Here is a 229,947-nt window from a genome sequence, read left to right as displayed (position 1 = left end):
TGGCGGTGGCCTGCCCGATCCCCGAGTCCGAGCCGGTGATCAGGGCGGTCTTCCCGGCGAGTCGTCCGGTCATCTGCGTGCTCCCTACGTGATCGTCGTACCGGTCGGCACGGCCTCTCGCTCGGCAAAGCCGCCGAGCCGCTTGGCGGCCGCGGTGATGAAACCCGCGGCGTGGATCAGGCCGATGTGCGAGAAGGCCTGTGGAAAGTTGCCCAGCTGCTCGCCGGTGGCCTGGTCGATCTGCTCGGCGTAGAGCCCCAGGTCGTTGACCCGGGCGGCGAGCTGCTCGAAGAGCCGCCGCGCCCGGTCCAGCTCGCCGGCCGCGGCGAGGCAGCTGACCAGCCAGAACGAGCAGATCACGAAGCCCGCGGGGTCGTCGTCCCAGCGCCGCAGCAGGCCGTCCCGGCAGAGCCGGCGCTCGACCACGTCCATCGTGGACCGCATCCGGGGGTCGTCGGCCGGCAGGAAGCCGACCAGCGGCATGATCAGCACCGAGGCGTCGAGGTCGTCCGAGCCGAAGGCCCCGGTGTACGCGCCGAGTCGCTCGTTCCAGCCGCGGGTCAGCACCGTCTCCCGGATCTCGTCCCGGGCCGCCGCCCAGCGGGCAACGTCGGCTGGCTCGCCGAGCCGGGTTCCGAAGCGCACCGCCCGGTCCAGCGCGGTCCAGCACCCCACCTTGGACGACACGTAGTGCCGCTCGGCGTCACGCGCCTCCCACATCCCGGCGTCCGGCCGGCGCCAGTCGACCACCGCCCGGTCGGCCATCGCATGCAGGAACTGGCGTACGTCGGGCGACATGGGGTCCAGGTAGTGCCGCATCAGCCAGCCGGCGTCGAGGATCTCGCCGAGCACGTCGGTCTGCCGCTGCCGCCACGCGTCGTTGCCGATGAAGACCGGTCGACTGTCGGCGTACCCGGACAGGTGGTCCAACCGGTGTTCGGTGAGGTCCCGCTCCCCGTGCACGCCGTACATGATCGGCACCGGCTCGTCGCCGATCCGGCCCATGGCCCGGGACACCCAGGCGAACTGCCGGTTCGCCTCGTCCGGGCAGGCGGCCAGCCAGAGCGCCTGGAGGGTGAGGCTGAAGTCGCGTACCCAGACGAAGCGGTAGTCGTAGTTGCGGTCGCCGCCCAACTCCTCCGGGAGCGAGGTGGTGGCCGCCGCGACCACGGCGCCGCTGGGCCGGTAGGTCATGCCCTGCACCACGATCGCGCTGCGCCACACCTGGTCCCGGTACTCGCCCCGGTACTGGTCACGATGCAGGTCGGCCCAGGACCGCCACCCGGCGACCGCGTCGGCCACCACCCGGTCGGCATCCGGCACGGCTGGCGGACGCCCCCCGTAGGTGTCGGCGTGGCCGAGAGTGAAGTGGTGGCGGGTGCCGGCGCGGGCGGTGAACCGCCCGGTGGCCTCGCCGTCGCCGAGGTCCAGCGGAACGTTGGCGCGCAGGCTCAACCGGCAGGTGCCGGCGGTGGCGTCGATCTGCCCGTCGGATTCGGTGAGGTACGCGGAGACCCGCCCGTACTCGAAGCGGGGCTGGTACTGCACCCGCATCGGGACCTCGCCGGTCAGTCCCTCGACCAGGCGGGCGAGAACGCGGGGTGAGCGCAGGCCGATCTCGTGGCCGCGCGCGCCGGACTCCAGCGCCAAGGCGTCGGTCACCGCTACCGAACCGGTCCGGGTGGTGAAGACGGTACGCAGCACCAGCGTGTCGTCCAGATAGGACCGTTCGCTGGTGAAGTCCTCCTCCGGGCGGATCGTCCAGTGCCCCGCCCGGTCGTCGAGCAGCCGGCCGAATACGGAGGGCCCGTCGAAGCGCGGCGGGCACCACCAGTTCACCGAACCGGCCAGGTCGACCAGCGCCGCACTGCACCCGTCCGCCAGGAAGCCGTGCTCACCTATCCGCCCGCTGTCCACGCCGGTGTCTACCCGGGTGCACCCGCGGCATGCCGGACGTTCGGCATCCGCCCTGCGCGCAGCGCGTGTCCCGCCGGCCGGCACCCTCCGACGGGCATCCGACGCCGGCCGGGCGTTACCGCCCGACGGCGGTGGGAACCCGGGCGGTTGACGAAGGAGGATGCTCATGACCAGACCCTCGAATCCGACCGCGGCCTGGCAACCCGGCATGCCGGGCGGTGACAACCTCCCGTCCGGCCCGGCCGGCCGGCCGGCGCCGCCCAGCGGGGACGGACACGGTCCGCAGCCGGGTCCGCCGACCGTGACGATCGGCTCGTACCCGGACTATCCGTCCGCGCAGCGGGTGGTGGACTACCTGGCCGACAACCGGTTCCCGGTGGAACGCACCGCGATCGTCGGCACCAACCTCACCCTGGTGGAGACGGTGATGGGACGGATGACCACCGGCCGGTCCGCCCTGGTGGGCGCCGGCACCGGTGCCTGGTTCGGGCTCTTCATCGGGTTGCTCTTCGGCATCTTCACCGCCGGCAACTGGGTGGCGGTGATCCTGGTCGGGCTGGTGATCGGCGCGATCTGGGGCGCCGTCTTCGGCGCGGTCGCGCACGCCATGACCGGGGGGCAGCGCGACTTCACCTCGGCCAGTTCACTGCGGGCCGGCCAGTACGCGGTGACCGTGGACGCCGACGTGGCCGATCAGGCCCGGCAGCTGCTCGGCCGGATGCACCTGACCCCGACGGGCGCGACCGCCCGTTGACCGCACCGACTCCACGCCCCGGCGCCCGGGCCCGCGCCGGGGCGTCAGTCGTGGTACGCCAGCTCCCCGGCCCGGATCGGAACGTCCACCCGGTTCTCGGGCGGGGCGAGCGGGCAGGCCCACCGGTCGTCGTACGCGCAGCTGGGGTTGTAGAGGTAATTGGCGTCGAGCCGGACCCGTCCGCCCGGCAGCACGGTCAGCCCCCGGCCGAAGGTGCCCTTGACGGTGTCGGTCAGGTACCGGCCGCCGCCGTACGCCTCGGTGCCGCAGGTCCCGTCGCGCAGCGGCACGAACAGCCCACCGCCGTACGCCTCGATCCACCACAGGGTCAGCGGACCCCACGGGGTCTCGGCGACGGCGACCCGCCGGTAGTGCACCACCCCGTCCGGCCCGCCGGTGTCGATGCTCTCGAAGCCCGAGGCGGGGCGCAGCGGCGCCTCCACCACCGCGTCCGGGTTCGCCGGGTGGTAGCGCAGCCCGGTGAAGCCGGCCCGGTCCTCGGCCGGCAGCGGGCTCTGCGGGTGTCGACGGAACAGCTCGTCCCGTTCCGCCCGGAACCCGGTCAGGTCAAGGTCGGAGAGGTACAGCCGGGCGATCCGCTCCCGCCAGTCGAGCAGTTCGAGGTCATCCACGCCTCCGACCCTAGCCGGGGCGGCGGTCAGCCGTCGGTGACCAGCCGGGCATGCAGGTGCTCGTCGTACCGCCGGCCGTCGCCGTAGCGGTAGGACTCCCGGAGGGTGCCCTCGGCCGGGTAGCCGGCGCGGGCGGCGACCCGGCAGGAGGCCGGGTTGGCCACTGCGTGGCACAGCTCGATCCGGTGCAGGCGAAGCTGGGCGAACGCCCAGGTGGTGAGGGTGGTGACGGCCGCGGAGGCGACGCCCCGGCCGCGGGCCTCGGCGACGGTCCAGTACCCGATCGAGGCGTCGCCGGCGTGGACCCGGTGCAGCGACACCGACCCGAGCAGCGCCCCGCCGTCCGGCCCGGTCACCGCCAGGGAGACGTGGTCGCCGGCGGACCAGTCGGCGCGTCGGCGGACCCACTCGCGCGCCCCGGGCAGGTCGGTGCCGCCGGGCGACGGGTTCCACTGGGCGATGGCCGGCTCGCGCAGCGCGGCGAGGACGGCCGGAGCGTCCCGCTCCCGCCAGGGTCGCAGCAGCAGGCCGGGCGCGGTGAGCTCGACATCGTCCACGGCGGGGAGTCTCGCACGGGCCGGCGGCGGTCGGCCTGCCGTTATCCCCGGGAATATCTTTCCAATTTGTAGGGTTCCCCGGTACATGATCACCAGGAGGCCCGGGTCCAGCATCAGAAGGTACTTGTTTAAATTTGAAAGAGTGCTACTCTGGTACCCGTGACCGAGAGCCTGGACCCCGTGCGGATGGCCTGCTGGCGCGCGTACATCGAGGCGAGCCAGCGGTTGTTCACCCAGATCGAGGAGGACCTGCGCGCGGACGAGCTGAGCTTCGCCGACTACCACGTGCTGGTCCTGCTCTCCGAGGCGCCGGGGCAACGGCTGCGGATGGGTGAGCTGGCCGGCCGACTGGTCTTCTCGCCCAGCCGGCTGACGTACCAGATCACCTCGATGCAGAAGCGCGGTCTGGTCGCCAAGGAGTCCTGCCCCGGGGACCGCCGGGGCAGCGAGGCGGTGCTCACCGCCGCCGGCCTGCTCACCCTGCGCGACGCCGCGCCGCACCACCTGGCGTCGGTGCGCGCCCACCTGATGGACGACCTCGACGACGCCGAGGTCGCCTGCCTCACCCGGGTCTTCGAGCGGCTCGGTCGGCGCCTGCGCGCCGCCCGCGACGCGTCGTCCACCCCGGCCGACAACTAAGGAGCCCGAGATGCCCGCCATCACCGTCGACGACGTCCTCGTCCTGCCCCGCCTGCCCCGGCTCGACGAGTCCACCACCTTCCGGCCGGTCCGCCGGCTGACCACCGCGCCGAGCGGCTTCGAGGGCGAGGGCTTCCCCGTCCGCCGGGCCTTCGCCGGGGTGCCGCTGACCGAGCTGGACCCGTTCATCCACCTCGACCAGATGGGCGAGGTGGACTACGCGCCGGGCGAGCCGAAGGGCACCCCGTGGCACCCGCACCGCGGCTTCGAGACGGTGACCTACATGATCGACGGGATCATGGACCACCAGGACTCGCTCGGCGGCGGCGGCACCATCACCGACGGCGACACCCAGTGGATGACGGCCGGCAGCGGCCTGCTGCACATCGAGGCGCCGCCGGAGCACCTGGTGACCAGCGGCGGCCTCTTCCACGGCCTCCAGCTCTGGGTGAACCTGCCCCGGGTCGCCAAGATGAACCCGCCGCGCTACCAGGACATCCGCGGCAAGGAGTCGGCGCTGCTCACCACCCCGGACGGCGGCGCGCTGATCCGGGTGATCGCCGGCGAGGTCGCCGGGCACCGCGGGCCGGGCTCCACCCACACCCCGATCACCATCACCCACGTGACGGTGCAGCCGGGGGCGGAGCTGAGCCTGCCCTGGCGGCCCGACTTCAACGCGCTGGTCTACGTGCTGGCCGGCCGCGGCAGCGTCGGCACCGACCGGCGGCCGATCCACACCGGGCAGCTCGCGGTGCACGGCGCGGGCGACGCGCTGCGGGTGACCGCGGACGCGCAGCAGGACGCCAACGCCCCGGCCCTGGAGCTCTACATCATGGGCGGCCAGCCCATCCGGGAGCCGGTGGCGCACTACGGCCCGTTCGTGATGAACACCCGCGAGGAGCTGATGAAGGCGTTCGAGGACTTCCAGGCCGGCAAGCTCGGCGTGGTCCCCGCGAAGCATCTGCCGCACACCGGCGGCCAGGGCCCGCGTCCCTGATCGACCCGTACGAGGTGGGCGTCCCGGTTCGTCCCGGGGCGCCCGCCCGGCGGTCAGGACACGGCGAAGATGCCGGCCACGCCGAGGATCACCATCAGCAAGACCGCCACCACCGCGCCCCGCTCGCTCTCGACCGCCGGCTCGCGGTACTCGGTCACGGCGTTCGTCATCTCGGCGGGCATGCTGTGGCCTCCTGGGTTGTCGCGTCTAGGGGTGCGGTGGCCACCACGAGGGGCTGCGACCTGCGGTCGCCGTGCGTACCCGCCGTGGGGGTCCTACCGTGAGGACGGTGTCGACCTCGGGAGGCTGGAACGTGGCGCTGCAGGACTGGTTCCTCACCGCGCAGGAACGTGCCAACCCGGTGTCTGAGTTACCCGTCTGGGCGACGGGTAACCTCGCCGAGCCGTTGATTCACGGCGCGGCGTACTTCGACCGGCTGGTCAGCGAGGTGTCGGCGCTGAAGGCCGGCGACCATCTGTTCTTCACCGACTGGCGGGGCGACCCGGACCAGCGGATGCGCCCCGACGGCCCGACCGTGGTGCAGCTCTTCGCGCAGGCCGCCCAGCGCGGCGTGGTGGTCAAGGGTCTGATCTGGCGGTCCCACCTCGACGCGCTCTCCTACAGCGAGGCGGAGAACCGCAACCTCAGCGAGGCGGTCTGCGCGGCCGGCGGCGAGGTGCTGCTGGACCAGCGGGTCCGGCGCGGCGGCTCGCACCACCAGAAGCTCGTGGTGCTGCGCCACCCGGACGACCCGGAGCGCGACGTCGCCTTCGCCGGCGGGATCGACCTCTGCCACAGCCGGCGGGACGACGCCCGGCACCTGGGTGACCCGCAGCCCGTCGGGATGTCCCCGAAGTACGGCGACCGTCCGCCCTGGCACGACGTCCAGCTGGCGGTCCGCGGCCCGGTGGTCGGCGCGCTGGACACCACGTTCCGCGAGCGGTGGACCGATCCGATGCCGCTGGACTCGGAAAACCCCCTGGCCTACCTGCGGGACCGGCTGCGCGGCTCCGACCTGAGCCCCGACCCGCTGCCCGAGCAGCCGGCCGATCCCCCGCCGTGCGGCCCGCACCAGATTCAGGTGCTGCGCACCTACCCCGCGGTACGACCCCGGTACTCGTTCGCCCCGGACGGCGAGCGGACGGTGGCCCGCGGCTACACCAAGGCGGTACGCCGGGCCCGGCGGTTGATCTACCTGGAGGACCAGTACCTCTGGTCGAGCGAGGTGGCGGAGCTCTTCGCGGCGGCGCTGCGGCAGCAGCCCGACCTGCACCTGGTCGCCGTCGTGCCGCGCCACCCGGACGTGGACGGCCGGCTCGCGCTGCCGCCGAACATGGTGGGCCGGGAGCAGGCGCTCTCGCTCTGCCAGCGGGCGGCCCCGGACCGGGTGCACGTCTTCGACGTGGAGAACCATGAGGGCACCCCGGTCTACGTGCACGCCAAGGTCTGCGTGGTCGACGACGTCTGGGCCAGCGTCGGCAGCGACAACTTCAACCGCCGCTCCTGGACGCACGACAGCGAGCTGTCCTGCGCGGTGCTGGACGACACCCGCGACGAGCGGGCGCCCGGCGACCCGGGCGGCCTCGGCGACGGCGCCCGGGTCTTCGCCCGCGGGCTGCGGCTGCGGCTGTGGCGGGAGCACCTGGACCGGGACCCGGACGGCGGCGAGGACCACGACCTGCTCGACCCGGCCGACGCGGTGCGGGCGATCACCGATGCGGCGGACGCGCTGCAACGCTGGCACGACGGCGGTCGGGTCGGCCCCCGCCCGCCGGGCCGGCTGCGCCCGCACCGGCCGGAGCGGCTGCGCTGGCACACCCGGGTCTGGGCGCTGCCCGCGTACCGGCTGGTCTACGACCCGGACGGCAGGCCGCTGCGAGCCCGGCGGGCCGGCACCTGGTGAGCCGGCACGGCGGTCGGCGGCCGGTCGAACGCGTGCGGCCCGGCGGGGTACGCGAACGACACCCGTGGGGAGTAGAAGCCCCAGCCGATGGTGAGCGGGTTCGCCGGGCGTAGCGGGTAGACCGGGTGGTCGGGCGCGAGGAACTCCACCGACTCGATCTCGAACGGCGTCACCGGCTCGGCCACGTACGGATAGTCGGCGCTGGTCAGCTCCCCGTCCCGGCCGGTCAGGTACCGGTGGTGTCCGCTGCGCACGAGGTGGCCGGTGTGGCCGACCAGGGCCACGGTTCGGATGATCGGCCGCCCGTCGGCGCGGGTCTCCGCGGTGAGCTGCTCGCCCCGCACGTCGACGGTGGTCTGTCCGGCCCCCGCCGGGACGCCGCGGGCGGCGGCGTACTCCCGGACCCGAGGGCTGGAGGCGAAATAGTGGCTCCACCAGCCGCCGGGGGTGTCGCCGTCCGGCGGATCCGCGCCGACCAGCGAGATCCCCAGGTAGGTGAGCGAGTAGGCGCCGAAGCCGGAGGTCTGGCTCTCGTCGTCGACCACGTACTGGCAGAGGAAGACCTGCCGGTCCTCGCGGGGCCGCAGCCCGGTCGGCAGGAACGCCGCGACCGCGTCGGGGTCCGCCGGCAGCCAGCTGAACTGCAGCACCCGGGCGTTGACGACGAGTTGCGGAGCGGCGGGATCCAGCACGGTGCCTCCGTAGACGTGTACACAGGGGACGCTACGGGCGGTCCCGCAGACGGGGCAACGACGAATGGCCGACAATGTGAACCGTTTGTCGGTTTCTTAGTTGACCGGTCGGTGCGGGGGGTGGACCGAGCGGTCAGCGCCCCGGGGGCGTCCGGTCACGGCGGGTCGGGCAGGCGGACCGGTAACCGTGATCACAAGACCCTGGAGTTTTGTCCGATATCAGGCTTTCATGACGCAAAATTACTTAAGTACATCGTACTTTCGGCTAGATTTGGTCGAGCCGATCAGGTTAAGGTGAGTCCCGAACGGACCACTTGAAGCTAAACCAAAGCGTCACGTCTTTTGTCCGCGGACGAGGTGCAGGGAGGACCACCCATGACCGCGCCAACGATCAGCGAGCAGGCGGCCACAACGCCGTCCACCACCGAGAAGCTCGACCCGCGCGCCCTCACCGACAGCGCCGCGGATCTGCTCAACGCGATGGCCGCGCTGCCCGCCACCCACCCGTCGCGCGCCGCGCTGCGGGACAAGGCGATCGAGGCCTGGCTGCCGCTCGCCAACCACCTCGCCCACCGTTACAGCGGTCGCGGCGAGCCCACCGACGACCTAGCGCAGACCGCCGCCGTCGGCCTCATCAAGGCGATCGACAAGTTCGACCCCTCCCGAGGCGTCGACTTCGCCGGTTACGCCATCCCGACCATCATCGGCGAGCTCAAGCGGCACTTCCGCGACCGCACGTGGGACATCCGGGTGCCGCGTCGCCTCCAGGAACTGCGGCTGGCCATCTCCGACGCCAACAGCACGCTGCTGCAGACCCTCGGCCGCTCGCCGACGGTCGCCGACATCGCCGCCCACCTCAAGCTGACCGAGGAAGAGGTCCTGGAGGGTCTGGAGGGCGCCCGCGCCTACAACGCGGTGTCGCTGTCCACCCCGACCGGCGACGGCGACCGGGCGACCGAGCTGGGCGACATGCTCGGCGGCGAGGACGGCGAGTTCGAGCTGGCCGAGCTGCGGGTCGCCCTGGGCCCGGCGCTCGCCACCCTCGACGAGCGCGAGCAGAAGATCCTCACGCTGCGCTTCTACGGCAACCTGACCCAGTCGCAGATCGCCGAGCAGATCGGTGTCTCGCAGATGCACGTGTCCCGGCTGTTGGCCCGGGCGCTGACGAAGCTGCGCGGGCAGCTCGACGGAACGTACTAGGGGGTGGGAGACGTTGGCCGGGTCGGCGAGCCCGGCCAGCGTTGCGTCCATGGGCCCGGTCGGCGGTTCGCCGGCCGGGCCCTTCCGTTCGCTCAGCGCAGCACCAGCAGGTCCATCGTGTCGACCACCCGCGCGGTCGGCGTCCGGTCAGCTGCCGCGCGCACGCGCCGCAGTCCCCGCGCGTAGTCGGCGTCGTCGCGCTCGACCTGTCCCGGGGCGCCCGCGCTGACCAGCGGGTGCGACAGTGGGACCGTGCTCACCGACGTACCCCTCGACCTGCCGGTCCGGCCGGTGCTCCCGGCGCTGGTCGCGGCACTGGCGTCGGCGGGCGACGCGGTGCTCGTGGCGCCGCCCGGCACCGGCAAGACCACCCTCGCCCCGCTCGCGGTGGCCGACGAGGTCGCCGGCCGGGTGCTGATCGCGCAGCCCCGCCGGGTCGCCGCCCGGGCCGCCGCCCGCCGGATGGCCGGCCTGCTCGGCGAGCGGGTGGGCGAGCGGATCGGGTACGCGGTCCGCGGCGAGCGCCGGGTCGGCCCGGCGACCCGGGTCGAGGTGGTCACCACCGGGCTGCTGCTGCGCCGGCTGCACCGCGACCCGGAGCTGCCCGGGGTGGGCGCGGTGCTGCTGGACGAGTGCCACGAGCGGCAGCTCGACGCGGACCTGGCGCTGGCCTTCGCGGTGGAGGCCCGCGCCACGCTCCGCCCCGACCTGTGGCTGCTGGCGATGTCGGCCACCCCGCAGGCGGACCGGTTCGCCGCGCTGCTCGGCGGCGCCGGGCGGCCCGCGCCGGTCGTCCGCGCGGAGGCCGCGCTGTACCCGGTCACCCGGATCTGGGCGCCACCGCCCCGGCCGGTGGCCGCGCCCGGCGCGGGCCGGGTCGACCCGGCGCTGCTCGACCATGTGGCGGCGACCGTCCGGCGGGCCCTGCGTGAGCGGGACGGCGACGTGCTGGTGTTCCTGCCCGGCGCCGGGGAGATCGCCGCGGTCGCGGGCCGGCTGGCCGACCTGCGGGAGTCGATCGCGCTGCTGCCGCTGCACGGCCGGTTACCCGGGGCGGCGCAGGACGCGGCGCTGCGGCCACAGGACCGGCGGCGGGTGGTGCTGGCCACCGCGGTGGCGGAGAGCAGCCTGACCGTGCCCGGGGTCCGCGTGGTGGTGGACGCCGGACTGAGCCGGGTGGCGCGCACCGACCTGGCCCGGGGGCTGGGCGCGCTGGTGACCGTCCCGGTGTCCCGGGCGGCGGCCACCCAGCGGGCCGGCCGGGCCGGCCGGGAGGCTCCAGGTGCGGTCTACCGGTGCTGGTCGGAGGCCACCCACGCCCGGCTGGCCGCGCAGCCGGAGCCGGAGATCGCCACCGCCGACCTGACCGGCTTCGCGCTGGAGCTGGCCGCCTGGGGCGACCCGGACGGCGCCGGGTTGGCCCTGCCCGATCCCCCACCGTCGGCCGCGATGACGGTCGCCCGGGAGACCCTCACCGCCCTCGGCGCGGTCGACGCGGACGGCCGGATCACCGCCCGGGGCCGGGTCATCGCCTCGGTCGGGGCGCATCCCCGGCTGGCCCGGGCGCTGCTGGACGGGGCGGACCGGGTAGGGCCGGACCGGGCCGCCGAGGTGGTCGCGCTGCTCGCCGAGGAGACCGTCTCGGGACCCGGCGACGACCTGACCGCCGCCTGGCGCCGGCTGCGCACTAACGCCGACCCGGCGGCCACCGCCCGCTGGCGCGCCGAGGTACGCCGGCTGCGGGCCGCCCTCCCCGCCGGGACGCCCGCCGGCCGCCCCGGCCTCCCCGACGACCTGGCCGCCGGGCTGGTGGTGGGTCTGGCGTATCCGGAACGGCTGGCCCGGGCGCGGCGGGCCGGCGGTTCGGCGTACCTGATGGCGGGTGGCACCGCCGCGGAGCTGGCGCCCGGGTCGGGCCTGGCCGGGTCGGCGTGGCTCGCCGTCGCGGTGGCCGACCGCTCCCCCGGCGCGCCGTCGGCCCGGGTGCGGCTCGCCGCGCCGGTGGACGAGGCGACCGCCCGGGAGGCGGGCGGGTCGCTGCTGCGCACGGAGCGGGAGGTGGGCTGGTCCGGCGGGGACGTGGTGGCCCGGGAGGTGGTCCGGTTGGGCGCGGTCGAGCTGGTCGACCGGCCCCTCGCGGCGCCGGGGTCGGAGCTGGTCGCCGAGGCGGTGCTGGCCGGGCTGCGCCAGGGCGGGCTGGGGCTGCTGACCTGGACCCCGGCGGCGACCGCGCTGCGGGCGCGGCTGGCCTTCTGCCGGCAGGCGCTCGGCGACGGGTGGCCGGACGTGAGCGACGCGGCGCTGCTGGCCGACGCGCCGCGCTGGCTGGGCCCGGAGCTGGCCCGGGCACGCCGCCGGGCCGACCTGGCCCGGGTCGACGTCGCGGCGGCGCTGCGCCGGCTGCTGGACTGGCGGCAGGCGGCCCGGCTGGACGAGCTGGCCCCGGAGCGGCTGGCGGTGCCGAGCGGCTCCCGGGTCCGGGTGGACTACGCCGACCCGGCGGCACCGGTGCTCGCGGTGAAGCTCCAGGAGACCTTCGGCTGGCGGGAGGCCCCCCGGATCGCCGACGGCCGGGTGCCGGTGCTGCTGCACCTGCTCTCCCCCGCCGGCCGGCCGGTCGCGGTCACCGTCGACCTGCCGTCCTTCTGGCGGTCCGGCTATCCGCAGGTCCGGGCGGAGTTGCGGGGGCGCTACCCGCGGCACCCGTGGCCGGAGGACCCGACCACCGCCGAGCCGACCCGGCGCGCCGCCCCCCGGCGGCGCTGAGCGGCCACTCGTCGGTGACGTCCGGCGCTGAGCCGGCTACTCGTCGACGATGTCGGCGATGACCACGGTGACGTTGTCCGGGCCGCCGGCCCGCAGGGCCAGGTCGATCAGCTGGCGGGCGCACGCCTCCCGGTCCGGCTGGCCGGCCAGCACCTCGGCGAGGGTGTCCGGGCGGACCACGTTGGAGAGGCCGTCGCTGCACAGCAGCCAGCGGTCGCCGGCCCAGGGCACCATCGTCGCGTACGCCGGGGAGACCTCGTCGCCCTGCAACGCCTGGGTGACCACCGCCCGGCGCGGGTGGCTGCCGGCCTGCTCGGCGGTGATCACGCCCTGGTCGACGAGCATCTGCACGAAGGTGTCGTCGCGGGTGACCTGCTTGAGCACCCCTTCGCGGAACAGGTAGGCCCGGGAGTCGCCGACGTGGGCCAGGGCCAGGCAGCTGCCGGTCCGGGCGAAGAGCAGGGCGGTCAGGGTGGTGCCCATGCCCTGGCGTTCCGGATCCTCCTCCACCGCCTGGCGGATCCGCGCGGTGGCCAGCTCGATCCCGCTCTGCAGGGCGGCGACCAGTGCGTCCTCGGGGGTCTCCAGGTCCAGCGGCCCGAACGCGTCGATGGCGATCCGGCTGGCCAGGTCACCGGCCGCCATGCCTCCCATGCCGTCGGCGACGGCGACGAGCCAGCTGCCGGCGTGGAGCGCGTCCTGGTTCCCGCTGCGGATCAGCCCACGGTCGCTCGCCCCCACGGAACGAAGCTTCAGGGTCATGGGAGGCAGCCTGCCAGGCGAGGGGCGCAGTTGTCTCTAGGAGATCAGGACGATGCTGCGTGGCGCGGCCAATCTCACTGTCCGTCGCGCCACGGGCCCGTCGATGAGATTCATCGGGTCGGATCGATTGACAGCGGCGCGAACCCGCCGGCCGGCGGCAGCGTCACCTTCGGCCTGATCGGATCCACGGCCGGCGGCGCCAACCCCGCCCCCGGCCTGGTGGCCCTGAACGGCACCGCCTGCACCGTCTCCTGACCCGACGCGGCGCCGAGCGAGGACCTTCTGGCCAGACGCTATGAAGCTGATGACGTGAACGATTCAGCGGCGCGGGAGCGGCCGGCCGACGGTGGCTGGGGGCCCGCCCCCCTGATTCACCCACGACATCAGCTCCACAGCGCACCGGCCGTCATGTCGGTGCCGCACGATCCGGCGGGGGAGGCCGTCCCGGGCGGGGACGGCCTCCCCCCGATCGTCAGCCGGGGGCCGACGACTGGCCTTCCAGCTCCGGAGGACACTCGTCCGGACCGTCAGCGGCACCACGCGAACAGCTCCGGGTTGGTGTGGTGCACCTTCACGACCTGCCCGAGGGAGAGGTACCAGCCGGCGGGCAGATCGGCGAAGATCGGGCTGTCGACCGGGTCGGCCAGGGTCGGGTAGTCGATCTTCTGCTGCGCCGCGTCCCGGAGCAGGCCGAGGCCGGCGCGGCGACGGCGAGGCTGGCGACGAACGCGGCGGCGACGCCACCGGCGTACATCATCTTCTTCATGGTGTTTCCTCTTCTCTGTCGGCGACACGGGGTGTGCCGTCAGGGACTTCGTCGTCGCCACCCGGCCTGGATGCACCTGGCGGTGACATTCCGGCCGGGTCCCGGCCCCGCGCCCGGGCCCAGCCGAGGAACCGGTCCGCCAGGTCGGCCGGCCGGGCATGCCCGTTGAGCTGGGCGAGCTGCTCCCCCGCCTCGTGCATCACCGTGCCGAGGTAGACCAGCAGGGCGGTGCGGTCGTCGCGGTACTCGACCAGCAGCGCGAGCCGCGCGGGTGGGCACGGCCACTCCGCGCCGCACGCCCGGCACCGCCACAGCGGCCGCATCGGTACGTGCGGTCGCGCCGACCGGCTCACCCGGGCGTCCCGGCGCGGCACAGGTGGGTACGCACGGCTGGGGCCTCCTTCGGGGTCGATGGGCGGGCCGCCCCGACGCCGTTGGCGGGGCGGCCCACGGTCCCGCCGACGGTTCGGGCCACGGCGGCGGTTCCGCTCGTCGAAGCGTGCCGCGCGTTGCGGGACGAGCACACCGCGTAGCGGTAAGGTCGGCGGACGTTCGGGACGTCCCCTGTGGAGGCGGAAGTGAACGACGCGTTGCGGGTCGCCATGGCCGAGCTCGGCGAGACGGCGGTGTCCCGGGCGCTCGGCCGGGAGGTCGGCGAGCTGTGGCCGGAGGTGGTCCGCCGCCGCGAGCCGGCCTGGTTCCGCCCCTGGGCCGAGGTGGAACGCGAAGCCGCCTCGTTGCGGTCCTTCCAGCCGTCAGTGCTGCCTGGCCTGCTCCAGACCGAGGCTTACGCGCACGCGGTGTTGACCAGTGGCCCGTTGGCCGACGACGAGGTGGAGGGCTACGTGGCCGCCCGGGTCGCCCGGCAGGCGGCGGTCTTCGACCGGCCCCGCCCACCGCTGACCGTCTTCGTGGTCGACGAGGCCGCCCTGCGCCGGGGCGAGCCGGAGATCATGCACCCACAGCTCGACCATCTCGTCGCCATGGCGCAACGGCCGCGCGTCTTGCTGCACGTGCTGCCGCTGCGCGCCGGCTTCCACCCCGGGCAGGCCGGGCCCTTCGTGATCGCCAGCATCGACGACGGCGACGACGTGGCCTACCTGGACGACCAGGCCGCCGGCCGGACGACGAAGGACGTTGCCGCCCTCTGGCAGGTCTGGGACACTCTCAGGTCGGTGGCGCTCCCGCGCGACCAGTCGATCCAGCTCCTGAAGGCGCGACCATGGCTGACCTGACCGGCGCCCGTTGGCGCACCAGCACCCGCAGCAGCTCCAACGGCGGCGACTGCGTCGAGGTCGCCGACAACCTCCCCGACGTCGTCCTGGTCCGCGACTCCAAGGACCGCACCGGCGGCACGCTGAGCTTCGCGCCCGCGGCCTGGCGGGCGTTCGTCAGCGGACTCCCGGCTTCCCGCCGCTAATACAGACCCTCACCGGCCGCCGGGCGTCGCAGCTCGAACTGCAGGCTCGGTAGCCCCGCAGCGTCTGGCCGGGAGCCGGCCCGTACGGCCCCGATCTTCTCAAGCGCGCGTTGCGAGCGACGGTTGTCGGGGCCGACAAGGAACACGACTCGCTCGACGAAGCGGAACGCGTGGCTGACCATCAGCCTCTTGAGTTCCGCGTTGGCCGGGCCACCCCAGTACGACCGGTCGAGGAAGGTCCAGCCGATCTCGACCTCGCCACGGTCGGCATCGAAGCCGTGGAACCGGGACGATCCAATGATCTCCCCCTCGGTGGACGTGACCGCGAGTGCCCCACCGGACGCAAGGGACTCGGCAAAGAAGCGGGTGAAGACGTCACGGCGGTGGCGGTCTGGGACGGGGTGGTGCGCCCAGATCAGCGGATCCCGCGCCACCTGGAAGAGGTCCTCGAAGTCCATCGAGTGGAGGGGCCGGACACAGAGAAGCTGCCCCCGGAGGGTGGGCTGCGCGTCGAACGGCATGGCGAAGTGTATGGCCCGTCTCCCTGGGGATTTCCGGCACACTCTGAGCTTGGCGTTTAACCTGCCGGCCCGATTAGCTGCGGGTTTGACTCGGGATCGATCTGTGCACTGTGGACAGCGGGCGGCCTTGGCGTGATCATGGATGTTGCTGAAGACATCAATGATCGACACCAAGGCCGTGAGGATGAGTGTGCTGGATGACGCTGCCCGCGTCGAGGCTTTAGCGGTGCTGTCCACGTTCCGGACCGAGTTCTACCGCTGTCTGACCGCCCGCGCTGACGTCCTGTTCGAGGTGACTGACGCGCTGCTGTGCACGGACGGGCCGGTCAGGTCGCTGGTTGATCTGGTGCTGGCGCCCGAGCACCGCCGCGGTCACGGCGGCATGTACGACGGGTTGAACTGCGGACGCGTCGACGTGGCGCGGCTGCGCCGCGCCGTGGCGGGCCTGCCGGTGCCGCGGGCCGCCGACGGGCGGATCGTTCTCGCTGTCGACGTCAGTCCGTGGCTGCGCTCCGACGCCCAGACCAGCCCGGACCGGCTGTTCTGCCACGTCTACGGCCGCGGCAAGGGCCAGTCGCAGCTGATCCCGGGCTGGCCGTACTCATTCGTCGCGGCCCTCGAAGCCGGCCGGACCTCGTGGACGGCGATCCTCGACGCCGTCCGGCTCGGACCGGCCGACGACGCGGCCGCCGTCACCGCCGGGCAGCTACGCGCCGTCGTGCAACGCCTCATCGCGGCCGGCCACCACACGCCGGGCGATCGGCGGATCCTGATCGTGTGCGACGCCGGCTACGACGTCCCCCGCCTGGCGTTCCTCCTCGCCGACCTGCCCGTGGACCTGCTCGGGCGGCTGCGCTCGGACCGGGTGATGGCACTGCCACCGCCCCCACGGCTACCCGGGACGACCGGCCGGCCACCCAAACACGGCCCCGAACTGGCCCTCGCCGACCCTGACACCTGGCCGGCGCCGCAGACCGTCACCACCACGCAGACCGCCCGCTACGGCACCGCCACCGCGACCGCCTGGGACCGGGTCCACCCACGGCTGACCCGCCGCACCTGCTGGCTCGACCACCAGGGCGACCTACCGATCATCGAAGGCACCCTGATCCGGCTGCAGGTCGACCACCTGCCAGGCGATCGCCACCCGAAACCGGTCTGGCTGTGGACCTCCATCACCGCGGCCACCGCCGCGGACGTGGACCGCAGTTGGCAGTCCTACCTGCGCAGATTCGACCTCGAACACACCTTCCGGCTGCTCAAACAGACGCTGGGCTGGACCCGGCCCAAGATCCGCACACCCGAGACGGCTGACCGGTGGACCTGGCTGGTCATCGCCTGCCACACCCAGCTACGCCTCGCCCGCGGTCTCGCCGAAGATCTCCGCCGGCCCTGGGAGCGACCCGCCGACCCGGACCGGCTCACCCCAGCCCGGGTCCGCCGCGGGTTTCGCCACATCCACCCGAAGACCACCCACCCCGCCAGCGCGCCGAAACCCGGCAAGGCCGGACCCGGACGCCCCCGAGGATCGAAGAACCGGCAACCCGCGCCCAGCTACGACGTCGGGAAGACCGTGAAACGCGCCCTGTCCATCACCGAACGACGAAAGCAGACGGGTTAAACGCCAAGCTCAGCCGCGTGCCCGATCCGTGCCCGGCGCAGGGGTCAACACCAGTCAACGCTCGCCCTGCACCAAGTCACGTTCTCCTGCGTGCCGAGCCTGGTCGGTCTTGGCGTCGCGGGCAGCAGCCGAATCCTCCGGCGAAGAGTGCCGGTTCCGGTCTCGCCAGCCCAGGAAGCCAACACCGCGACGAGCAACACGCCGAACGCTGTGAGAGACACCAGCACTGCCTCATGCCATCGACGCTAGGGCATGGGCACCACGTGCCCGAACAAGCGGTCGACACCGGCCAGCAGCGTGTCGTTCCCGCTTGTCGACCTACCGGCTCCTACTTCTCAACGTCTGACTCCTCCTAGCCGATGCCTCGGTCTGGCTGACCCAGCCCCGCCGAGTCGAGTGGCCGTTGGTCATGCAACCTTTTCCGTTCCCAGCCGGTCCTACATGGTGACCGACTGGGCAGAAGGGCGGGCACGTGATCACACCGGAGGGCTTCGACGACTTTGTCGTGACCCGGTCACCGCGGCTGTTGCGCACCGCGTTCCTGCTCACCCGCGATTGGGCGTTGGCCGAGGACCTGCTGCAGACCGCGCTGGCGCGGGCGTGGGAGGCGTGGCGGCGCATTGACGGTGACCCGGAGCCGTACGTGCGTCGGATCATCGTCAACGCGTACGCCTCGTCGTGGCGGCGCAGGTCGCGGGGCGAGTACCCCACGGCTGACCTTCCCGAGGTGGCTGCCGAGGCTGACCCCCATGCAGGTCTCGACGACCGGGACCGCCTCTGGCGGGCATTGGGCCGGCTGCCCCGCTGGCAGCGCGCCGTGCTCGTGCTGCGCTACTTCGAGGACCTCTCGGAGGTCGAGATCGCGGATGTTCTCGGCTGCTCGGTCGGCACGGTCAAGAGCCACGCCAGCCGGGCGGTGGCAAAGCTCCGCCTCGATGAGACGCTGGCGCCGGAAGGGATGCTGGGATGAATCTGACCGATCTCAAGCAGGTGCTCGACGACCGTTCCGGCGACCCGGCGGAGCACGTCACGCACCACCTGCGGCTGCACGGCGTACGGGCAAAGGTGGTCGCGCGGCGGCGCCGCCGTATCGCGACCTGGACGACCTGCGCGGTGGTGGCCCTGGCCGGTCTCGCCGCGGCCGCCGTCGTGCCCGGGCTCCGCACGGACGTCACGCCCACCCCGGCGGACAGCCCGACTCCGTCGCTCGCCCCGTCATCGGCTCCAGCATCGTCGGCTCCAGCATCGCGGGGCAACCTCAGCCAGGTGCCGGACGTGCGGGGCCTGACCAAGGACCAGGCCAGCAGGATCCTGGAGGACGCCGGTTACAAGGTGCGGGCCCGGGACGGCGTCGAGGTGCCGCGGGACCAGGCCGGCAAGGTGAGCGCACAGAGCCCGAACCCGGGAATGAAGCTGGCCAAGGGTGAGCGCGTCACCATCGAGGTGGACATCCCGGCGCCCGAGGTGACCGAGAGCCCACCCCGACCGTGACCTGGAAGACCATCGAAACCATCCAAATGGTCTCCCAGACGCCCGGGCTCCTCCACCTCCGCGTCAACGGCATAGAGATCACGACCGGTGGTCGAACTACTCGATGAGCCCCGGACACGTCCCGGGAGGCAGCGAGCTGGAGGCCGTCCAGCGACACGACGGCATTTCCGGCGACAAGGACGGCACCTGGAAGCGCGAGTTCGGCCTCAACCTGCACCCCGGCGACCCGGTGACCATCGAGATCGTGCCCGAGCACATCACCGAAGCCTGGCAGGTCATCTTCGCACCCTGAAACCGAGGCTGTCGCGATAACGGGGGAGCACGAAGTGATTGACCTAGACCAATCCAACGACGAGACAGGCGACCGGGCCGTTCATGTCTCCTACTAGCCGGCCATCGTCGGCTGCCAGCATCGCCCGTCGACAAGTATTGGTGTGAGACCACAACCTGGAGGATCGATGCCCGACGCCCCGAGAACAGCTTTGGACCGTCAGCGCCTTACCGACTTGTTCCGTCGGCATGGCGACGCCGTCTTCGCCTACGCCAGCGATCGACTGGGCGGAGAGGATGCTCAGGATCTGGACGCCATGATCAGTCGTCGAAAGTTGATCGCCACCGGTCTGGGTGTCACCGCCGGCCTGGTGACGGCAGGTTGCAGCCCGAAGACCTCGTCCAACGCGTCGTGGTCGCAGCCCGGTCTGGCAGCGGAGGATCCGCCTGTGGCCGAGGTCCGGGTGACCGTCACGCCGGGCGCCGACGCCACGAAGGTCTCGCCCACCGAGCCGGTCGTGGTGGCGGTGGAGGGTGGCACGCTCAAGGACGTCTCGGTGTCCGCGGGGGGCAAGACCGTCGCCGGCAAGCCGGGTGACGACGCTCGGACGTGGCGTTCGACCGGCAAGCTGGCCTACGGCAAGACCTACACGGTCACCGTGTCGGTTGCCGACTCCACCGGCGCGCTGACGGAGCACAAGAGCAGCTTCAGCACTGTCAAGCCGTCCGGGGTCGCCTCCGTTGCGTTCCAGGCCAACGCGCTGACCGCCCTGCAGACCGGCGGCACGTACGGGGTCGGCCAGCCGGTCATGGTGCACTTCAGCAGGCCCGTCAAGAACCGCGCCGAGGCGGAGAAGGCGATGCTGGTGGAGACCAGCCCGGCGGTCGAGGGGCGGTGGCGCTGGATCGACGGTCAGAACGCGCACTGGCGGCCGGCGAGGTACTGGACCTCGGGCACGAAGATCTCGGTGAAGGTCAACCTCTTCGGTCAGGATCTCGGCAAGGGTGTCTACGGCGGCGCCAACGCGAGCACGAACTTCACCATCGGCCCGTCCCGCATCGCCATCGCCGACGCCAGCACCCACCGGATGAAGGTCTACCTCGACGGCAAGGTGGTGCGGGACATCCCGATCAGCATGGGCAAGGGCGGCACCACCAAGGGCGCGAACGGAGAGGTCATCAGCTACTGGACGCGCTCCGGCCCGCACGTGGTGATGACCCGGGAGCCCTCGCACCGGATGACCTCAGCGAGCTACGGGCTCGTCGACCCCAAGGACCCCAACTACTACGACGAGGTCATCACGCTCTGCCTGCGGATCTCGTACTCGGGCGAGTTCGTCCACATGGCTGACTGGAACATCGATGCGCAGGGCGACCGGAACACCTCGCACGGCTGCATCAACGTCGGGCCGGACAATGCCCGATGGTTCTACGACACGTTCCGGCTCGGCGACGTGGTCGACGTACGCAACACCCCTCGCGCGATGACGGTCACCGACGGGGTGGGCGACTGGACCATCCCGTGGGACAAGTGGTGACCACAGCAGCGGCCTTCGGGCTCAGCGGACGATGACAAGGTTGGCCATGTCGACGACCGGCCGGGAGCCAAGGGCGGCGTAGATCTTGTTCGAGGTCGGGTTCGCCCGGTCGGTGAACAGGCAGACCCGCGCACCCTCGGCCTGGATCCGGCGGGAGACCTCGGCGCCCGCGTTGCTGGCCCAACCCCGGCCGCGCTGGCCGGGCGGCGTGTACACCGGACCCACTCGGGCCACCCCGAACGACGGTGGGTTGGCGCCGGTGAGATGCACCCGTTCCCCCGCCTCATTGACCCGCGGTCCGAGCGCCGGACGATCTGGTCGAGCCGTCAGGCTCAGCTGGGGTGGCGGCCCATCGCAGGGTACGGGTCACGGTTGGCTCTCACATTCATCGAAGATAGCGGTACTTCGATATAGACAGGTGTCGACCGTCATAGCAATGGTCTGCGAGCGAACAACTGCAAAACAGCCGTCTCGCCGGCGGTAGCTGTCAGTCTCTCGCCGCTGAAGCGGGCGGCCGGTACTGGTAGACCTCCGTGTCATCAAGCCTGTCAGCGAGGACGTAGACGTGCTCAACCGCGGGCGCCGCGAGGTGGCTCGCCCCGACGTAAACGCCCGTCTGAGGCAGCTTCACCACCGCCGGTGGACTGCCGTCGGCGGTCACCTCCACCGGCATCAGTCTCCCGTCGACCGGTCCACCCAGAAACCATGCCTCTACTGCCGCCACTGCCACTCGCGTTACAAGGCAGCAGATAAAGGCCAGAAGAAGCGGCAAGGCAGCCGGTACGCAGGCACACAGGATGACACCCATCGACAGTGTCTGACGGCCAGGACCAGGCTCCCCCCGACGGGGTCACTCCTTAGCGGGCAGGGAGCCGGCAGCAGCGGCGACCTGACATCAGTCGTTGACATCAACGGTGGCGGCCGAGGCCGGACGAGTGCGGACGGGTGCTGCCTCGGAGCCGAACCCCCGTGGACGTCAGCGGACGCTACGACCTTTGCCGAAAGCGCCTTGTAAGCGAGACGTCAGTCGCGGCTAACCGCTCGCGTACCCTTCCTGGCATGGACCTCGATGATCTTCCGCGGGCGGAGTTCGCGTTTCCCGGGCCGCTACGGGACAAACTGGTGGCCGCGATCCTATCCGGCGCGAAGACCACGACTTCCGCCCTGGTGCTCGGATACGAGCGCGCGAACGAGCCGCTGCCGGAGGTCGGCCAACGATCGGCGGTGGTGGACTCTGAGCACCTGCGGGTTGCGGTGATCGAGCTGACCGAGGTGCGGGTGGTCCGGCTGGCCGATGTCGACCTGCAACACGCCCTCGACGAGGGCGAGGGTGATGAGTCGGTGACGCAGTGGCGGGCGGGACACGAGACGTTCTGGCACAGCGCGGAAGTGCGCGCAGAGCTCGGCGACCCCGGCTTCACCGTCGATGACGACACGCTGGTGCTGACCCAGCGCTTCCGGCTGGTGCGCTGCGTCTGAGCAGACGCCGGCGGTTGTCCGATTTCCCGACGATGATCCGGGCGTCCGATGCTGCCCCCGATACGCTCCCCGAGTGTGAGCGATGGCGGGTAACGGCGGGACTCAGCGGGACTAGACAAGATCGGCCCCGGCCGCGTTTCTGCTGGTCAGGGGCCGTTCTCGCACCTGGTGGCGGGTAGAGGATTCGAACCTCTGTAGCTTTCGCGACGGATTTACAGAGCGCCAACGCCGCTGCGCTGACCAGCACAAACACCGTTCCGACCAGCATCGGCGACATGGCCGCGACACGAACTGCCGAAGGCAGTCGCCGCGCCGGAGGGTCCACAGGACTCGCGCCCGGCGTCGAGCGACAAACGCCATCCACTCCGCGTAGCTGCCGTCGCGCACATCGAGTCTTGACCTATGTGTCGATCATCTGCTTATGTTGACGGCATGACTGGTTCCTTCGCGTCGATGCGCGAACCTACCTACTTCATCTTGGCCGCGTTGCAGGACGAACCCTTGCACGGCTACGCGATCGTCAAGCGGGCGCAGGAGTTGTCCGGCGGGCGGGTGCGCCTCACGACGGGCACCCTCTACGCCGCTTTGGACCGGCTCACCGGTGAAGAGATGGTGCGGGTGGCCGAGGAGGCGGTGGTCAACGGCCGTGCCCGCCGCACCTACGAGCTGACCCAGCGAGGTATGTCCGCGCTGCGTGCGGAAGCAGAGCGGATGGCTGCGGCGGCGAGCGTCGTTCGTGACCGTTCCGTCCGCTCGATGGCGGGTTGGGTGGTGCCGGCATGATGACTGAGCTGGAGCGCCGTTACCGGTGGCTACTGCGGGCCTACCCCCGCGCCTACCAGCAGTATCGCGCCGACGAGATGCTCGAAACCCTGCTCGCCACGGCTGACGGCGAGCGGCGGCGGGCGAACCTTCGAGAAGCGGCGGCGCTCGTGGTCGGAGGGCTACGCGCCCGCACCGGTGTTGACCGTCTCGGCTCGCGATCGGCGCTGGGATACTCCGCGCTGCGACTGTCCGCGCTGTCCCTGCTCGTGTACGGCATGACGCTCTGGGCCGGGGGTCCGATCTCATTCTTGGCGACCATGCTGTCGAAGGGCCCGTACAAACCCGACACATGGTGGTTCATCGTCATTCCGGCGCTGCTGACCATCGCGCTTTTCGCTGCGGCGTGGGGTAGCTACCGACTGGCATTCGCTGCGGCGATATTGACCGTGGTCGCGCAACATTGGTCGGCAAATTGGTGGGACCAATCGTTCTGGTTCTGGTCGGTTCATAGCCTCCAGTACGCGATTGTTCCCCAGTTTTGGCCAGCGCTGCTGGCTTCGCTGGCCTTGCTACGACTGCTCCGCGCACCCCGAACGCCCGTGACCAAACCGTGGGCCTGGCCCGTCCTCGGGGCGCTGGCAGTCGTCGCTTTGACGCCGAGCCCGATCAACGGCTGGTCGGACGCACCACTGATGTCCCTGTACGCGTTCGCCGCACTGGCCGTCATCACCGCGCCCATCGATGCGCGGATGCCCATCGTCGCCTCGGTGCTTCTCCTGGCGCCAGCCTTGGCACAAGCCACCTACCAGCTCTACTTCAAACAAGCAGGGTGGAAACTAGAAACCTCCATCACCACGATCCTTATCCTCACGGCGATCATGGTGATCACGCTTGCAGCCGGCACAATCGCAGGCCGCCGCCAAGCCCGCATGTAGACACGGAAGCGCCCCGCCACCACTTCTCATGGATAGCCGGAAGCCGAGCCGGCCGCGGGACTGCTCGTCCAGATCGTGCAGCCAGTCGGTGATCGCGGCGAACGACGACGCGCCCGCCAGGACCGCCCGACCGCTCACGTACGCCCTCAGCGCCATGATCGACCTGCCCGATCTGTTCACAACGAGTCGCAACGGACTGGATTCAGCCGGACTCCGCAGGATCAACGACAACGGCCCCTGATCAGCATTCCTGCTGGCCAGGGGGGCCGCGCCTGCTGCTCTTGGAGCTCGTTACGCCCACGGCGTTCGGCTGCCCACCCGCCACACATCCTCATCTCGACAGATCAGGATGCCGAGCGGTAGCGGTCGCCGTCACGCTCCGCCACGCGCGGATCGCGGCATGAGAGTTCGGCCACGGGATATCGGATCGACCGAATCGGCTCTCCTCTGGCTCATGCTTGAAGTCGTGCACAAGCTGGTAAAGACGGGTGCCCCCGGCCAGGACGGTGATCAACAGTTGGAATGATGAGCTCGTGAGCGAGCCGGTGTTCCATTACCACCCCGATCCGTTGCCGGGGTTCCACAGATGCGGGGCGTTCTGGACATGAGGATCATGTGAAGGTGCAGGTCACAGGGCTGGCGGATAGCCGGAAAGCCGAAATTGCCTAGTGTTCTGTCTCGCAAATAGCTAGCCGTTTTAGTAGGCTCTGGACGTGACACGTGCTGCCGCACCACTGGTGCTCGAACCCGGCCAGCGGGAACTGCTGGAGTCTCTTGCCAAGTCGCGTACGGTCGAGCATCGGCTGGTGCAGCGGGCGCAAGTGCTGCTGCGCGCCGCGGACGGAATGTCCAACGCCGACAATGCGGTGCTGGCCGGGGTGACCCGGGTGACGGTGCGGGCATGGCGGTCCGAGTTCGCCGAGCGTGGGCTGGCCGATCTGGGCAGGGTCGCGCCGGGCCGTGGCCGTAGGGCGTCGATCCCGCAGGCCACGATCGACCAGATTGTGGAGTTGACGCTGCACTCGAAGCCGCAGGGGGCGACGCACTGGTCGTGCCGGTCGATGGCGGCCAAGGTCGGTGTGAGTCCGGCGACGGTGCAGCGGGTGTGGGACGCCCGAGGGCTCAAGCCGCACCTGGTCGAGACGTTCAAGCTGTCCAACGACAAGCGGTTCGAGGAGAAGCTCGTCGACGTCGTGGGCCTGTACCTGAACCCGCCGGACAAGGCGGTGGTCTTGTGCATGGACGAAAAGTCGCAGATCCAGGCCCTGGACCGCACCCAGCCGAGCCTGCCGCTCAAGCCCGGGCGGGCCGGCACCATGACCCACGACTACAAGCGCCACGGCACCACGACCCTGTTCGCCGCGTTGGATGTGCTGACCGGCAAGGTCATCGGCAAGTGCTTCGCCCGGCACCGGCACGACGAGTTCCTGCTGTTCCTCCGCACGATCGACACCTGCGTGCCCCGCAAGCTGCAGATCCACATGATCGTCGGCAACTACGGCACCCACACCCACCCCAACGTCAAGGCATGGCTGGCCAAGCACCCGCGTTTTCACCTGCACTTCTGAGCTTCCCCCCTCGGGCCGGACACCCTGATCCCTGGCAGATGAGCCAGGAGGAAGGATGCCCTGGTGGCACGTCCCTCGCAGTACACCGAGCAGTTCCGTAAGGACGCGGTGGCGTTGGTCCGTTCGTCGGACTCGCCGTTGCGGCAGATAGCCCGTGACCTGGGCGTCAACCATGAGACGCTGCGTGGTTGGGTCCGGGCCGAGGAGCGTAGGGAGGCCGGCGGCCGGTCCGCGGAGCCCGAGTTGACGCTCACCGAGCGCGAAGAGCTGCGCAAGCTGCGTGCTCGGGTGCGGGAGCTGGAGCTGGAGAAGGACATTCTCCGCAAGGCAGCCCAATATTTTGCCAAGGAGATGGGGCATTGACCAGCCGCTACCGCTTCATCTCCGCCGAGCGCGCCACCTACGGCGTCACGCGGCTGTGTCGAGTCCTGCGGGTGCGCCGCCAGGGCTTCTACGAGTGGTTGCACGCCGCGGAGGCCCGCGAGCAGCGTGAGCAGGACGAGGACGCGCTCGCTGCGGAGATCACCGCGATCCACGCGGCGCACCGACAGGCGTACGGGTCCCCGCGCGTGACGGTGGAGCTACGCCGGCGCGGCCGGCGGGTCAACCGCAAGAAGGTCGAGCGGATCATGCGTCAGCGCGGGATCGTGGGCTTCACGCGCCGGCGACGCCGATCGCTGACCAAGCAGGATGTGACCGCGCCACCGGCCCCGGATCTGCTCGGCAGGGGCTTCACCGCCGCCGCGCCGGGCGAGAAGCTGGTCGGCGACATCACGTACCTGCCCACCGAGGAGGGCTGGCTGTATCTGGCCACCGTCATCGACCTGCACACCCGCGAGGTGGTCGGGCACGCGATGGCCGAGCACATGCGCGCCGAGCTGGCCTGCAACGCGATCACCCTGGCCGCCCGCCGGGGCCTGACCGGCAAGGGCGCGATCTTCCACTCGGACCGCGGATCGCAGTACACCTCCACCGAGTTCCGCCGCTGCCTGCGCAGACATCGGCTACGGGCATCGATGGGCCGTACTGGATCTTGCTATGACAATGCGGCCGCGGAAAGCTTCTTCGCGACCCTGAAAACCGAGGTCGGCACCAAGGTCTGGCCCACCCGCGCCGCCGCTCGCCAAGCGGTCTTCGCCTACCTGGCCTACTACAACACAAACCGTCTACATTCGACCATTGGATACCGCACACCCACCGAGGCCCGCCTCGGGTATCGTCACACCCACGCCCTCGCAGCGTGAGAACCCCGGTGTCCGGTCCCGGGGTGGAAGCTCACTTCACCCCGACCAGCTCGTCCTGGCTCAACCTGGTTGAGCGCTGGTTCGCCGACCTGACCGAGAAGATGATCCGCCGTGGCGTGTTCCGCAGCATCGACGACCTCGTCGCCGCCATCGAGGAGTACCGGCGCATGCACAACGACGACCCGAAGCCGTTCGTGTGGACCGCCACAGCCGAATCGATCCTGGCCAAGGTCCGACGTGGACGAGTCGCCCTCCAGCAAACGGCTAGTCAAAACTGAGACAGAACACTAGGAGTCCGTACAGGACACACCGCCGTCTCATTCCGTTATCATGCCGCCCCGCAGAGTGAGTGCATAGATCTGCGGCCACCCCACGCGGCGAGCGAGCATCGCGGCTGGTCACGGGCGGCCGGCACCTTGATCGGCTGGTCTCCGCATCGACGCGTCCAAGCCAGCATCGATGGCGGCAGGCGAACCACTGCAGAGCCAGCCCGGCGACGTCGTGGTCGAGCGGCCCGGTCGCCGTTCATCCAAACCCGGTCGGCCCCACACGACCCTCGGAGGTTCAAGATCAAATTAGATGCCGTGGGGTGAGACGTGCTGGTAGGACCAATACGCAATGAGGCCTTACAGTACTGAGGGTTCTCGGAGGTGTCGGATTGACCGCTGCAGCGGACGATGACTCAGCGCGCCGGCTGCGCGTGTGGATGCACGCCTATCTGACCCTGTGTCGTTCGGAAACTCATCGCTGCTGGTCGGAGTGGGTGTGGCGCGCCACAACGGCCTGCTGCAACCCTGTCTAGTCTCCAGAGTTAGCGCGATGCGCGCTCCCAGATCAGATGGCCGGTGCGGCGCTCGCCGTTAAGGAACGCAGGCTCCGTCGGGCTGAGTTCTAGGCGTGAACCGTCCAGCCGGGCAACGCGGTGCTGAACCTGGCCGGCCCATCGAGCAGTACGCCAACAATCCGATCGAGGCCGATCACAGCCAGCTCAAGCACCGGTTTTGACCGATGCGCGGGCTTCGGACAACAAGACAGCGCAGGTGATCATCGCCGGCCACGCGTTCATGCAGAACCTCGGACGCGACACTACGAACTCGCCGTTGACGCCCCGCTGGCCACACGGGTCGCCGCGGCGTTCACCGAACTCGCCCTGGCGATCTGACCTCGGACCCGAGACGGGTTCAACACGTCCGCCGACCTCACAACGCAACGGCGCCCGATGGACCGCATGGACCCGGTGCAGGCCCGTCGAGGTTCCCGAGAACGACGACGGCCGGCACCGCGCCCGCAGGCGCGACGCCGGCCGTCGCCGGAACCGGTCAGTGCTGCAGGAACTCGTCCATCGTCTTTACCTGCGCGTGGTCGCTGGTGTAGCCGAGTTCCGGCAGACCCCAGGCGTCCTCGAGGGTGCGCAGCAGCGAGTAGTGGTTGTAGGCCACCTGGCTGACGTGGTGCTGCGGCTTGCCGCCGGTGACCACGATCGCGGGTACCTTGCCGCCGCCGTAGACGCCACCCGGCCAGCTGGGGCTGACGTCCTTGGCCCCGGCCGGCAGGACGGGGGAGTCGCAGCAGCCGGCCGGGGATTCCCAGCCGCCGTTGTTCGGGTCGGCGTTGTAGTCACCCTCATCGGCGACGATGAAGATCGCCGAATGCTCGGTCCACGCCTTGCCGTGCATGATCGTGGTGACCGCCTGCTTGACGAACGCGTCCGCCTTCTGCTTGAGGGCGGCGTCGTTGGCGTCGTCGCTGCTCGAACCGTACGCGCAGGGGGTCTCCGGCTGACCGTCGACGGGCGTGTAGACCCCGCCGTGCATGTCGTTGCACTGGTCCGGGGAGATGAACACGAAGTTCGGCGCGTGCCCCGAGTCGAGGTCGGCGGCAAGGTCCGAGTACGGCTTGACGTTGCTCATCCGTGCGGCGTCGTCCCGGATGTCGGGGAAGAGCACGAACGGATTGTGCTTCGAGGCGTACAGCGGGTTGCTCTTGCTCGGCCAGTAGTCGGCGAGCTTGTCGTTCGCCGGCATGGCTTCCATGTATCCGCCCCAGGTCAGGTGCGCCTGCTCGAGGGTGTCAACCAGGTTGGTGTGGTCGAAACGCTGGGTCGGATCGTCGGTGTTGGACCACCAGTTGGAGCCGCTGAGGGCGGCCACGTAGTTGGGCAGGCTGGGGTGGGTTACGCCGTAGTAGTTCTCGGCGTTGCCGTAGGTGTTGGCCAGCGAGGTCGTGAAGGGCGCGTTGGGGTCACCGACGACGCCCTGCTGGGAGTGGTTCTCCAGCATGATCACGAAGGCGCGGTCGAGCTTGACGCGCCCATCGTGGTCGTCGTGCTGGCCGTCGGCGGCCGCGCCGGTGCTGCCGCCGAGGGCGGCCACGACGGCAGCGGTAGCAGCGGCGGTGACCGCCGACAGCACGAGTCGGGTCTTGGAGACGGACAGGGGCATGGGTCTTCCCCTCACGGTAGGTCGATGACTAGCGGCTTCGGGATTCGCCCGGCGCCGGGGCTCGGACAGCCGGATCGTCCGACCGCGGCCGGTTCGCTCGCAGGGCGGCACCGGGCCCGACGGTGGACTTTGCGCGACGACGATGGCCGGCCGGCATCGTCGACGTGAACTGTGCCCGCCGCCCCGATGCACGTCATTGGTAGCACCGGTGGTCAACGTTTCCGGGCGCTGCCGTGCCTTGCCGGAGGTGCCGTCGCGCTAGGCGACGGAGCGCCGCGGGAGGTCTCGCGGATGAGCGGCGGAACGCGCAGCGTTTCACCGACGACGAGGGCCACGGCCTCGACCCGGTCCGGGTCACCGACCTCGGCCACCGCCCAGGCGCGACCGCGGCTGTCGTGGCCCGACGCCATCGTCGCGGCCGGTCGCACCCGGCCGCCACGGGCTCGGCGGCCCGCCGCTGGCCACCCCGGATCCGGCCGCCACGACGGCCGGGGCCGCCGATGCGAGGATCATCGACCCCGGAATCGCCTTCGTGAGAGGAGCAGCGCTGTGGACAGCCACGCGTGGGACACCCGGTACGCCACCAGTCCCGACCTGGTGTGGACCGCCGAACCCAACCGGTTCGTGGTCGAGGAAACCGCCGACCTGACACCCGGAAGGGCCTTGGACCTGGCCGCCGGTGAGGGACGCAACGCGATCTGGCTGGCCGAACACGGGTGGCAGGTCACCGCCGTCGACTTCTCCCCGGTGGCGATCGCACGGGGCCGGAACCTGGCCCGGCAGCGTGGTGTGCAGGTCGACTGGCAGGTCGCCGACCTCACCACCTACGAACCACCGGCCGACACGTTCGACCTGGTGCTCATCGCCTACCTGCACCTGCCCGCCGCCGACCTGGCCGCGATCCTGCACCGGGCAAAGCGTGCGCTGCGCCCCGGCGGCAGCCTGGTCCTCGTCGGCCACGACCGGGCCAACCTCACCGACGGGATCGGCGGCCCGCAGGACCCGACCGTGCTGCAGACACCCGAGACCGTCGTCGCCGAACTCGACGGCCTACGGATCCGCCGGGCCGACACCGCCCGCCGGCCCGTTCCCACCGACGGCGGCACCATCGACGCCCTCGACACCGTCGTGGTGGCGACCCGACCGTAGCGCAGCACCCGTGCTCACCGTCGTTACCAATCCGGACGCGTACCCGGCTCACCGCACGTCGATGACGATCTCCGGTGCCGTGACCAGGCTGTTGTGCACGGTGCAGTGCGACGCCACAGCCAGCAGACCCTCCCGGCGCGCCGGCGGGAACCCCTCGGGTGCCCGTACCGACAGGTGCACCCCGGCCACCCGGGCGGGCCTGTCCGACGCCATGCGGAAGTCCACTGACACGCCGAGTCCGTCCCGGCTCAGGCCGTGCCGTGTCAGGTACTGGCCGGCGTAGAAGCCGACACAGGTGGCCAGCGACGCCACGAACAACTCCACCGGCGTCGGCGCCTCGTCGCCGCCGCCGGCCTCCGGCGGCTGGTCCACCCGGATCCGGTGCCCGCGGACCACCACCTCGTACGACTCACCGGCCACGAACGTGACATCCATGCTGGCGGTGTCCTCGGCCGCGGTAGCGGCCCGTACCTGGCCCATACGATCGCCTCCTTGGCGCGGTGTACCCCTCGCCATCCAGCCAACACCGGCGACCGCCGCGCGGGCAGATCCACTCGGCTCCCGGCCCGGGACCTTCGTCCTTATGGACCAGCGACCACTGGCGGCCACCGCGGGGTGGTGCGGGAAGAGCGCGGACCGGGGCGCACACCGCCGGCCACGAGGTCACCGGTTGAGGGCCGGGTCTCCGTCCTGTTCCCCCGGGTCGCCACCGCCGTCGTGGCCCCGGCGGCCACCGATCATCAGGTAGGTGACGGCGCCGAGGAACACCACCAGCGACGTCCAGGTGTTCAGCCGTAGCCCGAGGATGTGGTTGGCGTGGTCGACGCGCAGCGCCTCCACCCACGCCCGACCCGCGGTGTAGGCGGCGACGTAGAGGGCGAACAGCCGCCCGCGGGTGAGCCGGTAGCGCCGGTCCGCCCAGATCAGTAGGCCCGCGACGGCGAGGTTCCACAGCGATTCGTACAGGAACGTCGGGTGGTACAGCGCGACGTCGGGTGTGTCCGGCGGGCGGTGCGCGGGGTCGATCCGCAGCGCCCACGGCAGGCTGGTGGGGCGGCCGAACAGTTCCTGGTTGAAGTAGTTGCCCCAGCGGCCGATCGCCTGCGCGACGGCCAGCCCGGGAGCCAGGGCGTCGGCGAACGCGGCGAGGCTGATGCGGCGGCGGCGGCAGCCGATCCAGGCGCCGACCGCGCCGAGGGCGACCGCACCCCAGATGCCCAGGCCACCATCCCAGATGTAGAGGGCCCGAACCGGATCCTGGCCCGCGGTGAAGTACAGCTCCGGGTCGGTCACGACGTGGTACAGCCGGCCCCCGACGACGCCGAAGGGCACCGCCCAGACCGCCACGTCGAGCACGTCGTCGGCGCGCCCGCCCCGGGCGCCCCACCGCCTCTGGGTGACCAGCACCGCGACCACGATGCCGGCCAGGATGCACAGCGCGTACGCCCGCACCGGCAGCGGCCCGAGATGCCACACCCCACGAGCGGGACTCGGCAGGTAGCTCAGCGTCACCGCCGCACTCCCCCCGGGGCCGTCGCCGCCAGGATGTCCTCGCCGCCGGCGAGAGCCATCCGCCGCCGTACCTGCTCAGCGGCCCGAACGATCGTCACCGGCGTCCCGCCCCGGCACGCGTCCAGAGCGGCCGCGGTGACCGCAGCCGCGGCGGCGGCCTCGATGTCCACCAGATCCGCGAAGTCCAGGCGAACCTCCCAGGGGCGCCCGCGCAACGCCCGGTCAAACGCGGCACGGAAGGTCCCCACGTCGGCGCCGCGCATGGGTCCGCGTAGCAACAGCACCACGACGCCAGCGGACAGGAACGTCATCGTGATCGACAAGGACGCCATGGGATCCTCCACCTCGGAGTTGACCGGCCGGTCGTGCGGGGGGTGCGGCCGTACCCGCCTCGGGACCGTCAGTCGGACATCTCACCCCGTGGGCCCGGCGGAGGGGTGTCGGCAAGCTGGTCGACGGCCTCCGCCAGGGCCCCCAAGGCCGGTGTGGCGCGGGCCAGGGCGGTGCGCTGGGCCGGCGTCAGAACGGAGACTGCCAGGTTGAGCACCGCGCTGTTGGTGGCCTGCCAGGCGTGCACAGCCCGCAGCCCGTCGTCGGTGACGGCGAGGCTGACCGCCCGCCGGTCGCGGTCGGCGCCAGCCCGCCGAGTGATCATGCCCTGCGTGGTGAGTGCGTTGACCAGCGTGGTCAGCGTGTTCGGCCGCATGTTCAGCAGGCGGGCCAGCTCACTCGGCCGGGCGCCGGGATGTTCGGCCAGGCTGGCCACCACCTCCAGTTGGGCGACCGACAACTGGTTGCCCGGGTCGGCGACCCGGGCGCCGCGGCGCAGCGCCCGACGCAGGCGACCGATCGTGTCGGCCAGTTCCCCGACCGGCGCCTGCGGGCGCCCCGCCGCTGACTTTTCCAGGCGCGGCGGGTTCGGGCGCTCACGCATGGCGGACTCCTGGCTGCGGGGTGTCGATCGGCAGGTCACCGGGGACCCGGCGGCTGCTGGGGAGCTGACGCGGCTGCCCGCAGGGCAGCCACCGGTGGTTCTGTAGCAGAACGAGAGAGTACCCGACTACCTCCGGTACGGTGACTCCAGGCCGGGTCATCGGCTGCAACAAGAAGGCTCGTCAGGGCCGGTGTGAGGTTCGTCGGACGTAGAGAGCGTGGTCCGGCTCCCCAGGGGCGCGGACCGCGGGTTCGGTGATGTACCTGCGAAGCGCCTACCTTCTCGCCGCGTGGCCCGACTGGTGCGGCACCGGTGACCGGGGTCCTCGGCGGCGACAGGCAGATCCGGACAGGGCCACGCACGCGACAACTGCGGCATGCCGCGCACCTGTCCGCCCACGCGCGGGCCCGACTCTGGTGCGCCATCACCAGGGCACCCGGTGTCGGCCTGCACGGGCTGCAGGTAAAGGACCGACTCGCCGGCCGGGCAGGGTAGGCGTCCTCGACGCGGCCGAACTCGACACCCTCACACCGTTGCTCGACGCCCAACGGCTCAGCGAGCCCCGGATGCGGGAGTTCATCGCCGGGATCCCCGGACGGCCCGCCAGCCCGACGGACACGTGGGCGCCGCGCAGCGCTCGCCGATAGCCTGCCGCTCGGGCTCAACAGGCCCCGGTCCAGGGGTCCAGGGCGGCACCGGGCCATCGTGTCCAACGCGGCGCCGATGCCAGATGCGGTGATCCCTCCGACATCCTCCAGTCGGGCTGGATGAGCACACGCTCGCTGCTCCAGCGCGGTTCCAGCACAGGGGCAATGAGCACACGACCAAGGGCACCGCGAGGACAGCGCGGCCCGTACCGCGGGTGTATGTTGTGCCCGCACCGGCTCAGACGGTTTCCCCCGTGATCGTCTGAGCCGGTTCTCCAGACGCCATCATCTCTTGACTGTGTCCGCGCGGAACCGGCGACCGGAGAGCGGCCGGTGGAAAAGCGGCCCCAGTGTGCAGATGTCGAGTATGCCGGTGGCCAGCGGCAGCAGGCCTATCACGGCCAGCGCCCACCACCAGCCGCCGAGTGAAGCGCCGGTAAGAATCAGCGCCAGCCCGAGGACGACGCGGATGACCCTGCCTGGCTGGGAGTAGAGGAACCGCAGGAACGGCATATAACCACACCCTAACCAATTAACGATGATACACCCTATTTAGGGGTTTCAGCTTACCTTCTAATAGGTTCACGGCGGTGGGCTCCGCCTCTTGCTCCGTCGTCCTCGCCCTCGACCAACGCATCGCCGCCCGTCGACGACCTCATCACCGAAAACCTCGACCAACACCCGCTCGCACTGATCGTCGGCAGTCTGCCCGGCATGGGCACCTGCTCACCGCCGAACTCCTCGTCCACGCCGCCGGCATGACCGAGTCAGCGGCGAGCAACCTCACCACGTCGGGTGGAAGATCTCCAACGCCAGCGAGGCGAGCACGTACCTCCAGGTCGGGGTGCCGGGCGAGGCGGCGAGCCCACTCTGGCCGGCCGTTGCCCTCGCCAAGCAGAGCGAGCAGTACCGCCACGTCGTCAAGCTCGATGTCCCCCCGGTCGAGCAGTCCGCGGCGGGCAAGCCGAACCGCAACGTCCGATCCGCCACGGGCGGCGAGCAGCCTTCGGTGGGCCCGGGTGAGGTCGTCCCGGTCGGTGAGCAACTCGCACAGCGGCGGGTCGGCCCGGCGAACGAACAGGTCGAGCAGGTCAGACGGCAGCGCCTGGTTCACCGTGACACGGATAGCGGCGACCCGCGCCGGCCGGTCGGTAGCCATGTCGAAGCGTGCATGAACCGACCCGGCCGGCTGCATGTGGCTCCTGTTCCGGTTGTCGGGTCAGATGAACAGCAGTTGGGCGCCTTCGGTCTTCTCGATGAAGTCGGCGGCGCTGATGATGCCCTCGACCTCCTCGTAGAGGTCGGCTTCGGTCAGATGCATCATGTCGGCGGACATGCGGCAGGCCCATAGGTGTCCGCCGGAGGCGACAATCTGCTCGAGGAACTCGGGCACCTCGGGCACGCCGACGTCGGCGATCTGCTTTTTCATCATGTGGGTGGCCATCGCGGTCATGCCGGGGATGCCGCCCAGGCCCTGGGGCAGGTGGGTGGCGGTGTTGCCCAGCGGGGTGAACTTCAGATCGTGCATCCGCGACTTGGTGATCACGTCGAAGCCCCAGAAGGTGAAGAACAGGTGCGTGTCCACGCCTTCGCCGAGCGCGGCGTTGGCGAGGACCAGTCCGGGGTACGCCATGTCGAGGTTGCCCTTGGAGCAGATGATGGCGAGCTTGCGCCCGGTCGCGGTGTCGTCGTCAAAGTTCGGCACGATCGCCGGCGCAGTGTTCACTGTGGTCATTGTTCGTCTCCTCACACGCAGCCGTGGGGCTTGGGCAGGCCGGCGATGTAGGCCATCTTCTTGGCCGGCTTCTTGGGGAACAGGGTGAACAGTTCCTTGGTCGGGATACCGCCCACGACCGTCACGCGACGCAGCGTCGCCGTTTCGCCCTTGGTGCGGTAGTCGTCCCGCAGGAACCGGATGGCCTTCCAGTGCGCGTCGGTCAGGTCGATACCGATCTGCGCGGCCAGTTGCTTGGCCAGGTCCTCGTCCCACTCGTCGTAAACGGTGAGAAAGCCTTCCTCGTCGACGTGGACGTCACGGCCGGCGATGGTGGTGACAGGCATGGTGGTCACTCCTCGGGGTGTTTGCCGGCCATGGACATGTGCGCCGGCAGCGGGATGGGTCGCCCGGGAAGCAGCAGGTTCCAGTACATCCAGCGGAACGCGAGCTTGCCCCAGTGGTTTACCTCGGACTCTTTGAGCAGGCTGAACGGACCGACCCCGGGCAGCGGGTAGCGGCCGGGCAGCGGTTCGGTGTCGTAGTTGAAGTCGATCAGGAGCGCCTTGCCGTCGCCGGACTCGACGAAGCAGTTGGCGTGTCCGTCAAAGCTCCCGGTCATCGGCTCGTCGCGCACGTGCCGCAGAAAGTTCTCGGTGAACACCTCCACCGAAAAGTGCGCGACCGACCCGGCCTTCGACGCCGGAATGTCGCTGGCGTCGCCGAGGGCGAAGATGTTCGGGTACGCCTTGGCCAGCAGCGTGTGCTTGTCCACCGGCACCAGGTTGAGCTCGTTGCCCAGCCCGGAGCGGGCCACGTACTCGGCGCCCATGTTCAACGGAACGGTGACCAGCAGGTCGAACTGGATCTCCCGTTCGTCGTAGGAGACCAGGGTCTTGTCGTCGACCCGTTCGACCAGGAAGTCCGTCTCCACCGCGATCTTGCGCTCGTCCAGCATGGAGCCGAGCCGTTTCGACGCGATCGGCTTGGTGAACGCGCCGGGTAGCGGCGTGACATACGTCAGCTCCACCCGGTCACGCATACCGCGCTGCCGGAAGTACGCGTCGGCGAGGAACGTGAACTCCAGCGGCGCGACTGGGCACTTGATCGGCATGTCCACGATGTGCACCACCAGCCGGCCGTTGTCGAAGCCCTCCATCGCTTTGGCTAGGGCCACCGCGCCGTCGAAGGTGTAGAAGTCGAAGATGCTCTTGCGCCACTGACCGCCGTCGAGCAAGCCGGGCGTCTGGTCCGGCTGCGGCTGCACACCTGTGGCGATGACCAGGTAGTCGTACGGCAACCGGCGCCCGTCGGCCAGCAGGACCTCGTTGCCGCCCGGCGCGACTCGGTCGACCTCCCCGCGCACGAGATCCACCCCGTCCGGGATGAACCGCTGCCGCGGCTTGACGATCTCTTCCGGCGAGTAGACACCGAATGGAACGAACAGGTAGCCAGGCTGGTAGAAGTGCCGGTCACTCTGGTCGACCACAGTGATCTGCCATTCCTCCTTGTCCAGGCGGCGGCGCAGCTTGTTGACCACCATCGTGCCCGCCGTACCGGCGCCCAGTACCAGTAGCCGTCTCATCTCGACCTCCTCCTATACCCCCGACGGTATGGGGTTTGCGAAGATCGCCGTAGAGACTGAAGTCCCGACCGTGCGGGCCGACCGGGACCGGTCGAACACCCCGAGCGGCGACGGCCTCAGGCCAGGGACAGGAAGTGCTGCCCCTGCTGGGCTTCCTCGCGGCCGGTCTCGTCGGGACCCGCCGCGAGGGCACCCGGATCTGGTACTCCCTGGCAGGCGACGACGTCGCCGCGCTGTTCGCGAACCTATGCAGCGTCGCGCAGCGGCATCGACCGCACACCGAGCATGCGCGCCGCGCCTACCTCGGCCCGGACGACACCGAGCAGATCTCCCGTCGCAGACCTGCTCCGCCGGGCCGAGGCCGGCGACGTCGTCGTCCTCGACGTCCGACCGGCACCGGAGTACGCCGCCGGGCGCCTGCCCGGTGCGGTTTCCATTCCACTAGAGGAACTGGAGGACCGTCTCGCCGAGCTGCCTGAGGACCGGGAGGTGATCGCCCTACTGCCGCGGTGCCTACTGCGCCCTGGCCCACGACGCAGTCCGGCTACTCACCGCCCAAGGCCGGCGGGCACGACGCGCCACCGACGGCGTGCTGGAATGGCGAGTGGCCGGTCTGCCCGTCCAGGCCGTCGCCGCCTGAACCCGGCTAACGACTTCTCGGCCACCAGACCTGTTCGGCATGGTCACCAGGGGAAGTTCTGCATTAGGGGCCTTTCGCCCTACTCGGTCAGTCACCAGCGATGTCTACTGGCGGCATGAAGGTGCTGCTCATCATCAACGGCCCGGCCTACGGCTCCGACGAGACGTTCAACGCGATACGGCTCGCCCTAGCCCTAGCCAGGCGCGAAGACACCGAGGCCCGCGTGTTCCTCATGGGTGACGCAGTCACCTGCGCAGTTGCCGGACAGAAGACCCCGGACGGCTACTACACCCTGGACCGCATGCTGAAGTCCTTCGCCCGCCACGGCGGAAAAATCGCCTGCTGCGGAACCTGCATGGACGCCCGCGGCCTGACCAATGAGCACCTCATTCCCGAGGCATCCCGGTCCTCGATGGATGAACTTGCCGCTTGGACAGTCGCGGCCGAGCAGGTCCTCACCTTCTGACGATGCGTCTCCTACGAATCCCAGTGCTGGGGCGTCAGCTTGGGCGGTGACGACCCTGGCGGCAGGCCCAAGTCCTTCGCATCAGAGCCGGGCCGGATCGACCACTGGTGCCGGATGAATTTCCGGAGGCGCGGAAGCCCGCGTCGCTGGCTGTGGCGTCGCACTGCACCCTGCACTACGCCCTGGCCCCGCCTCCGGCGGTCACCATCGACCTGCTCTGACTCAACGCAATCTCAGGGAAAGGTAGCGCGACGTGGGCACAACCAACGATCCGGCCGCCGCCAACCACACCGGTCCATCGCTGGCACGGATCCGCGAAGGAATCATTGGTGAGGGCGAGGTGCTGGACTGCCCCTACGGGGCGCGGCGTATCACCTACGCCGACTACACCGCCTCGGGTCGGTCCTTGGATTTCATTGAAGACGCCATCCGCGAGTGGGTGCTGCCCCACTACGCCAACACCCACACCGAGAGCTCCGGCACGGGCTTGGCGACCGGGCGGCTGCGGGAGGATGCCCGGCGGATCATCCACGACGCCGTCGGCGGGACCGACGCCCACGCGGTGATCTTCTGCGGTTCGGGTGCCACCGCGGCGGTCAACAAGCTGATCGGGATCCTGGAGCTGCGGCTGCCCGACGGGCCGTCGCGTCGCTACCGACTCCTCGAGCGCATCCCGCCGGAGCAGCGGCCGGTGGTTTTCGTGGGTCCTTACGAACACCACTCCAACGAGTTGCCGTGGCGGGAGACGTACGCCGACGTGGTCGTCATCGGCGCGGACGCCGACGGGCACATCGATCAGGCGGACCTCGCGGCGCAGCTGGCTCGTTACGCTGAGCGTCGGCTGCGTATCGGCAGCTTCTCGGCGGCCTCCAACGTCACCGGCATCCTGTCCGACGCTGACACGATCGCGGCGCTGTTACACGCGCACGGGGCGCTGTCGTTCTGGGACTACGCCGCGGCCGGCCCGTACGTGCCGATCCGGATGGGTGAGTCGGCGCCGGGAGCCGGCGACGGCAAGGACGCGGTGTTCCTGTCCCCGCACAAGTTCGTCGGCGGCCCGCAGACACCCGGCGTCCTGGTGGTGCGCCGCGATCTGATCCGAAACCGGGTACCGACCGCCCCCGGCGGTGGCACGGTGGCGTTCGTCGACCCGATCGGCCACCGTTACCTCGACGACCCGATCGCCCGGGAGGAGGCTGGCACTCCTGCGATCGTCGAATCGATCCGGGCGGGACTGGTGTTCGCCCTCAAGCAGGCCGTCGGCACCGACATCATCCAGGCCAGCGAGGAGCGGCTGTGGTCGCGGGCGCTGCACCGCTGGTCGGACAACCCGGCGATCGAGGTGCTGGGCAACCCGCAGGCTCGCCGCCTGTCGATCGTTTCACTGCGGATCCGCCACGGGGCACGCTACCTGCACCACAACTTCGTCGTAGCGCTGCTCAACGACCTGTTCGGTATCCAGACCCGCGGCGGGTGCTCCTGCGCCGGGCCGTACGGGCATCGCCTGCTGGCAATCGACGCGGAACACTCGCACGCGCTCCGGGACGAGATCGGCCTCGGCTGTGAGGGGATCAAACCCGGCTGGACCCGGATCAACTTCAACTACTTCATCTCTGACGCGGTCGCCGACTACCTCATTGACGCGGTCGACCTGGTCGCCAGGTACGGGCACCGGCTGCTGACCGACTACCGCTTCGACGCCCGCACCGGGCTGTGGCGCCACCACCGTGGCCCCGCTCAGCCGCCGCTGCGCCTCGCCGACCTGAGCTACCTGCTCGACAGCGCGTCAACGCGGCCCGGGCGGCGGGATCGGGCCGGCGAGGACGCCCTGACCGGCTACCTGCGCGATGCGCGGGAGATCCTCGCCGCCCGGCACGATCAAGTCGACCAGGGTGCCACCGGCCTGCCGGCTGACTTCGAAGCGCTGCGCTGGTTCCACCTGCCCCCGGCATGCCTGGCGCCGGCCGACCTGGCCGCGCCCGATCAAGGGGCGACGGCGACGACCGGCTGGGCCGGCCGTGCGGGCCGCGACATCCCGGGGCCGAGCGGGTTGAGCGGCGACGAACGTGCGGAGCTGACCCGGTGCCGCCCCGAGGGCAACGGCCGTAGCGGCATTCAGCGGTCCTGGGCGCTCCGGTAAGCCCTAGCGGAAACGGCCGACTGGGCGGCCGACCGCTTGAGGAGGCTGCGGGCTGCGTGATGGGTCGCAGCGGATCGGATTCGATGCCGGTCGACCCTTACCGGCCCGGGGACACGGGATCCGTGGCGGCCGGGTGGCCGCCGTCTTGCGCGACGCGTACCGGCGCTGACGGCGCCTCAATGGGTGACCACAGGCGGGCAGACGCACCCTGATGCCGTACGGCGTGATGTCGTTTCCGTCGGCGTCGATGGTTGGATCAGTCGCAGGTACTCGCGGTCGCCGAGTAGTTCCAAGCGGCGGCGGAGCACTGGATTGTCGATGGTCTGGCTGCGGTGGCGGGCGATGGCGTCAGCTTGGAGCTGGCGGCGCACGACGAGCGTCACGTGCAGTTCGGCCGGGTCGCGTCGGTTGAAGGTCGTACCGAGTTCGACATTGAGCTGCTCCGCGACCGGCCGGGGCACTGTCCAGGCCAGGACCGGCAGGCCGGCTGTGCCTGCGGCGGCCAGGGCGGCCTGGGTGGCGTGGTGGTGGTCGGGGTGCCCGGTAACCCGCCGAGGTCGAAGACGAGCAGGAGGCTGGGGCGTTCCTCGCTGATCAGTCGCAGGATGTGGTCACCCAGCTCATCAAGGGGTACGGCGGCGAGATTGCCGTCGGGGTAGTCGTGCAGCTCGACCCGGGACAGGCCGAGCGTGGCACTGGCGTCGTTCAGCTCCCGTGACCGGATCACCACCAGCTGCCCGGGGCTGCCCTGCAGGGTGGAGGCCTCGCCGTGGGTGAAGCAGACCACGCTCGCCCGGGCACCGTGGACGATCAGCTCTTCCAACACGGCGCCGAGACCGAAGGACTCGTCGTCGGGATGGCCACCACGGCCAACACACCCGTGACGTGCCACGGGAGTTTCGGCGCGGCGTCGGTGGTCGAAGGCGTCATGGCGGTCGCCTCTTCAGCCCTCTCTATACCCCCTGCGGTATAGCACGATGTACCCGCTCATCGCTGGGCTCGCCGCCAATCGCTGGCTCGTGCGGCGATTCCTGTCCTGGATGAGGTGACAATCGGCCCATGTCACGGGCGCCGCCGCGGGGCATCGTTGCTGACATGACGCCTCGGACGCCAACCAGGTTGGATGCGAAATGCCCGCTACGACCCGGTGAGCCGTGCACCCTCTGCCAGCTCAACGTCACCGGCCCGCAGGACTGCCCCCTGGTCTACCTGGTGATGCGAGACGACGAGCTGCGCGAGGGTCTGCGCCGCTCCCAACTGGCCGCCGCCGAGCGGCACCCGAATCGACCAACGGGGTAAGCCGGACGGATTCCCGACCGCTGCAGAGCGAGCCCCGCCGCGCGGCAGCGGCGGCTTCCCCGGGACTCCGCGCCGAGGTAGGGCAGGCGTAGACAGGTGAGGGGCGCCCGGACCTGCCGGGCGCCCCTCGCGGTCGCAGGGGCTCAGTGGCGGGACGAGGATCCAGCCGGCGCCGGGGTGACCGGCTCGCACTGCGGTTCCGGCTTCCTCCGGCTGCGCAGCACGGTCACCGCCACGGCGATCGCGGCGGCGACGCCGACGCCGGTCCAGAGCAGCGGGTTGGTCCGCACCTCCGCGGGGAGCTGCTGGGCGAGGACGAACACGCCCATCACCACGACGAACCAGCCGAACGCCTTGCGCAGGACGTCCGCCGGGATCTTCCCGGCGAGCCGTCCCCCGGCGACGCTGCCGATGATGGCGGCGGCGGTGACCGCGGCGGCCAGGCCCCAGTTGATGCTGACGCTGGAGAGGTAGCCGGCCAGGCCGGCGAAGGACTTCATCGCGATGACGACCAGGGAGGTGCCGACCGCGACGGGCATGGGCAGGCCGCCGAGCAGGGAGAGGGCGGGCACCACCAGGAAGCCGCCGCCGGCGCCGACCAGCCCGGTGACCAGCCCGACGACGATGCCGTCGAGGATCACCCGCGGCACCGGAAGCTCGTGCGGCACCGGCTTGCCCTCGGCGGCGCGCCGGCCCCGGATCATCGCGACCGCGGTGGCCAGCATCATCACGGCGAACCCGGTGAGCAGGAACCCGGCCGGGATGAACTCGGCCAGCCGGCCGCCCGCGTAGGCGCCGGTCATGCCGGCGAAGCCGAAGATCAAACCGGTACGCCAGCGGACCCGTCCCGCCCGGGCGTGCGGGAGCACACCGACGGCGCTGGTGGCGCCGACGACGAGCAGCGAGGTGGCGATGGCCTCCTTGGCGGGCAGGTCGGCGACGTACACCAGCAGCGGCACGGCGAGGATGGATCCGCCGCCGCCGAGCAGGCCGAGGCTGACGCCGATGAGGACGGCCAGTCCGATGGTCAGTGCCAGGGTCGCGGTCATGCCCGCCCCCCTGCGCTCTCCCGCAGCTGGCCGACGATCGTGTCCAGGTCGCAGCTAGCGCCCCGGTTGTACGGCAGCTTGCCCAACATCATCCCCATCGCGCAGGTGTTGGTGACGGCGGCGAAGGTGAGGCCTGCGCCGATGAAGCCGGCGACCCACTTCAGACCCGGCACGAACACCGAGCCGACGACGCTGGCGAGCACGATCGAACCGGCGACCAGACGGACCTGCCGCTCCAGGTCCCAGCGCTGGGCGCCCTGCTTGACCGGTGCGTTGGCCGCCTGCCAGGCCATGATGCCGCCGTTGAGGACCTTCAGGTTGGGCAGACCGGTCTCGGCGAGGGCCTGCTGGGCCTGACCGGCGCGGGCGCCGGAGCGGCAGATCAGCACGACGTCCTCGTCGAGGTGGTTGCGCAGCTCGGCGCGGTGTTCCTTGAGCAGGTCCAGCGGGACGTTGTACGAGCCGGGGATGTGCGAGGTCTCGAACTCCGCCGGGGTGCGCACGTCGAGCAGGCGGGGGGCCTGCCCGGAGTCGATCAGCTCGCGCAGGCTGGTGGCGTCGAGGGTGGCCGGGCGAGTGGTTTCGGAAGTGCTCATTTCTCCTCGTTCAGGAACAAACCGCCATGGCTGGCGGCAGGGTGGGGGCCGGCCGGCGCGGAGGTGCGCCGGCCGGATACGGGTACGGGTCAGGCCTGGTGAGCCATGGCGACGCCCGCCGCCTCGGCCTGGTCGAACTTGTCGTCGATGACGACCACCTCGCGGCCGGCGTTGGCCAGCAGCGACGCCGCAGCGGTGGCGCGGTAGCCGGAGCCGCAGTGCACCCAGACGGCGCCGGCGGGTACGTCGGCGAGCCCCTTGGGCAGGTCGGGCAGCGGGATGTGCACCGCACCGTCGATGTGGCCGGAGCGCCACTCGTTGGTCATCCGCACGTCGAGGACGACGTCCGCGGCCGGGAGGCCGGCGGGGACGTTGCCCGCGCGGGCCGCCGCGAGGGCCGGGAAGTCGGCCAGCCGCAGCTCCCGCAGCTGATCCGGGGTCGCCGCCCACTGTTCGGCCTCGCCGGTGGCCTGCGCGGCGGGCCGGTCGATGCCGATCCGGACCAGCTCCCGCTGGGCGTCGGCGACCTGCTCCGGCGTCTCTGCGAGCAGGGTGATCGGTACGCCCCAGTCGATCAGCCAGCCGAGCCAGGTCGACATCGGGCCGTCGAGGCCGAGGCTGACCGTGCCGGCCAGGTGCGAGGCGGCGTACGCCTTGCGGTGGCGCAGGTCGACCACCCACTGTCCGTCGGCGATGCGCTCGCGCAACTGCGCGGCGTCGGCCCGGGTCACCGGGCTGAGGTCGACCGGCGCGGGTCCGGCGAAGTTGGCCACGCCCATGTGGGCGTAGTACGCCGGGTAGGCGTCGAGACCGGCCAGGGTCTCGGTCACGAACTCGTCTGCAGCCAACTTGAGGGCGGGGTTCGCCTCCTTCTCCCGGCCGATGGTCGACTCGGGCGCGTCGGACTGGCTGGCCGAGCAGAAGCTGCCGAACCCGTGCGTCGGCCACACCTCGGCGCCGTCGGGCAGCAGGTCGGCGAGGCGCTTCGCCGAGGCGTGCTGGTGGTGGGCGAGCTCGTGGGCGTGCTCCTTGCCGAGCAGGTCCGTGCGCCCGGTCGTGCCGAACAGCAGCGACCCGCCGGTGAAGACACCCGCCGGCTGCCAACCGCCGTCGGTGGCCTCGTCGAGGACGTACGACAGGTGGTGGAAGGTGTGGCCCGGCGTCGCGATCACCCGGAGCTGCATGGAGTCGGACACCGGAACCTGGTCACCATCGGAAACCGGCATCCGGTGGAACCCGACCTCGTCGGCCGCAGCCACGAGGTAGTGCGCCCCGGTCACCCGGGCCAGTTCCAGCCCGCCGGAGACGTAGTCGTTGTGGATGTGCGTGTCCACCACATGCGTGATCCGCACCCCCTTCTCGCCGGCCAGGTACAGGACCCGATCGATGTCGCGCTGCGGGTCGACCACGATCGCCACCTGCCCGTCCGAAGCCAGATAGCTCCGGTCACCCAGGGACGACGTCGCGATAACAGACACCTCAACTGTCACTGCCGTTCTCCTTTCAAAACCCGCATACCCGGGGGGTATAGGGGAGACACGGTCCTGCCCGCTCATGTCCAACGGTTACCCGCCCGCGTCGCCGTCAAGCAGCACGGGCGGGTCGGCCGCTCAGGCGAGTGCCAGGAAGAGCTTCTCCAGCTCCTCCTCGGTCATCTCCGGCGCCTCTCCGCGCTCGCGGGCGGCCTCGCAGTACCGCATGCCCGAGGCGATGATCTTGTATCCGGCGCGGTCGATCGCCTTCGACACCGCGGCCAACTGGGTCAGCGCCTCGCGGCAGTCCTGACCGCTCTCCATCATTTCGATGACCGCGTTCAGCTGTCCCCGCGCCCGCTTGAGCCGGGTCAGCGCCTCACTGGTCATTTCAGGTCGAAGATTCATCGCCCCACCTCTCGCGCTCCACCATACCCCGGGGGGTACGGATCCGCGACGGGATACCCCCACGGGTATGGTTAACCTCGAAAGTCGCCGGCGCATTCTCCGCCTTGGCGGGCGCCCCGGCGACTGCCCTTCTCGTACCTGGGAGGTTCCATGACTGCGGTCCGGCATCATCAGGTGGTCATCGTCGGCGGCGGCACCGCCGGCATCAGCGTGGCCGCGCGACTCTGCCGCCAGGGCGTCAGCGACATCGCCCTGGTCGAGCCCTCCGAGCACCACTACTACCAACCGCTCTGGACCCTGGTGGGAAGCGGCCTCGCCACGGCGGGCGAAACCGTACGGCCGCAAGGCAAGCTCATCCCCAAGGGCGTGACCTGGATCCGGGACCGGGCGGCCGGCGTCGACCCGGACAACCGGACCGTCACGCTCGCCGGCGGCGACACAGTCGCCTACGACCAGCTCGTCATGGCCCCCGGCCTGCAGCTCGACTTCGACGCCGTGCCCGGCCTGGCCGAATCGGTCGGGCGGAACGGGGTGTCGAGCAACTACCGGTACGACCTCGCACCACACACCTGGGAGTTCATCCGGAACGTACGCGGCGGCACGGCGATCTTCACCATGCCGGCCGGGCCGATCAAGTGCGGCGGCGCTCCCCAGAAGATCGCCTACCTGGCCGCGGACTGGTGGCGCCGCCAGGGGCTGCTGGACGCGACCCGGATCATCATGGTGCTGCCCACACCGACCATCTTCAGCCAGCCGGACTGGGCGAAGGCACTGGAAAAGGTTGTCGCGGACTACGGCATCGAGGTCCGCTACGAGTCCCAACTGGTCGAGGTCGACGGCGACAGCCGGCGTGCGGTCATCCTCGACAGCAAGTCCGGCACCAAGGAGAGCATCGACTACGACCTGCTGCACGCCGTACCGCCACAGAGCGCCCCGGCCTGGCTCAAGGACAGCGCCCTCGCCGATCCCGCCAGCCCATTCGGCTACCTGGCAGCTGACCAGTACAACCTCCAGAGCACCCGGTGGCCGTACGTCTTCGCGCTCGGTGACGTGGCGAACCTGCCCACATCCAAGACCGGAGCTGCCATCCGCAAGCAGGCCCCGGTGGTGGTGGCCAACATGCTCGCCGCGCGCCGGAGCGAGCAACTGCCGGCCCGCTACGACGGCTACACCTCCTGCCCGCTGGTCACCGCCCACAACCGGATGCTGCTGGCCGAGTTCGACTACGAGCTCAAGCCGAAGCCCAGCTTCCCGTTCATCAACACGATGAAGCCGCGCTACGACGTGTGGCTCCTCAAGCGGCACGGGCTACCGGCGATGTACTGGCACGGCATGCTGCGCGGCCTCGCCTAACCGGCTCGGCACGGCTTTGCCGAATCACCCACGCCGGTCGTTCACGGCCGGCACCATCTCACCTGAGGGAGAGCAGAGCATGAGCTACGCGATGACCATCCGGCTGTCCGCCGGGTTCACACCGACCGTCGAGCGGGTCCGGGCGGCGCTGAAGGAACAGGGCTTCGGCGTGCTCACCGAGATCGACATGCGGGCCACGCTGCGCGAGAAGCTCGGGGTCGACCTCGAGGAGTACGTCATCCTCGGCGCCTGCAACCCGCCGCTGGCGCACCGTGCCGTGGAGGCCGACCGGAACATTGGCCTGCTCCTGCCGTGCAACGTCGTGGTCCGCGCCGACGGTCCGGACGCCACCCTGGTGCAGGCGCTCGATCCGCAGGTGATGGTGCAGCTGAGCGACGCGGCCGAGCTGCGGGCGGTCGCCGACGAGGCGACCCGGCGGTTGCGGGCCGCGCTGGACGCCCTTTCCGGCTGACGAACGGCAGGGGTGCGGGCGACGGCCCGCACCCCTGCCGTCGATCAGGGCGTCACCGCCTGGCCGGCTCCCCGGAGATCTTGGCCCGCACCTCGTCCATGTCGAGGTCGCGGACCGCCTGGATCACCTGTTCCAGAGCGGCGGCCGGCAGCGCGCCCGGCTGGGAGAAGACCAGTACGCCGTCCCGGAAGGCCATCAGCGTCGGAATGGACCGGATCTGGGCCGCCGCGGCCAGACTGTGCTCCGCCTCGGTGTCCACCTTGCCGAAGACAATGTCCGGGTGCTTCTCGCTGGTCTGCTCGAAGACTGGCGCGAAGCTGCGGCAGGGGCCGCACCAGCTCGCCCAGAAGTCGACCAGCACGATTCCGTCGCGGGCCACGGTCTGTTCGAAGTTTCCGCCGGTCAGCGCCACGCTCGCCATGTCCAACCTCCGCATCTCGGGAATGCCTCTCACCCCGGGCAACATACGCCCGGGGGTATCCATTTCCGCCGGTCGCATTGCTCACACCCGTACCCCACGGCCGGAATGTCCGACCGATCCAGTCGCGCTATGGTCGACAGCTATACCCCCCGGGGTATTACGATCGGAGGAAGCTATGCAAGAGGTGAACCTGGCGGACCTCGCCGCCACGCACGCCGACGGTGCCGCCGCGGTGGACGTCCGGGAGCCGTTCGAGTACGTCGAGGGCCACGTGCCCGGTGCCCGCTCCGTGCCACTGGGGCAACTGCCCGCGGTGGTCGGCGACCTTCCCCGGAACCGCCCGGTCTACGTCATCTGCGCCAGCGGTAACCGCAGCCTGTCCGCGGCGCAGTTCCTGGCCCGCGCGGGCATCGACGCCCGCTCCGTCTCCGGCGGCACCGGCGGATGGGTCCGCAGTGGTCGCGCCGTCGTGACGGGAGCGGACGCGTGAACCTCGGCGGGATGCTGAAGAAGGTCTTCAGCAAGCCCTACACCTCCGTCGGGCCTGAGGAGGCGGCGGCGCTGGTCGCCGGTGGGGGGCTGTTGCTCGACGTTCGGGAGCCGGCCGAGTGGCGGGCCGGCCACGCGCCCCGGGCCCGGCACATCCCGCTCGGCCAGCTCGCTGGCCGGGTCGGGGAAGTGCCGGCGGACCGGCCGGTGATCACCGTGTGTCGGTCGGGGGCGCGCTCGCGGCAGGCGGCCGCGCTGCTCGCCTGCGACCACCACCAGATCTACAACCTGGCCGGCGGGATGCGGGCCTGGGTCCAGGCCGGAATGGCGCTCCAGGCCAAGGGGGGGCGGCCCGGGCACCTGACCTGAGGCGGCCCGGCGGGCCGCGGCCCGCCGCGAAGGTCCCGAGGGTCCGGGACCTTCGGCCCGATGGATACCCCCAGGGGTATGCGCTATCGTGATTGCATCGCTGGTCATCACTGTGAAGGAGTTCGGCACCATGTTGTTCACCCAGTACTACCTGGACTGCCTGTCCCAGGCGTCCTACCTGATCGCCGACGAGAGCACCGGCCGGGCCGTGCTGGTCGACCCGCGTCGGGACATCGACGAGTACCTGACCGACGCGCGGGCCCACGGCCTGACCATCGAGGGAGTGATCAACACGCACTTCCACGCGGACTTCCTGGCCGGGCACCTCGAGGTCGCCGCCGCGACCGGCGCCTGGATCGGCTACGGGCAGCGGGCCGAGACCGAGTACGCGATCCGCAAGCTCACCGACGGTGAGCGGATCAGCCTCGGCGACGTCACCCTGGAGATCATGGAGACGCCGGGCCACACGCCCGAGTCGATCAGCGTGCTGGTCTACGAGCACGCCGACGACCCGGTGCCGCACGGGGTGATGACCGGCGACGCGCTGTTCATCGGCGACGTGGGCCGCCCCGACCTGCTCGCCTCGTTCGGCGTGACCGCAGACGAGCTGGGCGCGATGCTCTACGACAGCGTGCAGCACAAGCTGATGGGCCTGCCGGACGAGGTGCGGGTCTTCCCCGCCCACGGCGCCGGTTCGGCCTGCGGCAAGAACCTGTCCACCGAGCGGCAGTCCACCATCGGCGAGCAGCGCCGCACCAACTACGCCTGCGCCCCGATGAGCCAGGAGCAGTTCCTCGCCCTGGTCACCGCCGGGCAGCCGTCGGCGCCCGGCTACTTCGCCTTCGACGCCGTGCTCAACCGCAAGGCCCGCGAACTGTTCGACCACACCAAGCCGGCCCGGCCGCTGGACGCCGCCGAGTTCGCCCAGGCCCGCGCCGACGGCGCGGTCGTGGTCGACGCCCGCGACCCGCAGGAGTTCGGCACCGCCCACGTACGCGGCGCGATCAACATCCCGGCCGATGGCCGGTTCGCCGAAACCGCCGGCAGCGTGATCGCCCCGGACCGCAACGTCCTCGTGGTCGCCCCGCAGGACCGGGAGGAAGAGATCGTCGTCCGGCTGGCCCGGATCGGCTTCGACCACGTCGTCGGCTACCTCCGCGAGCCCGAAGGCGCGTTCCTCGAGATGGCCGCGGACATGGCCCGCGCGAGCCGGCTGACCGCCACCGAACTGCACGACGCGCTGGACCGCCCCGAGGCGCCGGTGGTGCTCGACGTCCGCAACGCCGGTGAACGCGAGCAGGGCGCCGTCCAGGGCTCCCTGCACATCCCGCTGGCCGAGCTGACCCGGCGCCTCGACGAGGTGCCGGCGGACCGGCCGGTCGTGGTGCACTGCGCTGGCGGATACCGCTCCTCCGTCGCGGCGAGCCTGCTCCGCAACGCCGGCCGGGCGGACGTGTCCGACCTGCTCGGCGGCTACGGCGCCTGGCAGACCATGCACGCCGCCGTCTGACCAGGACGAGAGGACAGGTGGCAATGTTGAGGTACATTCGCCACCTGTCCCCCGCGGCCCTTGTCGTCGGCAGCAGCTGCGAGGTCGTCCAGCACGGCTGCCCGAAGCGGCACGCTCTGCGCAGTGGCGAATGCTGTCGGCCGTCGGAAGTCTCTCCCGTTCATAGCGAGTGGTGCGGCTGGCCAGTCATCGCAGACAGCAGGTCGGCATGACCACGTCGCATCTTCAGAGACCAAAAACCCGAAAGGGTGACGAACCTCCGCGAGTCGGTTCGCAACCCTTAGTCTGGGCGGAGAGGCCATGACGGGGCAGGCACGCCGACCGTGGAGGTCCTATGGCGACGCGAACCGATGCGATCCCGGGACAGGTCACGCTCGCGTCATGGGCTGTCCAGCAGCGCAAGGTCCGGCCGCAGCGGCTCACCCCGTCGGCGGTTGGGTTGAGGTTTGCTTTCTACGGCCGGATGTCCACGGTCGACTTCCAGGACCGGACGTCGTCGTGTCGGTGGCAGCGCGACTACGCCGAGGACCTTGTTGCTGGCCGTGGCCGGATCGTGGTTGAGTTCTTCGACGAGGGTGTCTCTCGCCGGGTGGCCTGGCCGGACCGGCCGCAAGCGGCACGGCTGCTCGCCGCCGTGGCGAACCCTGCACGAGGGTTCGACGCGATCGTCGTGGGCGAGTACGAACGCGCGCTCCACGGCCAGCAACTCGAACAGCTGACCCCCACCCTGGTCAGGCATGGCGTGCAGCTGTGGCTGCCCGAGACCTACGGGCCGGTGGACTTCGGCAACCCGCGACAGTTGGCGCTGCTGGACCTGCCGGGCGTGCACTCCCAGCGGGAGGTGTCCCGGGCGCGGCACCGCACGACCGCGGCCATGCGCGCCCAAGCCGAGCTGCAGGGTCGGCATCTCGGCGGCCGGCCGCCCTACGGCTACCGACTCGTCGACGCCGGCCCGCACCCGAACCGCGCCCACGCCACCTGGGGCCGGCGCCTGCACCGCCTGGAACCCGACCCGGCCACCGCACCCCACGTGAGGTGGATCTTCGCCCAGCGGCTCGCCGGCCGCAGCGTGGCCAGCATCACCCGCGATCTCAACGACACCGGCGTGCCGTGTCCCTCCGGCGCCGACCCGGCACGCAACCCGCACCGCAGCGGCCAACGCTGGATGCTAACCACCGTCGCGGCGATCCTAACCAACCCCCGCTACACCGGCCGCCAGGTCTGGAACCGACACCACACCGACCACGACGACATCGAGCCCGACGGCACCATCACCCGACACCACGAGGTCCAGCCCGCGAACGCCGCCCCGCAATGGATCATCTCCCGCCAGATCGCCCACCCGCCGCTGGTCAGCGAGGAGCAATTCATCGCGGCCCAGGCCATCCACACCGCGCCTACCCCCACGGACGGCCCTCCTCGCCAATATCTCCTGGCCGGCCTGCTCTACTGCGGCGTCTGCGGCCGCATCATGGACTCCCACTGGGTCCACGGCCGTGCCGGTTACCGCTGCCGCCACGGCTACACGAGCAGCCGCACCAAGGCCACTCCCCGACCGAAGATCCTCTACATCCGGGAAGACCACCTCCTGGACCACATCCGCCGTGACCGAAGGCTCCACCGCCACCACCCCACGCTGCACAGCCCCGACCCGGAGAAGGTCACCACCCACCTGCGAACCAACAACATGATCATCGTGTGCGACCACCACACCTGGACCTGCGAATCCGACACCGCGATCTACACGCTCACCCCGCCGGGGAACTTCCTCGCCACCACAACGAAAATCCCCGCCCAACGGGACGGGGATCAGGCAAAACACGAAGAGTCATCACGCTTCGTGTGGAAATAACGTGTCCGAGGGGCGTGCTGAACCCTAAATACATGATCACGATGGCCGCTGACCTGCGGTTAGCCTGATATCCACCGCACGGGCCGAGTCGTGGCATCGCCAGCGACCCGGCCCGGCGTGTGTCATCGGACGGCGGACTGTCACGAATTGAGCGACTTGCTGGCTCGCTCGAATCGTATTTTGCGAATCCCAGCCGTCCAGGCCCTCGCGGTCTGCCGGATCGTTCCCGCCCAGGTGCGTCCCGGATCGAGCAGACGGTGCGGCGCCGCCGGGAAGGCACCCGGACAAGCCGGGGTCAGCAGGCCGAGGTCACGCTCGCTTCGTGAACGTGGAACGCGCCCACAGGTAGCCGACGAGCGCGATCACCACGCACCAGGCGAGGGCGACGGCCGCGTCGGTGGTGTCGGGTGCGCCGTTGAGCAGCCCGCGCATGGTTTCGATGATCGGGGTGAAGGGCTGGTACTGCGCGAACTGCCGCAGGCCCGGGCCCATCTTCTCCGCCGGGACGATCGCGCTGCTGAAGAATGGCAGCATGACCAGCGGCACGGCGGCCATGCCCGCCGTCTCCGGCGACTTCGCCGACAGTCCTAGGGCGACCGTGAACCAGCCGGCCGCGAACGCGAGCAGCACGACGACGCCGCCCACGCCGAGCCAGTCGAGCAGACTCGCCGCCGGGCTGAATCCCAGGAGGAAGGCCACCCCGACGAGCGCCGCGATGGCGATCACGTTGGTGAGCACGCTGGCGATGACATGACCGGTCAGCACCGCGCCGCGGGAGACGTGCATCACCTTGAACCGGTTGATGATGCCCTTGGTCATGTCGGAGTTCACCGACGTCGCGGTGCCTCCCAGCCCGTAACAGACGGCCAGCAGGATCAGTCCCGGTATCGCATAGTCGATGTAGTCGACACCGACGTTGAAGGCGTCACCGAACATGTACACGAACATCAACATGATGATGATCGGCATCAGGACAGCGTTGAACACCGACGTCGGGTTCCTGGTGACGTGCTTGAAGTTGCGGCGCAGCATGACCAGCGAGTGCGACTTGGCGCTCATTTCGCCGCCTCCGTGGTGTGGCCCGTCAGGGCGAGGAAGACATCGTCGAGGTCAGGGGTGTGTACGGAGCACTCCTCGGCGTTGAGGGAGTGCTCGTCGAGCCGGTCCAGCAGTGCCCGCAGCGACTTCGTGCCGCCGTCGCCGGGTACCCGCAGGGTCAGTGCCTCGGGGTCGGGCTGGGCGTCGGTGAGGACCCGCGCGGCCGCGTCGAGTTCCGCGGCGGTGGTGAACCGCAGCCGCACGTGGGTTCCGGGGATCTGGCGCTTGAGCTCGTCGGGAGTGCCCTGGGCGACCAGGCGACCCTGGTCGAGCACCGCGACGCGGTCGGCGAGCTGATCGGCTTCCTCCAGGTACTGGGTGGTGAGGAAGACGGTCACGCCGTCGGCGACCAGGTCACGCACGATCGACCACATCGTGCGGCGGCTGCGCGGGTCCAGGCCCGTCGTCGGCTCGTCGAGGAAGATGATCTGCGGGTCGCCGACGAGTGTCATCGCCAGGTCGAGCTTGCGGCGCATGCCCCCGGAGTAGGTCGCGGCGGGCTTGCCCGCCGAGGCGGTCAGCTCGAACCGCTCCAGCAGCTCCGCGACGATCCGCTCGCCGTTGCCGGTGACCGCGCGGTTGAGATCCGCCATCAGCTGCAGGTTCTCCTGCCCCGTCAGCAGCTCGTCCACCGCCGCGAACTGGCCGGTGACGCCGATCGCCGCGCGCACCGCCTTGGCCTCGGTCGCGATGTCGTGACCGGCGACGCGCACCGTGCCGCCGTCGGCCTGCATCAGGGTGGTGAGCACGTTCACCGTCGTCGTCTTGCCCGCTCCGTTCGGTCCGAGCAGGGAGAACACCGTTCCCGCCCGGACCTCGAAGTCGATGCCGTCGAGCACGACCTTGTCCTTGTACGCCTTTCGCAGTCCCGAGGCCGAGATCGCTGAGGTCGTCATGCGGTCACCTCAGGCGTGGCCGCAGCGGCGTCGAGTGCTCCGATGATCTTGTGGGTCATCTCCGCCACGGTGGGGCCGGGCTCGCCCCGCCGGGTGCGGACGGCCGCTTCGAGGGCGACGACGACGGTGCGGCGGAAGTTGCCGGCCTCAGCCGGAGCCTGCTCCTCGAGAAGGCGCATCGCCTCCGTCAGAGCAGGCAGCACACGGTCGGCGAGCTCAGCCACCGACTTGCCGTCCAGGTCCACTCCCGTGGACTTCTCGGCGAGCACGTGCCCGACCAGGCCGGTTGCCGAGGCCAGGGCGATGGACCCGTCGGTGGCGATCTTGTGGGGCGAGCCGCCGGCGGCGCCGGCGGCCGACAGCAGCGCTACGGCACCGTACGCGGCGGTCCGCAACGTAACTTTGTCCTGGTCAGAAAAGGTGACGGACATGTTAATGAACTCCTTTGATATTTCTGCGAATCGGATTGAACGGAACGCTGTGATTGCCGGGGCTGATCGTTGGAAGCTGTGGGTAGGCGTGCGGCGCCGGGCACGGGGTTCGGTGTCAGCCGTCGATTGCCTGGTGGATCGCGGGTCCAGAAGTCGTGGTTGTATGCCCCGGTGAATCAATACGGACCTGTGTTGATGGACGGAGTCGGCGCTCGCTTCTTTGCGAGTTCGCCCTTTTCGGAGGGCCCCTGGCTCCGGCTGGACGGCTACAGGTTCGGTGGCGTACAGGACTGTTCATGACAAACCTCTCTCCGACAGCGCGCGTGGGCTCCGGGTACGGCTTGGTCTACGGGTCGGGGTCGGCGTTTACGGCAGGGCGAGCTCGTAGAGGCGAGTTCGCCGAAGGCGGTGGAAGCCGAGGTGCCGGCGTAAGGCGAGCAGGCCGAGGTCGTCCTCGACAGTGCGGGCTTCGATCTCGTTGACGTGGGGGTGGACCTCGCGCAGGCGCTGAATCAGGGCCGCGTTGACCCACAGACCCAGCCGCCGTCCGCGATGGCCGGCAAGCACGGCCGGTCCGTACTGGCGGGCGCGGCGCTGCGACATCGCGCCCACGGCCGCCACGGCGTAGGCCACCAGGTCGCCGTCCGCTTCCGCGGCGCTCAGCACTGCGTTACCAGGACGGCTCGGGCGTCGGAGCAGTTCCTCGACCCGGGTCGCGTCGGACAGGTCGCCGGTCCAGTGGCTCAGCCGGTATCCGGGGTGCTCGACGTCGACCAGCTCAGCGAGCCAGGCATGGTGAACATCGCAGTAGGTGAGCAGGTCATGGCACCTGGATCCGGTGCGCCGGAAGCCGTGCCGCACACAGAACGCCTCCCCGGCAGAGCCCGCGGCGACCTCGGCGACCAGGCGTTGCTGCGCGGCATGTGCGCCGACGGCGGCCAGGAGCCGGGAGCCGATCCCGCGTCGCCGCCACTGCGGCTCCACGTACAGGCTCAGCTCGACGGCGCCCGGCTGCGTGGCAGGCGCCGGCAGCAGGAGGTCGTGCTCGAACGGGATGATCGGACGCAGGCCGGCCACCCCGGCCACCAAGCCGGGCGGTGCCACAGCCTGCCATCGTGAGATCCCGGGGTGATCCGGCACCGCCACGATGTCGATCAAGCGCTCGCTCATGGCACCCACGATCGCCCGGCCGGCCATGCCGAACAACGCAGAAGATCGCACCGCCGCATAAGCCACCGGTTATCGTTCGACGGCAGGCGCCCACGCGGTCGACGGTGGGCCGGGTCACGCTCGCGCGACGAGCCGTTGCCGCAGCCGTAGACTGCCCGATTCGGAGGCCCGGTGACCGGCGGGGAGGGACGGCCTGGTGGAGCTGCGCGACATCGAGATCTTCCTGACGCTGGCCGAAGAGCTCCATTTCGGGCGTGCGGCCGAACGCCTGCACGTGTCCCAGGCGCGGGTGAGTCAGTCGATCAAACAGCAGGAGCGCCGGATCGGCGGCGCCCTGTTCGAGCGGACCAGCCGCAGCGTCCGGCTCACCCCGCTCGGCGAGCGGCTTCGCGACCGGCTCCGCGCCGGCTACGGCGAGATCATGTCAGGCATCGACGAGGCTGCCGCCGCGGCTCGCGGGCAGGCCGGCACGCTGACAGTCGGCACGATGGCCACCCACTACCAGTCGATCGCGGCCGCCCTCGACCTGTTCCGGCAGCGGCATCCGCAATGCGAGCTGCGCTTGCGCGAGATCCTGCCCACCGACCCGCTCGGGGGGCTGCGTGCGGGCCGGGTCGACATCGGGATGCTCTGGCTTCCCATCCGCGAGCCTGACCTCGCCGTCGGGCCGGTGCTGCACACCGAGAAGCTGGTGCTGGCAGTCGCCTCCGATCATCGGCTGGCCGGCCGGGACACCGTCGAGATGGAGGACCTCGGCGACCATCCGGTGGTGTTCCCGGACGGCCCCATTCCCGACTATGTGTGGCAGGCGCACACCCCGGCCGTGACACCGGCCGGGCGGCCCATCCGGCGCGGATTGGTCGTGGCCACCCTCGAGGAGGCCTTCACGGCGATCGCCGGCGGCAGCGTCGTATCCCCGGTCGGGTCGGACGCGGCCGCCACCCGGCAGCGAGGTGACATCACCTTCGTACCCATCACCGAGGGACCGGTTCTGCGGTACGCCCCGGTGTGGCGCAGCGGCGGCGAGACTCCCCTGGTTCGCGCCTTCGTCCAAGCCGCCGCCGACGCGCAGAAGACCACGTAGCGGCCACTGTCCCGATGCCGGGCCCAGCGCAGCTGCGACCGGGCCGAGCACCCGAGGATCCACGCCGCCATCCGCGGCGAAAGCTGCACGTCGACGTCTCAGGCGTGCCCGGGGCGTCCGTCGCGCCGCTCCTGGCCGCCGACGATAAGCGTCGCGTTATGCGGCGTTACTCAGGTTCGCGTTGTTCCCCCGGTGCCACCCCGGAAGACTGCCCGCTGACCAGCTAGCACAGCGGATGGGAGTAACGAATGGATGTCACGACCAACCGGGGAGCGTCGCCGGCGACAGACGCCGACGTGATCATCGTCGGCGCCGGACCGACCGGCCTCATGCTGGCGAGTGAGCTGCGCCTGGCCGGGGTACGGCCGGTGGTGCTGGAACGGCACCCGCGAGCACGGGACACTCCGAAGGCCAACGGCCTGAGCGGGCAGATTCTGCAGCTGCTGCACTACCGCGGTCTGCTGGAGCGGTTCGAGGCCGCCAGCACCGATCCCCGCCCGGCGCCCCGGTACCCGTTCGGCGGGGTGCACCTGGACTTCACCCACGTCGCCGATCCGCCGTTGCGCGCGCTGCAGTTGCCGCAGCCGCAGCTGGAACGGCTACTCGCCGAACGCGCCCAGGAACTCGGCGCGCACGTACGCCGAGGGCACGAAGTGATCGCGATGACCCAGGACGACATTTCTGTGACGGCAGAGGTACGCGCCCCGGACGGCCCGCTCCAGGTGACCGCCCGATACCTGGTGGGCTGCGACGGCGCGTACAGCCGGGTGCGTGACATGGCCGGCATCGGGTTCCCCGGAACCACCTATCCGGATGTGAACCGGCTCGGCCAGGTCACCGTCGGCGAGTCGGCGTCCCGGCTGGGCAACGGTGACCTGGATGTTCCGGGGCTGGGCACACTGCGGGCAGGCTTCACGCGTACCGAACAGGGGTTGTTCGGGTTCGGCTGGCTCACCGACGAGGTACTGCTCGTGTCCACCGTGGAAGAACAGCATGACGCATCCGACGTCGAACCGATGACGCTGGCCGAGCTGCAGGACAGCATCCGCCGTGTACTCGGCGCAGAGCTGCCCCTGGGCGAGGCGCTTCGGCTGTCGCGCTTCGTCTTCCAGGCTCGGCAGGCCGAGCGCTATCGCGACGGGCGGATCCTGCTGGCCGGCGACGCGGCTCACCTGTTCCCGGCGACGGGCGTCGCGCTCAACGCCGGCCTGCTCGACGCGGTCAACCTCGCGTGGAAGCTGGCCGCCGACGTCCAGCGGACGGCACCGTCCGGCCTGCTGGACACCTACCACGCCGAACGTCACCTCGCCGGTGCGCGTACCCTTCTGCACACCCGCGCGCAGGTGGCGCTCCGGCGCGGACATGACCCCGCCGCGGACGCGCTCCGGGAGATCGTGCAGCAGCTGCTGGCCGACGAACCGGCCCTGCGGCGCGTGGGCGCCATGGTGGCGGGCACCGACATCCGCTACCCGATGCCCGGCGCGGACCGGCACCCGCTGATCGGGGCCTTCGCCCCCGATCTCACCCTGCACACCGATCATGGAACGACCAGCGTCGCGAACCTCCTGCACACCGCCCGGCCGGTCCTGCTCGACCTGGCCGACCGCGCCGACCTCCGCGAGGTCGCGCACGCCTGGCGGCACCGCATCGACATCCGGACCGCCAAGACCGACGATCCACCGGCCGACGCGATGCTGATCCGTCCGGACGCCCACATCGCGTGGGCAGCCGGAGCGGCAGAACGCGCAGACACCGCCGCGCCTTCGCTGCATGAGGCGCTGACCTGCTGGTTCGGTGCGTCTGCGGAACAAGAGAGCTGAGGCGTCTCCACCATGGAACGCCCAGCGCGCCACCGCCCCGAGATTCGACCGCGGTCCGGGAGGGTTGCCCGTGGCCACCCGATCGGGCCTGGCGCACACCTGATACGAGCAGCGGCGAGCCGAGCGCCGCCAAGCGACCTGGCCCAGCTCCTGTGAGCTGGGTCTTTCGCTTTCCGGCCATGGGCGGCGGGCGCCGGGCGCGGACACCTTCCTGCGACCCACTCACCGCTGCCGGGTCGCGGTCCCGGCTTCGCTCGGCTTCAGCCCGTCGAAAACCAGATCCAAAATCTTCTTCATGTACGCCTCGGGCAGCGGCCGGGCTCGCAGCAGCCAGGCGTGGTACAGCGGTCCGAAAATGATCTCCACGGCCATGTCGAGGTCGGCGTCGGCCCGCAACTCACCGGTCTCCTGCGCTCTGGCCAGTCGCTCCTTCGCCTCGGTGATCGCATGCTCGAGAAACGCGCGGACATCGCCGGCTGCGACGTCGTCGGACTGAGCTGCGATCAGCAGCCCACGCCATACGGCACCGAGGTCGGTGCCGAACAGGGTCTGCACGGCTGTCGTCTGCTCCAGCAGGTCGGCCCGCAGATCTCCGGTGTCGGCGAAGCCGAGCCGCGCGTCGCGTAGGCGTCGCATGTGTTCGAGCAGCACCGCGGCCTTCGACGGCCACCAGCGATAGATCGTCTGTTTGCCGACCCCGGCGCGGGTGGCGATGGCCTCGATGGTGGTCGCGGCATAGCCGATTTCGACGCACAGGTCCGCGGCGGCTGCCAGGATCGCTTGCCGCGACTGCTCGCTGCGGCGGCTGGGGTCAGGCTGGCGGCTCATGGCCATGACTCTAGCCGATAGCGAGGCGGAACGTCTCGTCTTGACAGTGCGCCTTACGTACGCGACAGTAGTGGCGAGACAAGCCGTCTCGTCTCCTGAATCGGAGGTCAGCCATGTCCACCGTGATCGGGCCGATCACCAGGATGGAGCTACGCGACATCGAGATCTTCCTGACCCTCGCCGAGGAGCTGCATTTCGGGCGTGCGGCGCAACGTCTGCACGTGTCGCAAGCACGGGTCAGTCAGTCGATCAAAAAGCAGGAGCGTCACGTAGGCGCCCCACTGTTCGAGCGCACCAGCCGGGCAGTGCGGCTGACGACCATCGGCACCCGCCTCCATCGCGATCTCCGCCATGCGTACGAGCTGATCCAGACCGGCCTGGCCACCGCGTCCAGTACGGCGCAGGGCACCCTCGGCGCCCTGCGGCTCGGCGTCATGGGTGCGATGGGCAACGAGATCCGGCCGCTGACGGAGGCGTTCACCGCCAGTCATCCGTCGTGCTCGGTGGAAGTCACCGAGTTCCACTTCGGAGACCCGTTCGCGGCACTGCGCGCCGACGACGTCGACCTGCAATTGATGTGGCTCCCGGTACGCGAGAAGGACCTCACCACCGGGCCCGTCGTCCGCACCGAAGGCCGCGCACTCGCCGTACCCGAGACCTCGGATCTCGCGGCACGCCGCGCTGTATCCCTGGAGGACCTCGCGGGCCGCCTCACGCCCGACCCCGGACCCGAAACCTGCGGCTACTGGCTACAGGCGATGTTCCCGACCGCGACGCCGAGCGGCCATCCCATCCCCCGTGGGCCACGCGCTCGCACCTGCCACGAACTGCTCGCCCTCGTCGCCGCCGGGAACGTCGTCAGCCCGGTCAACGCACACTTCGACCGCTACTACGCCTACCCGGGCGTCGTCTTCCGGCCCATCCACGACGCTCCACAGACCGAGTGGTCGCTCGTCTGGCGTACAGACCGCGAGACCCCGCTCATCCGCACCTTCGCCCAACTGGCTCAGGCCCACCCGCTCTGACGAGCAGCAGGAAGTACAACGCTCACTTCGGCACCACTGCGGCGATGCAGGCCCAGGCGCGTGCCGTCACCAGCTCGCCTGCCAACGCCGCAGCACGGGAGGTGAGATCCCACGGCAGCGCATCCAGCAGCAGAAACAAAAGCGAGGCATCGCCACGTGTTGATGCCTCGCTTGGAGTTCGAGTGTCCGAGGCCCGAGTTGAACCCCAACTACATGATCGTTCTCCATGAAGAACTGCAGCTGGTATGAGGCCACTCCCCCAGTCACCGCCTCATACTGTCGGCAACACTTGGCGCTGATCGCCCATGCCACCGGTGACGACGGCCGTCCACCGGTCGGCCTGACGACCGCGACCGGAACGGATTGCACCGAGCAGCCTGATCCCGCCGGAGCGCGGCCGCCGCGAGTACGAGCGGCAGCGCCGCGATCAGCGGGTTGGCCGATGCCGTGTTCAGCCACTCTGGTTCGTCCATCACCGCCCGGTACCACGCCGCCCAGCAGAGGATCGCGTTGCACGGCGACGTGCGGCTGGCCGCCGGCGCCGTGGACGACATCCGGCTGCGGATCTCGACGAGCCGGCCGCCCGCGCGTTGGCGTTGATGGCGTTGGTAGCCGGGCAGGACGTTGAGCCGGCCGAAGGCTCCGATGGCACCGACGGCAGGTGGCGTATCGCCCGTCGGGTCGCGCCGGAGCGGGTGATCAGTGTGGTCGACCCGCAGGCGCGGCACGTGCACAAGACCGTGCATCACCGTCAGGACGGCTACAAGGCCCACGTCGCGGTCGAGCCGGACACCGGGCTGTTCACCGCCGGGGAGGTGACCGAGGCCGCTGGCGAGGACAACCACGAAGCCGTCGTCGGCCTGGCGCTGCTGGACGAGGACACCGAACCAGGCGAGCTGGAGGTGTTGGGTGACTCGGCCTACGGCACCGGCCAGGCCCGCGCCGCCCTCACCCAGGCGGGACATACCGCGATCATCAAACCGGCGCCGCTGCGCCCCGCCGTGCCTGGCGGGTTCACCCTGGACGACTTCACCGTCGACGAGGCCGCCGGCACCGTCACCTGCCCGAACGGGGTCACCCGGACCCTTACCCGGCACGCACCGCCACCTTCGGCGCCGCCTGCCGCGCCTGCCCGCTACGTCAAGGCTGCACCAGCGCCAAAGACGGCCGGACCGTGCGGCTACACGAACACGACGCCTTGCTCCGGCACGCCCGCCGCGACTGGGCCACCAACCCCAACCTGCGTGACACCTACCGCCAACACCGGCCCATGGTCGAACGCTCCATCGCCTGGCTGATCGGACCGCCACGATCATCTCAAAGGGGTCCGACGTTGAATGAGGCACTCATCTCGACATGAGAGCGCCCGCCTGCACACCACCGCGGCCGACGCGGACACTTGCGCGGACAGCTCACATATCCGGTGGCTGCCCTGACGGCGTGGCGCCTCCGCACACCGCCGCCAAAAGACTGTCGAGCAGCTCGCGAGTGTGCGGCTCGTCAAGGACCTCACTGATCCATGCGGCGGAGTCGGCGCGCTGCGGGGAGCGAGCGTTTGGCGTCAGCCAGTCGGTGGCGGCGATCTCGGTGATGTGCCCGAGTTGCGCGATGAGCATCGAAAAGTGTCCGCGGCAGTTCACCGTCGCCGGTCCAGCGGCCTCGCGGTAGGCGTCGATCAGGGCGCGGGCTCGGCCCGGATCGGCGCGGGCGAACTCGAAGAGCACGCACCCGAGCTCCTGGTTCGGGTCAGCCGGACCGCTGTTCTCCCAGTCGATGACGCATACTCCGCCGTCCGCGGTCGGCAGGACGTTGTCGGCCCACAGGTCGCGGTGGCAGGTCCGCAGCATCTGGGGCGGCTCGATCCAGGATTCCAATGCGACCAGCTCATCACGCAGATCGGCCAACTGGCCGGCGAACGGCGCCCCCGCTTCCACAAGCTGCTGGGCCAGTTGGTCCCAGCGATCGGCGCCGACCGGTTCGTGATACCACGGGTCCAACTGGCCGGGCTCAGTGACCGGTACGCGGTGAATGGCGGCCACGACCGCGCCCACCAAAGCAGGGTCGAGACAGGGGTCGGGGGCCTTAACGTCGACCCACTCGTACACCCTGACCTGCCTGCCGTCCACGGTGGCGAAGACGCTTCCCTCCGTGGTGCGCCGCACCTGCGGCGTCGGTACGCCGGCGGTGTAGGCCGCTTCCTGGAACGTTGTCGCCAGCCGCACCTCGTCCTCACCGGACTGGTGAAACGGCACCTTCACCGCCCAGCTGCCATATGCCGTCTCCAGCCGCCACACGACGCCTTGCCTGCCCCGAGCGACCGGCCCGTCCGACAGCCCAACGGCCCCGCCAAGAGCGAAGCGTCGCGCGAGGTCCACGGCATCCACCAGGCCACTCCAGCACACCTGGGCGCACCAGGACCAGGACGGATCTCGACAGAGGCGGATACGGTCGATGCCGGCTCGCTGGTAACGGAACGTCACGATGGCCGCCCGGCCGTTCCTGTGGATCTCGCTGAAGGGCTCCGTTGCGTTGAGCGTCGGCAAGATCGAGGCAGACTTGAGCAGTGAAGTCGTCGTCGCGTCCTGGCGCGTGGCTGCCTCCGAAGTCGGCGTTCGCCGGGTTCCGGTTCCCGCCAGAGGTGATCGTCGTCGCAGTCCGCTGGTACCTGCGCTACAACCACCGTCTACCGGTGGGTGCAACGGTTCACCCCACTGCTGGCCGACGCCGCCCGATTCAGCCACCACTCACCAGGCAACAGGTGGTTCGTCGACGAGACGTACGTCAAGGTCAACGGGGTGTGGCGGTACGTGTACCGGGCAGTCGACCAGGACGGGCAGGTCATCGACGTGCTCGTCTCGACCCGCCGCGACGCCGACGCCGCCCCGGCGGTTCTTCCGACGGGCACTGTCGACGGTGAAAGCGACACCCAGCGAGGTGGTCACCGACGCCGCGCCGGTCTACCCCGGCGTCCTCGATGAGCTCATCCCGTCCGCGTGGTACCACGTCGAGCAGTACGCGAACAACCCGATCGAAGCCGACCACAGCCAGCTCAAACACCGGTTGAGACCGATGCGCGGGCTACAAACCGACAAGACAGCACAAGTGATCATCGCCGGCCACGCCTTCATGCAGAACCTCCGACGCGGCCACTACGAACTCGCCGTCGACGCCCCGCTGGCCACACGGGTCGCCGCGGCGTTCAACGAACTCGCCCTGGCGATCTGACCTCGGACCGAGACGGGTTCAACACGTCCGCCGACCTCACAACGCAACGGCGCCGTTGCCAGCAACCCGGGCTCATACGGTCACGGATCGTTACGCGCGGGCGCCGCGACTGGTGACCGCGTTACCCATCAGTGAAGCCGGGGTGTCACCCATCAGTCGGAGTCGGACAAGCTGCCGGCCGGCATGTCGTGCCTCGGCTGATGCTTGACGAGCGTTATCGAGGCGTCGCTGGGTCCGTCACGGTCCGTACCTGCCGGGTGCTGGGTTCCTCGCGGCTACTGGAGATGTTCTCGCCTGGCCCAACGAGATCGAGAGGCGGCTCACTGGGGGACCTTCGCCTCTATCCGACCCGGGTTGCGGCTGGGAAGGTCGAAGTGCTGCCAGAGGATTGCGACCTCTACGGGAGGGTTGACGTGAAGCCTCAGGACTATTCCGCCCGTACGGAGTACCGGCCTCCGGCCGGCTGGTATCGGCGCCTCAACTGGCTCGGTGTGCTGCTCACCTCCGTGGGGCTGGCCCCTCGAGACGCCGTGACCCTGCAGGTGCGGGGCCGCAGGTCCGGCAAGTTACGACGAGTGCCCATCCTGCGAACTCGCTACCAGGGAAAGGATTACCTGGTAGCGCTCGCTGGGGAGTCACAGTGGGTCAGGAACGTTCGGGCAGCTCGCGGCGACGCGGTGATCCGACGCGGCAGCGCGCGACACGTCCGCCTTGAGGAACTTGCCCCGGCCGACCGGCCAGACATCATCGCAGAGTATCTGCGCGCTGGCCGCCGACGCAGCGGCGCCGACGCCAACGCAAACCAGGCGCGCTTCTACTTCGGCCTCGACCCGGACCCGTCCATCGACGACATTCGGACAATCGTCGACCACTACCCCGTGTTCCGCGTCGTCCACACAAGCTAGATCGAATCAAGTGGAGTGTGCGAGGAGAGGTGTGGATATGGCGAGGATCCAGGGCTCGACGGTTATCGCTCGGCCGGTCGAGGACGTTTTCGACTTCGTTGCCGACGAACGCAACGAGCCGAAGTACAACCCACACATGGTTCGGGTCGACAAGATGACGCCCGGGGCGATTGCCAACGGGACATGTTGGTCGGCCACGGTCGAGTCGCGAGGACGACCCGTCAATATGGACATCGAAGTGACCGACTACACCAGGGCAAGCCGCCTGGCTTCCACCACGCGCATGTCGACAGCAGAGATCCATGGCGCCGTGACTTTCGAACCTGGTCCTGGTGGAACAAGGATGCGGTGGTCTTGGGAACTGCAGCCCAAGGGTGTGTTCCGGCTCCTGGGTCCTGTCATCGCTCGCATCGGCCGGCAGCAGGAAGCGGAGATCTGGGCGGGTCTCAAGCGGTACATGGAGGGCACGGCACCACCCGCCACCGGGAGTTGACGCCTAGGCCCTGTTTCAGAAATGAAGATCGTCTGATCCGGTGTCGGCGTGTCGGTGATCGATAGAGGGCGAGGTCTCCGGTAGAGGGTTCATCGACCAAGAAGAACCTGAACACCGGAGACCTCGTGGCCACCATAGCGGTGACGAGGCGGTTCGACCTGACTGACGTGCAGTGGGCGGTGTTGGCGCCGCTGTTGCCGACGGGCAAGAAGCCAGGACGACCGCCGAAGTGGAGTAAGCGGCAGCTCATCGATGGGATCCGCTGGCGGGTGCGGGTGGGCTCGCCGTGGCGGGACGTGCCGGAGTGCTATGGGCCCTGGCAGACGGTCTATGGGCTGTTCCGCCGCTGGCAGCGGGCCGGGGTGTGGCAGCGGATCGTCACCGGGCTGCAAACCCGCGCCGACGTAGCCGGCCTGATCACCTGGGACGTCAGCGTCGACTCGACCATCGCCCGGGCGCATCAGCACGCCGCCGGTGCCCGCACCCAGCCCGAGCGGCAGAAGGAGCCACCCGGTGGGGTCGACGACGAGGAGCCCGCTGATCACGCCTTGGGCCGGTCGCGGGGTGGCTGGACCACCAAGCTGCACCTGGCCTGCGAGCAGGGCCGCAAACCCCTCGCGATGCTGCTGACCGGCGGGCAACGCGGCGACAGCCCGCAGTTCACCCGGGTCCTGGCCCGCATCCGGGTCCCCCGGCCCGACGGCGGTCGGCCCCGCACCCGACCAGATCGGGTCCTCGCGGACAAGGCCTACAGCTCCCGCGGCAACCGGGCGCACCTGCGCCGGCGCGGTATCCCAGCCACGATCCCGATCAAGGTCGACCAAGCCGCCAATCGGCGCAAGAAGGGGTCGAAGGGCGGACGACCACCCACCTTCGACCCCATCGCCTACCGGCAGCGTCACGCCGTCGAGTGCGGCATCAACCAGCTCAAACGCCACCGCGCGGTCGCCACTCGATACGACAAACCCGCCGTGCGCTACCAGGCCACACTCCACGTCGTCGCGATCAACGAATGGCTCTGACCCGAACTATGAAACACGGCCTAGGCTTGATCTTTAACCTCCGCGCTGTTTACGTGCGGTGATGCTCAGGTCACGTTTGACGGTTTTACCGACGTCGTGGCGGGGTGCTGGCCTGTGGTTGGTGGAGCCGGGTGGGCGTCCGGGGCCTGGTCTTGCGGGTTTCGGCGCACCGGCGGGCAGAGTGGTCTTCGCGCGTAGGTTCCGAAACCCCCGACGGACCCGGGCGGGAGTGAGCCGGCCTGGTGTGGTTGGTCGTTCCCATGGGCGGCGCAGGTCCGCGGCGAGGGGTCGGGCGAGGCGGAGTTGAGTGTGAGCGGCGATGATCAGCCAGGTCCAGCGGTCGGCGGCCTCGGGAGTACGCAGTTTCGGCCGGGTCCAGCCCAGGGTCTGTTTGAACAGCCGGAACGTGTGCTCCAGGTCGAATCTGCGCAGGAACGACTGCCACCATCGGTCCACGTCAGCGGCGCTGGCGCCGGTGGCGGAGCACCACAGCCATACCGGCTTGGGATCGCGGTCGCCGGGCAGGTGCTCGACCTGCAGCCGGATCAGGGTGCCCTCGATGACCGGCAGGTCACCGTCGTGGTCGATCCAGCAGGTGCGGCGGGTCAACCGCGGGCGCAGCCGGTCCCAGCTGCAGGCGTCAGCGGTGCCGTAGCGGCTGGTGTCGGTGGTGGTGTGGTGCTGCGGCGCCGGCCAGGTGAGCGGGTTGTCCAGGCGGAATTCGGGTCCGTGTTTGGGTGGACGGCCGGTGCTGCCGGGCAGTCGGGGTGGCTTCGGTTGTCGTAGTACCCGGTCGGTGCGGATGCGGCCCAGCAGCTGCACCGGCAGATCCGCGAGGACGAACGCCAGTCGGGTGATGTCGTAGCCGGTGTCGGCGGCGATCAGGATCTCGGGATCACCGTCGCGCCAGTGCCCTGCCTCGACAAGGCGATTGACGACGTCGCGTAGCTGGTCGGCGGTCACCGCGGTGGCGTCGTCGGTCGGGCCGAGGCGCACCACGTCCAGGATCGCGGTCCACGAGGTGCGGCCGGGCTCCAGCGCGGCGACGAACGAGTACGGCCATCCGGGAATCATCTGGGCCTGACCCTTCGCGCGGCCGTAGACGTGGCAGAACAGCCGGTCCGCCGAGGTCGACGCGTCCGGGCGCAGCCAGTTACTGACATCGACCGCCAGGACGATCCGCCCGCCCGCGGTCCTCGGCAGCGGCAGGCCGGCCAGCGTCGTCCGTAGCCGGTCGATGTCGATCCGGCCGCTGTTCAGCCCGTCGTACAAGGCGCCGTGACCACGCCGGTGCTCCGCCGCAAGCGACAGGTCGACCAGGCTGTGCACCGGCCCGTCGGTGCACAGGACCGCGTCGGTCAGCTCGAACAACGCGTCGGCCCGTCCGGTCAGACACCGGTAGAAGCCTTGCCGGAAGGTCGCCAGCACCGCCGCCGGACCGGGGTCGGCCTCAGCGGGCGTGTCGGGTAACCCCAAACCGCCCAGGTAGTCCACAATCGTGGCCACGGCCACCGCCTGATCTTCGCGTCCTTGCAGGGAACCGAAGGATCATCAGGCGGTGGCCGTCTTCCGTCCGGCAAGACACGCCGACGTCCATAAAGGATCACGCCGACGCGCGGACAGCGAGGTTAAAGAACAAGCTAGGACGACGCCCGGAAAAGCGCAGGCCATTAGAGAGCCACACAACCAGCGTGGGCAGCCGAAGTGAGAGCGACAGTCCGGGCGCCTAGACCGAAGGCTGACCGGGCGGAACGTGTCAAGGGATTGAGGCCAGTGGGAGTTAGGCGACCAGCGGTTCCAGTTCCGTTTGCTGGTCGGGATTGTTGATCCAGACCTGGTCGGGCAGGTCGAGGATCTTGGGTAGGAGGCGGTGGGTGCCGAACCGCTCGGGATGCGCCGCGCGGGCGGTGGCCAGGGCCTGTTCCCGCGTCGCGCGTACCGTGTGGTGACGTCCGTGGTGGACCTCAGCGGGAGTGTGCAGTCCGATGCCGGCGTGGCGGTGTGCCTCGTTGTACCAGGCCGCGAAGTCGGTCATGAACACTGTGATGAGCACGAGCCGGATGCCGGCGTCCTCGAACGCGTCGGCGGTCGCCGGCGCCGTACCCCGGATCGGGTCGCCGACAGCGACCAGGCCGAGCGGGCGCGGGGCGGTTGGCCGAGCGGGGTCCGGCATGGCATCGACGACCGCCGCGGCGACCGCGAGGACCCGCAGGCCCTGGCCGGCAAGGTCGTGCGCCGCCGCCAGGTTCGCGCCGTCGACGGCGACGGCCGGGTCCGCCAGGACGTTCTCCGGAGCGCCCTTGCAGATGACGAGGTACCGGCCGTCGCCGGCACGGTGGACAGTGGTCATCCGCCTGGTGGCCTGCTCGAACGGGTGCTCGGCCAGCCGTGGCCAGGCCGCCCGCACCGAGTGCGGGGCCAGGCCGCAGCGGGCAGCGAACGTGACGAGCGCCGCTTCGAGGGGATCGCCGACCGCGGTCCACTCCGGCCGGTCCGGCGTCGGCGCGGCCAGGGTGGCGTCGTTGCAGAGCAGGACTGCCCGCGCGAGCGCGGTGAGGTCCGTGGACGCCGAGACCCGCCGCCCGGCGTGGTGGACGCCTCCGGCCGGCTCGTACCCCGTTCCGCTGATCACGTAGCGGGAACCGTCGGCTGTCACGGCCTGCTGGACGGCCATCCTGCCCTCGGTGAGCGTTCCGGTCTTGTCCGAGGCCACGACGGTGACCGAGCCGAGGGTCTCCACCGCGTGCAGCCGCCGGGGGATCGCCCGCGCGGCGGCCATCCGCCGCGCGCCCAGCGCGAGGGCGAGGGTGACCACGGCGGGCAGCGACTCGGGCACCGCGGCCACCACCAGGCTGACGGCGGTGATCGCCATCTCGACCACCGGCCGCCGACCACGCCGATCGCGAACACCAGCGCGGACAGGACCACCGCGGTGACGCCCAGCACCCGGCCGAGCCCCACCAGCCTGCGCTGCAGCGGCGTCGACCCGGGTCGGGTGGCCGTCGCGAGCGTGGCAATACGGCCCAAGGCGCTGTGCACCCCCGTGCGCGTCACGATGCCCGCGCCGCGGCCGGTGACCACCACCGTTCCGGCGTACGCCTGGTCGCCAGTGAGGTGTGCGACCGGGACCGACTCGCCGGTCAGCGCGGACTCGTCGGTCTGCAGCCGGTGCACGCCGGCAAGCCGGAGGTCCGCCGGCACGACGTCGCCGGCTTCGAGTCGGACCAGGTCGCCGACCACCAGGTCGGCGGCGGGAATGATCTCGTCGGCGCCGTCCCGGACCACGCGGGCGGTCGGCGCGGCGAGCCGGTCGAGCGCGGCGATGGCGCGGTCCGCCCGGACCTCCTGCACGATCCCGATCGCCGTATTGACCAGCACAACGAGCGCGATGACCAGGGTGTCCGGGAGGTCGCCGAGCGCCGTTGTGACCACGGCGGCGGCCAGCAGGAGGGCAACCAGCGGGTCAGTCAGCTGCCGCATGATCCGCCTCGGCAGGTGGCGGCCCGGAGCCGTCGAGACGATGTTGGGTCCATCGGCGTGCAGCCGAGCGGCCGCCTCGGCGCTGGTCAGTCCGGAAGCGGTGACCGCCGGGGCGGACACGCCGATCGCCATGTCGTCATCCCCTCCGGACGGCCGGCTGCAGGCGGGCGGCCGGATCCGGACCGAGCAGGACGTCGGACAGGGGGCGGCGGGGCGTGGGCGGGCTGGGCGGCCCGTAACCTACCCGAATGATCGCCTGCGGCGTACGGCCGGTGATCGGGTCGGCGAGCAACGCGCGCAGCTCGGGGATCTCGAGCGGCTGGGTCATAAGGGTCGTCGCCACGCCACGGATGGCCGCGGTGAGCAGAGTGCGCTCGAGCGCCTGCCCGGCGCGCAGCCACTCGCGTGGCCCGTCGCCGTCGGTGTAGAGCACCGCCACGGTGGGCTCGTGTTCGAATTGCCGCACCGCCCGCCGGTTGGCCGGCTCGACGAGGCCGAAGTCGCGGATCGGGACTGACTCCAGCACCGGCCACGGTCCGAACGCCTCGGGCGGCACGCCATCACGACGGTCCGGCGTGTGACGGGTCCAGCGGCCCAGCTCCATCCAGTACTGCGGGTCGTTACGGCGCCGGTGCTCGGCGGTTCGCGCGATCCCGAACACCGCGTCGCGCAGCGCCGGGTCGACGGCCACCAGTTCACCATGCTCCGAGCTGGCGGCGGCCGAAAGTTCCTCGAGCACCTCGGGGGGCACGGGCACATCGCGGAAGGGCCGGCGGTTCGTGTGCCGGTGCGGGATCGCCCGGGCGAGCAGCCGCGCGGTCTCGTTGGCCGGCACGTACGGCCCGAGCGTGACGCGGGCAAGCAGCCGCGGGTCACCGCCCGGCGGCAGGAGGTGCAGCAGCGGCACGCGCCCGTGCGCCAGGATCGCCACGCGCAGGTTGAGTACCGCCGCGCCGACGCTGATGGTGAGTTCCCGCGCCTGCGAATCCACCAGTGGCAGCTGCCGACTCGGGTCGGCGAGCACCGCCACCGCACCGTCATAGAGTCGGAACAGCCAGGGCTGGCTGTTGTGCACCGAGGGCGCCGCGAGGGCCGCGGTCAGGCAGTCAGCGAGGATCGAGCCGGGGCTCCCATCCGGCGCCAGCCGCCAACCGGTGCTCATCGTGCACCGCCGTGCTGGACGGCGCCGGTCGCCGACGCGGTGGGCGGCTCCACCCGCGCGTCCGGCCCGGGGAACACCAACGCCTCGTGCCCGCTGTCCAGCCAGCGCACCGTGTAGGGCGGCGCGCCGTCATGGTGGCGCACGCCGGTGATGACGCCCGCCCGACGCGGTTCACCAACGTGTGTTCCCTCCAGGATCAGCCGGTCACCGACGTTTGCCTTCATGATGACCTCCGGTTCGCCGTCGGCCGGCGTGCAGCCCGCCGCCCGTGCGCCCACTATGGCCATCTCGACGGGGGTGCCGGGAGGGGCGATCCGCCGCATAGGGCGGGACCTTCGACCCGCCGCGCCGCACGACGTACGGCGTCCGCCGGAAGGGTATGGTCCGCCGTTCGCCGGATAACCCGTCTTGACGACGGTGAGCCTGGCGGTCGCACCGACCGCGCTTGCCTTCTCCGGCGCCGGCGGCCCACCGCTTCCGGCGGGCGTCGTAGGTCCACGGTCGGTCGGCTGCCGGACCGGCGGCAGGGTCCGACCGACCCTCTTTGCGGGACGTTCGCCCCAACGACCATCGGCATCGACGAAAGAGCCGAACGCCTCTGCCGCCGGGGATTGCGACCGACCCGGCGTCGAAGAGTTGTTCCCGCTGGCAGGCACCCATGCGGGGAGTAGGAATCCCGCGCCCACAACAGCAGGGGCAGGACCCCCCTCGGTCAAGAACCGTCGATTGGATGGGATCCGGACGGGGCCCGCGCCGGTGACGGCGCTGATCTGCTGCTCGGCCCCCCGCACCTGGGCCCGTATCTGGGCGTCGCTGAGCGCGGGGAAAGCGCGGGTGGTCGACCAGGGGACGGCCGCCCCTCTGGAGGGGACCTTCGGCTCTGCGAGCGGTGACCCACCGGAGGAAACCCTGGAGCCCGAGGAACCAGAGCGGAGGAGCTATGACCTACCGGATCGCCATCAACGGCTTCGGCCGGATCGGCCGAAACTATCTGAGGTGTCTGCTCGAACGCGGCCTCCTGAGTCAGGGGTTCGAGGTGGTGGGCGTCAACGACCTGTGGGAGCCGCGCACACTGGCGCACCTGCTGGCGTACGACTCCACCTTCGGCCGGCTGCGCTGGGACGTCACGCACGACGACGCGTCCCTGACCGTGGCCGGGACACGCATCCCGGTGTTCCGGGAGCGGGAGCCGGACCGGCTGCCGTGGGGTGAGCGCGACGTGGACCTGGTCATCGAGTCCACCGGCCGGCTGCGCTCGCGCGACGACGCGGCGAAACACCTCAAGGCCGGCGCTCGCCGGGTGCTGATCTCGGCCCCGGGCAAGGGCGTCGACGCGACGATCGTCCTAGGCGTCAACGAGCAGGTGTACGACCCGGTGGTCCACCACATCCTGTCGGCTGCCTCCTGCACGACCAACTGCGCCGCACCGCTGGTCCAGGTGCTGCACCAGACCTTCGGTGTGGTGCGCGGCTACCTGACCACGGTGCACGCCTACACGAACGACCAGGTGGTGCTGGACACCCCGCACAAGGACCTGCACCGGGCGCGCGCCGCCGCGGTGAACATCATCCCGACCAGTACCGGCGCGGCCAGGGCGATCGGTGTGGTGCTGCCCGACCTCGCCGGCCGGCTCGACGGCGTGGCGCTCCGGGTGCCGGTGGAGAACGGCTCCATCTGCGACCTCACCGCGGAACTCGCCGAGCCGGTCACCACCGCCCAGGTCAATGCCGCGTTCTCGGCGGCGGCGGCCAGCGGTCAACTGGCCACGGTGCTGCGCTTCACCGACGATCCGGTCGTGTCCCGCGACATCGTCGGCGACCCGGCGTCGTGCGTGTTCGACGCCGGGCTCACCCAGGCCAACGGCGGCCAACTGGTCAAGGTTTTCGGCTGGTACGACAACGAGTGGGGTTACACGAGCCGGCTCGTCGATCTCACCGAGCTGGTCGCCGGCGGCGATGCGTTGTGACGCGCGGAAGGGCCTGCCAAGACAGGCCGACCGACCCTGACCGGCCCGCTGGCGGCGAGATCGGATGGAAGTGACACACAACGACAAGGAGGTCGTGATGTCGACCATCACACGCTTCACCGGCAGCGCGCTAGCGCCGTTCGACTGGACCAACCTGTCCCTGTTCCCGATGCTCGCGCCGAGCATCCGGGTTGAGGACTACGTGGAGGGCGACCAGTACGTCATCCGCGCCGAGCTGCCCGGCATCGACCCGGCCAAGGACGTGCGGATCACCGCCACGGACGGCGAGTTGCGGCTCGAGGTCGTGCGCAAGGAGCTCACCCACCCGGACAAGACCCGCTCCGAGTTCCACTACGGATCCTTCTCCCGGACCATCCCGCTCCCGACGGGCGTCATGGAGAAGACCATCACCGCCCGGTACACGGACGGGATCCTCGAGATCACCGCGAAGGTCGGCGAGGGCAGGCCGGCCGCGAAGGAGATCCCGGTCATCGTCGGAAACGGGAAGAAGAACTGATCGAGGTCCCGGGGTCGGCCGCGGCCGGCCTCGGCTCCCGTCCATCGCAGGGGCCCGCGTGGTGCGAACCGTAGGCCCTGCTGCCCGTCGCCCTGGATGTGGCCGTACCCAGTGAGTGAGCAGCCCGGTGGGGCGACCCGCAGATCCGGGCGTCGGTGCGGGGACCAGCCCAGCGGCGCTGCCGCGATCGGACGGTCCAGCGCCCCGCAACAGCGTGGATCACGAGGCGTGGTGGCGACCCGACGCGCTGGTCTGTCGGGTGCCGAGCTCCTCGCCCCACCGGCGGGCGCGGTCCAGCTCCCCGCTCGCGAGCGGGCCCGCCGTGTGCTCCACGTAGAAGCTCTTCGGCGGCAGGACCACCACGCAGTGGTGGCGGCCGAGCAGTCGGGCCGCGCCGACCGCCGCTGACCCGGTGAGCCAGCGAGACTTGTCGAACCGGGTGTCGAAGGCGGCGGCGGACAGTCCTGGCCGGCTGCGGCCCAACGCGCCAAGCCACTCCCGCAGCCCGATGCGGCTCGGGGCCACCCCGGCCGGCGCGTCGTCCGCCGCGGTCTGGCGGGTCTGCGGACGGCTCATGCCGTGCGCGTGGGTGGGACCGCCGACAACGAGCAGGTCGAGGCCAGCATCCAGGTCGTGCGGGGCGTCGCCCACCTCCACCACGACGGTGTCGCCCAGCTCGGCGAGGCCTGCGGCGACGGCCTCGGCGACCTCCTTGGTGTTGCCGTACATCGACTCATACACGACGAGGGCGCGCATGGCACGACCTCCCTTCCTCACTTTCCAGCCTCACGTGTGTGTGGCGTTGCTCCACGGGCCAGGTGGGGCACCCTCGACTGACGTTCGCCCCTACTTTGGGGGCAGCCGCACCAGGAGGCGGCTGTACAGCCATTGGTACACGCATGACACCGGAAGCGGTCGATAAAGAGGCCGGGCGAGGAGTCGAACCTCGCATGTAGGCGCGGGGAGTTCCCTCGGTCCGCCCCACCCTGTTCGGGCAGTTTCCGTATGTCTACCGGCCCATGCTCGCCGACGTCAGCCGACGACGGTGTACCGATCGGGACGGTGTACCGATCGGTGAGTACGCAGTCCAGCACCTCGTATCCAGGGCCCTGCTCATCGCGATGATCTCCCTAGGCCGAAGCTACGGGCCGCGTCTTGCGGACCGCCCGCGCCAACAGCATTGCCGCCAGGCCGAGGGCCGCGCCGGCGGCGATGAGGACGTTCACGTCGACCGCCGGCCGCCACCGGACCTGGTCGTTGCGAATCACGAACGCGCCAACCGGACGGGCGTGCACCGCAAACCCGCCGCCGAAGCCTTCTCCGTCGTCGTCGGGGCCGCTGCCCTCGCCCCCGCCGACGGTCACCCGTGCCGCGGGGATCACCACGACGCCGTCCTGCGCCACGCTTTCCCCGTACACGGCATGCGCGGTCAGCCCGTCGCGCGCCCGGTCGATGACATCTTGAATGCTCATGCCCTCAGCCTGCCGCGGATGCTGCTGTCCGGACAGGGCCGACCAGTAGCCCTCGCGGCGGACCAAAGGCCCGTCGAGCGCGGGCCGTGCGGGCCTCGCCCGGTGCCGAACTTGGGTCGGCGTCGACGAGTCGCCCGAGGCGCAACTCGCCATCGGGCTCGCCTTCGAGGAGGCGGCCGCGCGGAATGTCGGCCTGACCGCGGCGCGCGTCTGGACTCCGCCGCTCCCGCGTTGGTGGGGCGACGCGGAGCAGCACATCCTGCACACCGCCGAATGCGAAACGGCCGAGCGGACAATGCTCCAAACGGCACTGCACGGCTGGACGGACAAACACCCCGACGTGCCGGTGAACGTCGATCTCATGGCTGGTGACACCGGGCCCGCGCTGGCGCTGCTGGCGCGCGATGCCCAACTGGTCGTGGTGGGTTCGCATAGGCATAGTGACCTACGCCGACAGCCCGGCTCGGTGAGCCGACACCTGCTCCAATACGCGACGTGCCCCGTTGCCCTGGTGCGCGAGGTGGCGTCGCTGAACGCTACGCCACCCACCGTCCGGTGAAGAGCGCCGATCCGGTCAGCACGCCATTCGACCCGTGGGCACAGGCACGTCCCGCACGTCGCAGTTCGGTTCCTGCATCGGTGTCTCGGTCCGGCCGCGCCGAGCGTGCCGCCTCGTGGTCGGGCTCAGACTCGTCGGGCCAGCCGCCAATCCGCGCCGCTCCCATTTGCATGCTCATCTCAGCCTCTGCGGTCTAGCGGCGTGTGCACTGCGGGCGCCGGTGCGGCCGCGCGGCCCGAGAACGTGATCTGCTCCACATCCGCGACCGCGGCAAGCCGCAGCTTCTCCGCCAGATCGGCGAGCGCCCGCGCCGCCGCGAACTCGTCGCCGATCTCGGGCACTTCCCGGTCGTACGCGTTACGGTGCGCCGTTCCGGTGCCGTGCAGATCGCTGGCGTCCTTGGTGTGCAGACGCGCCTCAGCCCAGGTACGCCGCTCGTGGGAGTGCTCATCGATATAAATGTCGACGCTCCAGCGCTTGACGGTGGCCACCGCCACCACCTCCCTCATCTTCCGTACAAGTCGTCGCTGCTGCCCGGCCGGGGGGCAGTGTCGAACGTCCTCTCGGTGACCGGCACCACGGCGACCGGGCACCCGGCATGGTCGGTCAGGGCCTGGGAGACGGACCCCAGCAAGAGCCGCGACAGTCCCCGCTTGCGGGGGGAGCCGACGACGACGAGCTGCGCCGACCGGGACGCCTCGGTGAGGGTCATCGACGCGTCCAGGGTGTGTCGCACGATCCGCCGCACCGGCACCTCGGGGTACTTCTCCGACCAGCCGGCCAGGGTTTCAGCGAGCATTCGCTCGGCCTCCGCACGCGCCTCGGCGAAGCCGCACACATCGGGGTGGACGCCGGCCGGTATCGCGCCGGCCGGTTGGGACCATGCGAGCAGCGCCGTCAAGGGAGCCCCACGCAGCGATGCCTCGAGGAAGGCGAACTCCACCACTGATTCCGCGCCCTCCTCGCCGTTCACCCCGACGATCACCGGACGCGGATCCGTCGCCGACTTGCGGTGCCGGTCCAGCGGCCGATGCACGATCACCGGCACGTGTACCCGCACCGGCACCGATGTCGCGACCGACGCCATCGACAGGCCACATCGACGCCGATGTCCAAGCACCAAGAGGCATGCCTCCAGCGAACGACCGGCCAGGACACCGGCGGGATCACCAGACAGCAGTTCGCCGGAGACCGCGAGGCCCGGGTGCTCCGCGCGCACGCCCGCGACCGCCCCTTCGAGCAGCCGCCGCTGCACGGCCATCGGGTCGACCCACTCCGGCGCACAGGCCCCGGTGGGTCGCCGGATCGGCCCGGCGTAAACGTGCACGATCACCAACGGGGTGACGCGAGCCGCGGCTTCGTCCGCAGCCAGCTCCACCGCGGCGATACTCGCCGGGGAGGCGTCCACACCCACCAGCACCGGTAGCATTGTCCGACCAGACACGCTCCCACCACCTCTCTTCTCCTCTGAGGGTCTTCCGTCACCGCCCGGCGGCACAGTGCCGGACCGCCCGCGCACGTGGGCCGTTCGGCCGCCCGATGACCGAAAGGGACGCGGTCGCGTACGGCAACGACCCGGATACGGCGCCAGGGGACAAAGGGCCCGGTCCTCATGGGCCGATGGCACTGTCGGCAGTGGCCACCGGCGCGGACGGTGATCGTAGAGGGGGTGCACGCCATGCGCTTCACGGATCGTGTCGATGCCGGACGCCGTCTGGCGCGGCGGCTCGCTCACCTACGCGACGCGGACGTGGTGGTGCTCGGGCTGCCGCGGGGCGGGGTGCCGGTCGCCTTCGAGGTCGCGCAGGCTCTGCACGCGCCGCTGGACGTTATCGTGACCCGCAAGCTGGACGCACCGTTTCAGCCGGAGCTGACAATGGGCGTCGTGGCGGAGAACGGGATCCGGACGATCTATCCCAAGGTGCTGCGCCGCGCCGGCGTCGGCCCGGACGAGCTGGCCGAGCTCGAGCGCGTGATGCGGGTAGAACTCGACCACCGGGTCCAGCAGCTGCTCCGTGGCCGATCCCGGATACCGCTGGCGGGTCGCACCGCCCTCGTCGTCGACGACGGCATCACCACCGGGACGACCGCAGAAGCAGCCTGCCGGGCGGCCCGCACCCTGGGGTCGCAGAGGATCGTGCTGGCTGTGCCGGTCGCACCAGCGGATGCCGTCACGGCCCTCGGCCGCATCGCGGACGAGATCGTGTGCACGGAGACGCCCGCATGGGTTCCGGCGATCAGCAGATGGTACGGCGATTTCTCGCCCACCTCTGACGAGGAGGTTGGCGCGCTGCTGGAGCGTGCGGCGGTGCCCCCAGCTCCAGCCGAGTGGATGGGCGGCCCGCTCGATCGCGGCGTGGACGTCCTCGTGGAGGGCGGTACCGTGCTGCTGTCTGGACGCCCGGTCGTGGCGCGCTGATCCGTCGGACTGGCCGTACTACGTCAGCTGCGTGATGGTGGACCGCCGCATGCCATGCGACATCAGGATGGCGCCCGCGTTCAGTCGTTGGACGGCCGCATCAGGCGCTCTGCGCTGCCGAACGCGTAGCCCTTTGAGTGGACGAGCCGCGAGTCGTCGTACTGCCAGCCCAGCCGGTCGACCACGTCGACGACGCCGGGAACGTCGGCGGTCAGCCGGGCGACCATGCCGGCGGTGCTCCTGCATCCAACCCGCCCTGCGAGGGTGACCACTCCGTTGACGACGTCGACCTGCACGGCCGCCGGGTCGATCCAGAGCGTATGCCGCAGCACATTGACGACGATGTCGTCGCGAATCTCCGAGTCGGGGCGCAGGTGCACGGAGCAGGTCACGCCGGGAAACCACGCCCACCAGGCGATGGTCTGCGTCGACGACCGGCAGGCGCTTGATCCGCTCGACCTCCAGCCGCCTGGCGGCGGCCACCACGGACATCTCCGGGCGCACCGTGATCGCTGGGGCGGTCATCAGATCCTCGGCCACGGCGGCGTGTGCCTTGTCCCGCGCGGAGCGCCGCGAGGGCCGCTCGAAGATGCGGCGCTGGTGCTCCTCGCCGACGAACTCGATCTTGTGCAGCAGGTCCGCCTCAGAAACGACACCGACCACGCGGCCATTGCCGTCCACGACCGGCGCCGCGCTCACCTTGCGTTCACGAGAGCATCCACGATCTCCCGGTACGGAGTGCCCAGGGTTACCGACAGCACATCCCGGATCATGACGTCCCGAACCAACCATTGGGTCATGGCCGCCTCCTTGCCTCTGGCTTCCAGGCTAGGTACCGGGCCGCCCGCTGATGAGGGGCGTGCGGCAGGCCCGAGCGAGTCGTTCGGCCCGGCCGCCGAAGCCGGGCCCGATAGAACATCCCGTCAGCCCCGTGATACGCCGACGCGGTCCTCCACTTCTCGGTGCGCGACGCGGCCGCGCGGGCGGCAGGGATCCCGTCGTCTCACCGCTCGGGCGCAGCGGTCGGCACCAGAAGCACGGGGATGCTCGCGTGCACGGCGACATCCTGGCTGACGGGGCCGAGAAGGAACGGTGAGCCACCGCCCGAGCCGCGGGTGCCGACGATGATGAGCGCCGCGTTTCTGGCCGCCGCGAGCAGGACGGTGGCCGGGTCACCATGACGCACCTCGTACTCCACGGCCGGGGATGCGCCGCCCGTCGCCTTGGTGACCTGTCGTTTGAGATCGTCGGTCATGGCCGTGATTTCGGCCCGGCGGGCCGCGGTCACAGACGACCCGGACCCATCGGCCGACGGTTCTGCTGTCATGCCGTGGACCAAGCGCAGCGTCGCGCCAGTGAGCGCGGCCTGATCGACGGCCACGGCCAGAACCGAGGCGTCGAGGGTTGTTCCGTCGAGTCCGACGATGATCGGTTGGGGTTTCACACTCCACCTCCGCCCGCCACCATGCCGGCTTCCATGACGACGACACAGAGGCCAACGGCCTACGCCGGCGCGACTTCCGGCCGCCCTTCTGGATCGGGTTCCTTGGTGGTGGGGCTGAGCGAGAACACGGCCTCCCGGATGTCGCGGATGACCGCATCGACCTCGATGATCTGGGCATCGATCGCCGCACGTACCGCCGGGTTGGTAACGCGTGCCGCAGTGCCCTGCAGGGCCAGGCCGTGGCCGAACAGCCGCCGGATCGCCCGATGGCGCAGGTCTTCGGCGATCTGCTGGCGGTCTTCGATCAGCCGCAGCCGCTCGTTGTCGCGGCGCACCCCGGCCAGCTCCAACGCCAGCCCGGCCTGCGCGGCGATCGCCGAGATCATGTCCCGGTCCAACTGGTCCAGCGCCGGCTCACCCGGCCGCCTCGAGGCCAGCAGCACGCCTGTGACGCCGCCGTCACCGATCATCGCCACGGCCACCGTCTCACCGATGACCCCGGCTCCCTGCAGGGTGGCCGCGGCGGTGCGGGGATCGGTAATTGGATTGGGCACCAGCACCAGGCCGCGCCTCTCGACAGCAGCCCCCGACACGGACCCCGCCAACGGCACCGGGTCGTCCTGCCGGGGTCTGTACGTGCCCTCGGTCACCGCCATCCGCCACACCGCCGGGTCGTCCGTCGGCACACTCACGCCAGCCCCGCCGGCCCCCAGCAATTCCATGGCGTAGCGCACGAACTGTCGCAGCGCCTCATCCGGGTCGGTGCCGCCCAGCAGCCCGGTGGTGACCTCGACCATGGCGGCCTGCCAACCCTGACGGCGACGACTCTCCCCCAGCAGGGTGGCGTTCTCGATCGCCGTACCGGCGGCCGCCGCCAGCGCCAGCACCAACTCCTCGTCATCACCCGTGAACTCGGCCGCGCCCTGTTTGTCGGTCAGGTACAGGTTGCCGAAGACCCGGTCACCGATCCGCACGGGTACACCGAGGAACGACCGCATCGGCGGATGACCGTCCGGGAACCCCACCGAGGCCACGTGCGCCGAAATGTCGGCCAGCCGCAATGTCTGCGGGTAGTCCACGAGCGCGCCGAGCACGCCCTTGCCCTCCGGGAGCTGGCCGATTCGCGCCACCACCTTCGGCTCCATCCCGGTGTGCACGAACCGGACCAGGCCACCACCGACGACCACACCGAGCGCCGCATATTGGGCGTTGACCAACTCCCGAGCCGCCTCGACTATATGACGCAGCACCTCGTCAAGGTCCTCGGCACGACCGACCGCAACGTAGGCGCGCAGCAGACCACGCAAGCGTCCCTGAGTGTCCTGCACATCCCGGGCCCGCGCCACGAGCTGCTCCAGGAACTCGTCCAGCTCCAGCCGCGCCACCTGCGGAAATACCAGCCCGGGTGCCGGATCGGACGCTTGGGGATGCGGGAGCGGGAAATCCTTGTTGTCGCCCATGCCAGGCACCCCACATCTTTCGGACGTCCGACCATGCCCCGTGGGCGTCTCAGCCGAGTCTGTCACACCGCATGGGCGGCCGACAGGGGCCCCACGGACCGGCCGTGCCGATCGGGCCGTTCGGCAATGAACTGATCATCTTCGCTACCGAAGGCCCGGTGAGGCGCCAGCTCCCTGACCCAGCTTCCCCATTGCCGATCATTGCTCCCTACCGGGCGCTGCAGGCGGATGCCGCGCGGCGGGCGGTAACCATCGGACTGGGGACGTTCGGCCCTGCCTCAGGCGCTGATGCAGGGCGAGGGTTGGCCTATGGCCGAGCCCGGACTTCTCGATCGCTTTGAAAGACCGGGTAGGCCCATGTTGGGTCCGGCCCCGCATGTGGAGCCGTGTTCGCCCAACCCGCTCGGGCTACGCCATTGCACGCCGAGCGCCTCTACCAACCGCATGCCCGCACGTCACCGGCCATTGATGTGATCTCCATTTCGAGCGGAGTACGTAGATGAATACCCTGATCATCGTCCTCGTCATCGTCGTCGTGCTGGCCCTCACGGGGCTCGGGCTCGCGGTGCGGATCGTCAAGCAGTACGAACGCGGAGTGGTGTTCCGGCTGGGCCGTGTCATCGGATCCCGGGAACCGGGATTGCGGCTGCTCATCCCCATCGTCGATGTCCTGCACCGGGTGTCGCTGCGCATCGTCACCATGCCGATCCAGTCCCAAGGCATCATCACCCGCGACAATGTCAGCGTCGACGTCTCCGCGGTCGCCTATTTCCGGGTCGTCGACGCGGTGAAGTCGGTCGTCGCGATCGAGAACGTACGCGCAGCGATCAGCCAGATCGCCCAAACGACCCTGCGTAAGGTCGTCGGTCAACACACCCTGGACGAGACGCTGTCCGAAACCGACCGCATCAACATAGACATCCGGGAGATCCTCGACGTCACGACCGCCGATTGGGGCGTCGAAGTGACGCTGGTCGAACTCAAAGACATCCAGCTTCCCGAGAGCATGAAGCGGGCGATGGCCCGTCAGGCCGAAGCCGAACGGGAAAAGCGAGCGAAGATCATCAACGCTGAAGGGGAATCCCTCGCGGCCGCCGCACTCGGCGACGCCTCGGACACCATGATGGCTCACCCGTTGGCGCTGCAACTGCGCAACCTGCAGAGCCTCGTCGAGATTGGTGTGGACAAGAACACGACCGTCGTGTTCCCCGCCCCCCTGATGAGCACCATCGGGGAACTCGGCTCCTTCCTGGCCCGAGAGGCAGCCGCCGCCGCATCGCGGACGGCATCATCCGATATCCCGAAGCTGACCGCACTCGTCACGCCAAACGGAAGCTCCGAACCTGCTCCCACACCCGTGCGCTAGCACCTGCTGCGTGGGCAGTAGCACGACCTGCAGGTGCCAGTCAGTCAGGCTGTCTCGGATCGGCCAGCGGCCAGCGCCCGGGTCGCCCGGGCGTCGACTTCCGCCCGAGCGCGACCTTGGGCGTCCCTACCGCGCCCGCGCGGCCTGGCCGGTCCCGTGAGAGGTCTGCGAGGCCGTTGCCCGCGGGTCGAGGTCGGCAAGCGACAGCTGGCGCGCCGGCGGGGAGTCGAGCACGACCCGGCCGGTGACCTGCTGGTCGGGCCCGACGTGCAGCAACTCGCCCGGGTCGAGCAACCGCCAGCCCGGATCCTCGTCCATCCGCTCGGAGGCGACCACCACCGCCGGAAGGGCAGCCAGGTCTGCGGAGCGCACCCGTACCGTGCCGGCGGCGCTGGCGTGGTCGAGGTGCCGGGCGCCGGTTGGTCCTCCCCCACTCCGGTTGAGGACGTAGAGGTCGTGGGTGTCGGGGTAGCGCAGCGCCCACAGCTCGGTCGCGGTGGTGAGGACCAGGTTGACGGCGTACACGGGCAGGTGGTCGCTGACCCACCGTACCGCTCGCGTGATCGCCGCACCCACGTCGCCGGTCTGCGCGGCGTATCGGGTAATGAGGGCGAAGAGCCGCTCGGAGTCGGTGTCCCCGCGCACCCAGCGCATCGCCTCCCCGAGTTCCGCCTCCAGCGCCGGCAAGTCGGCGATCACGCCGTTGTGGGCGAACAGCCGGTCCCGCTGGCAGAAGGGGTGGGTGTTGACGGGGGTCAGGCCACCGGTGGAGGCGTACCGGACGTGGGCGATGAAGGTCGCCGCCGCCAGTTCCCGGGCCTCGGTGGCGAACCGGGCGTCGCGGTACGCGGCCACGGGCTCCTTGTGGACCTCCGGTGTCCCAGACTCGTCGAAGATGCCGAGGCCGAACCCGTCCGGCTCCCGGCGGCTCTGAGAGGCAAGGCTGTCGACGGCGTCGAGCAGCCAGAATGTGGCGTTCACGCGGTGCGGTGCTGCGGACATGCCGAACAGGCGGCACATGTCAGACCTCCCTGGTGGTACGGCGGCGCAGGGCCCGGCCGGCCGGGCCGGCGTTGCGGCGCAGGTGCTCGGTGATGGTGGCGTGGTGGCCGGGGTGGTGCCGGCCGCGCAGGGCGTGCAGGCCGAGCCCGGCGGCGACGAGCACCAGGCCGAACAGGGTCTGCCACCAGCCGATGAACACCAACTGGACCAGGGCGGCCAGCAGGCCGAGGGCGGGCAGCAGCGGTCCGGCGGGCAGACGGACCCCCCCGGCGTGCGGATCGCGCTGGGCGCGGACGGCTGCCGCGTTGACCAGCACCATGGCGACGATCGCGGCGACATTGCCCAGTGCGACGATCGCCTCGATACCGCCGGTGAACAGCAGGACCACCGAGACCACGGCACCGGCGAGAACGCTCACCGCGGGGTGCCCGTGCCACAGCCGACCCGCGACAGTGGGCACTTGCCGGTCGGCGGCGAGCCGGACCATGATCTCCGACGAGCCGAGCATGTTGGCGTTGGCCGCCGACAGGGTCGAGATCAGCGCACCGATCGGGATCAACACGCCACCCCAGTTGCCGATCAGGTGCTGGGCCGCGGTGCCGACGCTGGCCTCGTCGTAGCTGCTGATGCCTCCGGCGAGCAGCGCGACCACGACACCCACGTAGATGAGGGCGACGATGGCCATGCTGATCAGGATGGCCAGCGGGATGGTCCGGCGGGGTCGGTCCACGTCACCGGCCATGTTGGTCACCACGTTGAAGCCAAGGTAGGCGATGAACAGCAGCCCGCTGGTGGTGACCACCGCGCCAGTGCCATGCGGGGTGAGCGGGGTGAGGTGGGCCCGGTCCAGGTGCACGAGAGCGAAGACGATCAGCAGCGCCAGGATCGCGACCTTGACGGCCACCAGGGCGGTCTCGGCCCGGCCGATGAGGCTGGCCGGTCCGAGGTTCAGCACGGCGATCAGCACGACCGCCGCCACGGCGACCGCCGTGGCCGGCAGCGCGGAGACGAAGAAGTCGTGCAGGTAGCGGCCGAACGCGTTGAGCACGAACGCCACCCCGATGACGCCGCCCAGCCAGAAGGCCCAGGAGGTGAGGAACCCGAACCGGGAACCGAGCGCCGTGGCGACGTAGGCGTACCCAGACCCGCCGGCCGGGGCGAGGCTCGCCACGACGGCGAAGGACAGGGCGGAGAGCAGCACGAGCACCCCGGCGAGGACGAAGGACAGGATCGCCGCCGGGCCGGCGCGCTGCACCGCGAGTCCGGAGAGCACGAACACTCCCGCGCCCACCATGGTGCCCACCGCGAACGCGACGCACGACAGCAGCCCGATCGAGCCTTGCCCGGCCGTCGACCGCGGGGACGTCACCCTCGTCGTACCCATTGCCGCTCCTTCTTCAGGTAACGCCACCGCGCGTCCGCATCTACTCGTACCAGGTCCGGGCGGACTCCGCGTGGGCAGGGCGGAGTGTCTCGCGCTGGCCGTCGAGGGAACCGTCCGGCCCGTCCGGCACCGGTCCGGGGCTGGCTCCGGCCTTGCGGGTCAGGCCGCGTTTCTTGGCGAAGACTGACCAGATCTGCTGCGCGGAACAGAGCCGGGCCCGGTTGCGTCCGCGACGACGCCACGAGCCGGCAACTCGTAGGCGATGAACCCGGTAGCCGAACGCCGGATCATCGTGGAACGTCGTACTCGGGTGGGTTTGGGGCCTCACACTGGTCACGGGCAGGCGAGGAAAGCCTGCCCGTGGTCCGCCCCGTGGGGTTCATTGTGCCGTGTAGCCGCCGTCGCTCAGGAAGTAGGAGCCGGTGGTGTTGGACGCCTTGTCCGAGGCGAGGAACGCCACGAGCTCAGCGACCTCAGTCGCGTGGCCCATGCGGCCGATTGGGTGCAGTCGACTAACGCCGGCGATGATCTCCTGGTCTGCCACTGCCAACAGCGGGGTGTCGATGAAGCCGGGGCCCACGCTGTTGACCCGGATACCCTGTTGCGCGTACTCGAGTGCGGCCGTCTTGGTCATGCCCACGACGCCGTGCTTCGCAGCGACGTACGCCACGGACTGGGCGAAGCCGACGGTGCCGAGGATTGACGCCATGTTGATGATCGATCCGCCGGCGGTCGCGAGCATGGCGGGAATTTCGGCCCGCATGCTGTAGAAGACCCCGCTCAGATTGACGCCGATGACGTCGGCCCAACCGTCGAGGGGGTACTGACCGGTCGGGGTCTGCGGCCCGCCGATCCCGGCGTTGTTCACAGCGATGTCGAGTCGGCCGAACGCCTGGACGGCGGCCTGCACCATCGCCTCGCACGCCACCGGATCCCTCACGTCCACGGCGTACGGCAGGGCGCTGTCACCGATCTCCTTCGCCACGCGCTCCGCGGCGTCCAGGTGCCGGTCCGCGATCAGCACCTTCGCCCCGCGGGCGGCCAGCAGCATCGCGCACGCCTCTCCGATGCCAGACCCGCCGCCGGTCACGATGGCCACCCTGCCTACGAAGTCCTGTTCCATGATGAACTCCTCTTCTTCGCCGGGGTCTGCCGCCGCTGCGGGCGTCACGCCTGCCCGGTCATGTCCACTCCAGCGTCCGCGTGCCGGGAGAATCCGGGAATGACCGGAGTCCCCGATTGTCGGGGCCGTCCGGCCCTGCGACGTCGGCGTCGCGCCTTGCCGAGACATGGTGGGCGCTATGAGCAGGATGTCCGCCCGCGTTGCGTTGGTCGCCCCACCGTAGCGGGCAGATGCAGGGTGCGGGGATCAAACAGCGCTGACGCATCGGTGGGGCGACGTAGGCTCGACCGGTGACCCAGCAGGTACACGGCCGTCCGGCGGCCGAGCCGGCACCGCCGGGTCGGTCGTCGGATGGGCCCCCTGATGATGTCCTACGCCGCCGTCATCTTGTCGGCGCTGTCGGCGGCACGATCCTGCTCCTCGTCGCCGTGACCCTCGTGTACCGGCTGGGACCCGCTCACGCAGGCCTGGTCGCAGGACCCGTGTGCGCTGCGGCGCTGGTGATCCTGGCAAGGCGGTGCGGGTTGTCGTGGGAGGATCTGGGACTCGCCCGACGGTCGTGGCGCACGGGCACGGCGTGGGGGGTCGCCGCGATCGCCGTCGTCGCCGGCGTGTACGCCGTGGCCGCGGCGCTCCCCGTGACCCGGGCGGCGTTTCTCGACGCCCGGTACCACCTGCCTGCAGTCAAGGCGCTGGTGAGCGCGTTCGTCGTCATCCCGATCGCCACGGTGCTGCTGGAGGAGGTCGCCTTCCGCGGGGTGATCCTCGGGCTAGTGCGTCGACATCACGGCGTGCGACGGGCCGCCGGCTTCTCCTCTGCTCTGTTCGGGCTCTGGCACATCCTGCCGTCGCTGCGCCTCGGCACGGTCAATCCGGCAGTGGCGGCCGTGTTCGGAAGTGGAGCGCTCGCGCAGGTCGTCATCGTCGCTGCCGCTGTCGCCTTCACCGGCGGCGCGGGGCTGCTCTTCTGCGAGTTGCGGCATCGCAGTGGCAGCCTCCTCGCCGCCGCGGGCCTGCACTGGGCCACCAACGGTCTCGGCGTCGTCGTGGCCCTGGTGCTGTGGAATCTTCATCCGTCCTGAGTTCGCATCGGCCTCGTAACCGGGCCGTCGCTCCCCGCCGCGGTTCGACGCACCTTCGTGACCGGGCCCCTGGCTCAGTTCGACGGGTCGATGACAGCGGTGAGGTCCCGGGTCCGCGCCGCTGTCCACCCGGCCGGTGCGGCGATCGCCGCCCAGCCCGCGACGATCATGTCGCTGTAGCGGTGCCCGTGTGCGGGCGGCGCCGCGTAGGCCGCGTCGAGGTCCGCGGTGACCTGGAGAAGAGTGACCAGCGGGTACCAGTGCATGTCGGGCAGCACGTCGACGCCGCGCCGCTCCTTCAGCCAGTCAGGCTGGTGCACCAGCAACTTCGGTGACCACCAGACCACCGGGTCCGAGGAGTGCTGCAGGTAGACGACCCTGGGGTCGGGCCGGCCCGGCGAGCGGGTCAGGTCCGCCGGTTGCGCCGCGAACCAGACCACGCGGCCGCCCTCATAGGTGGGCTCGGCCTCAGGGCTGCCCGCGTCCCGGTGCGCCGTCAGGTCCTGCCAGATCGGGTCGGCGTGGGTGGGTCCGGCGAACAGCGCCCCATCCGTGTGGTTGACGATGTCGTCGAGACCGCTGAAGGCGCCCTCCGCTCCCAGCGCTCCGAGGCTCTCACCGAAGACCAGCAGCCGGGGCCGGTGACCGGCCGGCAGCGTCGACCACCGGGCGTACACCCGGTCGAACAGGGCCTTGCCGGCTTCGGCGGGCCGGCCCTGCTCGAGCACAAACGACGACCAGCTCGGCAGATACGAGTACTGGATGCCGACCAGGGCGCTGTCACCGTTGTCCATGTACTCCAGCGCCGCCACAGCCTGCGGATCGATCCAGCCGGTGCCGGTCGTGGTAATCACACACAACGTCTTGCGGGTGAACGCGCCGGTGCGCTCCAGCTCACGGACCGCCAGCAGCGCCTCGCCGTCGAGGGTCGGCGACGAAGCCCGGCCGACGTACACCCGGACGGGATCTTTCGCGGGTACGCCGCTGAACCGGACCAGTTCCGCCGGTCCCGGGCCGCCAGATACGAAGGAACGTCCTTCACGGCCGAGCGAGGCCCAGCTGACCAACGACGTCGGGCTGCCGGACCGGGCGGCGCTCATCGGGGGCAGCGCGCCGCGACTCGTCCCGGCGTCCATCGTGCGGGCCATCGCCGTCACGATCCGGGTCCCTCCGTCATACACCACCTCGTTGAGGGTGCCGATCGACGCCAGCAGGACCGCGGTCAGCGCGATCACCTGCGCGCCGCGTCGCGGCACCCACCGCCGCAACAGCCGGGACAGGACGGCCGCCAGAGCCCACAACATCCGGACCGACCCGGTCAGGACGACGAACACGGCGACGCTCAACACCAGCACAGCCACATAGGCGTACCGCGACGGTGGTTGCTGCCCCATCAGCCGATGGATGTCCCGCTGCCACACCGAACCTCGGTACAGCGAGACGGCGACGAGCGGCACCGACAGCCCGGCGAACACCCGCCAGCCGACCCGACGAACACCCGGTCGATGACGCCGCGGGATCAGCCGAATCACCAGGGCGCCGAACGCGAACCCGACGGCATACCCGAGGGACGCGGACAGACCACCGATGAGCCCCTGCTGCACCCACGTCCGCGGCAACAGCGAAGGGGTCAACGACAGGCACAACCACACCACCGCGAAGGACGCTCCAGCCAGACTGCGGCCGTACGACGCGAACCATCGGCGGACCGGTCGTCGACGCGCCGCACGGACGGCGGATCCCGGCGGCGTCGACATCGGGCTCCGCGCCAGGCTCGTCGCGCTTGTCGTCACGCTACGTCCCCTCACTCCGCGTCTGATCTGGCTGGCATGGTGGTCGGCGGAATCGTGGCGTCTCGGCGAGCCGCGCCAGTCCCGTTCCATTGCAGCTCTGATCCGGCCGGGTCGGGCAGTGCCGCACGGCCCCAGCAGAGGCGCCGAAGGTCTTGCGGGTCGGGCGACCGGCACGGGACACACATGTCGACGGGCGTCTCGTAGAGCGCGCCAGTGCGACGCCATCACGACCGGTCGGCGCCGCACACCACAGCCTGTCCCCGCCTATGCGCGGCCGGCCCGGCATCCGCGTGGCCTGGTCCGGCACAAGGCCTTGCGTTGGGCCCACCACGGCGGGTCATCCATCGCCAGGCTCCTCCATGCCGTGTCCATGGGCGCATGGGGTCAGTTCTGTTCCGGCTCCATGGTGATCGCGCCGCATGGACACTCGGCGGCACACAACCCGCAGCCTTTGCAGTAGTCGTAGTCGATGGCGTATCCGTTCGCGCCGTCGATTTTCAGGACGGCGTTGTCGGGGCACACCCCGAAGCAGTTGTCGCAACCGAAACAGTTGCCGCACGACATGCAGCGCCTGGCCTCGTAGAGGGCGGTGTCACCGTCGAGTCCGCCGACCACTTCGCTGAAGTCGGCGGTACGGCGGGCGGCGTCCAGGCGGGGGCGGATCGCGTGCGGAGCGTCGCTGTAGTACCAGGTGTTCAGGGCACCGAAGGCGACTGGTTCACGTCCTGCCGTGCCCACCCCGACCGTCTCAGCTGCGATGTGTCGAAGCCACCGATCGATGTGCTCCGCCGCGGTCCTGCCGTGACCGATTCCGCTGGTGACCGAGCGGGCGGAGGGGACGAGGTCACCGCCGGCGAAGACACCCGGATGGCCGGTCATCATCGCCGCGTCGACCTGGACGACGCCGTCGGCGATCTGGATGTCGGGGACGGTGTCGAGCATGCTGCGGTCGACATCCTGCCCGAGGGCGAGGATCACGGCGTCGCCGGCGAGATGCTCGTATTCGCCGGTGGGTTCAGGGTTGCCGTGCTCGTCCAACACCATCTTCTCGAGGGTCATCGTGCCGTCGTCGACGGCGGTGATGGTGCGCAGCCATCTGAGCTGGACGCCCTCCTCGACGGCTTCCTGCAACTCGATGGCATTGGCGGGCATCTGCGCCTGGGTGCGGCGGTAGACGACGATCGCATCGTCGGCGCCGAGCCGACGTGCCGTGCGGGCGACGTCCATCGCGGTGTTGCCGCCGCCGTAGACAACGACGGTACGGCCCAGCTGCGGGCGCCCTCCGGCGGCGGCGTCGCCGAGGACCGAGAGCGCGTCGAGGATGCGGGCGGCCTGCCCGGCCGGAATGTAGGCGCGGTGGCCGAGTTGCGCGCCGATAGCCAGGAATACCGCGTCGAAGCGTCCGTGCCGCATCGTCGCGTGGAGGTCGGTGATACGTGCGTTGAGCTTGAGGGTGATGTCGAGGGCGAGCAGCCGGTCGATCTCGGCGTCGAGGATCTCGCGGGGAAGGCGGAAGGTGGGGATGCCGAACCGCATCATCCCGCCGGTCTGCGCGCCTGCCTCGTGGATTTCGACCGCGTGTCCTCGCAGCCGCAGGTGATAGGCCGCGGACAGACCGGCCGGGCCGGCGCCGACGATCAGGACTCGCTTGCCTGACGGAACGCCGGGCGCCGGCAGCGCCCAGCCTTGTCGGATCGCCTCGTCGCCGAGGTAGCGCTCGACCGAGTTGATGCCCACGGCGGTGTCGACCTGGGCCCGGTTGCACGCGGTCTCACACGGGTGATAGCAGACACGGCCCATGACCGCCGGGAACGGGTTGTCCGCCACCAGGCGCCGCCACGCGGTCTCGTAGCTGCCGTCCTCGGCGGCGTACAGCCAGCCCTGGACCTGTTCGCCGGCGGGGCAGGCGTGATTGCACGGCGGTAAGCCGTCGATGTAGACCGGGCGCTCGCTGCGCCAGGTGCCGGTGTGGTTGGCGAGGCTGGAACGGATGTCCAGGGTGATCGCAAAGGGCTTGTCCATCGGGTCACGCCTCCCGGGTGAGCAGACCGTAGCGGGCGATGTTGCGGTCGGCGAGCGCCTGCAACGCGGCGATGACCTCTGTGCGGGGCGGATCGCCGAACAGGTGGGCGTAGCGCTTCTGCGGCCGTAGGTACTCCTGCACCGGGACCTGATCCCGGATCGGCAGTACCGAGGTGACCTCACCGTGTTCGGCCTCGAACAGCGGGAACAGGCCGCTGCGCTGGGCGAGGCGGGCCAGCGCGATGGTGTCGGCGGGCGCTGATCCCCAGCCGAGCGGGCAGGGGACGAGGACGTGCAGGTAGCGGGCGCCGCGCAGGGACATCGCCCGCTCCACTTTCGCTTCGAGGTCGTGCAGTTCGGCGACGGTGGCGGTGGCGACGTACGGGATCTCGTGCGCCATCGCGATGCGCGGCATGTCCTTGCCCTTGCCGAAGTCGTTGCCCGGGTGCGGCCCGACGGCCGGCGTCGTGGCCGTGCGGGCGGCGGGCGGGGTGGCGCCGGAGCGCTGGACGCCGGTGTTCATGTAGGCCTCGTTGTCGTAGCAGACGAAGAGCACGTCGTCGTTGCGTTCGAACATCCCGGACAGGCACGCCATCCCGATGTCGACGGTGCCGCCGTCGCCGCCCTGCGCCAGTACGCGGACGCCTTCGGCGCCTCTCGCGCGGACGGCCGCGGCGACGCCGGTGGCGACGGATGCGGCGTTGGCGAACAGCGAGTGCAGCCACGGCAGTTGCCAGGAGCTTTCCGGGTACGGGGTGGAGAAGACTTCCAGGCAGCCGGTGGCGTTGACCGCGACGAGACGGCCCTTGGTGGCCCGATAGGCGGTGTCCATGACGTAGCGGGCGGCGAGTGCTTCGCCGCAGCCCTGGCAGGCGCGGTGCCCGGAGTTGAGTGCGTTGCGCCGGTCGGGGTTGGCCTGCTCGGTGCGCAGGTCCGCGTCGAGCAGCCGGTTGCCGACGGCGCGACTGCCGACCTGGTAGAACTTCAGGTTCTGGCCGGTCATGGCGGTCACCTCACGTCGATTCGTGGCGGGGCGGCGGACCGGTGCGGATGGTGTGCGACATCGTCGAGCCGCGCGATCTCCTGGGCGACGACCTGAGTGCGCAGGTCGAGGAAGCTCAGCTCGGGCAGTCGGCCGGCGTGGGCGTCGTCGAGCATGGTGCGCAGCGACGCCCGGGTCACCGCGCGACCGCCCAGGCCCGCCACGACCGTGCTGATCCGGGTGGGGAGACCGGCGAGGGCGGCACGTACGTCGGCGGACACGATCCCGCCCGCGCCGGGTGCGAACGCCCGCTCCAGCACGACGACGTGGTCCGCGTCGGCGAGGGCCCGGCGCACGTCGGCCGCGGGAAAGGGCCGGTACAGCGTCAGGGTGACGACACCGACCGGCTTGTCGTAGTCGTCGACGGTGTCCTTGACGGTCCCGATGACCGAGCCGAGCGCTACGACGACCGTCCTGGCGCCCGCGTTGCGGTAGGTCGAAACCGCTGACAGGGCCTGACCGGTGGCTGCTGCGTATTCGTCGGCGAGTTCCGGGAACCGTACCAGCGCCTGGGTGAGCTGGTGGTGGGCGAGGTAGCGCACCTCGGTGAACGCCTCGGGACCGACCATGGCGCCGATGGTGACCGGCTCGTCCGGGTCGAGGACCTGGCGCGGCTGATATGTGGGCAGGTAGTCGTCGACCTGCCGCGGCGTGGGCAACTCGATCGGTTCAAAGGCGTGGGTGAGCACGAACCCGTCGACGCACACCATCACCGGCACCGACAGGGTCTCCGCCAGCCGGAACGCGATGACGTGCAGCCCGACCGCCGCCTGGTTGTCCTCGGCGTAGAGCTGGATCCAGCCGCAGTCGCGTTGACTCATCGCGTCGGACTGGTCGTTCCAGATGTTGATCGGCGCGCCGATGGCCCGGTTCGCCACCGTCATCACGATCGGCAGCCCGAGGCCGGCCGCGTTGAATAGCGCCTCGGCCATGTACAGCAGGCCCTGACTGGCGGTGGCCGTGTAGGCGCGGGCACCGGCCGCGGACGCACCGATCGCGGCGGACATCGCCGCGAACTCCGACTCCACCGTGATGAATTCGCACGGCGTCAGGGTGCCGACTTTGACCATGGCACCGACCGCCTCGACGATGTGGGTCTGCGGGGTGATCGGGTAGGCGGGCACGACCTGCGGTCGGCACCGGGCGACGGTCCTCGCGATCGCCGTCGAACCCTCCATCTGCTCACGCATGCTGAGCCTCCCGCACGGTGTCGTAGGCAGCGCGTCCCGCGGTCACATTTGCCTTGGCGACCGGCCCGTGGAAGCGGTCGCGTACGGCGGATTCGATGGACGCGAAGCTGACCGACCCGGTCTGCGCGGCGAAGGCGCCGAGCAGACACACGTTCGGCACCGGCCGTCCGATGTGCTGCCGAGCCAGGTCGGTCGCGGCAACCGTGAGGATCCGCCTACGGTCGAGGCGATCGGCGAGATCGCAGATACCCAGCTCTTCTACGGAGCGCGTCGAGTTGATGAGCACGTATCCCGCCGGCGCCAGCCCGGCGAACAGGTCGACGTGGTGCAGCAGCGTCGCGTCGACGACGATCACCGCGTCCGGTGCCGCCACCGGCTCCCGCAGGCGGATCGGCTGATCGGCGATGCGGCAGTACGACACGACCGGGGCACCCATGCGTTCGGAGCCGAAGCTGGGGAACGCCTGTGCCTCGTGGCCGTCGCGGAAGGCCGCCACCGACAGCAGTTCGGCCGCCGTCACGACGCCCTGGCCGCCGCGTCCGTGAATCCGGATTTCGAACATTCGCTTCAGCCCTTCGCGACGTGGCGAGTCGGGTCGACGAGGCGGGGGAGGTAGCCCTGACCCGGCCGTGTCGATTGCGGCGCTGATACCTGCATGCGCTGAGCCTCTCCCTGCCGTAGCTGCACGGGCAGGGCCGAATGTCACGCCGCAGCGGGTACCTTCGGCGGATCATCAGGTCACGTCGCATATGCCTTGAGTCCGGCGAGGAGTGCGGTGAGCCCGGCTTTGGCGTCGGCGAACAGCATCGCGGTCTTGGGGTTGGTGTAGAGCTCGTTGTCGATGCCGGCGTAGCCATGGCCCAGCGATCGTTTGATGACGATGACGCTCTTGGCATGGTCGACGTCGAGGATCGGCATGCCGGACACCGCGTTGCCGGGCCTTCGGGCGGCCGGGTTGGTGACGTCGTTGGCGCCGACGACGAGGACGACGTCGGCGCGGACGAATTCTGGATTGATCTCGTCGATGTCCTTGAGTTGAGGGTACGGAGCGTTCGCCTCGGCGAGCAGCACATTCATGTGCCCCGGCATGCGGCCTGCGACGGGGTGGATGCCGTAGGAGACCTCCACGCCGTGGTCGCTCAGCGCTTGGGCGAGGGCGACGACTTCGTGTTGGGCCTGGGCGGCGGCGAGACCGTATCCGGGAACGATGATCACTTTGCTGGCGTAGGCGAGCTGGATCGCCGCGTCGTCGACCGTGATATCGCGGACCTGGCCGGTGACGGCGATTCCTGGGTTGATGGCTTGCTCGTCGCCGGCGCCGAAGCCTCCGGCGATGATGTTGCCGATGGACCGGTTCATAGCATCGGCCATCAGTTTGGTGAGGATGGTACCGGCGGCCCCGACAAGGGCACCGGCGATGATCAGCGGGCTGCTGTCGATGACGAAGCCGGCCATCGCCACGGCAGTGCCGGTGAACGCATTGAGCAGCGAGATCACGACAGGCATGTCGGCGCCGCCGATCGGCAACGTCATCAGCACCCCGACACCGAGTCCCCCTGCCGCGACCAGGCACAGGATGGCGATCCCGCCATGTCCGGCCAGATACGCGGCGCCGGCGGCGGCACCCGTGGCAGCGAAGAGCAGGTTAAGGGCGCGCCCGCTGCGGAACGTGATCGGTCTACCGGGGATTCCGCCCGCAAGTTTGCCGGAGGCGACCAGGGATCCACTGAACGTGACGGCGCCGATGAACACGTCCAACACCGTCGTGAGCGTCGTCCGCACCGGCGCCGAGGACAGGTCGACCGATCCGGTGTGCCTGACAGCGTCGCCGAAGGCGATCAGGGCGGCAGCGCCGCCACCGACCGCGTTGAACAGCGACACCAACTGTGGCATGGCGGTCATCCGGACCTTCCGCGCGGTGGCCAAACCGGCGATCGCACCTGCGGCGACACCGACGGTGAGGACAGCGATCGCGGCGGCGGTGATGACATGGTCTTGGGCGAGCAGCACGACGGTGGTGGCCACCGCGGCAGTCATCCCGATCGCGGAGATCTGATTGCCGCGCCGCGCGGTCGCCGGTGAGGTCATCAGATGCAGCCCGAGCACGAAGCAGACGGCGGCCGCGAGATAGACGACGTGGATGGTGCTGTCGAACGCGGTCACGACCGCTCCTTCCCCTTCATGTCCGCCGCACCGGTGGGGTGGGTGCGGAACATGGCGAGCATCCGGTCGGTGACGATGTAGCCGCCAACCACGTTCATCGCCGCGAACCCGGCGGCGACCAGCAGGATGAGGTAGCCGAGGAGGGTGTCGGTGGTCGCGGCGAGGACCATCACGCCGACGAGCACGACGCCGTGAATGGCGTTGGCGCCGGACATCAGCGGCGTGTGCAGCGTGGCCGGCACCTTGGTGATGACCTCGAAGCCGACGAGCAGGCTGAGCACGAAGATGGTGATGTCGGCGAACAGCAGCGGGGTCATGATCCGACCTCCAGGCAGGCGTGCGTGAGCGCGTTCGTGATCCGTGGGTGCACGACCTGCCCGTCGTGGGTGATCAGGACTCCGGCCTGCAGATCGTCAGCCGGGTCCAGCACGAGGGCACCGTCGTGGACGAGGTAGGTGAGCAGGGCGGTGATGTTGCGCGAGTAGGAGATGGACGCGGCTCGCGGTACGGCGGACGGGAGGTTCCCGGCGCCGATGATCGTCACACCGTTGTCCGTGACGACGGTCGCGTCGGCGACGGAGCCGTCGACGTTGCCGCCGAGCGGGCCGGCGGCCAGGTCGACCACGACGGAGCCCGGTCGCATCCCTGCGACGGCGGTCGCGGAGACCAGCCGTGGTGGGCGCCGGCCGGGAACCTGGGCGGTCGTGATGACCACGTCGAACCGGCCGATGGCGGCGTCCATCGCGTCCCGCTGGGCGTGGGCTTCGTCCTCGCTGAGCTCCCGTGCGTAACCGCCGGCACCGGCCGCGGAAACCGCGGCGGGTAGATCGAGCACGGTGGCTCCGGTCGAGGCGATGTCCGCGTGGGCGGCTTCACGCACGTCGTACCCGGTCACGAGCGCACCGAGGCGACGCGCGGTCGCGATGGCCTGCAGCCCGGCGACGCCGGCGCCGAGGACCAGAACCTGCGCGGGTCGAGTGGTGCCGGCCGCGGTCATCAGCATCGGGAAGTACGCGCCGTAGGTGTCGGCGGCGACGAGGACCGCCTTGTAGCCCGCGACGTTCGCCTGCGAGGTGAGCGCGTCCATCGCCTGTGCCCGGCTCACGGTGCGCGGCAGCATGTCCAGGCTGATCGCTGTCACCTTCGCCGCCGCGAGCCTCTCCGCCAACCCCGGGTCCGTCAGCGGCTGTAACAGTCCGATGAGGGTCTGACCGGCGTGCATGCGCGCGACGTCGTCGGGTGGGCGTACGCAGAACAGCACGTCGGCCTGGGCGTAGATCTCGTCGCGGTTGACGATCCGGGCGCCGGCAGCGACGTAGGTGGGGTCCGGGTACCAGGCGGCTTGCCCGGCCCCGGACTCGACCACGACGGCCATACCCGCCGCCACGAGCCGGGTGACACCGTCGGGGGTGAGCGCCACCCGACGCTCATTCCCGGCCGTTTCGCCGACGACACCGAGCGTGATCGTCGTCATCGAGGGTTCCCCACAAACATGCTGCTCAGAGCAGCTAGACGAGGCGGGCCGGTCTCCACGTCGCGGATATGCTGTTGGGATCCCAGGTCGGTGACGACCGCTGCTCTCATGACGTCGTCCGTTTCGCTCAGGACCGGCTCGGAGCCGGTCTCGGTGACAGGCTCGCCGTATCTTGATGTCGGCGGTACCGACGGACCTCCCGCCGTGCTAGGACTAAAGTCCCCGCCCGGGCCGCTACCGCGTCGGCTGCTGCCCGACACCATGCACCGCCCCGTCTGAGCGCAGGCAGGACGGAGACCGCACCACGGGTGTCGGCTGGAGGTAATAGCCCTCGACGAAGGCGACGGCGTGAGCGCCGACGGTAGGCCCGCCGCCCTGGCGGCCCGGGCCGAAGGCCTGTGGGTGCCAGAAAGTCGGTCAGCCTACGCGGCCTGCGAGTATTCGCCGACCATGCCGCCGAGGCGATCACGCCGCAGCACCCTGTGGGGCTCGAGAATTGGGTCACGCCGGATGGCCTGCGGTTCTGCGCATGCCCAACGCCGCCGTGCCCGACACGATGGAGGGCATGAGCGCCTCGTTGGTATACCTGCTACTGCGCCAGGTTCTGCAGATGTTGACCCAGCTCGCCCGCGACGGTGGGGCCAAGGATGTGGAGATCCTCGTGCTCCGGCATCAGGTGGCGGTGCTACGCCGCCAGGTGAACCGACCCAAGCTTCAACCGGCTGACCGGTTGGTGTTGGCGGTGTTGTCGCGGCTGCTGCCCCGTCCACGCTGGTCGGTGTTCTTCGTGACCCCAGCGACCCTGTTGCGCTGGCATCGGGAGCTTGTCGCCCGGCGGTGGACGTACCCGCATGCGCGGCCCGGCCGGCCACCGATCGACAAGCAGGTCCGTGACCTGGTGCTACGACTCGCGGCGGAGAACCCGACCTGGGGCCACCGCCGCATCCAGGGTGAGCTGGTCGGCCTGGGCTACCGGGTGGCGGCCAGCACCGTCTGGAAGATCCTGCACAACGCCAGCATCGACCCGGCACCGCGCCGGTCGGGGCAGACCTGGAAGCAGTTCCTGGCCGCCCAAGCCCACACGATCCTGGCGTGCGATTTCTTCACGGTCGACACCGTATTCCTCAAACGGATCTACGTGCTGTTCTTCGTCGAGATCGCGACCCGCCAGGTCTACGTCGTCGGGGCGACCGCCCATCCGAGCGGCGCCTGGGTGGCGCAGCAGGCGCGCAACCTGCTCATGCACCTCGATCAGCGTGCTGTTGGGCTGCGGTTCCTGCTGCGCGACCGGGACACGAAATTCACGGCGGTCTTCGACGCGGTGTTCGCGGCGGAGGGCATCGACGTGATCAAGACTCCGCCGCGGGCGCCTCGGGCGAACTCATTCGCCGAACGCTGGGTGGGCACCGTGCGCCGGGAGTGCACCGACCGGATGCTCATCGTCGGCGAGCGGCACCTGACGACGGTACTCGGCGAGTACACCCGCCACTACAACGATCACCGGCCGCATCGTTCACTGGATCAGCGGCCGCCGAATCCTTCACCGCACGTCGTTGACCTGAACGGTGCCCGGGTCCAACGGCAACCGATCCTCGGCGGATTGATCAACGAGTATTCGCAGGCAGCGTAGCCGAACGGACTTTACGAGCCCTACAGGCCGACGACTGCACCGCCTGGAACCCGATCCCCTCACCGCTCCCGTCGTGCAGCGCATCTACGCCGAGTACCTCGCCGGACAAGGCATCTTCGCCATCGCCGAAGGACTCACCCGCGACGGCATCCTCTCCCCCTCGGCCTACGACCGGCGACGCAACCCACACCGCACCACCACGGCATGGAGCAAGAGCGCCATCCGCGTCATCCTGACCAACCCTCGCTACACCGGCCGCCAGGTGTGGAACAAACAACGCAAGACCGAAATCCTGATCGATGTCGACGACGTCGCCCTTGGACACGAAACCAAACTGCGCTGGAACCCCACCAACGAGTGGATCTACTCCGGCGCCCTGGCACACGAACCACTCATCGATGACGAGACGTATACCCGCACCCAGACGCTGATCGCCAGTGCGGGAAGGCGTCCCGATGGGGTCACGAAGCCCCGGGCCAGCAAGCGCAACTACGTGCTGTCCGGCCTCCTGCAGTGCGGCATCTGCCAACGGCGCATGATCGGCAGCTTCAACAACGACCGCAACAACTACCGCTGCACCTACGCCGCCGAGTACGCCGACGCGAACCGCATCGCGCACCCCCGCAGCGTCTATGTCCGCGAGGACCACATCCTCGAACAACTCGACCCATGGCTCGCCCGAGCCTTCTCACCCAGCCGACTCACCGCAACCGTCCGAGCGATGGCCGAAGCGCAACACGACGACGCCGATCAACAGGCGATCAAGGCAGCACGGGAAAACCTCGCCACCTGCGCAACCCGGCTGGACCGCTACCGTGCCGCTCTCGACAGCGGAGCCGACCCCACCGTCGTCAGCCGATGGATCGCCGACGTCCAAGCAGAACAGGTCACCGCCGAGGCCAAGCTGCGCAGCCTCACCGGACGGCAGACTATGAGCCCTGACGAGATACGCCACATCGTAGAAGCCTTGGGCAACATCACCGCGGTGCTTCGCGACGCCGCCCCCGCCGACAAGGCCCTGATCTACCGCGAATTGGGGCTGACTCTGACCTACCGGCCGACAGCCCGCACGGTATCCGCTCAGGCAAACCCAAGTGGATCATGTACTAAATTGTGTCCGAGGGGGGATCTGAACTCTCCTATGTAGCATCCGTTATACAAACGGGTGCTCATGCGGTAAAGCCTAGCACCTCACGGTGCGGTAACTGGATAGGTCCCTGAATCGAGGCGCGTTGAGCAATCGTCAAGACTTGTGGATGAGAAATCTTTGATCAGGCGGCGGCAGTGATGGCGATGGATTCCTGACCTGTCCGTTCGACGAGGTGGCCGCGTTCGAAGCGGGCGCCGGCGCGGACGAGGGCGACAAGGTGTGGTGCGTTGACCGCCCGCCACCGGGCCTGGGCGGCCTCGATGAGTTTGAACGCCATGGCCAGGCCGGCGGCCTTCGATCCAGGGCCCTTGGTGACCTTCGTGCGGTGCCGCACGGTCGCGAACGTCGACTCGATCGGGTTCGTGGTGCGCAGGTGCACCCAGTGCTCGGCGGGGTAGTCGTAGAACGCGAGGAGCTCGTCGAGGTCATCGGTGACCTTGGCGACGGCCTTAGCGAACTTGGCGCCGTAGGCGAGCTTGAACGCGGCGACGGCGCGGCGGGCGTGGTCGCGGTCCTCGGCGTTCCAGACCTCGGCGAGGGCCTTCTTCGCGCCGGGATGCGCGGACTTCGGCAGCGCAGCGAGGACGTTGCCGATCTTGTGGAACCAGCAGCGCTGCTCACGGGTTTCGGGCAACACCTCACGTAACGCCGACCAGAAGCCGAGCGCGCCGTCGCCGACGGCCAGGACCGGGGCGCGCATCCCGCGGCGTTTACAGTCGCGTAGCAGGTCCGCCCAGGAGCCGGACGACTCGCGGTAGCCCTCGGCCAGGGCGATGAGTTCCTTGGTGCCGTCGACGCGGACGCCGATCATGACGAGCAGGCACAGTTTCTCCTCGTCGAGGCGCACGTTGAGGTGCACCCCGTCCGCCCACAGGTAGACATAGTCCACACCCGAGAGGTCGCGGTCGGCGAACTGGCGGGCCTCGTCCTGCCACTGCACGGTCAGCCGGGTGATCACCGCCGCGGACAGTCCCGAGCCGGTGCCGAGGAAGTTCTCCAGCGCGGGGGCGAAGTCCTGCGACGACAGGCCATGCAGGTAGAGCAGCGGTAACACCTCGGTGATCTTCGGCGACTTACGGCACCACGCCGGCAGGATCGCCGACGAGTACCGCTGACGCTCGCCGGCGTCGTCGACGCGTTTGTCGTTGACCCGCGGCGCGGCGACCTCCACGGCCCCGGCCGCGGTCAGGACCTTCCGCGGCTGGGCGTGACCGTTACGCACGACCAACCGCCGCCCGGCATCGTCGACGTCGCCGGTGTGCGCAGCGATATACGCAGCCACCTCGGCTTCGAGGGCAGCGGCGAGCATCCTACGGGCACCGTCCCGCACGATCTCGTCGATCAACGACCCACCCGCCCCGGCCGGGACCGATCCGGTCGCTGGCGTGGGGTCATCAGGGTTGACTACCGTGAGCACGGGCGTACCTTCCCGACCCGCGCTGGCAGGCGCGGGCCTTGCTGGAAACCTTCATCGGCTATCCCCGGGAAGGTACGCCCCTCCCAAGGTCATCCACAGGTTTCAAGCATTGCTCAGGCGCGTTGGAGCCGGTGGTCAGGCGGTGGTGGGGATCCAGGGGTTGCCGGCGGCGGCGGTGATGAGGGCGTCGAGCATGCCGAGGCCGTTTCGGGTGGCGGTGGCTGTGTAGCTGCGGATCGCAGCGAAGTGTTCGGCTCCCGTGAGGGTGCGCATGCTGCCGGAGACTTTGATCCTCAGTTTCGGCATGCGGATGGTCCGCTCGGCCGGGTTGTTGTCGAACGGGACGGCGGGGTTGGTGACGAAGCGCAGGTAGTCGTCGCGGCGGTCACGCAGCCGGACGAACAGGGCGTGATGCTTGCGTTCGAGCTTGCTCGCGCGTTCGGCGGTGGCTTGGGCGCCGAGCACGACCGCGCTGCGCAACAGGTGCAGGTGGTAGGCGAGGTCGGCCTGATCAGGTGTGGCGTCGGCGGTGTGCGCGGTGCCGACGAGCTGGTTCAGCTGCCGCAGGGCGCTGATGGCCTGGCCGGCGAGGTCGGCGACCAGGCCGGTGGCGGTGTCGGTGACATAGATCAACTCGCGGAGCGCGTGGGCGTTGCACAGCGCGTGGACCGCGTCGGTGTAGGTGTCGTACGGCGCCCACGCGTCATGCACCGCGACCCCGCGGAACCGCGGGAGGATCCCGATCTCGTCCATCGCGATGGTGCCGCGTTTCGGGTGCACGGCGAGGAGCACGTCGGTGGGTGTGGAGGCGGAGTGCAGCCACGCGAGACGGCCTGCGGTGCGCATCCCGGTCTCGTCGAAATGGGCTACCGGTGCGGCGGCGACGCGTCCGGCGATCACCGGCAGCACGCGGTCGATGATGCCCAGGGCGGTGCGTTTCACCCAGCCGGCCACGGTGCCCGCCGCGACCGGCACCCCGAACAGGTCCTTGATCGCCGCCGCCGTGCGTGACACCGACAGGAACTGCCCGTGCAGCAGGTAGACGCCGATCCCGGCCAGACGCGGCCCGTACACGACCGGCGCGGACGCCTCTGGCGGCGCGGGCGCGGTGGTGTGATGCCCACACGCACAGGCCAAAGTGATCAGCTGATGCTCGGTCACCTGAGGCTTCGGCTCCGGAAGGTCGATCACCTGCCGCCGGGTCACCTCGATCTCGGTAGCCGCCGCCAGGCTCTTCCCGCACCCGGCGCAAACCGCGGGCCGGTGCCGGAGCACCACGTCCGGGTCCGCCACCCGTTCCAAGGTGACACCGTCCTGACCCTTCGGCCGTCCCGGACCCCGACCCGACCGCCCGCGCAACGACTTCGGCGCCGGCTTGGCCAACCCGTCCGACGAGGGAGGCTTCGACGAGTTCGACGACGACAACTTCAACCGGGCTTCCAGATCCGCAACCCGCGCGAGAGCCTGCTCCAACCGGGCGGTCAACTCCACGACGTGCGCAACCAGCTCGTCATACGACGGCAACGACTCGGCAGGCACAACCCGCCAAGCTACCAGCCTCCACAACAGACACCACAACCGCCTGACGACCTATCCAGTCACACGGTGCGTAAACACTACACGCGCGAGCTGCCTATGAGCATCAATTAATTACCCAAGGAAGCCGATTCAATGCGCCTGCAGAGACGACAGCAGCGTAGTCAGTCCAGGCAGGAAGAATTGGGCCGCCGTCAGGCAGACTCAGAGCTGGAGTTCACGCGGTAGCAACAGGGACGGCGCGGCGGTGAGGCCATGGCGGAGGGGCTATGGAGCCGCTGGGCTCGGCCAGCGGCTCGGCCTGTCGTGGTGCCGCCAGTCGGGCGACACCCTGGGTGGTGAGCAGGATCAGAAGCGCGCCGAAGCCTGGGGCGCCAGGGCGGGCCCAACAAGGCCTGCCCCGCGGTGAACGGGTGGCCCTCAGGGCTACTGACTTACTGCCGTCGGCAGTAGCGAACGGCGGAAGCGCCCCCAGCCAAGATTGAGCTCTTTCTCGGCCAGCCGGGGCAGGAGGCTCCCGAGGCCCGGGAACTGTCCGGACGTCAATCGGCCGAAGCCTTGAGGGCATCGCTTATCGCTGGGTACCGGATGTGTTCCTGCTCTAGCCGGAGGGACGGTGCGAATGCGTCATTGACGAGGTCGTCAACAAGTGCCCGCTCTTGTTTCGTAAGCTGCGGAAGTGATCGGCGGGTGGGGGTCGGTTCGCGACCCCAGTGTGCGCGGTGGGCGAGTAGGGTTTCGCGGTCCATGAGAATTGAGCGTGTGTGTGAGAAGGCGGCGCGTAGGCGATCGAGAATGGCGAAGCCGTGCGTGTCGATGTCGCCCCAGTAGATGAGGTTGCGGTCGCGGAGCCATGTCAGGGGCTCCAGTTTCGCGACGGCGTAGCCGCTGCCGAGGATCACGGCAGCGCCGTGGACGGGCGGGAAGGCGAGGAAGGTGGTTTCGTTCTCGACGACATAGACGGTCGCCACAGGCGGGGGTGTGGTAGCCAGTTCGCTCGCGCGGACGGTGAGGTCGCTGTACGGCATGGGGCGGTGGTGGTTGTCGAGGAAGCGGATTCGAACGAGCAGAGGCTTGGGCCGTAGTCCGTAGCGTTCAGCGAAGGCTGACGGCGGGTGAGCGACGTTGACTCGATCAGCGGGGAGGTGTCGGTCGAGTAGCTCGGCAAGGATGCTGCGGCGGGTTTCGACGAACTTGGTGTCGACGTCGCGGACGTCGATCTGTCGCAGGTAGGTGGCGGGATCGGCGTGATGGTCGATCCACGCGACCGTGTCGAGCAGGCGAGTTGTCAATCCCCTGGAAGCGTGGAGGGTTGTTTAAGCTGCCTGAGCCCGGCGGGCTTCGGCGATGAAGTGTTCGTAGTCGACGGGTGACATGCCGTCGCAGGCGCTGTGACGTCTGCGGACGTTGTAGAAGTCGACGATCCAGGTGGCGATCTTGAGTCGGGCCTCGGATCGGGTGCGGAACCGTTGCCGGTGGATGTACTCGACCTTGATGGTGGAGTTGAACGCCTCCGCGGCGGCGTTGTCCAGGGCGCAGCCGACCCGGCCCATCGACTGTAGGACACCGAGGCGGCGGCAGGCCTTGGCGTAGTCGGCGGCGGTGTACTCGCTGCCGCGGTCGCTGTGGAAGATCACTCCGTCGACGGTGCCGCCGCGGGTCGCGGCGGCCATGCCCAGGGTCGCCTGGGTCAGGTCGGCGTCGTGATGCGCGCTCATCGCGTAGCCGAGCAGCCGCCTCGAGTACAGGTCGATCACCGTGGCCAGGTAGAGCTTGCCCTCGTCGGTGACGACCTCGGTGATGTCGCCGCACCACAACACGTCCGGCGCGACGGCGGTGAACTGCCGCCGCACCCGGTCCGGCGCCACCGGGCGTTTGCCCTGCTTGGTGAGGCTGCATCGGCGTCGCGGGGTGCGTCCGGCCAGACCCAGCTGCGCCATGCGCGCCGCGACGGTGTTGACCGACACCTGCCACCCGTCGGCGTGCAGATCCTGGGTCACCCGGGGAGAGCCGTACGTGCCGCCGGAGGCGTCAAACGCGGCCCGGATCGCCTCATCAAGGGCGTCGCGGCGGGTCTGCCGCGCGGTGGGCCGCCGGTCACGCCACTTGTAGAACCACGACTGCGACAGTCCCAACGCCCGACAGGTCACCGCGTGCGGCACGGCGTGCTCGGTCCTCTGAGCGGCGACGAACCCGGCCACAGTCACTTCGTCGCCTCCTTGACCCACAGGACCACGGATCGCTTGAGCACATCGCGCTCCATCGCCAGCTCGGCGTTCTCCTTGCGCAGCCGAGCCAGCTCGGCGCGTTCGTCCTCACCGAGACCGCCGGCGGCGGCCTCACCCCGAGCCCGCCGGTCCTGCGCCACCCAGTTGGCCAAGGTGCCGTCGTTGATCCCCAGGTCCCGAGCGACCTGCGCGATCGGCTTGCCCGTCTCCCGCACGATCCGCACGGCGCCCTCACGGAACTCCCGGTCGAACCGCCGCCTCGTCTCAGCCATGACCATCTATCCCCTTAGGTCCGGCCTCCACGCTATCGGGGGAACCTCACGAGTCCAGTCCTGTTCGTGGGTGAGGAGCTTCATCGGGCGCTCGGCGGCCCACGCGGCTATCGGAGGTGAGACGGCGCGGGTTAGGTCGAGGAGGGTTTGATAGCGGTGGACCTGGGCCTGGACGCCGAGCGTTCGCCAGAGGGCGTCTGGCGTGTCGATCCATGCCTTGTGCGGGAGTTGGTTGGTGCCGATGAGCCGGCCGCCTACGCTGCGGTACTCGACACGCAGGGATCGGCCGTCGACTTCGCGCCAGCGGGTGGCCCACTGTTGGACATCCCCGAAGTTGTCGGCGGTTTCGGCGGCGGTCGGTCCTTTCAGCGGCACGGCGAGCGGGGTTGGCGATGTGCCGTGGGCAACGTCGCGGAGGAAGTCGCCGCGTTCCCAGCGCCGTCGCAGGACGGCGATGGCGTCCTCGACGATGGTCCATGGGGCTTGTTGGCTGCTGCGGCTGCGCGGCATAGTTATGCCTCCGGGTCGGCGCCAGTGTGGGCCTGTCGCCGGCGGTGGTATTCGTCGATGGTCAGGGTCTGCAGCCGGGAGAAGCTGTCGGTGGGGTTGTCGACGAAGCCGACTGCGGATACGTATGGCTCGATGACGTGGATCTTCTGCAGGGGTGTGACGATCAGCAGTTGCAGGCCGAGACGCTGGAACAGGGCGAGCGCGAAGCGGGTGGAGTCGTCGGAGCCACGGCCGAAGGCTTCGTCGATGACGACGAACCGGAATGTGCCGGTGTTCTCGGCGTCGAGACGGAACTGGTAGGCCAGGGACGCGGCCAGGATGGTGTAGGCGAGCTTCTCTTTCTGCCCTCCGGACTTGCCGCCGGAGTCGGCGTAGGTCTCGTATTCGGTGTCGTCGTCTCGCCAGCGCTCGGTGGCTGTGAAGGTGAACCAGTTGCGGACGTCGGTGACGCGTCTGGTCCAAGCGCGGTCGGTCTCTGTCTGGCCTTCCCGGCCGCGGAAGCGCTCGATGAGGGCTTACCTGCTTCGGCCCTGAGTGGCAAGGGCGCGAATGTTGGTAGTTTGTTGGTATTCCCCGCTTGTGGGTGGACGCGCGGATTCGTCCTTCCGACCCGACAGGTGCCGGATTCTGCGATCGGGTGGGCGGGTCAAGGGTCGGCGGAGCTGATCGCGTAGCGACGCCGTAGGCGCCCTTGACGCGGCTGCCCGTGAGTGGACGATGTCAGGCGCTCGGGTGGAAGGGTTTGGCGGCGTTGTCGGTCGGGGTGTTGAGTGTTGCCTCCTGTGGGGTTCGGTAGGTGCTCGGACCGTGATGTGTCCTCTGTGGAGTGTGGTGGTGCAGGCGCGGGCAGCCAGGCTTACCTAGGCCCACGAGCCGACCGTGCTGGTCATGACCCGGCGACATGATGATCGATTGGTTGTCCCCCGCCTGCGGGGGTTGCGACCGCTCAGTCTTTGGAGGCCGTCCGCGTCGCCCGCACGGCGGAAGATCGCGGCCTGACAGCCCTCTGGCAGGAACTGGTCGCATCGCGCATCGGGTGAGAATGTGGCACCCGCCTGCCCGCCACCTCCACCGGGATCACCCGGTCCCGGTCCAGATGAACGCGTCGTCGCCGAGATCGTTCAGCAGGTGCACCGCCTTCCTGATGATCTTCCGGGCTTCGGAGATCGCGGCACGCTTGCCGTCGATACGCTCCTTGACCGTGGCGTAGTAGGCGTGGTCCGGCGCCGATGCGCGGGCGTGGGTCTTGCCCGCCTCGTAGACGCACCAGCGCAGCACCGCCGGTCCCTGCCGCGACAGGCGCCCGGGACTGGACTTGCCCGCCGAGGAGTACACGGTCACGTCCAGCCCGGCGAACCGGACCGCCTGCCGGGATGAGCGGAACCGCCCGGCGCCGCCCAGCCAGCACACCAGGGCCAGGGCGGTGACCGGTCCGACACCGTACAACGCCTCGCCCAGAACCCGGGCGCCGTGCATCTGCTTGGCCGCGGCCAGCACCTGCCGGCGGACCACGGCCAGCTGTTCATCGCAAACGTCGAGCATCCGCTGGGCGACCGCGACCTGGGTCTGCCCGGCCGGTGACAGCTGCTCGTTGGCGATCCGTTCCAGCCGGCCGAGACCTTCGCTGGTGCTCAGCCCGCCCTCACCCAACGCGGGAGCGCCCTGGTGGAACAACACCGCATGCACCCGCTGTGAGCTTCCACCCCGGGACCGGACACCGGGGTTCTCACGCTGCGAGGGCGTGGGTGTGACGATACCCGAGGCGGGCCTCGGTGGGTGTGCGGTATCCAATGGTCGAATGTAGACGGTTTGTGTTGTAGTAGGCCAGGTAGGCGAAGACCGCTTGGCGAGCGGCGGCGCGGGTGGGCCAGACCTTGGTGCCGACCTCGGTTTTCAGGGTCGCGAAGAAGCTTTCCGCGGCCGCATTGTCATAGCAAGATCCAGTACGGCCCATCGATGCCCGTAGCCGATGTCTGCGCAGGCAGCGGCGGAACTCGGTGGAGGTGTACTGCGATCCGCGGTCCGAGTGGAAGATCGCGCCCTTGCCGGTCAGGCCCCGGCGGGCGGCCAGGGTGATCGCGTTGCAGGCCAGCTCGGCGCGCATGTGCTCGGCCATCGCGTGCCCGACCACCTCGCGGGTGTGCAGGTCGATGACGGTGGCCAGATACAGCCAGCCCTCCTCGGTGGGCAGGTACGTGATGTCGCCGACCAGCTTCTCGCCCGGCGCGGCGGCGGTGAAGCCCCTGCCGAGCAGATCCGGGGCCGGTGGCGCGGTCACATCCTGCTTGGTCAGCGATCGGCGTCGCCGGCGCGTGAAGCCCACGATCCCGCGCTGACGCATGATCCGCTCGACCTTCTTGCGGTTGACCCGCCGGCCGCGCCGGCGTAGCTCCACCGTCACGCGCGGGGACCCGTACGCCTGTCGGTGCGCCGCGTGGATCGCGGTGATCTCCGCAGCGAGCGCGTCCTCGTCCTGCTCACGCTGCTCGCGGGCCTCCGCGGCGTGCAACCACTCGTAGAAGCCCTGGCGGCGCACCCGCAGGACTCGACACAGCCGCGTGACGCCGTAGGTGGCGCGCTCGGCGGAGATGAAGCGGTAGCGGCTGGTCAATGCCCCATCTCCTTGGCAAAATATTGGGCTGCCTTGCGGAGAATGTCCTTCTCCAGCTCCAGCTCCCGCACCCGAGCACGCAGCTTGCGCAGCTCTTCGCGCTCGGTGAGCGTCAACTCGGGCTCCGCGGACCGGCCGCCGGCCTCCCTACGCTCCTCGGCCCGGACCCAACCACGCAGCGTCTCATGGTTGACGCCCAGGTCACGGGCTATCTGCCGCAACGGCGAGTCCGACGAACGGACCAACGCCACCGCGTCCTTACGGAACTGCTCGGTGTACTGCGAGGGACGTGCCACCAGGGCATCCTTCCTCCTGGCTCATCTGCCAGGGATCAGGGTGTCCGGCCCGAGGGGGGAAGCTCACTGGACCCACGCGGTGTGCTCCACCCGAAGATCGTGGTAGGCCTCCAGCAACGCCCGGCACTCCAGCACCCGCCACGGCGGGATCCAACACTGCGGCAGCCGCCCGGTGTCCAGCAACTCGCGGATGTGCCGGGAATCGGTCCGGTCGGTCTTCGCCCGACGCTTACGTCCCCGCAACGCCGCGGTATCGGCCGGCTCGCCCACATGCGCCTCGAACCCAGCGGCGGCCAGCTCCTCAGCCACGTACCGCCACCCAGTGCACCCCTCCAACCCGAACGCCACATCGTCACGGCCGGACAACCGCGACAGCCACGACCGCAGATGCAACCGATCCGCCGGCGCGATCTGCCCCCGCATGACCTCACCAGTGTCGGTATCGACGTAGTCGAACGTCAGCTGCTTCCGGTGGATGTCCAACCCACCTACGATGGCCATGAGAGACCTCCTCACGCTCCCGAGGGTCACGCACGTGATCCGCACGCACGTGTTCTGTCAGAACAATCCTGCTGCGTCTGAGCTGAGGAGGCCTCTCCACGTTCTCTGCCGAAAGCGCCCGTCGATCAGCTCAACCCCAACGGCGGTAGCCGATGCATGTCATCTTTGACCTGGAGGAATTTACGTTCAGAGTATTGCTCGGAGTCATCGTGGCCGAGGGCGTCGTCCGTGCAGGCGCGCAGCTCGGTTCGGAACTCGCGGACCTCGACGTTCGGGCTCGGGTTGCCGTCGAGCCGGATGTAGCGGCCTGGGTTGTAGTCGATCCCGACGAGGGATTCGTTGATCGTGGCGATGCGGTTCTTGATGAGGGCGGCCTGTTGGCGCAGCTGGGAGTGGAAGGTGGCGATGTCGCGGATGGCGTTGGTGTTGAGGTAGGTCTTGAACTCGGCTTCGAAGCGAGGTAGGTCATCGTGGACGAGGCGCTGGTGCATGGTGCGGTACTCGGCGGCGGCCGCGAGCGAGGCGTCCATCTCCGCCGTGTCCAGGGGGTAGGTGCTGCGGAAGGCCGTCATCAGGCTGACCGCCTTGTTGCTCTCCTGGTTCTGCTTCTTCATGACGTCGTCCCGCTGGCGCGCGAGTGTCGTCATGAGTGATTCGCGGAGGCGGTCCCAACCCTCGGGCGTGACCGGTTGGACCGGGATGAGCGTCATGAGCTGCGGGAAGTGGGCACTTGCCGCTTCATGACGTGGGTCGTCGAGAAGCTCGTCGGCCTCTTGGCGGCGAGACTCGGCAGCTTTCAACGCGTTCTCGGTGACGGCGATCTTGTTGCTGTGCTCGTCACGACGGCGTCTCGCGCCCTGCAGCAGTTGCGTGAGGCCCTCCAGTTCGGCGGTGAGTTCGGCGATACCTTGGGTGCCCGACTCGATGCGACGTTTCTCGTCCTGCAGGCGTTCTATCGTGTGTGTGGCTGCTTCCCAGTCGAGGTCGGCGAAGTCCTGGTAGACGGTGATCTTGTGGAGCTCACCCAGCCGCTGGCTTCGGGCTTTGATCTTGCTGGCGAGCTCGCTTTCGGTCTTGCGGGCGGCGTCTAGGAGGCTGTCGATTCGTTGGCCCTGTTCGACGAGGGCGTGGATCTTCGACTCGTTGGACCAGCCAAGGACGTATTGGCTGCGGTCGTCGATGCGTCTGCGGTCGTCTTTCTCGTGGCGTCCAGAAGGGTCCTTAAGCTGGCCAGTCCGGGTGATCGCCTTGGGAGCGCGACGGAAGTCGACCATGGTGGTGACGCATTGGTGTGCCGCGCGGTGGCGAAGTTCCCGTTGCAGCCACGGGGTGAGCGGTGAGTCTTTGAGGTCGAGGGTGTCAAACAGTTGGAGGCCGGCGTTGAGCGGCGGCGTCTCGACGGCCTTGGGCACGGTGGCTGGTACCCGGTAATAGACGAGTCGGCCGTCCAGATGGTGTTCGTCGACCCAGTCGGCAACTGCCCGGTAGTGCGAATCGGGAACGAGCAGCGACAGTGCGAAGCCTCGCAGGACGCGTTCGGCGGCGCCTTCCCACTCGGCGTGTTCGGCGCGGACTTGGACGAGTTCGCCGACGAAGGGTAGTTCGGTTTCGGGTAGGTCGAGGCCAGCGCAGAGACGTTGCCGCAGGGCGAGGTTGTGGCGTGGGATGTTGCTCGGTCGGCCGCTGAGGCTGCGCAGCTCGGCGTTGATCTCGGCTGCGTCCTTTTCCAGGTCACGGACGTGGACGCCTGCGTCGGTGGTAGCAGTGTGTGAAGGTCGGCGATCGCGCTGTCGTGTCGCTGGATTTCCTCGGCGACTGCCATCTGGCGGGTCGCAAAGGTGGTGGCGTCGGCGACGCGGGCGAGTCCGACTGCGTCGAGCAGTGCGTTCAGGCCCGTCATGCGGTCCCTGCGCAGGTCGCGGGTTGCAGAGAGGTCTTTGATCTGTCGCTCGAGTTCCCTGATGCGTCCGCCGCCGAGGCCCTCTCGTGCGAGGTCGGCGCGGCGGTGTTCTTCTTCCAGGGCTCCGATCTCCCCGTCGACCTGGCCGAGCAGTGTCCGGTTTGTAGTGAGCTGGTCGGTCAACTTCGTGATCTGTGCGTCGAGGAGGTCGGCGCTGCGGCGGGCGACGAGGTGCGGCAGGGCGGCGCGTTGTTCGTCGAGGGTTTGCAGCGTTTGGCCGTGCTGGTCGTGTGCGTCGCAGGCCGCGAGAATCGGGGTGAGCCCGGCGATCTGTTCTCGGGCGCGAAGGACCGCGTCATGAGCTCGGTTGAGGTCGTCGAAGTGGTCGATGAGCTGGCGGATCACCGATGCGGCGTCGAAGGGTTCGAGCATGTGGCTGCGGACGAAGTCGTTGAGGTTGCCGACTGCCTTCATCGATACGGTCTGGTGGAACAGGTCCATTGCCTGCTCGGAGGCGATGCCGAGTCTCCTGCGGAAGTCTTGGCCGTACTCGGGGAGGTGATCGGCGATCTTGGCTCCGCGTTGGCGTAGCCGTCGACGTAGTTGGGAGATCTCCGTGCCGAAGTCGAGGAAGTCTTCGCTGATCGACAGGGAGGTACCGACGGTGACGTAGAAGCGCTCGGGTTGGCCGGTGTTGGCATCGTTCAGCCAGAACACTTGGGCGAGGGTCACTGTCGTTCCTAGCGTCTCGTCAGCGAAGACGCCGAGGATCACCGAAAAGCAACTGCCGCTGCGCAATCCGACCGGCTTGGAGGTGCCGGTGGCGTCATTGCTCTCGGACTTGTAGTAGCCGAGAACGTAGGAGCGCAGCGACCGCTCGCGGGTCTCCGCTCCGGCCGCCTTGTTGTAAGAGATCTTGTTGGCTGGTAGCAGCAGCGTCGTTACTGCGTCGACAAGGGTGGACTTGCCAGAGCCGATGTCGCCGGTGAGGAGGCTGTCGGCTCCGTCGAGGTGGAAGGTCCAGACCCGCTGATCAAAGGTGCCCCAGTTGCGGACTTCCAACCGGTGCAGGCGGTAGCCGTGGCGGGTCATGCAGCGTCATCCTCATCTTCGGTGAGTTCGGCGGCGTACTCCGCAAGGCGGGAGTCGAAGTCCGCCAGCCACTGGGCATCGACGAACGCCTTAAGGATGCGGCGCACCTCGAAGCTGGGGTCCTTGTCCTTCGTCCGGCGCAGGAATCCCAGCTCGACGACCTTCGTCAGGTGAGCGTCGATCTGGTCGACTAGGCGGGCGTCGTTGGCGCCAGGGGGCATGAATACCGTCAGCATGTCGATGATCTGGCGGCGGGTCAGCACGAGCCGGGGATCCGCACCACTGGCGTCGGCCTCGGCCAGCTTGCGGCGCAGTAGGGCGAGCAACAGGCTGACGTGGAACGACAGGGACCGACGCGGCACCAGCCGCGGCACAGGCGGGAGATCGGGATCCTCGGGCCGGGATTTCAGATAGGCGTATCCCTCAGACTCATCGATGACGACGACCAACCCGAGCACAGCGACGTAATCACGGACTTGGGGCTGCAGCGCCGCCAAATGTTGCCAGGCCGCCGCATGGGTGTCTCGGTAGACCACACCCTTCATGAGCTGCGTTACCGCCACGGAAAGCGACGGCTCACTCCGTGTGTCCGGCGCGTTCATTCGCTCTCCCCTCCCTCGTCCGGACGAACGTCACCGACGGGGCGGTGACGGTACGGCGGTTGCCCTCGGAATCGGTCCAGGTGATCGACTCGCGGCGTGACTCGTTGAACACCACCTCGAAGGAGGCGTCATTCAGGGACAGGTAGCCCACCAGCTCGGCGAGCCCGTCCGTCGGTGGGTGAGCGCCGATGATGTCCCGCAGCGACGCCTGAGATGCTCCGCGAAGCACGTCGCGCACTGCCGCGACCAGACGCGTGGGGTCGACATACACCTGCTGGAACAGCGCCGACATGTCAACGTCGACTACAGGGTCGGCGGTGCTGGTGCTGTTGACGGCGTGCCGAGCACGGGGTTGGTACAGCGGCCGCTCCATTGGCAGCACGACCTCGACCCGAGTGTCGTCCAGTGACGTTCTCACCCTCGACGTGTCCACATCTCGTAGCGCGAGTGCGCGTGCCTCAATGCTGCGGAGAACGTCCATGACCCGGCGGTTTTCCAGCCACGCCTGATCGTCAAGGAATCGACGAAGCTGCTCCGACAGCAGTCGCACGGTGGCCTGTGTCCGGCCGGCTGCCTCCAGCCAGTCGTACTGCACACGGTTCATGCGTGGGTCTGCATGGCCGATGGCGTCGAGGGCCTGACCCGTTCCAGCAGATCGGTGAACTCCTCCTGGCGGCGTAGCGAGAGCAGGAAGTCGTAGAACGCGTCGAAGCTGCGGCCCTGATCGGACCCGGAGATGGCCTGCCGACTACCGACGATCTCATCGAGCAGTTCGCCCTTGGATCCCTGCCACGCCGCGATCCGCTCACGCACCCGCCGATCGAGGGCCCGAAAGTTGTCCTCCACCTCCCGCAGATCCCCGAGCAGGCTCCGCGCCGTCGCCACGAACTGCTGATAGCGGTCGCGCTGGGCGGCGTCATCAAGCACGGTGAAGTCGCCGGCGCGGACCCGAGCGATCTCCGCGTCGACCTCCGCGCGGCGTCGCTGTAGGACCTCAAGGCGTGCGTCAGGGTCGGTCTCCGCGCCGAAGGCCATCTGCCGTAGCAGGTCCACGGCGATATTGAGGCGGGACTCTGTTCCCACGAACTCGCGTGCCTGCAGGCTGCGTACCCATGCCAGCGCGCGTTCCACAGCCGGGGTTGCGTCGAAGTGAACCTCGTCGGAGTCCGGCGGGTAGTATCGGCGTAGCCAGCCCGCGTCTACCCAGTCACCAAGGTAGGCACGGGCGCTCTTCGGGAACGTCCCCTCGCCGTACTGGTCATTCAGTGCGAACAACATGTCGTCGAGACGCTCAGCAAGCCGATCCCCCGAGATCGACCTGACGTTGTCATCAACGAACACCTGGCCGAGGAACCGCAGCACCAGCGGTGCATGGTCGGCACGGAGCAGCCGCCAGGCAGGGTCCTGGCGACGCAACCAATCGATCTCGTCGTACTCCACGGGCGTCTTCCCTCTCGGGTTTACTCAGCCGGCGTCAGGCTACCCGCACAGTGCGACGAAACCATCGCACGAAGTGATCAATTGCCGTCGGCGCAAGGCTATGCGGTGAAGCGCCACCACCGATCCATGGAGGAATGCGCTCTGGTGACGTTGTCGCCCAACCACCGGCATCTTTGACTGCCGTGCCGCGCTGCGGCGCGGTGGGGCGCCACTCCCCCACCGCGCCACTTGGGGCGAGTCGGATTGGCCGGTCAGGGCAACGTCCCTGTCGCCGGACCGTTGGAGGTCTCGAGCGCCGTGACGAGTGGGTGTGGCTGTCCGGTCATCGCCGACAGCGCGTCGGCCACATCGTGAAGGTCAGCTTTGATGTAGGTGGTGGTGGAGGAGCCTGGGCTGTCGGTGTGCCCGGCGTAGGCGCGGGCGACTCCGTAGCCGAAGTGGCGTTCCACCCAGGTGAGGGTGGTGTGCCGCAGCCAGTGGGTGGAGATGCCCTGGGCGGCGACCCAGGGCAGACGTTCGCCGATGCGTTTCCACAGGTGGTCGTAGCGGCGGCTGCTGATCGGCTGGCCGTTGCGGTAGCGCAACAGCTGGTCGGTGGGGGCAACGGCGCCGCGGACGCGGGCGTGTTCGTACAGGTGCTCGGCGAGGTCGAGGCTGACCGGCTGCCACCGCACGGTGCCTTTCTCGGCCAGGCGCACGAGCCCGCTGGTGCGATCCAGGTCGACAAGCCGCAGGGCGAGGGCGCCGCCGCGCCGGCAGGCGCTCTCCGTGTGCAGGCGCAGCACGAGGGCGTCGAGGATGACATCGTTGCCGCTGGTCCGCGCCACCGTGTTGATCTCCTCCAGCTCGTGCGGCGTCAACGCGCGGCGTGTGCTCGGGAGGCGGCGGGGTTTGGCTACACGATGGGCAGGACTGGCCGACGCGTCGATCAGACCGTCAGCGACAGCCCGGGAGTAGAAGGCGCGAGCGGCGGCGATGACATGCTCGCCGGCGTGCCGGCCACTGCGGCTGTTACGCCTCGACCGGGCTGTGGCGACCATCTCCTGTTTCATCGCCTCGATGTCGCTGGCCGCGACGCGGTTCAGAGGCCAATCACCCCACGCGGTGGCCATGCGCTCCCAGTAAGTGCCGTAGGTCCGTCTCGCGCCGGGGCCTGCTGCCGCGACAACGCGGGGCAGGTACTCGGCAACCGTCGGCAGAGTGGCTGGCGCGCCGGTGTCGGATTGAAGGTCGGTCAGGGTGACGCCGAGATGGGCCAGGACCTGCAGCGCTGTGGCGACGGCCGTTGGATCAGCAGACATGGGCGCCTCCCGGCATCTGGGCGTGCAGGTCGGCAACGAGTCGGGCAAGCGTGCTGACGGAATGGATGACGAGCAGGTCAGAGGTGACGAGAGCGGCGAGCAGCACCGGCTGGCCGGGCTCGATCCCGCACATTCGCCGCGCAGATGCCGGTAGGGGCAGCGCGCCTCGGCTGCCCACCCTGTGCCGACCGTCGTCGGCCGAACCGACGACGAGCAACCCGTTGTACACCTGAATGCCGAGGCGGCGTCCCGGCTGCCAGCGCAGTGCGTGCAGGAGGTGCTGTTCGGTCACGCGGCCGCAGCGGGACGGGAGAGCCATCCCGAGTAGAAGTTCAGATGCATTGACCGACGCGGGTAGGGCACCCCGGGCGGGCAGTGCCGGCATCGTCGCCGGGCGGGGACGTGGACGGGCAGGCAGTGCGGCAGGAACAAGCGGACGGACAAGCCGTTCACCGCTCGGGATAGGAGGTCGTGTCATGGCGGTGACAACCGGAGGACGACGTCTTGGGCCTCGTCATTCCCGACGGCCGGAAGCCACCGGTGGCCGACGCGCTCCGCGCAGCACCTCTCAGCCCAATGATCGGGCCCCCTCTCGAGGAACCCGACTTGGCTGATGGCTGCAGCGATCATCGAGGGGTACCCCATGACGGCGCACCTCGTGGAGAATGCGGCGGGTGCGACTTGATCTGGACAGCATCGACTGGGCGTCGTTGACGCACGCGTACGGAAGTGCCGAGGATGTGCCTGGCCTCATCCGTGATCTGCGGTCATCCGACGCCGAGGTCCGTAGCGCGGCAATGTACGAGCTGTACGGCAACATTTACCACCAGGGCACCCGCTACGAGGCCAGCGCATACGCCGTCCCCTTCCTGCTGGAGCTGCTGGCCGACCCCGCCACGCCCGCCCGGCACGAAGTCATTCAGCTGCTCTCCTGCCTCGCTGTCGGTTACACGCCTTACGACATACCCGCCAGCGGCTTCCCCATCGCCGAAATCCGCAACGACATGGCCCAAGTCCCCGAGGAGACCTGGCGCCGCTGGTCGCAAGCGATGAAGGACTGGTACGAGGTCGTTAGAACGTGACTGGATAGGTCGTCAGGCGGTTGTGGTGTCTGTTGTGGAGGCTGGTAGCTTGGCGGGTTGTGCCTGCCGAGTCGTTGCCGTCGTATGACGAGCTGGTTGCGCACGTCGTGGAGTTGACCGCCCGGTTGGAGCAGGCTCTCGCGCGGGTTGCGGATCTGGAAGCCCGGTTGAAGTTGTCGTCGTCGAACTCGTCGAAGCCTCCCTCGTCGGACGGGTTGGCCAAGCCGGCGCCGAAGTCGTTGCGCGGGCGGTCGGGTCGGGGTCCGGGACGGCCGAAGGGTCAGGACGGTGTCACCTTGGAACGGGTGGCGGACCCGGACGTGGTGCTCCGGCACCGGCCCGCGGTTTGCGCCGGGTGCGGGAAGAGCCTGGCGGCGGCTACCGAGATCGAGGTGACCCGGCGGCAGGTGATCGACCTTCCGGAGCCGAAGCCTCAGGTGACCGAGCATCAGCTGATCACTTTGGCCTGTGCGTGTGGGCATCACACCACCGCGCCCGCGCCGCCAGAGGCGTCCGCGCCGGTCGTGTACGGGCCGCGTCTGGCCGGGATCGGCGTCTACCTGCTGCACGGGCAGTTCCTGTCGGTGTCACGCACGGCGGCGGCGATCAAGGACCTGTTCGGGGTGCCGGTCGCGGCGGGCACCGTGGCCGGCTGGGTGAAACGCACCGCCCTGGGCATCATCGACCGCGTGCTGCCGGTGATCGCCGGACGCGTCGCCGCCGCACCGGTAGCCCATTTCGACGAGACCGGGATGCGCACCGCAGGCCGTCTCGCGTGGCTGCACTCCGCCTCCACACCCACCGACGTGCTCCTCGCCGTGCACCCGAAACGCGGCACCATCGCGATGGACGAGATCGGGATCCTCCCGCGGTTCCGCGGGGTCGCGGTGCATGACGCGTGGGCGCCGTACGACACCTACACCGACGCGGTCCACGCGCTGTGCAACGCCCACGCGCTCCGCGAGTTGATCTATGTCACCGACACCGCCACCGGCCTGGTCGCCGACCTCGCCGGCCAGGCCATCAGCGCCCTGCGGCAGCTGAACCAGCTCGTCGGCACCGCGCACACCGCCGACGCCACACCTGATCAGGCCGACCTCGCCTACCACCTGCACCTGTTGCGCAGCGCGGTCGTGCTCGGCGCCCAAGCCACCGCCGAACGCGCGAGCAAGCTCGAACGCAAGCATCACGCCCTGTTCGTCCGGCTGCGTGACCGCCGCGACGACTACCTGCGCTTCGTCACCAACCCCGCCGTCCCGTTCGACAACAACCCGGCCGAGCGGACCATCCGCATGCCGAAACTGAGGATCAAAGTCTCCGGCAGCATGCGCACCCTCACGGGAGCCGAACACTTCGCTGCGATCCGCAGCTACACAGCCACCGCCACCCGAAACGGCCTCGGCATGCTCGACGCCCTCATCACCGCCGCCGCCGGCAACCCCTGGATCCCCACCACCGCCTGACCACCGGCTCCAACGCGCCTCGATCCAGGGACCTATCCAGTTACACCAGAACAGCTATCGTCGACTCGGGCCGGCCCGTGTCGCGTGCCATGCCATTCTTCCTTGAGATCAGCCGGTCGCATTTCCCGTCTCGGGCGGCTTTCCGGCCAGTGCCAGCACCTGTAGCATGGTGGCGCAGCCGTCCGCCGTCTCCGGAAGCGCGGCGGCCAGCTGCCGCAGGTCGATGGCCGTCTCCCACACCAGGTAGGGCGCCGGATCGGTCTCCATTGCTTCCCGTATCTCCCGGCTCGCCGCCTCGGGGTCGCCCCGTGCCACCAGCAACCGCGGCAGGCTGAGCGGGGCAAAGGTCCGGCGCAACGCCATGGCAGCGTCCAGTTCGTCGAGCGCCTCGCGACGGTCGCCGGTGGCTAGCAGCGCCAGCCCGTACGCCGCGTGCGTGGCCGCCTGGCCCGGAGCGAGGTCCGCGGCGAGGTGACCTTCTCGGACGGCCGCCTCGCCGTCGCCTAGGAGCAGGTGCGTCTCCGACAGCGCGGCCCGCGTCGTCCACCGGCAGGGTCCGACCCGCGCGGCCATCGTCAGATCGTCGAACGCCGCCCGGCTGTCCCCGAGCATCCTCCGGAAGACGCCGCGCATCTGCCGCGCGTAGTGCTGCCCGTCGAACAACCGCAGCGACTCGTCAAGCGCGGCGATCGCGTCATCGCGCCGCTGCGCCCGCCAATGCACCAGCCCGTATGCCGCCTGGCAGCGCGCCGCGAGGAGCGGGTACCGCTCGGCCACGACGGCCAGTTCTTCGAGGGCCTCGGCATCGCGCAGTAGCTCGGCGGCGCGCTCGGTCCGGCGCAGCCGAAGCATTCCGGCGGCGTCGGACCCGTCGGACACCGCGTCGACCGCCTTGTCCACCAAGGCCAGCGCCGCGTCGATCCGGCCGGCTTTCCAGAGCACGTCCTCGATCGTGAGCAGCCGCTGATGAGGGAAGGTACTGCCGGCGTAACGGAGCTTCACCTCCGCCTCGCGCCGCAACGCGTTCACCTGCTCCGCCTCGCGGCCGAGCAGCCGCAGGCAGTCGGCCCGCAGCCGGTGTGCCTCGGCCTCCTCCGCGGCGGCGCCCTTGGGCAACGGTCCCGCGGCGATCGCCTCGTCGAGGATGGCCAGGGCTTCATCCGGCCGATCCGTGAGCATACGACGGGCCGCCTCGCGAGTGACCCGGAGGCGGAGTACGGCATTGCCCAGGCCGCGAGCCAGGGTGGACGCCTCGCGGACGGGACCGGTCACGTCCGGCCGCGAGTGCATCAAGGTCAACAGGTGCTCGCCGTACTCGCCGGCGAACGTTGCGGGATCTCGTCCGGTGAGGATCCGGAGAACCTCGGTGCGCTCGGTGGCGAGGCCGTGCGCGACGCCGGGCGGCGCGTTGTTCAGCGACTTGGCGTGGAGCATGCCGAGCGCCGCCGCGATCCCGGGCAGCGGGTCGTCGCCGGACATGGCGGCGAGTCGGCGCTGGGACGCGACGGTCGCGGCGGTCGCGCTCGCCCAGTCGCCGCCGGCCAGGTGCAGTGAGACGATCTCATCGCCCAGGCGCCGCACGGTGTTCCGGCCGGATTCGGTGGTGGTGTTCTGCCTATACAGCTCAGCCGCCTCGACCAGCAGGGGTATCCGGCCGTCGGCCACGCCCGCGTCCCGCAGGCAGACGGCCTGGCGGCGTAGAACCCAGGCCACCTGTTCCCAGCCGAGCTCGTCGCCGGTGCCGGCCTCGGACCGGGCGATCCGAAGCTCGGCCCGGGACGCTTCCAGCGCAAGCCCGGGATATCCCATGCGATCGCCGTACAGCGCCAGGGTTCGCGCGGTGAGCCGGTCGCCCGGGGTGAAGTGGTCGGGGTCGGTGGCGCGCAGCCGCCCGTAGACGTCGATGAGCCGGGATACCAGAGTCTCGGCATCCGCCGGAGTCAGCCAGCTGCGGTCCGGATCGCCGCCGATGAGGTCGCTCCAGCGCTTCACCAGCGTGTCGTCGGCGTACAAAAACAGGCTCGGATTGCGGCGCTCCGCGGGGGGCAGATCCGGATTCAGCCGCATCGCCCGTTCGGTGGCGCCTCGCGCCGCGAGTGTCGCCGCGGCGAGCTGGGCGTCGGGCGCGGAGCGTCCCTGGCCGGCCACCGCGCCTGCCCAGCCGAGTTCCGCGAGGGCGTCGCGGTAGCGGCGTGCGCCCGGCCGCCCGCGGCGGCGCAGTCGCCGCACTGGGCGCAGCCGCTCGAACTCGGCGCGGGCCCTGGCGAAGTGCTCCGCGGCCTCGTCGGGGTGGTCACGGATGTCCAGGGCGCAGGCGTAGGCGAGTCGGGCGAGTGCGCGATCGCGGCGGCCGCGGCCGCGCAACGCTTCGCCGTCGGCGGACGCGAGAACACCGACGACCACCGCGCCGAGGCGGATGCGACGCCGCAGCGCCGGACTCCACCGGGCACGGGCACGAGCCTCGCCGAGGCGCTGCTCCGACCGTTCCCGCTCGCCCTTACCAGCGTCCACGAGCGCCATGAGCAGCAGAGCCGGCGCCTCGGCTCGGCCGAGAACGGCCTCCTGGTAGGCGGCGCTCGCGCACACGCCGGCCAGTTCGGAGCAACCCAGCGCGTACGCGAGCCAGGCGGTCTCCATCAGGATGGGCCGGCGACAGACGGTCGTGTCGGCGGGATGATCGGCCAGCACGGCGAGGTAGTCGTCCAGGGCCGCAGCGAAGCTGCCCTCCGCACGCAGGCGCCTGGCGCGCTTCAGGGTCTCGCCTCCGTGCCGGCATCGCTTCATGCGGTGCTCCGTTCCGGGCGACGGGCCCGGCGAACAGCCGGGGTGAGCACTGGCACCGGGGGCAGCAGGTCGTCGGCGCCGTCGAGGACGGACGCCTCACGAACGTCCTCGCGAGTGACGAAACGGCGGCCGCGCCGCGCCGCGCGCTCGCATGCCGCCCGCGTGCCCGGCCGGTCCGGCGCCCCGGTACTCGGTTCCTGCCGCCCGATCGCCCGACTCAGGTGATCCAGCTCAATGCCCCACTCGCCGGCGGCATCGGCGCCGGCCCGTGCGGCGGTCAAGATGCCGCGAGCCGGGAGGCCGACCCGCACGGTGCCGCGACCGTCGGCTTCGAGCCGGGGCAGGACCCTGCTCCCGTACGCCTCGACTCCCTCGGCGAGATGCCGGACGCCGAGGATTCGACCCGGCTCGGCCGCCGCGAGATCGAGCGCGTGGCCGATCGCGAGCCAAGCGGGCAGGGTGAGCCGATGGTGGTGGACGATCTCCCCGGCCGTGAACAGCGGCCCGGCCCGCGCCTGCAGGACCGGACCGGCGAGCGCCGCGTCGGAGCGGACCCGGACCTCCTCCAGGTCGACGCCGTGGGCTCGCAGGAGGGCGCCGCCGGCGCCGTGCGGGTTCGCAAGCAGCGCCATGAACAGGTGGGCGGCGCGTACTCGGCCTTCGCCGAGCGCGCTGGCGACTAACGCCGCGTCGTGCGCGAGCGTGGTCAGCTCGGGATCGAGATCCGGTGCTGTCTTTCCGGTTCGGGCGTACCAGCAGCCGACCGTCGACCGCAGCGCCTCGGTCGTCACGCCGAAGCCGGCGAGGATCTCGGCGCAGTCGCCGTCGTGCGCTACCGCCAGCACCAGGTGCTCGGGGCCGACGTGACCGTGGCCGAGGGCACGGGCGAGGTCCAGGGCGAGCGGGAGGGTCCAGCAACGGCCGCCCGCCGCCGACATTAAAGGCTCCAGCCATTCGGGGTCCGGCGGGGGTGGGCCGACGCGCTTCTCTTTCGGGGTCGTCTCCGGGCGGGCAGGTGCGCCGGAGGCCTTCGTCTCCGGCCGGCCCGGTGAGTCAACGGCCGGCGCGGGCGGCCCCTCGGCGGTCGGTGCCCACAGCGCCCGCGACGTGGCGTCGTCGAGCTCAACCGCCGGCGGAGGCGCCAGCCGCCGGCGGACCGCGCCGAACGCCTCCGGGTCGATGGCGGCCAGCCGGTCGAACAACGCCTCGGCCTTGGCGCGAGCCTCCACCGCCTGCTCGCGCCCGCTTGGCGTCACCGGCCACGGCGAGCTGACCGGCGGCTCCACGATCCCTGCGACCGTCCGCAACCCGTCGGCGATCTCCTGGCGCAGGCGCACCCACTCTGCCTGCCGGCGCGGGTCGGCGAACGTATGCAACCCCAGATCGGCAAAGCGCTGAGCCCTCCGCAACCTCGCCACGGCCTCCTGCACGTCACCGCCGCTGCCATGATCGAACAGGGCCCTGATCAGCAGCATCCGTGCGCCGGTCAGGTTCTCGTCGAAATACCAGGCCAGGTCCGTAGCGAGGTCAGCCGCCGTGCGATCCTCAGAGGAGAGCGGCTCTTGCTGCGCCGCAGCGGCGGCCACCTCCCCGGCGATGGCGAGGGTGAACATACGCCAGGCGGGCTGACGCTCCGCCGGAATGCTTCGGATGCGACCATCCGGACCACGGATCCCGCGCGCCGGGCCGAGGTCGAGACGTCGCCGTACCGAATAGAACGCTCGCTCGGCACCCTTCCCGTCGCCGGCCTCCAGCAGCCGCCAGGCCGCCATGATCGTCAGCCGGTGCATCACGGCGGTCTCCCGCAGGCCCAACTTCTGCTCGCCCATGGCGCCCGCGACCTGTTCGCTGAGCTCGCCGAAGGTTCGGATACTACTGCCCGCCAGGCGTACCTCGGCTGCCGTCCATCGCACGTAGCGCTCGGTGGCCCGGTTGGCCTGCGTGAGGCGCTGCGCCCGGCGCAGGCTGCGGGTCGCCTCGTCGAGATCGCCCAGTCCGACGAGGGCGGCCGCCCGGGTGGTGTGGGCGCGCACGGCGATGGTCGCGAGCCGGCCCGTCGGATCGGGCGGCACGCCACGCAGCGCCGCGGCGCTCAACTCGGCGGCGAGCATGTGATCGCCCGCGGCGCGGGCCGCCTCGGCGGTCCGCAGCAGGAGCACCCGGCCGCAGGCCGGCTCGACCGGATGGTCGGCGAGGATCCCGAGGTAGGCGTCTGTCGCCGCGTCGGCGAGCCCGCGGCCGGCTAGCTCGTCTGCGGCCTCGATGCGCTCGCCCAGGCCGTGCCCGCATCGCAGGCGGGGCGTCACCGCGGGCAGTCGGACGCTATCGCGGTGCTGGCGGGCGCGGACGAGCCGCGCGAAAACGGTTTTGAGCCTGAGGTCCCACACCAGCCGGTAAACGACGGCCAAGAAGAGGTACCAATATGGGATGTCCAGCCACATGACGCCGGCGACGGCCATCGGGAGGCTGAGGAACCAGTATTGGCGGACGGTCAGGTAGACCAGCAGGACGACGCCGGTGCGCCACCAGCCGAGGTCTTGGACGCACAGCGCGGCGAGGAGCGGAAGTGGCAACCATCGCAGCGCGTACGAGAGGGCGCTCACGGTGTGTCCCACCCCCTTCCCACATACGCCAGGGACAGCCACAGCACGGGGAACGTGCGCTGCCCGTCGCGCCAGCGCGCTAGCTCGGCGAGTTGGACCCGGCGCAGCTCAGCCACCGGCGCCGCCCCGGAGGACAGGCCCGCAATCAGCGCATCGGTCATCCGCTTCAGGTGCGCGCTCGCGTACACGGTGTAGAGCGTGCAGCACACGTGGGAGGCGCCGGCCAGGACAACCGCCGAGCCGAGGCCGAGCCACTCGCTGGCCGGCGCCTGTCCGACGAGGAGGGCGGGCGGTGGTCCGATGCCGATGCTGCCGCAGCCGATGAGGACGACGCGCTCCGGCATCTCGAACGGCCGATCGCTTTCCTCGGCGACGAGATCGTTCATGGTGAGCCGGTCGACCTTGCCCGGCTCGCCGGCTGCCAGGCGTAGCCCGCCCGCCGCCGCGTTGCCTGGCACCGCATCGACGTGGCCAACCAGCGTCAGCAGCCATGATCGGTCGTCGTTCATGGCGTGCAGCAGGTCGCGGCACTGTCGCTTGGTCAGCGGGCCCCGGACGGTTCGGCCGACACCCTCCGGCCGCTCGAGTACCGCCATGTCGGCGTCGCCGTGCGGGGCGACGATCGCCAGCCGCGCCGGCCAGGTGCCCCGTCTTGGTCCACCGTGGAACCGCCGCCCGGCATGCACGACGCCCCAGGATGGCATGTGCAGTACGGCCGCGCATTCGACGACGCGCAGGTCGCTCCCCGGCCCCAGCGGCAATCCGGCGACGGGCAGGTGACCGAGAGCGGTGGGCAGCGACACCACCAGGGTGGCGTCACCGGTCGCCCGCCGCAGGCCCTCGGCCAGCGGCGGCGGGAGGAAGGCGGCCGCGATCCGCCCGAGCATGTCACGCTCCGCCCGGGGGCCCGCGGCGCGGCCCAGCGCGCCGGCCACGACCCGGGCGCGGATCCGCTCGGCGTCCTCGCCGGGGCGGGCGAAGGGCAGGGCATCGAGCAAATCGGCGTACGCGGCGGCGGCCGGCGTGTCGGCGGAGAGCGGGATGCGGCCGTGGCTCCACTGTCCGGCCGGGTCGCGGACCGCCCAGTAGCAGTCGTCGAGGACCGTGACGGCGCTCCAATACCACGTCCGCGGTCCGATCGCGTCCAGCTCGCGGTCCAGGTCGATCTCGGCGATCTCGGGGTTGAGGCCGGGCAGCCGCAGGCCCGAACCGATCCGGACGCGCGGGGGCTGCCGTACCGGACTCAGCCCTTGCAGCGCGGCGACCGTGGCAACGCCTTCGGCGACGTCGGAGCCGGCCGCGCCCGCGACGTGCTCGATGTCGGTCGCGGTGGCGTCCAGAGCGGCGAGAGCCGAGAGGGTACGCGCGTCGGTCACCGAGGGCAGAACCTCGCCGCGAGTGATTTCGATAATTTCCGCGACCATGGGGCTGTCACCGTGAGCGGAGGCCAGCGCCAGGGTGGTGGCGTGCGCGTCGAGCTGAGTACGGCTCCAGGAGTCACGCCAGGCGGCCGACGGCAACATGTACCGGCCGTGTTGCGCCGCGGTCAGGGCCGAGGCCGCCTGCACCAGGGCGGCCGTCCCGTCGCCGGCGGCGTCGTCCAGCTTGGCGAGCAGCAGGCGGCCGGTCGTGGCCGCGAGCGGCCGCGCGTCGGCGTCGAGCATGGCCAGCGCCGTGATGACATCGCGGCGGGGGTCGACTCGAGCGCGGTCCCGGCGATCCAGTTGCACGCTCGCCCGTAGCAAGAGGTCGTTCGCAGTCTCGTCCCGGGAGCCGAACAAGGCGGTGCGTCCGTCCTCCCCGCTGACGAGTTGCTCGAGGGCGACGGCGGCGTCCTCCAGTCGCCCGTGCGCGATCATCAGGCGGGCGAGCCACATCTCGGTGAGGCGCAGCAGATCGAACTCGCGGCGCCGTACGGCCAGCAGTCGGTAGCGATGCACCAGGCGTACGGCGTCCGGGAACGGCGCCGCCAGGACGTACTGCTGCGCCTCGGCCAGCAGGAGCGGCCGGGCGTACCGGCGGCAGGAGCGCGGCGTCAGCAGCGGGATCGCCTCCCGCCGCCACCGGTCGGCCTCGGGGTTTCCGGTGGTGGCGAGCAGGCTTGCGAGCTGGGCGAGGCACCACCCGCGGACCGTGGCCGGCATGGGACGGTCCCGCGCGGTAGCCCGCGCCGCCCGTGCGAGTGCGTCGTCGACGTCGCCCCGGTCGAGCGCGAGCAGGGCCCGGCAGATCTCCACCATCGGTTGGACCGCGGCGGGCAGGTCGTCGCAAAGAGTCACGAACGGCGCAGCCACGTCGGCCCGGCTGGCGGTGGCGAGATCGACGGCATTGGCCAGCCGGGCCGCGCGACCGGTGATCATTAAGCGGATCCGGATGCGCGCGGGAACCATGCCAAGGATGGGACCGCGGGCCCCCCATGGGGCCTCGAGCAGCTCGGCGAGGCTGCGGTAGGAGAGCAGGGTCCACGCGAGGAATGCGGCCACCAGGCAGTACCACCATCGGCCGACGTCGAGGAGCATCGCCCCCGCCAGGCTTACGACGAGGAGAACGACCGACCTGACGTCCCGCCGGCCGGCGAAGAGCAGCGCCACTGCCAGAATCGTCAATTGAGCGCCGGTGCGCCAGTCGATCGGCCACCACAGCAGGGCGAGGCCGGCCACGATGCCCAGCGCGTCGCCGATGCGGAAGATGAGGGGTGAGGCGAGCTCGCGGAGCATCGGCCGTACGCGGTCAGATTGGTACCAGCCGAGGTGACGCCGGTCGGTGCGCGATGCCCGGATAGCGCGGCGCGCCCCGATCGCGTCGAGGAGGACCTCGGCGGCGGTGGTAAATCCCGCCATGCCGGCCACCAGCACGACATCCACGGACGTGGACAGGTCCTCCAGTTCTCGCGCCTGCGCGGCATACTCGCGCAACCACTCCGCAGCCTCGGTGTCGGCCGTCGGCAGGCCGGCGCGCACGTCAGTCGTCATCGTCGAGCCCCAGTTTGCGAAAGACCAATTTCTTCCCGGTGTTTCGCGCCGCGCGACGGATGTCGCGGGGGGTGGTCCCGGGGTCGCCCAGGTCGACCCGTTTCATCCAGAGCTCGCACCAGGAGCCGCCCGCACCCACCGCCGCCGTCAGGACCAGGGCGACCACCACGGGGGCGGGGCTGAGCACGACCGCGGCCACGACGAAGGCCAGCCACACGATGGCCGATAGTTCGGTCGGCGTGGCGAGGGCCGGCACCAGGGGCAGGTAGAGCCACCAGTGCATGCCGCAACGTACGGCGATCATCAGGGTGACGACCACCATCAGCTGGTGGATCACCTTGAGCCGGGCCCATCGGGCTGCCCGCACCAAGCCGTACGGCGAGGAGGTGGCATTGGGGCCGGCGGGCATCAGGCTGTCTAGAATCTGCTTCATGACGGCCGATCGACTTCGACCCGTCCGCGTCACGAGGTCGGCGATCTCGGGCGTCTCCGGCGCGACGAGCATCGGGGGCCGCGGCACCGGCGCGAACGCCCGGTCGTCCCGCGCCACGTCGGCCGCGGTCCTCGCGACCCCCGTACGCAGGAGGTCGAGGTCGATGCCGGCACCGTGCAGCGGCGCGAGTTCGGCGTCGGGGAAGCCAGCAAGCGCGGCGGCGAGGTGTATCGAGCCGATGGCGTCGTCGTTGGTCCGCCGGCGTTCCCCGTCGGCGCGGGCGAGCAGGGCGCTCATCCGCTCGTCTCCAGATCTCGAGCCCTGATTGCCGTCCACGGGCGCCGGGCCGATGGGCAGCTCGGCGAGCAACTCCTGCGGCGGGATGCCGACGGCCGTCAGAGCGGCGCTGGCGAGGCTGTCGGGCGCGGAGAGGACGGCGACCGCTACGTCCGAGAGGCGGGGTGTGCTCTCGCCCCGTACGGCCGCGCGGCTCCGGGCTACCGCCAGCGCGGCCGACACCACGTGGTTCACCTCGTAGGCGCCCCACGCCTGCGAGATGACCGCGGTCACGACGACACCTCCGCGGGTGGCCCGACGGCGGCCGGCGCCGCCGGTTCGGGCAGGACGTACGTGACGGTGAGCAGGACGATGCGGCGAGCGCTGAGCGACGCCGCGTTGACCGACGGGAGAATGCCGCCGTCGGGATCCTCCGGCGCCCGGTAGAAGATCTCACCGCTCAAAGTGAGCTCGCGGTCCCCGTTCTCCACCGGGGCCTTGCTGTAGCTGTGCAGCCGGCCCGCGACGTAGCTGCCGTCGTCGATGGCGCAGCCCACGTGGATCGTGGACTCGGGGTGTTCGTGAAACAGCAGCCACCAGGCCGACTGCTGATCGCGGACGCGGCGCGCGCGATCGTTGCGCCAGCCCTGCCATCGGGCCGGGAGCCGCTTCTCCCACGGCTCCCATCCGAAGACGACGGCGATGGCGAGGGCGAGCGCGAGAAAGGCGAGCAGCCACCAAGTGACGAGGGCGAGATGTGCGGCGCTGTAGGGCGCGGGCCTGAGAATGATTTGGGACAGGTTCGGCGCACGCGGCGAGGCCACGACGGTGACCAGGGCGAGGATGGCCGCCGCGGCCAAGTCGATGGCGACCCCTGCGAACACTATGGACAGCAGCTCCTGGATGGCGGTGTCCACCCGTTCTGGTCGTCGGCGGAGCGCGAGCTTGTGGTACACATAGCCAGGAAGAGCGAAGACCACGATGAGGAACAGTCCGACAACCGTTGTTGGCATACGCGCTCCACATCAGTCGCTTCCAATGTGTTACGGACAGTAAGGTCGGGTTGTCACACTGTCCATACCCCGAAGGTGGCATATGTCGGACGATCAGCGGATCACGGGGAACGGCTCGTCACGTGCGGATGACCTTCCGGACGACGACGACGATCTGGGTGGCCCCCTGGGCCAGACTCCCGTGTCGACGGAACGACCGCCGACGTCGCCTGCGGCCCCGCCGCCCTTGCCGCCGCGTCGCTTCCGATCCGGATCGGACGACGGCGCCACGCGCGGCTGAGCCTCCCGCCGGGGGCCTTGATGCACGCATGTCCTGGCCGAGACGGCAACGCCGATCCGTTGGATCAGGAGCGGTCACCGCGCACGTCGTGCCCTTGTTCAGGCGCTAAGCGCCATCGCTGCCTGCGCCGACGACGCATGGGGCACCGACTCCCGCGGCAATCAATTCGGCGCCTTGGCCGGAGGACGTGCGCTACGCGGCAAATTAGCGTGCGAGCTTCCAGGCCTTCGGCAAGTCCAGTGGGCGTATTCATCACCACTGGTACCGCGCGGAATGATTCAGGCAAATCAACTTAAACCGCGCTGCCGGAGCCAGGCTCCCTTGACGTCCCAGTCGCGCTGGAAGGACGAGCTTCGGATCGGCACGCCTGGTACCACCTTGGTGCATTACCTTCAGCGTCGACGCCGGCCGAACGATACCTGTATACTCCATCGCAGCTCCCCATGAATGGCCCGCGCTTCGCGCGTGAAGCTGCGTTCTACCGTTCGCACGCCGGGGAGCATGCAGTTCATGAATTATTTCGCGGAGCGCCGGAGCGTTAGAGTCGCATGGACGAAGATTGGGAACTCCGCTATGTCCGGATTCGCAAGGGAGCGCATCGTTCGAAATCGGCCAAGTCTCCCGGCTTTGAGAGTGACCTTCTACGGGAAGACGGCACCAACAAACTCTTAGGTCCCACTGAGTCGATTCCAGTCGATCCGGATGAGCTCGTAAGGCTTCGCGCACGCGGGCGGGATCCCAAGGGAAGTGCACGGGCGGTGGATCTGTCGCCGGCTCAGCAGGCGTTCGTCGACGCGATATCGCCTCTGCTCAGAGATGCGATCGAGCGGCTCGGTCGGGAGGTCGTCGCTCCCGTCGTGGAAGAGATCGTGATTCCGGCGACGAGGCGGGCGTTGAGCAAGATTGGTCGGAAACTACGCGCAAAGGTCGGGAGTCGGCAGGCTGCGGCCGGCGACGTCGACACCCACGCTGCCACGGCCGAACAGGTCGTTCTGAACGCACCGTCGTCGGCGGACTCGTCCCGAGCTACGGGCGCCGAGCTCGAAGAGCCCGGAATCAGCATGAGCACCGCGGAATTCCTTCAGCGCTTCATGGCAGCTGAGGTCGCGGAGCAATTCGCAGCAGAGCAAAGAAGAATACTATCCCGGGCCCTCCGTAAGAATGATGACCTCGCTCCGGAACTGGAGAGCTCCATCAAGTTGATCCTTGCCGGGAAGAGTTCCCTGCTCGACGACGAGGCATTAACGGAAGTTATGAACTTTCTGCAGCAAGTACGGGTCGTTGATGGTGCCCCTATGCCGCTGCGAAAAGGCGAGACCAAGAAGCCACCACGGTTGAGGGGCGGCGAGGCGTGAGCGGCAAAGCGGGAACCTCAGACCGCGCAAGGCGAAGATGCCGGTTACAGGGGTTTTATATTTCGACGGCCAACGGGGATGACCGGCGCGGAACTGGCCGCTGGCCGAGGCCGACCATTCGTTCGATCTGAATGCCATCAACGGCAGCATTGTTCGAAGCTGAAGTCGTAACGGCAGGAAGAGCGCGCGTGCTGTCGGACCTCGCGACCGCTCTGCGGCTCTACTCCGACTACACCGGGCGATTCTCGACCGAGGCAGTGGATACGGCTCCGAATCGCCGTCTGCCAATGGTCGAACGCACTCAACTCGGCAGATGAGGATGTGGTTGAACAGTGGCAGCGTAGTCCCTCACTGCGGCACCGGCCTGCGGATGGCAGCGACTTGCCGGCTCCAGTTGCTGACCGCGACCACCTTCACGACGTCGCCGGTCTTGGGCGCCTGAACGAGATACTGCCGGCCGCCCCGGTCGCTACCGATGTACATGCCGACGTGGCGGGGCCGGGACATCGTGCCGTCGGAGCCGGGGATGAAGATCAGGTCGCCGGGTCGCATCGCTGCCAGTGCGGGGACGGCGACGCCGGTGTGCACCTGGTCGGCGGTGATCCGGGGGATCTGCACGCCGCCCTTGGCCCAAGCGGCCATCATCAGCCCGGAGCAGTCGTAGCTGTCTGGTCCTTCGCCGCCCCAGACGTAGGGCTTGCCTCGCTGGGCCAGCGCGAAGGAGACCACGGCCCGAAGCTGCGGGTCCGTGGGCAGGACGAGACCTTTCGGGAGGCCGGCGTCGTCCAGGGGCGGCAGCCCGTCCCCGCCGTCGCTCGTGCAGACGATGTCGAGCCCGTCGCTGATCACCGCGACCAACTGCTCAGCTTCGGGCTCCCACTTCGCGTAGGCGTCAGGGAACGCTGAACGCTGCACGGCCTGCGCGGCCTGGGTGAGCGGCATGGTCTGCCAGCCGTCGACCTCGACCAGGTGCTGGTAGAACTTCCGGGCGGCGTATCGGGGGTCGAGGATCTGTTCGGGGCTGCCCCAGCCCTGGCTGGGTCGCTGCTGGAACAGGCCGAGCGAATCGTGGTCGTTGTCCGCCCCGAGGTGACCGAGGTTGCGCAGGGTGGACTCCTGCATCGCGGTGGCCACGGCGACCTCCCAGCCGTAACGCGGCACGTGCATCTCGGCGCCGACTGCGACGATGGTGGCGGCGTTACCGACCTGCTCGGAGGTCCAGGAGCCCTGGGTGGGCCAGTCCCGTGGCGCCGCTGTCGCGCCGGGCGAGGCGCTGGGCGGGCTGATGGTGCAGGCCATGGCAGGGCTCGCCCCGAGTACCGACAGGGCGACGAATACGACCAGGGCCAGCGGTGCCAGGACAACGGTGGCGAGCCCACCGGCGAGGATCAGCCACCTCCGGCTCATCGCAGGCCCGCCTGGCGGATCTCGCAGCCGCTGACCCGCCAGCCGGGACCGTCCGGGCCGCCGCGGCGCAAGGCGCAGTCGATGACGCTGTGCTGGGTCCAGCCACGCCAGCCGTCCTCGCCCACGGCGGTCGCGGTCACCCGGATCGTGCGCCGCGCGGCGATCGCGCTGTCCCCCGGCTGCGGTAGGTCGGCGAAGGGCTCCACGACGGTGTCGAGGTGGACGCGATGACCGGCCCAGGTCGCCCAGCGGCGGTCGCGGTCGGCGGCGGCGCTATGTCCGGCCAGCGTGCTGCTGGCGAAGCGTACGGCTCGCTGGTAGGCGTCGCCCGGGCCGGAGTCGCGGCGGGTGTCGGCGCTGTAGAGGGCAATCACGAACCGTCGGCACACCTGCTCGGCATCGGCGTACGAGAAGCCGGGCTGCGTCGGCGGCGGCACCGGGGCGACCATGCCGACCGGCCCGCGGCTGACCACCGGGCTGCTAGTGCTCGGCTTGGCTGACGTCGGCTGTGCGCCGGCGGCGCAGCCGGTAACGGCCAACGTCAGGGTCAGTGCCGCTGCTACTCGGATTCGCGCGTCCATGGTGACGACGGTGTCGGGTCGCCGGGGCCGTTACCGCTGCCGGCCCCCGCCGGTAACGGCGGTAGCGGCGGCGGCCACACCAGCGTCAACGCTGCCGTCAGCGACGCCTGGTCAGGGTGCATGGCAGATGCCCGACCGGGGCGTCCTGACCTTCGGGAGACCTGCTGTGCTTGCTCACTATCTGGCCACCGCCGCCGCACTCACAGAGGGGCAGATCAGCGCCATGGCGGACGTTCTGGCCGCGCCACCGAACCCTGGCCCCGCCGCACCGCCCGGCTTGGAGGCGACCGGGAACCTATTCCTCGGCTGGATGAAGTGGATCCTCATCGTCGCCGGCGTCGGCGGCCTGTTGGTCTGCGGGATCATGATGGCCGTTGGCCGTCGCAACCGCTCTGCGTTCGCCGCCGACGGCGCGGCCGGCATCCCCTGGGTGCTGGCCGGACTGACGTGCGGGGCAGTCGCGGCGGTCGTAGTCGGCGCGGTCCTGCCGGGCTGAGCAATGACCTCCGACATCATCACTCGTGCCCGCCGCACCACGCGCCGCCGGGCCACCGCCGCTTGTGTGACCGCAGTGGCGGTGGTCGGCGCCGTGACCGTCGCGGTGGTGGTCGACGCGGACCCGAATCAACCTGTCACCCCACCGGCGGGTCCGAGGGCGCCAGCCAGCCCCGACACTGGCGCCGCTACCGCTGGATCCGCGGACCTGCCCAGCGACCTGGGTTTGACCAACGTGGCGGGCGTCTCCGTGCCAGTGTCACGCCAGTCTGGTCCTCGCCTTACCAGCGGGGGTCAGGCGCGCGGGTTCGCGCACGACCATGCCGGCGCAGTCCTCGCCGCAGTGCACATCGTCGTGCGCACCAACCCGCAGATCGGTCCCACCGTCTTCGACCCCACGTTGCGCACCCAGGTGGTCGGAACGGACGCGGCCGCGATGCGGATCCAGGTCGCCCAGGCGTACGACGAGCTGCGCGGTCCGGCGGGCGTCGCGTACGGGCAGCCCATTGGGCGCCTGTACGCCACCCTGCGGGGCTATCGGATTCTCAGCTACACCGACGACGAGGTGAATCTGCGCCTGCTGACCGAGGCTCCGGACGCCTCCGGGGCCCCGGTGGCGGTTAGCACGGAGCTGCGCCTTCTCTGGAGCGCCGCGGACTGGGCCCTGGTAGCCCCGGTGGGCGGCACCTTCGACCAGGTGGTCACGGCGGCGTCGCCCGCCGATGTGGCCACCTTCCTACCCTTCATCGCTGGCGGGTGAGTCATGCCTTCGTGCAATCCCTTCATCCCTCTGACCTGCACTGGAATCACCGCTGGCGGCTCGACGAACCCCGCCGACGTGGTCGGCAACACCATGGTCAACACGGTCCTGTCCGGCCTGGCCGCAGCCGTACGGGAAGGCATCGAGTGGGTGACGGTGCTGCTGACCAGCTGGATGCTGATCCCCTCGAACGATCTGTGCTCCACCAACGGCAGCGACCCGAGCCGGTGGACAGCCGACTGGGTCAGCCAGTGCAACGCCGGCAGCGGCCCCGCCCAGGAGCTGCGCTCGTTCATGCTGCCCATCACGATCCTGCTGCTGGCCGGCGGACTGATTTGGCAGGGCATCGCCATCACCGTCAGCCGTAAGGGCGAGCCGCTGCTGCAGGCGGTACGCGGCGTGTGGAACACCGCGCTGTGGGGCAGCATCGGCATCGCCGGCACCCATCTGGTGCTCAAGGCGGGCGACAGCTACTCCATGTGGCTGCTGAGCAAAGCCGTCCTCGACGACTCCAACAAGCCACCCAACGAGGCGATGAGCGAAGCCTTGGGTGGGCTCATGCTTCCGGCAGCAAATGTGGCCCCGTTCGTGATGATCCTCGTCGGTACAGTCGTCATGGCCGCTGCTCTCCTGCAGACCATCCTGATGGTCTTCCGCGAGGGATCGGTGGTGATCCTGGCGGGGCTGCTCCAGCTCGCCTCGGCGGGCACGGTCACCCGCGGCACCAGCGGCATGTTCCACAAGACCCTCGGCTGGTCGCTGGCGTTGGCCCTGTACAAGCCGGCCGCGATGTCGGTGTACGCCACTGCCTTCATGATGATGCGCGGCAACAGCCGGGACTGGCTGATGGGCCTGGGCATGCTGGTGCTGTCGGTGGTGGCCCTGCCCGCCCTGATGAAGTTCTTCACGATCTTCACCGGTCACGTCGCCTCCGGCGGCGGTGGCCTGGGCATGGCCGGAGCCGGCGCGGCGGCGGGCCTACATGCCGCGTCGTCGGTGCGCGGAGCAGTCGGTGGTCATAGCGCCGGTGACCACGCCCGCTACATGGACTCCCAGGGACCTGGTAGCGGCGGCCGAACCAGTGGTAGCGGACCGACCGGGGCCATGCCTACCCCTTCGACACCGTCACCGGGTGGCGGCTCCGGCGGCGGGACCGGTAGCGCCCCGAAGGTGGTCAACGGCACCGCCACTGCCGGCGGCGCTCCCGGCCCGGTAACGCCCACCACCACCGTGCCGGCTGGCACCGGCGCCACGGCATCCGCTGGTGCAGCCGCCGGCGGAGGCACAGCAGCCGGGGGCGCGGCCGCTGGCGGGGGCGCGTCCGCCGGAGGTGGCATGGCGGCGGCCGGCGCGGCCGGAGCCGCCACCGGACCGGCGGCGCCGGTCGTCATAGGCGCCGCTGTGGTGGCCCAGGCCGGTGTGACCGCAGCAAAGGCGGGCGCGAGCACCGCCAGCTCCGCCATGCAGGAAGGAAGTTCACCGTCGTGAGCATTGACCAGGCGCAGGTGCGCACCTACGGGGGCTGGCGGCGGGCGCGGGGCATGGGCCTGTTCGGCCTCGGACCGATGCAGACCTTCGTCGTCCTCGCGGCGATCACCGTGCTGATCATCTCCGGGTCAATGGGGCTGCGGGCGCTGGCCATCTCCGCCGGGCCGTGCGCGCTGCTCGTGGGCCTGCTAGTGCTGCGCTGGGACGGAGTCCCAGTCTCAGCGGGCATCGCGCAGCGGGTGCGGTGGCTGGTCGGCACCAGCCGCGGCTACACCTCCTACCGCTCCGGGGTGATGGTGACCGGCGAGCACGCCTGGCAGCTGCCGGGCGTGCTCGCGCCCACCACCCTGCTGACGGTCGAGGACGAGAGCGGCGGCGTGTACGGGGTGGTGTACAACCAGCGGCTCAGCGCCATGACGGTGACGCTGCGCTGCGCGGCCACCTCCACCTGGCTGGCCGATCTTGATGCCAGCGCGGCGTGGGTGGCCAACTGGGGCGGATGGCTCGCGAATTTGGGCTACCTGCCGATCATCGATCACGTCGCGGTCACCGTGGACACCGCGCCGGACCCGGGCTCCCGACTCGCCGACCACGTCAGCCGGCGGATCGTGCCCCACGGCCCAGCATCCGCTCGGCGGGTACTGCAACGGCTGGTGGAGGTGTCCCCGGCAGCTGCCGCCGACGTGGAGACCCGGGTGTCGGTCACCTTCAAGCCCGGCGCCTCGCCCAGCAAGCCGAAGAACCTCGACGAGGCCTTGGAGGAGATCAGCCGCACGCTGCCCGGCCTGCAGGACTCGCTGGGCAGCTGCGGCCTGACCGTCCTCGGCCGGGCCAGCGCGGAGAACATCTCGGCCATCGTGCGAACAGCCTTCGACCCGGCCAGCCGGGGTGACGTGGCCCGGCTGACCGCGACCCCCGGGCTGGACCTGAGTCGGTGGGTGGACTGGGACACCGCCGGGCCGGTGATGGCCGAGGAGCATCTCGACCGGTACGTCCACGACTCCGGCACGTCGGTGTCATGGGCCTGGCACGAGGCACCCCGCCAGCACGTACACGCCGACGTCCTCGCTCGCCTACTCGCCCCGGGGCCGTACCCGAAGCGGGTGTCGCTGCTCTACCGGCCATTCCCCGCCGGGGAAGCCGCGCGGATCGTCGAGAGCGAGGTCAACGCCGCGGCATTCCGGGCGGCCTACAACCGGGCGCAGAAACGCGACGAGTCCGCCCGGGACCACGCCGACCGGGAACGAGCCCTGCAGACCGCGCGGGAAGAGGCGACCGGCTCCGGAGTCGGTCTGATGTCGCTGCTCGTCACCACCACCGTGATCTCCGCCGACGACCTGGGCCGCGCCATCGCCGACGTCGAGTCCCGCGCCGACGTGGCCAAGATCCGGCTACGGCGACTGCGCGCCAGCCAGGCCGCTGGCTTCGCGATGACCCTGCCGTGCGGCGTCTGCCCGCCGCAGCTGGCCCGCCACTGGCCCCGCTGACACAACCCGCGATCTGGAGGATCCGATGAAGAGCAGCACCATCGACGCGCCCGCACCGGCGCCGGCATGGGGTGTCCGCGCCCCCGGCGCCGGCCGGGCCAGCCACGTCTCCCCCGGCATGGAATACCAGGGCACAACCGTGCAACTGTGCGGCCTCTACCCGTTCGTCGCCGGGTCCGGCGCGCCCACGATCGGGGTGCCGATCGGACGGCACATGCTGTGGGGCGAGGTCGTCTGCCTCGACCCCCTCGAATGGCTACGCGAAGGCCTGATCACCAACCCCGGCGTGTTCGTCCTCGGCCAACCCGGCGTCGGCAAGTCCACCGTGGTCAAGCGCCTCATCACCGGGATGACCGGGTTCGGCACCAGCGCGCTGATCCTCGGCGACACCAAACCCGACTACACCCGGCTCGTCGAACACCTCGGCGGGCAGGTCATCCGGATCGGGCGGGGCCTGGACCGGCTCAACCCGCTGGACTCCGGCCCGCTCGGCAGCGCGCTCGCCCGGATGGGCAGCGCCGACGCCCGGCAGCTGCGCCTGGAGATCCGGGGCCGGCGCATGTCACTGCTGCTGGCACTGTGCGCGCTGGTGCGGGGGCAGGCGCTGAACAACACCGAGGAGATCATCCTCGGCCGGGCGATCGACGTACTCACTGAACGACTCGACGGCGACCCCACGGTGCCCGACGTGCTGCGCCTGGTCGAAGCCGGCGCCGACGAGCTACTGACCGCGGCTCGGGCGCGCACCGACGGCGAGTACCGCCGCCGCGTCGACCAGCTCGTGCCCACTCTCGCGCTGCTCTGCGAGGGCAGCCTGCGCGGGGTGTTCGACGGCCCCACCACCAAGCCCCTAGACCTCGACGCCCCGGCCGTCAGCGTCGACATCTCCCAGGTCGCCGCCGCCGGCGACCAGCTCGTAGCCGCCGCAATGCTGTGCACCTGGGCGTACGGCTTCGGCATGGTCGACGCCGCATCCGTACTGGCCGATCAGGGCCTGGCGCGGCGCCGGCAGTACCTCGGCGTGATGGACGAGCTGTGGCGGGCCCTGCGCGGCGCGTCCGGGCTGGTCGAGCACGCCGACGCGCTGACCCGCCTCAACCGGCAGCGGGGCATGGCCAGCGTGATGGTCACCCACTCCCTCGCTGACCTCGATGCCCTGCCCACGCCCGAGGACCGCGCCAAGGCGCAGGGCTTCATCGAACGGTCCGCTATCAAGATCCTGGCCGGGCTGCCGCCGCGCGAGCTGAACCGCGTCAACGAAGTCATCAAACTGTCCGGCCCCGAGCGCGAACTGGTGGCGTCCTGGGCCGCGCCGGAAGCCTGGTTCGCCGGCTCCGTGCATCCCGGCCGGGGCAAATACCTGATCAAGACCGGTGAGCGCAACGGACTGCCGGTGTCGCTGACCCTGGTCGGTGAGGAGTGGGAGCTCTACGACACCGACGCGGCGATCCGGCAGGTGCAGCTATGAACACCCGGCCGGTCGAACCGCGCGGCACCGCAGGCGGGCCGCTCACCCCGTTCCTGCTGCTCGGGCTGGTGTGGGCGGCAATCGCCCTGATGTGGTTGTCCTGGCTCGCGGGGCGAATCGCCGCCGCCGTGACCGGGCATCCCGCCGGTGGTCCCGGCTTCGGGTCCGCGTACCTGGAACATCTGCTGCATGCCGACTGGGCCGCGCTTTGGCCCGGGGTCTCCCCCACCGCGGTGAGTGTCGTCTACGCGGTGCTGCTGCTGGTGCTGGTCGGCCTGGGCGCTCTGGCGGCGGTGTGGTGGCAGGCGCGCAAGCCCGACGCGGAGGATCCACTGCCGTCGCTGGCCGGCCCCACCGAGGTAAAGGCCATGACGTTGCCGGTGGTTGCCGCCAAGGCCCACCGGCTTCGGACCAACCTGGCTGACGTGCTGATGAAGGAAATCCCGGCCGAAGCGGCCGGGGTCGTGCTCGGTGCGCACCGACGGCGGCGCGGCTCGGGCCCCCGCCTCTACTCGTCCTGGGAAGACGTCGTCCTCGCGGTGATGGCACCCCGCGCCGGTAAGACGACCGCGCTGGCCGTGCAGTCAATTCTCAATGCGCCGGGGCCGGCGCTCGCCACCAGCAACAAGCCCGACCTGTGGGCCACCACGGCGGCTTCCCGGGCTGAGCATGGCACCGTGTGGGTGTTCGACCCGCAGTCCATCGCCCACGTGCCGCAGAACTGGTGGTGGAACCCGCTGGCCGCCGTCGAGGACGTCGAGGACGCCCACCGGCTGGCCAACCACTTCGTCCAGCAGGTCCGCAACTCCCAGGGCAGCGACGACTTCTGGATCCAAGGAGCACTTGACCTGCTCACCTCGCTGATCCTCGCCGCCGCGCTAGAGGGCCGCACGCTGGCCTCGGTCCAGGCATGGCTGTCGGACTCCACGTCCCGCGAGCCGGCGACGATCCTTAAGAGCCACGGCTTCGGGGCCTCCGCCCGAGCCATGTCCGGCCGCCAGGCCGGCGCCCCCGAAACCCGCGAAGGGCTCTACGAGACCGCCCGCACCGCCGCGGCATGCCTGGCCAACCCGACCATCATGGCCTGGGTCACCCCACCGGACCTGCCGCCGCCGGCACTGGACGTCGAGGCGTTCGTCGAAAGCGCCGATACGCTCTACCTGCTGTCCAAGGACGGCGCCGGTGCAGCCGCACCACTCGTCGCCGGCCTGACCGACCAGGTGCTGCGCGCCGCGGTCACCGTCGCCGAAGCGCACGGCGGCCGGCTCGACCCGCCGCTGGTCGCCTGCCTCGACGAGGCCGCGAACATCTGCAAGATCGCTGACCTACCTGAGCTGTACAGCCACTTCGGCAGCCGAGGCATCATCCCGCTGACCATCCTGCAGTCCTACCGCCAAGGCACCAGGGTCTGGGGCGAGCAGGGCATGGACGCACTCTGGTCGGCCGCCACGGTCAAGCTGGTGGGCGCGGGTATCGACGATGCGCGGTTCGCCGAGGACCTGTCCCGGCTCGTCGGCGAACACGACGTCACCGTCGCCTCCCGCACCCGCGACGGCCAGGGCCACACGTCGTACCAGACATCAGTACGCCGGCAGCGGATCCTCGATCCCGCGCAGATTCGGGCACTGCCGAAGGGCTCAGCACTGCTGTTCGCCACCGGGGTCAAGGTGGCCATGCTCAACCTGCTGCCCTGGTACGACGAGCCGAGCGCCGAGCGACTGAACGCCGCCGTCGCCGCCTCCACCGAGGAAATCACCCGCCAGGCCCAACGCACCCGCGCCGCGCGTCGGGACCGTATGGCGCAGCGTTCGTGGCGGGGACGGGCCAGCTGAAGCTAGCTTTGGATATCGGAGGTTGGCTATGGGCGCACCTCGAATCAGACATCCGGCGTTCTCTGTGCGCGGCACCAGGCTCGAGCACGCGCGGCTGCTGGCGGCCGTGGAGGCCGCGGTGACGTACTACCGTGGCCAGCTCGATCACGCCGACAGTCCTCGCGCCTATCTCGCCGGACGCGGTCTCGGTGTCGTTGTGCAGCGGGAGTGGCCGTGGCGGGTCGGGTACGCCCCGCCCGGTTGGAGTTCGCTGACCGGCCACCTGTGCGCTGCTGGCTTCACGGCGGATGAGCTGGTCGGTGCCGGACTGTCGACCCGCACCCGGGTGGACCCGGACCGGCTCGTCGACGTGTTCCGGGACCGGATCATGTTTCCCGTGCGCGACCCAGCCGGGCGTGCCGTGGCGTTCCTCGGCCGGTCGAGCCCTGACGCCGGCGCGGGCGTACCGAAGTACATCAATGGTCCTGAGACCGCGATCTACGACAAGGGACGGCTGCTGTTCGGTGTTGCAGAGCAGCAGGAGCGCCTAGCCGCGCGGTGGAAGCCCGTCCTGGTCGAAGGTCCCGCTGACGTCCTTGCCGTGTGGCTGTCCTACTCACGGTCCGGCCGCACCGGAGCGGTGGCCCTCGCGCCGTGCGGCACCACGCCGACCAACGAACAGGCCGCGATCCTGCGGGAGTTGCCCGGTGCGGCGGACGGCATCGTGGCGGCGTTTGACGCGGACCCGGCCGGCCGTGGCGCGGTGGACCGGGTCTGGAAACTGCTCCGGCAGCCGCACCCGCCCGGTCCGCTGCTGGTGGCTGAGTTCAGCGCCGGCGCAGACCCGGCGGACCTGCTGCGTCGGCCGAACGGAAAGGCTCAGCTACGGGCCGCGTTGCAGCGAAGGGCGCGGCCGATGCTCGACGCGGTGGTTGACCACCGGCTCGCCCGGCTCGTCAACCGGCATCCCCGACTAATGGAGGACATCGACGGCAAATGCACTGCGGTGCACCTTCTGGTGCCGCTCTTGTTCGAGGCGTTCAACCCGGACGGGGCGATCGGGGTGGCCCGACGCATCGTCGCGCACACCGGCGCCGGGGTCGATACTGTCGCCATCGCCGCGCTCGGATACCTGGAAGATCGGCTACAAGGCATCAGGCCTGACCGCTTGCGATCACGCCAGTAGGCAGTTGATCGAACTGGAGGGCGATTAGGCAGAGGTTTTGCCGTCAGCGCTCCGCGGCCTCTTCTGCCGATGAGCATGCATTGGCCGAGGCGAGCGTGCGCGTCTGCTTGTTCGGATGAGGCCGGCTCCTACACGAGGCGAGGCTTGATATCGATCCACTCGCGCAGCTGGGCGGCGAGGCGCGCATCCTGGACTCCGTTCAGGTGCCACTGGGCTGCGATGACCAGATTCTTCGCCTGCCGGGAGTGACGCATCTGGGGTGCGGTCGAGGCCACCGAGGTCTCGCCGGTCAGCGAGGATGGCCACCTCGTTCAAACCGACTGGGAGAGCCTCCAGGCAGGCCCGGACGATGTCGTCAGCCGACGGCAGCGCCGCCAGGCCGACCCCGCGCGCCGCATGTCCGCCGCGAAGTACGCCAGCCTCTCGGCGCCCTCAGCTTCGGTGAACACCTCCCGGGCCCGCCCCTGCCGCAGTAGCCACAGCTTCAGCTCCGCCCAGTCCGCCCGCCGGTGCGACTGGCCACCCAGGCGCTGATCGGTGATAAGCAACAGGTACATCCACCAGTTCGCTCGCTGGCGCGGTGCCGGCTGGCGGCGGTCCAGCCACTGCCGGCGCTGGTGCTCGTCGAGCTGGAGCAGGTGGACCAGCCCGTCCTTGACGGCTTGGCGCTGCCCGCCGAGTCTTCCGGCGGACACACCTTCGGGCGGATGGGGTGCGCTGATCGACCAGACTTCACCGGCATCGACCATCTGCTGATGGCCGGTGGTGGCGACGAGGAGGGATATCCGTGACTCGGCAAGCCAGTACCGCTGGTGGTTCGCATCGGCCTGGTCGATGATCTCCTGCAGGTGGTAGCCGAGGCGGTCCAATTCGGCGTTCAACTGCATGAACCGCAGCTGTCGGCCGAACGGCCCGTACCGATGCACGAGTGCCTCTGTGACCGTGATGCTCGCCAGGCGATACGCCTGCACGGTGAAGCCGGTCGCCTGCCAGGAGTCGGATCCGGGACGCCGCGCCCAGGAGAACTCCACCAAGCCGTAGTCACGCCGCATCACGGCGCGGTTTCGGTCCTCTGCGAAGTCGCCACCCAGCGTGCGGGCTACTTCGTCCGGTGAGTCCGTCAGGCCGACGCCCAGCACGGCGCCGCTGACCACCACGTCGACGATGAAGTCAAGATCGGCCACCCGACAAGCGTGGCGGAGTACCGGGCGCAGCACAATCAGCGGCCGGCCTCGCCGCGATCGATCTCCCGGATCATCCCCGTACCGGGCATCCGCACATAGCCGCAATTCGGTCACTATGGGGAGTGGCGGTTGTCTCGACAGGTGTAGGCGTAGCGCCGAGGAGCGCCAGCGCTGTAGGCCACCTGTCGACCAGGTGATGGGAGGGCATCGGTTCCCTGATGGCCCGTAGTCGCGGACGTCCGGCATGATGACCGTCATGGACGTCGAGGAACTGATCGCGCGCCATCCGCAGGTCTTCCACACGATGTCGGCGACCGCGTGGCCATCGGTGCAACGACACGGCCTCCTGTCTACGCAGAAACTGATCGACTTGTTCGGCCTCGACGCCGCCGAGCGTGACCGACTCCTGAGCGCCCCTCGCAAGCAGTCCACCGTGCTGCGCGCACCTGGCCTGGCGCCTGCCGTGATTCGCGATCAGAAGCCGATGAAATTCGTCGCGGAGAAGATTGATCCAAACTCCTCGCTGACCGCGTACCTCGCGGCCATCAACTCCCGGGTCTTCTTCTGGGCCAGCGCTGAGCGGCTGGACCGGCTGCGTCAAGCGAAGGAGTACCGCACCGAGGACCAGGTGGTCCTGCACGTCGACACCCGCACCCTCGTCGAGCGACACGGCCCACGAATCGAACTCTGCCGGCTCAACTCCGGGGCTGTGACGCAGAAGAACCACCCCATGCGTGGGCATCGATCCTGGCTGCCGATCGCCGACTACCCCTACGCCGAGTACAGCCGCCGGTACGGCCGCGATGGCGCCCTGGTCGAGGTCACCGTGTTGGACGCCGTCCCTGACATCCTCGACGTGACCGACAAAATCGAAGGCGCCATCGACTGAGACCCACACCTATAGGACTTCATTGCCCACCACCGGGCAGGCAGGCGTTCGTATACCTGCTCGGGATCATCCTTCATCAACTCGCCGGGGCTTTCTCGTCCTCTACGACTCCAGTGGCAACCACTGTCGGGACCGATAAGCGGGCAGGACGCGGCTTTCACCAGCCCTACAAGCCCGGCCCCACGTGCGGTGTGGCCTGAAGGAACCGCAGTCCTCGACCGATCTTGACATCCCGTCATGCCGCCGTCAGACGTCAGTCGGGCCCGTCGGTGATGACCCCTAGCCTCCTAGTCGTGTCGTTCCGCTGTAGAGGTGCACGCGGTCGTCGATGTCGCGGTCCGGTGCTCCGTGGATGAACTGTTCAGGCTCGACTTGGCCGTTGCTGCCGTGTACCACCCAGTCCTCGTAGAACCACCTGGGGCTACAGGCGCAGCCGGTGAACCGGAAGTTGGCTCGATACCGGCCGACCTGCCTCGGTGCGAGCGTGAACAAGCGGGCAGGTCCACGCCGACGTGGGAATGCCGCCCTTCCCGGCAACCGCTCGACGAGCATCGCCGCATCGCTGAGGGTGAGCTCCAAGCCGCAGTCACGGGCCAGTTCGGCGCTGCCGACGCGTACCTCGTCGTGGCGCATATAGCCGACCGCTTCATCGACCAGCACCTCATGGATGACCACGTCGCCTACCGGCAACGCCGCGGGCAACACGACCGGGCGGTCCAAAGCACGGCGAATATTCTCCTGCGGCGCCCCACGCCCGGCCGCGCTCCATCGCACACGAACTCGCTGGAGGGTGATCACGCCTCACCATGACTCATCGACCACTCGAAACACCAGTCGATATCCGGATCTGCCGCCGTTCGTGCGCTCGGCCCGTTCGCCGGCCGTCACTGTTGCGTAGATTGCGTTGGATCGCCGCCGTAGAGGGCTGCGAAGACGCGGTCCCGCAGGATCTCGTACTGCTGGCGGCATCGCCGAGGTGGGCCCGGCGAGCGTTGCTGGACTTAACCGCCGACGACGACTTCCGGTGGCTGGAACTGGCCAGCTGCCAGGTCGACCTCGGGGCCGTCAACCAATCGATTCCAGTAGTGGTAGCCGACCTTGGCGTCTCCGGCGAGGACCTCGCCTAGGATCAGCTCTCCCCCGAGCAGGTCCTGAATGAGTGAAGAAACGGAAGGCCTGGTTGCCCTCGATACCTCGGCGTGCTGCCAGGTTTTGCCTCACAGCGTCCCGAGGATGCCGAGACCTAAACCGAAGGCAGTCGCGAAAGCCGCTCCGGCGGCCATGGTGGCCTCGGCCGCTGAGGAGCCGCTGCTTGTCTTGAGCATCGCGGTGACGAGCGCTACGACGACTGAGGAAAGGCCTACTACGAGAATCCACAGGTGGGTGTTGCCGGAGCTGCTCAAGGAGTTTCCCTTCCGTTCAGAACGACGGTGCCGTCGGCGAGGTGTCGGGTGAAGGCTGTCCGGGTGGCACGGGCAGCGGCGAGACGTCGGTCGATCATGGAGATCTCGTCGTCGACTAGTTGAAGTGCGCTGAGGATCCGCCGCTGGTCGGCGACCGGTGGCAGCGGCATCTCCAGGTCGCCGAGTGTGGTGGTGCTCAGTGAGGTGGTTAGCGACCGGACTGATCGGTCGCGGATGCGGGCCTGTACGGCTGACTGCGACAGGTAGGCCAGCAAGTAGGCGGGATCCAGCTCGGCGAGTTTGGTAACGCGCAGCCGGAGCACGTTGCTGTGTGGCAGCCAGCCAGATTCACTGGGGCCCACGATTGCGGTCTGTCCCATGGCTCCGGTCCGGACGTAGAGCACGTCGCCGATTTGCAGCTGGTGCTGCTGGCTAACGGTGTCGACGTCTGCGTTCGGTGCGTCGCCCGCATCGATGAGGCCCTCCCGCAGATGCCGCGGGTGGACGACGGGCACTACCTCCCGCGCGGTGTGCGCCTGGGAGATCGCCCGTTTGAGCGGGCGAGGCGGCACACCGCTGCGGATCTCGCAGAGGTCGCGCAGACGGTGCTCGGGCCAACCTTCATCGGTGCCCGTCGTGTAGGAGGGCAGGTCGAGTGTGGCGGTCAGCGCGTCCACTTCCGCGCGTGCGTCATCCGCCGAAGCTCGCGCGAGCGTGCGGTCCTGGTATTCCGGTGGGTTCAGCGAGTACCCGTGGGCCCGGATCTCGTGAGGCGCGACCGCGATGCTGAAGCCAGGCTTAGGCTCGGCCGCCGCGAACGTCGCCGCTATCGTCGCGATGTCCGCTGCGTCAAGGATGTGCACGCCCTTCGCTTGAGGGCCAGACGGCCGGCCGAGGTGGCGTGCGTCCACCATGTGTACCGGCGTAGCGCGGCCTACCGGCTTTCTCAGCAGCCAGATACAGACGCCGATCGAGCTCCCTGGAAACATCCGCGCCGGTAGCGCGACAACAGCGTGCACGGAGCCCTGTTCGACAAGGTCACGGCGGGTGTCGTACGCCCGGGTGCCGGCGGCGTAGCCGGCGCCGTAGGGCATAAGGACAGCGGCGCGACCGTCGTCGGCGAGTGCGGCGATGCATCGTCGCAACCAGGTGGGCTGTTCCTTCTTGTCGAACGGCGGGTTGGTCAGCAGGAATTTCGCCCCGCCCGGTGGTGGCGAGGGTGCCACGGCCAGTTCGGGGGTGGCACCCGTCGCCGCCAGCGACATGCCGGCAAGGCGCAGTTCGGCCGGGTGTGGATGCTCGGCGTACACCTGAAGGACCGCCTCGCCGACGGGCACCTGCGTGAACTCGGCCAGCAGCTCGCCGAAGCGAGCGAACGGGTCGTACACCGTTACCTCGCCCCGCGCGGTGTGGTCGGCAAGCAGCGCGACCATGGTGCGCGCGACGCTTGTCGGCGTAGATATGGCGCCATCGTGACTGCGGACCTCCCGCACGTACTCGTCTAGAAGTCGGTGGTAGGCGCCGGGACCGAGGTGGGCGGTCAGCACGACCACCTTGCGCACCGGCTCGAACGTGCGGGGCCGCAACCTCGTCGGCGGGGCGTCCGAGCTGCTGAGCAGGTCCGGGTGACCGAGGGACGCGTCGACTGTCGCCACCACGAACCGCAGCAGCTGCCGGGCCGTTCCCGCGTCGCCGGAAGCGGGGAGATGCCGGGTCACGTGCGTCCAGCGATCCCGGTCATGTAGGCGAAGGAACGCGAGGCAGAGCAGCAGGTACAGGTAATCGGTCCGGGGCGCGCCACCGCAGACGTCGGAAGCCAGTGCGCGCAGGGATTGAAGGCTCGGGTCTGCTTCGGGACGCTCAGCGGGACGAAAGCTCCGCCTGACTCGATCTCCATAGGTGTCTCCGGCGGTCTCACCCAGCGCCAGGCGGTTGGCGGGAACGCGCCGCCCGTCAAGCCAGCCGATCACCTCGCCAAGATGGAGACGATCGCCGGTTCCGCTCACCGGCGGTGGGAAGTCGTCGTGCCGGCGCCAATGGGTGACGGCAGCCCTCGTGGCCGCCGCGAGCCTGGCCACCTCTGCCTGAGAGACCGCTCTCGCAAAGTCATTCACGAGCCGAAGCTAAGACTCCACGCCGAGAGTGTCGAGTGTGCACTCACCGGTGCGCCTGGATCTGTTAACAAACTAGGGTTAGGCATCGGACATCTCGGACCTGTCGATAGTGCTCGTAGTTAGGTCGTCCCGGAGGATCCCGGTCGGCCAGCTCCGACGACCTGCCGCAGTTCGGGAGTCAGCACGAACCGGTGGGACGGCTTTACTGCCGTCCCACCGGGTCTGCTCTCGATCACCCGCTGCGGTGCCAGACGCAGCGTCAGTCCCACCACCTCCACCAATCCTCAGGCGCGGGCTGAGCCGGCACCTCCGGCGACGAGCGGTGCTGGCTCTCTCCGAGATCGCCACCTGGGGTGCAGTTGCGGAACGGGCCGTCGTCGCCGCAGAGGATGGGCAGCTGGTGGTCGAGCTCTCGCAGCCAGGGCAGCATGCCGGTCATCTGCAGGCGGGCCTGTTCCCAGCCGTACCACAGGGCCGTCAGCCGGGTTACCGCTTCGTCGTGGCGCCACCACTGCTCGCACCAGTGCCATCGGGTCAGTCCGACCTCGCCGACCGGGCGCGGGAAGGTCGGCAGCAGGTACGTGGTCACCCACTGCTCGACCGTCGCGTACAGCGGCGCCTGGTCCTCGTCGCCAGCCTGGGCGCGTTCGGCTTGGGTCTGCTGCAGGTCGGCGACCTGCGCTGCCAGCCTCGCCATCTCAGCGGTGAGCTCGTCATGCTGGATGCCCGGGTCGTCGCTGGACCGATGCGACATGGTGGCCGTCATCGTGTCCTGCTACGCATCGGCACCGCGGTGACCGCTACTGCGGGTTGCTTGCCCTCTACCCCCGAACTGATCTTGGCTACGCGAAGCTTCGGAAATGCCTGCGCCCAGGCCGGCGTCGGGAGAACGTCAAGGTGGTGGACGTCAGCTGCGGTGGCGGCGACGTGATCAGCGTTGTCGTCGTGGAGCACGCTCGCCGACTGCCCGGCTGCGTGCTCGTCGACCAGAGTGCGGGGGTTGTCGACTGGCCTACTGTCGCTGACTCCCTCGCCGCGCTCGGCAGCCGCTCGGCTTTGCAGGTCGCGAGCCACGGCCTCCTCCACGTGACCCTGCGCGAGACGGATCGCCTCTATCGGCCGCCTGTCGGCATCGCCGGTCCTGATGGCCTGGTTCATCTCCGCGGCGAGGTCGCGAAGTAGTTGTACCGGGTCGCCTGCAGGAAGCTTGCCTGTCGCACGCCAGTGGCGCTGTAGCTCGTCGAGGGCTTCGGGCCGTACGTGCTCAGCCAGTTTCATTGCCTCCTGTCGAACAGCGGCGTCGAAGGCGTCGACCAGCGCACGGCTACCCGGCGGCAGCGCGGCGGGCCCCTCCTGGGTAATCCCCGGCCGGTCAGGCGTGCTGCCGTGGGGGCGAGCGCCGTGCTGGCGGTGACCGGCGCGGGCATCGCGCTCCCACACCTCCCGGGCTGCCGCGCGCATGGCCTCAGCGATCGGAGTTCCGGCCCGCCTGTGGCGTTCATAGGCGGCCATCAGGTCCGGGCGGAACTGGCGCAGCCGTTGCTCGGCGAACTCCGCAGCCCGCCGAGCTACCGGGTCACTGCTGGCATGAAGCGTCGCGGTGCGCCAAACGGCGGCGGCCTCGGCGAAGGTCGCCTTGTGGACCAGCCAGCCGCCGTCGAGCGAGCCCGCCATCCGGTCACGGTCCGCGCGTACCTTGGCTGCAAGTCGGTCGGCTTCGCGGCGGGCCCTCGCGGCGGCCTGGTCACGGTCGGCCTGGCGATCCCGTTCAGCGGCCTTGTTCTGGATACCGACGGCGGCCCAGCGGGCGCCGGCCTCGCCGACGGTCGCCATCGTCGCCAGCCCTTGCAGGAACTGTTGGCGGGTCTCGGCCATCGGGTCCTCGTGTTGCTGCGGGCGCGGCATGTGCACCTCCTTGCCTGATCAGCGGCCGCGCGCAGCACGCCGGCCGCCTCCCACTGTCGGTTCGGGTGTTGGCATGGCAGTTAGCGGCAGCGTTACCGCCGGTTGCCGGCCACCCGCTACCAGCCGCAGCGCGGCGGCTGCTGCCCGGGCCGCCTCGGCCTGGTGCAGGCGCTGCTGGGCCTGCCGCAGCTGCTCGAGAGTGTCGGCGAGACGGGCCAGGTCCATCACCAGCGCAAGGGCGGCCATCGCGTCGTCGTCGCCGGAGATGCGGCCCATGAGCGCTACCAGCCGCGACATGGCGCGCATCTCCTGCGAGCGGCCGGTGGACCGGCGGACCCGCCCGTACAGGTCCCGGGCCGCGCGGTCGAAGACCTCGGCGGCCCGGTGCAGCGGCCCGCGCCGGTCACCCTCCATCGCGTGGGCCAGGCTGGTGAGCAGGTCCGCTGCGGCGACCGCGGTGGCCTGCGCACGACCCGATTCGGTACGGGCGTCGCGGCGGATATCGTCGGCGGCCGCAGTGGCCACCGTGGCGGCCTGGCGCATCGCCTCGATACGCTCCCTCCGGCCGACCGTCGGCGCCGCCGGCGGCGGTGCCTGAACGCCCCAGCGCAGCCGCAGCTTCGGCAGGGTCATGTCGGGCGCCAACCGGCCCCCGCCGAAGTACACCGGCTGCCCGCCTGCGGTGCGCGCGCCGGGAAGCGCCACCGCGTACCCGGTGAGCTGCCGGGGATCGGTGGTGCTGCGCCGGAGTCGGAGCAGCACCCCTGCCTCGCGTAACCGGGCGAAGAACTCCTCCTCTGAGCCGGCGGCGGCCACGGCCGTGCGTACGCGCCGGCGCAGCTCATCCCGGGGCGTCTGAGCGCGGCCAACGCGACGCGCCTTGCTTACCTCGACCGGATGGGGGCGGCGGTGGGCGGTGCGGTCAGCCGGCGGGACCCGGCGGTGCAGGTTGTAGCGGCGAGCGACGTTGTAGGTGGCCTTGACGCAGCGCGGGTAGTCGTTGCGCATCCAGTTGGTTCGCCCGTCCTCGCGCACCAGCGTCGCGACGATGTGCACGTGGTCGTCGGCATGCCGCATGGCGATCCAGCGCAGGCCCGGATCGGTGGCGGTGGTGGCGATCCCGACCTCGGTGAGCATCTGGCTTGCCATGCTCGCCCAGGTCGAGTCGCTGACGGTGCGGCGCCGGTCCTCGGGCGCGAGCCGCATGCTGGCGTGCCAGACGAACTTGTTCGGCGGCCGGTCGCCCGCGCGGACCGGTTGCTCCAGCAACGCCGCCAGCGCCCGAAAGTCCCGCTTGCCGCTGTCGGTGACCTTCGGCTCCAGGTCCGTCAGAGGACCCGCGCCGTCCCAGGCCGCCACCAGGCGGGGGTTCGTGTGTTCCTCCGCCTTGCCCGGGCCCCAGAGGTAGCGCAGCAGCCCACCGACCCGTGAACCACGCCGGTGCACCCGGGTGATCACCGCAGCTTCCTGTCGATCAGCGCTATCACTTCGTCGAGCCGGGCCACGGCCCTCGTGCACAACCGGACGGCATCGGCGGCCCAGTGGGGCAGCTGGCCGGTGGCGTTGAACGCCGCGGCGGCCTGGTTGACGTTGTTGCCGGACATCGCTACCGCCCGGCGGGCGGCGAACAGCTCGTGCTGCAGCTCCCGCAGGTCACCTTTCACGGCACTCGACACCTGGCCGGCGGACGCGGCGGCGAGGGCGGCCTTCGCCGCGTAGCCCGTCGGAGTCAGCTGTGCAGCTGAGGCCGCCATCTCGATCGCGGCCTTCTCCTCATCGGAGAGCCGGAGCAGTACCGCGTGCGGGCGGGCCGGCCGAAGGTGGGCACGATGTCGCGCCTTGCTGGGCCAGGCAGGCCGATCGCTGTCCATCGCCGCACTGTGCACTCTGGGCGTTGCCGGCGACGTGAGCAATCGGGGCTACCTGTGCTGGCCGGGCTGTCGGCGTACGGGTTCGCATGCCCGGCCAGGTACGGCTGAACGGGGTCTGTCGCTGATCTTGTGACGGCCTACGGCGGTGGCCAAGATCTGCGCCGTGACTTCGGGATTCCTGACGAGTGTCCTTCCTCATCTGTCCAACGTGGTCGTTGAGTTCGTCGAACGGTCGGCCGGCGCGCTGGTGCTGCGGGCCCGCTCTCGCGCTCGCCGGGGTCGTTGTCCACAGTGCGGCACGCCGTCGGGCCGTGTGCATGGCCGGTACCTGCGTCGGTTGGCGGATGCCGCGCTGGGCGGCTGCGCGGTGGTCATCGAGCTGCTGGTGCGCCGGTTCAAGTGCGTGTCCGAGGCGTGCCCGGCCGTGACCTTCGCCGAGCAGATAGAGGACCTGACCCGACCCCACGCGCGACGCACCCCACTGTTGCAGCAGCTCCTCGCCAAGATCGCGGTGGCGCTCGCCGCCCGCCCGGCGGCCCGGCTCGCCCGCCGGCTCGGTCTGCCGGTAGCCAAGGACACCCTGCTGCGCCTGGTCCGTGCCCTGCCGGAGCCGCCGGTCGGCGAGGTGCGGGTGGTCGGAGTTGACGACTTCGCCCTGCGCAGACGCCACGTGTACGCCACGATCATCGTGGATTTGGAAACGCGGCGGCCGGTTGACGTGCTCGAGGGCCGGGATGCCGGACCGGTAACGGCGTGGCTGGCCGCCCATCCCGAGATCGAGGTGGTGTGCCGGGACCGGGGCCGCGCGTACGCCGAGGCCGCCCGCGTCGGGGCACCCCAAGCCCAGCAAGTCGCGGACCGGTGGCACCTGTGGCACAACCTGTGCGAGGCCGTGGAGAAGACCGTCGCCGCCCACCACGGGTGCATCAAGACCGCGTTCGCCGCCGCTGAACCGGCGGCCACCGACGTGCCGCCGCCACCGCTTCCGGACGAGCGCTGCGACGTGCGTGGCCGTCCCCGCCCGCTCGTGGGGCGCACCACCGAGCGGTACACGGCGGTGCAGGAGCTGGTGGCGGCCGGGCGGTCGCTGCGCGGCATCAGCCGCGACCTGGGCCTGGACTACTACACCGTGCGCCGCTACGCCCGCGCCGACAGCCTTGACGCGCTCATCGCGCCAGCGATCCACCGCCACACACTCCTCGACGCGTTCAAGCCCTACCTGTACGAGCAGTTCACCCAGGGCCAGGGCAACGCCTCGCACCTGTACCGGCGGATCCGCCAGCAGGGATACACCGGCAGCCGCACCACCATCGGCCGCTATCTGCACCTGCTCAAAGGCGGCCTGGTTGCGCCACCAGCGCCTCGGCCGGTCCCGGCGCCCCGGACCGCGGCGAGCTGGCTGCTGACCCACCCCGACCGGCTGCAACCCGACCAGACTTCCACCCTCGGCGACGTTCAGGCGGCCTGCCCGCACCTGAACGCCACCGCCCGGCACGTGCGCGCCTTCGCCGCCATGATGAGCAACCTGACCGGCCAGCAACTACCAGCCTGGATCAACCGCGTCCGCCAGGACGACCTACCCCACCTGCGCCAGTTCGCCGAAGGACTCCTACACGACTACGAAGCCGTCGTCGCCGGACTGACCAGTATGTGGAGTTCCGGACAGGTCGAAGGCCAGAACACCAGAACCAAGCTGATCAAACGCATGGGCTACGGACGCGCAAACTTCGACCTGCTCCGCAAACGCATCCTCCTGCAAAGCTGAGCCGTCACAAGATCAGCGACAGACCCGCTGAACGTGCCCAATCCGCCGTACCCACCCACGTCTCTCGGGCTCAGGAAGGCTTCGACATGGATCAGTTGAGGCGGGGCTGCCGTCGCGGCCCTCGGGACGCTAAGCCGGCGCTCGCCCGACCCGCCGGTGTCATTGCGGTTCCCGGCGAGCGCTGCGGTAGTGATTCGGGACCAAGCCGACCCGCACCGCAGCCGCGCAGCGGCGAGGAGCGGAAGCGGTGCGGTAGTCGGGGGTAACCCGGCTGCCTCCCGGCAGACGACTTGCGCCAGGCTGAGGCTGGGATGGGTAGGAGGCTGGCACCGTTCCTCCGCGCCTACTTGGTCACCCTTCACCCTGACGTCGACGCGGGCCGTCGTGGCGGGCACGGCCCGCCCCCATTGCCGATCTGCGACCGCGCCCGGTCGCAGATCGATAAGCAATGGCCATATCTTGCTCCCTGTCTGCCGAGTTCGTGGCCAACGCCGCCCAGAGCAACGAATGGGGCGACGGCCTAGGTGGGCACCACCATGCACGGCGTCCTGACGTCCGCTCGGAGTCGGCAAGCTCATCGCCGAGCTGACCGGTATCAGCGGCCGGATGTCTTGGCTGCTCTACTGGAGACCGTATTGAACGGTCGCGTATTCGAGGATCAATCGCCCGGCGGGGGTGACTCTGCGTGCCGCTGTCTGCGGCGATGACGTAGACGCGGACGAGATCGACCCTTGCGGGCACTTCAGCTCGGACGATGGCACTTGCGCTTATTTGCGGCGATGAACACTTTGTGGTCGGCAACATGCCGGATCACGAGTGGACCAACGGTATCTGAGGAGCGTGGTGGGCGCCGAGCTTGTGGATCAGCGGCGACAGGGTGCCGGGCTGGAGCGGTTGGCCGGCGCGGCGGCCGGGGAACAGCCAGCGTGATTCGCGGTTGGTGGCGGTGCGCATGTTGATCCGCCGGTCGAGATGCTCGAGCAGCAGGGCGGCGACCGGTTCGGGCACCGGTGAGGGTGGGTCGCCGAGCCGTAGCAGAACTTGATCGTCGTCGCGGATAATGTCGTCTATGGTCAGCCGGATGATCCGGCTGACTGGCTGGGCGCAGCGCAGCAGGATCACCGCGGCGACCCGGGTACGCAGCTGAGCGCGATCGTCGGTGAGCAGCTGGCCGAACCGCCGGTGCGGTCGCGCTCGGGCAGCGCCGCGGCGCGCGGTCCTTGGGCGGCCGACAGCTCAAACCGTGGGCTGAGCCGGTTCGCGGCCGACCACTGCAGAAACGCCTGGACGTTAACGCGGTCGCTGACGCTGTGCTCGACGGCCCAGATGTCGACGTCGGCCTGACCGCAGTCGGCGAGCGCGCGGCCACGGGCGGCCAGCCACTCGAGCAGGTCGGCGGCCTGGCTGATCTCCTCGCCGGCGTAGCGGCGCACGGCCGGGGTGATCGGCCGAGTCTCGGCGCGAGCCCGGAGCCGGGGGCAGGACGTGCCAGGTTGCGAACCGGCGCAGGAGCTGGCGTGGTGTTCTGCTGTTCGGCGAGGCCGTGAGGCTATTGGTCTAGCCGGCGACGTCCTTGATGGCCTCGTAGAACTCGGGGTCGTTGGTTCGAGGAATCAGCGCGTCTCGGTTTCCGGACCACAGGTCGGTCCGCAACGGGAAGGTGCATGTGGTGTGCCATCGTCGCCGCCCCCAACGTTGTGGCAGGACGAGCACCTCTACGGTGGCGGTGTAGGGACCGTCCTTCAGTTGGGTCTCCGAGGTGTCCCACTGGAACTCGATCACCCGCTCGACCGACTTGCGGCCCTCGACGGCGAACGGCATGGCGTACTGCCGGTGCTTGTCCGATTCTGGATAGACAGACCCGTGGAAGGCGATCCAGAACATGCGTTTGGGCAACGTCTTGTGGTCCGGGGATTTCTCGTCGCCGGCGCCGCCGCTTAGGCGCAGCTTGATGTCGGCGACCACGAGGGAGGCGGGGGCCGGGTTGTGGAAGACCAGGGGTATGTAGAGCACGATCTTGTTGCTGGTGATGGCGCCGCTAAACACGTGCCCTGTCTCCACGCGCAGGCGACCGCGTCGGACCTGCATCCACCAGAACGATGCGAGCGTGAAGATCAGCGCGGTTACGGAGATAGCCACCGGCGGAGTGATCCAGGCGTTGGTGGCTCCGAGGAGCGGAAGCGCAGCATCCATGCGCTGAAGTCTTTCGGGCGCCCGCAACTCGGTCGTTGAGGAGGCCCGCGCCGCTCGGCGACCGGGACGCTCCGGACTACGTCCCGGCCTTCATCGATACCGCTGGCGGAAGCTAATCACCGAGCGCGACGTACCTGGAGAACTCGCACCGGTCGAATACGCGAGGCTGCCAGTAAACCGCGGTCCCGTCGTACGCCCGGCAGTCCACCAACGCCGCCGCTGACCGCTGAGGACCAGGCGGCCGAGCCAACCGTGCTCGACGACCTGGCCGACGCGGAGCCCCGCGACGAGCTGACCCGTCGAGAACTGATGAACAGGTGGCAGTCCGCGGCTAGGCTTCGCTGCGATTCATGGGCAACGCGGGAGGAGACTGGCATGGGCAACGCGGCGTGGGGCGCTGGCCACCACACGGGCGTGGGAGAGGGCCTCGCCATCGGCGAAGAAATCGGCCGAGCCATCGGCGAAGCTGCCGGCGTAAAGAAGGGCGTGGCGATCGGCGTCGCTGCGAGCGCCGTCGTCGCGGCTGGCGTCGGACTCTGGAAGCTCGACCCATGGAGGCTTGTCTCGAAGCACCTCTTGGGCCGTGAGCAGGACCCTGCCGTCATGGACTCGAACCCGGTCGCCGAGAAAAGCGTCGACGACGAGCAGGAAGCCCGCGAAGGCACCCCAAGCGAATAGGTTAGCCAATACCGCAGCCGCCTGCTGCGTCGCCGGCGCAGCCGGCGGGAAGCGCCGCCCACCCTGCAAGACATCGGCGCTGTTACGAAGTAGCTCCTGCGGGTGGGCCTGAACGTAACCACCCAGGCCCACCCGCGGTCGATTCCAGCTCAAGCGAGGGGATGAGGCTCGTTGGTTAGCACCGCCAGAGCCGCGGCGACCTCCTGAAGACTCGCCCGGACGTACGTAGTGGTGGTGCCAACGTCACTGCCGCTGTCGGAGTGACCGGCGTACGCGCGGGCCACAGCGTAGCCGAAGTTGCGCTCGACCCACGTCAGCGTCGTGTGCCGCAGCCAGTGGGTGCTGATCTGCTGCACGTACACCCACGGCAGGTGCTCACCGATGCGCACCCACAGATGGTCGTAGCGCCGGTACGTGATCGGCTGCCCGTTGCGGTAACGCAGCAACTGGCCCGTTCCCGTCGCCTGGCGTTCCTCGGCATGCTGCTGCAGATGCCTCATCAGCGTCGGTGACACCGGCTGCCACCGCACCGTGTCGCCCTTCTCCCGCAGCAGGATGAGGCACTGGTCCGGGTCTAGGTCGACCGGCCGCAGAGCCAGCGCACCGCCCCGGCGGCACGCCGTCTCGGTGTGCAGCCGCAGCAGCAAACTGTCCAGCGCCGGGTCATCGCCCGTGCTGGCAGCGACGGCGTTGATCTCCGCCAACCTGCTGTCGGCAACGGCTCGTCTGGTGCTGGGCAGGCGCCGCGGCTTGGCCACCTTGAGAGCAGGGTTGTCGGCCGCGGCGACGTACCCATCGGCGACGGCCCGCTTGTACAGGCACCGCAGCGCGGCGATCAGGTGCTCCGCGGCGCTGCGCCCGCCTCGGGCATTGCGCCGGGCCACGACGTGCGTCTTGGTGTACTCGGCGAGCTGCTCGATCTCCGAAGGTGTCGGCTCATCGAGCCGCCGCTGCCCCCACTGCTCCAGGACCCGCTTCCAGTACGAGCCGTACGCCCGCCGCGTACCGTCGCTGACCGCTGCCGCTACCACCGGCACATACTCGGCGAACGTCGGCGCGGGTGGACGGTCCGACGCCGCCTCAACGAGGTCAGCCGGCGAGATCCCCATCCGCGCCAGCAACAACCGCGCGGCATCGAGTTCCGCCCGGCCAACGGTGGTGTCGCTCATGCCTGACCACCGCCCAGCAGGTCTGCGTGAACCGCCACGACCATCGCATCCAGGGCGGCGGGAGGATGCACCACCAGTAGGCCGTCAGCCGGGTTGGCGGCCAGGAGCACTCGGTCACCAGCGGTCAGCCCGCACCAGTGCCGGACAGCCGCCGGCAGGTGGAGATGGCCTTGTCCGGTGATGGTGAAGACGCCCTGCCGGTCCAGCCGGACGATGATGACGCCGGAGGCCTCACGGATGTGCAGCCGCGTGCCCGGCCCCCATCCGAGGACCCGGATGATCGCGCGGTCGGCGATCCTGCCGCTGTTGTCGATGGCAGCCAGGCCGTACACCATCGTGCCGGCGCGAGGCGTCGGCAGGACCGGCAGCGGCAATGGCGGGCGGCGAGGAGCTCCACCAAGCGGACGACGAGACGCCTGCTCCCGGTCCGCCAGCCTCACGGGAGGAATGACGGGAGCCACGGAACGATCAGCCACGACAACCGCCCCCGATCGAGACAGGCTCGGTCGAGGGCGTCGCTGAGATCAGATCTGCGTGGTCAAGCGTGCTTGACCACCAGTACGCGAAACACAGCATGGATGCTGCAATTTGGTGTCCGAGGGGGGACTTGAACCCCCACGCCCTATACGGGCACTAGCACCTCAAGCTAGCGCGTCTGCCATTCCGCCACCCGGACCTGCTCGTCCAGCCTACCCTGTCGGCCACGGTGACCTCGTCAACCGTCAGCCGCCCCGGCGGGCCGCACGGGGCATTACTGTACACGGCTCGGATGGATCATGCACATCGCCGCCCGCCACCCTCCGGCGACGGACGTTTCCGCAGCTCACGGCGTCGCCTCACGGACCTCACCGGCGACCTCGTCCCAGGATGCGTCGGGGTGGGTAGCGTCCGACCGCCGACAACCGGCAGCATTGCTCACGTGTCCCACCCCTCCCCCCTGACCGCAGCCCACCACCAGGCCCTCGCTCTGCGCTCGGCCGGTGACCTGGCCAGCGCCTGCCGCCTGCTCGCCGACGCGATCGCGGGGGCTCGACCGGCGTACGGGGAGGACCACCCCGAGGTGCTGGGCAGCGCCCACCTGCTGGCCCGGCTGCACCGCGAGGCGGACGACCCGGCCGCGGCCCGCCGGGTCCTGGAGGAGGCGTACGCGGCCGGCGAGCGCCGCCGTGGGGACGCCGACCCGCTGATGCTGGCGCTCAGCTTCGACCTGGCCGGGGTGGCGGAGGAACTGGGCAACCGGCACGAGGCCCGCCGCAACTACACCCGCGTCGCCACCGCCGGGCCCGCGGTGCTCGGCCCCGACCACCCGGCGGTACGCGCGGCCCGCACCTACCTCGGCGGGTCCGCCGCCGCTCCCGCCACCCCCGCTGCCACTCCCGCCGGCGGCCCGCTCCCCGGTCCGGCGGCGCTCTCCGGGCCGACATTGTCGCTGCCGGCCGTACCTGGACCACGGGCGCCGCAGGTCCCGCCGCCCCCGCCCGTCCGCGGCGCGCCGCGGTCCGCCCCGCCCGCCCCAGCCGCGCCGGCCGTACCCGGGTCGGAGTGGGCGCCGCAGCCCGGCCCCTCGCAGTCGCAGTCCGGTGTGCCGCACGAGACATCCCAGCCGACCCGGCCCGTCTCGGCGCCGGCGCACCCGCACCCGGCGTCGTCGGCGTGGGCGCCTCCGTCGGCGGCCGGACCGGCGGCGTCGCTGCCGCCGCCCCCGGTCATCCCAGGCCCCGCGTCGGCGCCGCCCGCACCAACCCCGGCGCCCCGCCCGGCACCCGCCCCCGCGCCGTTGCCAACGGCCAGGACCGCTCCGGCGCCCACCTGGGCCCCGTCCGCCACCCCGACGCCGACCTCCGCGCCGCCGGCTCCCCTGCCGCCGGCCCCGGTGATCCCGGTACCGGCCTCCGCGCCACCCGCCCCCGACCTACCGGCCGCGCCGGCATCCCCGCCGCCCGCCGCGCCCCCCGCCGTCGTCGCTGCCGCCGTCCCGACACCGGTCTCCGCCCCGCCTGCGTCGCCCCTCGCTCCCCCGGCCGCCAGCGGCCCCCCTTCCCCGCCACAGCCGGTCGCCGACCCGCCGACTCGGCCCTCCGCCACAGGGACCGCCGTGGGTCGGAGTCATGAGCAGCCGCCGGCCACCCCGCCGCCCGGCTGGACGAAGCCGACGGTGCAGGTGCAGCAGATCGCGCCGCTGCTGCGGGAGGAGGCGGCCCAGGCCGCCGCGGCGGTGCCGCCCGTTAGTGCGCCACCACTGACCGCGTACCCGGTCAGTGGCGCACCGGAGCCGACGCCCCCGGTCAGCGCGCCACCAGCACCCCCGTACCCGGTCAGCGGTCCAACGGGGGCAATGCCGCCGGTCAGTGGCCCGCCGGGGGCAGGGCCGGTCAGCGCGCCACCCGCATACCCGGTCAGCGGTCCGCCGGGGCATCCGGCGTACCCGGTCAGTGGGCCGCCGGGAGTCCAGCCGATGAACTCCTACCGGGGCGGGGCGGGCCACCCGGTGGAGCCGCCGCCGGTGAGCGGGCCGCCGGCCGTGGCCCCGGTCAGCGCGTCGCCCGTACCGCCGTGGGGGTTGACCGCACCGCCGTGGAGCAGCGCCGCGCCGCCGCAGCCGCTCGACGGGCCGCCCGACGTCGAGCTGGACGCCCCTGCGGGGGACACCAACGAACCGGACCCGCACCCGCTGCCCGGACCGACCCCGGTGACCGAAGCCGCCGCGCCGCAGCCGCTGCCGGTCTACGACGACCTGCTGGAGTTCCCCGAGCCCCGGCCCGCCGACGGCGCGCCCGGGGCGGAGGCGTACCCGGCGCAGGTGGCGTGGCCGGCGGTGCCGGCGCCGTTCCACCAGCCGCCCGCGTACCCGCAGGTCGAGGAGCCGGAACCGCGCGGCCGCAACCGCGCGGTGATCGCCGTGGCGGCGGGCGTCGCGGTGGTGGCCGTGGCCGCGGCGGTCGGGGTGGGCGCGGTGCTGCTCAACCGCGACGCGGCGCCGGCGCCCGGGCCGACCCGGGCGAAGCCGGTGGTGAGCGGACCGCCCCCGGCTGACCTGCGGCTGCGCGACGACACCACCACGATCACCATCACCTGGACGGACCCGACCGGTGGTGGGGTGCCGTTCATGGTGGCCGGCGGCCGGGCCGGCCAGAAGCTGGGGGTGATGGCCACGGTGGACCCGGGGCAGACCAGCTACACGGTCAACGGGCTGAACGGGAAGCTGGACTACTGCTTCACCGTGCTGGCGGTCTACTCGACGGACACGTTCGCCACCTCGGGTCAGGTCTGCACCGACCGGGAGCGCGCCACCCCGCCGGGCTGACCGACCGTCCACCCGCACCACGCTCGGTGTCCACAGCGGGACGGTGCGGGTTCCCCCGGATCGGGGCGGCCCATATGATGGCTCCCGGCTCTGGGGAGGGTCGTCGCCGCACGGCGCGTCTCCCCGCACCGACACGGGGAGGCAGCCGGCAGTGGCCACCATCGAGGACGTCGCGAGCACCGGTACGGACACCCCCAGACCCCGTTCCCGGATGCGGGGTGGGCTGGTCACCATCGGCACCGTGGCGGCGCTGCTGGCCGCCATGGGGCTGACCGTCCTCGGGCTGGGCGCCGCCGACAACGCCGTCGCCAACTACGACGCCTCATCCTGGCTGTGGAGCACCACCCGCAGCGAGATGGCCCGGGTCAACGGGGTCACCGCGCGGGTCGACACCCGGGTCGAGATCCCCGGCGCCCGTCGGCACCAGATGCAGGTCACCCAGACCGACCGGCTGCTGATCCTGCGCGACCTGAACACCGGCCAGGTCAGCTCGCTGGACCTGGCGACCCTCCAGATCACCGCGACCACCCCCACCACCCCCGGCTTCGGCGTGAACGTCGCGCTGCACGAGAACGCCGCGTTCGTGGTGGACGCGGTGCAGGGCATCGTCCGGCAGCTCGACCCGCGTTCGCTGACCCCGGTGGGCGAGCCGGTGCGCTACCCGCCGGGCATCACCGGCGGTTCGTTCGACGGCGAGGGCCGGTTGTGGATCGCGGTGCCGAGCGAGGGCACGGTCTCGGCGATCACCGCGGCGGAGCTGCCCGCCACGCCCGGGGCCGCGCCGCCGGCGGGCGCCGGCCTCAGTCCTAAGCAGATCCAGACGTACGACGTGGCCGAGCCCAGCCACGAGCTGGCGGTCTCCACCCTGGACGAGGGGGTCGCGGTGCTCGACCGGACCTCCGCCTCGCTGGTGACCGTCCGGGGCGGCCGCACCCAGCGGGCGGAGCTGACGATGACCGCCCCGGGCACCCTGCCCGCCCGGACCAGCGGGCCGCAGGTGCCGGTCACCGTGGCCGGTGAGCGGCGGGTGCACGTGGTCAACGGCGACAACGAGGTGCGGCAGTTCACCGTCCCGGGCGCCGGTGACCGGCTCAGCCCGGCGGTGGCCTGGGCGGGCCGCTTCTACTGCGCGGACGAGGCGACCGGCACGGTCTACTCGTTCGACGCCGACGGCAAGCTGGTGGACACCATCTCCGGCGCCGGGTCCAGCGGCCCGCTGGAGTTGGAGGTGCGGGAGAACCACCTGTTCATCAACGCGCCCAACTCGCCGACCGCCCGGGTCGTCGACGACAAGAACCAGGTCCGCGAGGTCAACAAGTACGCCAACGACGTGCTCGGCGGCGACCCGCCGCCGGCGGCCCCGCCGCCGCCCCCGCCGAAGAAGCCTCGGGTGGGCAAGCCGGGCGCGCCGCGCGCCGTCACCGCCGCGGCGGGCAACGCCTCGGCCCGGGTGAGCTGGCGGCCGGCCGCCACGAACGGCGCCGAGATCACCAGGTACGTGGTGGAGGGCGCCGACCAGCGCCACGAGGTGGGCGCCAACCAGCGCGCGGTGGAGATCACCGGGCTGACCAACGGCGAGACGTACACGTTCTCGGTGCACGCGGTCAACGCCAAGGGCGACGGGCCGGCACGCAAGAGCAACCCGGTCACTCCGACCGCGGCCGTGCCCGACCCGCCGGCCAGCGTCACCGCCGAGGCCCGCCCCGACGGCGCGGTGCTCGTAAAGTGGCCCGCGGCCAACGGCCAGGGCAACACCATCGCCCGGTACGCGGTCACCGCCGCCTCGGCCGGCGCCACCGCCCCGGCCGGCGAGTCGACGAAGACGGAGCTGGTGATCCCCGCCGGTGAGCTGGAGTACGGCACCCAGTACGCGTTCACCGTGGTGTCGGTGAACGACAAGGGCGCCGGCTCGGCGGCCTCCCCGGTCAGCAACACGGTGGTGCCGTTCACCGCCCCCGCCGCGCCCGCCGACCTGCGGGCCGCCACGGTGGCCGACCAGCCCGGCACGGTCGCGGTGCAGTGGTCGCCGGCGGTGGAGAACGGCCGCCCGGTGACGAAGTACCTGGTGGACGTCGGCGGGAAGACCAGCGAGGTGACCGACACCCGGACCACCGTCGGCGGGCTCGGCGACGGGCAGAACGTCACGGTGAAGGTGAAGGCGGTCAACGAGGCCGGCCCCGGCCCGGAGGCGTCGACGACGGCTCGGACGGTGGCCACGCCCCGGATCACGGTGACCGGCTCGTCGGCCGACGCGACCTCGGTGACGGTGTCGTTCACGGTGGACGCGGGCGGCGGCAACGCCACCTGCTCGGCGGCCACCGGCGGGAAGACCGCCAGCGGGAACTGCTCCAGCCTGCGGGTGACCGGGCTGACGCCGGGAACGGCGTACACGGTGACGGTGACCGCGAGCAACGCGGCCGGCAAGGGCACCGCCACCCGCGCGCAGTCCACCGACCCGCTGTACGGCGTCGCCACCTGCAACAACGGGCCTACCGGCGACCAGCGCACCTACTGCGATGCGGACGTCGACGGCCGCAACGGCAACGAGATCTTTTCGGTCCCGCAGCAGATCAACGCCAAGCAGGTCGGCTGGGCGAAGCCCGGCACCCGGCTGAGGGCGTACTGCAAGAAGCAGGGCGACAACGTCGACTCCTGGATCTACAACAACCAGAAGCAGAGCACCTGGTGGGTGCAGGTCGACTACTCGGGACGGAACTACATCCCGTGGGCCTGGCTCAACCTGGAGGGCGGCGACAACATCAACCTCCTGCCCACCTGCTGACCGCATCACCGACCGAGGAGGAGTGGTGAGTTGTCGATGCCCTCTGCACACCTGTCTATGTTTGCCTGTTGTGGGTAGCATCTATCGGTTTGGCGAATTGCCGAGCGGGTGGGCCGCGTAGTGAGCACACTTCGCCGGTGGGAGGCCGAGGGCCGGATCATGGCCTGTCGTCTGCAATCCGGGGCGGCGGCATCTCGACGATCCCAGTGCGCCGCCCGGGCTGCGACGCTAGGGGACTCGAAGGGGTGGACCTGACCGTGGAGGGTGACGGGTGAAGGTCACGCGGATCGCATACTCGGCTGGTCTGAATCCGGGTAAGTATGTGGCGTTGGCGGAGCAGGCACGTCGGTTGGGCCGGGTGCGTAGTGAGGTGTGGCAGCGTTACGGGTCGATTCGCGGTGCGGGGTCGGGGTTGAGGGATCGGCAGGTGCGGGACCGGTGGCTGGCCGACGGCACGCACATGCAGTTCGGTGTGTTGGCGAATGCGTGGAAGGAAACCGTCCGCGACGCGATGGCCGACATCGGAGCGAACCTGGCGGCGGCCAAGGTTGAGGTGCGCCGGGGGATCATCCGCCGCACCAACGATCCGGCCGAGCGCAAGCGGATGTTCACCGCGTTGAAGGCCGACCGATGGGCTGAGGATCCGTTTCTGGCTCGGCAGATGCGCAAGCATTGGAAGCGTGGCCGCAACCGCACGCACGATCAGATCGTGGTGCGCGCCGACCAGCACCACACCGTCGTCGACGGGCGGGGCCGGTTGTGGCTGGCGGTTCCCGGCCTCGAACGCCGCAGGATGGTCCGCATTCCGCTGTCCACGACCGTCGCGCCGACGGGGACGCTGCGGCTGATCCTGCGCGGCGGCCGGGTCGAGGTGCACTACCAGATCGACGCGTCGCAGCTGCGGTCGTCGCAGCGGCCGTGCGGCGAGGCGACGGTCGGCGTGGACAAGGGCTATACGGAAGCCCTGACCGACTCCGACGGCGTTCACCATGGCTGCGGCCTGGGTGAGCTGCTGGCCGGTGAGTCGGATCTGTTGAAGGAACGCAACCGGCGGCGGGCGAAGCTGCGCTCGATAGCCAGCAGTGCCGCCCTGCGTGGCGACCACGCGAAAGCGCACCGGATCAAGGTCAACAACCTTGGCACGGTCAAGCGGGACCGACAGGCCGCCCGGCATCGTGTGCGCGTGCGCACGGAGATCTTCACCGCCGTGCACCGGGTCGTGGACAAGGCCGCCACCGTGGTCGCCGAAGACCTCACCAAGAGCTTCGCCGGGCGCAAGACGCTCGGCAAGAATCTCAACCGGCGCCTCGCCGCGTGGACCAAAGGAGTCACCGCCGAGGCGCTCACAAACGTGTCGGAGCGCAGAGGTTCTGCGCTCGTGCACGTCAACGCCGCCTACACCTCACAAACCTGTCACCGCTGCGGCCGGCTCGGCCAGCGCAGCGGGGACCGGTTTCACTGCACCTGGTGCGGGGTGGTGTGGCAGGCCGACGTGAACGCCGCGATCAACATCCTGCAGCGAGCAGGCGACCCCGACATCGCCCTGCACACCCCGCACCACAAGGTTAAGCAGATCCTGCAGGACAGGACCGATCGCCACCGGACCAGACTGCCGGTCCAGGACTCCAGCCCGGCCACCGCCGAGCGGAGAGCGAATCATCCGAACCGCTCAGCGATGAGCAACTAGTAGGAAGCAGCACCGCGCACGTGAACACTCAGGAACCGCTCACCCAGCCGGAGGTGCAGAGCTTCGCCGCCCTCGCCGCCCGGCTGGCCGAGAACGTCAACGCGGTCGTGCTGGGCAAGCCGCAGGTGGTCCGGCTGGCGCTGACCGCGCTCTTCGCCCAGGGGCACGTCCTGCTGGAGGACGTGCCCGGGGTCGGCAAGACCACCCTGGCCCGGGCGATCGCGGCCACGGTCAAGGGCCAGTGGCGGCGCATCCAGTTCACCCCGGACCTGCTCCCCTCGGACGTCTCCGGGGTGACCATCTTCAACCAGGCCACCCGCGGCTTCGAGTTCCACCCCGGCCCGGTCTTCGCGAACATCGTCATCGCCGACGAGATCAACCGGGCGTCGCCGAAGACCCAGTCGGCGCTGCTGGAGGTGATGGAGGAGCGGACCGTCACCGTGGACGGGGTGCGGCATCCGGTGCCGCAGCCGTTCCTGGTGGTGGCCACCCAGAACCCGGTGGAGATGGACGGCACCTACCGCCTCCCCGAGGCCCAGCTCGACCGGTTCCTGGTGAAGCTCTCGGTGGGCTACCCGGACGAGGCGGTCGAGGTGGAGGTGCTGCGCGGGGCCACCGTCCGCTCCCCCGACTCGCTGAGCGCGGTCGCCGACACCGCCACCGTCGGGGAGATGGTGCGGATGGCCCAGCGGGTGCACATCGCCGAGCCGCTCTACGCGTACGCCGTCCGGCTGGCCGTCGCCACCCGCACCCTCCCGCAGGTGCGGGTCGGGGTGAGCCCTCGGGGGGTCATCGCGCTGACCCGGGCGGCGTGCGCGTACGCGCTCATCGACGGGCGGGGCTGGATCATGCCGGAGGACCTGAAGGCCCTGGTCGAGCCGGTCTTCGCGCACCGGCTGCTGCTCACCCCGGATGCGCAGGTGCGCGGGGTGACCGCCGCCGAGGTGCTGCGCCAGGCGGTCGCCTCGGTGCCGGTGCCGCTACCGTCCGGCCAGCCCAGCCCGGTGCACGGCTGAGCCGTGGGGATCACCGCCCGCGGCGTCGGGCTGCTCGTCGCCGCCGTCACGCTGCTCGGCGTGGGCTTCCGGTACGCGTACCCGGAGCTGACCGTCCTCGGCGCGGCGGCCGCCGTCGCGGTCGGGCACGCGCTGGTCACCGCCGCGTGGCGGCCCAGGCTGGCGGTGGAGCGCCGCGCCGACCCGGACCGGGTGGCCCGCGGCGAGCCGGCCAGCATGATGCTGACCGTGCGCAACACCGGGCGGCTGCGGGCGGCGAACCTGGTCGCCGAGGACCGCTGCGGCCCGGCGCTGGTGCCGGTGCCGGTGCTGCGGCTGCGTCCCGGCCGGGACACCACGGTCCGCTACGACGTGCCGACCCACCGCCGGGGCGTGGTGCCGGTCGGCCCGCTGCGGGTGACCCGGCGCGACCCGCTCGGGCTGGTCGCGGTGGCCCGCCCCTACGGGGGCACGGTGCCGGTCTGGGTGCATCCGCGCATCCATCCGCTGCGCGCGGTGCCGACCGGGGCCGGGCGCAGCCTCGACGGCCGCACCGACAGCGTGCCGCACGGCTCGATCACCTTCGACTCGCTGCGGGAGTACGTGGTCGGCGACGAGCTGCGCCGGGTGCACTGGCGGACCAGCGCCCGGGTGGGTGAGCTGATGGTCCGGGAGAACGTGGACACCAGCCTGCCCCGGATCGTGGTGGTGCTGGACAACCGGGCCGCCGCGCACCCCCAGCGGGTCGACGGGGTGGCGGAGTCCTTCGAGTCCGGCTGCGAGGCGGCCGCGTCGGTGGTCGCCGCCGCGATCCGGGAGGACCTGCCGGTGAGCTTGCTGCTGGTCGTACCCGCCGACGAAGAGCCGGCCGGTGCCGGTGGGCCGCTGGACCGGCTGGCCGCGGTCGAGCTGGTCGACGCCGGGGACGACGTGCTGCGCGGCGCGGTGGGCCGGCTGCGTCAGGAGCGGCTCGGCGACACGCTGGTCTTCCTCACCGGGCCGGGTGGCCGCGGGGACCTGGGGCACGTCGGCGCGCTGCGCGGGGCGTATCCGTCGGTGCTGGTGGGGGTCCTCGGGACGACGGAGCCGACGCCGGCCGGCGCGGCCGGCCTGGCGGTGGTGGACGCGGCGGACGGCGCGGAGTTCGCCGCCGAGTGGGACGGGGTCCGCCGGTGGTGAGCGTGGCCCCGCCCCGCGAGGCGGACGGCCCTGCCGGGCCGCCGCCGACGGCGGAGCGACGCGGCGGGGCCGTGGCGCGCGTGCTCGGCGCCGTGCCGCTGCCGCTGGCCCTGCTCACCATGATCGCCCTGGCCGGGATGGTGCTCGACCGGGTGTACGCGGGGTCGCTGCTGACCCGGCTGATGGTCGGCGCCGCGGTCGGCTCGGTGCTGGTCAGCGTGGCCGCCCGGCGGCTGGCGTCGTGGCTGGTCGCGCCGCTGTCGGTGCTCGCCCTGGCCGGGTGGGCGGCGCTGGCGCTGCGGCTGGCCGCCGCGCACGCCGACCTGCCGGGGAGCCTGGGCGCGGTGACCGCGGACGCCGCCCGCAACGCGATCCCGCGGCTGTTGACCGCGATGATCCCGGTCGAACCGGCGCCGGACACGGTGCTGCTGCCGCTGGTCGCTGCCTGGCTCGCGGGCCTGGCCGGCGCGGAGGTGGCGCTGCGGGCCGGTCGGGTGCTGCTGGGCTACCTGCCGCCGGGCCTGCTCTACGCGGGCGCGCTCTACGTGGTCGGCCCGAACGCGCAGCCGGCGATCTGGCCGACGGTGGCGTTCGCGGCGGCCGGCGCGGTGGGCCTGGCGGCGCCGTCGTGGCGGGACGGCTCGGCGGCCGGCGACCCGTCGGCCGGCCTCGCCCCGACGGTACGCGCCGCGGTCCGGGTCCGGCTGTTCGCGGCCGGCGCGGCGGGGGTGGCGGTGGTGGTCGCACTGGCCGCCCTGCTCGCCCCGGTGGTGGCCGGGCAGGTGGACGAGCGTCCGGTGGACCCGCGCCGCTACGTCGAGCCGCCGCAGGTCGAGTCACTGGACGAGAACCCGCTGATCCGGATATCCGGCTGGGCGTTGAACCCGGACCAGCGGCTGCTGGACGTGCGCACCGAGGCGGGCGGCTCGGGGCGCGAGGCGGCCCGGATCCGGCTCGCCGTGCTCAGCGACTACGACGGGGTGACCTGGCGGGTCGGCGCCACCTACCGCAACGCCGGCCGGATCCTGCCGGCGGTGGAGCCGTCCCCGGGCCGCGCCACCGACACGGTGCGCCAGGAGATCACCGTGGCCGACCTGACCGGGCGACTGCTGCCGGCCGTCGCCACACCCCGGGAGATCAGCGGTGCCCGGGTGGCGTACGACCCGGCGACCGGGACGCTGATCCGACCGGAGGGGCTGGCGCCCGGGCTGCGCTACACGGTCACCTCGGTCCGGGAACGCCCCGACGGGAACCTGCTGGCCACGGCGAACGTCCCGGCCGGCGACTCGGTGTCCCGGGTACTGCGGGTCGCCGACGGAGCGCCGGAGCAGTTGCGCCGGCTCGCCGCCCAGCTCGCCGAGTCCAACGGCGCCCCGTACGCCCGGGCCGCCGCGATCGAGCAGTTCCTCGCCGAGCACTACCGGGTCACCGCGGACGCGCCGAGCGGGCACGCGTACCCGAACCTGGCCTTCTTCCTCTTCGGACCGCGCAACGGCGGAGGGCAGAAGGGCACCTCGGAGCAGTTCGCCGCGGCGTTCGCGGTGCTGGGCCGGCTGACCGGGTTGCCGACCCGGGTGGTGGTGGGTTTCGCGCCCCGCGGGGACGGTCCGGTCCGCGCCGCGGACGCCTTCGCCTGGCCGGAGGTGCTCTTCGAGGGCATCGGGTGGGTGCCGTTCGACCCGATGCCACAGCCGGATTCCGAGCCGCGCCCGGTGGAGGAGGACTTCCGGCCGACCCCGGACGATCCGCCCCCCTCGGAGGTGCCCGCGCCGACCGTCGAGCCGACCGCGACGCCCCCGGCCGAAGCGGCGTCCGGCCCGGCTGACCACCGGTCCGGGCTCTCCACCCCGGTCCTGCTGGGCGGCGGCGCGGCCGGCCTGTTCCTGCTGGTCGGGCTGGCGCTGCTGACCCTCGCCGCGCTGCGCCGGAACCTGACCCGGGCCCGGCTGGGGCGGGGTGACCCCGGCCAACGCATCGCCGGCGCCTGGCGGGAGGTGACCGACGCGCTGCGGCTGGCCGCCCACCCGGTGGGTGCCGACCTGGCTGCGGCCGAGGTGGCCGAGCGGGCCGGCCGGGCCCTCGCGGAGGCGCGGGCGGCGCGGCCCGCCGACGGGCCGGCGCCGGCGGTGCCGGTGGACGAGTTGGCCGGGCTGCTGAACCAGGTGGCGTTCGCCCCGGGTACGGCCACCCCGGAGCAGGCGGTGCGGGCGGCGGAGGTGGCAGCCGGCTACGTCGCCGCGCTGCGGGCGGCCCGCCCGTGGTGGCGGCGGCTGCTCTGGTCGGTGCACCCGGGCCCGCTGCGCTGGCACCGCTGACGGCGAGACGTCGGCTCCGGACACGCCGCCCGCCCCGCGTCGGCGCCCATGTCGGACACTCGCGCGGGTGGCCGGGGGTTCCTACCGTGGGGACATGTCCGCCCTGCTCTGGCTGCCCGTGGTGCTGACCGCCATGGCCGTCGCCGCCGCGGTCACCGTGGTCCTGCGACGACGGGCCCGCCGTCGCCGCCCGCTGACGCGCGAGGAGACCCTGGCCGCCGCCGCGAGGGCGGCCCGGCAGTTGCGCCGCGCCGGCCCCCGGCCACACCGGGACACCTTCGAACGCGGCGACGACCCCGTCGACCGCTACTCCGGCGCGTTCCTGGAGAACAGCGCCTACGGCGACGCCGCCGGTCACGGGGGCGACGGCGGCGGAAGCGGCTCCTACTGACGGTCGGCGCGCAGCCGGCGGACGAGTTTGCGCAGACCCGCCTGCCAGCCGTCCGGGTCCTCGGCGCGCCGCCGGGCGTACGCGGCGACCTCCGGGTGGGGCAGGATCAGGAAGCGTTCCTCGGCCAGCCCGGCGATGGTCGCGTCGGCGACCTGGTCGGGGGTGAGCACCGCCCCGGACGCGGCGATGACCCGGGCGCCGAGGTGGCCGGCGGCGAGGCCGTCGGCGAGCATCGGGGTGTCCACGCCCTGCGGGCAGAGCGCGCTGACCCGGATGCCGGCGTCCCGGTAGGTGACGGCGAGCCATTCGGCGAAGCCGACCGCCGCGTGCTTGGTCGCCGTGTACGGGGCGTCGCCGACCGCGGTGAGCAGGCCCGCCGCGGAGCAGGTGAACAGCAGGTGCCCCGAGCCGCGGCGCAGCATCGCCGGGAGCACGGCCCGGGCGGTGTGGACGTGGGCGAGGACGTTCACCCGCCAGGCCCGGTCCCAGTCGGCGTCGGGGGCGTCCACTCCCCCGCCGGTGGCCACGCCGGCGTTGGCGCAGAACAGGTCGATCCGCCCGTACCGCCGCTCGGTCTCCTCCACCAGCGCGCGGACCTGTTCCTCGTCGGTGACGTCCAGGCCGACGGCATGCGCGACCGGGCCGATCTCCGCGGCGACCGCGCGGACCGCCTCGGCGTCCAGGTCGGCGAGGACGACGGCGGCGGCGCCCTCGGCGACGAAGCGGCGGGCCAGCGCGGAGCCGATGCCGCCCGCGCCCCCGGTGATCACGGCCACCCGGTCGGTCAGGTTCATGTCAGCTCCGGTCCGCGTCGGTGACGCCCAGTCGGGGGATCAGTGTGGCCAGGGCTGCCGCGCCGCCGGCGGCCAGTTCCGGGGTGGGCATCAGCGCCAGCACCGGTACGTCCACCCCGGCGTCGGCGTAGCGGCGGACCTGGGCCACGCAGTGCTCGGGCGAGCCGTGCAGCACCAGCGCGTCGACCACCTCGTCGGGTACGGCCGCGGCGGCGCCCCGCCGGTCGCCGGCCGCCCAGGCGGTCCACATCGGGCCGAGGGTCGTCTCCCGGCCGAGCCAGCGGTGGAAGGCGGCGTACGCGGGGACGGTGAGGTAGCCGGTGATCAGCCGGCGGCCCAGCGCGCGGGCGTGTGCGGCGTCCTCGGTGGGGCAGACGAAGATCCGGGCGACCGCCTCGAAGCCGGGCCGGCGGTCGCCGAGTTCGGCGAGGGCCCGGGGCACGTCGTCGGCGGCGAGCCAGTTGAGGATCACCCCGTCGGCCTCGGCGGCGGCGAGTCGGAGCATGCCGGGGCGCAGCGCGGCCAGCAGCACGGGCGGCGGGACGGCCGGCGGGCGTTCCAGGGTGAACCGGCGGACGGTGAAGGTGTCGTAGACCTCGTCAACGGTCTCCCCGCGCAGCGCGGCGCGGAGGAACCGCAGTACGTCCCGGGTCCGCCGGAACGGCTCGTCGAAGCGGCCCGCGTTCCAGTCCCGCACCAGCACCGGTGAGGAGGCGCCGATGCCGAGGGCGAAGCGCGCGGGCGCAGCCTCGGCGAGGGCGGCGGCGCTCATCGCGAGCAGCCCGGGCCCCCGGGTGAACACCGGGGTGACCGCGGTGCCGAGCCGCAGCCTCGGCTGCCAGGCCGCGGCGAGGGCGAGCGGGGTGAACGCGTCGGTGCCGGCCACCTCCGACGACCAGACGTCGGTGAAGCCGGCCTGGTCGAGGGCCGCGTAGACCGCGGCGTGGTCGGCGAGCGGGATGCCGTTCAACGGCACCGTCATGCCCCATCGATTCGTCACCGGTCGATCGTGCCCGGTCGCCGTCGCCCCGAGCAAGATCCGAAACGGTCCCGCCGGGGGCGATCCGGGCGATACCCACCGTTACACGCGGAAAGAGTGTTACGACTGCCAGGTGGGTGGGAGCGACGGCGGGAAGCGCCGGCCATGACGAGTGGTGGGGCGAAGGGCCCGCCGCCCGCGGTCGAGGGCAGCGCGGGGCGGGCGACCTTCCTGGAGCTCTTCTTCGACCTGGTGTACGTCTTCGCGCTCACCCGCGTCTCGGCCCGCGCGGTCGAGGACCTGGCCATGGAGCCGGGGCACGTCCACGGCTGGTCGGCGGTCACCGGCGGCGGCAAGACGCTGCTGCTCCTCTTCGCGCTCTGGGCGGTGTGGCAGGGCACCGCGTGGACCACCAGCCGGTACGACCCGTACCACATCTGGCTGCAGGCCGTCGTGATCATCGCGCTGGTGTGCAGCATGGTGATGGGAGTCGCCACCCCCCGCGCGTTCAGCGCGACCGGGCTGGCGTTCGCAATCGCGTACGTGGTGGCGCAGCTGAGCCGCCCGGCGATTCTGGTGGTGGCCCTGGGCCGCGGGCACCCGTACCGCCCGCTCAAACTGCGCATGCTGATCACGTTCAGCGTGACCGCGGTTTTCTGGTTGACCGGCGCGTTCCTGCCCACCGACCCCCGGGTGGTGCTCTGGACGACGGCGCTGGGGCTGGAGTACGTGGCCCAGCGGTGCGGCTGGCCGGTGCCCGGGCTGGGCCGCTCCACCGTCTCCCGCTGGGACATCGCCGGCGAGCACCTGTCCGAGCGCTACCAGCAGTTCTTCCTCATCGCGCTCGGCGAGACGATCCTGGTGACCGGACTGGCCTACACCGGCAACGGGTTCACCATGCCGCGGACCGCCGGCTTCGCCACCGCCCTCCTCACCTCGATCCTGCTCTGGCGGATCTACGTCCAGCGGGCCGGGCAGATCCTCGGTGAGGCGGTGATGAAGGCCGCCCATCCCGCGAACATCGGCCGCTCCGCGGCGGACACCCACCTGGTGATGGTGATCGGCCTCGTGGCCACCGCGATCGGCTACGAGCTGATCCTCGCGCACCCGCTCGGGCACAACGAGGTGCCCTGGATCGCGATGACCCTCGGCGGTCCGGCGTTCTTCCTGGCCGGCCGGGCCCGCTTCGAGTACGAGGTCTTCGGCCGGGTGTCGCCGTCGCGCTGGGTGGCGATCCTCGTCCTGGTGGCGCTGGCGCCCTTCCTGCTGCACGTCGCCCCGCTGATCTCGGCGGCGGCGGCGGCGGTCGTGCTGGTCGGCGTCGCGCTGGCCGACGCCCGGCGGGCCTGGGGCCGGCCCCCGGAGGCGGCCACCCCGCCCTTCTGAGGGCGGAGGTGCGGGACCGCCCCGGCGCTTCCGAGGGCACCGGCGGGGAGGCCCCGGCGCTACCATCCGCAAGTGACCTTCTCGATCGTCGCGCGTTCCGCCGACGGCCGCCTGCACGGCGTCGCCGTGGCCAGCAAGTTCCTCGCCGCCGGCGCGCTGGTCCCGGCCGCCGAGGCGGAGGTGGGCGCCGTCGCCAGCCAGGCGCACGTCAACCTCGCGTACCGTCCGCAGGGGCTGGCGCTACTGCGCACCGGCGTGGCCGCTCCGGACGTGGTGGCCGGTCTGGTCGCCGCCGACCCGGGCCGGGACGACCGGCAGCTCGGCGTGGTCGGGGCGACCGGCGACGGCGCCACCTGGACCGGGCCGCGCTGCCACCCGTGGGCGGGCGGCCAGGCCGGCGACGGCTGGGCGGCGCAGGGCAACATCCTCGCCGGACCGCAGGTCATCGACGCGGTCCGGGACGCCTGGCTCGCCGGCACGGATCTGCCGTTCCCGCGGCGGCTGCTCGCCGCGCTGCACGCCGGGGATCGGGCCGGCGGCGACCGGCGTGGCCGGCAGAGCGCCGGCCTGCTGGTGGTCGAGCGGCACGGCGGGTACGCCGGCACCGGCGACACCCTGGTCGACCTGCGGGTGGACGACCATCCCGACCCGGTCACCGAGCTGGGCCGGCTGCTCGACACGCACACCATGCTCTTCGGCAAGCCCGACCCGGCCACCCTGCGGGACCTGGCCGGGCCGCTCGCCGAGGAGGTCGCCGCCCTGCTGGCGGCGGTCGGCCACCCGGTGAACGCGGCCGGCCTGGACGACGCGCTCGCCTCCTGGGCCGGAGTGGAGAACCTCGAGGAGCGGCTGGTGACCGGCCGGATCGACCCGATCGTCCTGGCCCACCTGCGCCGCACCGCCCCGCACGTGCCGGCCGCCCGCGTCGGCGACTGACAGCCCGCCGCACCCGGTCGGGCGCGCCGGGCATCTTGTTCGCCCCGCGCACACGGTCCCCGGGCCGCGACTCGCCGGCCGTCTCCGGGCCACCCGCGCCCACACCGTCGGGTGCGGACCCGGCGCCGGTTCAGCCGCCGAAGGAGAGCCAGCGGAAGCCGGCGCCGGCGATCAGGGCCCGTTCCCGATCGGTCAGCCCGGCCCGGCCGGTGGCCTTGCGGATCACCGTCAGCGGGTCCCAGTCGAGCCCCGCCGGGACGGGCCGGCCACCGGCCAGCAGGTCGGCCACCACCGCGGCGGCCGCCGGGGTCAGCCAGGGCCGCCGGTCCAGCGCGTCGGCCAGGTCCAGGCCGTGCACGCCGACCTCCACCACCCGGGTCCGCAGGAACTCGGTCAGGGTCATCGCGTCCCCGTGCCGGGTGCGGACCAGCCGGCCGGGCGGTTGCGCGGCCACGGCCTCGTCGGCGGCCCGCCAGGCCCGCGCGAAGTCCGCCGCCACCTCCGGTACGCCGGGCCGCTCGCGCGCCTCCCGCCGGGCGCTGTCGATCCGTGCGCCGTCCACCTCCGGGGTGAACTTGGCGGCACCGAAGTAGCCGGCGGCGTCCACCTCCGCCCGGTCCGGGGCGGGCGCGGTGAGCATGTCGACGAGCCGGCCCGCGCCGGTGCGGACGTGCGCCACGAGGTCCCGCACCGCCCAGGGTGGGCAGGGGGTGGGCCGGTCGAGGTCCGCCTCGTCGAGTCCCCGCAGCACCTCCGTCAGTCGCGCGCACTCGTCCCGGAACGCCGTCCGCACCTCGTCCACATGTCCTCCCCGATCGTCCGGTCCACCGGGCCCACCTTCGCACGCGGCCGTTTCGGCACCTCCGGGCCGGGTACGCGCCGCCGGACGACGAGAGGGGGCGCCGAAAGATGGCCGGCATCATGCTGCGCAGTACCGCGTTCAACGACCACGATCTGCTACCGGGACGCTTCTCCCGGGACGGTGGAAACGTCTCACCGCCGCTGGAATGGTCCCAGGTCCCCGACGCGGCCGACGAGCTGATCCTGATCGTCGAGGACCCGGACGGCGGAAAGACCCCGTTCCTGCACTGGCTGGTCACCGGGATCTCGCCTCGGTCCGGCGGGGTCGCCGAGGGCGCCGTCCCGGAGGGGGGCCGGGAGTGGCCCAACAGCTTCGGCACGACCGGGTGGGGCGGCCCGCACCCGCCGCTGCACGAGGACCCGCACCGGTACTTCTTCCGCCTCTACGCTCTGGAGCGCCCGCTGGACCTGCCCGAGGCGCCCCAGGCCACCGACGTGCACCGCGCGCTCACCGACAAGGAGATCGCCAGCGGCACGATGGTCGGCACCTACTACCGCAGTTAGCCCTTGTAGCGGGGCACCAGGCGGTGCACCACCGCGAGGACCAGCGCGGCCACCACGGCGATCGTTCCGACGATGCCGGCCGCGCTGCCCGCGTACCCGACGAAGAGCGGGCGGCGGGACAACTCGTCGGCGGGGACCTCGGGAAGGTCGACCAGCCAGGACAGGGCGAGCCCGGAGGCGACGAGGGCTAGCACTCCGCCGACGCCGAGCACGACCGCGGCGACCCGGTGGGCGTCCTCCGCGGCGACCGTCGCGCGTTCCCGCTGAAAGAACAGCAGGACCAGGCCGGCCGCCGCCGCCCACGCACCGACCAGGAGGAACGCCGCGACGGCGTCGCTCGGCCGGTGCCAGCCGGCGGAGAGCGTGGCCACCCCGGCCGCGGCGGCGTACCCGGCGCCGACGAAGGCGCCGAGGGCCCGGACCCGGGGCGGGAGCACCAGGATCAGCGCGATCGCCACCGAGGCGGCCACCGCGGTGTGGCCGCTGGGCAAGCTGTTTCCCGCCGCCGCCCGCTCCGGGTCGACGCCGAAGTCGGGTCGGGTCAGGAAATGCTTGAGCAACTGGGTGCTGACGTTCGCGCCGGCGATCAGCAGGGTGGCCGTGACCGCCAGGGCCTTGCGGCCCCGGATCAGCGCGATGAAGCCGATCACCGCGGTGGCCGCGAGCAGGGACACCACCGACATGGCGTTGAGGATCCGGTCGACCGGATCGTCGATCCGTTCCTGCCCGATCCGGTTGCCGGTGAGCGCCACCGTGTCGAGCCACTGGCCGACCTCGGTGTGCAGGGCGAAGCGCCACACCACCAGCAACGCCGCCGTCTGGACCAGGGCCAGTACGACCAACCAGACCGCCGTCCAACCCCGCGCCGTCTCCCGCACCCGCACACCGTAGCGGTCAGCCCGGCCGGCCGCTCGGTGAGCTGGCATCCGCCCACCGAGCCGGGCCGGGCGGCTCCGCACGGCCAGGATCATTCCCACCTGGAGCGCCAGCGGGGCGAGCGCGGCCGGTTCGGGCCGGGTGGCGGGGAAGGCCGCGTTGCCCAGCAGCAGCACACCGGCCGGGGTGGACGCCACCGCGTGCGCCCACATCCGCCCGGGCGGCGGCATTCCGCGCCCCGCGCGGCGGCGACCCCGGACAATAGGAGAGAGGCCGCCACGGGGGGAGCGGCCTCTCCGGTGATGTACGTTACTCCGTCCATTGCCGCCGCGTGGTCCCGTGGAGCGCGGAATTTCGCGAGCTTTTCGGCGGCAATCTCGTGTCCGGCCTTCAGTGGTGGACCGGCCGTCCGCTGCGTCGGCCGGACGGCCGGTCCACCCGGCCTGACCGTGGGAATCAGGCCGTCCGCCGACCGGGCATCTCCAGTTCCCCCAGGGCCCGGTCGGCCGGACGGACGGGCGGGGCCGGCCGCCCGTCCGCCAGCAGCGCGTCACCCGTTGGGGAACAGGTTTCCGTAGTCGGCGTAGGCCATCGCGACGTCCGCCTTGGCCCAGAACCGGTGGTAGGTGAAGGCCGTCCCGGCGCCACCCTTCAGGTAGGCGTCCACCTTGGGCCAGTCCGGGTCGTTCTTGTAGAACGACCGGATGTCCAGGAAGCTCTTGCCGGCGGCGATGGCGTCGCCGTTGGGCATGGTCCGGGTCCAGCCCGGCGGGATGTAGAGGCCCTGCCCGTCGGCCGCGGTGTAGACGTCGTCGAAACGCTGTAGTCGCCGCGCTTCTCGGTGGTCGACACGCCCTTGGTGTCACTGGCCGCGTAGAGTGCGTCCAGCAGGCCCTTGGCGGTGCTCCTGGCCGTCACGTCGCCGGACCGGGCCGCGTACGCGAGCAGGGTCCGGGCGTGCGCGGCGGCGACACCCACGTCCTGGCTCTGCACCGTCACCTGGACGTGCAGGTTGGTGTTGGGCTGCGGGTTGGCCGGGTCCCAGGTGTTGGGCTGGCCGGTCCACTTCAGGTCCGACGGCGCGCCGCCCGGCCGGCCTCGTTCGCTGTCGCCCCCCGTCCGCCCGACGGCGTCCGCCCCCCGGCCGGCCGGCCGCCCGACCCACCCCTTCCCGGCCGCCGTCCCGGTCGACTCCGCGCCCCGGGAGCCACGGTCCCACCCGGGAACCGTGGCAGGGCAGCGCCTGCCTATTATGGGAGCGCTCCCGGCCGTCGGGTGGCCCTGATCCTCCGAGGAGAACGCCCATGTCGATACTCACCCGACGGCGCCTGCTCCACCGCGCCGCGCTGTCCGCCACGGTCGCCGGGGCGGCCCGCGCCGGGCTGGCGGGCGCCGCCCCCGCCGCGGTGGCGGCCACGGCGGTCGCCGGCTGCGACAGCACCCCGGACCAGGATCGGAATAGCAGCCCCGACCCGCGCGGACCGCTGCGCTTCCCGCCGGGCTTCGGCTGGGGCGCGGCCACGTCGGCATACCAGATCGAAGGTGCGGCGAAGGAGGACGGCCGGGGCGAGTCCATCTGGGACACCTTCAGCCACACTCCCGGCCGCACCCGCAACGGTGACACCGGCGACGTCGCCGCCGACCACTACCACCGCTACCGCGACGACCTCGGCCTGATGGCCGAGCTGGGGCTGCGCAGCTACCGGTTCTCCATCTCCTGGCCGCGGATCCAGGCCGACGGCGCCGGCAAGCCCAACCAGCGCGGGCTCGACTTCTACCGGCGCCTCGTCGACGGGCTGCACGAGCGCGGCATCGCGCCGATGGCCACCCTGTTCCACTGGGACCTGCCGCAGGCGTTGCAGGACGCCGGCGGCTGGGAGTCGCGGGACACCGCACATCGCTTCGCCGATTACGCCGACGCGGTCTTCCGCGCGCTCGGCGACAGGGTCCCGGTCTGGCTGACCATCAACGAGCCGAAGACCGTGGTGCAGAACGGCTACCTGTGGGGGCACCACGCGCCGGGCCGGCAGGACCCGGAGGCCGCCTACCTGGTCGCCCACCACCTCCAGCTGGCGCACGGCCTGGCCGTGCGGGCGCTGAGGGCCACCGGCCAGGCGGGCCGGATCGGTCCCGCGCTCAACCTGCACCCCTGCTACCCGGCCGACGACAGCCCCGAGGCCGCCGCCGCGACCCGGCTGTACGACGGCTACGAGAACCGCCTCTACCTCGACTCCGTCCTCAAAGGCGCGTACCCGCGGGACGTGCTGGCCGACCTGGCCCCGGGCAGCCGGATGGTCTCCGGCATCCGCGACGGCGACCTCGACGTCATCGCCAGCCCGGTGGACCTGCTCGCCGTGCAGTACTACACGCCCTACTACGTCACCGCCAGCGGCGACACCACCAGCCGCTGGCCCACCTCTGAGGCGGACTGGCAGCAGATCTACCCCGAGGGGATGTACGACATCCTGACCCGGGTCACCCGGGACTACGGCCGGATTCCGATCACCATCACCGAGAACGGTCTGCCCTGCCCCGACACGCTCGGCCCGGACGGCACCGTCGACGACTCCGGCCGGATCGACTTCCTCCGCGACCACTTCGCCGCGGCGCACCGGGCGATCGCCGACGGGGTGCCGCTGGAGAGCTACCACGTCTGGTCGCTGCTGGACAACTTCGAGTGGGCCGAGGGGTACGACCAGCGCTGGGGCCTGATCTACGTCGACTACCCGACGCAGCGCCGGGTGCTCAAGCGCAGTGCCAACTGGTACCGCACGGTGATCCGCGACAACGGCCTCTGAGCGCCGCGGCGGCGACCGGGCCGGGTTGGACGCCCCGGCCCGGTCGTCCCGGTCAGCGGGGCAGCGCCTGCTGCAGCTCCGCGCGCAGCGCGGGGGTGAGCATCTCCCCGGCCTGCTTCGCCAGCCGGGCCATCTCGTAGCCGACCACGCCGATGTCGGCGTCGGCGGCGGCCAGGGTGGCCAGGATCGAGCCGTCGCGGATCTGCATGACGAGGAAGTATCCGCGCCCCATCTCCACGACGGTCTGCTTGACCACGTCACCGTCGAACATCTGGGCGGCGCCCGCGGTGATGCTCATCAGCCCCGAGGTCACCGCGGCCAGCTTGTCGGCGTGGTCGCGGGGCAGGTGGGCGGAGATCGCCACCAGCAGCCCGTCGGAGGAGACCACCACCGCGTGCGCCACCCCGGGGACCCGTTCGGCGAACGCGTTCACCAGCCAGCTCAGGTCACGCGCCTCCTGGCTCAACGTCATCATCATTGTTCCCCTTCGCTGCGATCGCCGACGGGCGGCATGATCAACACTCTGGTCTCCTCGGCCTCGGCCCGCCGCACGCCTCCGTAGTAGCGGGACAGCATGCCGCCGACCGCCTCCGGGTCGGGGTCGTGGCGCGGGGCGGGCTCGGCGGGCCGGGCGGTGCGGGTGACCGCGGCGAGTTGCGCCATCGGCACCCGTACCGGCAGGCCCCGCTCGTTGGTCCCGCCGGTCACCGGCGTCTCGGCCGGCGGCGGTGTGACGCCGATCGTCGACGACGACGGCCCCTGTCGGGAGAACCAGCCGCCGTTGGCCGGCCCGGCCGACGGGGTGAGCACGTTCTCGGCCCGGATCGGCACCGGCCGGGTCTGCCGCGGCGCCACCGGCGGTTCCGGCCGTCGACCCGCCACGGGCAGCTCGGTCGGCAGCCCCACCGGGCGACCCGCCACGGGCAGCTCCGTCGGGGCGTCCGGCCGCCGGCCGGCCACCGGCAGCTCCGTCAGGAGCCCTGGCGGCGGACTCGTCACCGGGACCTCCGTCGGGTCCCACGGCTGGGGGCCCACCGAGGGTGCTGCCGCGGGTGGCTCCGGTCGGCGGGGCGCCGGCAGCTCCGGCGCCGGCACGGCGGGTGGGGTGGGCGGCCGGGTGGCCGCGAGGACCTGGGTGGTCAGCATCCGGGGCGAGGCCGGCGCGCCCGGCTCGGGAGCGGGCGCCGGCGCGAGCAGCTCGGCGGGGATCCGGACCTGGGCGACCAGGCCGTCCTGACCGCCCCGCAACCGGATCTGGACGCGGTGCCGGGCGCCCAGGTGGCTGACCACGAACAGTCCCATCCGCTCGGAGGCCGCGACGTCGGCCGCCGGCGGCTCGACCAGCACCGCGTTCGCCTCCGCCAGCGCGCTCGGGCTCATGCCGAGCCCCTGGTCGGCGATCTCCACCAACGCCCCGAGGCCCTCGGCCCGGGCGGTGACCCGCACGACGGTGTCCGGCCGGGAGAACGCGGTGGCGTTCTCCAGCAGCTCGGCGAAGAGGTGCACCAGGTCGCCGACGGCGTGCCCGACCACGTGCAGCTCCGCGTTCGAGTCGTGGCGGACCCGCTGATACTGCTCGATCTCGGCACTGGCGGCGAGCAGCACCGCCGCCAGTCCGACCGGACGGTTCCACCGCCGGGTGGACTCCGTGCCGGCCAGCACCAGCAGGCTCTCGTCGTTACGGCGCATGCGGGCGGCCAGGTGGTCCAGCTTGAACAGGTTCTCCAGCTGGTCCGGCTCGCTCTCCTCGCGCTCCAGGTCGTCGAGGAGTTCGAGCTGCCGCTCGACCAGCACCTGGCTGCGCCGGGCGAGGTTGACGAACATCGCGTTGACGTTCCGGCGCATCAGCGCCTGCTCGACCGCGACGCTGACCGCGCTGCGGTGCACCGCCACGAACGCCTCGGCCAGCTCGCCGATCTCGTCCAGCGAGCGGACCACCGCCGGCGGCACGTCGATCCCGGTGACCGGGCTGTCCACGGCGCGCAGCCGGTCGAGGGCGTCGGGCAGTTCCACCTGCGCGATCCGCAGCGCCTGGCTGCGCAGCAGCCGCATGGACCGGGCGATGGAACGGCCGATCAGCAGCGAGATCAGCACCGCGACCAGGAGCACCGCGACGATGCCGCCGACCACCAGCAGGGTGTCGCGCAGCTGCCCCGAGCTGGCCGCGTCGGCCCGGCGTACGGCGTCGTCGAGGACCTCGCTCTCGAGCTGGCGCAACAGGTCCTGACGCTGCTGGCTGGCCATCCACCACTGCGGCGCGAGCAGCACGGCCGGTTCGGCGGCGCCGCCGGGCAGGGTCGTCTCCTCCAGTTTGGTGGCCGCCACGAATCCCGGGTTCACGGAGGTCTGGTCGTACCGGCGGATCTGGTCGGCGGTCGCGACGACCCGGAACGCGCCCAGGGCGGTCAGCTGCTGGGCCCGCAGGTCGGTCAGGGCCACCTGGTCGTCCACCGCGTACCGGCCGGAGCGGGCGGCCGCGTAGAGCTGCCCGCGGATCCGCGAGGAGAACTCCTTGACTCGGGAGAGCTGGACGTAGCGCAGCACCGCGTCGGTGAGCGCCCGCTGGTCCTCGCCGGGCGAGGGCTCGGCCAGCAGGTTGAGCAGCGCGTCGATGGCCCGGTGGTAGTTGCTCAGGATGGTGTCGCTGCTGAGCACCGCCGGCGGCACCGCGGCCCGGATGTAGATGACCTGGTCGTACGCCTCCAGCACCTCGGAGTAGGTGACCCGCCAGGCGACGTCGGCGTCGGCGAGCGGCCCGGCCGCCCCGCGCAGGTCGGCCAGGGCCTGGTCGGAGGCGTTCTGCAGCGGCTTCAGCGCGGCGATCGCGGCGTCCCGCTCGGCGGCCCCGGCGGAGTTGCGCAGCGCGCCCAGCTCGCCCGCGGTCCGGTCCCGCTCCTGCTGGAGCCGGTCCACCGCGGCGGTGATCTGCCGGCCGATGCCGACCTGCTGGGCGAACTCGCTGAGGGCGGTGGTCTGCCCGACCAGCGCCCGGGTCTGCACCCCGGCGAGGACCAGGAACGCCACCGAGGGGATGATCAGCACGGTGGCGAGCTTGGTGCGCATCCGCCAGTCCCGCAGCCGCAGCGCCGAACGGCGACGGTGCGGTACGACCCGGACGTCGAACCGGTTCCGGCGGTGGTTCGAGACCGCGCCCCGATCGGGGTCGGGACCTGCGCCCACACGTGCCTCCTCGGTCCCTCGCCTCCACCACCTCGGGGAGCGCAGTCCATCCAACCAGGCCGGCGTACGGTGTCAACGGCCTGACCGGACGGTGAACGAGGAAGGTCAGCCCGGCCGGGCACCGGCTACCGTGTTCGGCGAGTCCAGCTCGTCCGTCCGGCTGATGCCGCTGATCCGGACTCCGTCGGTGACCCGCCCCAGCGCCACCAGCGCGGCCCCGGTCGCCCCGATCTCCGGATGCCGTTGGTGCCGCACCGGTCGGGGCGCGAGCGTGGCGACGAACGCCTGCCGCCACCACGCCGAGGCGGCCATCGCTCCCCCGCCGAGCACCACCTCGGTCGGTCGCACCACACCGGACTCCAGCACCGTCAGGTCCTCGGCGACCAGCCGGCACAGGCCCGTCATCAGCCCGGCGAGCAGGTCGACGGCGGTGGCGCCGAAGCTGAGCCCGCGCAGCTCGCCGGAGCCGGCCGGCGCCAGGCCCGGCGGGCGGTCACCGCCGAAGCGGGGGTTGGCCAGCACCCGGCCGTCCGCCGGCACCCGGGACAGCGCCGCCTCCAGTTCGGCGCCCTCGGGCAACCGCAGCTCCCGCTTGGCCCAGGCGAAGAGGTTCCCGCCGCTGGAGTACGCCGCCCCGGTCACCACGTGCTCGTGGTCGACCCGGTAGCGCCAGAGCCGGTCGGAGAGCGGCGGCAGCTCCGCCCCGGCCGGCACCCGCTGGATGAGGCGTACCGCGGCCGAGGTGCCCACGGTGACCGCGGCCCGCGACGGGTCGACGCAGCCGGAGCCCACGTTGGATGCCGCGCCGTCGCCCACCGGCGCGGTCCACCGGGCGCCGGCCAGCTGCGGCCAGCGCCGGGCGTACTCCGGGCGCAGCCGGCCGCGCCACCCGGTCGGGGCCAGCGCGGGCAGCTCGCCGGGGCGTACGCCGGCCAGGTCGCAGGCCTCCGCGTCCCAGTCCTGCCGATGCAGGTCGATCAGGCCGGTGCCGGAGGCCATCGAGATGGAGACCGGCGCCTCGGTGAGCAGGACCCCGAGGACGTACTCGGCCAGGCCGGCGAAGCGGGCGACCGGGGCGCCCGCGCGCTCCCGCAGCCAGGGCAGCCGCATCGACCAGTAACAGCGGTGCCACCAGGTGCCGGTGCGCTGGTGGAAGGCGTCCGGGTCGGCCGGACCGGCGGCGCCCGGGGGCGGGGCCGGCCGGGTGTCCATCCAGGTCAGCACCGGCCCGAGCGGCTCGTCGTCGGCGTCCAGCGGGACCACCGAGTGCCACTGCGCCGAGGCCGCCACCAGCTCGATGTCGCGCAGGTGGCCGGCGTCGGCCAGCTCGTCCAGGCACTCCGCCAGACAGGCGAGGTAGCGGCGACCGTCCAGGGTGCCGGTGCCGTCCTCACCGGTGTCCAGGTGCACCTTCCGCCGGGCCAGCGCGCCGGGCAGCGGGATGGCGTCCTCGTCCAGCACCAGTCCCCGTACGGAGGAGGTGCCCAGGTCGAGAGCGAGAATGTTCATCGCCGGTCAACCTACCCGGCAGGGCGGTCGACGAAGCCAAGATCCCGACTCGGCCGGGACGGCGCGATCGGGTTCCCGGCGACCGCCGGGTCGCGTACAGTGATCGCCATGCCCGCGCACCTGTCCTGCTGGTGGCCCGCCGACCCGGCGGCCCACCCCCGCGCGTAGCTTTCCCACGCGGCCGCCCGACGAGGCGGCCGCCGGTCTCTCCCCGGCATCCCGGGTCGCCCCGCCGGCGGCTCCCGGCCCGAGGAGACCCTGATGACCCGCCCGCACGACCTGCTCGCCGCCGTCGCCGACGGCGTCGACCCCGGCCCGTTCGCCCTCGTCCGCCGCGAGGGCGCCGGCCACCTCGAGCTCTTCACCGGCACGGTACGCGTGGCCGACCTGCTCGCCGACATCCCGCTGCCGGACGGCCCGCCCGGCCCGCGCACGCTGGCCCTGGTCCCGTACCGGCAGATCGCCGAGCGCGGCTTCGCCTGCGTCGACGACGGCGTGCCGCTGGAGTACCTGGTGATCGCCGCACACCACCGGATCGGGCTGGCCGAGGCACTCGACGTCCTGCCCGACGTGCCGGTGCGAAGCACCGGAGCCGGTTTCGACATCGCCGACGACGAGTACGCCGCGACCGTCGGTCGCGTGCTCGCCGACGAGATCGGCCGCGGCGAGGGCGCCAACTTCGTCATCCACCGCGTCCTGCGGGCCACCGTGCAGGGGTCGCCGCTGGTGGCGGCGCTGGCCGCGCTGCGCCGGCTGCTGCTGCGCGAGCGCGGCGCGTACTGGACCTTCGTGGTGTACACCGGCACCCGGATCCTGGTCGGGGCCAGCCCGGAACGGCACGTCAGCGTCGACGACGGCCTGGTGATGATGAACCCGATCAGCGGGACGTTCCGGCACACCGGCGCGGCGGCGGACCGCGACGGCCTGCTGCGCTTCCTCCACGACCCGAAGGAGGTCGAGGAGCTGTACATGGTGCTCGACGAGGAGCTGAAGATGATGGCCTGCGTCGCCGAGCACGGCGGCCAGGTGATCGGGCCGTATCTGAAGGAGATGGCGCACCTCGCGCACACCGAGTACCTGCTCGCCGGGCGCGGCTCGCGGGACGTCCGGGAGGTGCTGCGGGAGACGATGTTCGCCCCGACGGTCACCGGCAGCCCGATGGAGAACGCCTGCCGGGTGATCGCCCGGCACGAGCGCACCGGCCGCCGCTACTATGCCGGGGTCCTCGCGCTGCTCGGCCGGGACGACGCCGGCCAGCAGACCCTGGACGCGCCGATCCTGATCCGGACCGCGGAGCTCTCCCCCGCCGGCGAGCTGCGGGTGCCGGTCGGGGCGACCCTGGTGCGGCACTCCACCGCCGAGGGTGAGGTGGCGGCGACGCACGCGAAGGCGGCCGGGGTGCTGGCCGCGCTCGGCCTCGGCCCGGACGCGCCGGAGCGCGGCCCCCGCCACGACCGGTCCGGGACGGCGGGTCCGGCGGCGCGCCACGACCCGGAACGGTCGCTCGCCGCCGACCCGGAGGTACGGGCCGCGCTCGCCGCCCGCAACGTCCCGCTCGCCCGGTTCTGGCTCGACCAGCGCACGCCGGGCGCGTCCGCGCTGCCCGGGCTCACCGGCCTGCGGGCGCTGATCGTGGACGGTGAGGACACCTTCACCGGGATGCTGGCCCACCAGCTCGGCGCGCTCGGCCTGCGGGTCGAGCGCCGCGACTGGCGGGAGCCCGGCCCGGTGGACGGGTACGACCTGGTGGTGGTCGGTCCCGGGCCGGGTGACCCCGGCGATCGGACGGCCCCGAAGATGGCGGCGATGCGGGCGCTGCTGGCGGGCCTGCTGGCCGCCGGCCGGCCCACACTGGCGGTCTGCCTCGGGCATCAGCTGCTCTCCGGGCTGCTCGGGCTGCCACTGCACCGGCGGGAGGCGCCGTACCAGGGGTTGCAGCGGGACGTGACGGTCTTCGGGGCGACCCGCCGGGTGGGCTTCTACTCCAGCTTCACCGCTCGTGCGGATGCCGACCGGGTGGCCACCGCGTACGGGCCGGTGGAGCTGTCCCGGGACCCGGCGGACGGGGCGGTGCACGCGCTGCGCGGGCCGGGTTTCGCCGGGGTGCAGTTCCACCCGGAGTCGGTGCTCAGCCGGGACGGGCTGGCCGTGCTGGCCGACCTGCTCGGGCATCTGCTCGCGCATCCGGCCCTGAGCGGGCATGGTCCGGTCGATCGGGGGTAGGGCTGAGGGCGACCGGTGGTCCGGACGGGCCGAGAGCCCCCGTCCGGTCACCGGTCGCCGCGTGCCGGCTCAGCCGGCCATGCCCTTCTTCAGGGCGGTGGAGATCTGGATCGCGCGGCGGGCGGTCAACGCGGTCGCCTTGAGGGCGATGTCGTCGGGCGCGGTCTCGCCGTTGTTGCTGGTGTGCGAAGCGCCGTACGGGTTGCCGGCGACGAACTGGCTCGGGTCGGTGTAGCCGGGGGTCACCACGACGCCACCCCAGTGGTAGAAGACGTTGAACAGCGCCAGCAGGGTGGACTCCTGGCCGCCGTGCGAGGTGGCCGTCGAGCAGAACCCGGAATAGACCTTGTTGGCCAGCGCGCCCTGGGCCCAGAGCGGGCCGGTGGTGTCGATGAACTGCTTGAGCTGGGCGGCGACCATGCCGTACCGGGTCGGCGAGCCGAAGATCACCACGTCGGCCCAGGAGAGGTCGTCGAGCTGCGCCTCCATCACGTCCTGGGTTTCCAGGTGGTGCGCCTGCCAGCCGGAGTTGGAGCGGATCGCCTCGTCGGGCGCCAGCTCACGTACCTTGCGCAGACGCACCTCGGCCCCGGCCTCGCCGGCGGCCTCGACCGCTGACTGCGCCATCTGGTAGGTGATGCCGGTCGCGCTGTAGTAGATCACCGCGACCTTGGTCCGACCATCCATCAGACGTTCCCTCCTCAAATCGGATCAGCTCGGGCGACTACCCGTTAGTTGCCGGGTCAAACAGTCATCGAGCCCGATCCCTTGCGGGGCTCAAGATTTGCGCAAGTTCCGATCCGCATCGGTCCCGCGGCTCCGCCGGCCGGGGATCCTGTTCGCACCGGCGCCGGTGGACTCTGCCGCCGCGGGGAGCACACCGGTGACCTGAACGGGGGATCGCGCTCCGCCGGCAACGAGGCTGGCGTAGCGCGATCAGGGCTCAGCGGACCAGGGTGTCCATCAGCCGGTCCAGCTCCGCCGCCGGATCGGCGGTCAGCCCGGTGTGCACCGGACCCGCCTGGATCATCGTGCTCCGCGGGGCGGCCAGCCAGCGGAACCGTTCCCCCAGCTTCATCGTCCGCGCCGGCCCGTCGCCGCCGCAGGTCCGGTCCCAGGAGTCCAGCGCCGCCGCCACCGCGTCCAGGTCCACGTCGGGGGCCAGGGCGCGCGCCCGGTCGGCGTCCAGATGGGTACGCGCGCCGAGGAAGTCGCGGGCCTGGCAGTACAGGATGACACCCACGTTGATCTGCTCGCCGCGCTCCACCCGGGGCACCAGCCGGATCACCGCGTACTCGAAGGGCTCTCTCATGCCGCGCTCCCGGTCGGCAGCCAGGCGACGGTCCGGGCGACCCGCCGGGCCAGGTGGTCCACGTACGCGGCCCGGGCGGCGTCGGGGGTGTCGAAGTCCGGGCCGGACAGCCACTCCGCCGGCACCAGCGCCAGGACCTCGGTGAGCAGCTCGCGGTCGACCCGCGGGGCGAGCTCCGCGTCCGCCTCGACCAACCGGGTGGCGTACGGGGCGAGCACGTGGTCGTCGGCCCGGTAGGCGCGGTGCACGGCGGCCCCGGCGCGCGGCCAGTTGTGGTGGAAATAGAGGGTGGCGCCGTGGTCGATCAGCCACAGCTGCCGGTGCCACATCAGCAGGTTCGGGTTGCGCCAGCTCCGGTCGACGTTCTCCGTGAACGCGTCGAACCAGAGCACCCGGGAGGCCAGGTCCGCGTCGACGGGGTGGGCGACCGGGTCGTAGCCGAGCGCGCCGGGCAGGAAGTCCATCCCCAGGTTGGCCCCGCCGCTGTTGCGCAGCAGCTCCTGGACCTCCTGGTCGGGCTCGGCGCGGCCGATCACCGGGTCGATGGTGAGCACCACCAGCCGCGGCACGGCCAGCCCGAGGCGGCGGGCCAGCTCGCCGCAGATCACCTCGGCCACCAGCGCCTTGGGCCCCTGCCCCGCGCCGCGGAACTTCGCCACGTACGTGCCCAGGTCGTCGGCCTCCACCACCCCGGGCAGCGAGCCGCCCTCGCGCAGCGGGGTGACGTACCGGATGCCGGTGACCTGACGGAGCACGTCGCCCACCCTAACCCGCCGGGCCTGTCGGACCGGCCGCCTATGCTGGCCGCCACCACCGACGGAGGGCGGCCCGTGGACGTACGGCTCACCGGCGCGGAGGCGCTGGCCCTGCGGATGACCAGCCTGCTGCTGCGTCCGCACCCCACCGCCCGGCCGGACGACGTGGCCGGGGTGGTCGAGTGGTTCGGCGCCATGCAGGCCCAGGACGTCGCGAGCGGCATGTGGTCGCTCGGCGTACGCCTGCCGGGGCGCACCCTCGCCGACGTGCAGGCGGCGCTGGAGCGGCGGGAGGCGCTGCGGACCTGGCCGATGCGCGGGACGGTCCACCTCGTACCGGCGCGGGACGCCCGCTGGATGCTGGCGGTGACCGGCGTCCGGACGCTGGCCGGCGCGGCGGCCCGGCAGGCGGTCCTCGGGCTCACCGAGGCCGAGGCCGACCGGGCGGCCGACGTGCTGGGCGCCGCGCTGGCCGGCGGCGGCCGGCTCACCCGCGCCCAGTGTCTCGCCACCCTGGCCGCGGCCGGGATCGACACCGCCGGGCAGCGCGGCTACCACCTGCTCTGGTACGCCAGCCAGCGCGGCGTCACCTGCATCGCCCCGCACGTCGGCACCGAGCAGACGTTCGCCCTGCTGGACGAGTGGGCGCCCGACCCGCACCGGCCGGAGCGCGACGAGGCGCTGGGCATCCTGGCGCTGCGCTACTTCCGCAGCCACGGCCCCACCACCCGGCAGGACTTCGCCGGCTGGACCGGGCTGACCGCGACGGACGTGAAGCGCGGCATCGCCGTGGCTGGCGACGCCCTCGCCACCGTCGAGGTGGACGGCACGCCGGCCCTGGTCGACGCGGCGCTGCTCGACGCGCCCCGGCAGCAGGTCGACGACCTGCACGTGCTGCCCGGGTTCGACGAATACCTGCTCGGGTTCAAGGACCGGGCCCTGATGCTCGACCCGGCCCACAAGCAGGCGGTCATCCCCGGCGGCAACGGGGTCTTCCAGTCCACGGTCGTCCACGCCGGCCGCGTGGTGGGCACCTGGAAGCGCACCTTGACCAAGACCCGGGCCACGGTCGCCGTGCACCCGCTGACCCCGTTCGACCCCGGGCTGCGGGTCCGGGTCGAGGCGGCGCTGGACGGGTACGCCCATTTCGTCGGCCTGCCCCTGCGTCACTCCTGGTGACCGGCGGCGACGTGCCGGGCCAGGTCGGCCGGGGTGTCCAGGTCCCGGGGTGACCCGAGGCCGTCGCAGGGCACCACGGTCACCAGGTCGGGACGGGCCCGCAGGAGGTCGCGGGCGCCCCGGTCCCCGGTCGCGTACCGGCCGAGCAGCGGCCAGACGGCGCGGTCGAGCAGCACCGGGTGCCCGACCCGCCCGGCGTAGCCGGCGGCCGCGACGGGCGCGCCGGCGGCGTGGGCCGCGCACACCCGGCGCACCGCCGCCGGGGTGAGTGACGGCTGGTCGACGAGCACCACCACGGCGGCGCGGACGTGCCCGGGCACCGAGGCCAGGCCGCAGCGCAACGAGCCGCCCAGCCCGTCCCGCCAGTGCCGGTTGACGACCAGCACGGTCCCGGGCAGCTCGGGCAGCGCGTCCGCGCCCGCGCCGACGACGACGTGGACCGGCGCGCAGCCGCCGGCCCGGAGCAGCCGGACCGCGCGCCGGACGAGCGGCTCGCCGTCCAGCTCGACCAGTGCCTTGGGCCGGCCGAACCGGCGCCCCGCCCCGGCGGCGAGCAGCAGTCCGGCGACGGTCACCGCAGCGCCGCCGCGGGCTGGCGGGCCCGGTCCGGGTGGCCGTCCCGATGGATCGGGCCGCGCAGTGCGTGCAGCGCCCGGCCGGTGCCGCCGTGCCGTCGGGCCACCACCTCCGCCGCGATCGCCAGCGCGGTCTCCGTCGAGGTACGCCCGCCGAGGTCCAGCCCGGCCGGCGCCACCAGGCGGTCGAGCTGCGGCGCCGGCACCCCGTCGGCGCGCAGCCGGGCGAGCCGGGCCTCGTGCGCGTCCCGACTGCCGAGCACGCCGATGTAGCCGGCCGGGGTGTCCAGGGCCGCGCGCAGCAGCGGGAGCTCGTAGCGCGGATCGTGGCCGAGCAGACAGAGCACCGTGCCGGTGTCGACCGGGGTGGCGGCCAGCAGCCGGTGCGGCCAGGCCCGGTGCACCTCGCCGGCGTCCGGGAACCGTCGGGCGGTGGCGAACGCCGGGCGCGGGTCGCAGACGACGACCCGGAAGCCCAGTTCGGCGCCGATCCGGCTGAGCGCCGCAGCGACGGCGGTGGCGCCGAACAGCAGCATCCGGGGCGCCGCCGGCACCGCCTGGAGCAGCACCCGGACCGGCGGCCGGCCGCCCCGGCGGAGCAGCACCGTGCCGCCGCCGGCGAGCAGGTCGGTCGCCCGGTCGCCGACCCATTCGTCCAGCGCCGGGTCGCCGAGGCCGCCCTCCGTACCGTCCGAGCGGACCGTCAGTTGGGCGGCGAAGGGAGCCGGGCCGCCGACGACGGTGGCCACCGCGACCGGGCCGGGCCCGGCGAGGGCGGCGAGCGCCCGCCCCGTCGGGCAGTCCGGGGTGACGCGCCGCAGCAGCACCTCCAACATTCCGGCGCAGCCGGGTCGGGCCGGCCAGGGACCTTCCCCGCCGACGGCGTAGCGGGCCAGCCGGGTCCGGCCGGTCCGCAGCGTCTCCGTCGCCGCGTCGAGCACCGCCGACTCGACACAGCCGGCGGGGATGCCGCCCCGCACGTCCCCGGACGGGTCCACCGCCAGCAGGTCACCCGGGGCGGTCACGCCGCCCGCGGTGCTGGACACCACGGTGGCCAGTCCGAACGGGACGCCCCGCCGGCGCCACTCCCGCGCCGCGGCCAGTACCTCGTCCATGCCGCTCCGCCGATCCCCACCCGTCGGGCGTTCGCCCGGTTTTGTCCGTTAACGGTAGGAACGACGGTAGTCTGGCCCGGTGCGGGGCGGGCGGGAGAGCGGGAATCCGGCGGACGACCGGTGGTCGACCCGGGTCGCCCTCACCGTCAACGGCGGCGGCCACGACCTGACGCTGGACAACCGGACCACCCTGCTGGACGCGTTGCGGGAACGGCTCGGCCTGACCGGCAGCAAGAAGGGCTGCGACCACGGCCAGTGCGGCTCGTGCACGGTGCTGCTCGACGGCCGGCGGGTGAAGAGCTGCCTGATCCTGGCCGTCACCCTGGACGGTCGGCAGGTGACCACCGTGGAGGGACTCGCCGGACCGGACGGGCTCTCCCCGCTCCAGGCCGCCTTCGTCGCGCACGACGCCTTCCAGTGCGGCTACTGCACCCCCGGCCAGCTCTGCTCCGCCCGCGGGATGCTCGACGAGGTGGCCCGGGACTGGCCCAGCGCGGTGACCGGGGACCTCGACGGGCCGGTGGAGCTGACCGACGCGGAGGTGCGCGAACGGATGAGCGGAAACCTGTGCCGCTGCGCCGCGTACCCGAACATCGTGACCGCGATCCGCGAGGCGGCGGCGGCCCGGTGAGAGTCTTCCGCTACCACCGGCCCACTGACATCGGGGAGGCGGTCGCACTGCTGGACGCGGACCCGGAGGCGGCGTACCTGGGCGGCGGGACCAACCTGGTGGACCTGATGAAGCTCGGCGTGCAACGGCCGGGCCTCCTGGTGGACGTCACCGGGCTGCCGCTGGACACGGTGGAGGCCGGGCCGGACGGCGGATTGCGAATCGGGGCCACCGTGCGCAACAGCGACCTCGCGGCGCACCCGCTGGTCCGGCGAGACTACCCGCTGCTCGCCCGGGCCCTGCTCGCCGCCGCCTCCGGGCAGGTGCGCAACATGGCCACCACCGCCGGCAACCTGCTGCAACGCACCCGCTGCGGCTACTTCCAGGACACCGCGAAGGCGTGCAACAAGCGGGAGCCCGGCGCGGGCTGCGCGGCGCTGCACGGACAGAACCGCGAGCTGGCCATCCTCGGCTGGTCCGAACGCTGCGTGGCGACCCACCCGTCGGACCTGGCGGTCGCCCTGGTCGCGCTGGACGCCGTGGTGGAGGTACGCGAGCCGGACGGCCCCCGGGACGTGCCGCTCACCGACTTGCACCGGACGCCCGGCGACCACCCCGAACGGGAGACCACGCTCCCCCGCGGCGCACTGATCACCGCGGTACGGGTCCCGCCGCTGCCGTTCGCCCGGCGGTCGGAGTACCTGAAGGTGCGCGACCGGGCCGCGTTCGCGTTCGCGGTCGGCTCGGTGGCGGCGGCGCTCGACCTGGACGGGGACGTGGTCCGCGACGTCCGGCTGGCGTACGGCGCGGTCGCGCACCGGCCGTGGCGGGCGTACCGGGCGGAGGAGCTGCTGCGCGGCCGGCCGTTCACCGCCGACCTGGCCGCCCGGGCCGCGGACGCCGAACTCGCCGCGGCCCGGCCGTTGCGGCACAACGCGTTCAAGGTGCCGCTGATCCGCAACCTCACCGTCCGCGCGCTGACCGGGCTGGCCGGACCGGTGCGGCCGTGAGCGCGCCGGCGGTCGGCGCGGTGGGCCGGGGACATCCCCGGCTGGAGGGCCGGGACAAGGTGACCGGGGCGGCCCGGTACGCGGTCGAGTACCCGGTCGAGGACGTGACGTACGGCTGGGCCGTGCCGGCGACCGCGGCCCGCGGCCGGATCGTCCGGGTCGACGCGGCCCCGGCGCTGGCCCTGCCCGGGGTGCTCGACGTGCTGCACCACGGCAACGCGCCCCGCCTGACGCCCGGGGTGGACGCGGACCTGTTCCTGCTCCAGGAGCCGACCGTGCACTACCGGGGGCAGTTCGTCGCCGTCGTGGTCGCGGAGACCATCGAGACGGCCCGGGAGGCGGCCCGGCTGGTCCGGATCGACTACGACACCGAGCCGCACAGCACCGTGCTCTCCGAACACCACCCCGGGCTGTACCGGCCGCACAAGGTCAACCCGAGCTATCCGACGGACACCGCGGACGGTGACTTCGACGCCGGCTTCGCGGCGGCCGAGGTGCGGGTCGACGCCACCTACCGGACCCCGGCCTACCACAACAACCCGATGGAGCCGCACGCCACCACCGCCCGGTGGCGGGACGGGCGACTGCTGGTGCAGGACTCCAACCAGGGTTCCTCCCCGGTGCAGGCGACCCTCGCCGAGCTGTTCGGGCTGCCCCGGGAGTCGGTCCGGGTCGTCGCCGAGCACGTCGGCGGCGGTTTCGGCAGCAAGGGGTACGCCAAGGCGGCCGTGGTGCTCGCCGCGCTCGCCGCCCGGCAGGTGGACCGGCCCGTCCGGCTGGCCCTGACCCGGCAGCAGCTCTTCGGTCCGATCGGGTACCGGACCCCGACCATCCAGCGGGTCCGGCTCGGCGCCGACGCCGACGGCCGGATCGCCGCCGTCTGCCACGACGCCATCAGCCAGACCTCGACGCTGACCGAGTTCGCCGAACAGACCGCCGTCTACACCCGCAGCATGTACGCCGGGCGGCACCGGCGGACCACCCACCGGGTGGCCCGGCTGGACGTGCCGACCCCGTTCTGGATGCGTGCGCCGGGCGAGTGCCCGGGCGCGTACGCGCTGGAGTCCGCGATGGACGAGCTGGCGACGGCGTGCGGCGTCGACCCGGTCGAGCTGCGGGTCCGCAACGACCCGACCGTCGACCCCGACACCGGGCAGCCGTTCAGCAGCCGCAACCTGGCCGCCTGCCTGCGCGAGGGGGCGCGCCGGTTCGGCTGGGCTGACCGCGACCCGACGCCGGGGGCCCGCCGCGACGGGCGGTGGCTGGTCGGCACGGGCGTGGCCGGGTCGAGCTATCCGGCGCGGGCCCGGGCGGCGGCCGCGACGGCGACCGCCGCACCGGACGGCACCTTCGAGGTACGGATCAACGCGACCGACATCGGCACCGGCGCCCGGACCGCGCTGTGGCTGGTAGCGGCGGACGCGCTGGGCGTACCCGTGGAGCGGGTGGCGATCCGGGTGGGCGACAGCGACCTGCCGCCGGCCGGGGTGGCCGGCGGCTCGATGGGCACCTCCTCGTGGAGCTGGGCGGTGATCCGGGCCTGCGAGGGGCTGCGCGACCGGCTCCGGGACGCCCCGGGCGGGACGGTGCCGGCCGACGGGTTGACCGCCGAGGTGAACACCGCCGACGAGGTCAAGGCGCAACGCCCGCTGGCCCGGTACGCGTACGGCGCCCAGTTCGCCGAGGTGCGTGTCGACGTGGACACCGGCGAGGTCCGGGTGTCCCGCCTGCTCGGCGTCTTCGCCGCGGGCCGCGTGGTCAACCCCACCACCGCCCACAGCCAGCTCATCGGCGGCATGACGATGGGGATGTCAATGGCGCTGCACGAGGAGGGCGTGCTCGACGTGCGGTACGGCGACTGGGTCAACCACGACTTCGCCATGTACCACGTCAGCGTCTGCGCGGACGTGGAGCGGATCGAGGCGTACTGGCTGCCGGAGGAGGACCCCGAACTCAACCCGGCCGGGGTGAAGGGGCTGGGCGAGATCGGCATCGTGGGCACGGCCGCCGCGATCACCAACGCCGTGCACCACGCGACCGGGGTACGGGTCCGGGACCTGCCCGTCCGGCTCGACAAGCTGCTCGAGCACCTGCCCACCTGGTGACGGAGTTGTCGCCAGCGGCGCCGCAGGATGCTCACCGCAGCCAGCCGAGGAAACGCCGATGCGGCGTGCGGGTGCCCAGGTCAGATCCTCGGCGGCTCGGACGAGCTGCGCCCCCATGTACGGGCGTTGCCCGTAGATGGGATTAGAAGAAGATCGCGGACCGCTGCTCGTGGTCAGGCCGTCTGTCGGAGTCTGGTGCGGTCCGGGTCTGCCGGGGGTCTTGGCTGTACGGATGGCTGTACAGCCAGGTTTAGCATTGCGCTTCCTCCCGACCGAGCGACCACTCGATGTAGAGCTTGATCTCACCGTCGCTGTCTGGGCCTGGTGTATAGAACCCATTGCTTATGGATAAAAAGACCCGTTTCCCGTTTGTCACCCGCTCGGCGCACAACAGCTCTCCGTTCTCTGGCACGGGTGCGGTCCCTGGCACGCGCACTATCCGCCAGTGACCCGCCGCCAGCAGGGCGCGGTAGTGGTCAATGACCGGGTACATCGGGCCCGGAGGCAGGCCGATGTCGACCTGCATGGTCGCCGACGGGAGGCTTCCATCCCCGCACGGCTGTTGATAGATGCTGCCGATGGTGGTGCGGGGTGCGCGAGAAGTCAGTATGGGGTCTCGCGCCAGCTGCTCGGCCAACCGGTAGTCGTTGTCTGTGCACTCGTATTCGGGCGCGCTGCTGGCCGACGGCCTCAACTCCCACGCGGCCACTCCAATACACAGCGCCAGCACACTGACCAGCACCGCTCCGAGGACGGCGAAGCGAACAAGGCCCTTCTGCGGCACTCGCAGAGGGTATGACAAGTACAGGGACGGGGAGGTCCTGGGCGGATCTCTGAGGAGGGTCGGGGGTTCGGGGCGGAGCCCCGGTGCGCCGTGAGGCGCTGTGTGACCGAGTGCGGGTGGAAGACCTGCACCGTTGCCCCGTCGTAGCGGGGCAGCGTAGCTGGGGACAGCCTGATCCGGGAGGTGCCGGGGAGGGTGGGAGCAGTCCTGACAACGCCGGGACGTGTCAGTACCGCCAGATCGTGCGGGTCCGGCAAGCGAGATGCAGAGGCATACGGAAGGAACCGGTGTTGACGCCCCTTAATGCCCCGCCGGCTCGAACCTGGCGGATCGGGGCCGGACGCGGCGCGTATCCGCCCTTCATGACGGGGGTGGAGAACTCTTGGGCAGCCCTTGGGGGCGTCTGTCCGGAGGTCACGAGGAAGGACTACGGCGTACTCGTGACGATGCCGCAGGGGAATAGCCGGGTGCCTCCTGGTCGAACGGTCAGCAGTGAACACGGGAACCATCCGGTGGCGGTTCCCGCCCCGACGCGGCCAGCGTTGCGGGCGGGATAGGTCCACCGTCGACTGAACGCGCCGGATGGGGCGGAGCCGTCGTAGTAGTCCGAGTCCGGGAAAGCCGGACACATGGCGAAGGACGGCAGCGGAATCGAGAAGGGAGCAGGCTGCAATGGCGGAAGACGCGCCGGTGAACACCGACGCCGCAGGGACCGACGCCGAACGGCAAGGACCCTGGGTACCGCGGATGCAGAGCAAGCTTCACCGTTGGGCGGCGGCCGATTTCGGCCGTCGAACCTGCCCGACGGCAGAGTCCGTGGAGAGCCCGGTGCGGTGAAAGTCGCACGCCGGGTGTGCGCCGTGAGGCGCTTCGTTGTATCCCCAGCTCAGTTGGGAGGAACTTGGAGAACTGTTCCTGGGTCTGATGGCTTACCTGGATCCGAAAGGTGAAGGGAACAAGAGCATGTCAGGAAAGCGACGGGCGTGCCCAGGCGTCAGGGGCGTGGCGTCGCGGGACCCGTGCGATATGGCCAAGGCTGGATTGCTTGAAGCCCAATCCCCAGTGATGAAAGTGCGCATCCATCGGAAACGACGCCTGAAACCGATGCCACGCCGTGCGCCGGCATGAACCCGTGAGGCTGGTGCAACTCCACGGCGTCGGGCACCGCCCAACGAGGGCGGGTAAGGGGATGAGTGGGCGGCCTACGTCGCGCTAGATACGTACGACGAAGACGTACCACGGGATCGCCTACGGGACGCGAGTCCTATGGCGACGGAGTGTCCGTAGTAGTCGCAGGAGTAACGACCTGCCAGGGAGGCCGGGAAAGCCGGACCGCAGGGCGAAGGGACACAGGTGATCACGATGTTCAGCGGAGCGAGGTATGCGTAATGCAGAGCGCCGCAACGGTGCTGAACGTCATCCGGGAACGCGGTAGGCGCGGCCTGCCGCTGGAAAGACTGTATCGACAGTTGTTCAACCCGCAGTTGTTCCTGCTGGCCTACGGACGCATCTACGCCAACAAGGGGTCGATGACGCCCGGGGCCACGTCGGAGACCGTGGACGGTATGTCCCAAGCCAAAATCGGGGCGATCATCGACGTGCTGCGTCGTGAACGCTACCGGTGGCGGCCGGTCAAGCGCGTGTTCATCCCGAAGAAGAACGGGAAGCTACGCCCGCTGGGTTTGCCTACCTGGTCGGACAAGCTGGTCGCCGAAGTGGTGCGTCTGCTGTTGGAGGCGTACTACGACGTCCGGTTCTCCGACCGCTCCCACGGGTTCCGTCCGGGCCGCGGCTGCCACACCGCGTTGGATGAGGTGGTGTCGGTCTGGAAGGGAACGCATTGGTTCATCGAGGGAGACATCTCTGACTGTTTCGGGTCACTTGATCACACGATCATGGCGTCGATCCTGGCGGAAAAGATCCACGATGGACGGTTTCTGCGGCTGGTGTCCAACATGCTCACGGCCGGGTACCTGGAGGATTGGCGGTGGCATGCCACGCTCAGCGGTGCGCCGCAAGGTGGCGTCGCATCCCCGGTCTTGTCCAACATTTACCTGGACCGGTTGGACCGGTTCGTCGAGCAGTCTTTGCTGCCTGAGTACAACCGAGGCCGTCTTCGACGGCGCAACACCGAATATCAGGTTGTCGATCACGCGATCGCGAAGGCCAGACGGCATGGTGACCGGGCTGCGGTGAAGGCGCTTCGGCGTCAACGCCGGACCCTGCCCAGCCAGGACCCGAACGATCCCGGCTATCGGCGCCTGCGGTATGTGCGCTATGCCGACGATTGGCTGCTGGGATTCGCCGGGCCCAGGCACGAAGCCGAGCAGATCAAGTCACGGATCGCGACGTTCCTGCGCGAGGATATGAAGCTGGAACTGTCCCAGTCCAAAACGTTGATCACCCACGCCGCCAGCCAGCCGGCGCGGTTTCTCGGTTACGAAATCCGAACCCAACGAGCCGACAACAAGCTCGACCGTCGCGGTCAACGCTCCGTCAACGCCGCGATCGGGTTGTTCGTGCCCAGGGACGTCATCAGGCAGAAGTGCGTGAACTATATGCGCGAAGGTAAACCGGCTCAACGCGGTTCGCTGCTTCACGACCAGGACTTCACCATCGTCGCGAAGTATCAGGCCGAGTACCGGGGGCTGGTCCAGTACTACCTCCTCGCCCAGGACGTGTTCCGCCTGGAGCGCCTGCGTTGGGTCATGGAGACCTCGATGCTCAAAACCCTCGCAGGTAAACACAAGTCCACCGTCACCAAGATGGCCCGCAAGTACAAGACGGTCATCGACACCACCGACGGAAAACGGACCTGTTTCCAGGTCACCGTCGATCGGGACCGGGGCAGGAAACCACTGGTCGCCCGCTTCGGCGGGATCCCGCTCAAACGCCAACGCACAGCCGTCCTCACCGACCTGTCACCGATCATGGCCAGCACGAAGCGAAACGAACTGATCCACCGGCTCCTCGCCGGCTGCTGCGAGATCTGCAAATCCCGGACGAACATCGAGGTTCACCACGTCCGCAAACTCGCCGACCTCAACCGTCACGACCGACCCGACAAGCCAGCATGGGTGCACCTCATGGCCAAACGGCGCCGCAAAACCCTCGTTATCTGCCGGGCCTGCCACGAGGACATCCACGCCGGAAGGACAACCGCACCCACCCGGAACTGACCACTGGAGAGCCGTGTGACGAGAAATCGTCCAGCACGGTTCGGGAAGGGGCCGACGGAAAAGGACCCACACCACGGGCACCTCGCCGGCGGCCTACTTCACTCGGCGAGCGGCCTGGGGAAACGGACCAGTGGCAACACCGGCACCGCGCCCCAGGCCGACTCAACCCGTAGCCTGTTTCGGACCGCTTCCCGCCGGGCCCGAGCCGCCGTGTTAATCCCACCGCCAGCCGGATACCTCATCACTCCGGCCTATCGAACCCATCGACCCAGATCACGTGGACACGCCGACGGGCGCCAGGCTTTCAACCTCTGTGGTCCTGTGATCGGCTGCTCAGCGGAGATCTGGCGCGCGACTGCCAACACGCGCCCTGCGCCACTCGCGATACCTCCTTCCCGGCTAATCACCTTGTTGTCTTGCTGGCCCGTGTCTACCGTGCGGTGATGCTCTCGCGAATGCTGACGGTGACCTTCGATGCGCACGACGCGGCTCGCCTGGCGCAGTTCTGGGCCGGCGTGCTCGGCCGGGCGGTCGTCGAGGACGCCGGTGGTGCGCTCCTGCCTGGCGAGGACACCCAGCTCAGCCTCCGGTTCGTCCCGAGCCGCGCGGAGAAGGTGGGGCCGAACCGCATGCACCTTCACCTGACCAGCGCCAGCCGCGCCGACCAGCAGCACACGGTGGCGACGGCGCTGGGGCTCGGCGCCGGCCACCTCGACGTCGGGCAGCGCCCCGAGGAGGAGCACGTCGTCCTGGCCGACCCCGAGGGCAACGAGTTCTGCGTGATCGAGCCGGGCAACGCCTTCCTCGCCGGGTGCGGCCTGCTCGGGGAGCTCGCCTGCGACGGCACCCGGGAGGTCGGCCTCTTCTGGAGCGAGGCGCTGGGCTGGCCGCTGGTGTGGGACCAGGACCAGGAGACCGCGGTCCAGTCACCGCACGGCGGCACAAAGGTCGCGTGGGGAGGCCCGCCCGTGGCCCCGAAAGAGGTGAGGAACCGACAGCGCTTCGACCTCGCCCCGGCCGGTGGCGACCAGCAAGCGGAGGTCGACCGGCTGGTCTCCCTCGGAGCCACTCGGCTCGAGGTCGGTGAGGACGGCGCCATCGTGCTGGCCGATCCCGACGGCAACGAGTTCTGCGTGAAAGGAAACTGACCACAGCGCGGCCGGGCTGCCCAGTGGGTCAGGGCGGCCTGCTGCCGGATCGCCTCCCTCCGCGTCCAGGCCGCCGCGTTCATCCCACCACCAGCCGGATACCTCATCACCCCGGCACTACCGAACCCATCGACCCAGATCACGCAGGCACGCCGACAGACGTCAGCCTTTCAACCTCTGTAGCGGAAACGGCCTTTGACCTGGGGTGGAGCTGAGGGGTTTTTTGAACCCCTGACCCCTCGATGCGAACGGGGGCGGGCGGCTGCTGTCACCGGCCCCCGTTCGCATCGGTCAGTCCGCGAGCGCGCCGGCCGCCCGGCCCTCGTGCAGGGTGAGGTTCCGGCCGGTGGACGGCTCGAACAGGTGGATCTTGTCCAGGTTGAACCAGACCCGCCGGCTCTCCCCCTCCCGCGCCGCCGACTCGGCGGAGAGCCGGGTGACCAGGCTGGCGCCGGTGCCGGCGAAGTCGGCGGCGCCGGCGTCGGCGGCCAGTTCCTCCAGCTCGGCGGCGGTGGCCCGCTCCCCCTCGACGGTGAAGTAGACGTACTTGTCGGAGCCCATCGACTCGACGATGTCCACCGGCGCCTCGAACTCCATGCCCCGGCGGCGGGTCTCCTCGTCGATCAGCTCGGCGTCCTCGAAGTGTTCGGGGCGGATGCCGAGGATCAGCTCGCGCGGGGCGTCGGCGCCGTCGAGCTGGCGGCGTACCCGCTCGCCGATCGGCACGTCACCCAGCGCGGTACGCAGGCGTCCGTCCTCCACCGCGGCGTGCAGGAAGTTCATCGACGGGGAGCCGATGAAGCCGGCGACGAAGAGGTTGCGCGGGTGGTCGTACAGCTCCTGGGGCGGGCCGACCTGCTGCACCGCCCCGCCCCGCATGATGACCACTCGGTCGCCGAGGGTCATCGCCTCGGTCTGGTCGTGGGTCACGTAGACGGTGGTGGTGCCGAGCTGCTTCTGCAGGCGGGACACCACCGTGCGCATCTGCACCCGCAGCTTGGCGTCCAGGTTGGACAGCGGCTCGTCCATCAGGAAGGCCTTGGGCTGCCGGACGATCGCCCGGCCCATCGCCACCCGCTGGCGCTGGCCGCCGGAGAGGTTGGCCGGCTTGCGGTCCAGCAGCGGGGTCAGCTCCAGCACCTTCGCCGCCTCGTCGACCTTGGCGTCTATGGTCGACTTGTCCAGCTTCGCCAGCCGCAGCGGGAAGGCCATGTTCTCCCGGACGGTCATGTTCGGGTAGAGCGCGTACGACTGGAACACCATGGCGATGTCCCGGTCCCGGGGCGCCTTGTCGTTGACCCGCTCCCCCGCGATGCGCAGCTCGCCGGAGCTGATGTCCTCCAGCCCGGCGATCATGTTGAGGGTGGTGGACTTCCCGCAGCCCGACGGGCCGACCAGGATCACGAACTCGCCGTCGGCGATCTCCAGGTCGACGTCCTGCACCGCGACGGTTCCGTCCGGGAACCGCTTGCTCACCTTGTCCAGCACGATGTCAGCCACTGTTACCACCTATCCCTTGACTGCGCCGGAGGTCAGACCGGAGACGATGCGGCGCTGGAAGAAGAGCACGAACAGGATGATCGGAATGGTGATCACCACGGCGGCCGCGCAGATCGCCCCGGTGGGGTCCTCGAACTGCGACTCGCCGGTGAAGAACGACAGCGCCACCGGCACCGTGCGGGACCGCTCGGTGGAGGTCAGCGAGATCGCGAACAGGAAGTCGTTCCAGCAGAAGATGAAGACCAGGATCGCCGTGGTGAACAGCCCGGGCGCGGCCAGCGGGGCGATGACCCGCCGGAACGCCTGGCCCTGGGTGGCGCCGTCCATCTTCGCCGCCTTCTCCAGGTCCCACGGGATCTGCTTGAAGAACGCCGACAGCGTGTAGATCGCCAGCGGCAGCGCGAAGGTGATGTACGGCAGGATCAGCCCCGGCCAGGTGTCGAAGAGGCCGAGCTGACGCTCGATCTCGAACAGCGGCGACACCAGCGACACCTGCGGGAACATCGCGATCAGCAGGGAGACCCCGACCAGCAGCTTCTTGCCCGGGAAGTCCAGCCGGGAGATCGCGTACGCGGCCATCGCGCCGAGCACCACCGCGATCAGCGTGGCGATCAGCGCGATGCCGATCGAGTTGGCCAGCGCGCGGACGAACTGGTCGGTGTCGAAGATCGTCCGGTAGTTGTCCAGCGTCCACTCGCGCGGCCAGAACTTCCCGTCGGTGAGGGTGGCCGGGGTCTTGAACGACAGCGAGGCGATCCAGAGCACCGGGATCAGCGCGAAGACGACGACGATGACGTCCAGCAGACCCCAGCGCAGCTTCGCCCGCGTGGTGGTTTCGACTGCCATTCTCAGCGCCTCTCCCCGTCGTCGCTGCCCGGGGCAGCGGTACCGAACAGCTTCACGAAGACGAAGGCGATGATCGCCACGGTGATGAAGATCAGCACCGACATCGTCGAGCCGATGCCGAGGTTCAAACCCCGGATCAGGTTGTTGTAGGCGAGCATCGACACCGACGAGGTCTCGTTGCCGCCGGCGGTGAGCACGAAGATGTTGTCGAAGACCCGGAACGCGTCCAGCGTGCGGAACAGCAGGGCGACCAGGATCGCCGGCTTCATCACCGGCAGCATCACCTTGGTGAACCGCTGCCAGGAGGTCGCCCCGTCGGTGGAGGCGGCCTTGAGCAGGTCCTCCGGGACCAGGGCCAGGCCGGCCATCAGCAGCAGCGCCATGAACGGCGTGGTCTTCCAGATCTCCGCCAGCATGATGATCGCCAGCGAGCTGGCCCGCTCGGTCAGCGGCGCGCTGCCGTCGAAGACGTTCGCCAGGTAGCCGGTGCCGGGCGTCCAGGCGTACCGCCAGGAGAACGCGGCGACGACCGTGACGATGCCGTACGGGATCAGCGCTGCGGTGCGGACGATGCCCCGGCCGACCAGCGTGCGGTGCATGATCAGCGCGAGGCCCATGCCGAGTACCAGCTCGACCGCGACGGTGACCACGGTGATCAGCGCGGTGACCCCGAACGCCGTCCACCAGAACTGGTTAGTCAGCACGGTTGCGTAGTTCTCCAGCCCGATGAACTCACGCTGGTCGGGGAAGCGCAGGTCGAAGCGCTGCAGTGACAGCCAGACCGAGTAGATGATCGGGTACGCGGTCACCAGCACCATGACCAGCGCTGCCGGCGCGCACAGCAGCCAGCCGAGCCGGCGCTCGGCCCGCTTGTTCTCGCTCAGCGGTGCCTTCGCCCGTCGGCCGGCCCGCTGGGTGGGCACCGCCGCGTGCCGCCCGGTGGACCGTTCGGCCTCGGCGGCGACCTCGCTGCCGGTGGGGGTGGCGTTGCTGCTCATGCCGTCACCTCCGGTCGACGGTCGCGGTGGATTCGCCTGTTCACGGGAGGACCCCCTTGGACTCGAGGGCGTCGGCGATGGCGTCCCGCAGCTCGTTCGCGGTCTGCTCGGGCCGGATGCCGGACGGCGGCGACAGGATCGCCGACATCACCGTGGAGATGCTCTGGTAGGCGGGGGTCAGCGGGCGGACCGCCGGCGCCCTCAGCTCCGCCAGGATGGTGTCCTTCATCGGGTACGCCTTGGCCATCTCCGGGTCGTCGTAGACCTGCTCGATGGTCGGCGGCACGCCGTCGTTGACCGCCGAGAACTTCTGGTTCTTCGCGTTGCGGATGCACCGGGCCGCCTCGAACGACTCCGTCGGGTGCTTCGAGTAGGTGCTGACGGCCATGTTGACGCCGCCGATGGTGACCTTGCCCGGGGTGTTCGCGTCGATGCCGGGGACCCGGGCCCACTTGACCTTCTTCGCCAGGTCCGGGTTGGCCTCCTGCATCGCCGGATAGACGAAGGGCCAGTTGACCTGGAAGGCGCCCGAGCCGGACTGGAACTCCAGCCGGACCGGGTCCTCGGTGGCGTTGCTGAAGGACGGCGACGTGACGCCCGACGTGGCGAACTTCTTGAGCTGGTCGAGCGCCTGGACGGTGCCGGAGTCCATCACGGCCTTCTTGCCGTCGTCGCTGAGGATCTTCCCGCCGGCGCTCTCGGCCAGGGTGTTGTAGAGGACGACCAGGCCCTCGTACTGGGCGCCCATGGTGAGCACCTGGTACGGCTTGCCCTGCTGCTTCAGCTGCTGGGCCGCCGAGATCATCTCGTCCCAGGTCTTCGGCGGCTGCGACACCAGGTCGGTGCGGTACCAGAGCAGCTGGACGTTGGTGTTCTTCGGCGCCGCGTAGAGCTTGCCCTCGTAGCGGGCGGTGTCCAGCGGCCCGGTGAGGGTGCCCTGCTCCACCTCCGCCTTGTCCTGGCCGGTCCACTCCCGGATCCAGTCCGCGCTGGCGAACTCCTGGGTCCAGGTGACGTCGAGGCCGAGCACGTCCATCCCGCTGTCCTGCGCGGCCAGCCGGCGCACCAGCTGCACCCGCTGGTCGTCGGCCTGCCGCGGCAGCACCCGGTAGACGATCTTGTACCGTCCCTGGGCCTGCGCGGTGCAGTCGTCGACGACCTTCTGCAGGTTCTGTTCCGGCGGGTAGTACAGGTTGATCGTCGGCGTACCACCGTCACCGCCGGACCCGCAGGCCGCCAGCGGCGCCACCAGCGTCAGCGCGGCGGCCGCCGCCGCCACGCGCAATCGTGGCCGCCGTCGGTCCGCGGACTCCTCGGGGTCTGTCGTCATCGCCCTCCCCCTTCCTTCGGCGAGAGCCGGGGAGGGTGCCCGCGCCCCGGCGCACGGCGAGACGGCCCGGGCGCTGGTTGCGGCAAATCCACTCGGCTCCGGGCGTTTCGTGCGCCAACAGTGCCCGACCCGCGACGCTGCGAAACCTGACCGCCGTGCGACGGGACAGACAACTGCCCGCTCTTAAGCACCTCGCCCCCTCAGACCGAACTGCCACACGACCGGCGGCGGATGTAGTCGTTGCGACGAGGGGCCTCTACGCGTCCTGCCATTGGGGGGCGCGTTCTTGTGCGCCGGGCATCAGTCATTACGGTCCCTTACGTGAAAATAGCTGTGCCGGTTCGGCTATACCCGAACGCCGTTCAGGAGGCGGCGCTGCGGGCCACGCTGAACCTGTGCAACGAGGCCGCGAACATTGCTGCCGCCGAGGCTCGCCGGATGCGCATGACCAGCAAGCACGCCGTGCAGCGGCTCACCTACGCCCGGCTGAAGGGCATGGGTCTTTCGGCGCAGCCCGCAATCCACGTCGCGCGGAAGGTCGCCGGGGCGTACGCAACCCTCGAAGCGAACATCCGGGCTGGCAATTACGGCAAGCCCGGATCGAAGCGACGCGCAGCGGTCGAGTCGACACCGATCCGATTCCGCCGTGACTCGGCCCAACCGTTTGACGATCGGTGCCTGTCATGGCAGCTACTTGCCCACACCGTATCGATCTGGACCGCGGCTGGACGACAGTCTGGCATCCGGTTCGGATGTTCCGACGCCCAGTACTCGATTCTGTCCGGCCATCGGCAAGGCGAATCAGATCTGATTTACCGTGACGGCAAGTTACGCTGCACTCCTGGGCGTTCCATCAACTCGGCCGGTTCATCGCCTATAAGGCGGCGCAGGCTGGGGTGGCACTCGTGCACGTCGACCCGGCATACACGTCACAGGCATGCTCGTTCTGCCGGCACGTGGCAAGGGCCAACCGGCCCAAGCAATCCACCTTCAGGTGCACGTCGTGCGGCTTCGCTGAGCACGCCGACGTGAATACAGCCCTCAACATCGCCGCGCGCGGCGTTGCGGGCTGGGCAGCAGTCGGCCTGCCGAACGTGGCGTGACCCGTGCCACCAGCACGGCATCATGATCTGCAAGCTCGGCCTCTCAAGCGCCGAGAAGCTGACGGATCTCTGCATGGCAACGAGTGGTGGTTCCGCGACGTCCCAACCAGTGAACGGCGAGACTACCCAGCGTGCGCCCGGTGCACTAGCGTTTCGGTAGCTCCGCAGCCGGCGCGTCGCCGTCGAAGTCGATACGCCTCCGGCCGACCCCCGACCCGTCCGATCGGTTGGTAATCGCGGGAACCCCCCTCTGCCGCTTCACCGGTTGGGCAGGATCGTCCCCAACGAGGAGGTTGTCGTGCAGGACACCCGCGCTCTCGCCCTGACGTTCGAGGTGAGCGGCCTGCCCCCGGTCAAGACCGAGGCTCTGTCCATCTTCGCCGCCGGGCACCGGCAGGCGGCGCGAGTTCGCGCCCTGCTCCAGGCGGCCTGCACGGCCGCCCAGCGCACCGGCTGGACCCCGCTCGCCGGCCCGATCGAGGTGGACCTGACCCTGCGCTGCCCGCCCGGGCACCGCACCTCCGACGCCAGCACTCTGCTGGGCGGGGTCTGCGCGGTGCTGCAGGACAAGAAGCGGGTGGCCAACATCGGGCTGGCCCACCTGGGCGTCCTGGTCGACGTCGCCCTCTACGACGACGACCGGCAGATCCGCCGGCTGTCGTACCTCGAGGAACCGGCGGAGGACTTCTCGTACCAGGTCCGGGTGGCCGCCGTACCCACCGTGGTTTGACCGACGGCCGCGGTGGGGTACCGCGGACGCCGATGAAGGGAGCGCCGATGTCGGAGCCACATGTCACGCTCGACCCGAGCGGGCTCGATGCAGTGCAGCAGAAGCTGCGCGGCCCGCTGGAGGATCAGCTGACCTCGGCCCTGCAGGCGGCCACCGAACGGGTCCGGTCCAGCTACGCGGGCGAGCCGGTCGAGGAGGTCTGCCGCCGGCTGCTCGACGAGACCCGCGCCGGCCTGCACCCGGACATCGCCGCCGGCTTCAACCCCGACATGGACGAGTTCTGTCGGGTGGCGGTGGCAATCGTCCGGGGCGAGGTCTCCTGAGGCAGGTCCCACCCGACCGCGCCGGCCACCGGGCCGGCGCGGTCGGCGCCGTACGTTCCGGCTGCCGGCCGCTCAGCCGCGGCGCACGTCAACCGAGACGACGTGGGTGCCGTCGGGCCGGGTGGACTCCCCCAGCCGCACCGGCAGCGGCCCGCCGGCCGGCGGCTGGAGGCCGAGGCCGAAGCTGAGGTACCCCTCGAAGTCACCGGCGGGGGCCCAGCCGCGCAGCGTCGGGTAGCCGATGGTCCGTGCGGGCGCGGTCACCGTGCTGCGGCCGCTGCTGTCGTGCCCCTGGGCCGGGTTGAACCGGATCGAGAGGTAGGCGGTGCCGGGCAGGTCGACCGGGGCGCCGCTGCCGTCGGACTCCACTCGGGCGACGTAGCCGAACTGGTAGCTCGGGGTCGGACCCCGGAAGGCGAAGGTGATCCGGCTGAACCCCTCCGCCGGGTGGTCACCCACCTGGATCTGCACCAGGACGGGCAGCGGCTCCCCGGGCGCCGGGGTGACCGGCACCCGGACGGCGTGCGTCACCCGGGCCGGCGTCGAGGGCAGAGCCCAGCCGTACGTCACCCGCCAGTCGCCGGCGGCGCGGCTCGGCGTGGTGACGGGAGGCGCCCCGGGGGTGGGCGGTGCGGTGGTGGACGGCGGGGTGGTGGCCGGCGCCGCGGTGGTGGACACGCCGGGCGTGGGCAAGGGTGCGGACGTCGCGCCGTCGCGGTCGGTCGCGCAGGCCGCCGCCGCGAGCAGCACGACCAGGCTGGCGAGCAGCGGTACGCGCTGAGTTCCCATGACTCCATCTGACGCCGCGGGGACGCCGGTGGACAGAGCCGTTCGTCCCCTGTCGGCTGGATTTGTCGGCGTCAGGCGGCCACCGGGTCGACCCGCCAGCCGGTCAACGGGTGCGCCGGGGCGGACGGTACGGCCGCCAGCTCGGCCGCGTACTCGCGGACCAGCGCCGGCAGACGGTAACCGGCGGGTCCCTCCCACTGCACCAGGTGCGCGTCGGCCAGATCCTCCAGCGCCCGTCGTACCCGATGGGCGGTGACGCCGAGCTGGGCGGCGGCCCGGTCCACCCTCGCCGGGGCGTCGGGGGAGGCGCCGAGCAGCGCGAGCAACCGGCCGGCGACCTCGTCGTCGGAGCGGACGGCGGCGAGCCCGGTCGCCAGACTCTCCCGCACCGACATGTCCTCGTAGGCCAGCAGGTCCAACCGGTCCGGCCCGTCGCCGACCTGGGTCACCAGGGCAACCACCGGCAGGGCCGGCCACCGGCCCAGGCGGGTGCCGGCGATCCGCAGTGCCAGCGCCGAACCGGCGCAGAGCCGGACCAGCTCGGCGGTGGCGGCCGGATCCGCGGCCAGTCGCTCCGGGCCGGCGACCGCGGCCAGCAGGTCGCGGGCCTGCCCGGCGCCCAGCGGGCGCAGCGCCACCCGGCGTACGCCGTCGAGACTGCCGAGGCGCCGCTGACCGACGACGATCAGGGCGGGGCCGGGCCCGGCCGGCAGCAGCGGTCGCACCTGCGCCGCCCGGGTCACCCCGTCCACGACCAGCAGGAACCGGCGACCGGCGGCCAGCGAGCGGAACCAGCCGGCCCGCTCGTCGGTGTTGCCGGGGACGTCCGCGGGCGCGACGCCGAGCGCGCGCAGCACCCGGGCCAGCACCTCACCCGGCGTCACCGAGGGCTGGTAGCCGAGGTCGACAAAGACCTGCCCGTCCGGGAAGTCACCGGCCACGGCATGGGCGGCGCGCACCGCGAGGGCGGTCTTGCCGCTGCCGGCCGCCCCGGTGAGGACCACCGCGGTCGGCTGCGCGCCTCCCACGGTGGCCACCACGTCGGCGGTCTCCCGGGTACGCCCGACGAAGGTGACCAGGTCCGCCGGCAGCTCCCGGGGCACCGTCCAGCCGACGGCGGGCCGCAGGTCGACAGTGGGCGCGGGCGGCGGGGTCGGTGCGGTGACGACCCGCGCGGCGTACGACAGCTCCGGCGCCCGATCGAGCATGGCGCGGTGCAGGGTGGCCAGTTCCTCGCCGGGCTCGATGCCGAGCTGCTCGTCGAGGACGGCGCGGGCGTCCCGGTAGACGGTGAGCGCGGCCGGCACGTCCCCGCAGCGGTAGAGGGCGAGCATGAGCTGACCCCAGGCCCGCTCGCGCAGCGGGTGGGCGGCGAGGTGCCCACGCAGCTCGGGCAGCAGGTGGCCGTGCTGCCCGGCGGCCAGCCGCGCCTCGGCCAGCTCCTCGAAGACCTGGAGCCGCTGCTCGTCCAGGCTGGCCCAGCGGTTGTCCAACGCGGTCCCCCGGGGCAGTCCGTCGCCGGCGGCCCCACGCCAGCAGGCCAGCGCGGCGGTCAGCGTGGCGATGGCGCCAGCGGGCTCGGCGGTGGCCAGCAACTCTCGCCCCTCCCCCGCCAGCCGCTGGAACTCGGCCACGTCCAGTTCGTCCGGCGCCAGCCGCAGCTCGTACGCGTTCGGGCGGGCGATCAGCCGGTCGCCGAGGGTGCGCCGCAGCACCGCGGCGTGGGACCGCAGGTTCGCCACGGCGGACGCCGGCGGGCCGTCGGACCAGACCATCTCGGCCAGCCGGTCCAGCGAGATGGGCCGGTTCGCCTCGATCGCCAGGCCGGCGAGGACCGCTCGTCGCTTCGCTGCGCCTGGCGTCGCGACCTGGCCGTCGACGCACAGCTCCACAGTGCCCAGAAGCCGAATCCGCAGTTTCATCCCGCCGCTCCCCCGTTGAACCTCGAGCGCGCTCAGGCTAAGGGGGCGCTTGCGGGCACAACAAGGCAGATCCGCAGCGCGAGAGTGTGACGAACATCAATGCCAGAAGGCAGCGTGTCGATGTAACAGAATTGCAGCCGGAAGCGCTCCCGCCGCATGTGACGGACGGTAGCCGAAGCGGTTGGCGACCTCACCGATGGGCCCGGTCCTGTTGCCCCGCATTCCGCTCGCGGAAACACGGTCATCAGCGATCGGCACCAGTCCACACGGGCGCAGCAGTTCCGCCAAGAGCCGGACGGCTGAGGGGCGTACCACTCCGGTGCGTCACGACCTCCGTATAGCGACAGCTGTGATCCACTCGACCGACCGGGCCCGACCCCGAGTGCAGATCCCCACCAGCCGAACGGTGGAGGCCACACCGTGACGGCTGCCCTGTGGGCGTCCAGCCGCTTACGGACGGATCATCCGGCGGGGGGAACCTCGATCGCACCCTGATCGGCCGAGGCGTTCCGACGGCGGTTCCACAGCAGGACCAGCCACTGGTTCGCACCCGGTGCCGGAGCGACGGTCGCCACCGACGACGGCGCCGACTCCGCCAGGTGCAGCAAGGTCCAGGCCAGTCCGAAGCAGTTGTCGACTCCGAAGCACGACGCCAGGAGCCGGGCCTCCTCGTCGGTCACCGGCGAACCGATCGCGTGCAGCAGCCGCGTCCGCTCCTCGAACTGCTCGTCGGTCTCGGAGTCGTCCCCCTCGGCCGGCAACGGCCCGAGCCGGGCGAACGCTTCCACCTCGCTTCTGCAGGCCACGTCCCCTCCACCGTCCGAGAGTGATCCTGCCAGCCGGTTCAGACCCGGGTCGTCACCGGCCTTCGCCGTCCTCTTCATAGACCTCGCACGAAACCAGGCCATTCATGAAATCCCCGAACGAATCGGCGACGCGTCGGGGAACTCTGTCTTCGTCGACGTATATAACCGCCGGCTCCGCGTCCGGCCCGGACCCGGAATAGTCCAGCATGACGGTGTCAGGGCCCGCCGAAGGCGTCACACCGAGCACCACCCCGACATTCGGGTAGCCCCACTCGGAGATCAGGCTGGCGGACTGGACGTCGACCCCCTCCTCATATCCGACGCCCATGATGACGTCCACCCCGAAGTGGTCAGCAGCCCACGACGTCCGGAAGCTCATGGGACAGCAGTTGTTCTTCAGAACACCGCCGTTCTGCCGATACATGAGCTCCACGTAACTCCGCGGCAACCGAACCCCGAGGGTCTCCTCAGCCCGCCGGACCATGTCCTCGGTCAGCGGGGGGCCGGTCCACAGCGAGGGACCAACTTCGAACGGAAAAGTCAGGTCAGGCAACATCCCCACCACCTTCGTCTCAACCGCGATCCGGCTGGCGCCGACCAGCCGAACGGCGAGTCTCGGGGCACCGACCAGTGTCGTCCGCGGCTCAGTGCTCCACATCGTCGGCCACGATGATCCTCTGGATGGTGTTACCCGCCGGCATGTGGCGACTGCCCGTGCGCAGCTGGACGCACAACTCCCAACACGTCGTAGGGCACGACCTCGAGGTTGTGCACCTCGTCGTCTCCCCCGAGGAAGAGCGGAACCTTGTAGCCGACGCACTGGTCGAAGACAAGCCTGTCGAAGCCCGGGTTCGCCGATCGCCACTCGTCGAAGAATCCGGCGGCGAGGCCGGTCGGGTCCACCACGAGAACCTCGTCGTGGAACGGCGTCAGCTCGACTTCACTCTCGAAGTGTTCACCCGCGCCCGGCTCCACGAGGACGACAAGTCCCTCTCCGTCGCCGCCTCGGAGGTCGACAGCGAGGTTCCGGCCGAGCCAGTCGAAGCCGAAACAGTACATCCGTCCGGCGAAGCCGCGAATCAGCCGCGCGCAGAAGTCGTTCGACGCCACCGAAGATTCCGGCGTGTGAATTCGATACAGGCCATCGTTGAGGGTGTGGCGCCCGAGAGTGAAGTGAAGAGTTCGGACAGAGCTGGCGGGACGGTGCACTGGCCCCTGGACGGGACGGGTGCACCTCAGCAGTTACTCGAAGGCGTCGAAGTCACTCACCGGCGTCACGACGTAACGCCTCGCCGACCAGCTCCTTCTGCCGGCTGATGGCCCGCATGCAGTTCTCGTTCGCCCTTTCCGCTGCCAGGACCGTCGCCTCCGCGGTGCCGACGGGAAACTCGGGCAGGTCCTCGCAGTCGCGAATGACGTCGTAGCACGCGGACATCGTCTCCTGCACCGTGCCCGCCTCCAGTTCGGGGGAGTCGAGCCCGACGCAGTAGGAGAGGGCGTTGAAGAGCTGCCAGAGCTGCTGGAGCTCGACCTCGTCGGAGAGTTCGAGGAGCTCGTCCTCGATCTCTCCCGCGTCCTCCGTCGGTTCCGCCCCGTCGGCCACGGCGCGGACGTCGCTGATCGCAGCGGCGACCACCTCGCCAGGCCGTCCGTCCAGGAGCTCCCGAGCGCCGCCCGGCAGCGCCCCGATCGTCCAGTCGAGGACCTGTCGCGTCAGCTCCAGCCGACCACTCGGCGAAAGTCGACCGACCAGCTCGGCCCCATCCACCATCTCCCGATCCCAGAAAGTTCTCACTGATCAGCCCCCATACCGGCAGATAACTGGCTTCTCAACAGGGTGACGCGTGGTGTCCGCAGGGATGCGAACACCGCCGCCGTTGCTGCGACTCGTCGTCCTTGCCGTACGCGGTGTAGCCGTACGTCGCCCGGCGCCTGCCGTCTGACATCGCGCGCTGTCGGCGCATGGGTAACGGTGGTGACACGCCCTCAGGCACATCACCACCGTTCAACCCTTATTCGATTTTCTACCTAGCCTGTCCGGGCAAACAAGTTCAGCGGATGATCCGTACTAGCAGCTTCAATGATCTCTCGCTGTTTGTAGCGGCCTTCCAACGCTAGAGGTGTTCCAACGCCCCAGGTATCCCAGCCCTCGAAGAAATAATGTTCATCGAGGAAGATCCCATAAGGTCCCGACCTGCCTCCCAACCTAACCCGTTCACAAAACTCTTCGACAAAATCTTGAAGGTCTCTCTCATCAATCCACCGATTCTGACTGCTCCAGCAGCCCAGCCAGCCGGTGTCCGCTGACGCTCCAGCAGCTCGCACGCAGACCCACAGCCGATCATCTTCTGGCAGATCCCTTTTAAAGAGATATGCAAGAAGCTGCTGCGGCCCACCGATCGGTATGAGTTTGACAATCATCACGGTGACGAAATTACGAACTCGATGAGGGTTTTCGGATCCATACGTCCTTCCGTTACTCTCCGAGCAATCTCAGCGGTCCTGTGGTGCCCGCCGGTAATGACTACCCTAGACGCCGGAGAGCATCCACAGTCACCCGGAGCCCAGTCACGAGTTCCGCGGATCGGATCGTTGCCCTGAGGCCCGCCAGGCTTGATTAGGTCGTCGTTCGACAGGTTCCGAACGCCACCGTGGCCGACAACGTCACCCCCGGCCATCTGGTGCGGGTTAAGGGGATGGGTCTCAACCCGGTTCTTCACCAACTCTTCTGCCCTGACGTAAAACTTGTTGATGTCCGGATGCGTCGGCAGGTCGTCCAGGCCCTCGTTCGTGCTGCCGGGGCAGTTGTGGACGAGGACGGGGCTGTCGCCGGCGAGGACGTAGTAGGTGTGGATGCCCTCGACGGTGAGGTTGTGGACCCGTTCGTGTTGGAGGGTGCGGCTGACTGCGGTGATCTGCACCCAGGTGCCGGCCGCGGTCTGGAGCCACATGCCGGGCTTGAGGTCACCGCCGGTAACCCACTGTCCAGCATCCGGTAGCCAGATCAGGTGCGCCGCGGTTGAGGTGATCGAGCCGGTCTTCGACCCGTCCTTGCCGTCCACGTCGATCGTGATTGTCACCAGCGTCTTGCTGCCCTCGTGGCTGCGGACGTTGGTGACAGTGCGGCCCTGGTTCTCACCCGACTCGACGTCGGTGCCGAGAACCTGGTCCCCGACCTTCAGGTCCTCGATCGCCTTGGTTCCACCGTCGGCGAGGAGCACCCTAGTGCCCGGCACGAAGCTGTTGCACTTCGCTGGCGCGGCTGGCTTGTCAGCCTTGGGCTTTGGCGTGGTCGTAGGCGCCCTGGTGGCGTCGGTGGTGGCATTGACGCCGTTCTCGAGGGCCTTGGCGTTCTCGGCCGCCTTCTCCAGGTCCCGAGCGGTGTCGATGCCGTCGGCGATCTTCTTGCCGGTCTTGGCTAGCTTGGCCGCGGCCACCGCGTTCCCCGCGAGCGGGATCGCGGACGCCATAGACAGGGCGGCGTCGACGTAGTTGCCCTCGGCGGCGTACCAGATGCCGTTGGCGACGTCGGCGACCTCACCGATCACCGGCACCATGCCGGCGACGTCCAGGGCGGCGTGGCCGATGTCCGACCACGACATCCCGAACAGGTGCCCGTCCAGCTCGATGAAGCTGATCGGGTTACCGCCGGAGAAGGCGTACCGGTTGCCGGTGAACGGGTCCATCGCCAGACCCATGTCCGCCAGGGCACCGCCATAGGAGTCCCGCGTCAGGAACCGGTTCAGGCCCGGGTCATAGTTGCGGAAGCCCATGTCGTACGTGCCCGAGGACGCATCCCACCGCGAGGCGTTGAACCGGAACGCGTTGTACGGCTCCTCGCCCTCCGGCGTCGCACCCGGCTTGTCCACGCCGGTGAACTGCGACTCGTCGTCCTTGCCGTACGCCGTGTAGCCGTACGTCGCCCGGGTCTTGCCGTCCTCCTTCGTGATGCCGACGACGTCACCACGCGGCCGGTAGATGAACTGCGAGTACTCCCGGCTCCCGTCGTCTTTGTGCTTGATCTGGGTGAGCTGCTGACCCCACGGCGCGTACTGGTAGGACTTGGTCGCCTTGCCCGCGACCTCCTCCCGCAGCACCTGGTTGTCCATCCCCAGGTAGGTGAAGGCCGTCGTCTTCGACCCCACCGTCTGCGACACCGTCCGGTCGAACGGGTCGTAGGCGTAGGTCGTCGACTTGGCCGTGGCACCGATGCCCGCGGTGGTCTTCGCCGTGCGGTCGAACCCGTCGTAGTAGTACTTCTGCGCCCGCTGACCACCGATCGACACCGTGTCGAGGCGACCCAACGGGTCGTAGTTGTACGTCGACGTCACGCCACCGGAGGTGGTGGAGTGCAGCCGGTTCCGGTCGTACCTGCTGGTGCTCGTCGCGCCCTCGACGGTCTGGGCGACCGTGTTGCCGTTGGCGTCGTAGGTGTACGACTCCGTCGAGCTGCTGTCACCGGTCTTGTCGAGCTTGGCGATCCGGTCCTGCGGGTCGTAGCTGAAGACGTACGTGTTGTCGATGTAGTCCGACGAGTTGTCGGCGTTCATCAACTTGAGCACGTCCCGCGACGGGTGACCGTTGGCCTGGTACTCCAGCGTGTGCTCGGCGACGGTGGCCCCACCGGAGGTCTTCTCCAGCTGGTGCTTCGTGGCGCCGTCGAGGTAGTACTCGAGGTCCACCGTGTTGCCGTTGGGCTTGGCCTGCTTGAGCAGCTGCCCGCGAGAGGTGTAGGTGAACGACGAGATCTGCTGGTTGCCGGCCGTCGGCGAGTCGGCGTTGGTCACCTTGGCGACCATGTCCCGCTCGTCGTACTCGATCTTCGACCAGGTCAGGTCGTGGGTCGAGGTGAGCGGGTTGCCGTTGTCGTCGTAGGTCAGCGCCGTGGTGTTCTTCAGCGTCGACCCGGCGTACTCCTTGACCGAGGAGATCTGGCTGAGCTCGTCGTACGCGATGTCGTACCGGTCGATCTTCGCGCCCGGGCTCAGGTCCTTGACTTCGACCATCAGGCCGTTCGGGTTGTACCGGTAGGTGAACTCCTTCTTCTCGTTGTCGACGTCGGCGGTGTTGTCGCGCACCAGCTTGACCGCGTCGGCGAGCACCTTGCCCGTCGCCTGGTCGGTGACCGTGATCTTCTGGACGCCGTCCTCGACGAAGGAGTAGCTGCCCAGGCTGATCCAGGCGCCGGTGTTCTGCGTCTGGTTCACCGTCTTGGTGACGCTGCCACCGTTGTACGTGATGGTGAACTTCGCGTCCGTCGCGGCGCCGCTGACCTGCGGGTGCCGGACGAACACCTCGTAGCTGCCGTCCCGCGGGATGTTCAGCTGCCAGTTGAACTGCGCCGACCCGCTGCCCGCCGGCGCCGTGGCCACGTCGTAGCCCCACTGCCCGGTGGCGGCGCCGCTCGTCCAGGTGCCCTGGGCGGCGGTGTTGTTCGAGTCGGTGTTGTCGACCAGGACCACGTCCTTGCCGACCGGCAGGCCGTCTTCCGACCGTCCCTTCTCGTTGCCCGACGGGTAGTAGTCCCAGGTCATCGTCCGGGTGGTCGACCCACCGGCCGAGGTCAGCGTGTTCTTGATCTGCTGGCCCAGGTCGTTGTAGTCGAAGGAGTTGACGATGTCCCACGGGTCCTTGGACGTCCTGGTCCACCCGTTGTCGTAGTAGCTGTACTCGGTGTCGTTACGGACCGTCTGCCCGTCCGACGGGGGCGCGCTGACCTTCGCCAGGTTGCCGATCTCGTCGTAGGTGTAGAAGGTCTTGTCCGGCGTGTTGTAGCGGCCGTCGTCCTTGTCGTAGGACGACCACTCCTCCTTCTTGCGGTTGAGCGCGTCGTAGACGGTCACCACGGCGAAGTCGTCGGCGTCGACGGCTTCGTCGGTGTTCACGCCGCGCGGGGTGATCGCCTTCGTCTGGTTGCCGACCTGGTCGTACTCGTACTTCGTGGTGCGGTAGGTGACGGTGCCGGCGCCGTCCTTGTCGTGCGGCACCTTCGATTCGACCAGCGCGCCGCGGGCGTCGTACGTCGCCAGCGACTCGTTGCCGTCCGCGTCGGTGGACCCGAGGGTCAGGCCGTCCTTGTCGTACCGCGCGGTGGTGAACTTGCCCAGCGCGTCGGTGGTTTTCACGACCTGGTGGTTCAGGTCGTACTCGTACTTCGTGGTGAAGTCGTCAGCCGCGCTGGCGGTCTTCTTCGCGTCGTACAGGACCGTGACGTTGCCGACGTTGTCGTACTCCGAGGTGACCTTCTGGCCGAGACCGTTGGTGGCCTCGATCGGCTGGTAGATCGCGTCGTACTTGGTGGTCGTGGTGTAGTCGCCGGCCGTCGCGGTCAGGTTGCCCTGCGGCTCCGTGACGGTCAGGACGTTACCGACCTTGTCGTACGTCGTGGTGGTCTTCCGCTCCGGGTCGGTCGCCTCGTCCGTCGGCGCGAGGGTCTCGACGACCTGGTCCGCCTTGTCGTAGACGGAGGTCGACACCGCACCGTTGGCCGCGTACGCCGTGGTGATGTTGTCGTTGAGGTCGTACGCCGGGGCTTTGGTGGTGATGTAGCGGTTGTTGGCCGCGTCCATCGGCTCCACCTTGGTGGTGGGTCGCCCGAAGGTGTCGTACGCCTGGGTCACCTTGGCGTTCTTGCCGTTCTTGACCTCGGTGACGTTGCCCCGGTCGTCGTAGGTGAAGTACGACTTGCCGGTGCCCGCGTCCGTGATGGTTGTCGGGTAACCGCTCGCGTGGAAGGGGCCGTACGCCGTGGTGTTGCCGTTGGCGTCCTTGGCGCTGAGCAGCTGACCCCACTCGTCGTAGGTGTTGGTGCTCGTGTAGTCGCCGGCGGTCGCCGTCGTGTTGCCCAGCGGGTCGGTGACGGTCTCGATGTCACCTTCACCGGTGTAGGTGAAGGTCCATTTGCGACCCTCGGGGCTGGTCTTGGTGATGACCTCGGCCACGTAGCCGTTGAGCTGGCGCTGGTAGGTCAGCACCGTCCCCGGCGTACCGTTCTTGACCGCCTCCGCGTCCTTCGTCTCGGTCGGGTAGCCGGTCTTCGGGTCGTACGTCCAGGTGGCGACGGCGCCGTTGGCCTCCTCCAGCCGGATGACGTTGTGGTCGTCGTCCCAGCCGAGCTTGGTGACCTCGTTCTTGGCGTTGGTCGTCTGGTAGGTGCGACCGTAGCCGTCCAGCAGGTACGCGGTGGCGTGGTTCTCCGCGTCGGTGACCGTGGCGTTGATGTTGTTGCCCTGCGGGCCGTCCGGGTCGACGTACCCGAACTGGGTCAGGTAGCCGAGCCGGTCGGTGTAGGACTTGGTGGTCCAGTGGAACTTCGGGTCGTCGCCGGCCTGCGGGTAGTTGTAGACCAGGCTGCTGGCGTTGCCCCGCGGGTCGGTGACCTTGACCAGCTTGACGTTCTTGTTGCCCTGGGTCATGTCGTAGGCGAACTTGAACGTCTTCGGTGCCCCGTTGGTGGAGCCGGCGCCGTCGATCAGCTCACCGAGCAGACCCTTGTCGGTGTAGGTGAAGGTGAGCTTCCGTCCCGAGATGTCGGTGATCTGCGAGACGTGGTCGATGATCTTCGGGTTGGTCAGGTTCGTCGCACCCGACACCCGGTTCCAGGTGGTGTCGTCGATGTAGTCGTACGTCTGACCCTTGGCGTAGTAGTCGATGGTCAGGGTGATCCGACCGGTCGGGTCGGTGATGTAGCGCAGGAACTTGGTGGGCTTGTTGTTGGACTTACGCTCCTCGTAGGTGAAGAGCATCTCGTTGCCGTTGTTGTCGACGATGCTCGACAGGAAGCCCTCGCAGTCGTAGAAGAACTGCGTGCGGTCCGGCCGGGTGAGCACCCACGCCTTGCGCTCCTGGGTGTTGGGCTTGCACTCCACGCTGCTGTACTTCTGCAGGTAGAGGTGCACGCCCTTGGGGCTCTTCCACTCGTTGGCGGTGGCGTCCCAGGTGAACCAGTGGCTGGTGCCGTCACCGTCGGTCATAGTGACCTTGGTGGGGTTCGGGTTCGGGTGGAAGTCCAGCGGCGTGCCGAGCCGCATCATCGAGCTGGCCTGCAACGACCAGCCGTACCCGGCGACGCTGTCGGTGGTGTCCAGCGAGTTGTAGGACATCCGCACGAACGTCGACAGACCCCGAGAGGGGTTGTTGATCGCGTTGTACGACCAGACGGTGTTGCCGGAGTAGAGGTTGTTCATCAGGGTGCCGCCGGCGCCGGTGTTCTTCCCGGCGTAGGAGTAGAACTTCTCCAAGCCCAGCTGGTCGGAGGTCGGCTCCTCCACCGCCACGTTCTGCGGCAGCGGCTGGATCGCCGGCGTGGTCTCCGACAGCTTCTTACCGGTCAGCTTGTTGCGCAGATCCCACTGCAGGATGTAGTCGGTGCGCTTGTTCCCCTCCGTCGACGACGGCGGGGTCTTGACCTGCGCGGCGATGTCGACCGTGCCACCGGCCGGGACGCTCTTCGGCAGCGCGGTCGCCACCTCGTAGCTGGCGTCGGTGCCGGCGGTGACCCCGTCGGCCCGCTTCCAGCTGTACTTCAGCTCCCAGTCGGTCGGGTTCCACGCCGCCAGGGTCGGGTTCGACAGCGTCACCGGAACGGTGTAGGTGGAGTTCGCTGACGCCAGCGCCGGCGTGGAGGCCGCGTAGTACGTCGACTCGGCGGTCTGCTCGAGGTAGGTGACCTCCAGCGTCGGCCGCAGCAGCGGCTCGGCACCCTCGGAGGACAGCAGCATCGCCCGGGCGGTCTGGTTGACCTCGTCGCGCTGGCGCAGCAGCAGACCGTAGTTGCTGGCAGGGTTCTTCACCCAGCCGTCGGCCGCCGGCGTGACGTCCCAGGTCTCCCACTCCGGGTCATTGGTGAACCCGTTGAACCCCGCCTTCCAGGTCGTGTCGTAGTCACCGCCCGGCGTCGTCCACGCCGTCACACCGTCCGAGGTGTTCCAGGTCGCCTTGGTCTCGTTGAACGCCTTCTTCAGCTTGTAGACGTCGACGTACTCATCGGTGTCGGTGCCCGGGTAGAGACCCGTGTTGTACATCCGCAGCTCGGCGTCCACGACCTTCGCATCCGTGGGGATGCCGGTCAGCGTCGGGAACTTGACCAGACCGCGGGTGTCGCCGTAGTACGACGAGTTGTTACCCGGGCTGACGTACGGGTCACCGTCGTAGACGTCCACATTCGTCGTCGGCAACGCCGCCGACAGCGTCGTGTCGGTCTGACCGGTGCGGTAGATCCGGGTGATCTGACCCGCCTTCGGCAGCATCGCCTGCTGCGTCGGACCCGCGATCACCTGCCCGTCGCGGGTCTTCACCGCGACCATGTAGTAGTAGAACTTCCGCGCCATCGGGTCGGTGTTGTCCGCCGCCGTCGGCACCGCCGTCGTGTCCTGGTACGTCCGCGTCGCGGTCGACACCGGCGCGATCAACGTCGCCGACGACGGGGTGAAGTTCTGGTAGATGCTGCGGTGCACCTGGTACTCGACCGCGTCGTCCGCGGTGCTCGTCGACGGGTCGACGTACGCCGGCCAGTCCAGCACGGCGCCGGTCGAGGTGATCGTCGTCGGCGGGTTCACCGTCACGCCCGGCCGGCCGTAGGTGACGACCAGCTTCGGCAGGTTGAAGTCCCGGCGGGCATTGTTGTACGCGAACTCGGAGGCCTCGAAGATCGGGCCGCCCCGGCCCTTCTTCGCCTCGTCGACCGCCTTCACCATGAAGCCGTTGTTGGTGTACGTGCCGTTGACCCAGTCCTGGACCACGTTGCGGACCGGGAACGAGCTCCAGACGTTGGAGACGGCCGACTTCTTGGTCGTCACGCCCCAGCGGGTGAAGCGGACCGCATCCGCGATCACCGACTTGCCGGAGACGTCGCCGAGGACCACCTTGCCGGTGGTGCCGGCCGCGAACGGGTGCGCGCCGAGGGTCTTCCACTCCCCGAGCCCGCTGCCGGTCTGGTCGACGCTGTAGGCCTTCGACCCGCCGTTGAAGTAGACCGTGTACGGCGCGTTCGTCGGCCGGTCGCTCTCGGAGACGAAGTGGACCTCGACCTGGTAGTCACCGGCCTCGGTGATCGTCGGCGTCCAGGTGTGGGTGTTCCCGGTCGTGGTGTCGTTGTTGTAGCGGTAGTCACCGTTGATCGCCAGCGGCGTCAGCGCGGTGTTCCCGGAGTAGGACCAGGTGCCGCTGACCGAGGTGCCCGCGTCGCCGTCGTCCTGCGTCACCATGTTGCCGGCCGGCTGGGCGGCGATGTTGGCGTTGGTGTTCGACCAGTTCGCCGTGCTCTCGCTCCACGGCTGGGTGACCCGCCGGGCCTCCATCGCGACGTCGAAGCCCCAGGCGTAGTGGGTCTGGGAGTAGTACATCTGCAGCTGCGCGTCGTCGATCGGCGTGCTGGCCGGGATCGAGCTGACGTCGAACCTGACCAGCGACCGCCAGGACTGGCTGGCGTCGGTGCCGACCTTCAGCTGGTAGGTGTCGTTGTAGTTGGTGGTGGTCGCGCCCGAGTAGATCGCCACGTCCTGGGCGTCGGTCGGGACCGGCTGGACCTTGATGGTCGGGTCGATCACCACCGGGTAGACCCGGGCCGGGTCGGCCAGCCAGCCGGTGTCGGCGGTGATGGTGATCGTCGAGGTGGCGCCGGACTGGGTCACCTTCTGGGTGACCTTGTCGCTCCACACCTTGCCGTGCGGCGACGCCTTGTCGTCCTTGGCGTCGTACATGAACGGCGCCGGCATCACGAACACCGGTGCGCCGCCATCCTTGCCGACGAACGCGATCGAACCGTCCTCCCGCGGCTGCGCGGTCAGCCCGACGGTGTCCAGGGTGAACGTGTACGACGCCGCCCCACCCGGCGCCCGCCGCAGCACGATCTTCTCCTTCAACGCCGTGCTGGTCACGTCGTAGACCACGTCCGCGCCACCCGCGAGGCCGGCGTAGGTGACCGTCGAACCGGACACCTTCGGCGTGGTCGCCTTCGCCGCGCCGGCCAGGCCCAGCTCGATGCTGCGGCCGTCGGCCTCGAACCGCACCAGATCCGCCGAGCTGTCCCCGAACAGGCTGGTGAAAGAGTTCGTGCGGTTGCCCTGCACGTAGCCCTTGCCGGTGGTCGGACGGACCGTGGTGTCGATGGCCTGGTACCGGCCCTGGGCGTCCCGGTAGTGCAGCGGCACCGCCGAGATCTCCGCCTGCGTCCGCCCGTCCGACAGCTGGTAGACCCGGCTGTTCGCCGTCCGCTTGCCGGTCAACTCCCGGACCCGCTTCTGCGCCGGCCACTTCCGGCCCGCCAGCGGCTTCTCGTCCCGGGCCAGACCCGCGCTGATCACCTCGGGCTTCGCCTTGCCCCGTCCACCGTTCACCAGTTCACGAGCGGCATCGCCGAGTCGGGACAGCAGCCCACCCTCGTCGTCCTTCGCGCTGGCCGCGTGCTCGGTACGGGCGGGATTCCGGTCCGGTAGGACCTCCATCCCGCCCAGCGTGGCCACCATGGCCAGCGCCAGGCCCCCGATCAGGGGTCCTCGTGATCGCCTCTTCACCCGTTACCCTCCGGTCCCTTGGAGACACGACGGGTGAAGGCTAGAAGCGAGCGATACTCAGCCGGATATCTCTCAGCTACTTCCTAGGTTTGCTCCAGGGAGGCGGCGCTGAGCACCGGAAACGCGGCCGGCGGCCGAGGTTCAGCCGCAGCCGAGCCGCTGCCGGGGGGCGAGGACGATACGCGGCGACGCGGCCGGGTCGAGCCAGCACAGCACTCCGACGAGGTCCTCGTGGGCGAGGCTCATGCAGCCGGCGGTGACGTTGCCACCGGGTCTGGAGTACTCGTGGAGGAAGATGCCGCTGCCCGCGTACGGCACCGGAGCCGGGACGGTCGGCGGCATGTTGTACGTGATCACCGCGAGGTGGGTGTAGGCCGGGGCCTCCCGCCAGAGCGCCTCGCTCTCCCCGCCGGGATTGCGGTCGGTGTGCTGGAAGGTGTTGTACGCCGGCGATTCGGGGGCGGCGTTCCACCAGTCGTCCGGCACGACCCGGTGATACGGGTAGCGGACGCCCGGGTCCGGCGAGATGCCGTACATCGTCGGTCCGAAGGCGAAGACGCCGGTAGGCGTGGTGGGCACCCCCTCCACATGCTGATCGCTGAAACCGTCGCGGCCGATCCGGGCGGGCAGCTCGGACACCCGCTCCCACCGGCCGCCCGTCCTGACCAGGGTTTCCAGGGTGGCGTGGCTGGTGTGCCAGTCGTCGGAGGTCACGATGACGACCTGGGTGGTGTCGACTGGCAGCGCGGTCAGCAGGTACGCCCGGTCGGAGACCGGTTCGTGGCTACGGGATTCCGCCATCATGCCGCTGATCATGGCAGCCCGCCTGGGGGACGGGTCAGGACCGGGTCCGCAACTCCCCGGTCCTGACCCCCAGCCGTCCGGCGTGGTAGCGGAATTCGCCGTTGCGAGCGCGGCGGGCGTGGCACGCCGCCCACGCCGGGCTCAACACGGCGAGCCGGCCCGCATGCACTCAGCTCCACGGTGCCCAACTACCGGACTTCGGCGCGTCCCGACTCACCCCGAAGAGCCGTGAACGCGGGCTCAGGTTAGGCATCCCGCCGCAGGCCGGACAAGCTTTTGCGGCGCCGGCAGAATGTGATTGATACCAACGTTGAAATACGGCATGTCGGCGTAACAGGGTCAGCCGAATCGACGCTGTTCGTCCACGGAGCGACCGGTCCGCCCAGCGGCCCGTCGCGCCTCGGATCGACCGGCCGCCACGCCGCCGGCGATCAGCGCGAGCGCACCCAGATGCAGCATCCGCACACCGGCCGGGGCCGGCGTCGTCGCGTCCGGCAGCACCGGCAGCACCGCCGCGCCGGCGGCCGTGACAGCCAACGCCACGCCCCAGAACACCGTGGGTAGGGCCGGTGGCGCCGGCGGTCGTACGCCGTCAAAGATCTCATGCCGGCGGGCCGCGCGCAGCGCCAGGCCGACCACGACCGCGGCGCCGACCGCCGTACTGATCAGGTCGGCGAAGATCCACCAGTACATGCCGGTGAGCGCGTACCAGTCGACGCCGAGGGCGCGCAGCCAGCGGTCGGTGTGGGTGACCCGGTCCCAGGCGACATGGCTGGCCGCGCCGATCAGCGCCGAGCTGACGGTGACCTGCCAGGAATGCCGGACGCCGGCCAGCGCGGCGTGGTCGCGCCAGCCGAAGGCGCGCTGGCCGGGCAGATGCACCGCGATCCCGGCGATCGTCCGGCGGACGACCCAGGCGTAGCCGAGCGCCACCGGCAGGCACCACCAGAGCAGGCCGCCCAGCGTGTGGGTGCGCGGCCCGAGACTGAACCGGGTGCCGGTGAACAGGTAGCAGACGTCGGGCGACACCGCGCCCGTGGCCAGCGCCACCCCGTCGAACCAGTGCGGACGCCACAGCTTCAGCGGCAGCACCGGAGCCAGGTGCGAGGGGAACGTCAGCGGCACGACCTGGACATTACCGATGGATCAGAAATGCCGGAGCAGGTCGGGGAAGGCGGCCAGCCGGACCACCGCGGTGTCGGTCGGGTCCAACTCGTCGTGCTCCAGCACCCAGGTGTTCTCGTTGGGGATGAAGACCGCGTTCAACCCGGCGGCCCGGGCCGGCAGGATGTCCGAGCGCGGGGAGTTCCCGATCATCCAGGCGTCGGCCGGGTCGAACCCGTGCTCGACGGCGAGCCAGCGGTACGTGTCGACGTCCTTCTCCCGGACGATGTGCGCGGCGCGGAAATGGCGCAGCAGGCCCGAGGCGTCGAGCTTGCGCTGCTGCTCCTCCCGCTCCCCCTTGGTGAGCAGCAGCAACTCGTGGCGGGTGGCGAGGTCGTCCAGCGTCTGCGCGACCCCGGGCATCAGCTCGACGGTGTGCCCGACCAGCGCCGCGGCCAACTCGTCGATCTCGCGACGCTCCCGCTCGGTGGCCGGCCGCTCCCGCAGCCGCTCCAGACACTCCCCCAGGCTGCGCAGGAAGACCTTGCTGCCGTAACCGTGCGCCACAGCGTTGGCCCGCTCGATGTCGTCGAGGACGGCCCGGATCTCGGCCCGGTCCAGGGTGGGGTGCTCCAGCCAGTCCAGGAAGTCGTCGATCACCCGCTCGAAGAGCACGTTGTTCTCCCAGAGCGTGTCGTCGGCGTCGAAGACGAGCACCCGGGCCTCCCGGCGCTGCGACATCCTGGCTCCCCTTCCCGATGGCGGACCGGGACACGGTACTGCGGCCGGCCGCGCCGGACATCCGGGTTTCCGACCGCGACGACAGCCGACCGCGACGACGGCGGTCGCCGGGCACGGCAGCGGACGGGCCCGGGGAGACGGCCGCGGGACGGCCGGACGGCCGATGCGAACTGGCCGAACGCCGAGGCACGGACGGCGGGAACCCGACTGCGCGTACCCGGCTCGGCGCGGCATGCTTCGGCGATGACGACCTCTCGTGATCATCCACACGCGACCCGGGGCCGGCCGGACAGCCGGCGCCGACGTCGTCGGAGGGCGGCCGCCGGACTGGTGGCCGCGCTCGTCGGGGCGGGCAGCGCCCTCGCCGCGACCCCGGCCCTCGCCGTCAACGCCACGCACGCCACCGTGGTCAGCGCCGACCCGGCGAACTGGACCCCGCACGCCCTGGACGGCACCGTGTACCGGATCCTCCAGATCGGCAACCGGGTGTACCTGGCCGGCTCCTTCACCAAGGTCCGCAACGCGGCCACCACGGCGGAGCTCGCCATGCCCCGGCTGGTCGCCTTCGACGCCACCACGGGACGGATCGACACCACGTTCCGGCCCGTGGTCAACGGGACCGTGAAGGCGCTCGCCGCGTCCGCCGACGGCCGGTCGCTCTACATCGGCGGAGCGTTCACCACGGTCAACGGGGCCGCTGCGCCGCGGGTCGCCCGGATCGACGCGGCCACCGGGGCGCGGGTCGCCGGCTTCACCCCCGCCGCGCTCAACAACCAGGTCAACGACATGCGGCTGGTCGGCGGTCGGCTGATCGTGGGCGGCGCCTTCCAGACCGTGGCCGGGGTGACCCGACGCGGCCTGGCGGCGCTGAACGCGACCACCGGCGCCGCCGACGCGTCGGTGAACCTGCGGCTCGACGGGCCGCGGACCACCGCCACCGGCGTCACCGCCCCGGTCAAGGTGGAGGCGCTGGACGTCTCCGCCGACGGCAGCCGGCTGATCTTCGTGGGGAACTTCAGCACGGTGGCCGGGCAGACCCGCCACCAGCTCGCGGTCGCGGGGCTGACGGCCGCCGGCGCCACGCTCTCCGGCTGGGCGACCGACCGGTACCAGCCGGGCTGCGCAAACAGCATCCCGTCGTACCTGCGCGGGGTGGACATCTCGCCGGACGGCACCTGGTTCGTCGCGGTCACCACCGGCTACATGTACACCGGTCGGCTCTGCGACGCCGCGGCCCGCTTCGAGTTCGGGGCGGAAACCGGCGGCAAGCAGCCGACCTGGGTGAACTACACCGGCGGGGACACCCTGCTGTCGGTGGCGATCACCGGCGCGGCGGTCTACGTCGGCGGGCACCAGCGCTGGTTGGACAACCCGTACGGCCGCAACTCGGCCGGCGCGGGGGCGGTGGCGCGGCCGGGCATCGGGGCGATCCACCCCACCACCGGCAAGGCGCTGGCGTGGAACCCGACCAAGGACCGCGGCGTCGGCACCGGCGAGCTGTACGCCACCGACCGCGGGCTCTTCGTCGGCAGCGACACCACCACGGTGGCCGGCGAGTACCACGCCCGGCTGGCCTTCTTCCCGCTGCCCTGAGCCGGACCCGGGGCGCGCCGGTCGGACCCGGCGCGCCCCGGCCGGTCAACGGCGCAGGGTGAGGATCAGGTCGGCGACCAGAGCGGTCCAGCCGGTCTGGTGCCAGGCCCCCAACCCGGCGCCGTTGTCGCCGTGGAAGTACTCCGGGAAGCAGATCAGGTCCCGCCAGTCCGGGTGGGTCTGGAAGAGCTGGGCGGCGCCGTAGATCGGCCGCCGGCCCCAGCCGTCCCGGGTGAACAGCGAGATCAGCCGCGCGGAGAGGTCGTCGGCGATCTCGTCGAGGGTCCGCTTCTGCCCGGAGCGGGTCGGGTACTCCACCTGGAGGTCGTCGCCGAAGAAGGCAGCGTAGTCGCGCAGCGCGCTGATCAGCAGGAAGTTGGTCGGCATCCAGATCGGGCCGCGCCAGTTGGAGTTGCCGCCGAACAGCCCGCTGGTCGACTCGGCCGGCTCGTAGCCGACGCAGAACTCCTGCCCGCCGAGGGTGACCGAGAACGGCTTGTCCAGGTGGGCGCGGGAGAGCGTACGCAGGCCGTACTCGGAGAGGAACTCGTCGGTGTCCAGCATCCGGGCGAGCAGCCGGACCACCTGCTCCGGGCCGACCATGGACAACAGCCGCTGCTGCCGCCCGTCCGGGCCCAGCCGGCGGGCGCCGATCACCTCGGCGTACTCGGGGCGGTTGGTGAGGAACCAGCGCAGCCGGGCGCCCAGCTCGGGCAGCCGGTGCAGGGTCTTCGCGGTGAGCCGGGTGGTCGCGGCCAGCGGCAGCAGCCCGACCACCGAGCGGACCTTCAGCGGCACCTGGCTGCCGTCGGCCAGCCGCAGCACGTCGTAGAAGAACGCGTCCTCGTCGTCCCAGAGCCCCTGATCGTATGCGGCCGCGGCGATGTACGCGAAGTGCTCGAAGAACTTCGTCGCGGTGTCCACGTACGCCCGGTCGTGCTCGGCCAGCACGATGGCCATGTCGAGCAGGTTCAGCGCGTACATGGCCATCCAGCCGGTGCCGTCGGACTGCTCCAGCACCCCGGCCACCGGCAGCGCGGCGGAGCGGTCGAACGGGCCGACGTTGTCCAGCCCCAGGAAGCCGCCCTCGAACACATTGTTGCCGCCGGTGTCCTTGCGGTTGACCCACCAGGTGAAGTTCAGCAGCAGCTTGTGCATCACCCGGGCGAGGAACTCGTGGTCGCGGGAGCCGTCGATCTCGAAGACCTTCAGCGCCGCCCACGCGTGCACCGGCGGGTTCACGTCGCCGAACGCCCACTCGTACGCCGGGATCTGCCCGTTCGGGTGCAGGTACCACTCGCGGAGCAGGAGCAGCAGCTGCTCCTTGGCGAAGCCGGGGTCGACCCGGGCGATGGTGACGCAGTGGAAGGCCAGGTCCCAGGCCGCGTACCAGGGGTACTCCCAGGGATCCGGCATGGAGATCACGTCGAAGCTGGTCATGTGCCACCAGTGGCTGTTGCGCCCGTGCCGGCGGCCGGCCGGCGGGGGCGTCGAGCCGGGGTCGCCCTCCAGCCACCGCTTCACGTCGAAGTGGTAGAACTGCTTGCCCCACATCAGCCCGGCGATGGCCTGCCGGGCCACCAGGGCCTCGTCGGCACTGGCGGCGGCCGGGATGACGCTGTCGAAGAACCGGTTCGCCTCGGCCCGCCGGGCCCAGAGCACCGCGTCGAAGCCGTCGCCCAGGTCGGCCCGCGGCGGCGGGACGCTCGCCGGCGGCGGGGCGGTCCGGGTCAGCCGCAGCCGGATCTGCCGCTGGCCGCCGGCCGGCACGTCGAGGACGTAGTGCAGCGCACCCTTGGTCCCCTCCCGGTCAGGGTTGATCGTGGCCGCGCCGGCCACGACGTGGTCGTTGATCCCGTCCTTCGGGTACGCCGACCGGCCCGGCAGCCCCCAGAGCCGCTCGGCGTTGGTGTCGTTGTCGCAGAGCAGCGGGGTCGGCGCGCCGTCGCCCTCCAGGAGGATCTGGCCGAGCACCCAGTGCTCGCCAACCAGCCGGGCGTCCTCGCCGACCAGCTTCGGTACCCGGTCACCGCCGGGCAACCCCCACGCCCAGGTGTTGCGGAACCAGAGGGTGGGCAGCACGTGCAGCCGCTCGGCCCGGTCGGACCGGTTGGCGATGGTCACCAGGAGGCACATGTCCGTCGGGGACGCCTTGGCGTAGTCGACGGTCACCGCCCAGTACCGGTCGTCGTCGAAGATCCCGGTGTCGACCAGCTCGTACTCGGTGTCGTCCCGGCCGCGCAGCGCGTTGACCGCGACCAGCTCGTCGTAGGGGAAGGCGGCCTGCGGGTAGTGGTAGCGCCAGCGCATGAAGGAGTGGGTCGGCGTGGAGTCCTCGTACCACCAGTACTCCTTGACGTCCTCGCCATGGTTGCCGCCGTCGCCGCCGAGGCCGAACATCCGCTCCTTGAGGATCGGATCCCTGCCGTTCCACAGCGCCAGGGCGAAGCAGAACGTCTGCCGGTCGTCGCAGACGCCCGCCATGCCGTCCTCGTTCCACCGGTAGGCTCGGGACCGCGCGTGATCGTGGGGGAAGTAGTCCCACGCCGTGCCGTGTTCGCTGTAGTCCTCCCGTACCGTCCCCCACGCCCGCTCGGACAGATAGGGACCCCATGCGCGCCAGTCCTGCTCGCCGGCGTCGGCCTGGGCGAGCCGGAGCCGCTCGGGTTCGGGGGCAGCGGAGGTCGGACGGTCAGTGATCACCTGCACATCTTCGACGCCGCCGGGGTACATCACCACAGCGGCCATTGTCGTCGTGGCGTGTGGCACGCCGCTCCGGGTGGAGGAAAGTTGATCGAGATTCGCTTCGGTCCGCAGGTCTGCGGGGAGCTGGCCAGCGGGGCGACCCGGGAATGGCTGGTCACCGACGGGCGCGGCGGCTACGCCATGGGCACGGTGAGCGGGCTGCGTACCCGCCGGTACCACGGGCTGCTGGTGGTGGCCGGGGAAACGCCGGCGGTCCGCCGGATGGGGCTGGTCGGGCTGGACCCGGCGGTGACGCTGCCGTCCGGGGCGCGGGTCCGCCTCGGCGCCCACGAATGGTCCTCCGGCGTCGTCGACCCGCGCGGCTTCGAGCTGCTGGAGCGGTTCGAGCTGATCAACGGGGTGCCGCGCTGGCGCTGGCGAATCGGCGACGTGGTGATCGAGCGGGAGATCGCCATGGCGTACGGCCGGTCCTGCGTGGCGGTGGTGCACCGGCTGGTGTCGGGCGGCCCGGTCCGGCTGGACCTGGCGGCGGCCTGCACCTGGCGGGACGCACACGGCGAGCGGCGGGCCGACGGGCCGAAGCCCCGGATGGAGCCGGCCGCCGGCGGGGCAGTGGTCGAGGGGGCGTACCGGCTGGCCGGGCCGGACTGGACGCCCGAGGGGCAGTGGTGGCTGGGCGTGCGGCACCGCGAGGAGGCGGCCCGCGGGCTCAACCCGGACGAGGACCTCTGGTACGCGGGCCGCTTCGCCGGGGCGCTGGAGCGCCCGGGCGACACGGTGTCGGTGCTGGCCTGGGCCGACGACCTGGCCGACGAGCCGCCGCCGGCGACCGCGCTGGTCGAGGCGGCCCGGCGGCGCCACCGGGACGTGGTGGCCGCGGCGAAGCCGGCCGACCCGGTGGCGGCCACCCTCGCCCTGGCCGCCGACGCGTTCGTGGTGCGCACCGCGGCCGGCCCGGACGTGGTGGCCGGCTACCCGTGGTTCGGCGCCTGGTCACGGGACACGATGACCTCGTACGAGGGGCTCTTCCTCGCCACCAACCGCGCCGACGAGGGGCGGGAGCTGCTGCGGGCGTACGCGGCGACGCTGTCGGAGGGGATGCTGGCGAACACCGCCGACACCGGCCGGGTGGAGTACAACACCGTCGACGCGACGCTGTGGTTCCTGCACGCGGTGAGCCGGCACGTCACCGTCACCGGGGACACCGACCTCGCCGACGAGCTGCTGCCCGCGCTGCACGCGGTGGTCGAGGCGCACCTGGCCGGCACCCGGTACGGCATCGCGGTCGACCCGGCCGACGGGCTGCTCACCCAGGGTGGCCCGCCGGAGGTCGCGCTGACCTGGATGGACGCCCGGGTGTACGGGGTACCGATGACCCCGCGGACCGGCAAGCCGGTGGAGGTCAACGCGCTCTGGGTGAACGGGCTGGCCGGCCTGGCCGAGCTGACCGAGCTGGCCGGCCGGGACGCCACCGCGCTGTGGGGACTGCACACGAAGGCGACCACGGCGTTCCGGAAGCGGTTCCCGGCACCGGTGGGCTGGCTGCACGACGTGGTGGACGCGCCGGCCCCGGCGTACCCGCTGGGCGCGGCCCCGCACCACGACGACGACCTGCTCCGCCCCAACCAGCTGCTCGCCTGGTCGCTGCCGTACGCTCCGCTGGACCCGGACGAGGCGACGTTGCGCCCGGTCACCGCCGGACTGTTCACCCCGCTGGGCCCGCGCAGCCTCTCCCCCGACTCGCCCGGGTTCGTCGGCCGGCACCGGGGCGGTCCGGCGGAGCGGGACGGGGCCTACCACCAGGGCACCGTCTGGCCGTGGCTGATCGGGCCGCTCGTCGACGCGTACCGGCGGGCCAGGCTGCCCACCGATGACCTCCTGGTCGGGCTCGAGGGTCACCTGAGGGAGTACGGCCTGGGATCGGTGAGTGAGACGGCCGACGGGCTCGCCCCGCACATCGCCACCGGCTGCCCGTTCCAGGCGTGGTCCGTCGCCGAGCTGCTGCGCGTCCGCCGGGCCGGATAGGCACGCGTTACACACCGGCAACCACCGCGTCTCCGCTGGTTATCGACCGGTCGGCAGGATTGGCCCCGACCCACCCGAGACGGCGGGCACCCGCTGCGGGATGCCGGCCGCCGCGCGGTGCGGGAACAACTCAAAGGGGCCCGCATGTCACCTGACGCCGACGTGATCGACATCCACCCCGCCCGGCACCAGCGGGTGCTGATCCTCTCCTGGGAGTACCCACCCGTACTCGTCGGTGGGCTCGGCCGCCACGTGCACGCCCTCTCCGCCGCCCTGGCCGCCGCCGGCCACGAGGTCACCGTCGTCACCCGGCACGCCGAGGGCGCGCCGCTGGAGGAGTACGCCAACGGCGTCCGGATCCTCCGGGCCGCCGAGGACCCGGTCACCTTCCCGCTCGCCACCGGTTCTCTCCTCGCGTGGACGATGGCGTTCAACCACACCCTCACCCGCACCGCCCTGCGGGCCGCCGAGTCCGGCGTCTACGACGTCATCCACGCCCACGACTGGCTGGTCGCGCACACCGCGGTCACCCTCGCCGACCACCTCGACCTGCCGCTGGTCACCACCATCCACGCCACGGAGGCCGGCCGGCACCAGGGCTGGCTGCCGGCGGAGATGAACCGCACCATCCACGGCGTCGAACACTGGCTGAGCAACGCCTCGGCGCGGGTGATCGCCTGCTCCGGCTACATGCGCGACCAGGTGTCCCGGCTCTTCGACGTGCCGGCCGGGCGGATCGACGTGGTTCCCAACGGGGTCGACCACCGGGCCTGGCACGCCCGCCCCCGTACGGTCGCCTCCGCCCGGGCCCGCTACGCCGGGGACGGCCCGCTGGTCGGGTACGCCGGCCGGCTGGTCTACGAGAAGGGCGTGCAGCACCTGGTGCACGCGGTGCCGTGCCTGCGGGACCGGCACCCGGGGCTGCGGGTGGTCATCGCCGGCGACGGGCCGTACCAGGACGAGTTGGTCGACGAGGCGCGGCGGCTGCACCTCGGCGACACGGTGCGCTTCGCCGGCTTCCTGGACGCCACCCAGTTACCGGCGGTGCTCGCCGCCACTGACGCGACCGTGGTCCCCAGCCTCTACGAGCCGTTCGGCATGATCGCCCTGGAGGCGGCGGCCGCCGGAGCCCCCCTCGCGGTGGCGAGCACGGGCGGGTTGGCGGAGATCGTCGAGCCCGGCGTCACCGGGGTGACCTTCCCGCACAGCGACCCCGGCGCGCTCGCCGGCGCGGTCGACCAGCTCCTCGGCGACGAGGTCTTCGCCCGCCGGGTGGCCCGCCGCGCCCGCACCATGGTCGTCGCGCGGTACGGCTGGTCCACCATCGCCGCCCGGACCGCGACCAGCTACGCGACCGCCGGCCGGGAGCACGGGCCGTTCCAGGCCCGGCGGGCCGCCGCCCTGCTGACCGGTGGCCGACCCGCCATCGACATCCCGGACGGAAACCTGCTCACCGGGGCCGCCAGCTGAGCCGGCGCCGCGTCGGGTCGCGCGTACACCGTCGCGTGGCTGGCAAAGGAGTTCGACTGGCAGGTCAACGCGACGTACTTCCTGATGATCAGGCAGAGCTTCCGGCCCGGTCCCTGACGCCTTCCCCAGTGGACCGTCCGGGTGATGCCCCTCGGCGACGCCGCAAACTACAGTGGCGTAGTTTTGTCGATCAAGATCTCCGGGAAGGGCGAGTCGACATGATGGGACCGTCCCACGCGCTGTCCGGCGCGGCGGTGTGGCTGACCGGATCGTGGGCGTTGAACCAGTTCGCCGACTACCACCAGACGCCGCTGGCGCTCGCGGTGGGGACCGCGGTCTGCGCGGGCGGGGCGCTCTTCCCCGATCTCGACCTCTCCGGCAAGGTGACCCGCAACCAGGGCGGGGCGACCGTCGCCCGGACCTTCGGCGTGTTCAGCCTCTTCATCGCTGAGGTGATGGAGAAGATCTCGCTGGGCGTCTACTACGCCACCAAGCTCAGCAAGGACCCACGCCGCAACAACGGGCACCGCACGTTGACCCACACCCTGCCGTTCACCGCGCTGGTCGGCTGGGGCACCACGGCGCTCTGCGCCCACTTCGGCAAGTGGGCGGTGGTCAGCATCCTGTTCTTCATGATCGGGCTGGCGCTGCGCGGGCTCTTCGACGAGTGGGCCGAGCGGGCCGGCTGGGTGATCGTCACGCTGGCCTCGGCCGCCGCCGCCTGGTTCACCTTCGCCAACCTGCCCGGCGACCGGGGGTATCCGCTGATCGGGTTGGCCGTCGGGGTGGGTTGTTTCGTGCACATCCTCGGCGACATGATCACCCGGGCCGGGGTGCCGATCCTCTGGCCGATCCCGATCAAACGCCGGATGTGGACGATGGTCGGCCTGCCCAACAGCATCGCGCTGCGCACCGGCAGCAAGGCCGAGGTGATCGTGCTGCGCGCCGCGCTGACCGTCCTGGCGGTGCTCGCCGCGGTGGGGCTGGTCGCGCCGTCGGTGCTGCAACGGTTCAACATCGAGGTGTGACCAAGCTTCCCGACGTCCCGGCCGACGGCGCCCGCCCGCCGGCCGAGGACGACACGGTGCCCGAATTCTGGCGGCGGCTCGGGCTGCCCGGCCTCGCCGACGTGCACACGCATTTCCTGCCGCCCCGGCTGCTGCGCAAGGTGTGGGCGTACTTCGACGCGGCCGGGCCGCTGGTCGGCACCGAGTGGCCGATCCGGTACCGGTGGGGCGACGCGGAGCGGGTGGCGCACCTGCGCCGGCTCGGCGTACGGGCGTTCACCGCGCTGGCGTACCCGCACCGGCCCGGCATGGCGGCGGAGCTGAACCGGTGGACGCTGGAATTCGCCGCGGCCACCCCCGGCTGCCTGCCCTCGGCGACCTGCTACCCGGAGCCGACGGCCGCCCGGTACGTCGCCGAGGCGCTCGCCGCCGGTGCCCGGGTGTTCAAAGTGCACATCCAGGTCGGCGGCTTCCTCCCCACCGACCCGGCGCT

Annotated in this window: 206 protein-coding genes, 1 tRNA gene and 12 pseudogenes (2 of these 219 only partly in view); 89 read left to right on the top strand and 130 right to left on the bottom strand. The window is 70.7% G+C overall.

Going from position 1 to position 229,947, the window contains the following annotated elements; all coding sequences use genetic code 11:
- Positions 1-73, bottom strand: the 5' end (the start) of a protein-coding gene (locus OG799_RS04845) for an SDR family oxidoreductase (protein WP_406043480.1). The gene continues 707 nt to the left of window position 1, outside the view; the window shows 73 of its 780 coding nt (coding positions 1-73); its start codon is at positions 71-73; its stop codon lies off the left edge, out of view.
- Positions 74-84: 11 nt separating this feature from the next.
- On the bottom strand, positions 85-1,917 hold the full coding sequence (locus OG799_RS04840) for a glycoside hydrolase family 15 protein (protein ID WP_406043478.1): 1,833 nt from the start codon (positions 1,915-1,917) through the stop codon (positions 85-87).
- Between the two features lie 166 nt (positions 1,918-2,083).
- On the opposite strand from OG799_RS04840, the gene OG799_RS04835 reads away from it, so the two are divergent.
- On the top strand, positions 2,084-2,671 hold the full coding sequence (locus OG799_RS04835; RefSeq protein ID WP_406043476.1) for a general stress protein: 588 nt from the start codon (positions 2,084-2,086) through the stop codon (positions 2,669-2,671).
- 44 nt (positions 2,672-2,715) lie between these two features.
- On the opposite strand, the gene OG799_RS04830 is transcribed toward OG799_RS04835, so the two are convergent.
- On the bottom strand, positions 2,716-3,303 hold the full coding sequence (locus OG799_RS04830) for a DUF1684 domain-containing protein (RefSeq protein ID WP_406043474.1): 588 nt from the start codon (positions 3,301-3,303) through the stop codon (positions 2,716-2,718).
- A 26-nt stretch (positions 3,304-3,329) separates the two neighbouring features.
- Positions 3,330-3,860 carry a GNAT family N-acetyltransferase gene (locus OG799_RS04825; protein ID WP_406043472.1) on the bottom strand — a complete coding sequence of 177 codons (531 nt, stop codon included), beginning with the start codon at positions 3,858-3,860 and terminating at the stop codon, positions 3,330-3,332.
- A gap of 159 nt (positions 3,861-4,019) precedes the next feature.
- Between OG799_RS04825 and OG799_RS04820 the strand changes: the two genes are divergently transcribed.
- Positions 4,020-4,499: a MarR family winged helix-turn-helix transcriptional regulator gene (locus OG799_RS04820; protein ID WP_406043470.1), complete on the top strand. Its 480-nt coding sequence runs from the start codon at positions 4,020-4,022 to the stop codon at positions 4,497-4,499.
- A 10-nt stretch (positions 4,500-4,509) separates the two neighbouring features.
- Entirely contained in the window at positions 4,510-5,496 is a 987-nt protein-coding gene (locus tag OG799_RS04815) for a pirin family protein (RefSeq protein WP_406043468.1), read from the top strand.
- 53 nt (positions 5,497-5,549) lie between these two features.
- On the opposite strand, the gene OG799_RS04810 is transcribed toward OG799_RS04815, so the two are convergent.
- The gene (locus tag OG799_RS04810; protein ID WP_406043466.1) at positions 5,550-5,678 is read right to left on the bottom strand and encodes a hypothetical protein; all 129 of its coding nucleotides are present in this window, start codon (positions 5,676-5,678) and stop codon (positions 5,550-5,552) included.
- 131 nt (positions 5,679-5,809) lie between these two features.
- Here OG799_RS04810 and OG799_RS04805 point away from each other — a divergent pair, with 131 nt between their 5' ends.
- Positions 5,810-7,399 (top strand): phospholipase D family protein, encoded by a 1,590-nt coding sequence (locus tag OG799_RS04805; protein WP_406046205.1) that lies wholly within the window; start codon positions 5,810-5,812, stop codon positions 7,397-7,399.
- Here the strand turns inward: OG799_RS04805 and OG799_RS04800 are convergent.
- Entirely contained in the window at positions 7,348-8,091 is a 744-nt protein-coding gene (locus tag OG799_RS04800) for a hypothetical protein (protein ID WP_406043464.1), read from the bottom strand. The two genes, OG799_RS04805 and OG799_RS04800, sit on opposite strands and share 52 nt — an antisense overlap.
- Positions 8,092-8,466: 375 nt before the next feature.
- On the opposite strand from OG799_RS04800, the gene OG799_RS04795 reads away from it, so the two are divergent.
- The gene (locus OG799_RS04795; protein ID WP_406043462.1) at positions 8,467-9,291 is read left to right on the top strand and encodes a SigB/SigF/SigG family RNA polymerase sigma factor; all 825 of its coding nucleotides are present in this window, start codon (positions 8,467-8,469) and stop codon (positions 9,289-9,291) included.
- Positions 9,292-9,383: 92 nt separating this feature from the next.
- Here the strand turns inward: OG799_RS04795 and OG799_RS04790 are convergent, their stop codons facing one another.
- Positions 9,384-9,551 (bottom strand): hypothetical protein, encoded by a 168-nt coding sequence (locus tag OG799_RS04790; RefSeq protein ID WP_406043460.1) that lies wholly within the window; start codon positions 9,549-9,551, stop codon positions 9,384-9,386.
- Here OG799_RS04790 and hrpB point away from each other — a divergent pair.
- A complete protein-coding gene (gene hrpB / locus OG799_RS04785; RefSeq protein ID WP_406043458.1) occupies positions 9,544-12,057 on the top strand; it encodes an ATP-dependent helicase HrpB in 2,514 nt (837 codons plus the stop codon). The genes OG799_RS04790 and hrpB overlap by 8 nt on opposite strands.
- A 36-nt stretch (positions 12,058-12,093) precedes the next feature.
- On the opposite strand, the gene OG799_RS04780 is transcribed toward hrpB, so the two are convergent.
- The 3 genes from OG799_RS04780 to OG799_RS04770 form a co-directional block, all read right to left on the bottom strand.
- Positions 12,094-12,819 (bottom strand): PP2C family protein-serine/threonine phosphatase, encoded by a 726-nt coding sequence (locus OG799_RS04780; protein ID WP_406043456.1) that lies wholly within the window; start codon positions 12,817-12,819, stop codon positions 12,094-12,096.
- A gap of 527 nt (positions 12,820-13,346) precedes the next feature.
- The gene (locus OG799_RS04775; RefSeq protein ID WP_406043454.1) at positions 13,347-13,613 is read right to left on the bottom strand and encodes a hypothetical protein; all 267 of its coding nucleotides are present in this window, start codon (positions 13,611-13,613) and stop codon (positions 13,347-13,349) included.
- Positions 13,582-13,938, bottom strand: coding sequence for a hypothetical protein (locus OG799_RS04770; RefSeq protein ID WP_406043452.1), 357 nt, complete (start codon positions 13,936-13,938; stop codon positions 13,582-13,584). The genes OG799_RS04775 and OG799_RS04770 overlap by 32 nt, the downstream gene beginning before the upstream one ends.
- A gap of 225 nt (positions 13,939-14,163) precedes the next feature.
- Here OG799_RS04770 and OG799_RS04765 point away from each other — a divergent pair, with 225 nt between their 5' ends.
- Both OG799_RS04765 and OG799_RS04760 read left to right on the top strand, forming a co-directional pair.
- A complete protein-coding gene (locus OG799_RS04765; RefSeq protein ID WP_406043450.1) occupies positions 14,164-14,820 on the top strand; it encodes a DUF5753 domain-containing protein in 657 nt (218 codons plus the stop codon).
- Positions 14,808-15,005 carry a DUF397 domain-containing protein gene (locus OG799_RS04760; protein ID WP_406043448.1) on the top strand — a complete coding sequence of 66 codons (198 nt, stop codon included), beginning with the start codon at positions 14,808-14,810 and terminating at the stop codon, positions 15,003-15,005. Before OG799_RS04765 ends, OG799_RS04760 begins: the two co-directional genes overlap by 13 nt.
- Here OG799_RS04760 and OG799_RS04755 read toward each other — a convergent pair.
- Positions 15,002-15,526, bottom strand: a complete 525-nt coding sequence (locus tag OG799_RS04755) for a GNAT family N-acetyltransferase (protein WP_406043446.1) — start codon at positions 15,524-15,526, stop codon at positions 15,002-15,004. The two genes, OG799_RS04760 and OG799_RS04755, sit on opposite strands and share 4 nt — an antisense overlap.
- 184 nt (positions 15,527-15,710) lie before the next feature.
- On the opposite strand from OG799_RS04755, the gene OG799_RS04750 reads away from it, so the two are divergent.
- From OG799_RS04750 to OG799_RS04730, 5 genes are all read left to right on the top strand, one after another.
- Positions 15,711-17,147, top strand: coding sequence for an NF041680 family putative transposase (locus tag OG799_RS04750; RefSeq protein ID WP_406043444.1), 1,437 nt, complete (start codon positions 15,711-15,713; stop codon positions 17,145-17,147).
- A 472-nt stretch (positions 17,148-17,619) separates the two neighbouring features.
- The gene (locus OG799_RS04745) at positions 17,620-18,117 is read left to right on the top strand and encodes a SigE family RNA polymerase sigma factor (RefSeq protein ID WP_406043442.1); all 498 of its coding nucleotides are present in this window, start codon (positions 17,620-17,622) and stop codon (positions 18,115-18,117) included.
- The gene (locus OG799_RS04740; protein WP_406043440.1) at positions 18,114-18,638 is read left to right on the top strand and encodes a PASTA domain-containing protein; all 525 of its coding nucleotides are present in this window, start codon (positions 18,114-18,116) and stop codon (positions 18,636-18,638) included. The genes OG799_RS04745 and OG799_RS04740 overlap by 4 nt, the downstream gene beginning before the upstream one ends.
- A 103-nt stretch (positions 18,639-18,741) precedes the next feature.
- The gene (locus tag OG799_RS04735; protein WP_406043438.1) at positions 18,742-18,930 is read left to right on the top strand and encodes a hypothetical protein; all 189 of its coding nucleotides are present in this window, start codon (positions 18,742-18,744) and stop codon (positions 18,928-18,930) included.
- A gap of 295 nt (positions 18,931-19,225) precedes the next feature.
- Complete coding sequence (locus OG799_RS04730; RefSeq protein ID WP_406043436.1) at positions 19,226-20,446, top strand: Ig-like domain-containing protein; 1,221 nt, start codon at positions 19,226-19,228, stop codon at positions 20,444-20,446.
- Positions 20,447-20,467: 21 nt separating this feature from the next.
- Here the strand turns inward: OG799_RS04730 and OG799_RS04725 are convergent, their stop codons facing one another.
- Both OG799_RS04725 and OG799_RS04720 read right to left on the bottom strand, forming a co-directional pair.
- Positions 20,468-20,671, bottom strand: coding sequence for a GNAT family N-acetyltransferase (locus OG799_RS04725; RefSeq protein ID WP_406043434.1), 204 nt, complete (start codon positions 20,669-20,671; stop codon positions 20,468-20,470).
- 262 nt (positions 20,672-20,933) lie between these two features.
- Positions 20,934-21,254, bottom strand: coding sequence for a hypothetical protein (locus OG799_RS04720; RefSeq protein ID WP_406043432.1), 321 nt, complete (start codon positions 21,252-21,254; stop codon positions 20,934-20,936).
- A gap of 251 nt (positions 21,255-21,505) precedes the next feature.
- Between OG799_RS04720 and OG799_RS04715 the strand changes: the two genes are divergently transcribed.
- The 7 genes and pseudogenes from OG799_RS04715 to OG799_RS04685 all read left to right on the top strand — a co-directional run.
- Positions 21,506-21,925 carry an ASCH domain-containing protein gene (locus OG799_RS04715; RefSeq protein WP_406043430.1) on the top strand — a complete coding sequence of 140 codons (420 nt, stop codon included), beginning with the start codon at positions 21,506-21,508 and terminating at the stop codon, positions 21,923-21,925.
- Positions 21,926-22,357: 432 nt separating this feature from the next.
- On the top strand, positions 22,358-22,708 hold the full coding sequence (locus OG799_RS04710; RefSeq protein WP_406043428.1) for a PadR family transcriptional regulator: 351 nt from the start codon (positions 22,358-22,360) through the stop codon (positions 22,706-22,708).
- Positions 22,705-23,625 (top strand): hypothetical protein, encoded by a 921-nt coding sequence (locus tag OG799_RS04705; RefSeq protein WP_406043426.1) that lies wholly within the window; start codon positions 22,705-22,707, stop codon positions 23,623-23,625. Before OG799_RS04710 ends, OG799_RS04705 begins: the two co-directional genes overlap by 4 nt.
- Positions 23,626-24,338: 713 nt before the next feature.
- Positions 24,339-25,190: pseudogene (locus OG799_RS04700) on the top strand (IS630 family transposase); the annotation flags it as partial.
- Positions 25,191-25,256: 66 nt separating this feature from the next.
- The gene (locus OG799_RS04695) at positions 25,257-25,556 is read left to right on the top strand and encodes a transposase (RefSeq protein ID WP_406036412.1); all 300 of its coding nucleotides are present in this window, start codon (positions 25,257-25,259) and stop codon (positions 25,554-25,556) included.
- The gene (locus OG799_RS04690) at positions 25,553-26,437 is read left to right on the top strand and encodes an IS3 family transposase (RefSeq protein WP_406036413.1); all 885 of its coding nucleotides are present in this window, start codon (positions 25,553-25,555) and stop codon (positions 26,435-26,437) included. Before OG799_RS04695 ends, OG799_RS04690 begins: the two co-directional genes overlap by 4 nt.
- Positions 26,438-26,454: 17 nt before the next feature.
- Positions 26,455-26,715: pseudogene (locus OG799_RS04685) on the top strand (IS630 family transposase); the annotation flags it as partial.
- Between the two features lie 1,041 nt (positions 26,716-27,756).
- Here the strand turns inward: OG799_RS04685 and OG799_RS04680 are convergent.
- A complete protein-coding gene (locus OG799_RS04680) occupies positions 27,757-28,878 on the bottom strand; it encodes an alkaline phosphatase family protein (protein WP_406043424.1) in 1,122 nt (373 codons plus the stop codon).
- Between the two features lie 549 nt (positions 28,879-29,427).
- Between OG799_RS04680 and OG799_RS04675 the strand changes: the two genes are divergently transcribed.
- Positions 29,428-30,027: a class I SAM-dependent methyltransferase gene (locus OG799_RS04675; RefSeq protein ID WP_406043422.1), complete on the top strand. Its 600-nt coding sequence runs from the start codon at positions 29,428-29,430 to the stop codon at positions 30,025-30,027.
- A gap of 48 nt (positions 30,028-30,075) precedes the next feature.
- Here OG799_RS04675 and OG799_RS04670 read toward each other — a convergent pair whose 3' ends face one another.
- The 10 genes and pseudogenes from OG799_RS04670 to OG799_RS04625 form a co-directional block, all read right to left on the bottom strand.
- Positions 30,076-30,507: an OsmC family protein gene (locus OG799_RS04670; RefSeq protein ID WP_406043420.1), complete on the bottom strand. Its 432-nt coding sequence runs from the start codon at positions 30,505-30,507 to the stop codon at positions 30,076-30,078.
- Positions 30,508-30,690: 183 nt separating this feature from the next.
- Positions 30,691-31,539 carry a prolipoprotein diacylglyceryl transferase gene (gene lgt, locus OG799_RS04665; protein WP_406043418.1) on the bottom strand — a complete coding sequence of 283 codons (849 nt, stop codon included), beginning with the start codon at positions 31,537-31,539 and terminating at the stop codon, positions 30,691-30,693.
- Positions 31,536-31,871 (bottom strand): STAS domain-containing protein, encoded by a 336-nt coding sequence (locus OG799_RS04660; RefSeq protein ID WP_406043416.1) that lies wholly within the window; start codon positions 31,869-31,871, stop codon positions 31,536-31,538. Before OG799_RS04660 ends, lgt begins: the two co-directional genes overlap by 4 nt.
- Before the next feature lie 68 nt (positions 31,872-31,939).
- Positions 31,940-32,473, bottom strand: coding sequence for a MarR family winged helix-turn-helix transcriptional regulator (locus OG799_RS04655; RefSeq protein WP_406043414.1), 534 nt, complete (start codon positions 32,471-32,473; stop codon positions 31,940-31,942).
- 932 nt (positions 32,474-33,405) lie between these two features.
- Positions 33,406-33,633 (bottom strand): DUF2892 domain-containing protein, encoded by a 228-nt coding sequence (locus OG799_RS04650; protein WP_406043412.1) that lies wholly within the window; start codon positions 33,631-33,633, stop codon positions 33,406-33,408.
- 270 nt (positions 33,634-33,903) lie between these two features.
- The gene (locus OG799_RS04645) at positions 33,904-34,044 is read right to left on the bottom strand and encodes a hypothetical protein (RefSeq protein ID WP_406046525.1); all 141 of its coding nucleotides are present in this window, start codon (positions 34,042-34,044) and stop codon (positions 33,904-33,906) included.
- Between the two features lie 184 nt (positions 34,045-34,228).
- Positions 34,229-34,297: pseudogene (locus tag OG799_RS04640) on the bottom strand (OsmC family peroxiredoxin); the annotation flags it as partial.
- A gap of 42 nt (positions 34,298-34,339) precedes the next feature.
- Entirely contained in the window at positions 34,340-34,855 is a 516-nt protein-coding gene (locus OG799_RS04635) for a DsrE/DsrF/DrsH-like family protein (protein WP_406043410.1), read from the bottom strand.
- A gap of 11 nt (positions 34,856-34,866) precedes the next feature.
- Positions 34,867-35,181 (bottom strand): TusE/DsrC/DsvC family sulfur relay protein, encoded by a 315-nt coding sequence (locus tag OG799_RS04630; RefSeq protein WP_139582852.1) that lies wholly within the window; start codon positions 35,179-35,181, stop codon positions 34,867-34,869.
- 5 nt (positions 35,182-35,186) lie between these two features.
- Entirely contained in the window at positions 35,187-36,419 is a 1,233-nt protein-coding gene (locus OG799_RS04625) for an NAD(P)/FAD-dependent oxidoreductase (protein WP_406043408.1), read from the bottom strand.
- A 285-nt stretch (positions 36,420-36,704) separates the two neighbouring features.
- On the opposite strand from OG799_RS04625, the gene OG799_RS04620 reads away from it, so the two are divergent.
- From OG799_RS04620 to OG799_RS04610, 3 genes are all read left to right on the top strand, one after another.
- Entirely contained in the window at positions 36,705-37,178 is a 474-nt protein-coding gene (locus tag OG799_RS04620; protein WP_406043406.1) for a rhodanese-like domain-containing protein, read from the top strand.
- On the top strand, positions 37,175-37,525 hold the full coding sequence (locus tag OG799_RS04615) for a DsrE/DsrF/TusD sulfur relay family protein (RefSeq protein ID WP_406043404.1): 351 nt from the start codon (positions 37,175-37,177) through the stop codon (positions 37,523-37,525). Before OG799_RS04620 ends, OG799_RS04615 begins: the two co-directional genes overlap by 4 nt.
- 253 nt (positions 37,526-37,778) lie before the next feature.
- The gene (locus tag OG799_RS04610) at positions 37,779-39,665 is read left to right on the top strand and encodes an aminotransferase class V-fold PLP-dependent enzyme (protein ID WP_406043402.1); all 1,887 of its coding nucleotides are present in this window, start codon (positions 37,779-37,781) and stop codon (positions 39,663-39,665) included.
- Positions 39,666-40,044: 379 nt separating this feature from the next.
- On the opposite strand, the gene OG799_RS04605 is transcribed toward OG799_RS04610, so the two are convergent.
- Positions 40,045-40,557, bottom strand: coding sequence for a PIG-L family deacetylase (locus tag OG799_RS04605; protein ID WP_406043400.1), 513 nt, complete (start codon positions 40,555-40,557; stop codon positions 40,045-40,047).
- Positions 40,558-40,760: 203 nt separating this feature from the next.
- Between OG799_RS04605 and OG799_RS04600 the strand changes: the two genes are divergently transcribed.
- Positions 40,761-40,964, top strand: coding sequence for a DUF6767 domain-containing protein (locus tag OG799_RS04600; RefSeq protein ID WP_406043398.1), 204 nt, complete (start codon positions 40,761-40,763; stop codon positions 40,962-40,964).
- A gap of 143 nt (positions 40,965-41,107) precedes the next feature.
- Here OG799_RS04600 and OG799_RS04595 read toward each other — a convergent pair whose 3' ends face one another.
- From OG799_RS04595 to OG799_RS04580, 4 genes are all read right to left on the bottom strand, one after another.
- Positions 41,108-42,013: a sulfite exporter TauE/SafE family protein gene (locus tag OG799_RS04595; RefSeq protein WP_406043396.1), complete on the bottom strand. Its 906-nt coding sequence runs from the start codon at positions 42,011-42,013 to the stop codon at positions 41,108-41,110.
- Entirely contained in the window at positions 42,010-42,609 is a 600-nt protein-coding gene (locus OG799_RS04590; RefSeq protein ID WP_406043394.1) for a rhodanese-like domain-containing protein, read from the bottom strand. The genes OG799_RS04595 and OG799_RS04590 overlap by 4 nt, the downstream gene beginning before the upstream one ends.
- 89 nt (positions 42,610-42,698) lie before the next feature.
- The gene (locus OG799_RS04585; RefSeq protein ID WP_406043392.1) at positions 42,699-44,099 is read right to left on the bottom strand and encodes a rhodanese-like domain-containing protein; all 1,401 of its coding nucleotides are present in this window, start codon (positions 44,097-44,099) and stop codon (positions 42,699-42,701) included.
- Positions 44,100-44,219: 120 nt separating this feature from the next.
- Positions 44,220-44,489, bottom strand: coding sequence for a metal-sensitive transcriptional regulator (locus tag OG799_RS04580; RefSeq protein ID WP_406043390.1), 270 nt, complete (start codon positions 44,487-44,489; stop codon positions 44,220-44,222).
- Positions 44,490-44,639: 150 nt separating this feature from the next.
- Here OG799_RS04580 and OG799_RS04575 point away from each other — a divergent pair, with 150 nt between their 5' ends.
- Both OG799_RS04575 and OG799_RS04570 read left to right on the top strand, forming a co-directional pair.
- Positions 44,640-45,842 (top strand): FAD-dependent oxidoreductase, encoded by a 1,203-nt coding sequence (locus tag OG799_RS04575; RefSeq protein WP_406043388.1) that lies wholly within the window; start codon positions 44,640-44,642, stop codon positions 45,840-45,842.
- 79 nt (positions 45,843-45,921) lie between these two features.
- Positions 45,922-46,314, top strand: coding sequence for a DUF302 domain-containing protein (locus OG799_RS04570; RefSeq protein ID WP_406043386.1), 393 nt, complete (start codon positions 45,922-45,924; stop codon positions 46,312-46,314).
- 52 nt (positions 46,315-46,366) lie between these two features.
- Here OG799_RS04570 and trxA read toward each other — a convergent pair whose 3' ends face one another.
- Complete coding sequence (gene trxA / locus OG799_RS04565; RefSeq protein ID WP_406046204.1) at positions 46,367-46,735, bottom strand: thioredoxin; 369 nt, start codon at positions 46,733-46,735, stop codon at positions 46,367-46,369.
- A gap of 175 nt (positions 46,736-46,910) precedes the next feature.
- Here trxA and OG799_RS04560 point away from each other — a divergent pair, with 175 nt between their 5' ends.
- The 4 genes from OG799_RS04560 (at position 46,911) to OG799_RS04545 (ending at position 50,955) form a co-directional block, all read left to right on the top strand.
- Positions 46,911-47,225 (top strand): rhodanese-like domain-containing protein, encoded by a 315-nt coding sequence (locus OG799_RS04560; RefSeq protein WP_406043384.1) that lies wholly within the window; start codon positions 46,911-46,913, stop codon positions 47,223-47,225.
- Positions 47,226-47,236: 11 nt separating this feature from the next.
- Positions 47,237-47,593, top strand: coding sequence for a rhodanese-like domain-containing protein (locus OG799_RS04555; RefSeq protein WP_406046203.1), 357 nt, complete (start codon positions 47,237-47,239; stop codon positions 47,591-47,593).
- A gap of 130 nt (positions 47,594-47,723) precedes the next feature.
- Entirely contained in the window at positions 47,724-49,103 is a 1,380-nt protein-coding gene (locus tag OG799_RS04550; RefSeq protein WP_406043382.1) for a rhodanese-like domain-containing protein, read from the top strand.
- 334 nt (positions 49,104-49,437) lie between these two features.
- Complete coding sequence (locus OG799_RS04545) at positions 49,438-50,955, top strand: recombinase family protein (RefSeq protein WP_406043380.1); 1,518 nt, start codon at positions 49,438-49,440, stop codon at positions 50,953-50,955.
- 309 nt (positions 50,956-51,264) lie between these two features.
- On the opposite strand, the gene OG799_RS04540 is transcribed toward OG799_RS04545, so the two are convergent.
- The 4 genes from OG799_RS04540 to OG799_RS04525 form a co-directional block, all read right to left on the bottom strand.
- Positions 51,265-52,014, bottom strand: a complete 750-nt coding sequence (locus OG799_RS04540; RefSeq protein ID WP_406043378.1) for an ABC transporter permease — start codon at positions 52,012-52,014, stop codon at positions 51,265-51,267.
- Positions 52,011-52,949, bottom strand: a complete 939-nt coding sequence (locus OG799_RS04535) for an ATP-binding cassette domain-containing protein (RefSeq protein WP_406043376.1) — start codon at positions 52,947-52,949, stop codon at positions 52,011-52,013. Before OG799_RS04535 ends, OG799_RS04540 begins: the two co-directional genes overlap by 4 nt.
- Positions 52,946-53,380 carry a hypothetical protein gene (locus OG799_RS04530; RefSeq protein ID WP_406043374.1) on the bottom strand — a complete coding sequence of 145 codons (435 nt, stop codon included), beginning with the start codon at positions 53,378-53,380 and terminating at the stop codon, positions 52,946-52,948. The genes OG799_RS04535 and OG799_RS04530 overlap by 4 nt, the downstream gene beginning before the upstream one ends.
- 366 nt (positions 53,381-53,746) lie before the next feature.
- Positions 53,747-54,616 carry a GNAT family N-acetyltransferase gene (locus OG799_RS04525; protein WP_406043372.1) on the bottom strand — a complete coding sequence of 290 codons (870 nt, stop codon included), beginning with the start codon at positions 54,614-54,616 and terminating at the stop codon, positions 53,747-53,749.
- A 130-nt stretch (positions 54,617-54,746) separates the two neighbouring features.
- Here OG799_RS04525 and OG799_RS04520 point away from each other — a divergent pair, with 130 nt between their 5' ends.
- Together OG799_RS04520 and OG799_RS04515 are read left to right on the top strand one after the other, a co-directional pair.
- Positions 54,747-55,634 (top strand): LysR substrate-binding domain-containing protein, encoded by an 888-nt coding sequence (locus OG799_RS04520; protein ID WP_406043370.1) that lies wholly within the window; start codon positions 54,747-54,749, stop codon positions 55,632-55,634.
- 248 nt (positions 55,635-55,882) lie between these two features.
- A complete protein-coding gene (locus OG799_RS04515) occupies positions 55,883-57,454 on the top strand; it encodes an FAD-dependent monooxygenase (protein WP_406043368.1) in 1,572 nt (523 codons plus the stop codon).
- Between the two features lie 222 nt (positions 57,455-57,676).
- Here OG799_RS04515 and OG799_RS04510 read toward each other — a convergent pair whose 3' ends face one another.
- A complete protein-coding gene (locus OG799_RS04510) occupies positions 57,677-58,282 on the bottom strand; it encodes a TetR/AcrR family transcriptional regulator (RefSeq protein ID WP_406043366.1) in 606 nt (201 codons plus the stop codon).
- A 113-nt stretch (positions 58,283-58,395) separates the two neighbouring features.
- Here OG799_RS04510 and OG799_RS04505 point away from each other — a divergent pair, with 113 nt between their 5' ends.
- The 3 genes and pseudogenes from OG799_RS04505 to OG799_RS04495 form a co-directional block, all read left to right on the top strand.
- Complete coding sequence (locus OG799_RS04505; protein WP_406043364.1) at positions 58,396-59,307, top strand: LysR family transcriptional regulator; 912 nt, start codon at positions 58,396-58,398, stop codon at positions 59,305-59,307.
- A gap of 447 nt (positions 59,308-59,754) precedes the next feature.
- Positions 59,755-59,907: a hypothetical protein gene (locus OG799_RS04500; protein WP_406043362.1), complete on the top strand. Its 153-nt coding sequence runs from the start codon at positions 59,755-59,757 to the stop codon at positions 59,905-59,907.
- A pseudogene (locus tag OG799_RS04495) lies at positions 59,853-60,649 on the top strand (transposase); the annotation flags it as partial. The gene OG799_RS04500 and the pseudogene OG799_RS04495, both read left to right, overlap by 55 nt.
- Positions 60,650-60,719: 70 nt before the next feature.
- Here OG799_RS04495 and OG799_RS04490 read toward each other — a convergent pair.
- Positions 60,720-61,850 carry a phosphotransferase enzyme family protein gene (locus OG799_RS04490; RefSeq protein ID WP_406043360.1) on the bottom strand — a complete coding sequence of 377 codons (1,131 nt, stop codon included), beginning with the start codon at positions 61,848-61,850 and terminating at the stop codon, positions 60,720-60,722.
- 50 nt (positions 61,851-61,900) lie between these two features.
- Here OG799_RS04490 and OG799_RS04485 point away from each other — a divergent pair.
- The 4 genes and pseudogenes from OG799_RS04485 (at position 61,901) to OG799_RS04470 (ending at position 64,952) form a co-directional block, all read left to right on the top strand.
- Positions 61,901-62,532: pseudogene (locus OG799_RS04485) on the top strand (IS6 family transposase).
- Between the two features lie 413 nt (positions 62,533-62,945).
- The gene (locus OG799_RS04480; protein ID WP_406043358.1) at positions 62,946-63,437 is read left to right on the top strand and encodes a nitroreductase/quinone reductase family protein; all 492 of its coding nucleotides are present in this window, start codon (positions 62,946-62,948) and stop codon (positions 63,435-63,437) included.
- A 37-nt stretch (positions 63,438-63,474) separates the two neighbouring features.
- Positions 63,475-63,930 carry an SRPBCC family protein gene (locus OG799_RS04475; protein WP_406043356.1) on the top strand — a complete coding sequence of 152 codons (456 nt, stop codon included), beginning with the start codon at positions 63,475-63,477 and terminating at the stop codon, positions 63,928-63,930.
- Positions 63,931-64,070: 140 nt separating this feature from the next.
- Positions 64,071-64,952: an IS5 family transposase gene (locus OG799_RS04470; RefSeq protein WP_406046202.1), complete on the top strand. Its 882-nt coding sequence runs from the start codon at positions 64,071-64,073 to the stop codon at positions 64,950-64,952.
- Positions 64,953-64,985: 33 nt separating this feature from the next.
- On the opposite strand, the gene OG799_RS04465 is transcribed toward OG799_RS04470, so the two are convergent.
- From OG799_RS04465 to OG799_RS04445, 5 genes and pseudogenes are all read right to left on the bottom strand, one after another.
- Positions 64,986-66,428 carry an NF041680 family putative transposase gene (locus OG799_RS04465; RefSeq protein ID WP_406046201.1) on the bottom strand — a complete coding sequence of 481 codons (1,443 nt, stop codon included), beginning with the start codon at positions 66,426-66,428 and terminating at the stop codon, positions 64,986-64,988.
- Between the two features lie 304 nt (positions 66,429-66,732).
- Positions 66,733-67,824 (bottom strand): HAD-IC family P-type ATPase, encoded by a 1,092-nt coding sequence (locus tag OG799_RS04460; RefSeq protein WP_406043354.1) that lies wholly within the window; start codon positions 67,822-67,824, stop codon positions 66,733-66,735.
- Positions 67,825-67,886: 62 nt separating this feature from the next.
- Positions 67,887-68,564: pseudogene (locus OG799_RS04455) on the bottom strand (HAD-IC family P-type ATPase); the annotation flags it as partial.
- Between the two features lie 4 nt (positions 68,565-68,568).
- On the bottom strand, positions 68,569-69,594 hold the full coding sequence (locus OG799_RS04450) for an Acg family FMN-binding oxidoreductase (protein WP_406043352.1): 1,026 nt from the start codon (positions 69,592-69,594) through the stop codon (positions 68,569-68,571).
- Complete coding sequence (locus OG799_RS04445; protein WP_406043350.1) at positions 69,591-69,917, bottom strand: DUF1918 domain-containing protein; 327 nt, start codon at positions 69,915-69,917, stop codon at positions 69,591-69,593. Before OG799_RS04445 ends, OG799_RS04450 begins: the two co-directional genes overlap by 4 nt.
- A gap of 617 nt (positions 69,918-70,534) precedes the next feature.
- Here OG799_RS04445 and gap point away from each other — a divergent pair.
- Positions 70,535-71,560, top strand: a complete 1,026-nt coding sequence (gene gap / locus OG799_RS04440) for a type I glyceraldehyde-3-phosphate dehydrogenase (RefSeq protein WP_406043348.1) — start codon at positions 70,535-70,537, stop codon at positions 71,558-71,560.
- Between the two features lie 97 nt (positions 71,561-71,657).
- Entirely contained in the window at positions 71,658-72,077 is a 420-nt protein-coding gene (locus OG799_RS04435) for an Hsp20/alpha crystallin family protein (RefSeq protein ID WP_406043346.1), read from the top strand.
- Between the two features lie 219 nt (positions 72,078-72,296).
- Here OG799_RS04435 and OG799_RS04430 read toward each other — a convergent pair whose 3' ends face one another.
- The gene (locus tag OG799_RS04430) at positions 72,297-72,833 is read right to left on the bottom strand and encodes a flavodoxin family protein (RefSeq protein WP_406043344.1); all 537 of its coding nucleotides are present in this window, start codon (positions 72,831-72,833) and stop codon (positions 72,297-72,299) included.
- Between the two features lie 374 nt (positions 72,834-73,207).
- Positions 73,208-73,702, bottom strand: a complete 495-nt coding sequence (locus OG799_RS04425; RefSeq protein WP_406043342.1) for a spore germination protein GerW family protein — start codon at positions 73,700-73,702, stop codon at positions 73,208-73,210.
- Between OG799_RS04425 and OG799_RS04420 the strand changes: the two genes are divergently transcribed.
- Positions 73,701-74,108: a universal stress protein gene (locus OG799_RS04420; protein WP_406046200.1), complete on the top strand. Its 408-nt coding sequence runs from the start codon at positions 73,701-73,703 to the stop codon at positions 74,106-74,108. The genes OG799_RS04425 and OG799_RS04420 overlap by 2 nt on opposite strands.
- A 179-nt stretch (positions 74,109-74,287) precedes the next feature.
- Here the strand turns inward: OG799_RS04420 and OG799_RS04415 are convergent, their stop codons facing one another.
- Both OG799_RS04415 and OG799_RS04410 read right to left on the bottom strand, forming a co-directional pair.
- A complete protein-coding gene (locus OG799_RS04415) occupies positions 74,288-74,599 on the bottom strand; it encodes a dsRBD fold-containing protein (protein ID WP_406043340.1) in 312 nt (103 codons plus the stop codon).
- Positions 74,600-74,613: 14 nt separating this feature from the next.
- Positions 74,614-75,528, bottom strand: coding sequence for a universal stress protein (locus OG799_RS04410; protein WP_406043338.1), 915 nt, complete (start codon positions 75,526-75,528; stop codon positions 74,614-74,616).
- A gap of 258 nt (positions 75,529-75,786) precedes the next feature.
- Here OG799_RS04410 and OG799_RS04405 point away from each other — a divergent pair, with 258 nt between their 5' ends.
- Positions 75,787-76,527, top strand: a complete 741-nt coding sequence (locus OG799_RS04405) for a phosphoribosyltransferase (RefSeq protein WP_406043336.1) — start codon at positions 75,787-75,789, stop codon at positions 76,525-76,527.
- A gap of 80 nt (positions 76,528-76,607) precedes the next feature.
- Here OG799_RS04405 and OG799_RS04400 read toward each other — a convergent pair whose 3' ends face one another.
- From OG799_RS04400 to OG799_RS04385, 4 genes and pseudogenes are all read right to left on the bottom strand, one after another.
- The gene (locus tag OG799_RS04400; RefSeq protein WP_406043334.1) at positions 76,608-76,907 is read right to left on the bottom strand and encodes a BON domain-containing protein; all 300 of its coding nucleotides are present in this window, start codon (positions 76,905-76,907) and stop codon (positions 76,608-76,610) included.
- 55 nt (positions 76,908-76,962) lie between these two features.
- Positions 76,963-77,319 (bottom strand): annotated as a pseudogene (locus OG799_RS04395) (CBS domain-containing protein); the annotation flags it as partial.
- Positions 77,320-77,530: 211 nt separating this feature from the next.
- On the bottom strand, positions 77,531-77,971 hold the full coding sequence (locus OG799_RS04390; RefSeq protein WP_406043332.1) for a universal stress protein: 441 nt from the start codon (positions 77,969-77,971) through the stop codon (positions 77,531-77,533).
- Between the two features lie 59 nt (positions 77,972-78,030).
- Positions 78,031-79,431, bottom strand: a complete 1,401-nt coding sequence (locus OG799_RS04385; RefSeq protein WP_406043330.1) for a GAF domain-containing protein — start codon at positions 79,429-79,431, stop codon at positions 78,031-78,033.
- 499 nt (positions 79,432-79,930) lie between these two features.
- On the opposite strand from OG799_RS04385, the gene OG799_RS04380 reads away from it, so the two are divergent.
- Positions 79,931-80,797, top strand: a complete 867-nt coding sequence (locus OG799_RS04380; protein ID WP_406043328.1) for a slipin family protein — start codon at positions 79,931-79,933, stop codon at positions 80,795-80,797.
- Between the two features lie 126 nt (positions 80,798-80,923).
- Here the strand turns inward: OG799_RS04380 and OG799_RS04375 are convergent, their stop codons facing one another.
- The 4 genes and pseudogenes from OG799_RS04375 to OG799_RS04360 form a co-directional block, all read right to left on the bottom strand.
- Complete coding sequence (locus OG799_RS04375) at positions 80,924-81,817, bottom strand: class II glutamine amidotransferase (RefSeq protein WP_406043326.1); 894 nt, start codon at positions 81,815-81,817, stop codon at positions 80,924-80,926.
- A gap of 1 nt (position 81,818) precedes the next feature.
- Positions 81,819-83,183, bottom strand: a complete 1,365-nt coding sequence (locus OG799_RS04370; protein WP_406043324.1) for an APC family permease — start codon at positions 83,181-83,183, stop codon at positions 81,819-81,821.
- A gap of 145 nt (positions 83,184-83,328) precedes the next feature.
- Positions 83,329-83,475: pseudogene (locus OG799_RS04365) on the bottom strand (IS3 family transposase); the annotation flags it as partial.
- 87 nt (positions 83,476-83,562) lie between these two features.
- On the bottom strand, positions 83,563-84,354 hold the full coding sequence (locus OG799_RS04360) for an SDR family NAD(P)-dependent oxidoreductase (protein WP_406043322.1): 792 nt from the start codon (positions 84,352-84,354) through the stop codon (positions 83,563-83,565).
- A 476-nt stretch (positions 84,355-84,830) separates the two neighbouring features.
- On the opposite strand from OG799_RS04360, the gene OG799_RS04355 reads away from it, so the two are divergent.
- Positions 84,831-85,388 carry a CPBP family intramembrane glutamic endopeptidase gene (locus OG799_RS04355; protein WP_406043320.1) on the top strand — a complete coding sequence of 186 codons (558 nt, stop codon included), beginning with the start codon at positions 84,831-84,833 and terminating at the stop codon, positions 85,386-85,388.
- 74 nt (positions 85,389-85,462) lie between these two features.
- On the opposite strand, the gene OG799_RS04350 is transcribed toward OG799_RS04355, so the two are convergent.
- The 8 genes from OG799_RS04350 to OG799_RS04315 all read right to left on the bottom strand — a co-directional run bounded on the left by OG799_RS04350 (position 85,463) and on the right by OG799_RS04315 (position 95,072).
- Positions 85,463-87,145, bottom strand: a complete 1,683-nt coding sequence (locus tag OG799_RS04350; protein ID WP_406043318.1) for an alpha/beta hydrolase — start codon at positions 87,143-87,145, stop codon at positions 85,463-85,465.
- A 420-nt stretch (positions 87,146-87,565) separates the two neighbouring features.
- Positions 87,566-89,203, bottom strand: a complete 1,638-nt coding sequence (locus OG799_RS04345) for an NAD(P)-binding protein (RefSeq protein WP_406043316.1) — start codon at positions 89,201-89,203, stop codon at positions 87,566-87,568.
- Positions 89,204-89,207: 4 nt separating this feature from the next.
- Positions 89,208-90,206 carry a thiamine pyrophosphate-dependent enzyme gene (locus tag OG799_RS04340; RefSeq protein WP_406043314.1) on the bottom strand — a complete coding sequence of 333 codons (999 nt, stop codon included), beginning with the start codon at positions 90,204-90,206 and terminating at the stop codon, positions 89,208-89,210.
- A gap of 5 nt (positions 90,207-90,211) precedes the next feature.
- A complete protein-coding gene (locus OG799_RS04335; RefSeq protein WP_406043312.1) occupies positions 90,212-91,435 on the bottom strand; it encodes a hypothetical protein in 1,224 nt (407 codons plus the stop codon).
- The gene (locus tag OG799_RS04330; protein ID WP_406043310.1) at positions 91,428-91,997 is read right to left on the bottom strand and encodes a 2-oxoacid:acceptor oxidoreductase family protein; all 570 of its coding nucleotides are present in this window, start codon (positions 91,995-91,997) and stop codon (positions 91,428-91,430) included. The genes OG799_RS04335 and OG799_RS04330 overlap by 8 nt, the downstream gene beginning before the upstream one ends.
- 176 nt (positions 91,998-92,173) lie before the next feature.
- Complete coding sequence (locus tag OG799_RS04325) at positions 92,174-93,598, bottom strand: NAD(P)(+) transhydrogenase (Re/Si-specific) subunit beta (RefSeq protein WP_406043308.1); 1,425 nt, start codon at positions 93,596-93,598, stop codon at positions 92,174-92,176.
- Entirely contained in the window at positions 93,595-93,915 is a 321-nt protein-coding gene (locus tag OG799_RS04320; RefSeq protein ID WP_406043306.1) for an NAD(P) transhydrogenase subunit alpha, read from the bottom strand. The genes OG799_RS04325 and OG799_RS04320 overlap by 4 nt, the downstream gene beginning before the upstream one ends.
- Complete coding sequence (locus OG799_RS04315) at positions 93,912-95,072, bottom strand: NAD(P) transhydrogenase subunit alpha (RefSeq protein ID WP_406043304.1); 1,161 nt, start codon at positions 95,070-95,072, stop codon at positions 93,912-93,914. The genes OG799_RS04320 and OG799_RS04315 overlap by 4 nt, the downstream gene beginning before the upstream one ends.
- A gap of 565 nt (positions 95,073-95,637) precedes the next feature.
- Here OG799_RS04315 and OG799_RS04310 point away from each other — a divergent pair.
- The gene (locus OG799_RS04310) at positions 95,638-96,702 is read left to right on the top strand and encodes an integrase core domain-containing protein (RefSeq protein WP_406043302.1); all 1,065 of its coding nucleotides are present in this window, start codon (positions 95,638-95,640) and stop codon (positions 96,700-96,702) included.
- A 73-nt stretch (positions 96,703-96,775) separates the two neighbouring features.
- Positions 96,776-97,849: a recombinase family protein gene (locus OG799_RS04305; RefSeq protein ID WP_406043300.1), complete on the top strand. Its 1,074-nt coding sequence runs from the start codon at positions 96,776-96,778 to the stop codon at positions 97,847-97,849.
- Between the two features lie 124 nt (positions 97,850-97,973).
- Here OG799_RS04305 and OG799_RS04300 read toward each other — a convergent pair whose 3' ends face one another.
- The 12 genes from OG799_RS04300 to OG799_RS04245 form a co-directional block, all read right to left on the bottom strand.
- Positions 97,974-99,269 (bottom strand): IS256 family transposase, encoded by a 1,296-nt coding sequence (locus tag OG799_RS04300; protein WP_406043298.1) that lies wholly within the window; start codon positions 99,267-99,269, stop codon positions 97,974-97,976.
- A gap of 135 nt (positions 99,270-99,404) precedes the next feature.
- Positions 99,405-100,808 carry an IS66 family transposase gene (tnpC, locus tag OG799_RS04295; RefSeq protein ID WP_406043274.1) on the bottom strand — a complete coding sequence of 468 codons (1,404 nt, stop codon included), beginning with the start codon at positions 100,806-100,808 and terminating at the stop codon, positions 99,405-99,407.
- 539 nt (positions 100,809-101,347) lie between these two features.
- The gene (locus OG799_RS04290; protein ID WP_406043296.1) at positions 101,348-102,097 is read right to left on the bottom strand and encodes a Wadjet anti-phage system protein JetD domain-containing protein; all 750 of its coding nucleotides are present in this window, start codon (positions 102,095-102,097) and stop codon (positions 101,348-101,350) included.
- Positions 102,098-102,121: 24 nt separating this feature from the next.
- On the bottom strand, positions 102,122-103,012 hold the full coding sequence (locus tag OG799_RS04285; RefSeq protein WP_406043294.1) for an IS3 family transposase: 891 nt from the start codon (positions 103,010-103,012) through the stop codon (positions 102,122-102,124).
- Positions 103,009-103,305, bottom strand: coding sequence for a transposase (locus tag OG799_RS04280; RefSeq protein ID WP_357115009.1), 297 nt, complete (start codon positions 103,303-103,305; stop codon positions 103,009-103,011). Before OG799_RS04280 ends, OG799_RS04285 begins: the two co-directional genes overlap by 4 nt.
- Before the next feature lie 6 nt (positions 103,306-103,311).
- A complete protein-coding gene (locus OG799_RS04275; protein WP_406043292.1) occupies positions 103,312-103,815 on the bottom strand; it encodes a DUF3322 domain-containing protein in 504 nt (167 codons plus the stop codon).
- 2 nt (positions 103,816-103,817) lie between these two features.
- Positions 103,818-104,324 (bottom strand): SbcC/MukB-like Walker B domain-containing protein, encoded by a 507-nt coding sequence (locus OG799_RS04270; protein WP_406046199.1) that lies wholly within the window; start codon positions 104,322-104,324, stop codon positions 103,818-103,820.
- Positions 104,325-104,892: 568 nt separating this feature from the next.
- Complete coding sequence (locus OG799_RS04265) at positions 104,893-105,492, bottom strand: transposase (RefSeq protein WP_406043290.1); 600 nt, start codon at positions 105,490-105,492, stop codon at positions 104,893-104,895.
- A 49-nt stretch (positions 105,493-105,541) separates the two neighbouring features.
- Positions 105,542-106,426: an IS3 family transposase gene (locus OG799_RS04260; RefSeq protein ID WP_406036413.1), complete on the bottom strand. Its 885-nt coding sequence runs from the start codon at positions 106,424-106,426 to the stop codon at positions 105,542-105,544.
- Positions 106,423-106,722: a transposase gene (locus OG799_RS04255; RefSeq protein WP_406036412.1), complete on the bottom strand. Its 300-nt coding sequence runs from the start codon at positions 106,720-106,722 to the stop codon at positions 106,423-106,425. The genes OG799_RS04260 and OG799_RS04255 overlap by 4 nt, the downstream gene beginning before the upstream one ends.
- 63 nt (positions 106,723-106,785) lie before the next feature.
- Positions 106,786-107,223 (bottom strand): transposase, encoded by a 438-nt coding sequence (locus OG799_RS04250; protein ID WP_406043288.1) that lies wholly within the window; start codon positions 107,221-107,223, stop codon positions 106,786-106,788.
- A gap of 125 nt (positions 107,224-107,348) precedes the next feature.
- Positions 107,349-108,635: a hypothetical protein gene (locus OG799_RS04245; protein WP_406046524.1), complete on the bottom strand. Its 1,287-nt coding sequence runs from the start codon at positions 108,633-108,635 to the stop codon at positions 107,349-107,351.
- Positions 108,636-108,991: 356 nt separating this feature from the next.
- On the opposite strand from OG799_RS04245, the gene OG799_RS04240 reads away from it, so the two are divergent.
- Positions 108,992-109,714 (top strand): hypothetical protein, encoded by a 723-nt coding sequence (locus OG799_RS04240; protein WP_406046523.1) that lies wholly within the window; start codon positions 108,992-108,994, stop codon positions 109,712-109,714.
- A gap of 309 nt (positions 109,715-110,023) precedes the next feature.
- Here OG799_RS04240 and OG799_RS04235 read toward each other — a convergent pair.
- The 6 genes and pseudogenes from OG799_RS04235 to OG799_RS04210 form a co-directional block, all read right to left on the bottom strand.
- Positions 110,024-110,215: pseudogene (locus OG799_RS04235) on the bottom strand (ATP-binding protein); the annotation flags it as partial.
- Positions 110,212-110,817, bottom strand: a complete 606-nt coding sequence (locus tag OG799_RS04230; RefSeq protein ID WP_406043286.1) for a DUF4194 domain-containing protein — start codon at positions 110,815-110,817, stop codon at positions 110,212-110,214. The pseudogene OG799_RS04235 and the gene OG799_RS04230, both read right to left, overlap by 4 nt.
- Positions 110,792-111,421: a DUF3375 family protein gene (locus OG799_RS04225; RefSeq protein ID WP_406043284.1), complete on the bottom strand. Its 630-nt coding sequence runs from the start codon at positions 111,419-111,421 to the stop codon at positions 110,792-110,794. Before OG799_RS04225 ends, OG799_RS04230 begins: the two co-directional genes overlap by 26 nt.
- Complete coding sequence (locus OG799_RS04220) at positions 111,418-112,257, bottom strand: DUF3375 domain-containing protein (protein WP_406043282.1); 840 nt, start codon at positions 112,255-112,257, stop codon at positions 111,418-111,420. Before OG799_RS04220 ends, OG799_RS04225 begins: the two co-directional genes overlap by 4 nt.
- A gap of 251 nt (positions 112,258-112,508) precedes the next feature.
- Entirely contained in the window at positions 112,509-113,558 is a 1,050-nt protein-coding gene (locus OG799_RS04215; protein ID WP_406043280.1) for a tyrosine-type recombinase/integrase, read from the bottom strand.
- A complete protein-coding gene (locus tag OG799_RS04210; RefSeq protein WP_406043278.1) occupies positions 113,548-113,850 on the bottom strand; it encodes an AbrB/MazE/SpoVT family DNA-binding domain-containing protein in 303 nt (100 codons plus the stop codon). Before OG799_RS04210 ends, OG799_RS04215 begins: the two co-directional genes overlap by 11 nt.
- Positions 113,851-114,232: 382 nt before the next feature.
- On the opposite strand from OG799_RS04210, the gene OG799_RS04205 reads away from it, so the two are divergent.
- Together OG799_RS04205 and tnpC (OG799_RS04200) are read left to right on the top strand one after the other, a co-directional pair.
- On the top strand, positions 114,233-114,640 hold the full coding sequence (locus OG799_RS04205) for a hypothetical protein (protein WP_406043276.1): 408 nt from the start codon (positions 114,233-114,235) through the stop codon (positions 114,638-114,640).
- 59 nt (positions 114,641-114,699) lie between these two features.
- A complete protein-coding gene (tnpC, locus tag OG799_RS04200; RefSeq protein ID WP_406043274.1) occupies positions 114,700-116,103 on the top strand; it encodes an IS66 family transposase in 1,404 nt (467 codons plus the stop codon).
- A 108-nt stretch (positions 116,104-116,211) separates the two neighbouring features.
- Here the strand turns inward: tnpC (OG799_RS04200) and OG799_RS04195 are convergent, their stop codons facing one another.
- The 5 genes from OG799_RS04195 to OG799_RS04175 all read right to left on the bottom strand — a co-directional run bounded on the left by OG799_RS04195 (position 116,212) and on the right by OG799_RS04175 (position 126,184).
- Entirely contained in the window at positions 116,212-118,887 is a 2,676-nt protein-coding gene (locus OG799_RS04195) for a hypothetical protein (protein ID WP_406043272.1), read from the bottom strand.
- Complete coding sequence (locus OG799_RS04190) at positions 118,884-121,346, bottom strand: Clp protease N-terminal domain-containing protein (RefSeq protein WP_406043270.1); 2,463 nt, start codon at positions 121,344-121,346, stop codon at positions 118,884-118,886. Before OG799_RS04190 ends, OG799_RS04195 begins: the two co-directional genes overlap by 4 nt.
- Positions 121,347-121,486: 140 nt before the next feature.
- Complete coding sequence (locus tag OG799_RS04185; protein ID WP_406043268.1) at positions 121,487-124,462, bottom strand: hypothetical protein; 2,976 nt, start codon at positions 124,460-124,462, stop codon at positions 121,487-121,489.
- Positions 124,452-125,465: a hypothetical protein gene (locus tag OG799_RS04180; RefSeq protein WP_406043266.1), complete on the bottom strand. Its 1,014-nt coding sequence runs from the start codon at positions 125,463-125,465 to the stop codon at positions 124,452-124,454. The genes OG799_RS04185 and OG799_RS04180 overlap by 11 nt, the downstream gene beginning before the upstream one ends.
- Positions 125,462-126,184 carry a DUF6338 family protein gene (locus tag OG799_RS04175; protein ID WP_406043264.1) on the bottom strand — a complete coding sequence of 241 codons (723 nt, stop codon included), beginning with the start codon at positions 126,182-126,184 and terminating at the stop codon, positions 125,462-125,464. The genes OG799_RS04180 and OG799_RS04175 overlap by 4 nt, the downstream gene beginning before the upstream one ends.
- Before the next feature lie 828 nt (positions 126,185-127,012).
- On the opposite strand from OG799_RS04175, the gene OG799_RS04170 reads away from it, so the two are divergent.
- Positions 127,013-127,819, top strand: a complete 807-nt coding sequence (locus tag OG799_RS04170) for a hypothetical protein (protein ID WP_406043262.1) — start codon at positions 127,013-127,015, stop codon at positions 127,817-127,819.
- A gap of 348 nt (positions 127,820-128,167) precedes the next feature.
- Here OG799_RS04170 and OG799_RS04165 read toward each other — a convergent pair whose 3' ends face one another.
- The gene (locus OG799_RS04165; protein ID WP_406043260.1) at positions 128,168-129,226 is read right to left on the bottom strand and encodes a C40 family peptidase; all 1,059 of its coding nucleotides are present in this window, start codon (positions 129,224-129,226) and stop codon (positions 128,168-128,170) included.
- Complete coding sequence (locus OG799_RS04160) at positions 129,223-129,807, bottom strand: hypothetical protein (RefSeq protein WP_406043258.1); 585 nt, start codon at positions 129,805-129,807, stop codon at positions 129,223-129,225. Before OG799_RS04160 ends, OG799_RS04165 begins: the two co-directional genes overlap by 4 nt.
- Positions 129,808-129,934: 127 nt before the next feature.
- Between OG799_RS04160 and OG799_RS04155 the strand changes: the two genes are divergently transcribed.
- The 7 genes from OG799_RS04155 (at position 129,935) to OG799_RS04125 (ending at position 138,502) form a co-directional block, all read left to right on the top strand.
- Positions 129,935-130,303, top strand: coding sequence for a hypothetical protein (locus OG799_RS04155; RefSeq protein ID WP_406043256.1), 369 nt, complete (start codon positions 129,935-129,937; stop codon positions 130,301-130,303).
- Between the two features lie 342 nt (positions 130,304-130,645).
- Entirely contained in the window at positions 130,646-131,062 is a 417-nt protein-coding gene (locus OG799_RS04150; RefSeq protein WP_406043254.1) for a hypothetical protein, read from the top strand.
- Between the two features lie 78 nt (positions 131,063-131,140).
- Positions 131,141-132,550 carry a hypothetical protein gene (locus OG799_RS04145; RefSeq protein WP_406043252.1) on the top strand — a complete coding sequence of 470 codons (1,410 nt, stop codon included), beginning with the start codon at positions 131,141-131,143 and terminating at the stop codon, positions 132,548-132,550.
- A complete protein-coding gene (locus OG799_RS04140) occupies positions 132,547-134,037 on the top strand; it encodes an SCO6880 family protein (RefSeq protein ID WP_406043250.1) in 1,491 nt (496 codons plus the stop codon). The genes OG799_RS04145 and OG799_RS04140 overlap by 4 nt, the downstream gene beginning before the upstream one ends.
- Before the next feature lie 25 nt (positions 134,038-134,062).
- A complete protein-coding gene (locus OG799_RS04135; RefSeq protein WP_406043248.1) occupies positions 134,063-135,505 on the top strand; it encodes a hypothetical protein in 1,443 nt (480 codons plus the stop codon).
- Positions 135,502-137,337, top strand: a complete 1,836-nt coding sequence (locus OG799_RS04130) for a type IV secretory system conjugative DNA transfer family protein (protein WP_406043246.1) — start codon at positions 135,502-135,504, stop codon at positions 137,335-137,337. The genes OG799_RS04135 and OG799_RS04130 overlap by 4 nt, the downstream gene beginning before the upstream one ends.
- A 106-nt stretch (positions 137,338-137,443) precedes the next feature.
- Complete coding sequence (locus OG799_RS04125; RefSeq protein WP_406043244.1) at positions 137,444-138,502, top strand: toprim domain-containing protein; 1,059 nt, start codon at positions 137,444-137,446, stop codon at positions 138,500-138,502.
- A gap of 311 nt (positions 138,503-138,813) precedes the next feature.
- Here OG799_RS04125 and OG799_RS04120 read toward each other — a convergent pair whose 3' ends face one another.
- The gene (locus tag OG799_RS04120; protein ID WP_406043242.1) at positions 138,814-139,686 is read right to left on the bottom strand and encodes a hypothetical protein; all 873 of its coding nucleotides are present in this window, start codon (positions 139,684-139,686) and stop codon (positions 138,814-138,816) included.
- Between the two features lie 256 nt (positions 139,687-139,942).
- Between OG799_RS04120 and OG799_RS04115 the strand changes: the two genes are divergently transcribed.
- Positions 139,943-140,575, top strand: a complete 633-nt coding sequence (locus tag OG799_RS04115) for a DUF7002 family protein (protein ID WP_406043240.1) — start codon at positions 139,943-139,945, stop codon at positions 140,573-140,575.
- Between the two features lie 279 nt (positions 140,576-140,854).
- Here OG799_RS04115 and OG799_RS04110 read toward each other — a convergent pair whose 3' ends face one another.
- The 7 genes from OG799_RS04110 to OG799_RS04080 all read right to left on the bottom strand — a co-directional run bounded on the left by OG799_RS04110 (position 140,855) and on the right by OG799_RS04080 (position 147,868).
- Positions 140,855-141,373 carry a hypothetical protein gene (locus OG799_RS04110; RefSeq protein WP_406043238.1) on the bottom strand — a complete coding sequence of 173 codons (519 nt, stop codon included), beginning with the start codon at positions 141,371-141,373 and terminating at the stop codon, positions 140,855-140,857.
- A gap of 419 nt (positions 141,374-141,792) precedes the next feature.
- Positions 141,793-141,978: a hypothetical protein gene (locus tag OG799_RS04105; RefSeq protein ID WP_406043236.1), complete on the bottom strand. Its 186-nt coding sequence runs from the start codon at positions 141,976-141,978 to the stop codon at positions 141,793-141,795.
- Entirely contained in the window at positions 141,975-144,092 is a 2,118-nt protein-coding gene (locus OG799_RS04100; RefSeq protein ID WP_406043234.1) for an N-6 DNA methylase, read from the bottom strand. Before OG799_RS04100 ends, OG799_RS04105 begins: the two co-directional genes overlap by 4 nt.
- A gap of 259 nt (positions 144,093-144,351) precedes the next feature.
- On the bottom strand, positions 144,352-144,858 hold the full coding sequence (locus OG799_RS04095; RefSeq protein ID WP_406043232.1) for a DUF4913 domain-containing protein: 507 nt from the start codon (positions 144,856-144,858) through the stop codon (positions 144,352-144,354).
- Positions 144,855-145,997, bottom strand: coding sequence for a hypothetical protein (locus OG799_RS04090; RefSeq protein ID WP_406043230.1), 1,143 nt, complete (start codon positions 145,995-145,997; stop codon positions 144,855-144,857). The genes OG799_RS04095 and OG799_RS04090 overlap by 4 nt, the downstream gene beginning before the upstream one ends.
- An 18-nt stretch (positions 145,998-146,015) precedes the next feature.
- Positions 146,016-147,455, bottom strand: a complete 1,440-nt coding sequence (locus OG799_RS04085; RefSeq protein ID WP_406043228.1) for a relaxase — start codon at positions 147,453-147,455, stop codon at positions 146,016-146,018.
- A complete protein-coding gene (locus tag OG799_RS04080; RefSeq protein WP_406043226.1) occupies positions 147,452-147,868 on the bottom strand; it encodes a hypothetical protein in 417 nt (138 codons plus the stop codon). Before OG799_RS04080 ends, OG799_RS04085 begins: the two co-directional genes overlap by 4 nt.
- A 145-nt stretch (positions 147,869-148,013) precedes the next feature.
- Between OG799_RS04080 and OG799_RS04075 the strand changes: the two genes are divergently transcribed.
- Positions 148,014-149,633, top strand: coding sequence for an ISL3 family transposase (locus OG799_RS04075; RefSeq protein WP_406043224.1), 1,620 nt, complete (start codon positions 148,014-148,016; stop codon positions 149,631-149,633).
- Positions 149,634-150,443: 810 nt separating this feature from the next.
- Here OG799_RS04075 and OG799_RS04070 read toward each other — a convergent pair.
- The 3 genes from OG799_RS04070 to OG799_RS04060 form a co-directional block, all read right to left on the bottom strand.
- Positions 150,444-150,755 (bottom strand): hypothetical protein, encoded by a 312-nt coding sequence (locus tag OG799_RS04070; RefSeq protein ID WP_406043222.1) that lies wholly within the window; start codon positions 150,753-150,755, stop codon positions 150,444-150,446.
- Entirely contained in the window at positions 150,752-151,066 is a 315-nt protein-coding gene (locus OG799_RS04065) for a hypothetical protein (protein WP_406043220.1), read from the bottom strand. Before OG799_RS04065 ends, OG799_RS04070 begins: the two co-directional genes overlap by 4 nt.
- A gap of 124 nt (positions 151,067-151,190) precedes the next feature.
- Positions 151,191-151,826, bottom strand: a complete 636-nt coding sequence (locus tag OG799_RS04060) for a hypothetical protein (protein WP_406043218.1) — start codon at positions 151,824-151,826, stop codon at positions 151,191-151,193.
- A 252-nt stretch (positions 151,827-152,078) separates the two neighbouring features.
- On the opposite strand from OG799_RS04060, the gene OG799_RS04055 reads away from it, so the two are divergent.
- Positions 152,079-152,504, top strand: a complete 426-nt coding sequence (locus OG799_RS04055) for a hypothetical protein (protein ID WP_406043216.1) — start codon at positions 152,079-152,081, stop codon at positions 152,502-152,504.
- A gap of 149 nt (positions 152,505-152,653) precedes the next feature.
- On the opposite strand, the gene OG799_RS04050 is transcribed toward OG799_RS04055, so the two are convergent.
- The 3 genes from OG799_RS04050 to OG799_RS04040 form a co-directional block, all read right to left on the bottom strand.
- On the bottom strand, positions 152,654-153,673 hold the full coding sequence (locus OG799_RS04050; protein ID WP_406043214.1) for a tyrosine-type recombinase/integrase: 1,020 nt from the start codon (positions 153,671-153,673) through the stop codon (positions 152,654-152,656).
- Complete coding sequence (locus OG799_RS04045) at positions 153,670-154,008, bottom strand: AbrB/MazE/SpoVT family DNA-binding domain-containing protein (RefSeq protein WP_406043212.1); 339 nt, start codon at positions 154,006-154,008, stop codon at positions 153,670-153,672. Before OG799_RS04045 ends, OG799_RS04050 begins: the two co-directional genes overlap by 4 nt.
- A 254-nt stretch (positions 154,009-154,262) precedes the next feature.
- Positions 154,263-154,349 (bottom strand) — tRNA-Leu (locus OG799_RS04040).
- Positions 154,350-154,442: 93 nt separating this feature from the next.
- Between OG799_RS04040 and OG799_RS04035 the strand changes: the two are divergent.
- The 8 genes and pseudogenes from OG799_RS04035 to OG799_RS04000 form a co-directional block, all read left to right on the top strand.
- Positions 154,443-154,814: pseudogene (locus OG799_RS04035) on the top strand (tetratricopeptide repeat protein); the annotation flags it as partial.
- 1,661 nt (positions 154,815-156,475) lie between these two features.
- Positions 156,476-156,977: pseudogene (locus OG799_RS04030) on the top strand (hypothetical protein); the annotation flags it as partial.
- A gap of 211 nt (positions 156,978-157,188) precedes the next feature.
- Positions 157,189-159,759, top strand: coding sequence for a fibronectin type III domain-containing protein (locus OG799_RS04025; protein ID WP_406046198.1), 2,571 nt, complete (start codon positions 157,189-157,191; stop codon positions 159,757-159,759).
- A 271-nt stretch (positions 159,760-160,030) separates the two neighbouring features.
- On the top strand, positions 160,031-161,446 hold the full coding sequence (locus OG799_RS04020; protein ID WP_406043210.1) for an RNA-guided endonuclease TnpB family protein: 1,416 nt from the start codon (positions 160,031-160,033) through the stop codon (positions 161,444-161,446).
- A gap of 20 nt (positions 161,447-161,466) precedes the next feature.
- The gene (locus OG799_RS04015) at positions 161,467-162,462 is read left to right on the top strand and encodes an AAA family ATPase (protein ID WP_406043208.1); all 996 of its coding nucleotides are present in this window, start codon (positions 161,467-161,469) and stop codon (positions 162,460-162,462) included.
- A 3-nt stretch (positions 162,463-162,465) separates the two neighbouring features.
- Positions 162,466-163,620, top strand: coding sequence for a DUF58 domain-containing protein (locus tag OG799_RS04010; RefSeq protein WP_406043206.1), 1,155 nt, complete (start codon positions 162,466-162,468; stop codon positions 163,618-163,620).
- Positions 163,596-165,935 carry a transglutaminaseTgpA domain-containing protein gene (locus tag OG799_RS04005; RefSeq protein ID WP_406043204.1) on the top strand — a complete coding sequence of 780 codons (2,340 nt, stop codon included), beginning with the start codon at positions 163,596-163,598 and terminating at the stop codon, positions 165,933-165,935. The genes OG799_RS04010 and OG799_RS04005 overlap by 25 nt, the downstream gene beginning before the upstream one ends.
- 94 nt (positions 165,936-166,029) lie before the next feature.
- Positions 166,030-166,326, top strand: coding sequence for a hypothetical protein (locus tag OG799_RS04000; protein WP_406043202.1), 297 nt, complete (start codon positions 166,030-166,032; stop codon positions 166,324-166,326).
- Here OG799_RS04000 and OG799_RS03995 read toward each other — a convergent pair.
- Both OG799_RS03995 and OG799_RS03990 read right to left on the bottom strand, forming a co-directional pair.
- Positions 166,320-167,120, bottom strand: a complete 801-nt coding sequence (locus tag OG799_RS03995; protein WP_406043200.1) for an SDR family oxidoreductase — start codon at positions 167,118-167,120, stop codon at positions 166,320-166,322. The two genes, OG799_RS04000 and OG799_RS03995, sit on opposite strands and share 7 nt — an antisense overlap.
- Before the next feature lies 1 nt (position 167,121).
- Entirely contained in the window at positions 167,122-168,102 is a 981-nt protein-coding gene (locus tag OG799_RS03990) for an LLM class F420-dependent oxidoreductase (protein WP_406046197.1), read from the bottom strand.
- Between the two features lie 162 nt (positions 168,103-168,264).
- Between OG799_RS03990 and OG799_RS03985 the strand changes: the two genes are divergently transcribed.
- Both OG799_RS03985 and OG799_RS03980 read left to right on the top strand, forming a co-directional pair.
- A complete protein-coding gene (locus OG799_RS03985; RefSeq protein ID WP_406043198.1) occupies positions 168,265-169,485 on the top strand; it encodes a low temperature requirement protein A in 1,221 nt (406 codons plus the stop codon).
- Between the two features lie 72 nt (positions 169,486-169,557).
- On the top strand, positions 169,558-170,421 hold the full coding sequence (locus OG799_RS03980) for a DUF1028 domain-containing protein (RefSeq protein WP_406043196.1): 864 nt from the start codon (positions 169,558-169,560) through the stop codon (positions 170,419-170,421).
- 130 nt (positions 170,422-170,551) lie between these two features.
- Here the strand turns inward: OG799_RS03980 and OG799_RS03975 are convergent, their stop codons facing one another.
- A complete protein-coding gene (locus OG799_RS03975) occupies positions 170,552-171,223 on the bottom strand; it encodes a maleylpyruvate isomerase N-terminal domain-containing protein (RefSeq protein WP_406043194.1) in 672 nt (223 codons plus the stop codon).
- Between the two features lie 119 nt (positions 171,224-171,342).
- Here OG799_RS03975 and OG799_RS03970 point away from each other — a divergent pair, with 119 nt between their 5' ends.
- Positions 171,343-171,786, top strand: a complete 444-nt coding sequence (locus OG799_RS03970) for a YbhB/YbcL family Raf kinase inhibitor-like protein (RefSeq protein WP_406043192.1) — start codon at positions 171,343-171,345, stop codon at positions 171,784-171,786.
- Here the strand turns inward: OG799_RS03970 and OG799_RS03965 are convergent.
- Together OG799_RS03965 and OG799_RS03960 are read right to left on the bottom strand one after the other, a co-directional pair.
- Positions 171,783-172,670 (bottom strand): phosphatase PAP2 family protein, encoded by an 888-nt coding sequence (locus tag OG799_RS03965; protein ID WP_406046196.1) that lies wholly within the window; start codon positions 172,668-172,670, stop codon positions 171,783-171,785. The two genes, OG799_RS03970 and OG799_RS03965, sit on opposite strands and share 4 nt — an antisense overlap.
- 542 nt (positions 172,671-173,212) lie before the next feature.
- Positions 173,213-173,736 (bottom strand): annotated as a pseudogene (locus OG799_RS03960) (glycoside hydrolase family 48 protein); the annotation flags it as partial.
- Between the two features lie 230 nt (positions 173,737-173,966).
- Here OG799_RS03960 and OG799_RS03955 point away from each other — a divergent pair.
- Complete coding sequence (locus tag OG799_RS03955) at positions 173,967-175,460, top strand: GH1 family beta-glucosidase (RefSeq protein WP_406043190.1); 1,494 nt, start codon at positions 173,967-173,969, stop codon at positions 175,458-175,460.
- A gap of 52 nt (positions 175,461-175,512) precedes the next feature.
- On the opposite strand, the gene OG799_RS03950 is transcribed toward OG799_RS03955, so the two are convergent.
- From OG799_RS03950 to OG799_RS03940, 3 genes are all read right to left on the bottom strand, one after another.
- The gene (locus tag OG799_RS03950; RefSeq protein ID WP_200215717.1) at positions 175,513-175,926 is read right to left on the bottom strand and encodes a roadblock/LC7 domain-containing protein; all 414 of its coding nucleotides are present in this window, start codon (positions 175,924-175,926) and stop codon (positions 175,513-175,515) included.
- An 8-nt stretch (positions 175,927-175,934) separates the two neighbouring features.
- A complete protein-coding gene (locus tag OG799_RS03945) occupies positions 175,935-178,640 on the bottom strand; it encodes a nitrate- and nitrite sensing domain-containing protein (protein ID WP_406043187.1) in 2,706 nt (901 codons plus the stop codon).
- Between the two features lie 105 nt (positions 178,641-178,745).
- Positions 178,746-180,149: an FGGY family carbohydrate kinase gene (locus tag OG799_RS03940; protein WP_406043185.1), complete on the bottom strand. Its 1,404-nt coding sequence runs from the start codon at positions 180,147-180,149 to the stop codon at positions 178,746-178,748.
- A gap of 261 nt (positions 180,150-180,410) precedes the next feature.
- Here OG799_RS03940 and OG799_RS03935 point away from each other — a divergent pair, with 261 nt between their 5' ends.
- On the top strand, positions 180,411-182,372 hold the full coding sequence (locus OG799_RS03935) for a chorismate-binding protein (protein ID WP_406043183.1): 1,962 nt from the start codon (positions 180,411-180,413) through the stop codon (positions 182,370-182,372).
- A 69-nt stretch (positions 182,373-182,441) separates the two neighbouring features.
- Here the strand turns inward: OG799_RS03935 and wrbA are convergent, their stop codons facing one another.
- The 3 genes from wrbA to OG799_RS03920 all read right to left on the bottom strand — a co-directional run bounded on the left by wrbA (position 182,442) and on the right by OG799_RS03920 (position 184,439).
- Positions 182,442-183,059 carry an NAD(P)H:quinone oxidoreductase gene (gene wrbA / locus OG799_RS03930; protein WP_406043181.1) on the bottom strand — a complete coding sequence of 206 codons (618 nt, stop codon included), beginning with the start codon at positions 183,057-183,059 and terminating at the stop codon, positions 182,442-182,444.
- A gap of 256 nt (positions 183,060-183,315) precedes the next feature.
- A complete protein-coding gene (locus OG799_RS03925) occupies positions 183,316-183,684 on the bottom strand; it encodes a DUF3037 domain-containing protein (protein WP_406043179.1) in 369 nt (122 codons plus the stop codon).
- Positions 183,681-184,439, bottom strand: coding sequence for a HipA family kinase (locus OG799_RS03920; protein ID WP_406043177.1), 759 nt, complete (start codon positions 184,437-184,439; stop codon positions 183,681-183,683). Before OG799_RS03920 ends, OG799_RS03925 begins: the two co-directional genes overlap by 4 nt.
- Positions 184,440-184,514: 75 nt before the next feature.
- On the opposite strand from OG799_RS03920, the gene OG799_RS03915 reads away from it, so the two are divergent.
- Complete coding sequence (locus OG799_RS03915; protein ID WP_406043175.1) at positions 184,515-185,618, top strand: winged helix DNA-binding domain-containing protein; 1,104 nt, start codon at positions 184,515-184,517, stop codon at positions 185,616-185,618.
- On the opposite strand, the gene OG799_RS03910 is transcribed toward OG799_RS03915, so the two are convergent.
- Together OG799_RS03910 and OG799_RS03905 are read right to left on the bottom strand one after the other, a co-directional pair.
- The gene (locus OG799_RS03910; protein ID WP_406043173.1) at positions 185,606-186,193 is read right to left on the bottom strand and encodes an NTP transferase domain-containing protein; all 588 of its coding nucleotides are present in this window, start codon (positions 186,191-186,193) and stop codon (positions 185,606-185,608) included. The two genes, OG799_RS03915 and OG799_RS03910, sit on opposite strands and share 13 nt — an antisense overlap.
- Positions 186,190-187,308: an XdhC family protein gene (locus tag OG799_RS03905; protein ID WP_406043171.1), complete on the bottom strand. Its 1,119-nt coding sequence runs from the start codon at positions 187,306-187,308 to the stop codon at positions 186,190-186,192. Before OG799_RS03905 ends, OG799_RS03910 begins: the two co-directional genes overlap by 4 nt.
- 79 nt (positions 187,309-187,387) lie before the next feature.
- Between OG799_RS03905 and OG799_RS03900 the strand changes: the two genes are divergently transcribed.
- Genes OG799_RS03900 through OG799_RS03890 form a run of 3 tightly spaced genes read left to right on the top strand, consistent with a single transcriptional unit; the run spans position 187,388 to position 191,033 of the window.
- Positions 187,388-187,939, top strand: a complete 552-nt coding sequence (locus OG799_RS03900) for a 2Fe-2S iron-sulfur cluster-binding protein (protein ID WP_406043169.1) — start codon at positions 187,388-187,390, stop codon at positions 187,937-187,939.
- Positions 187,936-188,928: an FAD binding domain-containing protein gene (locus OG799_RS03895; protein WP_406043167.1), complete on the top strand. Its 993-nt coding sequence runs from the start codon at positions 187,936-187,938 to the stop codon at positions 188,926-188,928. Before OG799_RS03900 ends, OG799_RS03895 begins: the two co-directional genes overlap by 4 nt.
- Positions 188,925-191,033, top strand: a complete 2,109-nt coding sequence (locus OG799_RS03890) for a xanthine dehydrogenase family protein molybdopterin-binding subunit (protein WP_406043165.1) — start codon at positions 188,925-188,927, stop codon at positions 191,031-191,033. The genes OG799_RS03895 and OG799_RS03890 overlap by 4 nt, the downstream gene beginning before the upstream one ends.
- A 250-nt stretch (positions 191,034-191,283) precedes the next feature.
- Here OG799_RS03890 and OG799_RS03885 read toward each other — a convergent pair whose 3' ends face one another.
- The gene (locus OG799_RS03885; protein ID WP_406043163.1) at positions 191,284-191,817 is read right to left on the bottom strand and encodes a hypothetical protein; all 534 of its coding nucleotides are present in this window, start codon (positions 191,815-191,817) and stop codon (positions 191,284-191,286) included.
- Positions 191,818-193,205: 1,388 nt separating this feature from the next.
- Here OG799_RS03885 and OG799_RS03880 point away from each other — a divergent pair.
- Both OG799_RS03880 and OG799_RS03875 read left to right on the top strand, forming a co-directional pair.
- Positions 193,206-194,996 carry a reverse transcriptase domain-containing protein gene (locus OG799_RS03880; RefSeq protein WP_406043161.1) on the top strand — a complete coding sequence of 597 codons (1,791 nt, stop codon included), beginning with the start codon at positions 193,206-193,208 and terminating at the stop codon, positions 194,994-194,996.
- Positions 194,997-195,439: 443 nt separating this feature from the next.
- Complete coding sequence (locus tag OG799_RS03875; protein ID WP_406043159.1) at positions 195,440-196,144, top strand: VOC family protein; 705 nt, start codon at positions 195,440-195,442, stop codon at positions 196,142-196,144.
- Between the two features lie 291 nt (positions 196,145-196,435).
- Here OG799_RS03875 and OG799_RS03870 read toward each other — a convergent pair whose 3' ends face one another.
- Genes OG799_RS03870 through OG799_RS03855 form a run of 4 tightly spaced genes read right to left on the bottom strand, consistent with a single transcriptional unit; the run spans position 196,436 to position 200,818 of the window.
- Entirely contained in the window at positions 196,436-197,644 is a 1,209-nt protein-coding gene (locus OG799_RS03870; RefSeq protein ID WP_406043157.1) for an ABC transporter ATP-binding protein, read from the bottom strand.
- A 9-nt stretch (positions 197,645-197,653) separates the two neighbouring features.
- Positions 197,654-198,490, bottom strand: a complete 837-nt coding sequence (locus OG799_RS03865; protein ID WP_406043155.1) for a carbohydrate ABC transporter permease — start codon at positions 198,488-198,490, stop codon at positions 197,654-197,656.
- Positions 198,491-198,492: 2 nt separating this feature from the next.
- The gene (locus OG799_RS03860; protein ID WP_406043153.1) at positions 198,493-199,488 is read right to left on the bottom strand and encodes a carbohydrate ABC transporter permease; all 996 of its coding nucleotides are present in this window, start codon (positions 199,486-199,488) and stop codon (positions 198,493-198,495) included.
- Between the two features lie 40 nt (positions 199,489-199,528).
- Positions 199,529-200,818: an ABC transporter substrate-binding protein gene (locus tag OG799_RS03855; protein WP_406043151.1), complete on the bottom strand. Its 1,290-nt coding sequence runs from the start codon at positions 200,816-200,818 to the stop codon at positions 199,529-199,531.
- 833 nt (positions 200,819-201,651) lie between these two features.
- On the opposite strand from OG799_RS03855, the gene OG799_RS03850 reads away from it, so the two are divergent.
- The 3 genes from OG799_RS03850 to OG799_RS03840 all read left to right on the top strand — a co-directional run bounded on the left by OG799_RS03850 (position 201,652) and on the right by OG799_RS03840 (position 202,974).
- Entirely contained in the window at positions 201,652-201,921 is a 270-nt protein-coding gene (locus tag OG799_RS03850) for a zinc ribbon domain-containing protein (RefSeq protein WP_406046195.1), read from the top strand.
- 298 nt (positions 201,922-202,219) lie between these two features.
- Positions 202,220-202,651: a hypothetical protein gene (locus OG799_RS03845; RefSeq protein ID WP_406043149.1), complete on the top strand. Its 432-nt coding sequence runs from the start codon at positions 202,220-202,222 to the stop codon at positions 202,649-202,651.
- A 47-nt stretch (positions 202,652-202,698) separates the two neighbouring features.
- The gene (locus OG799_RS03840; RefSeq protein ID WP_406043147.1) at positions 202,699-202,974 is read left to right on the top strand and encodes a hypothetical protein; all 276 of its coding nucleotides are present in this window, start codon (positions 202,699-202,701) and stop codon (positions 202,972-202,974) included.
- A 72-nt stretch (positions 202,975-203,046) separates the two neighbouring features.
- On the opposite strand, the gene OG799_RS03835 is transcribed toward OG799_RS03840, so the two are convergent.
- The 11 genes from OG799_RS03835 to OG799_RS03785 all read right to left on the bottom strand — a co-directional run bounded on the left by OG799_RS03835 (position 203,047) and on the right by OG799_RS03785 (position 220,653).
- A complete protein-coding gene (locus OG799_RS03835) occupies positions 203,047-203,763 on the bottom strand; it encodes a hypothetical protein (protein ID WP_406043145.1) in 717 nt (238 codons plus the stop codon).
- 71 nt (positions 203,764-203,834) lie between these two features.
- Positions 203,835-205,685: a BTAD domain-containing putative transcriptional regulator gene (locus tag OG799_RS03830; RefSeq protein ID WP_406043143.1), complete on the bottom strand. Its 1,851-nt coding sequence runs from the start codon at positions 205,683-205,685 to the stop codon at positions 203,835-203,837.
- Positions 205,686-206,146: 461 nt separating this feature from the next.
- Positions 206,147-206,491, bottom strand: coding sequence for a hypothetical protein (locus OG799_RS03825; RefSeq protein ID WP_406043141.1), 345 nt, complete (start codon positions 206,489-206,491; stop codon positions 206,147-206,149).
- 52 nt (positions 206,492-206,543) lie between these two features.
- Positions 206,544-207,149, bottom strand: coding sequence for an SMI1/KNR4 family protein (locus tag OG799_RS03820; protein WP_406043139.1), 606 nt, complete (start codon positions 207,147-207,149; stop codon positions 206,544-206,546).
- Positions 207,150-207,178: 29 nt separating this feature from the next.
- Positions 207,179-207,601, bottom strand: a complete 423-nt coding sequence (locus OG799_RS03815; RefSeq protein WP_406043137.1) for a hypothetical protein — start codon at positions 207,599-207,601, stop codon at positions 207,179-207,181.
- A gap of 151 nt (positions 207,602-207,752) precedes the next feature.
- Complete coding sequence (locus OG799_RS03810; protein ID WP_406043135.1) at positions 207,753-208,262, bottom strand: hypothetical protein; 510 nt, start codon at positions 208,260-208,262, stop codon at positions 207,753-207,755.
- A gap of 257 nt (positions 208,263-208,519) precedes the next feature.
- Positions 208,520-208,912 carry a hypothetical protein gene (locus tag OG799_RS03805; RefSeq protein ID WP_406043133.1) on the bottom strand — a complete coding sequence of 131 codons (393 nt, stop codon included), beginning with the start codon at positions 208,910-208,912 and terminating at the stop codon, positions 208,520-208,522.
- Positions 208,912-217,935: a DNRLRE domain-containing protein gene (locus OG799_RS03800; RefSeq protein ID WP_406043131.1), complete on the bottom strand. Its 9,024-nt coding sequence runs from the start codon at positions 217,933-217,935 to the stop codon at positions 208,912-208,914. The genes OG799_RS03805 and OG799_RS03800 overlap by 1 nt, the downstream gene beginning before the upstream one ends.
- Positions 217,936-218,145: 210 nt before the next feature.
- A complete protein-coding gene (locus OG799_RS03795) occupies positions 218,146-218,808 on the bottom strand; it encodes a L,D-transpeptidase (RefSeq protein WP_406043129.1) in 663 nt (220 codons plus the stop codon).
- 339 nt (positions 218,809-219,147) lie between these two features.
- Positions 219,148-219,933 carry a DUF4184 family protein gene (locus OG799_RS03790; RefSeq protein WP_406043127.1) on the bottom strand — a complete coding sequence of 262 codons (786 nt, stop codon included), beginning with the start codon at positions 219,931-219,933 and terminating at the stop codon, positions 219,148-219,150.
- A gap of 21 nt (positions 219,934-219,954) precedes the next feature.
- Positions 219,955-220,653, bottom strand: coding sequence for an HAD family hydrolase (locus tag OG799_RS03785; RefSeq protein WP_406043125.1), 699 nt, complete (start codon positions 220,651-220,653; stop codon positions 219,955-219,957).
- A gap of 243 nt (positions 220,654-220,896) precedes the next feature.
- Here OG799_RS03785 and OG799_RS03780 point away from each other — a divergent pair, with 243 nt between their 5' ends.
- Positions 220,897-222,246 carry a hypothetical protein gene (locus OG799_RS03780; RefSeq protein ID WP_406043123.1) on the top strand — a complete coding sequence of 450 codons (1,350 nt, stop codon included), beginning with the start codon at positions 220,897-220,899 and terminating at the stop codon, positions 222,244-222,246.
- A 45-nt stretch (positions 222,247-222,291) separates the two neighbouring features.
- On the opposite strand, the gene OG799_RS03775 is transcribed toward OG799_RS03780, so the two are convergent.
- Positions 222,292-224,994, bottom strand: a complete 2,703-nt coding sequence (locus tag OG799_RS03775; RefSeq protein ID WP_406043121.1) for an MGH1-like glycoside hydrolase domain-containing protein — start codon at positions 224,992-224,994, stop codon at positions 222,292-222,294.
- A gap of 42 nt (positions 224,995-225,036) precedes the next feature.
- On the opposite strand from OG799_RS03775, the gene OG799_RS03770 reads away from it, so the two are divergent.
- The 4 genes from OG799_RS03770 to OG799_RS03755 all read left to right on the top strand — a co-directional run.
- Entirely contained in the window at positions 225,037-226,977 is a 1,941-nt protein-coding gene (locus OG799_RS03770) for an amylo-alpha-1,6-glucosidase (protein ID WP_406043119.1), read from the top strand.
- A gap of 144 nt (positions 226,978-227,121) precedes the next feature.
- A complete protein-coding gene (locus OG799_RS03765) occupies positions 227,122-228,447 on the top strand; it encodes a glycosyltransferase family 4 protein (RefSeq protein ID WP_406043117.1) in 1,326 nt (441 codons plus the stop codon).
- A gap of 218 nt (positions 228,448-228,665) precedes the next feature.
- A complete protein-coding gene (locus tag OG799_RS03760) occupies positions 228,666-229,475 on the top strand; it encodes a metal-dependent hydrolase (RefSeq protein ID WP_406043115.1) in 810 nt (269 codons plus the stop codon).
- On the top strand, positions 229,472-229,947 hold the 5' portion of the coding sequence (locus tag OG799_RS03755; protein WP_406043113.1) for an amidohydrolase family protein. It continues 448 nt past the right edge of the window; 476 of the gene's 924 nt are visible here — the first part of the coding sequence; its start codon is at positions 229,472-229,474; its stop codon lies off the right edge, out of view. Before OG799_RS03760 ends, OG799_RS03755 begins: the two co-directional genes overlap by 4 nt.

This window comes from Micromonospora sp. NBC_00898 (assembly GCF_045207895.1).
Classification (GTDB): domain Bacteria; phylum Actinomycetota; class Actinomycetes; order Mycobacteriales; family Micromonosporaceae; genus Micromonospora.
This window is presented reverse-complemented; position numbering and strand designations above follow the sequence as displayed.

Bases quoted from the DNA above. Each gene is read 5' to 3' on its own strand.
- OG799_RS04735 (WP_406043438.1), top strand. From the start codon at position 18,742: ATGAGCCCCGGACACGTCCCGGGAGGCAGCGAGCTGGAGGCCGTCCAG.
- OG799_RS04050 (WP_406043214.1), bottom strand. From the start codon at position 153,673: ATGAGCGACACCACCGTTGGCCGGGCGGAACTCGATGCCGCGCGGTTG.
- OG799_RS03785 (WP_406043125.1), bottom strand. From the start codon at position 220,653: ATGTCGCAGCGCCGGGAGGCCCGGGTGCTCGTCTTCGACGCCGACGAC.
- OG799_RS04750 (WP_406043444.1), top strand. From the start codon at position 15,711: ATGAGTGTGCTGGATGACGCTGCCCGCGTCGAGGCTTTAGCGGTGCTG.
- OG799_RS03985 (WP_406043198.1), top strand. From the start codon at position 168,265: ATGACGAGTGGTGGGGCGAAGGGCCCGCCGCCCGCGGTCGAGGGCAGC.
- OG799_RS04370 (WP_406043324.1), bottom strand. From the start codon at position 83,183: ATGGGTACGACGAGGGTGACGTCCCCGCGGTCGACGGCCGGGCAAGGC.
- OG799_RS04275 (WP_406043292.1), bottom strand. From the start codon at position 103,815: ATGCCGCGCAGCCGCAGCAGCCAACAAGCCCCATGGACCATCGTCGAG.
- OG799_RS04425 (WP_406043342.1), bottom strand. From the start codon at position 73,702: ATGGCGAGTTGCGCCTCGGGCGACTCGTCGACGCCGACCCAAGTTCGG.
- OG799_RS04175 (WP_406043264.1), bottom strand. From the start codon at position 126,184: ATGCCAACAACGGTTGTCGGACTGTTCCTCATCGTGGTCTTCGCTCTT.
- OG799_RS04705 (WP_406043426.1), top strand. From the start codon at position 22,705: ATGATGACTGAGCTGGAGCGCCGTTACCGGTGGCTACTGCGGGCCTAC.
- OG799_RS04560 (WP_406043384.1), top strand. From the start codon at position 46,911: ATGCAAGAGGTGAACCTGGCGGACCTCGCCGCCACGCACGCCGACGGT.
- OG799_RS04230 (WP_406043286.1), bottom strand. From the start codon at position 110,817: ATGAACGCGCCGGACACACGGAGTGAGCCGTCGCTTTCCGTGGCGGTA.
- OG799_RS03775 (WP_406043121.1), bottom strand. From the start codon at position 224,994: ATGGCCGCTGTGGTGATGTACCCCGGCGGCGTCGAAGATGTGCAGGTG.
- OG799_RS04740 (WP_406043440.1), top strand. From the start codon at position 18,114: ATGAATCTGACCGATCTCAAGCAGGTGCTCGACGACCGTTCCGGCGAC.
- OG799_RS04835 (WP_406043476.1), top strand. From the start codon at position 2,084: ATGACCAGACCCTCGAATCCGACCGCGGCCTGGCAACCCGGCATGCCG.
- OG799_RS04720 (WP_406043432.1), bottom strand. From the start codon at position 21,254: ATGGGTGTCATCCTGTGTGCCTGCGTACCGGCTGCCTTGCCGCTTCTT.
- OG799_RS03860 (WP_406043153.1), bottom strand. From the start codon at position 199,488: ATGAGCAGCAACGCCACCCCCACCGGCAGCGAGGTCGCCGCCGAGGCC.
- OG799_RS04630 (WP_139582852.1), bottom strand. From the start codon at position 35,181: ATGCCTGTCACCACCATCGCCGGCCGTGACGTCCACGTCGACGAGGAA.
- OG799_RS03880 (WP_406043161.1), top strand. From the start codon at position 193,206: ATGCAGAGCGCCGCAACGGTGCTGAACGTCATCCGGGAACGCGGTAGG.
- OG799_RS03760 (WP_406043115.1), top strand. From the start codon at position 228,666: ATGATGGGACCGTCCCACGCGCTGTCCGGCGCGGCGGTGTGGCTGACC.
- OG799_RS04660 (WP_406043416.1), bottom strand. From the start codon at position 31,871: ATGGCGTCCTTGTCGATCACGATGACGTTCCTGTCCGCTGGCGTCGTG.
- OG799_RS03925 (WP_406043179.1), bottom strand. From the start codon at position 183,684: ATGAGAGAGCCCTTCGAGTACGCGGTGATCCGGCTGGTGCCCCGGGTG.
- OG799_RS03840 (WP_406043147.1), top strand. From the start codon at position 202,699: ATGTCGGAGCCACATGTCACGCTCGACCCGAGCGGGCTCGATGCAGTG.
- OG799_RS04090 (WP_406043230.1), bottom strand. From the start codon at position 145,997: ATGCCGCGCCCGCAGCAACACGAGGACCCGATGGCCGAGACCCGCCAA.
- OG799_RS03765 (WP_406043117.1), top strand. From the start codon at position 227,122: ATGTCACCTGACGCCGACGTGATCGACATCCACCCCGCCCGGCACCAG.
- OG799_RS04475 (WP_406043356.1), top strand. From the start codon at position 63,475: ATGGCGAGGATCCAGGGCTCGACGGTTATCGCTCGGCCGGTCGAGGAC.
- OG799_RS04000 (WP_406043202.1), top strand. From the start codon at position 166,030: ATGTCCGCCCTGCTCTGGCTGCCCGTGGTGCTGACCGCCATGGCCGTC.
- OG799_RS03935 (WP_406043183.1), top strand. From the start codon at position 180,411: ATGACCCGCCCGCACGACCTGCTCGCCGCCGTCGCCGACGGCGTCGAC.
- OG799_RS04655 (WP_406043414.1), bottom strand. From the start codon at position 32,473: ATGCGTGAGCGCCCGAACCCGCCGCGCCTGGAAAAGTCAGCGGCGGGG.
- OG799_RS04160 (WP_406043258.1), bottom strand. From the start codon at position 129,807: ATGGACGCGCGAATCCGAGTAGCAGCGGCACTGACCCTGACGTTGGCC.
- OG799_RS04650 (WP_406043412.1), bottom strand. From the start codon at position 33,633: ATGCCGTTCCTGCGGTTCCTCTACTCCCAGCCAGGCAGGGTCATCCGC.
- OG799_RS04450 (WP_406043352.1), bottom strand. From the start codon at position 69,594: ATGAGCACCGGTTGGCGGCTGGCGCCGGATGGGAGCCCCGGCTCGATC.
- OG799_RS04430 (WP_406043344.1), bottom strand. From the start codon at position 72,833: ATGCGCGCCCTCGTCGTGTATGAGTCGATGTACGGCAACACCAAGGAG.
- OG799_RS03905 (WP_406043171.1), bottom strand. From the start codon at position 187,308: ATGGACGAGGTACTGGCCGCGGCGCGGGAGTGGCGCCGGCGGGGCGTC.
- OG799_RS04195 (WP_406043272.1), bottom strand. From the start codon at position 118,887: ATGAAGCGATGCCGGCACGGAGGCGAGACCCTGAAGCGCGCCAGGCGC.
- OG799_RS04670 (WP_406043420.1), bottom strand. From the start codon at position 30,507: ATGGGCCAGGTACGGGCCGCTACCGCGGCCGAGGACACCGCCAGCATG.
- OG799_RS04115 (WP_406043240.1), top strand. From the start codon at position 139,943: ATGGACGTCGAGGAACTGATCGCGCGCCATCCGCAGGTCTTCCACACG.
- OG799_RS04170 (WP_406043262.1), top strand. From the start codon at position 127,013: ATGGACGAAGATTGGGAACTCCGCTATGTCCGGATTCGCAAGGGAGCG.
- OG799_RS04350 (WP_406043318.1), bottom strand. From the start codon at position 87,145: ATGTCGACGCCGCCGGGATCCGCCGTCCGTGCGGCGCGTCGACGACCG.
- OG799_RS03820 (WP_406043139.1), bottom strand. From the start codon at position 207,149: ATGTGGAGCACTGAGCCGCGGACGACACTGGTCGGTGCCCCGAGACTC.
- OG799_RS04310 (WP_406043302.1), top strand. From the start codon at position 95,638: ATGAGCGCCTCGTTGGTATACCTGCTACTGCGCCAGGTTCTGCAGATG.
- OG799_RS03810 (WP_406043135.1), bottom strand. From the start codon at position 208,262: ATGGTGGATGGGGCCGAGCTGGTCGGTCGACTTTCGCCGAGTGGTCGG.
- OG799_RS04445 (WP_406043350.1), bottom strand. From the start codon at position 69,917: ATGCGGCGGATCGCCCCTCCCGGCACCCCCGTCGAGATGGCCATAGTG.
- OG799_RS03990 (WP_406046197.1), bottom strand. From the start codon at position 168,102: ATGACGGTGCCGTTGAACGGCATCCCGCTCGCCGACCACGCCGCGGTC.
- OG799_RS04385 (WP_406043330.1), bottom strand. From the start codon at position 79,431: ATGGGCGACAACAAGGATTTCCCGCTCCCGCATCCCCAAGCGTCCGAT.
- OG799_RS04810 (WP_406043466.1), bottom strand. From the start codon at position 5,678: ATGCCCGCCGAGATGACGAACGCCGTGACCGAGTACCGCGAGCCGGCG.
- OG799_RS04680 (WP_406043424.1), bottom strand. From the start codon at position 28,878: ATGCCCCTGTCCGTCTCCAAGACCCGACTCGTGCTGTCGGCGGTCACC.
- OG799_RS04060 (WP_406043218.1), bottom strand. From the start codon at position 151,826: ATGGATGCTGCGCTTCCGCTCCTCGGAGCCACCAACGCCTGGATCACT.
- gap (WP_406043348.1), top strand. From the start codon at position 70,535: ATGACCTACCGGATCGCCATCAACGGCTTCGGCCGGATCGGCCGAAAC.
- OG799_RS04155 (WP_406043256.1), top strand. From the start codon at position 129,935: ATGCCCGACCGGGGCGTCCTGACCTTCGGGAGACCTGCTGTGCTTGCT.
- OG799_RS04760 (WP_406043448.1), top strand. From the start codon at position 14,808: ATGGCTGACCTGACCGGCGCCCGTTGGCGCACCAGCACCCGCAGCAGC.
- OG799_RS04025 (WP_406046198.1), top strand. From the start codon at position 157,189: ATGCGGGGTGGGCTGGTCACCATCGGCACCGTGGCGGCGCTGCTGGCC.
- OG799_RS04570 (WP_406043386.1), top strand. From the start codon at position 45,922: ATGAGCTACGCGATGACCATCCGGCTGTCCGCCGGGTTCACACCGACC.
- OG799_RS04535 (WP_406043376.1), bottom strand. From the start codon at position 52,949: ATGACGACCTCAGCGATCTCGGCCTCGGGACTGCGAAAGGCGTACAAG.
- OG799_RS04185 (WP_406043268.1), bottom strand. From the start codon at position 124,462: ATGACGACTGACGTGCGCGCCGGCCTGCCGACGGCCGACACCGAGGCT.
- OG799_RS04280 (WP_357115009.1), bottom strand. From the start codon at position 103,305: ATGGCTGAGACGAGGCGGCGGTTCGACCGGGAGTTCCGTGAGGGCGCC.
- OG799_RS04080 (WP_406043226.1), bottom strand. From the start codon at position 147,868: ATGGACAGCGATCGGCCTGCCTGGCCCAGCAAGGCGCGACATCGTGCC.
- OG799_RS03855 (WP_406043151.1), bottom strand. From the start codon at position 200,818: ATGACGACAGACCCCGAGGAGTCCGCGGACCGACGGCGGCCACGATTG.
- OG799_RS04575 (WP_406043388.1), top strand. From the start codon at position 44,640: ATGACTGCGGTCCGGCATCATCAGGTGGTCATCGTCGGCGGCGGCACC.
- OG799_RS04515 (WP_406043368.1), top strand. From the start codon at position 55,883: ATGGATGTCACGACCAACCGGGGAGCGTCGCCGGCGACAGACGCCGAC.
- OG799_RS04135 (WP_406043248.1), top strand. From the start codon at position 134,063: ATGAAGAGCAGCACCATCGACGCGCCCGCACCGGCGCCGGCATGGGGT.
- OG799_RS04375 (WP_406043326.1), bottom strand. From the start codon at position 81,817: ATGTGCCGCCTGTTCGGCATGTCCGCAGCACCGCACCGCGTGAACGCC.
- OG799_RS04225 (WP_406043284.1), bottom strand. From the start codon at position 111,421: ATGAACCGTGTGCAGTACGACTGGCTGGAGGCAGCCGGCCGGACACAG.
- OG799_RS04755 (WP_406043446.1), bottom strand. From the start codon at position 15,526: ATGCCGTTCGACGCGCAGCCCACCCTCCGGGGGCAGCTTCTCTGTGTC.
- OG799_RS04345 (WP_406043316.1), bottom strand. From the start codon at position 89,203: ATGGACAAGCCCTTTGCGATCACCCTGGACATCCGTTCCAGCCTCGCC.
- OG799_RS04540 (WP_406043378.1), bottom strand. From the start codon at position 52,014: ATGAGCGCCAAGTCGCACTCGCTGGTCATGCTGCGCCGCAACTTCAAG.
- OG799_RS03865 (WP_406043155.1), bottom strand. From the start codon at position 198,490: ATGGCAGTCGAAACCACCACGCGGGCGAAGCTGCGCTGGGGTCTGCTG.
- OG799_RS03795 (WP_406043129.1), bottom strand. From the start codon at position 218,808: ATGATGGCGGAATCCCGTAGCCACGAACCGGTCTCCGACCGGGCGTAC.
- OG799_RS03970 (WP_406043192.1), top strand. From the start codon at position 171,343: ATGCTGCGCAGTACCGCGTTCAACGACCACGATCTGCTACCGGGACGC.
- OG799_RS03940 (WP_406043185.1), bottom strand. From the start codon at position 180,149: ATGAACATTCTCGCTCTCGACCTGGGCACCTCCTCCGTACGGGGACTG.
- OG799_RS04615 (WP_406043404.1), top strand. From the start codon at position 37,175: ATGAAGGTGCTGCTCATCATCAACGGCCCGGCCTACGGCTCCGACGAG.
- OG799_RS04045 (WP_406043212.1), bottom strand. From the start codon at position 154,008: ATGGTGTACGGCCTGGCTGCCATCGACAACAGCGGCAGGATCGCCGAC.
- OG799_RS03830 (WP_406043143.1), bottom strand. From the start codon at position 205,685: ATGAAACTGCGGATTCGGCTTCTGGGCACTGTGGAGCTGTGCGTCGAC.
- OG799_RS04510 (WP_406043366.1), bottom strand. From the start codon at position 58,282: ATGAGCCGCCAGCCTGACCCCAGCCGCCGCAGCGAGCAGTCGCGGCAA.
- OG799_RS04460 (WP_406043354.1), bottom strand. From the start codon at position 67,824: ATGGCGATCACCGCCGTCAGCCTGGTGGTGGCCGCGGTGCCCGAGTCG.
- OG799_RS04320 (WP_406043306.1), bottom strand. From the start codon at position 93,915: ATGACCCCGCTGCTGTTCGCCGACATCACCATCTTCGTGCTCAGCCTG.
- OG799_RS04580 (WP_406043390.1), bottom strand. From the start codon at position 44,489: ATGAATCTTCGACCTGAAATGACCAGTGAGGCGCTGACCCGGCTCAAG.
- OG799_RS04730 (WP_406043436.1), top strand. From the start codon at position 19,226: ATGATCAGTCGTCGAAAGTTGATCGCCACCGGTCTGGGTGTCACCGCC.
- OG799_RS04380 (WP_406043328.1), top strand. From the start codon at position 79,931: ATGAATACCCTGATCATCGTCCTCGTCATCGTCGTCGTGCTGGCCCTC.
- OG799_RS04315 (WP_406043304.1), bottom strand. From the start codon at position 95,072: ATGACGACGATCACGCTCGGTGTCGTCGGCGAAACGGCCGGGAATGAG.
- OG799_RS04435 (WP_406043346.1), top strand. From the start codon at position 71,658: ATGTCGACCATCACACGCTTCACCGGCAGCGCGCTAGCGCCGTTCGAC.
- wrbA (WP_406043181.1), bottom strand. From the start codon at position 183,059: ATGGATGGTCGGACCAAGGTCGCGGTGATCTACTACAGCGCGACCGGC.
- OG799_RS04130 (WP_406043246.1), top strand. From the start codon at position 135,502: ATGAACACCCGGCCGGTCGAACCGCGCGGCACCGCAGGCGGGCCGCTC.
- OG799_RS04545 (WP_406043380.1), top strand. From the start codon at position 49,438: ATGGCGACGCGAACCGATGCGATCCCGGGACAGGTCACGCTCGCGTCA.
- OG799_RS04815 (WP_406043468.1), top strand. From the start codon at position 4,510: ATGCCCGCCATCACCGTCGACGACGTCCTCGTCCTGCCCCGCCTGCCC.
- OG799_RS03875 (WP_406043159.1), top strand. From the start codon at position 195,440: ATGCTCTCGCGAATGCTGACGGTGACCTTCGATGCGCACGACGCGGCT.
- OG799_RS04715 (WP_406043430.1), top strand. From the start codon at position 21,506: ATGGACCTCGATGATCTTCCGCGGGCGGAGTTCGCGTTTCCCGGGCCG.
- OG799_RS03780 (WP_406043123.1), top strand. From the start codon at position 220,897: ATGACGACCTCTCGTGATCATCCACACGCGACCCGGGGCCGGCCGGAC.
- OG799_RS04530 (WP_406043374.1), bottom strand. From the start codon at position 53,380: ATGTCCGTCACCTTTTCTGACCAGGACAAAGTTACGTTGCGGACCGCC.
- OG799_RS03955 (WP_406043190.1), top strand. From the start codon at position 173,967: ATGTCGATACTCACCCGACGGCGCCTGCTCCACCGCGCCGCGCTGTCC.
- OG799_RS04710 (WP_406043428.1), top strand. From the start codon at position 22,358: ATGACTGGTTCCTTCGCGTCGATGCGCGAACCTACCTACTTCATCTTG.
- OG799_RS04190 (WP_406043270.1), bottom strand. From the start codon at position 121,346: ATGGCCGTCGCCGGCGTCATGTGGCTGGACATCCCATATTGGTACCTC.
- OG799_RS04505 (WP_406043364.1), top strand. From the start codon at position 58,396: ATGTCCACCGTGATCGGGCCGATCACCAGGATGGAGCTACGCGACATC.
- OG799_RS04340 (WP_406043314.1), bottom strand. From the start codon at position 90,206: ATGACCGGCCAGAACCTGAAGTTCTACCAGGTCGGCAGTCGCGCCGTC.
- trxA (WP_406046204.1), bottom strand. From the start codon at position 46,735: ATGGCGAGCGTGGCGCTGACCGGCGGAAACTTCGAACAGACCGTGGCC.
- OG799_RS04405 (WP_406043336.1), top strand. From the start codon at position 75,787: ATGCGCTTCACGGATCGTGTCGATGCCGGACGCCGTCTGGCGCGGCGG.
- OG799_RS04780 (WP_406043456.1), bottom strand. From the start codon at position 12,819: ATGACCCTGAAGCTTCGTTCCGTGGGGGCGAGCGACCGTGGGCTGATC.
- OG799_RS04095 (WP_406043232.1), bottom strand. From the start codon at position 144,858: ATGACGGCCACCATGTCGCATCGGTCCAGCGACGACCCGGGCATCCAG.
- OG799_RS04250 (WP_406043288.1), bottom strand. From the start codon at position 107,223: ATGGCCATCGTAGGTGGGTTGGACATCCACCGGAAGCAGCTGACGTTC.
- OG799_RS04620 (WP_406043406.1), top strand. From the start codon at position 36,705: ATGCGCGCCGCGCCTACCTCGGCCCGGACGACACCGAGCAGATCTCCC.
- OG799_RS03805 (WP_406043133.1), bottom strand. From the start codon at position 208,912: ATGATTGTCAAACTCATACCGATCGGTGGGCCGCAGCAGCTTCTTGCA.
- OG799_RS04215 (WP_406043280.1), bottom strand. From the start codon at position 113,558: ATGTCTGCTGATCCAACGGCCGTCGCCACAGCGCTGCAGGTCCTGGCC.
- OG799_RS04625 (WP_406043408.1), bottom strand. From the start codon at position 36,419: ATGAGACGGCTACTGGTACTGGGCGCCGGTACGGCGGGCACGATGGTG.
- OG799_RS04635 (WP_406043410.1), bottom strand. From the start codon at position 34,855: ATGACCACAGTGAACACTGCGCCGGCGATCGTGCCGAACTTTGACGAC.
- OG799_RS04600 (WP_406043398.1), top strand. From the start codon at position 40,761: ATGACGCCTCGGACGCCAACCAGGTTGGATGCGAAATGCCCGCTACGA.
- OG799_RS04550 (WP_406043382.1), top strand. From the start codon at position 47,724: ATGTTGTTCACCCAGTACTACCTGGACTGCCTGTCCCAGGCGTCCTAC.
- OG799_RS04555 (WP_406046203.1), top strand. From the start codon at position 47,237: ATGCTGAAGAAGGTCTTCAGCAAGCCCTACACCTCCGTCGGGCCTGAG.
- OG799_RS04165 (WP_406043260.1), bottom strand. From the start codon at position 129,226: ATGAGCCGGAGGTGGCTGATCCTCGCCGGTGGGCTCGCCACCGTTGTC.
- OG799_RS03800 (WP_406043131.1), bottom strand. From the start codon at position 217,935: ATGGAGGTCCTACCGGACCGGAATCCCGCCCGTACCGAGCACGCGGCC.
- OG799_RS04335 (WP_406043312.1), bottom strand. From the start codon at position 91,435: ATGCGTGAGCAGATGGAGGGTTCGACGGCGATCGCGAGGACCGTCGCC.
- OG799_RS03995 (WP_406043200.1), bottom strand. From the start codon at position 167,120: ATGAACCTGACCGACCGGGTGGCCGTGATCACCGGGGGCGCGGGCGGC.
- OG799_RS03835 (WP_406043145.1), bottom strand. From the start codon at position 203,763: ATGGGAACTCAGCGCGTACCGCTGCTCGCCAGCCTGGTCGTGCTGCTC.
- OG799_RS04595 (WP_406043396.1), bottom strand. From the start codon at position 42,013: ATGACCGCGACCCTGGCACTGACCATCGGACTGGCCGTCCTCATCGGC.
- OG799_RS04590 (WP_406043394.1), bottom strand. From the start codon at position 42,609: ATGAGCACTTCCGAAACCACTCGCCCGGCCACCCTCGACGCCACCAGC.
- OG799_RS04330 (WP_406043310.1), bottom strand. From the start codon at position 91,997: ATGTTCGAAATCCGGATTCACGGACGCGGCGGCCAGGGCGTCGTGACG.
- OG799_RS04795 (WP_406043462.1), top strand. From the start codon at position 8,467: ATGACCGCGCCAACGATCAGCGAGCAGGCGGCCACAACGCCGTCCACC.